Annotated in this window: 229 protein-coding genes, 1 tRNA gene and 1 other RNA gene (2 of these 231 running past the window's edge); 96 read left to right on the top strand and 135 right to left on the bottom strand. The window is 65.0% G+C overall.

Annotation, left to right across the window (positions count from 1 at the left end; translation table 11 throughout):
* A protein-coding gene (locus GGC64_RS06480; RefSeq protein ID WP_192721590.1) for a phosphotransferase family protein crosses the window boundary here: on the bottom strand, positions 1–194 show its start. 937 nt of this gene lie to the left of the window's left edge; 194 of the gene's 1,131 nt are visible here — the first part of the coding sequence; the start codon lies at positions 192–194; its stop codon lies beyond the left edge, outside the window.
* A gap of 44 nt (positions 195–238) precedes the next feature.
* Between GGC64_RS06480 and GGC64_RS06475 the strand changes: the two genes are divergently transcribed.
* Together GGC64_RS06475 and GGC64_RS06470 are read left to right on the top strand one after the other, a co-directional pair.
* A complete protein-coding gene (locus GGC64_RS06475) occupies positions 239–847 on the top strand; it encodes a TetR/AcrR family transcriptional regulator (RefSeq protein WP_192721589.1) in 609 nt (202 codons plus the stop codon).
* Complete coding sequence (locus tag GGC64_RS06470; protein ID WP_192721588.1) at positions 840–1,520, top strand: PIG-L deacetylase family protein; 681 nt, start codon at positions 840–842, stop codon at positions 1,518–1,520. The genes GGC64_RS06475 and GGC64_RS06470 overlap by 8 nt, the downstream gene beginning before the upstream one ends.
* A gap of 7 nt (positions 1,521–1,527) precedes the next feature.
* Here GGC64_RS06470 and GGC64_RS06465 read toward each other — a convergent pair whose 3' ends face one another.
* From GGC64_RS06465 to GGC64_RS06375, 19 genes are all read right to left on the bottom strand, one after another.
* Positions 1,528–2,319, bottom strand: a complete 792-nt coding sequence (locus GGC64_RS06465; protein ID WP_192721587.1) for an SDR family NAD(P)-dependent oxidoreductase — start codon at positions 2,317–2,319, stop codon at positions 1,528–1,530.
* 28 nt (positions 2,320–2,347) lie between these two features.
* Complete coding sequence (locus GGC64_RS06460) at positions 2,348–3,127, bottom strand: enoyl-CoA hydratase (RefSeq protein ID WP_192721586.1); 780 nt, start codon at positions 3,125–3,127, stop codon at positions 2,348–2,350.
* A complete protein-coding gene (gene nuoN, locus GGC64_RS06455) occupies positions 3,124–4,698 on the bottom strand; it encodes an NADH-quinone oxidoreductase subunit NuoN (protein WP_192721585.1) in 1,575 nt (524 codons plus the stop codon). The genes GGC64_RS06460 and nuoN overlap by 4 nt, the downstream gene beginning before the upstream one ends.
* Complete coding sequence (locus GGC64_RS06450; protein ID WP_192721584.1) at positions 4,695–6,263, bottom strand: NADH-quinone oxidoreductase subunit M; 1,569 nt, start codon at positions 6,261–6,263, stop codon at positions 4,695–4,697. The genes nuoN and GGC64_RS06450 overlap by 4 nt, the downstream gene beginning before the upstream one ends.
* Positions 6,257–8,167, bottom strand: coding sequence for an NADH-quinone oxidoreductase subunit L (gene nuoL, locus GGC64_RS06445; RefSeq protein ID WP_192721583.1), 1,911 nt, complete (start codon positions 8,165–8,167; stop codon positions 6,257–6,259). Before nuoL ends, GGC64_RS06450 begins: the two co-directional genes overlap by 7 nt.
* A gap of 7 nt (positions 8,168–8,174) precedes the next feature.
* Positions 8,175–8,474, bottom strand: coding sequence for an NADH-quinone oxidoreductase subunit NuoK (gene nuoK, locus GGC64_RS06440; RefSeq protein WP_192721582.1), 300 nt, complete (start codon positions 8,472–8,474; stop codon positions 8,175–8,177).
* Positions 8,471–9,229: an NADH-quinone oxidoreductase subunit J gene (locus tag GGC64_RS06435; protein WP_192722425.1), complete on the bottom strand. Its 759-nt coding sequence runs from the start codon at positions 9,227–9,229 to the stop codon at positions 8,471–8,473. Before GGC64_RS06435 ends, nuoK begins: the two co-directional genes overlap by 4 nt.
* A gap of 8 nt (positions 9,230–9,237) precedes the next feature.
* A complete protein-coding gene (gene nuoI, locus GGC64_RS06430) occupies positions 9,238–9,762 on the bottom strand; it encodes an NADH-quinone oxidoreductase subunit NuoI (RefSeq protein WP_192721581.1) in 525 nt (174 codons plus the stop codon).
* On the bottom strand, positions 9,755–10,996 hold the full coding sequence (gene nuoH, locus GGC64_RS06425) for an NADH-quinone oxidoreductase subunit NuoH (RefSeq protein ID WP_192721580.1): 1,242 nt from the start codon (positions 10,994–10,996) through the stop codon (positions 9,755–9,757). The genes nuoI and nuoH overlap by 8 nt, the downstream gene beginning before the upstream one ends.
* Positions 10,996–13,383: an NADH-quinone oxidoreductase subunit G gene (locus tag GGC64_RS06420; RefSeq protein ID WP_192721579.1), complete on the bottom strand. Its 2,388-nt coding sequence runs from the start codon at positions 13,381–13,383 to the stop codon at positions 10,996–10,998. Before GGC64_RS06420 ends, nuoH begins: the two co-directional genes overlap by 1 nt.
* Positions 13,384–14,700, bottom strand: coding sequence for an NADH-quinone oxidoreductase subunit NuoF (gene nuoF, locus GGC64_RS06415; protein ID WP_192721578.1), 1,317 nt, complete (start codon positions 14,698–14,700; stop codon positions 13,384–13,386). It abuts the gene before it with no gap.
* Positions 14,697–15,566, bottom strand: coding sequence for an NADH-quinone oxidoreductase subunit NuoE (gene nuoE / locus GGC64_RS06410; protein WP_192721577.1), 870 nt, complete (start codon positions 15,564–15,566; stop codon positions 14,697–14,699). Before nuoE ends, nuoF begins: the two co-directional genes overlap by 4 nt.
* Positions 15,563–16,882, bottom strand: coding sequence for an NADH dehydrogenase (quinone) subunit D (gene nuoD, locus GGC64_RS06405; RefSeq protein ID WP_192721576.1), 1,320 nt, complete (start codon positions 16,880–16,882; stop codon positions 15,563–15,565). Before nuoD ends, nuoE begins: the two co-directional genes overlap by 4 nt.
* The gene (locus GGC64_RS06400) at positions 16,882–17,508 is read right to left on the bottom strand and encodes an NADH-quinone oxidoreductase subunit C (RefSeq protein ID WP_225951524.1); all 627 of its coding nucleotides are present in this window, start codon (positions 17,506–17,508) and stop codon (positions 16,882–16,884) included. Before GGC64_RS06400 ends, nuoD begins: the two co-directional genes overlap by 1 nt.
* 62 nt (positions 17,509–17,570) lie before the next feature.
* Entirely contained in the window at positions 17,571–18,125 is a 555-nt protein-coding gene (locus GGC64_RS06395) for an NADH-quinone oxidoreductase subunit B family protein (protein ID WP_192721574.1), read from the bottom strand.
* On the bottom strand, positions 18,116–18,487 hold the full coding sequence (locus tag GGC64_RS06390; RefSeq protein ID WP_192721573.1) for an NADH-quinone oxidoreductase subunit A: 372 nt from the start codon (positions 18,485–18,487) through the stop codon (positions 18,116–18,118). The genes GGC64_RS06395 and GGC64_RS06390 overlap by 10 nt, the downstream gene beginning before the upstream one ends.
* 163 nt (positions 18,488–18,650) lie before the next feature.
* The gene (locus GGC64_RS06385) at positions 18,651–19,046 is read right to left on the bottom strand and encodes a response regulator transcription factor (protein WP_192721572.1); all 396 of its coding nucleotides are present in this window, start codon (positions 19,044–19,046) and stop codon (positions 18,651–18,653) included.
* A gap of 16 nt (positions 19,047–19,062) precedes the next feature.
* Entirely contained in the window at positions 19,063–19,596 is a 534-nt protein-coding gene (locus GGC64_RS06380) for a YceI family protein (protein ID WP_192721571.1), read from the bottom strand.
* Position 19,597: 1 nt separating this feature from the next.
* The gene (locus GGC64_RS06375; RefSeq protein WP_192721570.1) at positions 19,598–19,987 is read right to left on the bottom strand and encodes a nuclear transport factor 2 family protein; all 390 of its coding nucleotides are present in this window, start codon (positions 19,985–19,987) and stop codon (positions 19,598–19,600) included.
* A 52-nt stretch (positions 19,988–20,039) separates the two neighbouring features.
* Here GGC64_RS06375 and GGC64_RS06370 point away from each other — a divergent pair, with 52 nt between their 5' ends.
* Positions 20,040–20,669 (top strand): class I SAM-dependent methyltransferase, encoded by a 630-nt coding sequence (locus GGC64_RS06370; protein ID WP_192721569.1) that lies wholly within the window; start codon positions 20,040–20,042, stop codon positions 20,667–20,669.
* A 52-nt stretch (positions 20,670–20,721) separates the two neighbouring features.
* Here GGC64_RS06370 and GGC64_RS06365 read toward each other — a convergent pair whose 3' ends face one another.
* Positions 20,722–21,339: a TIGR03086 family metal-binding protein gene (locus GGC64_RS06365; protein WP_192721568.1), complete on the bottom strand. Its 618-nt coding sequence runs from the start codon at positions 21,337–21,339 to the stop codon at positions 20,722–20,724.
* A 51-nt stretch (positions 21,340–21,390) separates the two neighbouring features.
* Here GGC64_RS06365 and GGC64_RS06360 point away from each other — a divergent pair, with 51 nt between their 5' ends.
* Complete coding sequence (locus tag GGC64_RS06360; protein WP_192721567.1) at positions 21,391–21,822, top strand: MarR family transcriptional regulator; 432 nt, start codon at positions 21,391–21,393, stop codon at positions 21,820–21,822.
* Here GGC64_RS06360 and GGC64_RS34585 read toward each other — a convergent pair.
* From GGC64_RS34585 to GGC64_RS06315, 10 genes are all read right to left on the bottom strand, one after another.
* Positions 21,792–22,145: a DUF6285 domain-containing protein gene (locus tag GGC64_RS34585; protein ID WP_225951182.1), complete on the bottom strand. Its 354-nt coding sequence runs from the start codon at positions 22,143–22,145 to the stop codon at positions 21,792–21,794. The two genes, GGC64_RS06360 and GGC64_RS34585, sit on opposite strands and share 31 nt — an antisense overlap.
* Positions 22,142–23,089: a phosphotransferase family protein gene (locus tag GGC64_RS06355; RefSeq protein WP_370582000.1), complete on the bottom strand. Its 948-nt coding sequence runs from the start codon at positions 23,087–23,089 to the stop codon at positions 22,142–22,144. The genes GGC64_RS34585 and GGC64_RS06355 overlap by 4 nt, the downstream gene beginning before the upstream one ends.
* Positions 23,086–24,324, bottom strand: coding sequence for an acyl-CoA dehydrogenase family protein (locus GGC64_RS06350; protein WP_192721566.1), 1,239 nt, complete (start codon positions 24,322–24,324; stop codon positions 23,086–23,088). Before GGC64_RS06350 ends, GGC64_RS06355 begins: the two co-directional genes overlap by 4 nt.
* A gap of 20 nt (positions 24,325–24,344) precedes the next feature.
* On the bottom strand, positions 24,345–24,956 hold the full coding sequence (locus GGC64_RS06345) for a TetR/AcrR family transcriptional regulator (protein WP_192721565.1): 612 nt from the start codon (positions 24,954–24,956) through the stop codon (positions 24,345–24,347).
* A 4-nt stretch (positions 24,957–24,960) separates the two neighbouring features.
* A complete protein-coding gene (locus GGC64_RS06340) occupies positions 24,961–25,869 on the bottom strand; it encodes a hydroxymethylglutaryl-CoA lyase (RefSeq protein ID WP_192721564.1) in 909 nt (302 codons plus the stop codon).
* On the bottom strand, positions 25,866–27,071 hold the full coding sequence (locus GGC64_RS06335; RefSeq protein ID WP_192721563.1) for a CaiB/BaiF CoA-transferase family protein: 1,206 nt from the start codon (positions 27,069–27,071) through the stop codon (positions 25,866–25,868). The genes GGC64_RS06340 and GGC64_RS06335 overlap by 4 nt, the downstream gene beginning before the upstream one ends.
* A complete protein-coding gene (locus tag GGC64_RS06330; RefSeq protein WP_192721562.1) occupies positions 27,068–28,267 on the bottom strand; it encodes a S9 family peptidase in 1,200 nt (399 codons plus the stop codon). The genes GGC64_RS06335 and GGC64_RS06330 overlap by 4 nt, the downstream gene beginning before the upstream one ends.
* A complete protein-coding gene (locus tag GGC64_RS06325; RefSeq protein WP_192721561.1) occupies positions 28,267–29,370 on the bottom strand; it encodes a homogentisate 1,2-dioxygenase in 1,104 nt (367 codons plus the stop codon). The genes GGC64_RS06330 and GGC64_RS06325 overlap by 1 nt, the downstream gene beginning before the upstream one ends.
* Before the next feature lie 64 nt (positions 29,371–29,434).
* Positions 29,435–29,824 (bottom strand): nitroreductase/quinone reductase family protein, encoded by a 390-nt coding sequence (locus tag GGC64_RS06320; protein ID WP_192721560.1) that lies wholly within the window; start codon positions 29,822–29,824, stop codon positions 29,435–29,437.
* Positions 29,825–29,895: 71 nt separating this feature from the next.
* Positions 29,896–30,462, bottom strand: a complete 567-nt coding sequence (locus tag GGC64_RS06315; protein ID WP_192721559.1) for a TetR/AcrR family transcriptional regulator — start codon at positions 30,460–30,462, stop codon at positions 29,896–29,898.
* Between the two features lie 288 nt (positions 30,463–30,750).
* On the opposite strand from GGC64_RS06315, the gene GGC64_RS06310 reads away from it, so the two are divergent.
* Both GGC64_RS06310 and GGC64_RS06305 read left to right on the top strand, forming a co-directional pair.
* Positions 30,751–31,725, top strand: a complete 975-nt coding sequence (locus GGC64_RS06310; RefSeq protein WP_192721558.1) for an esterase family protein — start codon at positions 30,751–30,753, stop codon at positions 31,723–31,725.
* Positions 31,726–31,792: 67 nt separating this feature from the next.
* The gene (locus GGC64_RS06305) at positions 31,793–32,791 is read left to right on the top strand and encodes an MDR family oxidoreductase (RefSeq protein ID WP_192721557.1); all 999 of its coding nucleotides are present in this window, start codon (positions 31,793–31,795) and stop codon (positions 32,789–32,791) included.
* Position 32,792: 1 nt separating this feature from the next.
* Here GGC64_RS06305 and GGC64_RS06300 read toward each other — a convergent pair whose 3' ends face one another.
* From GGC64_RS06300 to hisN, 3 genes are all read right to left on the bottom strand, one after another.
* Complete coding sequence (locus GGC64_RS06300) at positions 32,793–34,007, bottom strand: acyl-CoA dehydrogenase family protein (RefSeq protein WP_192721556.1); 1,215 nt, start codon at positions 34,005–34,007, stop codon at positions 32,793–32,795.
* A 28-nt stretch (positions 34,008–34,035) separates the two neighbouring features.
* Positions 34,036–35,412, bottom strand: a complete 1,377-nt coding sequence (locus GGC64_RS06295) for an acyl-CoA dehydrogenase family protein (protein WP_192721555.1) — start codon at positions 35,410–35,412, stop codon at positions 34,036–34,038.
* Between the two features lie 102 nt (positions 35,413–35,514).
* Positions 35,515–36,303 (bottom strand): histidinol-phosphatase, encoded by a 789-nt coding sequence (gene hisN / locus GGC64_RS06290; RefSeq protein ID WP_192721554.1) that lies wholly within the window; start codon positions 36,301–36,303, stop codon positions 35,515–35,517.
* A 23-nt stretch (positions 36,304–36,326) separates the two neighbouring features.
* On the opposite strand from hisN, the gene GGC64_RS06285 reads away from it, so the two are divergent.
* Positions 36,327–36,638 (top strand): hypothetical protein, encoded by a 312-nt coding sequence (locus GGC64_RS06285; RefSeq protein ID WP_192721553.1) that lies wholly within the window; start codon positions 36,327–36,329, stop codon positions 36,636–36,638.
* 92 nt (positions 36,639–36,730) lie between these two features.
* Here GGC64_RS06285 and GGC64_RS06280 read toward each other — a convergent pair whose 3' ends face one another.
* A complete protein-coding gene (locus GGC64_RS06280; protein ID WP_192721552.1) occupies positions 36,731–38,095 on the bottom strand; it encodes an FAD-dependent oxidoreductase in 1,365 nt (454 codons plus the stop codon).
* Positions 38,096–38,196: 101 nt separating this feature from the next.
* Between GGC64_RS06280 and prfB the strand changes: the two genes are divergently transcribed.
* The 7 genes from prfB to GGC64_RS06245 are packed head-to-tail and all read left to right on the top strand — an operon-like array spanning position 38,197 to position 43,709.
* The gene (gene prfB / locus GGC64_RS06275) at positions 38,197–39,312 is read left to right on the top strand and encodes a peptide chain release factor 2 (protein ID WP_192721551.1); all 1,116 of its coding nucleotides are present in this window, start codon (positions 38,197–38,199) and stop codon (positions 39,310–39,312) included.
* Positions 39,302–40,282 carry a mechanosensitive ion channel family protein gene (locus GGC64_RS06270; RefSeq protein ID WP_192721550.1) on the top strand — a complete coding sequence of 327 codons (981 nt, stop codon included), beginning with the start codon at positions 39,302–39,304 and terminating at the stop codon, positions 40,280–40,282. Before prfB ends, GGC64_RS06270 begins: the two co-directional genes overlap by 11 nt.
* Positions 40,279–40,731, top strand: coding sequence for a hypothetical protein (locus tag GGC64_RS06265; protein WP_192721549.1), 453 nt, complete (start codon positions 40,279–40,281; stop codon positions 40,729–40,731). Before GGC64_RS06270 ends, GGC64_RS06265 begins: the two co-directional genes overlap by 4 nt.
* Before the next feature lie 46 nt (positions 40,732–40,777).
* Positions 40,778–41,467 carry a cell division ATP-binding protein FtsE gene (ftsE, locus tag GGC64_RS06260; protein ID WP_192722424.1) on the top strand — a complete coding sequence of 230 codons (690 nt, stop codon included), beginning with the start codon at positions 40,778–40,780 and terminating at the stop codon, positions 41,465–41,467.
* On the top strand, positions 41,468–42,361 hold the full coding sequence (ftsX, locus tag GGC64_RS06255) for a permease-like cell division protein FtsX (RefSeq protein ID WP_192721548.1): 894 nt from the start codon (positions 41,468–41,470) through the stop codon (positions 42,359–42,361).
* A 2-nt stretch (positions 42,362–42,363) separates the two neighbouring features.
* A complete protein-coding gene (smpB, locus tag GGC64_RS06250; RefSeq protein ID WP_192721547.1) occupies positions 42,364–42,858 on the top strand; it encodes an SsrA-binding protein SmpB in 495 nt (164 codons plus the stop codon).
* Complete coding sequence (locus tag GGC64_RS06245) at positions 42,855–43,709, top strand: EamA family transporter (RefSeq protein WP_255528867.1); 855 nt, start codon at positions 42,855–42,857, stop codon at positions 43,707–43,709. Before smpB ends, GGC64_RS06245 begins: the two co-directional genes overlap by 4 nt.
* A 215-nt stretch (positions 43,710–43,924) precedes the next feature.
* Here the strand turns inward: GGC64_RS06245 and GGC64_RS06240 are convergent, their stop codons facing one another.
* Entirely contained in the window at positions 43,925–44,425 is a 501-nt protein-coding gene (locus GGC64_RS06240) for a DUF427 domain-containing protein (protein ID WP_192722422.1), read from the bottom strand.
* Between the two features lie 136 nt (positions 44,426–44,561).
* On the opposite strand from GGC64_RS06240, the gene GGC64_RS06235 reads away from it, so the two are divergent.
* The 5 genes from GGC64_RS06235 to GGC64_RS06215 all read left to right on the top strand — a co-directional run bounded on the left by GGC64_RS06235 (position 44,562) and on the right by GGC64_RS06215 (position 48,946).
* On the top strand, positions 44,562–45,401 hold the full coding sequence (locus GGC64_RS06235; protein ID WP_370581998.1) for a maleylpyruvate isomerase family mycothiol-dependent enzyme: 840 nt from the start codon (positions 44,562–44,564) through the stop codon (positions 45,399–45,401).
* A 79-nt stretch (positions 45,402–45,480) separates the two neighbouring features.
* Positions 45,481–45,849: a transfer-messenger RNA gene (ssrA, locus tag GGC64_RS06230) on the top strand.
* 269 nt (positions 45,850–46,118) lie between these two features.
* On the top strand, positions 46,119–46,844 hold the full coding sequence (locus tag GGC64_RS06225) for a DUF4189 domain-containing protein (RefSeq protein ID WP_192721546.1): 726 nt from the start codon (positions 46,119–46,121) through the stop codon (positions 46,842–46,844).
* Positions 46,845–46,992: 148 nt separating this feature from the next.
* Complete coding sequence (locus GGC64_RS06220) at positions 46,993–48,567, top strand: adenylate/guanylate cyclase domain-containing protein (RefSeq protein ID WP_192721545.1); 1,575 nt, start codon at positions 46,993–46,995, stop codon at positions 48,565–48,567.
* A 58-nt stretch (positions 48,568–48,625) separates the two neighbouring features.
* Complete coding sequence (locus tag GGC64_RS06215) at positions 48,626–48,946, top strand: DUF732 domain-containing protein (RefSeq protein ID WP_192721544.1); 321 nt, start codon at positions 48,626–48,628, stop codon at positions 48,944–48,946.
* Positions 48,947–48,958: 12 nt separating this feature from the next.
* On the opposite strand, the gene GGC64_RS06210 is transcribed toward GGC64_RS06215, so the two are convergent.
* Positions 48,959–49,492 carry a nuclear transport factor 2 family protein gene (locus GGC64_RS06210; protein WP_192722420.1) on the bottom strand — a complete coding sequence of 178 codons (534 nt, stop codon included), beginning with the start codon at positions 49,490–49,492 and terminating at the stop codon, positions 48,959–48,961.
* Positions 49,493–49,566: 74 nt separating this feature from the next.
* On the opposite strand from GGC64_RS06210, the gene GGC64_RS06205 reads away from it, so the two are divergent.
* Positions 49,567–50,538: an alpha/beta fold hydrolase gene (locus tag GGC64_RS06205; protein ID WP_225951181.1), complete on the top strand. Its 972-nt coding sequence runs from the start codon at positions 49,567–49,569 to the stop codon at positions 50,536–50,538.
* 134 nt (positions 50,539–50,672) lie between these two features.
* Entirely contained in the window at positions 50,673–50,993 is a 321-nt protein-coding gene (locus tag GGC64_RS06200; RefSeq protein ID WP_192721543.1) for a hypothetical protein, read from the top strand.
* Between the two features lie 82 nt (positions 50,994–51,075).
* Here the strand turns inward: GGC64_RS06200 and GGC64_RS06195 are convergent, their stop codons facing one another.
* Complete coding sequence (locus tag GGC64_RS06195) at positions 51,076–51,921, bottom strand: mycofactocin-coupled SDR family oxidoreductase (RefSeq protein ID WP_192721542.1); 846 nt, start codon at positions 51,919–51,921, stop codon at positions 51,076–51,078.
* A 74-nt stretch (positions 51,922–51,995) separates the two neighbouring features.
* Between GGC64_RS06195 and GGC64_RS06190 the strand changes: the two genes are divergently transcribed.
* Together GGC64_RS06190 and GGC64_RS06185 are read left to right on the top strand one after the other, a co-directional pair.
* A complete protein-coding gene (locus GGC64_RS06190) occupies positions 51,996–53,366 on the top strand; it encodes a wax ester/triacylglycerol synthase family O-acyltransferase (protein ID WP_192721541.1) in 1,371 nt (456 codons plus the stop codon).
* On the top strand, positions 53,366–54,106 hold the full coding sequence (locus tag GGC64_RS06185) for a TIGR02206 family membrane protein (protein ID WP_192721540.1): 741 nt from the start codon (positions 53,366–53,368) through the stop codon (positions 54,104–54,106). Before GGC64_RS06190 ends, GGC64_RS06185 begins: the two co-directional genes overlap by 1 nt.
* A gap of 267 nt (positions 54,107–54,373) precedes the next feature.
* On the opposite strand, the gene GGC64_RS06180 is transcribed toward GGC64_RS06185, so the two are convergent.
* The 5 genes from GGC64_RS06180 to GGC64_RS06160 form a co-directional block, all read right to left on the bottom strand.
* A complete protein-coding gene (locus tag GGC64_RS06180; RefSeq protein ID WP_192721539.1) occupies positions 54,374–55,177 on the bottom strand; it encodes an SDR family NAD(P)-dependent oxidoreductase in 804 nt (267 codons plus the stop codon).
* Entirely contained in the window at positions 55,168–55,803 is a 636-nt protein-coding gene (locus GGC64_RS06175; RefSeq protein WP_192721538.1) for a TetR/AcrR family transcriptional regulator, read from the bottom strand. Before GGC64_RS06175 ends, GGC64_RS06180 begins: the two co-directional genes overlap by 10 nt.
* Positions 55,800–56,945, bottom strand: a complete 1,146-nt coding sequence (locus GGC64_RS06170; protein ID WP_192721537.1) for a sulfotransferase — start codon at positions 56,943–56,945, stop codon at positions 55,800–55,802. Before GGC64_RS06170 ends, GGC64_RS06175 begins: the two co-directional genes overlap by 4 nt.
* On the bottom strand, positions 56,942–58,168 hold the full coding sequence (locus GGC64_RS06165; protein WP_192721536.1) for a hypothetical protein: 1,227 nt from the start codon (positions 58,166–58,168) through the stop codon (positions 56,942–56,944). The genes GGC64_RS06170 and GGC64_RS06165 overlap by 4 nt, the downstream gene beginning before the upstream one ends.
* 120 nt (positions 58,169–58,288) lie before the next feature.
* Complete coding sequence (locus GGC64_RS06160; RefSeq protein WP_192721535.1) at positions 58,289–60,070, bottom strand: serine/threonine-protein kinase; 1,782 nt, start codon at positions 60,068–60,070, stop codon at positions 58,289–58,291.
* 102 nt (positions 60,071–60,172) lie between these two features.
* Here GGC64_RS06160 and GGC64_RS06155 point away from each other — a divergent pair, with 102 nt between their 5' ends.
* Positions 60,173–61,828, top strand: coding sequence for an alkaline phosphatase D family protein (locus tag GGC64_RS06155; protein WP_192721534.1), 1,656 nt, complete (start codon positions 60,173–60,175; stop codon positions 61,826–61,828).
* Here GGC64_RS06155 and GGC64_RS06150 read toward each other — a convergent pair.
* From GGC64_RS06150 to GGC64_RS35240, 5 genes are all read right to left on the bottom strand, one after another.
* The gene (locus tag GGC64_RS06150) at positions 61,803–62,732 is read right to left on the bottom strand and encodes a YegS/Rv2252/BmrU family lipid kinase (RefSeq protein WP_192721533.1); all 930 of its coding nucleotides are present in this window, start codon (positions 62,730–62,732) and stop codon (positions 61,803–61,805) included. The genes GGC64_RS06155 and GGC64_RS06150 overlap by 26 nt on opposite strands.
* A complete protein-coding gene (locus GGC64_RS06145) occupies positions 62,698–63,714 on the bottom strand; it encodes a YihY/virulence factor BrkB family protein (protein ID WP_192721532.1) in 1,017 nt (338 codons plus the stop codon). Before GGC64_RS06145 ends, GGC64_RS06150 begins: the two co-directional genes overlap by 35 nt.
* Complete coding sequence (locus GGC64_RS06140) at positions 63,711–64,442, bottom strand: phosphatase PAP2 family protein (RefSeq protein ID WP_192721531.1); 732 nt, start codon at positions 64,440–64,442, stop codon at positions 63,711–63,713. The genes GGC64_RS06145 and GGC64_RS06140 overlap by 4 nt, the downstream gene beginning before the upstream one ends.
* Before the next feature lie 63 nt (positions 64,443–64,505).
* Complete coding sequence (locus tag GGC64_RS06135; protein WP_192721530.1) at positions 64,506–65,264, bottom strand: phosphatase PAP2 family protein; 759 nt, start codon at positions 65,262–65,264, stop codon at positions 64,506–64,508.
* 47 nt (positions 65,265–65,311) lie between these two features.
* Positions 65,312–66,841 (bottom strand): adenylate/guanylate cyclase domain-containing protein, encoded by a 1,530-nt coding sequence (locus GGC64_RS35240; protein ID WP_192721529.1) that lies wholly within the window; start codon positions 66,839–66,841, stop codon positions 65,312–65,314.
* 182 nt (positions 66,842–67,023) lie between these two features.
* On the opposite strand from GGC64_RS35240, the gene GGC64_RS06125 reads away from it, so the two are divergent.
* Positions 67,024–68,364: a hypothetical protein gene (locus GGC64_RS06125; RefSeq protein WP_192721528.1), complete on the top strand. Its 1,341-nt coding sequence runs from the start codon at positions 67,024–67,026 to the stop codon at positions 68,362–68,364.
* 51 nt (positions 68,365–68,415) lie between these two features.
* Positions 68,416–69,279: a PHB depolymerase family esterase gene (locus tag GGC64_RS06120; protein WP_192721527.1), complete on the top strand. Its 864-nt coding sequence runs from the start codon at positions 68,416–68,418 to the stop codon at positions 69,277–69,279.
* Between the two features lies 1 nt (position 69,280).
* Here GGC64_RS06120 and GGC64_RS06115 read toward each other — a convergent pair whose 3' ends face one another.
* Genes GGC64_RS06115 through GGC64_RS06100 form a run of 4 tightly spaced genes read right to left on the bottom strand, consistent with a single transcriptional unit; the run spans position 69,281 to position 72,454 of the window.
* Positions 69,281–69,634 (bottom strand): VOC family protein, encoded by a 354-nt coding sequence (locus GGC64_RS06115; protein ID WP_192721526.1) that lies wholly within the window; start codon positions 69,632–69,634, stop codon positions 69,281–69,283.
* A 2-nt stretch (positions 69,635–69,636) separates the two neighbouring features.
* A complete protein-coding gene (locus tag GGC64_RS06110) occupies positions 69,637–70,515 on the bottom strand; it encodes an alpha/beta fold hydrolase (protein WP_192721525.1) in 879 nt (292 codons plus the stop codon).
* Positions 70,512–71,267, bottom strand: a complete 756-nt coding sequence (locus GGC64_RS06105; RefSeq protein ID WP_192721524.1) for a DUF1906 domain-containing protein — start codon at positions 71,265–71,267, stop codon at positions 70,512–70,514. The genes GGC64_RS06110 and GGC64_RS06105 overlap by 4 nt, the downstream gene beginning before the upstream one ends.
* Positions 71,261–72,454, bottom strand: coding sequence for a thiolase family protein (locus tag GGC64_RS06100; RefSeq protein WP_192721523.1), 1,194 nt, complete (start codon positions 72,452–72,454; stop codon positions 71,261–71,263). The genes GGC64_RS06105 and GGC64_RS06100 overlap by 7 nt, the downstream gene beginning before the upstream one ends.
* 102 nt (positions 72,455–72,556) lie before the next feature.
* On the opposite strand from GGC64_RS06100, the gene GGC64_RS06095 reads away from it, so the two are divergent.
* Both GGC64_RS06095 and GGC64_RS06090 read left to right on the top strand, forming a co-directional pair.
* A complete protein-coding gene (locus tag GGC64_RS06095) occupies positions 72,557–72,964 on the top strand; it encodes a Zn-ribbon domain-containing OB-fold protein (RefSeq protein ID WP_225951509.1) in 408 nt (135 codons plus the stop codon).
* On the top strand, positions 72,961–73,386 hold the full coding sequence (locus GGC64_RS06090) for a VOC family protein (protein ID WP_192721521.1): 426 nt from the start codon (positions 72,961–72,963) through the stop codon (positions 73,384–73,386). Before GGC64_RS06095 ends, GGC64_RS06090 begins: the two co-directional genes overlap by 4 nt.
* Before the next feature lie 193 nt (positions 73,387–73,579).
* Here the strand turns inward: GGC64_RS06090 and GGC64_RS06085 are convergent, their stop codons facing one another.
* The 3 genes from GGC64_RS06085 to GGC64_RS06075 all read right to left on the bottom strand — a co-directional run bounded on the left by GGC64_RS06085 (position 73,580) and on the right by GGC64_RS06075 (position 75,751).
* On the bottom strand, positions 73,580–74,029 hold the full coding sequence (locus GGC64_RS06085) for a hypothetical protein (protein WP_192721520.1): 450 nt from the start codon (positions 74,027–74,029) through the stop codon (positions 73,580–73,582).
* Positions 74,030–74,126: 97 nt separating this feature from the next.
* Complete coding sequence (locus GGC64_RS06080) at positions 74,127–75,065, bottom strand: R2-like ligand-binding oxidase (RefSeq protein WP_192721519.1); 939 nt, start codon at positions 75,063–75,065, stop codon at positions 74,127–74,129.
* The gene (locus tag GGC64_RS06075; RefSeq protein ID WP_192721518.1) at positions 75,062–75,751 is read right to left on the bottom strand and encodes a TetR/AcrR family transcriptional regulator; all 690 of its coding nucleotides are present in this window, start codon (positions 75,749–75,751) and stop codon (positions 75,062–75,064) included. The genes GGC64_RS06080 and GGC64_RS06075 overlap by 4 nt, the downstream gene beginning before the upstream one ends.
* A 397-nt stretch (positions 75,752–76,148) precedes the next feature.
* On the opposite strand from GGC64_RS06075, the gene GGC64_RS06070 reads away from it, so the two are divergent.
* On the top strand, positions 76,149–76,463 hold the full coding sequence (locus GGC64_RS06070; RefSeq protein ID WP_192721517.1) for a hypothetical protein: 315 nt from the start codon (positions 76,149–76,151) through the stop codon (positions 76,461–76,463).
* A gap of 109 nt (positions 76,464–76,572) precedes the next feature.
* Here GGC64_RS06070 and GGC64_RS06065 read toward each other — a convergent pair whose 3' ends face one another.
* A complete protein-coding gene (locus tag GGC64_RS06065; protein WP_192721516.1) occupies positions 76,573–77,241 on the bottom strand; it encodes a class I SAM-dependent methyltransferase in 669 nt (222 codons plus the stop codon).
* Between the two features lie 177 nt (positions 77,242–77,418).
* On the opposite strand from GGC64_RS06065, the gene GGC64_RS06060 reads away from it, so the two are divergent.
* On the top strand, positions 77,419–78,840 hold the full coding sequence (locus GGC64_RS06060) for an amidase (protein ID WP_192721515.1): 1,422 nt from the start codon (positions 77,419–77,421) through the stop codon (positions 78,838–78,840).
* On the opposite strand, the gene GGC64_RS06055 is transcribed toward GGC64_RS06060, so the two are convergent.
* On the bottom strand, positions 78,807–79,517 hold the full coding sequence (locus GGC64_RS06055) for a glycoside hydrolase (RefSeq protein WP_225951180.1): 711 nt from the start codon (positions 79,515–79,517) through the stop codon (positions 78,807–78,809). The two genes, GGC64_RS06060 and GGC64_RS06055, sit on opposite strands and share 34 nt — an antisense overlap.
* Positions 79,518–79,734: 217 nt before the next feature.
* Here GGC64_RS06055 and GGC64_RS06050 point away from each other — a divergent pair, with 217 nt between their 5' ends.
* Complete coding sequence (locus tag GGC64_RS06050) at positions 79,735–80,163, top strand: pyridoxamine 5'-phosphate oxidase family protein (RefSeq protein ID WP_192721513.1); 429 nt, start codon at positions 79,735–79,737, stop codon at positions 80,161–80,163.
* A gap of 34 nt (positions 80,164–80,197) precedes the next feature.
* Here GGC64_RS06050 and GGC64_RS06045 read toward each other — a convergent pair whose 3' ends face one another.
* The gene (locus tag GGC64_RS06045; protein WP_370581997.1) at positions 80,198–81,472 is read right to left on the bottom strand and encodes an Ig-like domain-containing protein; all 1,275 of its coding nucleotides are present in this window, start codon (positions 81,470–81,472) and stop codon (positions 80,198–80,200) included.
* Positions 81,473–81,671: 199 nt separating this feature from the next.
* On the opposite strand from GGC64_RS06045, the gene GGC64_RS06040 reads away from it, so the two are divergent.
* Positions 81,672–82,322 carry a maleylpyruvate isomerase family mycothiol-dependent enzyme gene (locus tag GGC64_RS06040; RefSeq protein ID WP_192721512.1) on the top strand — a complete coding sequence of 217 codons (651 nt, stop codon included), beginning with the start codon at positions 81,672–81,674 and terminating at the stop codon, positions 82,320–82,322.
* On the opposite strand, the gene GGC64_RS06035 is transcribed toward GGC64_RS06040, so the two are convergent.
* The 3 genes from GGC64_RS06035 to GGC64_RS06025 all read right to left on the bottom strand — a co-directional run bounded on the left by GGC64_RS06035 (position 82,319) and on the right by GGC64_RS06025 (position 84,460).
* Positions 82,319–82,807 (bottom strand): universal stress protein, encoded by a 489-nt coding sequence (locus GGC64_RS06035; protein WP_192721511.1) that lies wholly within the window; start codon positions 82,805–82,807, stop codon positions 82,319–82,321. The genes GGC64_RS06040 and GGC64_RS06035 overlap by 4 nt on opposite strands.
* A gap of 92 nt (positions 82,808–82,899) precedes the next feature.
* Positions 82,900–83,604: a TVP38/TMEM64 family protein gene (locus GGC64_RS06030; protein ID WP_192722418.1), complete on the bottom strand. Its 705-nt coding sequence runs from the start codon at positions 83,602–83,604 to the stop codon at positions 82,900–82,902.
* A 25-nt stretch (positions 83,605–83,629) separates the two neighbouring features.
* Positions 83,630–84,460, bottom strand: a complete 831-nt coding sequence (locus GGC64_RS06025; RefSeq protein ID WP_192721510.1) for an oxidoreductase — start codon at positions 84,458–84,460, stop codon at positions 83,630–83,632.
* Between the two features lie 82 nt (positions 84,461–84,542).
* On the opposite strand from GGC64_RS06025, the gene GGC64_RS06020 reads away from it, so the two are divergent.
* Entirely contained in the window at positions 84,543–86,102 is a 1,560-nt protein-coding gene (locus GGC64_RS06020) for an adenylate/guanylate cyclase domain-containing protein (RefSeq protein WP_192721509.1), read from the top strand.
* On the opposite strand, the gene GGC64_RS06015 is transcribed toward GGC64_RS06020, so the two are convergent.
* Complete coding sequence (locus tag GGC64_RS06015; RefSeq protein ID WP_192721508.1) at positions 86,099–87,676, bottom strand: PTS transporter subunit EIIC; 1,578 nt, start codon at positions 87,674–87,676, stop codon at positions 86,099–86,101. The genes GGC64_RS06020 and GGC64_RS06015 overlap by 4 nt on opposite strands.
* Positions 87,677–87,770: 94 nt before the next feature.
* Between GGC64_RS06015 and GGC64_RS06010 the strand changes: the two genes are divergently transcribed.
* The 5 genes from GGC64_RS06010 (at position 87,771) to GGC64_RS05990 (ending at position 91,262) form a co-directional block, all read left to right on the top strand.
* Complete coding sequence (locus GGC64_RS06010; protein ID WP_192721507.1) at positions 87,771–88,241, top strand: glucose PTS transporter subunit IIA; 471 nt, start codon at positions 87,771–87,773, stop codon at positions 88,239–88,241.
* Positions 88,242–89,027 carry a glucosamine-6-phosphate deaminase gene (gene nagB, locus GGC64_RS06005; protein ID WP_192721506.1) on the top strand — a complete coding sequence of 262 codons (786 nt, stop codon included), beginning with the start codon at positions 88,242–88,244 and terminating at the stop codon, positions 89,025–89,027.
* Positions 89,028–90,167, top strand: coding sequence for an N-acetylglucosamine-6-phosphate deacetylase (gene nagA / locus GGC64_RS06000; RefSeq protein ID WP_192721505.1), 1,140 nt, complete (start codon positions 89,028–89,030; stop codon positions 90,165–90,167).
* Positions 90,164–90,943, top strand: coding sequence for a type 1 glutamine amidotransferase domain-containing protein (locus GGC64_RS05995; protein ID WP_192721504.1), 780 nt, complete (start codon positions 90,164–90,166; stop codon positions 90,941–90,943). The genes nagA and GGC64_RS05995 overlap by 4 nt, the downstream gene beginning before the upstream one ends.
* A 94-nt stretch (positions 90,944–91,037) precedes the next feature.
* The gene (locus GGC64_RS05990; RefSeq protein ID WP_192721503.1) at positions 91,038–91,262 is read left to right on the top strand and encodes a hypothetical protein; all 225 of its coding nucleotides are present in this window, start codon (positions 91,038–91,040) and stop codon (positions 91,260–91,262) included.
* Here the strand turns inward: GGC64_RS05990 and GGC64_RS05985 are convergent.
* A complete protein-coding gene (locus tag GGC64_RS05985) occupies positions 91,253–91,819 on the bottom strand; it encodes a TetR/AcrR family transcriptional regulator (RefSeq protein WP_192721502.1) in 567 nt (188 codons plus the stop codon). The genes GGC64_RS05990 and GGC64_RS05985 overlap by 10 nt on opposite strands.
* Positions 91,820–91,985: 166 nt before the next feature.
* Here GGC64_RS05985 and GGC64_RS05980 point away from each other — a divergent pair, with 166 nt between their 5' ends.
* Positions 91,986–93,230 (top strand): cytochrome P450, encoded by a 1,245-nt coding sequence (locus GGC64_RS05980; RefSeq protein WP_192721501.1) that lies wholly within the window; start codon positions 91,986–91,988, stop codon positions 93,228–93,230.
* On the opposite strand, the gene GGC64_RS05975 is transcribed toward GGC64_RS05980, so the two are convergent.
* Entirely contained in the window at positions 93,180–95,054 is a 1,875-nt protein-coding gene (locus GGC64_RS05975) for a DUF1214 domain-containing protein (RefSeq protein WP_225951179.1), read from the bottom strand. The genes GGC64_RS05980 and GGC64_RS05975 overlap by 51 nt on opposite strands.
* Positions 95,055–95,091: 37 nt before the next feature.
* Here GGC64_RS05975 and GGC64_RS05970 point away from each other — a divergent pair, with 37 nt between their 5' ends.
* Both GGC64_RS05970 and GGC64_RS05965 read left to right on the top strand, forming a co-directional pair.
* Positions 95,092–95,682, top strand: a complete 591-nt coding sequence (locus tag GGC64_RS05970; protein WP_192721499.1) for a TetR/AcrR family transcriptional regulator — start codon at positions 95,092–95,094, stop codon at positions 95,680–95,682.
* Between the two features lie 184 nt (positions 95,683–95,866).
* Positions 95,867–96,130, top strand: coding sequence for a hypothetical protein (locus GGC64_RS05965; RefSeq protein ID WP_192721498.1), 264 nt, complete (start codon positions 95,867–95,869; stop codon positions 96,128–96,130).
* Positions 96,131–96,144: 14 nt separating this feature from the next.
* Here the strand turns inward: GGC64_RS05965 and hutH are convergent, their stop codons facing one another.
* Genes hutH through hutU form a run of 5 tightly spaced genes read right to left on the bottom strand, consistent with a single transcriptional unit; the run spans position 96,145 to position 103,106 of the window.
* Positions 96,145–97,689 carry a histidine ammonia-lyase gene (gene hutH, locus GGC64_RS05960; RefSeq protein WP_370581996.1) on the bottom strand — a complete coding sequence of 515 codons (1,545 nt, stop codon included), beginning with the start codon at positions 97,687–97,689 and terminating at the stop codon, positions 96,145–96,147.
* Entirely contained in the window at positions 97,686–98,882 is a 1,197-nt protein-coding gene (hutI, locus tag GGC64_RS05955) for an imidazolonepropionase (RefSeq protein WP_192721497.1), read from the bottom strand. Before hutI ends, hutH begins: the two co-directional genes overlap by 4 nt.
* Complete coding sequence (locus tag GGC64_RS05950; RefSeq protein ID WP_192721496.1) at positions 98,879–100,225, bottom strand: formimidoylglutamate deiminase; 1,347 nt, start codon at positions 100,223–100,225, stop codon at positions 98,879–98,881. The genes hutI and GGC64_RS05950 overlap by 4 nt, the downstream gene beginning before the upstream one ends.
* A complete protein-coding gene (locus GGC64_RS05945; protein ID WP_192721495.1) occupies positions 100,222–101,448 on the bottom strand; it encodes an allantoate amidohydrolase in 1,227 nt (408 codons plus the stop codon). The genes GGC64_RS05950 and GGC64_RS05945 overlap by 4 nt, the downstream gene beginning before the upstream one ends.
* Positions 101,445–103,106, bottom strand: coding sequence for a urocanate hydratase (hutU, locus tag GGC64_RS05940; protein ID WP_192721494.1), 1,662 nt, complete (start codon positions 103,104–103,106; stop codon positions 101,445–101,447). Before hutU ends, GGC64_RS05945 begins: the two co-directional genes overlap by 4 nt.
* 117 nt (positions 103,107–103,223) lie before the next feature.
* Here hutU and GGC64_RS05935 point away from each other — a divergent pair, with 117 nt between their 5' ends.
* The 4 genes from GGC64_RS05935 to GGC64_RS05920 all read left to right on the top strand — a co-directional run bounded on the left by GGC64_RS05935 (position 103,224) and on the right by GGC64_RS05920 (position 105,759).
* Entirely contained in the window at positions 103,224–104,009 is a 786-nt protein-coding gene (locus GGC64_RS05935; protein WP_192721493.1) for an IclR family transcriptional regulator, read from the top strand.
* A gap of 84 nt (positions 104,010–104,093) precedes the next feature.
* Positions 104,094–104,780, top strand: coding sequence for a hypothetical protein (locus tag GGC64_RS05930; RefSeq protein WP_192721492.1), 687 nt, complete (start codon positions 104,094–104,096; stop codon positions 104,778–104,780).
* An 18-nt stretch (positions 104,781–104,798) separates the two neighbouring features.
* Positions 104,799–105,242, top strand: a complete 444-nt coding sequence (locus GGC64_RS05925; protein WP_192721491.1) for an SRPBCC family protein — start codon at positions 104,799–104,801, stop codon at positions 105,240–105,242.
* A complete protein-coding gene (locus GGC64_RS05920) occupies positions 105,226–105,759 on the top strand; it encodes a TetR/AcrR family transcriptional regulator (protein ID WP_192721490.1) in 534 nt (177 codons plus the stop codon). The genes GGC64_RS05925 and GGC64_RS05920 overlap by 17 nt, the downstream gene beginning before the upstream one ends.
* Here the strand turns inward: GGC64_RS05920 and GGC64_RS05915 are convergent.
* Together GGC64_RS05915 and GGC64_RS05910 are read right to left on the bottom strand one after the other, a co-directional pair.
* The gene (locus tag GGC64_RS05915; RefSeq protein ID WP_192721489.1) at positions 105,756–106,154 is read right to left on the bottom strand and encodes a PASTA domain-containing protein; all 399 of its coding nucleotides are present in this window, start codon (positions 106,152–106,154) and stop codon (positions 105,756–105,758) included. The two genes, GGC64_RS05920 and GGC64_RS05915, sit on opposite strands and share 4 nt — an antisense overlap.
* Positions 106,154–106,438, bottom strand: a complete 285-nt coding sequence (locus GGC64_RS05910; RefSeq protein ID WP_192721488.1) for a hypothetical protein — start codon at positions 106,436–106,438, stop codon at positions 106,154–106,156. The genes GGC64_RS05915 and GGC64_RS05910 overlap by 1 nt, the downstream gene beginning before the upstream one ends.
* Before the next feature lie 193 nt (positions 106,439–106,631).
* On the opposite strand from GGC64_RS05910, the gene GGC64_RS05905 reads away from it, so the two are divergent.
* The gene (locus GGC64_RS05905) at positions 106,632–106,994 is read left to right on the top strand and encodes a hypothetical protein (protein WP_192721487.1); all 363 of its coding nucleotides are present in this window, start codon (positions 106,632–106,634) and stop codon (positions 106,992–106,994) included.
* A 49-nt stretch (positions 106,995–107,043) separates the two neighbouring features.
* On the opposite strand, the gene ptsP is transcribed toward GGC64_RS05905, so the two are convergent.
* From ptsP to GGC64_RS05885, 4 genes are read right to left on the bottom strand one after another with little or no spacing between them, the layout of a single operon-like run.
* Positions 107,044–109,479, bottom strand: coding sequence for a phosphoenolpyruvate--protein phosphotransferase (ptsP, locus tag GGC64_RS05900; RefSeq protein WP_192721486.1), 2,436 nt, complete (start codon positions 109,477–109,479; stop codon positions 107,044–107,046).
* 4 nt (positions 109,480–109,483) lie between these two features.
* Entirely contained in the window at positions 109,484–110,116 is a 633-nt protein-coding gene (dhaL, locus tag GGC64_RS05895; RefSeq protein WP_192721485.1) for a dihydroxyacetone kinase subunit DhaL, read from the bottom strand.
* Positions 110,117–111,115 (bottom strand): dihydroxyacetone kinase subunit DhaK, encoded by a 999-nt coding sequence (dhaK, locus tag GGC64_RS05890; RefSeq protein WP_192721484.1) that lies wholly within the window; start codon positions 111,113–111,115, stop codon positions 110,117–110,119.
* Positions 111,116–111,126: 11 nt separating this feature from the next.
* Entirely contained in the window at positions 111,127–111,888 is a 762-nt protein-coding gene (locus GGC64_RS05885) for an MIP/aquaporin family protein (RefSeq protein ID WP_192721483.1), read from the bottom strand.
* Between the two features lie 135 nt (positions 111,889–112,023).
* Between GGC64_RS05885 and GGC64_RS05880 the strand changes: the two genes are divergently transcribed.
* Positions 112,024–112,767, top strand: coding sequence for an IclR family transcriptional regulator (locus tag GGC64_RS05880; protein WP_192721482.1), 744 nt, complete (start codon positions 112,024–112,026; stop codon positions 112,765–112,767).
* 14 nt (positions 112,768–112,781) lie between these two features.
* Here the strand turns inward: GGC64_RS05880 and GGC64_RS05875 are convergent, their stop codons facing one another.
* The 4 genes from GGC64_RS05875 to GGC64_RS05860 all read right to left on the bottom strand — a co-directional run bounded on the left by GGC64_RS05875 (position 112,782) and on the right by GGC64_RS05860 (position 114,579).
* On the bottom strand, positions 112,782–113,174 hold the full coding sequence (locus GGC64_RS05875; protein ID WP_192721481.1) for a hypothetical protein: 393 nt from the start codon (positions 113,172–113,174) through the stop codon (positions 112,782–112,784).
* A gap of 2 nt (positions 113,175–113,176) precedes the next feature.
* Positions 113,177–113,722 (bottom strand): DUF4333 domain-containing protein, encoded by a 546-nt coding sequence (locus tag GGC64_RS05870; protein ID WP_192721480.1) that lies wholly within the window; start codon positions 113,720–113,722, stop codon positions 113,177–113,179.
* A 135-nt stretch (positions 113,723–113,857) separates the two neighbouring features.
* Positions 113,858–114,388, bottom strand: coding sequence for a YbaK/EbsC family protein (locus tag GGC64_RS05865; RefSeq protein ID WP_192721479.1), 531 nt, complete (start codon positions 114,386–114,388; stop codon positions 113,858–113,860).
* On the bottom strand, positions 114,385–114,579 hold the full coding sequence (locus tag GGC64_RS05860) for a hypothetical protein (RefSeq protein ID WP_192721478.1): 195 nt from the start codon (positions 114,577–114,579) through the stop codon (positions 114,385–114,387). Before GGC64_RS05860 ends, GGC64_RS05865 begins: the two co-directional genes overlap by 4 nt.
* 19 nt (positions 114,580–114,598) lie before the next feature.
* Between GGC64_RS05860 and GGC64_RS05855 the strand changes: the two genes are divergently transcribed.
* Both GGC64_RS05855 and GGC64_RS05850 read left to right on the top strand, forming a co-directional pair.
* Positions 114,599–114,958, top strand: coding sequence for a DUF488 domain-containing protein (locus GGC64_RS05855; RefSeq protein WP_192721477.1), 360 nt, complete (start codon positions 114,599–114,601; stop codon positions 114,956–114,958).
* A gap of 9 nt (positions 114,959–114,967) precedes the next feature.
* Positions 114,968–115,393 carry a hypothetical protein gene (locus GGC64_RS05850; RefSeq protein WP_192721476.1) on the top strand — a complete coding sequence of 142 codons (426 nt, stop codon included), beginning with the start codon at positions 114,968–114,970 and terminating at the stop codon, positions 115,391–115,393.
* On the opposite strand, the gene GGC64_RS05845 is transcribed toward GGC64_RS05850, so the two are convergent.
* Entirely contained in the window at positions 115,390–116,808 is a 1,419-nt protein-coding gene (locus GGC64_RS05845) for a CYTH and CHAD domain-containing protein (RefSeq protein WP_192721475.1), read from the bottom strand. The two genes, GGC64_RS05850 and GGC64_RS05845, sit on opposite strands and share 4 nt — an antisense overlap.
* Positions 116,809–116,906: 98 nt before the next feature.
* Between GGC64_RS05845 and GGC64_RS05840 the strand changes: the two genes are divergently transcribed.
* Positions 116,907–117,539 carry a GNAT family N-acetyltransferase gene (locus tag GGC64_RS05840; RefSeq protein ID WP_192721474.1) on the top strand — a complete coding sequence of 211 codons (633 nt, stop codon included), beginning with the start codon at positions 116,907–116,909 and terminating at the stop codon, positions 117,537–117,539.
* Here the strand turns inward: GGC64_RS05840 and GGC64_RS05835 are convergent.
* The 3 genes from GGC64_RS05835 to crcB (GGC64_RS05825) are packed head-to-tail and all read right to left on the bottom strand — an operon-like array spanning position 117,533 to position 119,354.
* On the bottom strand, positions 117,533–118,597 hold the full coding sequence (locus GGC64_RS05835; protein ID WP_192721473.1) for a DUF190 domain-containing protein: 1,065 nt from the start codon (positions 118,595–118,597) through the stop codon (positions 117,533–117,535). The two genes, GGC64_RS05840 and GGC64_RS05835, sit on opposite strands and share 7 nt — an antisense overlap.
* On the bottom strand, positions 118,594–118,959 hold the full coding sequence (gene crcB, locus GGC64_RS05830) for a fluoride efflux transporter CrcB (protein WP_192721472.1): 366 nt from the start codon (positions 118,957–118,959) through the stop codon (positions 118,594–118,596). Before crcB (GGC64_RS05830) ends, GGC64_RS05835 begins: the two co-directional genes overlap by 4 nt.
* Complete coding sequence (gene crcB / locus GGC64_RS05825) at positions 118,956–119,354, bottom strand: fluoride efflux transporter CrcB (RefSeq protein WP_192721471.1); 399 nt, start codon at positions 119,352–119,354, stop codon at positions 118,956–118,958. The genes crcB (GGC64_RS05830) and crcB (GGC64_RS05825) overlap by 4 nt, the downstream gene beginning before the upstream one ends.
* Before the next feature lie 71 nt (positions 119,355–119,425).
* Between crcB (GGC64_RS05825) and pgm the strand changes: the two genes are divergently transcribed.
* The 3 genes from pgm to GGC64_RS05810 all read left to right on the top strand — a co-directional run bounded on the left by pgm (position 119,426) and on the right by GGC64_RS05810 (position 122,446).
* Positions 119,426–121,060, top strand: a complete 1,635-nt coding sequence (gene pgm, locus GGC64_RS05820) for a phosphoglucomutase (alpha-D-glucose-1,6-bisphosphate-dependent) (protein WP_192721470.1) — start codon at positions 119,426–119,428, stop codon at positions 121,058–121,060.
* Positions 121,057–122,316, top strand: coding sequence for an MFS transporter (locus tag GGC64_RS05815; protein ID WP_192721469.1), 1,260 nt, complete (start codon positions 121,057–121,059; stop codon positions 122,314–122,316). The genes pgm and GGC64_RS05815 overlap by 4 nt, the downstream gene beginning before the upstream one ends.
* A gap of 57 nt (positions 122,317–122,373) precedes the next feature.
* A tRNA-Ala gene (locus GGC64_RS05810) sits at positions 122,374–122,446 on the top strand.
* A gap of 320 nt (positions 122,447–122,766) precedes the next feature.
* Here GGC64_RS05810 and GGC64_RS05805 read toward each other — a convergent pair.
* A complete protein-coding gene (locus GGC64_RS05805) occupies positions 122,767–123,537 on the bottom strand; it encodes a TetR/AcrR family transcriptional regulator (protein WP_370581995.1) in 771 nt (256 codons plus the stop codon).
* A gap of 135 nt (positions 123,538–123,672) precedes the next feature.
* Between GGC64_RS05805 and GGC64_RS05800 the strand changes: the two genes are divergently transcribed.
* A complete protein-coding gene (locus tag GGC64_RS05800; protein ID WP_192722415.1) occupies positions 123,673–124,479 on the top strand; it encodes an Emopamil-binding protein in 807 nt (268 codons plus the stop codon).
* Positions 124,480–125,246: 767 nt separating this feature from the next.
* Here the strand turns inward: GGC64_RS05800 and GGC64_RS05795 are convergent.
* The gene (locus GGC64_RS05795; protein WP_192721468.1) at positions 125,247–125,795 is read right to left on the bottom strand and encodes a TetR/AcrR family transcriptional regulator; all 549 of its coding nucleotides are present in this window, start codon (positions 125,793–125,795) and stop codon (positions 125,247–125,249) included.
* Positions 125,796–126,058: 263 nt separating this feature from the next.
* Between GGC64_RS05795 and GGC64_RS05790 the strand changes: the two genes are divergently transcribed.
* Together GGC64_RS05790 and GGC64_RS05785 are read left to right on the top strand one after the other, a co-directional pair.
* Positions 126,059–127,330 (top strand): cytochrome P450, encoded by a 1,272-nt coding sequence (locus GGC64_RS05790; RefSeq protein WP_192722414.1) that lies wholly within the window; start codon positions 126,059–126,061, stop codon positions 127,328–127,330.
* Entirely contained in the window at positions 127,327–127,617 is a 291-nt protein-coding gene (locus GGC64_RS05785) for a hypothetical protein (protein WP_192721467.1), read from the top strand. Before GGC64_RS05790 ends, GGC64_RS05785 begins: the two co-directional genes overlap by 4 nt.
* A gap of 256 nt (positions 127,618–127,873) precedes the next feature.
* Here GGC64_RS05785 and GGC64_RS05780 read toward each other — a convergent pair whose 3' ends face one another.
* The gene (locus GGC64_RS05780; RefSeq protein ID WP_192721466.1) at positions 127,874–128,395 is read right to left on the bottom strand and encodes an NADPH-dependent FMN reductase; all 522 of its coding nucleotides are present in this window, start codon (positions 128,393–128,395) and stop codon (positions 127,874–127,876) included.
* 114 nt (positions 128,396–128,509) lie between these two features.
* On the opposite strand from GGC64_RS05780, the gene GGC64_RS05775 reads away from it, so the two are divergent.
* A complete protein-coding gene (locus GGC64_RS05775) occupies positions 128,510–129,061 on the top strand; it encodes a hypothetical protein (RefSeq protein WP_370581994.1) in 552 nt (183 codons plus the stop codon).
* Positions 129,058–130,398 carry a hypothetical protein gene (locus GGC64_RS05770; RefSeq protein ID WP_192721465.1) on the top strand — a complete coding sequence of 447 codons (1,341 nt, stop codon included), beginning with the start codon at positions 129,058–129,060 and terminating at the stop codon, positions 130,396–130,398. The genes GGC64_RS05775 and GGC64_RS05770 overlap by 4 nt, the downstream gene beginning before the upstream one ends.
* 42 nt (positions 130,399–130,440) lie before the next feature.
* On the opposite strand, the gene GGC64_RS05765 is transcribed toward GGC64_RS05770, so the two are convergent.
* Positions 130,441–130,998 carry a TetR/AcrR family transcriptional regulator gene (locus GGC64_RS05765; RefSeq protein WP_192721464.1) on the bottom strand — a complete coding sequence of 186 codons (558 nt, stop codon included), beginning with the start codon at positions 130,996–130,998 and terminating at the stop codon, positions 130,441–130,443.
* Positions 130,944–132,260, bottom strand: coding sequence for an MFS transporter (locus tag GGC64_RS05760; RefSeq protein WP_192721463.1), 1,317 nt, complete (start codon positions 132,258–132,260; stop codon positions 130,944–130,946). Before GGC64_RS05760 ends, GGC64_RS05765 begins: the two co-directional genes overlap by 55 nt.
* 181 nt (positions 132,261–132,441) lie before the next feature.
* Between GGC64_RS05760 and GGC64_RS05755 the strand changes: the two genes are divergently transcribed.
* Both GGC64_RS05755 and GGC64_RS35130 read left to right on the top strand, forming a co-directional pair.
* Positions 132,442–133,722, top strand: a complete 1,281-nt coding sequence (locus tag GGC64_RS05755) for a hypothetical protein (protein WP_192721462.1) — start codon at positions 132,442–132,444, stop codon at positions 133,720–133,722.
* 9 nt (positions 133,723–133,731) lie between these two features.
* Positions 133,732–134,652 (top strand): peroxiredoxin, encoded by a 921-nt coding sequence (locus GGC64_RS35130; protein WP_192721461.1) that lies wholly within the window; start codon positions 133,732–133,734, stop codon positions 134,650–134,652.
* A 9-nt stretch (positions 134,653–134,661) separates the two neighbouring features.
* On the opposite strand, the gene GGC64_RS05745 is transcribed toward GGC64_RS35130, so the two are convergent.
* Entirely contained in the window at positions 134,662–134,967 is a 306-nt protein-coding gene (locus GGC64_RS05745; RefSeq protein ID WP_192721460.1) for a hypothetical protein, read from the bottom strand.
* Between the two features lie 112 nt (positions 134,968–135,079).
* Positions 135,080–136,075: an NHL repeat-containing protein gene (locus GGC64_RS05740; protein ID WP_192721459.1), complete on the bottom strand. Its 996-nt coding sequence runs from the start codon at positions 136,073–136,075 to the stop codon at positions 135,080–135,082.
* Positions 136,076–136,405: 330 nt separating this feature from the next.
* On the opposite strand from GGC64_RS05740, the gene GGC64_RS05735 reads away from it, so the two are divergent.
* A complete protein-coding gene (locus GGC64_RS05735; RefSeq protein ID WP_192721458.1) occupies positions 136,406–137,752 on the top strand; it encodes a hypothetical protein in 1,347 nt (448 codons plus the stop codon).
* 25 nt (positions 137,753–137,777) lie between these two features.
* On the top strand, positions 137,778–138,581 hold the full coding sequence (locus GGC64_RS05730) for a mycofactocin-coupled SDR family oxidoreductase (RefSeq protein ID WP_192721457.1): 804 nt from the start codon (positions 137,778–137,780) through the stop codon (positions 138,579–138,581).
* Positions 138,582–138,603: 22 nt separating this feature from the next.
* On the opposite strand, the gene rnhA is transcribed toward GGC64_RS05730, so the two are convergent.
* Together rnhA and GGC64_RS05720 are read right to left on the bottom strand one after the other, a co-directional pair.
* The gene (rnhA, locus tag GGC64_RS05725; protein WP_192721456.1) at positions 138,604–139,071 is read right to left on the bottom strand and encodes a ribonuclease HI; all 468 of its coding nucleotides are present in this window, start codon (positions 139,069–139,071) and stop codon (positions 138,604–138,606) included.
* 118 nt (positions 139,072–139,189) lie between these two features.
* Positions 139,190–139,483: a hypothetical protein gene (locus GGC64_RS05720; protein WP_192721455.1), complete on the bottom strand. Its 294-nt coding sequence runs from the start codon at positions 139,481–139,483 to the stop codon at positions 139,190–139,192.
* Positions 139,484–139,618: 135 nt separating this feature from the next.
* On the opposite strand from GGC64_RS05720, the gene GGC64_RS05715 reads away from it, so the two are divergent.
* On the top strand, positions 139,619–140,422 hold the full coding sequence (locus GGC64_RS05715) for a crotonase/enoyl-CoA hydratase family protein (protein WP_192721454.1): 804 nt from the start codon (positions 139,619–139,621) through the stop codon (positions 140,420–140,422).
* 72 nt (positions 140,423–140,494) lie between these two features.
* Here the strand turns inward: GGC64_RS05715 and GGC64_RS05710 are convergent, their stop codons facing one another.
* Positions 140,495–143,671: an Ig-like domain-containing protein gene (locus GGC64_RS05710; protein WP_192721453.1), complete on the bottom strand. Its 3,177-nt coding sequence runs from the start codon at positions 143,669–143,671 to the stop codon at positions 140,495–140,497.
* A 52-nt stretch (positions 143,672–143,723) separates the two neighbouring features.
* On the opposite strand from GGC64_RS05710, the gene GGC64_RS05705 reads away from it, so the two are divergent.
* Together GGC64_RS05705 and GGC64_RS05700 are read left to right on the top strand one after the other, a co-directional pair.
* A complete protein-coding gene (locus GGC64_RS05705) occupies positions 143,724–144,230 on the top strand; it encodes a hypothetical protein (RefSeq protein ID WP_192721452.1) in 507 nt (168 codons plus the stop codon).
* Between the two features lie 147 nt (positions 144,231–144,377).
* Positions 144,378–146,081 carry a serine/threonine-protein kinase gene (locus tag GGC64_RS05700; RefSeq protein WP_192721451.1) on the top strand — a complete coding sequence of 568 codons (1,704 nt, stop codon included), beginning with the start codon at positions 144,378–144,380 and terminating at the stop codon, positions 146,079–146,081.
* 3 nt (positions 146,082–146,084) lie between these two features.
* Here GGC64_RS05700 and GGC64_RS05695 read toward each other — a convergent pair whose 3' ends face one another.
* Positions 146,085–147,980: a serine/threonine-protein kinase gene (locus GGC64_RS05695; protein ID WP_192721450.1), complete on the bottom strand. Its 1,896-nt coding sequence runs from the start codon at positions 147,978–147,980 to the stop codon at positions 146,085–146,087.
* Between the two features lie 57 nt (positions 147,981–148,037).
* A complete protein-coding gene (locus tag GGC64_RS05690) occupies positions 148,038–149,945 on the bottom strand; it encodes a serine/threonine-protein kinase (protein WP_192721449.1) in 1,908 nt (635 codons plus the stop codon).
* Positions 149,946–150,103: 158 nt separating this feature from the next.
* On the opposite strand from GGC64_RS05690, the gene GGC64_RS05685 reads away from it, so the two are divergent.
* Genes GGC64_RS05685 through GGC64_RS05675 form a run of 3 tightly spaced genes read left to right on the top strand, consistent with a single transcriptional unit; the run spans position 150,104 to position 153,923 of the window.
* Positions 150,104–150,964 (top strand): phosphatidate cytidylyltransferase, encoded by an 861-nt coding sequence (locus GGC64_RS05685; RefSeq protein WP_192721448.1) that lies wholly within the window; start codon positions 150,104–150,106, stop codon positions 150,962–150,964.
* Positions 150,961–151,572, top strand: a complete 612-nt coding sequence (locus GGC64_RS05680; RefSeq protein ID WP_192721447.1) for a hypothetical protein — start codon at positions 150,961–150,963, stop codon at positions 151,570–151,572. The genes GGC64_RS05685 and GGC64_RS05680 overlap by 4 nt, the downstream gene beginning before the upstream one ends.
* Positions 151,569–153,923: an FHA domain-containing protein gene (locus tag GGC64_RS05675; protein ID WP_192722412.1), complete on the top strand. Its 2,355-nt coding sequence runs from the start codon at positions 151,569–151,571 to the stop codon at positions 153,921–153,923. The genes GGC64_RS05680 and GGC64_RS05675 overlap by 4 nt, the downstream gene beginning before the upstream one ends.
* Before the next feature lie 6 nt (positions 153,924–153,929).
* On the opposite strand, the gene GGC64_RS05670 is transcribed toward GGC64_RS05675, so the two are convergent.
* The 5 genes from GGC64_RS05670 to GGC64_RS05650 all read right to left on the bottom strand — a co-directional run bounded on the left by GGC64_RS05670 (position 153,930) and on the right by GGC64_RS05650 (position 158,481).
* Positions 153,930–154,559 carry a 1-acyl-sn-glycerol-3-phosphate acyltransferase gene (locus tag GGC64_RS05670; protein ID WP_192721446.1) on the bottom strand — a complete coding sequence of 210 codons (630 nt, stop codon included), beginning with the start codon at positions 154,557–154,559 and terminating at the stop codon, positions 153,930–153,932.
* Positions 154,556–155,230 (bottom strand): CDP-alcohol phosphatidyltransferase family protein, encoded by a 675-nt coding sequence (locus GGC64_RS05665; RefSeq protein ID WP_192721445.1) that lies wholly within the window; start codon positions 155,228–155,230, stop codon positions 154,556–154,558. The genes GGC64_RS05670 and GGC64_RS05665 overlap by 4 nt, the downstream gene beginning before the upstream one ends.
* A 226-nt stretch (positions 155,231–155,456) precedes the next feature.
* On the bottom strand, positions 155,457–156,140 hold the full coding sequence (locus GGC64_RS05660; protein WP_192721444.1) for a response regulator: 684 nt from the start codon (positions 156,138–156,140) through the stop codon (positions 155,457–155,459).
* Positions 156,122–157,810, bottom strand: coding sequence for a sensor histidine kinase (locus GGC64_RS05655; RefSeq protein ID WP_192721443.1), 1,689 nt, complete (start codon positions 157,808–157,810; stop codon positions 156,122–156,124). Before GGC64_RS05655 ends, GGC64_RS05660 begins: the two co-directional genes overlap by 19 nt.
* A gap of 77 nt (positions 157,811–157,887) precedes the next feature.
* Positions 157,888–158,481: a DUF4291 domain-containing protein gene (locus GGC64_RS05650; RefSeq protein ID WP_192721442.1), complete on the bottom strand. Its 594-nt coding sequence runs from the start codon at positions 158,479–158,481 to the stop codon at positions 157,888–157,890.
* 393 nt (positions 158,482–158,874) lie between these two features.
* Between GGC64_RS05650 and GGC64_RS05645 the strand changes: the two genes are divergently transcribed.
* Positions 158,875–160,548 carry a cellulase family glycosylhydrolase gene (locus GGC64_RS05645; protein WP_192721441.1) on the top strand — a complete coding sequence of 558 codons (1,674 nt, stop codon included), beginning with the start codon at positions 158,875–158,877 and terminating at the stop codon, positions 160,546–160,548.
* Positions 160,549–160,627: 79 nt separating this feature from the next.
* On the opposite strand, the gene GGC64_RS05640 is transcribed toward GGC64_RS05645, so the two are convergent.
* Entirely contained in the window at positions 160,628–162,052 is a 1,425-nt protein-coding gene (locus tag GGC64_RS05640) for a PE-PPE domain-containing protein (RefSeq protein WP_192721440.1), read from the bottom strand.
* Positions 162,053–162,237: 185 nt separating this feature from the next.
* Positions 162,238–163,755: an NAD(P)/FAD-dependent oxidoreductase gene (locus GGC64_RS05635; protein ID WP_192721439.1), complete on the bottom strand. Its 1,518-nt coding sequence runs from the start codon at positions 163,753–163,755 to the stop codon at positions 162,238–162,240.
* Between the two features lie 47 nt (positions 163,756–163,802).
* On the opposite strand from GGC64_RS05635, the gene GGC64_RS05630 reads away from it, so the two are divergent.
* Positions 163,803–164,966 (top strand): LLM class flavin-dependent oxidoreductase, encoded by a 1,164-nt coding sequence (locus tag GGC64_RS05630; protein ID WP_192721438.1) that lies wholly within the window; start codon positions 163,803–163,805, stop codon positions 164,964–164,966.
* A gap of 10 nt (positions 164,967–164,976) precedes the next feature.
* On the opposite strand, the gene GGC64_RS05625 is transcribed toward GGC64_RS05630, so the two are convergent.
* The 4 genes from GGC64_RS05625 to GGC64_RS05610 form a co-directional block, all read right to left on the bottom strand.
* The gene (locus GGC64_RS05625; protein ID WP_192721437.1) at positions 164,977–167,289 is read right to left on the bottom strand and encodes a xanthine dehydrogenase family protein molybdopterin-binding subunit; all 2,313 of its coding nucleotides are present in this window, start codon (positions 167,287–167,289) and stop codon (positions 164,977–164,979) included.
* The gene (locus GGC64_RS05620; RefSeq protein WP_192721436.1) at positions 167,286–167,765 is read right to left on the bottom strand and encodes a (2Fe-2S)-binding protein; all 480 of its coding nucleotides are present in this window, start codon (positions 167,763–167,765) and stop codon (positions 167,286–167,288) included. The genes GGC64_RS05625 and GGC64_RS05620 overlap by 4 nt, the downstream gene beginning before the upstream one ends.
* Positions 167,758–168,624 carry an FAD binding domain-containing protein gene (locus GGC64_RS05615; protein ID WP_192721435.1) on the bottom strand — a complete coding sequence of 289 codons (867 nt, stop codon included), beginning with the start codon at positions 168,622–168,624 and terminating at the stop codon, positions 167,758–167,760. The genes GGC64_RS05620 and GGC64_RS05615 overlap by 8 nt, the downstream gene beginning before the upstream one ends.
* A gap of 116 nt (positions 168,625–168,740) precedes the next feature.
* On the bottom strand, positions 168,741–169,634 hold the full coding sequence (locus GGC64_RS05610; RefSeq protein ID WP_192721434.1) for a DMT family transporter: 894 nt from the start codon (positions 169,632–169,634) through the stop codon (positions 168,741–168,743).
* 51 nt (positions 169,635–169,685) lie between these two features.
* Here GGC64_RS05610 and GGC64_RS05605 point away from each other — a divergent pair, with 51 nt between their 5' ends.
* On the top strand, positions 169,686–170,117 hold the full coding sequence (locus GGC64_RS05605) for a YbaK/EbsC family protein (protein ID WP_192722411.1): 432 nt from the start codon (positions 169,686–169,688) through the stop codon (positions 170,115–170,117).
* 69 nt (positions 170,118–170,186) lie between these two features.
* On the opposite strand, the gene GGC64_RS05600 is transcribed toward GGC64_RS05605, so the two are convergent.
* The 3 genes from GGC64_RS05600 to GGC64_RS05590 all read right to left on the bottom strand — a co-directional run bounded on the left by GGC64_RS05600 (position 170,187) and on the right by GGC64_RS05590 (position 173,157).
* The gene (locus GGC64_RS05600; RefSeq protein WP_192721433.1) at positions 170,187–171,296 is read right to left on the bottom strand and encodes an acyl-CoA dehydrogenase family protein; all 1,110 of its coding nucleotides are present in this window, start codon (positions 171,294–171,296) and stop codon (positions 170,187–170,189) included.
* A complete protein-coding gene (locus tag GGC64_RS05595) occupies positions 171,296–172,534 on the bottom strand; it encodes an acyl-CoA dehydrogenase family protein (protein ID WP_192721432.1) in 1,239 nt (412 codons plus the stop codon). Before GGC64_RS05595 ends, GGC64_RS05600 begins: the two co-directional genes overlap by 1 nt.
* A gap of 65 nt (positions 172,535–172,599) precedes the next feature.
* Positions 172,600–173,157: a hemerythrin domain-containing protein gene (locus tag GGC64_RS05590; protein WP_192721431.1), complete on the bottom strand. Its 558-nt coding sequence runs from the start codon at positions 173,155–173,157 to the stop codon at positions 172,600–172,602.
* Between the two features lie 143 nt (positions 173,158–173,300).
* On the opposite strand from GGC64_RS05590, the gene GGC64_RS05585 reads away from it, so the two are divergent.
* Positions 173,301–173,663 carry a PAS domain S-box protein gene (locus tag GGC64_RS05585; RefSeq protein ID WP_192722410.1) on the top strand — a complete coding sequence of 121 codons (363 nt, stop codon included), beginning with the start codon at positions 173,301–173,303 and terminating at the stop codon, positions 173,661–173,663.
* Here the strand turns inward: GGC64_RS05585 and GGC64_RS05580 are convergent, their stop codons facing one another.
* Together GGC64_RS05580 and GGC64_RS05575 are read right to left on the bottom strand one after the other, a co-directional pair.
* Positions 173,664–174,323, bottom strand: a complete 660-nt coding sequence (locus tag GGC64_RS05580; protein ID WP_192721430.1) for a ScbR family autoregulator-binding transcription factor — start codon at positions 174,321–174,323, stop codon at positions 173,664–173,666.
* Positions 174,324–174,386: 63 nt separating this feature from the next.
* Positions 174,387–175,067, bottom strand: a complete 681-nt coding sequence (locus tag GGC64_RS05575) for a TetR/AcrR family transcriptional regulator (RefSeq protein WP_192721429.1) — start codon at positions 175,065–175,067, stop codon at positions 174,387–174,389.
* A gap of 572 nt (positions 175,068–175,639) precedes the next feature.
* Between GGC64_RS05575 and GGC64_RS05570 the strand changes: the two genes are divergently transcribed.
* Complete coding sequence (locus GGC64_RS05570; RefSeq protein ID WP_192721428.1) at positions 175,640–176,575, top strand: FAD-binding protein; 936 nt, start codon at positions 175,640–175,642, stop codon at positions 176,573–176,575.
* Here GGC64_RS05570 and GGC64_RS05565 read toward each other — a convergent pair.
* The 3 genes from GGC64_RS05565 to GGC64_RS05555 all read right to left on the bottom strand — a co-directional run bounded on the left by GGC64_RS05565 (position 176,522) and on the right by GGC64_RS05555 (position 181,276).
* On the bottom strand, positions 176,522–178,321 hold the full coding sequence (locus GGC64_RS05565; RefSeq protein ID WP_225951480.1) for a bifunctional diguanylate cyclase/phosphodiesterase: 1,800 nt from the start codon (positions 178,319–178,321) through the stop codon (positions 176,522–176,524). The two genes, GGC64_RS05570 and GGC64_RS05565, sit on opposite strands and share 54 nt — an antisense overlap.
* A 67-nt stretch (positions 178,322–178,388) precedes the next feature.
* A complete protein-coding gene (locus GGC64_RS05560) occupies positions 178,389–180,530 on the bottom strand; it encodes an Rv1355c family protein (RefSeq protein ID WP_192721426.1) in 2,142 nt (713 codons plus the stop codon).
* Positions 180,527–181,276, bottom strand: a complete 750-nt coding sequence (locus tag GGC64_RS05555) for a hypothetical protein (protein WP_192721425.1) — start codon at positions 181,274–181,276, stop codon at positions 180,527–180,529. Before GGC64_RS05555 ends, GGC64_RS05560 begins: the two co-directional genes overlap by 4 nt.
* Positions 181,277–181,773: 497 nt before the next feature.
* Here GGC64_RS05555 and purU point away from each other — a divergent pair, with 497 nt between their 5' ends.
* Both purU and GGC64_RS05545 read left to right on the top strand, forming a co-directional pair.
* Positions 181,774–182,670 carry a formyltetrahydrofolate deformylase gene (purU, locus tag GGC64_RS05550; RefSeq protein WP_192721424.1) on the top strand — a complete coding sequence of 299 codons (897 nt, stop codon included), beginning with the start codon at positions 181,774–181,776 and terminating at the stop codon, positions 182,668–182,670.
* A gap of 19 nt (positions 182,671–182,689) precedes the next feature.
* The gene (locus GGC64_RS05545) at positions 182,690–183,142 is read left to right on the top strand and encodes a MaoC family dehydratase (protein WP_192721423.1); all 453 of its coding nucleotides are present in this window, start codon (positions 182,690–182,692) and stop codon (positions 183,140–183,142) included.
* A 1-nt stretch (position 183,143) separates the two neighbouring features.
* Here the strand turns inward: GGC64_RS05545 and GGC64_RS05540 are convergent, their stop codons facing one another.
* Both GGC64_RS05540 and GGC64_RS05535 read right to left on the bottom strand, forming a co-directional pair.
* A complete protein-coding gene (locus tag GGC64_RS05540; protein WP_192721422.1) occupies positions 183,144–183,965 on the bottom strand; it encodes a mycofactocin-coupled SDR family oxidoreductase in 822 nt (273 codons plus the stop codon).
* Complete coding sequence (locus GGC64_RS05535) at positions 183,962–185,131, bottom strand: acyl-CoA dehydrogenase family protein (RefSeq protein WP_192721421.1); 1,170 nt, start codon at positions 185,129–185,131, stop codon at positions 183,962–183,964. The genes GGC64_RS05540 and GGC64_RS05535 overlap by 4 nt, the downstream gene beginning before the upstream one ends.
* 112 nt (positions 185,132–185,243) lie before the next feature.
* Here GGC64_RS05535 and fabG point away from each other — a divergent pair, with 112 nt between their 5' ends.
* Genes fabG through GGC64_RS05515 form a run of 4 tightly spaced genes read left to right on the top strand, consistent with a single transcriptional unit; the run spans position 185,244 to position 189,068 of the window.
* Complete coding sequence (fabG, locus tag GGC64_RS05530; protein WP_192721420.1) at positions 185,244–185,993, top strand: 3-oxoacyl-ACP reductase FabG; 750 nt, start codon at positions 185,244–185,246, stop codon at positions 185,991–185,993.
* Positions 185,993–187,207 (top strand): acetyl-CoA C-acetyltransferase, encoded by a 1,215-nt coding sequence (locus tag GGC64_RS05525; RefSeq protein WP_192721419.1) that lies wholly within the window; start codon positions 185,993–185,995, stop codon positions 187,205–187,207. Before fabG ends, GGC64_RS05525 begins: the two co-directional genes overlap by 1 nt.
* Complete coding sequence (locus GGC64_RS05520; RefSeq protein ID WP_192721418.1) at positions 187,204–188,397, top strand: acyl-CoA dehydrogenase family protein; 1,194 nt, start codon at positions 187,204–187,206, stop codon at positions 188,395–188,397. The genes GGC64_RS05525 and GGC64_RS05520 overlap by 4 nt, the downstream gene beginning before the upstream one ends.
* Before the next feature lie 2 nt (positions 188,398–188,399).
* Positions 188,400–189,068 carry a GntR family transcriptional regulator gene (locus tag GGC64_RS05515; RefSeq protein WP_192721417.1) on the top strand — a complete coding sequence of 223 codons (669 nt, stop codon included), beginning with the start codon at positions 188,400–188,402 and terminating at the stop codon, positions 189,066–189,068.
* Between the two features lie 50 nt (positions 189,069–189,118).
* Here the strand turns inward: GGC64_RS05515 and GGC64_RS05510 are convergent, their stop codons facing one another.
* The 6 genes from GGC64_RS05510 to GGC64_RS05485 are packed head-to-tail and all read right to left on the bottom strand — an operon-like array spanning position 189,119 to position 195,881.
* A complete protein-coding gene (locus GGC64_RS05510; protein WP_192721416.1) occupies positions 189,119–190,609 on the bottom strand; it encodes a class I adenylate-forming enzyme family protein in 1,491 nt (496 codons plus the stop codon).
* A complete protein-coding gene (locus tag GGC64_RS05505) occupies positions 190,602–192,080 on the bottom strand; it encodes a class I adenylate-forming enzyme family protein (protein ID WP_192721415.1) in 1,479 nt (492 codons plus the stop codon). Before GGC64_RS05505 ends, GGC64_RS05510 begins: the two co-directional genes overlap by 8 nt.
* Positions 192,070–193,500 carry an AMP-binding protein gene (locus GGC64_RS05500; protein ID WP_192721414.1) on the bottom strand — a complete coding sequence of 477 codons (1,431 nt, stop codon included), beginning with the start codon at positions 193,498–193,500 and terminating at the stop codon, positions 192,070–192,072. The genes GGC64_RS05505 and GGC64_RS05500 overlap by 11 nt, the downstream gene beginning before the upstream one ends.
* Positions 193,500–194,285 carry an enoyl-CoA hydratase/isomerase family protein gene (locus GGC64_RS05495; protein ID WP_370581988.1) on the bottom strand — a complete coding sequence of 262 codons (786 nt, stop codon included), beginning with the start codon at positions 194,283–194,285 and terminating at the stop codon, positions 193,500–193,502. The genes GGC64_RS05500 and GGC64_RS05495 overlap by 1 nt, the downstream gene beginning before the upstream one ends.
* Positions 194,282–195,079, bottom strand: a complete 798-nt coding sequence (locus GGC64_RS05490) for an enoyl-CoA hydratase/isomerase family protein (RefSeq protein ID WP_192721413.1) — start codon at positions 195,077–195,079, stop codon at positions 194,282–194,284. The genes GGC64_RS05495 and GGC64_RS05490 overlap by 4 nt, the downstream gene beginning before the upstream one ends.
* A gap of 4 nt (positions 195,080–195,083) precedes the next feature.
* Positions 195,084–195,881 (bottom strand): enoyl-CoA hydratase-related protein, encoded by a 798-nt coding sequence (locus GGC64_RS05485; protein ID WP_192721412.1) that lies wholly within the window; start codon positions 195,879–195,881, stop codon positions 195,084–195,086.
* 79 nt (positions 195,882–195,960) lie between these two features.
* Here GGC64_RS05485 and GGC64_RS05480 point away from each other — a divergent pair, with 79 nt between their 5' ends.
* From GGC64_RS05480 to GGC64_RS05465, 4 genes are all read left to right on the top strand, one after another.
* A complete protein-coding gene (locus GGC64_RS05480) occupies positions 195,961–196,611 on the top strand; it encodes a hypothetical protein (RefSeq protein ID WP_192721411.1) in 651 nt (216 codons plus the stop codon).
* Positions 196,611–197,402 (top strand): GntR family transcriptional regulator, encoded by a 792-nt coding sequence (locus tag GGC64_RS05475; protein WP_192721410.1) that lies wholly within the window; start codon positions 196,611–196,613, stop codon positions 197,400–197,402. The genes GGC64_RS05480 and GGC64_RS05475 overlap by 1 nt, the downstream gene beginning before the upstream one ends.
* On the top strand, positions 197,399–198,259 hold the full coding sequence (locus tag GGC64_RS05470; protein ID WP_192721409.1) for an enoyl-CoA hydratase/isomerase family protein: 861 nt from the start codon (positions 197,399–197,401) through the stop codon (positions 198,257–198,259). Before GGC64_RS05475 ends, GGC64_RS05470 begins: the two co-directional genes overlap by 4 nt.
* A gap of 76 nt (positions 198,260–198,335) precedes the next feature.
* Positions 198,336–199,511 (top strand): thiolase family protein, encoded by a 1,176-nt coding sequence (locus tag GGC64_RS05465; protein WP_192721408.1) that lies wholly within the window; start codon positions 198,336–198,338, stop codon positions 199,509–199,511.
* A gap of 280 nt (positions 199,512–199,791) precedes the next feature.
* Here the strand turns inward: GGC64_RS05465 and GGC64_RS05460 are convergent, their stop codons facing one another.
* Positions 199,792–200,562: a TetR/AcrR family transcriptional regulator C-terminal domain-containing protein gene (locus GGC64_RS05460; RefSeq protein WP_192721407.1), complete on the bottom strand. Its 771-nt coding sequence runs from the start codon at positions 200,560–200,562 to the stop codon at positions 199,792–199,794.
* Between the two features lie 211 nt (positions 200,563–200,773).
* Between GGC64_RS05460 and GGC64_RS05455 the strand changes: the two genes are divergently transcribed.
* From GGC64_RS05455 to GGC64_RS05445, 3 genes are read left to right on the top strand one after another with little or no spacing between them, the layout of a single operon-like run.
* Positions 200,774–201,535 (top strand): crotonase/enoyl-CoA hydratase family protein, encoded by a 762-nt coding sequence (locus GGC64_RS05455; RefSeq protein ID WP_192721406.1) that lies wholly within the window; start codon positions 200,774–200,776, stop codon positions 201,533–201,535.
* A 10-nt stretch (positions 201,536–201,545) separates the two neighbouring features.
* Positions 201,546–202,343 carry an SDR family oxidoreductase gene (locus tag GGC64_RS05450; RefSeq protein ID WP_192721405.1) on the top strand — a complete coding sequence of 266 codons (798 nt, stop codon included), beginning with the start codon at positions 201,546–201,548 and terminating at the stop codon, positions 202,341–202,343.
* Between the two features lie 10 nt (positions 202,344–202,353).
* The gene (locus GGC64_RS05445) at positions 202,354–203,361 is read left to right on the top strand and encodes a dihydrodipicolinate synthase family protein (protein WP_192721404.1); all 1,008 of its coding nucleotides are present in this window, start codon (positions 202,354–202,356) and stop codon (positions 203,359–203,361) included.
* Between the two features lie 22 nt (positions 203,362–203,383).
* Here GGC64_RS05445 and GGC64_RS05440 read toward each other — a convergent pair whose 3' ends face one another.
* Positions 203,384–203,878 carry a DinB family protein gene (locus GGC64_RS05440; protein WP_192721403.1) on the bottom strand — a complete coding sequence of 165 codons (495 nt, stop codon included), beginning with the start codon at positions 203,876–203,878 and terminating at the stop codon, positions 203,384–203,386.
* Between the two features lie 329 nt (positions 203,879–204,207).
* Between GGC64_RS05440 and GGC64_RS05435 the strand changes: the two genes are divergently transcribed.
* Genes GGC64_RS05435 through GGC64_RS05405 form a run of 7 tightly spaced genes read left to right on the top strand, consistent with a single transcriptional unit; the run spans position 204,208 to position 211,625 of the window.
* Positions 204,208–205,035, top strand: coding sequence for an enoyl-CoA hydratase (locus GGC64_RS05435; RefSeq protein ID WP_192721402.1), 828 nt, complete (start codon positions 204,208–204,210; stop codon positions 205,033–205,035).
* A complete protein-coding gene (locus tag GGC64_RS05430; RefSeq protein ID WP_192721401.1) occupies positions 205,032–206,234 on the top strand; it encodes an amidohydrolase family protein in 1,203 nt (400 codons plus the stop codon). Before GGC64_RS05435 ends, GGC64_RS05430 begins: the two co-directional genes overlap by 4 nt.
* Positions 206,235–206,241: 7 nt before the next feature.
* A complete protein-coding gene (locus GGC64_RS05425; protein ID WP_192721400.1) occupies positions 206,242–207,849 on the top strand; it encodes an acyl-CoA synthetase in 1,608 nt (535 codons plus the stop codon).
* The gene (locus GGC64_RS05420; protein ID WP_192721399.1) at positions 207,846–208,682 is read left to right on the top strand and encodes an amidohydrolase family protein; all 837 of its coding nucleotides are present in this window, start codon (positions 207,846–207,848) and stop codon (positions 208,680–208,682) included. Before GGC64_RS05425 ends, GGC64_RS05420 begins: the two co-directional genes overlap by 4 nt.
* Complete coding sequence (locus GGC64_RS05415; RefSeq protein ID WP_192721398.1) at positions 208,682–209,734, top strand: acyl-CoA dehydrogenase family protein; 1,053 nt, start codon at positions 208,682–208,684, stop codon at positions 209,732–209,734. The genes GGC64_RS05420 and GGC64_RS05415 overlap by 1 nt, the downstream gene beginning before the upstream one ends.
* Positions 209,735–210,931 (top strand): acyl-CoA dehydrogenase family protein, encoded by a 1,197-nt coding sequence (locus GGC64_RS05410; protein ID WP_192721397.1) that lies wholly within the window; start codon positions 209,735–209,737, stop codon positions 210,929–210,931.
* 52 nt (positions 210,932–210,983) lie between these two features.
* Positions 210,984–211,625 carry a class I SAM-dependent methyltransferase gene (locus tag GGC64_RS05405; RefSeq protein ID WP_225951174.1) on the top strand — a complete coding sequence of 214 codons (642 nt, stop codon included), beginning with the start codon at positions 210,984–210,986 and terminating at the stop codon, positions 211,623–211,625.
* A gap of 27 nt (positions 211,626–211,652) precedes the next feature.
* Here GGC64_RS05405 and GGC64_RS05400 read toward each other — a convergent pair whose 3' ends face one another.
* From GGC64_RS05400 to GGC64_RS05385, 4 genes are all read right to left on the bottom strand, one after another.
* A complete protein-coding gene (locus GGC64_RS05400; RefSeq protein ID WP_192721395.1) occupies positions 211,653–212,798 on the bottom strand; it encodes a thiolase family protein in 1,146 nt (381 codons plus the stop codon).
* A 14-nt stretch (positions 212,799–212,812) separates the two neighbouring features.
* Positions 212,813–213,226, bottom strand: a complete 414-nt coding sequence (locus GGC64_RS05395; RefSeq protein WP_192721394.1) for a Zn-ribbon domain-containing OB-fold protein — start codon at positions 213,224–213,226, stop codon at positions 212,813–212,815.
* 72 nt (positions 213,227–213,298) lie between these two features.
* On the bottom strand, positions 213,299–213,673 hold the full coding sequence (locus tag GGC64_RS05390) for an NYN domain-containing protein (RefSeq protein ID WP_192721393.1): 375 nt from the start codon (positions 213,671–213,673) through the stop codon (positions 213,299–213,301).
* 188 nt (positions 213,674–213,861) lie between these two features.
* Positions 213,862–215,076, bottom strand: a complete 1,215-nt coding sequence (locus GGC64_RS05385; protein WP_192722408.1) for a CaiB/BaiF CoA-transferase family protein — start codon at positions 215,074–215,076, stop codon at positions 213,862–213,864.
* Positions 215,077–215,256: 180 nt separating this feature from the next.
* On the opposite strand from GGC64_RS05385, the gene GGC64_RS05380 reads away from it, so the two are divergent.
* Positions 215,257–216,720, top strand: coding sequence for an aldehyde dehydrogenase family protein (locus GGC64_RS05380; protein WP_225951471.1), 1,464 nt, complete (start codon positions 215,257–215,259; stop codon positions 216,718–216,720).
* A gap of 37 nt (positions 216,721–216,757) precedes the next feature.
* Here GGC64_RS05380 and GGC64_RS05375 read toward each other — a convergent pair whose 3' ends face one another.
* Together GGC64_RS05375 and GGC64_RS05370 are read right to left on the bottom strand one after the other, a co-directional pair.
* On the bottom strand, positions 216,758–217,957 hold the full coding sequence (locus tag GGC64_RS05375) for a cytochrome P450 (RefSeq protein ID WP_192721391.1): 1,200 nt from the start codon (positions 217,955–217,957) through the stop codon (positions 216,758–216,760).
* Positions 217,958–218,029: 72 nt separating this feature from the next.
* Positions 218,030–218,806, bottom strand: coding sequence for a coniferyl-alcohol dehydrogenase (locus GGC64_RS05370; RefSeq protein ID WP_192721390.1), 777 nt, complete (start codon positions 218,804–218,806; stop codon positions 218,030–218,032).
* 111 nt (positions 218,807–218,917) lie between these two features.
* Between GGC64_RS05370 and GGC64_RS05365 the strand changes: the two genes are divergently transcribed.
* The gene (locus GGC64_RS05365) at positions 218,918–220,396 is read left to right on the top strand and encodes a coniferyl aldehyde dehydrogenase (protein WP_192721389.1); all 1,479 of its coding nucleotides are present in this window, start codon (positions 218,918–218,920) and stop codon (positions 220,394–220,396) included.
* Here GGC64_RS05365 and GGC64_RS05360 read toward each other — a convergent pair.
* From GGC64_RS05360 to GGC64_RS05345, 4 genes are read right to left on the bottom strand one after another with little or no spacing between them, the layout of a single operon-like run.
* Positions 220,380–222,038 carry an acyl-CoA synthetase gene (locus GGC64_RS05360; protein WP_192721388.1) on the bottom strand — a complete coding sequence of 553 codons (1,659 nt, stop codon included), beginning with the start codon at positions 222,036–222,038 and terminating at the stop codon, positions 220,380–220,382. The two genes, GGC64_RS05365 and GGC64_RS05360, sit on opposite strands and share 17 nt — an antisense overlap.
* A gap of 8 nt (positions 222,039–222,046) precedes the next feature.
* Positions 222,047–222,661 (bottom strand): PaaI family thioesterase, encoded by a 615-nt coding sequence (locus GGC64_RS05355; RefSeq protein WP_192721387.1) that lies wholly within the window; start codon positions 222,659–222,661, stop codon positions 222,047–222,049.
* A complete protein-coding gene (locus GGC64_RS05350) occupies positions 222,658–223,269 on the bottom strand; it encodes a cysteine hydrolase (RefSeq protein ID WP_192721386.1) in 612 nt (203 codons plus the stop codon). The genes GGC64_RS05355 and GGC64_RS05350 overlap by 4 nt, the downstream gene beginning before the upstream one ends.
* Complete coding sequence (locus tag GGC64_RS05345; RefSeq protein ID WP_192721385.1) at positions 223,266–224,279, bottom strand: Rieske 2Fe-2S domain-containing protein; 1,014 nt, start codon at positions 224,277–224,279, stop codon at positions 223,266–223,268. The genes GGC64_RS05350 and GGC64_RS05345 overlap by 4 nt, the downstream gene beginning before the upstream one ends.
* 199 nt (positions 224,280–224,478) lie before the next feature.
* Between GGC64_RS05345 and GGC64_RS05340 the strand changes: the two genes are divergently transcribed.
* A complete protein-coding gene (locus tag GGC64_RS05340) occupies positions 224,479–225,411 on the top strand; it encodes an acyl-ACP desaturase (RefSeq protein WP_192721384.1) in 933 nt (310 codons plus the stop codon).
* 4 nt (positions 225,412–225,415) lie between these two features.
* On the opposite strand, the gene GGC64_RS05335 is transcribed toward GGC64_RS05340, so the two are convergent.
* Positions 225,416–225,938, bottom strand: the 3' portion of a protein-coding gene (locus GGC64_RS05335; protein WP_192721383.1) for a TIGR03619 family F420-dependent LLM class oxidoreductase. 392 nt of this gene lie beyond the right edge of the window; the window shows 523 of its 915 coding nt (coding positions 393–915); the start codon falls outside the window, past its right edge — the gene reads right to left on this strand; the stop codon is at positions 225,416–225,418.

Here is a 225,938-nt window from a genome sequence, read left to right as displayed (position 1 = left end):
CAGCGGCCGGTCAAGATGATCGTCTCCGACGACATGCCGTTGGAATCGACACCGCTTTCTACGGTGATCTCGGGCTTTACGCCGCCTGGCATCACGGTGGACAACCAGCCCGACATCACGTCGGGCAGCGTGCTCAGGTCGCGACTGGAGTGCTCGAGGCGGCTGACATCTTCGACAGCCGGTTCAGTAGCCACAAATTCTTCCTTCGGCCGATAATTACGATACGGTGGGTAGCGTTATGAAAGCAGACGTGTCTGTCGTTGACAAGACCCCGGGGCGGCCCCGGGATCCGCGAATCGACGCTGCCATATTGCGCGCCGCGGCGGATCTGCTTGTGGAAATCGGCTATTCGAGCCTGACCATGGCGGCGGTGGCCGAGCGCGCGGGAACCACCAAGACCGCGCTGTACCGGCGGTGGTCGAGCAAGGCCGAACTTGTGCACGAGGCGGCTTTCCCTGCGGCGCCGACTGCAATCGAGACGCCACCGGGCGACATCGCAGCCGATGTCCACGCGATGATCGCCGCGGCCCGCGATGTGTTCACCAGCCCCCTGGTGCGCGCCGCGTTGCCGGGGTTGATCGCCGACATGGCAGGCGATGCCGACCTGAACGCAAGGGTGATGAGCCGATTCACCGACGTATTCGACGCCGTGCGGACACGGCTGGCGGACGCGGTCCGTCGCGGCGAGGTGCACGCGGATGTCGATCCCGACCGGCTGGTCGAAGTGATCGGCGGCGCCACGATGTTGCGGGTCCTGTTGCATCCCGACGAACCGCTCGGCGAGGACTGGGTCGCACAGACCAGCGCCATTGTCGTCCACGGTGTGGTGGCATTGGGCGATGCTTGAGCGGTTTCCGACTGACTGGCACACCGCGCTGCTTCTGGTGCCACATCCCGACGACCCGGAGTACGGCTGCGCGGCGGCTGTCGCCAAATGGACGTCCCAGGGAAAGGTCGTGCACTACGCGCTCGCCTGTCGCGGTGAGGTGGGCATCGCGGGTATGCCACCCGAGCAAGCCGGCCCGCTGAGGGAAACCGAACAACGCCGATCGGCTGCCATCGTTGGTGTCGAGGAGTTGCAGTTCTGGGACTTCCCGGACAGTCAGATTCACAACACACCCGAGCTGCGCGCCAAGATTGCCGAGACGATCACCGCGCTGGCGCCCGACGTCGTGCTGACGATCTACAGTGGCCCGGAATGGGCGCCGGGGGAGCCGAACCAGCGCGACCACATCGAGTTCTCCAATGCCGTTGCAGCGGCTTATGACTCGCTGCCTGATCCGCCGCGCTGGCTGTTCGAGAACGGGCCGGAAGTCACCCATGCCGAAGTCGTCGACGACGACTGCTTCGACCGGGCCGTCGCCTCGCTGGCCGCACACGAGGTCTATCTCTCGGTGCTCGACCCGGACACGCCGGTGCTGGAGCAGGCTCGCAAGCAGGTCGACATGACGACGAGTCCGCGCCCGGAATTCGGCGGTAGACGCACCGTGGAGTTCAATCTGCGGCGATTCAGGTCATGACGATCATCTATCCGTTGGCTGCGTTCGGAATCAACGCGGTGCGCTCACCGAGCCACAGCCCCCCGTTGACCTCGACGGTCTGACCGGTGACCCACCGGCTGTCGTCGGAAGCGAAGAACGCGACGACGTCGGCGATGTCGGCCGATGCTCCGACACGGTTCAGTGCGGTGATACCTGCAACGCCGGAAACCGCTTCGTCCGACTCGTGCAGCCACGAGTTCATCTCGGTGTCTGTGATGCCAGGGGAGACATTGTTGACCGTAATACCGCGGGTCCCAACCGTATTGGCCAACGAACGGCCGAGCACATTGAGAGCGCCCTTTGTCATTGAATAGACGATCTGTGGCGTCGCGAACCAGGTGACGCCAGAGGTGATGTTGATGATGCGGCCGCCGTCACGCAGCAGCGGCAATGCTCGCTGGGTGATGAAAAGTGGCGCTCGTACATTGATGGCGAATTCCCGATCGAACTGTTCGGGCGTGGCTCCGTCGATCGTCCCCTCATAGGTGACGATGGCCGCGTTGTTCACCAGGATGTCGAGCGGACGCCCGCCGAGACCGTTCTCCAGCGCCGCGAACAAGGTGTCCACGTCGCCATCGATCCCGAGTTCGGCACGCACGGGGAATGCCTGGCCGCCGGCGGCTTGAATCGCGGCGACGGTATCGGCCGCCGCGGCTTCGTTACTCCCATAGTGGATGGCTACTGTGGCGCCATCCTGCGCAAGTCTCTGGGCGATGGCACGGCCGATGCCGCGAGAGGCGCCGGTTACCAGTGCTGTCTTACCAGTCAGTGAGGTCATGTGGTCCACAACCTCGGCGTCCGCAGCGCTATTCCGGCTGTTCGATCTGCTGTTTGTTGCGCTCGGAGACGGCGTGGAACTGGTCGCCGAGGCCCTCGAAATTCCGGTGCTGCGCGAAGGCGATCTTCGCCTCCGCGGCAAGCCCGGGATCGATTACTGCGGCGGAGCCGGCCGTATAGATCTCCTTGAGCCCCAACATGACCGGACCGGGAACCTCGGCGACCTGTGCGGCGAGTGACAGCGCCCGATCGAGAAGGCTGTTGTGCGACACCACCTCGGTCACCAAACCGATGCGCTCGGCGCGGGCCGCGTCGACGACCTCACCCGTCATCGACAGCCGCCGCGCCATCCCCAAGCCGACGAGTTGGGGGAGTCGCGCCGTCATCCCCCCGCCCGGCAGGATGCCTACGCGGGCATGCGTGTCGGCGAAGACCGCCCGCTCCGATGCGACGAGAAAGTCGCAGCCGAGTGCCATCTCGAGGCCGCCGGTGAAAGTCGCCCCGTTGATCGCGCCGACGATGGGCGTGCGCATCTTGGCGACCGCCGCGATGCAGCTTTGCGAGCGGAACTCCTCGAAATACTTCAGCCCGTCGCGCTGGGCCTCCTTGAGGTCGACGCCGGCGCAGAAGGCCGGATCGGCGCCGGTCAGCACTACTGCTCGCACGGCATCGTCGGCGTCGGCTTGGGTCAGTGCGGTGTATGCCGCCCTGATCAGGTCCCGGCTCAACGCATTTCGCGCTTCGGGCCGATTGAGCGTCAGCAACCTGACGGCGCCGTGATCCGCCGTCAGGACAAGAGATTCGGTCACGGCAAGAACTGGTTGGCGGTGTTCGCCAGGTCCAGTAGCGGCTGCGGCAGCGCGCCGAGCGCGAACGTCACCGCCGCGGTGATCGTGACGACCGCGGTGGTCAATACGCTGGGCACCACCACGGCGGGCGCGTCGTCGGGCGGTTCGGTGAAGAACATCAACACGATTACCCGCACATAGAAGTAGGCAGCCACCGCGCTGGCAACGACGCCGATGACGACCAGAGGAATCGCACCGCCCTCACCCGCGGCCTTGAACACCGCGAACTTACTGACGAAGCCGCTCGTCAACGGGATACCGGCGAAGGCGAGCAAGAACAACGAAAACACAATGCCGACAACGGGATAGCGCCTGCCCAGGCCGGCCCACCGGGCCAGCGCGGTGTCCTCTTCGCCTGCTGGATTTCGCACCAGGCCCACCACGGCGAAGGCGCCGACAGTGCTGAAACCGTAAGCGAACAGATAGAACAGCGTCGATGACACGCCGGCTTCGTTCTGGGCGATGACGCCGGTCAGGATGAAGCCGGTGTGTGCCACCGCCGAATAGGCCAGCATCCGCTTGACGTCGTTCTGGGTCACGGCGGTGACGGTGCCGATCACCATCGTCAGGATCGCGATCGCCCACATCACCGGTCGCCAGTCGTCGTGCAGACCCGGTAGTGCGATATAGAAGATGCGCAGCATCGCGCCGAACGCGGCGATCTTGGTGGCGGCGGCCATAAATGCGGTGATCGGGGTGGGAGCGCCTTGATACACGTCCGGGATCCAGGAGTGGAACGGCACCGCCCCGACCTTGAACAACACCCCGACGAGCAGCAGCCCGGTGCCGATCAGCGCCAGCGACGTCTTGCCGGACCCCGCAGCCACCGCATCGGCGATGCCGGCGAGGTTCAGCGTGCCCGCGTACCCATACAGCATGGCGGCGCCGTACAGGAAGAACGCGGACGAAAACGCCCCGAGCAGAAAGTATTTCACCGAGGCTTCCTGCGAGAGCAGCCGCCGCCTTCTGGCAAGGCCGCACAACAGGTACAGCGGCAGCGACAGCACCTCGAGCGCGATGAACATGGTCAGCAGATCATCGGCTGCGGGGAAGATCAGCATGCCGCCGATGGCGAACATCGTCAGCGGGAACACCTCGGTCTGCATCACGCCCGCTTTGGTGGCCAGCTTTTCCACGACGCTGCCCGCGATCGCCGAGGCTTGCGGAGTGAACGCATCCAGGCCCGGGCCCGGTTCTTCGTCGGAAGGTGCGGTGATGCGGCGTTCGGCGATGAGCAGGATGCCGAGCACACCGACCAGCACGATGGTGGCCTGGAGGAACAGCGTTGGCGCGTCGACGGCGATGGCGCCGCCCACTGCCGTTCGTCCTGGGCTGCCCTTCAGATCCCTGGCAAGCCCGATGACCGCCACCAACGCGGCGGCCAGGCCGCCAACGCTGAGGACCAACTGCGCGGCGTAGCGCTGCTGGCGTGGGAGGAACGCTTCGACGAGCACACCGACGACGGCCACCCCGAGCACGATCAGCATGGGAGAGAGCAGGCCGTATTCGACTGTGGGGGTAGGTATGTTCATCGTGCCGGCCCTTCTGCCATCTTCGGTGCCGGGTCAGGTTGGTCGATGGTGGTCAGCGTGTGACTGACCGCGGGGTTGATCACGTCGAGAACGGGTTTCGGATACACCCCGAGCAGCAGCAGTAGCGCGATAAGCGGTGCGACGACCAAGATTTCGCGAGGCACCAAGTCGCGCAACCGATCGTTGCCCTCCTTGACCGGGCCGCCCATCATCCGCTGGTAGGCCCACAGGATGTAGAGCGCTGAGAGCACAAGGGCCAACGTCGCAAACACCGCGAATGCCGGGTAGCGCGTGAATGTTCCGATCAGGACCAGGAATTCGCTGATGAACGGCGCCAGACCGGGCAGTGACAATGTCGCAAGACCGGCGACCAGGAACGTGCCGGCCAGCACCGGCGCGACCTTCTGCACTCCGCCGTATGCGCTGATCAAGCGGGTTCCCCTGCGTGACACCAGGAATCCGGCGATCAGGAACAGCGCAGCGGTGGAGATGCCGTGGTTGACCATGTACAGGGTTGACCCGGACTGGCCTTGGCTGGTCATCACGAAGATGCCGAGAATGATGAAACCGAAATGTGAGATCGACGTGTAGGCGATCAGCCGCATCACGTCGACCTGGCCGATCGCGAGGATCGCGCCGTAGACGATGCCGATGACCGCCAGTGTGATGATCAGCGGCCGGAAATACATTGAGGCGTCAGGGAACAGCTGCAGGCAGTAGCGCAGCATGCCGAACGTGCCGACCTTGTCCATGACCGCCATCATCAGCACTGCGCTGGCCGGAGTGGCCTCAACTGCGGCGTCGGGCAGCCACCGATGAAACGGCCACAGCGGCGCCTTGACCGCGAAGGCGAACATGAACCCGCCGAACAACAGGTTCATCACGGCCGGGCTCATCACGAACTGACCACTGGACACAGCGGCGACGATCGCGCGGAAGTCGAACGTCCCTGCGGCGAACGCGTTGCTCTGCGCGGTCACCACGTAGAGGCCGATCACCGCGGCGAGCATGATCAGGCCGCCAAATAGGTTGTACAGCAAGAACTTCACCGCTGCTTTGGATCGGTTTTCGCCGCCGAACCCCCCGATCAGGAAGTACATCGGGATGAGCATGGCCTCGAAGAACACGTAGAACAGCAGCACGTCCAGCGAGACCAGCGACATCAACACCATGCCCTCGACCGCGAGCGTCAGCGCGAAGTACGTGTGCACCGAGCGGCCGCCCCAGCCGATCTGGTCGCTGGCGTCGTTCCAGCCCGCGATGATCAGCAGCGGCACCAGGACAGCGGTCAACACGACAATGGCGAGGGCGATGCCGTCGACGCCAAGGATGTAGCCGGTGCCGAAAGACGGGATCCACTTGTGGTTTTCGACGAACTGGTACTGCTCGCCGCCCGGCTTGAAGCCGACCGCGATCACCAACGTCACCCCGAGCACGGCCAACGACGTCACCAACGCGAGCCACTTGGCCGTGACGCGCTGCGAGGCGGGCAACACCATCACCAGCGCCGCGCCGAGCATCGGGATCGCCCACAGGATCGTGAGCCACGGGATGTTGTTCACCACAGCTGCACCGCCAGGATCGCGGCGACCACAAGGGCCGCACCGGCCAACATCGACAGGGCATACGAGCGGGCGAATCCGGTTTGCAATTGCCGGAATCCGTCCGAGATTCGACCGACGACCGCGGCGAGTCCGTTGGCGGCCCCGTCGACCACCTCGTCGTCTATCTCGACGAGACCCTCGGTGAGCTGCTGCCCCGACCGCATGAACACCCGTTCGTTGAAGGCATCCCCGTAGAGATCCCGGCGCGCCGCTGCGGTGAGCGCGGAGCCCGCCGGCACCTCTTCTGGTACGGCGCGGCTGGCGTACATGCGGTAGGCGATCGCGATTCCGACGGCGACCACGACGAGGATCACTGTGGTGGCCACCCACACCGGGGTCGCGTGTGCCTCTTCGTGGGCGCCGACGACGGGTTCCAGCCACTTCTGCAGGGTGCCGCCGATGGCGAAGAAGCCGCCGGAGAACACCGAGCCGATGGCCAACAGGATCATCGGCCACGTCATGACCGCTGGTGATTCGTGCGGATGTACCACCAACTGGTTCCCCGTCGCTTCGCTCGCCTCGGAAGCCCAACGCTTTTCGCCGAAGAACGTCATCAACATCACCCGGGTCATGTAGAACGCGGTGATGCCTGCACCCAGGATCGCCGCAGCCCCCAGGATCGGGCCCTTGATGCCGCCGCTGCCCAGCGCGGCCTCGATGATGCCGTCTTTGGAGAAGAACCCGGCCAGTGGTGGGACGCCGATGATCGCCAGGTAGCCCAGCCCGAAAGTGGCGAAGGTGATCGGCAGCGCCTTGCGCAGCCCGCCGTAGCGGCGCATGTTCACCTCGTCGCCCATGGCGTGCATGACCGACCCGGCGCCGAGGAACAGCCCGGCTTTGAAGAAGCCGTGGGTGAGCAGGTGCATGATCGCGAACGCGTACCCGGCCGGGCCCAGCCCGGCGGCCAGCACCATGTAGCCGATCTGCGACATCGTGGAGGCCGCGAGTGCTTTCTTGATGTCGTCCTTGGCGCAGCCGATGATCGCGCCGAACAACAGCGTCACCGCGCCGACGATCACCACGCCCAGTTGAGCTCCCGGCGCCAGGTTGAACACCGGGCCCGACCGCACGATCAGGTAGACGCCGGCGGTGACCATGGTGGCGGCGTGAATCAACGCCGAGACCGGGGTGGGGCCTTCCATCGCGTCGCCCAGCCAGGACTGCAGCGGGACCTGGGCGGACTTGCCGCACGCGGCGAGTAACAGCAGCAGCCCGATCGCGGTCAGGACGCCTTCACTGAGTTTGGGGGCTGCGGAGAAGACGCCGGCATAGGAGATCGACCCGATGTAGGCGAACATCACCATCAGCGCGATGGCCAGACCCATGTCGCCGACACGGTTGACCACGAACGCCTTCTTGGCCGCCGTTGCGGCAGAGGGTTTGTGCTGCCAGAAGCCGATCAGCAGATACGACGCCAGGCCCACGCCTTCCCAGCCGACGTAGAGCCCGAGGTAGTTGTCGGCCAGCACCAGCAGCAGCATCGCCGAGAGAAAAAGGTTGAGGTAGGCGAAAAACCTTCTGCGTTCGGGATCTTCGGCCATGTAGCCGATCGAGTAGATGTGGATCAGCGAGCCGACGCCGGTGATCAGCAGTACGAAACACATCGACAGCGCGTCGAGTTGCAGGCCGAAGTCCACCTGCAGCCCGCCGACGGGCACCCAGGAGAACAGGGCCTGGTGGATCACTCGGTCTTCTGCGTGGCGCCCGAGCATGTCGACGAACAACACGACGCCCGCACCGAAGGAGGCCAACGAGGCGGCACAGCCCAGCAGGTGACCCCAGCTGTTGGTTGCTCTGCCGGCAAGCAGCAGGACGGCGGCGCCGGCCAGCGGCAGGGCGATCACCAGCCACACAAGAGTTGTCATGGCGGCCTTAGTGTTTCAGCAGACTGGCTTCGTCGACCGAAGCCGACCGGCGGGTGCGAAAGACGGTCATGATGACGGCGAGACCGACCACGACCTCGCACGCGGCCACCACCATGGTGAAGAACGCCACCACTTGACCATCCAAATGGCCGTGCATGCGGGAGAACGCGACGAACGCCAGATTCGCGGCATTCAGCATCAACTCCACACACATGAACATGATGATCGCGTTGCGGCGCAACAACACGCCCGCCGCACCAATGGTGAACAACAACACCGACAAGTACAGGTAATTGTCGGGATTCACTCGTCACCCCCATTGCCGTTGGTCTGACTCACGGTTCGTGTCTGGAGAATCGCACTCACCGACAGCTCCGAGGCGGACCCGTCGGGGAGGCGCGCGGCGATGTCGACGGCGTTGTTGCGGGCGTACACACCGGGATTGGGCAGCGTGGTCGGATGCCCGCCGGGCCGGAACCGCTCCTGCGCCAACTCACGTTGGGTCTTACGCCGCTCAAACCGCTCGCGGTGGGCCAGCACCATCGCACCGAGCGCAGCGGTGATCAGCAGGGCACCGGTCAGTTCGAACGCCCACAAGTACTTGGTGAAGATCAGCACGGCCAGCCCCTCGACATTGCCGCCGCTATTGGCCTCTGCCAGCCCGGCGTAGCCGTTCACCGACACGCTGCCGACGCCTGCGATGACCAGGACACCGAAACCCAGTCCGACGACGATGGCCGCGACACGTTGTCCCCGAATGGTTTCGACAAGCGACTCGGAGGAGTCGACACCGATGAGCATCAGCACGAACAGGAAGAGCATCATCACCGCGCCGGTGTAGACCACCACCTGCACGACGCCAAGGAAGAGCGCGCCCTGCGCGATGTAGAACACCGCCAGCACGATCATCGTGGTGGCCAGAAACATCGCCGAATACACGGCCTTCGGTGCGGATACCACGCCGATTGCGCCGAGCACCGCGACCGTACCCAGCACCCAGAACAGCACCGCCTCCGTCGTGGAGGTGTGCCCCGCGGCTTCCGAGGGAAGCGCGGCGAGGATCTCGATCGTCACTTGACGTCCTCGGTCACCGGCTTGATGTTGCCCAGGTAGTAGTCCTCATCGGTGCTTCCCGGCGCCATGTCGTGGGGCGGGGGCAGCATGCCCGACTGCAGTGGGGCCAGCAGTTTGTCCTTGCCCCAGATCAAGTCGGCGCGGTTGTCATCGGCCATTTCATAGTTGTTGGTCATCGTCAGTGCCCGGGTGGGACACGCCTCAATGCACAACCCGCAGCCGATGCACCGCAGGTAGTTGATCTGATAAACCCGGCCATAGCGTTCCCCGGGCGAAAAGCGTTCTTCCTCAGTGTTATCCGCGCCCTCGACGTAGATGGCGTCGGCGGGACAGGCCCATGCGCACAGCTCGCAGCCGATGCATTTCTCCAGCCCGTCGGGATACCGGTTGAGCTGATGGCGGCCGTGGTAACGCTTGGCCACGGGGCCGGGCTTCTCCGGATACTGCTCGGTGATCCGCTTCTTGAACATCGTGGAGAACGTGACACCGAAGCCGGCGATCGCGTCCAGGAACTTAGGCATCGGCCTTCTCCTTTGAGATCTTCTTCGCCGCCGCCGGCAGCGGTGGCACCGGGAACGCTCCGGCATCAACGGCTTGCTCTGGAACGTTCGTGACGGTTCTCGACCGCAGCGATCTGGCCAACAGGAACAGGATGATGAGCGCGACCACAGCGCCGACCGTGATCAGCCCGGTCGTCAGTTGGCCGTAACCGTGGTTGCGCAGTGCGCGCGTGCTCGACACGATCATGATCCACACCAGCGAGACCGGGATCAGCACCTTCCAGCCCAACCCCATGAACTGGTCATAGCGCATCCGTGGGAGCGTGCCGCGCAGCCAGAAGAAGACGAACATGAACGTCCAGACCTTCGCGACGAACCAAAGTAGCGGCCACCAACCGTGATTGGCCCCGTCCCACATGTTGATCGGCCATGGCGCATGCCAGCCGCCGAAGAACAACGTGGTCGCCAGCGCCGACACCGTGAACATGTTCACGTACTCGGCGAGCATGAACATCGCGAACTTGATGGACGAGTACTCGGTGTGGAACCCGCCTACCAGTTCGCCTTCGGCCTCGGGCAGATCGAAAGGCGCCCGGTTGGTTTCGCCGACCATCGACGTCAGGTAGACAAGGAACGACGGCAGTAGTGGGAAGATGTACCAGAGACCCTGCTGGGACGCGACGATGCCCGAGGTCGACATGGTGCCCGCGTAGATGAACACCGCGGCGAACGACAACGCCATCGCGATCTCGTACGAGATCACCTGGGCGCTCGACCGCAGGCCACCCAGCAGCGGATAAGTGGAGCCGGACGCCCAGCCCGCCAACACGATTCCGTACACCCCGATCGACGTCGCGGCGAGTACGAACAGCACCGCGACGGGCATATCGGTCAGCTGCAGCGCGGTGCGGTGTCCGAATATCGACACCTCACCGCCCATGGGAATGACGGAGAACGCGATGAACGCGGGAACCACGGAGATGACCGGCGCCGCAAGGTAGATGAATTTGTCCACCCCCGCAGGAATGAGGCCCTCTTTGAGGGCCAGCTTCACTCCGTCGACCAGTGACTGCAGCAGCCCCCACGGCCCGACCCGGTTGGGGCCTGGCCGGTTCTGCATGTAGCCGAGCAGCTTTCGCTCGAGGAGGATGGCCACCAGCAAGGACAACATCAGGAAGACGAAAATGAAGAGCGCCTTGGCGATCATCAGCCACCACGGATCGTGGCCGAAGAGGGTGGGATCCGGATATGTCATCAGGCCGACCGTCCGATCGTCACGACGGAACCTGCAGTCACGCCGAGTTGCGGATATACCGCTGAGCCAGGGGAATTGAGCGGTAACCACACAGTGTCGTCGACCATCTCCGTGATCGTCAGCGGCAGGGTGATCGCGCCGCGGTCCGTGCTCACGGTCACCAGATCGCCTTCTGCTACGCCGATTCCGGCCGCGGTCGCCGCCGACAACCGTGCGACCGGCTCTCGTGCGGTGCCCGCGAGATGCGGTTCGCCATCCTGAAGCCGACCCGCGTCGAGCAGCATCCGCCAGCTCGCCAACACAGCCTGTCCCTTACCCGGGGACGCCGGGCGTGGCGGTGTCCCTTCGGGAGAAGCGGGTCGCTGCCCTGCCCACAGACCCAGGCGTGCCATCTCGTCGCCCGCGACCAACGCGGACGCCATGTTGAGGTCAATCCCGAGCTCATCGGCCAGGAACGCGAGCACCCGCAGGTCCGGCAACGCGTTGGTCTGCAGCGACGGCGCGAACGGGCGAATGCGGCCCTCCCAGTTCATGAACGAGCCGGCCTTCTCCACGACCGGTGCGACGGGGAACACGACGTCGGCGAGTGCGGTGACGGCACTTTCGCGCAGCTCGAGGCTCACGACGAATGGTGCAGCGTCGATCGCCTTCAGTGCCACGTCGGGGTCGGGCAGGTCGGCGAGCTCAATCCCGCCGATGAGTAGCGCACCGAGTTCACCGCTTCGTGCCGCCTCGAGGATGCCTGCGGCGTCACGGCCAGGCGTCGACGGCAGCTCGTCGAAATTCCACCCGGCAGCAGTCTGTTCGCGAGCTGCCGCGTCGCTGACGGGCCGTCCGCCAGGAAGCAGCCCGGGCAGTGCGCCGGCCTCCAACGCACCGCGCTCACCGGCCCGTCGCGGTATCCACGCCAGCCGGGCACCGGTAGCCGCCGCCAATTTCGCTGCGGCAGAAAGCGCTCCGGGTGAGGCGGCCAGCCGCTCACCGACGAGGATTACGGCGCCGGGCATCCTCAGCTTCGCATCGTCGGCCAGACTGTCCAGGGCGGCCGCCTCGTTACCCGGCGCAGTCGGGATCAGTTCACCCCGCATCTTGGTCAGTGCGCGGGTGGCGAAGGGCGCAATCGACTTGACCTGCACAGCGTTCTTGCGGACCGCCTTGCGCAGCCGCAGGAACACGATCGGCGACTCTTCCTCGGGTTCGAATCCGGCGAGCAGCACCGACGGCGCATTCTCCAGGTCTGCGTAGGTCACCGTCATCGGCTGGCCCGCGACATGCGCGGCCAGAAAATCAGCTTCCTCGGCGCTGTGCGAGCGGGCGCGGAAGTCGATGTCGTTGGTGCCCAACGCCATTCGGGCGAATTTGGAGTATGCGTAGGCATCTTCCACGGTCACGCGCCCGCCGACGAGCACGCCGGTGCTGCCGTATGCCGCGGCCAGGCCTGCGCTGGCGACGGCAAGGGCTTCCGACCAGGAGGCCGGCCGCAACTTGCCGTCTTCGTCACGGACCAGCGGAGTGGTGATCCGGTCGCCCTGGGTGGTGTAGGTGAACGCCCAGCGGCCCTTGTCGCAGTTCCACTCCTCGTTCACCTGCGGATCGTCACCGGCCAAGCGGCGCATCACTTTTCCGCGGCGATGGTCGGTGCGCTGGGCGCAGCCCGACGCGCAGTGCTCGCAGACGCTGGGGCTGGACACCAAGTCGAACGGGCGGGCCCGGAACCGGTACGCGGCGCCGGTGAGCGCACCGACGGGGCAGATCTGCACGGTGTTGCCGGAGAAGTACGACTGGAACGGTTCGCCCGGCGCGATGCCGACCTGTTGCAGCGCACCGCGTTCGAGCAGTTCGATGAACGGGTCGCCGGCGATCTGGTCGGAGAAGCGGGTGCAGCGTGCGCACAACACGCAGCGTTCCCGGTCCAGCAGCACCTCGGAGGAGATGTTGATCGGCTTGGGGAAGGTCCGCTTGACGTCCTCGAACCGCGTCTCGGGTCTGCCGTTGGACATCGCCTGGTTCTGCAGCGGACACTCGCCGCCCTTGTCGCACACCGGGCAATCCAGCGGATGGTTGATGAGCAGGAGTTCCATCACCCCCTGCTGCGCCTTGTCTGCGGCTTCGGACGTGAACTGCGTGTGCACCACCATGTCCGGTGTGCACGTCGTGGTGCACGACGCCATCGGCTTGCGTTGGCCCTCGACCTCGACCAGGCACTGCCGACACGCTCCAACCGGGTCCAGCAGCGGATGGTCGCAGAACCGCGGGATCTGCACGCCGATCAGTTCGGCGGCCCGAATCACCAAGGTGCCCTTCGGCACACTGACTTCCACGCCGTCGATGATGACGTTCACCATCTCGACCGACGGGGCGTCATGCGCTGGCTCGGTCACCGTCATCTAGACACCCACCCCTTCCGTTGCCATCAGCGTCGACGCATGCGGATCGAACGGACAACCGCCCGAGAGGTGCGCTACGTATTCATCGCGGAAGAACTTGAGCGACGAGATGATAGGCGCCGCGGCCCCATCTCCCAGCGCGCAGAACGACTTCCCGTTGATGTTGTCGGCGATGTCGAGCAGCTTCTGGATATCCGCTTCGGTACCGGCACCCGTTTCCAGTCGTTCGTAGATCTGCGCCAGCCAGTAGGTGCCCTCGCGACATGGCGTGCACTTGCCGCATGACTCGTGTGCGTAGAACTCGGTCCAGCGGCGGACTGCGCGCACCACGCACGTCGTTTCGTCGAAGATCTGCAACGCCTTGGTGCCGAGCATGGTGCCGACACCGGCCATGCCTTCGTAATCCAGTGGTACGTCCAGGTGTTCGTCGGTCAGCAGTGGCGTCGAGGAACCACCGGGTGTCCAGAACTTCAGGGAGTGGCCGGCCCTGACACCTCCCGCGTATTCGAGTAGCTCGCGCAGCGTGATTCCAAGCGGAGCCTCGTATTGCCCGGGATTGGTGACATGCCCCGACAGCGAGTAAAGCGTGAACCCCGGCGACTTCTCCGTGCCCATCGACCGGAACCAGTCCACGCCGTTCAGCAGCACCGGCGGCACACTGGCGATCGATTCCACGTTGTTGACCACAGTGGGGGATGCGTAGAGGCCGGCCACCGCCGGGAACGGGGGCCGCAGCCTGGGCTGGCCGCGTCGGCCCTCCAACGAGTCCAGCAGAGCGGTCTCTTCGCCGCAGATGTAGGCGCCCGCGCCTGCGTGCACGATCAGTTCGAGATCGAACCCGGACCCCTGAATATCGGAGCCGAGATATCCGGCGTCGTAGGCCTCGGCGACCGCAGCCTGCAGTCGGCGCAGCACCGGCACGACCTCACCGCGGACATAGATGAACGCATGGTGCGCCCGGATCGCGTACGACGCGATGATCACGCCCTCGACGAGAAAATGCGGCGTCGTCAACATCAGCGGAATGTCTTTGCACGTACCAGGTTCCGACTCGTCGGCGTTGACAACCAGATAGTGCGGTTTGGCGCCGGCGCCCGTGTCGTCCTGGGGGATGAACGACCACTTCGTACCGGTCGGGAATCCTGCGCCGCCGCGGCCGCGCAGACCCGAATCCTTCATCGTGGAGATGACGTCGTCAGGGGCCATGCCGAGCGCCTTCTCGAGCGCCTTGTAGCCATCGTGGCGGCGGTAGGTGTCAAGCGACCATGGCTCGGGTTCATCCCAGAACCGGCTCAACACCGGAGTGAGTTGCGTCATGTCTTCGAGTCCGTTGCGCTCGGGTCCGTCTCGGGTTCCTTCGGCTCGGGCGGCACGCTAGCCGCTGGGTCGGGGGCCGCCTGATTTCGCGTGGCTTCCTTCGCCACCTTCTCGTCGTCGGGGCCACTGTGCGAATCCGTCGCTACCTCGACGTCGGGTGCCTCCATGCCACGCTCGCGCGCGACACGCAGCCCGGCCAGCGTCGCATCGCCAGGCCCGGTCTGCGTGGAGGCCCGCTCCGGATCGGGCAGTCCCGCAAGAACTCTCGCGGTCTCCTTGAAAGTGCACAGCGGTGCGCCACGGGTCGGCGCCGGCGGTTGGCCTGCCCGCAACTGATCGACGAGATCGCGCGCCGATGATGGCGTCTGGTTGTCGAAGAACTCCCAATTGACCATCACGACCGGTGCGTAATCGCACGCGGCGTTGCATTCGACATGTTCGAGTGTGACGCGGCCATCGGAGGTGGTCTCGCCGGCGTGAACGCCCAAATGGTCTTGCAGCGCTTCGAGTATCGCGTCGCCGCCCATGATCGCGCACAGCGTGTTCGTGCAGACGCCGACCAGATACTCGCCCGTCGGCGTGCGCCGGTACATCGAGTAGAACGTGGCGACGGCGGTCACCTCGGCGTCGGTCAATCCCAACTGCTTCGCGCAGAATGCGATACCAGCCGCGGTGAGGCAGCCGTCTTGGGATTGCACCAAGTGCAGCAGCGGTAACAAGGCCGACCGGCCCTGCGGATACTTGGCGATCACCTGCTCGGCATCGGCGGCCAGTCGCGCTTCGACGTCGGCCGGGTAGGTCTTGGCGCCTTGGATCGGTGGGCCGGGCTCGTCTGGCCGCTGGCCCAACTCGAGAAAGACGCTCACCTGTCAACCCCGCCCATCACCGGGTCGATCGACGCCACCGCGGTGATCGCGTCGGCGACCATGCCGCCTTCGCACATGGCGGCAACCGCCTGCAGGTTGTTGAACGAAGGGTCTCGGTAGTGCACCCGGTAGGGGCGGGTGCCGCCGTCGGAGACCATGTGGACGCCGAGTTCGCCGCGCGGCGATTCGATCGCGACGTACACCTGACCGGCGGGCACCCGGATGCCTTCGGTGACGAGTTTGAAGTGGTGGATGAGTCCCTCCATCGAGTGGCCCATGATCTTGGCGATGTGTTCAGGTGAGTTGCCCAGGCCGTCGGGCCCGAGCTTCAAATCGGCCGGCCACGCGAGTTTCTTGTCGGTGATCATCACCGGGCCTGGCTGCAGTTTGTCGAGGCACTGTTCGATGATCTTGAGCGACTCGTGCATCTCCTTGACGCGGATCAGGTAGCGGCCGTAAGAGTCGCAGCCGTCGTCGGTGATGACGTCGAACTCGTAGTTCTCGTAGCCGCAATACGGCTCTGCCCTGCGCAAATCGTGGGGCAGACCGGTGGAGCGCAGGCAGGGACCGGTGATGCCCAGTGCCATGCATCCGGTCAGATCCAGGTAGCCGATGCCCTGGGTGCGCGCTTTCCAGATGTAGTTCTCGCTGAGCAGGTCTTCGAGATCCTTCAGCCGGCGGGGCATCAGCTTGAGCATGTCGCGGATCTGGGGCACAGCTTCCTCGGGCAGATCCATCGCCACGCCGCCGGGCCGGATGTAGGCGTTGTTCATCCGCAGCCCGGTGATGGTTTCGAAGATCGACAGGATCTGCTCGCGCTCGCGGAAGCCGTAGAACATCGCGCCCATGGAGCCCAGTTCCATTCCGCCGGTGGCCAGCGCGACCAGATGCGACGAAATGCGGTTGAGCTCCATCATCATCACGCGGATGACACTGGCCCGCTCCGGGATGTCCTCGGTGACGCCGAGCAGCTTCTCCACGCCAAGGCAGTACACCGTTTCGTTGAAAAGCGGTGAGAGGTAATCCATTCGGGTCACGAAGGTGACGCCCTGGGTCCAGTTGCGGAACTCGAGGTTCTTCTCGATGCCGGTGTGCAGATAGCCGATGCCTGCCCGGGCCTCGACGATGGTCTCGCCCTCGATCTCCAGGATGAGGCGCAGCACTCCATGGGTGGACGGGTGCTGCGGTCCCATGTTGACGACGATCCGTTCGCCGACGTGCGATGCCGCGTTTTCCCTTGCCGCAGCAACGACTTGGTCCCAATCCTGGCCGCCGACGACGACCACCCTTTCGGGCGGGTTGGTTGGTGCGCTCATTAGTTGTAGGCCCTCCGCTGATCGGGCGGTGGAATCTCGGCGCCGTGGTATTCCACCGGGATGCCGCCCAGCGGATAGTCCTTGCGCTGCGGATGTCCCACCCAGTCGTCGGGCATTTCGATGCGCGTCAAGGCGGGATGGCCGTCGAAGACGATGCCGAAGAAGTCGTAGGTCTCGCGCTCATGCCAGTCCACGGTCGGATACACCGAATACAGCGACGGAATGTGCGGGTCCTCGTCTGGTGCGGCGACTTCCACGCGAATGCGGCGGTTGTGGGTGATCGACATCAACGGGTAGACCGCGTGCAGCTCGCGGCCTTGGTCGTCGGGATAGTGCACACCGCTGACCCCCAGGCACAGCTCGAACCGCAGGGCGGGGTCGTCGCGCAAGGTCTGAGCCACCGCGGGCAGCTGCTCGCGCCGAACCTCCAGGGTCAGCTCGTCGCGGTAGACCACCACCCGCTCGATGGAAGCGGCGTAACCGTCGTCTCCCAGCGCGGCGGTCAACGTGTCGACGACGTCGTCGAAATAGCCGCCGTACGGGCGCGGCGAACCGCCGGGCAGCGCCACCGGACGGACCAGGCGCCCGTATCCCGAGGTGTCGCCGGTGCCTCTGGCGCCGAACATTCCTCGGCGCACACCGATGACCTCGGGGGGATCGAGGTCAGCCTGACCGCCATTGTTTTCGGTCACCGCAGCAAACCCTTGAGCTCGATGGTCGGCGTGACCGCCAGCGCCGCGGCCTCGGCTTCGCGGATCGCCTCCTCGCGGTGCACGCCCAGCGGCATCTCCTGAATCTTGTCGTGCAGCTTCAGGATTGCGTGCAGCAGCATCTCGGGCCGCGGCGGGCAGCCAGGCAGATAGATGTCCACTGGGACGACGTGATCAACGCCTTGGACGATCGCGTAGTTATTGAACATCCCGCCCGAGGAGGCGCACACCCCCATCGCCAGCACCCACTTGGGCTCGGCCATCTGGTCATAGATCTGGCGCAGCACCGGCGCCATCTTCTGGCTGACCCGACCGGCCACGATCATCAGATCGGCCTGCCGCGGTGTCGCCGAGAACCGCTCCATCCCGAAGCGCGAGATGTCAAAGCGTGGTCCCGCGGTGGCCATCATCTCGATGGCACAGCACGCCAGTCCGAAGGTCGCCGGCCACAGCGAGCCCTTGCGGATGTAGCCGGCCACCTTCTCGACGGTCGACAGCAGGATTCCGCCGGGCAGCTTTTCCTCTAGTCCCATGTCAGGCCTCCCCGCCGCCATACATAGGCGTAGGCCACGAACACCACGACCATGAACAGCAGCATCTCTACCAGGGCAAACAGCCCCAGGCTGTCGAACGCGACCGCCCACGGGTAGAGGAACACGATTTCGATGTCGAAGATGATGAACAACATCGCGGTCAGGTAGTACTTGATCGGAAATCGCTGGCCCGACGCGTGGGCCGAAGCCATCTCGGGCACCGGCTCGATGCCGCACTCGTAGGCCTCTAGTTTCGAATGGTTGTAGCGCCGTGGTCCGACCAGCAGAGCAATGCCGACCGAACCGACTGCAAACGCAGCCGCAATGGCGCCAAGAACCAATATTGGCGTGTACAAATCCATACCGAGCAAACGCTCCCTCGTGGGCTGTCGATGTGAGCTTACCCACACCCTATCGAGCTTTGAGACGGGTGCCACGCATTTTGGTTAGAGTCGCTATTAGCTGCCTGCAGCCATGTTGCCGTGCCCCGAAAAGGCAAGGGCAACAGGGTTTTTGGCGCCGTGACTACTGCACAGGTGCGCGCAGCAGGGACACCACGGCGTCGCCCAACCGGATCGGGTCGATCGGGTGAGGGACCGCGGCCTCCGCGCGCGACCAGTTCGCCAGCCAGGCGTCGTCCGGCCGCCCGGTCAGCACCAGGATCGGCGGGCAGTCGGCAATCTCGTCCTTGAGCTGCTTGGCGATCCCCATGCCACCGGTCGGCGCGGCCTCACCGTCCAGAATCACCAGATCGAAGCCGCCCTCGTCCATCTGGCGTATCACCATCGGACCGGTCGCGATCTCGACATAGGTCAGCTCGGGGAGATCGGGGTGCACCCGCTTGCCCAGAGCCAGCCGCACCTGCTCACGGGTTCTGGGGTTGTCGCTGTAGACAAGGACCCGCAGTGCACGTTCCGCCATGCGGCTGATGGTACGGCTAGCCGGCTCGCCGGAACACGACGTCGCCCGAAATGGTGACGTGGTCGGTGACCATCCCGATCAGGTTGCCGTCGACGCCGAAGTCTTTGCGGTTGATAGTGGCCTGCGCGATGACACGCACCGAGCCGTCGTCGAGCACCGCGACTTTTGTTCGCAAAGGCAGAGGCCCGGTAGTGCCCTTGACGGTGAGTTGTGCGCGCAGGTCGACGGTGTCGCCGGTGATGGCTTCGGCGTCGGTCACCACCACACTGATATCGGGAAACTTGTCGGCCTCGAGGAAGTCGGCCGAGCGCAGATGGTCGTCGCGCTTGCGGAGTTTCGTATCCACAGATGCGGCCTGGACATCGATCCGGCCGAAAATCTTTCGGGTGTCCGTGATTTGGCCGTCGCCGCTGAATTCGGTGAATCGCCCCTTGACCGGCGCGAGACCCCACATCGACTTGGCCTTGAACGTTATCGTCGACCGGTTCGGGTCGACGTTCCAGACTCCGACGGATGCGGGATCGCTGAGAAGTGCCTGTGTGCTTGGCATGTCACCTCCGCTCCGACTCCAGCAGTGGGCCCATTTCTGCGGGGTCGAAGTACTCGTCTACGCGATTGATCAAACCGTTGGCACCCACCTTTACCACGATGCAGACGCGCATTGAGATCGATCCACCGTTGCGGCCGTTGGCATGCAGGATGTGTTGCTGGACGAATCCGCCCTCGAAGAACTGGCGCTCCAATATCTCGTAACGGCGCTCGGTCGTCGCGTCGACGAACCAGCCGATGACGCGCAGCGCGCGTACGCGGTCCCGGCCCCGGTCGGCAACCTTCCACACCACGACGTCGTCGGCCCACAGCTGCTGCACCGTGGCGATGTCGCCGTTCTCGATCGCGTGGAACAGGCGGTCTGCGATTGCATCGATATCCGCGACGGGCATGTTCGTCGTCCCCCTTGACCTCAAGTTGGGTTGAGGTAGAACTCTGGTCTGTATGGATTCAACACCAACCCTCTCCCGATTCGACGATGCCTACAAGACCCGAACGGCGCCGTGGGTGATCGGTCAGCCGCAGCCAGCGATCGTCGAGCTGCAACGCGCCGGCCAGATCAACAGCAAGGTGCTCGACATCGGTTGTGGGACAGGCGAACACACGATCATGCTGACCCGCTTGGGGTACGACGTGCTCGGTATCGACTTCGCGCCGCACGCGGTCGAGCAGGCCAGGGCCAATGCCGCCGAGCAGGGTGTCGATGCGCGCTTCGAGGTGGCGGACGCGATGAACCTCGGCCCCGAACCGGGCTATCAGACGATCGTCGACAGCGCGCTGTTCCACATCTTCGACGACGCCGATCGTGCGCGATACGTGAGCAGCCTGCATACCGCGCTCCGGCCGGGAGGAGTGGTGCATGTCTTGGCGCTGTCCGATGCCGGCCGCGGGTTCGGTCCCCAGGTCAGCGAGGCCGAGATCCGCGGGGCCTTCGGCGACGGCTGGACGCTCGAGGCACTGGACACCACCACCTACCGCGGTGTCGTGCAGCAGGCTCAGGCCGAGGCGATCGGCCTGCCCGTCGGCACGCGCGTCGACGAGCCCGCCTGGCTGGCGCGAGCCCGCCGGGTCTGAGTGATTTGTGTGCGTCCAGGAGCGCTCAGCGCAACAAAACGCACACAAGTCGCTATGACGGCGTCCAGGCCGGCGAGCGGCCCAGGTGCAGCAGCGCCCGATCGAGATCGCTGACTCCCTCGCCTGCGGCGATGGCTCGGGCGAAGGGGGACTCGGGTGCAGTTCGAAAGTCGCCGTCGGGAACCGCCAACACCAGCGGCAGGACCGCGGAGATCACCTCGTCCGGCAGTGTGAAAGGGACGTCGATCGCCCGCGCGACGTCCCAGCCGTGGACGACGTAGTCGACGAAGTGAAAGCCGATCGCCTGCGCGCCGGGAACCGCGGCGCCGGGACCGAATTCGGGCAGGGCGAACGTCGCTTCCAACACGCCGTCGGCGGCGAAGGCCTCGAGGACGTCGGCCGCGGCCGCGGCATACGTGGCCGCCGGGTCGGACGCCACAGCCTCGGCCACGGCGGACGCGTCCCAGTGCGCAAGGTCGGCGCCGTCACCGCGCGCCGCCGCCGCGAAACCGCGATGCTGCACCGTCATGTGCGCCAACAGCTGAGTCAGATTCCAGCCCTCGCAAGGCGTCGGGCGCTGCAAATCTGTGGGGCGAACCTTGTCGACGATGTCAACGGAGGCCACTACCGCGACGCGGTGAAATGATCGGATGTCCTGATTAGTAAGCATGCGCAGATCATATGCGGATGCATATTATCGGTCAATGTTTAATATCCGGATGTGACGTCCCGGCGTAAGCGGCCCGACCTCGCCGCCATGTTGGCCCCGTTGGTGCGCGACATGATGGCGGCCGAGCTTCCTGTGCTGGAGGCAAACGGGCTGTCGATGTGGGGTTACAGCGTGCTCGTCGCCCTTGACCGGTCGGCGATCCGCACGCAGGCCGCGCTCGCGGAGGCGATCGGCGCGGACAAGACGCGCATCATCGCGATACTCGACGAGCTGCAGGACAAGGGCCTGATCGAGCGCGTGCCCGACCCCGAGGACCGGCGGGCGCGGCTGTTGGCGATCACCAAAGAAGGCCGCAGGCTGAAAGACGCGACGCAGGCCGCGATTCAGCGGGGTGAGGAACGTTGGCTCGGCACGCTGTCGGCCAGCGATCGTGCTGCGTTCCTGCGGATACTTCAGGAGTTGTCGGGCGTCGACTGGTCATAGCCCGGATGTGCTACCGCCAGCCGATGACGGACGAGCATGCGCAGCACGGGCAAGAGGTCCGCTGCTCGGTCGTCCAGTTCCCCGGCGCGAATCGCCGCCGCGAGTTGTGCCTCGTCGGCGAAGCCGAACTCGGCCAGCCTGTCGGAGGCGTCTGCCGTTGAGGTGTCCGTCAGCTCACGCTCGACGATGCGCAGCACGTTGGCGGCGACGCGGGCGTGGAAGTTGATCGGCCCGTCCATCGAGGATCGCACGTCCTTGTCGAGGAAGTCGGCGACCGCCGCGACGAGTTCGGCCGCCGTCGGCCGTCCGTACAGCCAGCTCATCGCGGGCCACCTCCCTCGAGCAGATCCAAGACGTCCCACTCGGTTTCGGCGACGCGACGGCCGATCGCGGCCAGTTCCACCGACGGTGTCTGCCCAGAAAGGTGCCGCTCGGCCTGGAAGCGGCAGATGACGCCCCAGCGCAGGGTGGCGACGGTGAGCCACCACCGGAACACGTGACGATCAAGGGCGACGCCCGCCGCCGCCTCGTAGGCAGCGAGGAAGCTTTCGACGCTGCCAAGCCCGCCCGCACCGAGATGCTCGGGCGCACCGAAACGCCAGGCCCGGATGCAGAACCAGGCCAGGTCTTCATAGGCCTCGCCGGTGTGCACCAGTTCCCAATCGAGGACGGCCGCAAGACCTGACTCGTCGACGATCAGGTTGCCCATCCGGAAATCGCCATGCACAAGCACCTGCGGCGACGGTGGGGGACGGTTGGCGTCCAGCCAGCGAAACGCCCACTCGAATGTGGCTGTGGTGTCGCCCATTTCGTCGAGACGGTCGCGCCACTCGCCGAGCTGATCCGATGGAGCCAGTCCGATCCCGTCAGCGTCGGCGCGGTGGATGGCGGCCAGCGCCTGCGCGCATTGCTGCAACAATCGCGCCCGGCCGCTGTCGTCGAGACCACGGTAGATCTTCCTGACAATCGTCTCGCCTGCGATCGCGTCGCAGATGAGATACGGATTGCCCAGTGCGGCAGGCGAATTGTCTGCAGCAAGGATGTGGGGGACAGGTGCACCAGCCGCGGCGGCGCGCTGCTGTACTGCGGCCTCCAACTCCATCCCGGCGTGCATGTCATCGGGTGGGCCGGTACGCAGGATCAACGCACGGCCATCCGCATCGAATGCCCACGTGGTCCGGCTGGCACCGCCGGTGAGCGCGCGCAGGTTCTCGACCTTCACATCGCCGAGCACCGGACGTAGAACAGCCTCGAGCCGTTCCTTCACTTGCGCCCGAATCCGAACAGCCGCTGGGCCACCCGGCGGATCTGGATTTCCTCGGCGCCCTCGGTGATGCGGTAGCGGCGGTGGTGCCGGTAGATGTGTTCGAACGGCTCGTGCCTGCTGTAGCCGACACCGCCGAACACCTGCATCGCCCGGTCAGCCGCCTCGCACACCAGTCGGTTGGCGCGGTAGTTGGCCATCGACACCTTGTCGGAGACCTCCATGTGGTGGTTCCCGTCGAGTTGGGTCGCCGCGTAATAGACCAGCAGCCGCACCATCTGCGCTTCGGTCTGCAGTTCGACAAGCGGCCACTGCACAGCCTGGTTGACCGAGAGCGGCTTGCCGAACACCGAGCGGTCGTTCGCGTAGTCGACGGCGCGGTCGATGCAGTACTGTGCGGCCCCCAGGCTGCTGGCGGCCTGCCGAATCCTGTTCTCGTGCAGAAACGTTTGACCGACCTCGAGGCCGCGGTCAACCTCCCCTAGCACAGCGTCATGCGGGACGCGGACATCCTTCAGTTCGACCTCGCCGTGGTCGGTCGGCATGTTGAACGTCCACCAGTAGTAGGGCACGGAGAAGCCCGGCGCATCGGTGGGAACGAGGAAAGCGGTGATGCCGCGGGCTTGTCCCGGTTCACCTGATGTGCGCGCGAACACCAGATCGTGGGTCGCACGGTGCACACCGGTGTTGAACCGCTTGGCGCCGTTGATCACCCAGCCGTCACCGTCTGCCACAGCCCGCGTCTCCAGCCAGGTGGCGTCCGAGCCGTGGTTCGGCTCGGTCAGGCCGAAGGCCATCGAGCGCTCACCGGTGATCAGCGCCTCGGTCCATTCGGCTTTCTGGGTGTCCGTGCCGAATCGGTCCATCATGATCACCTGCGGGAAGTTGCCGACGATCGACGACTCGTCCTGCAGATCGTTGTGCAGCCCGAGACCCTTGTGCGCCAGGTGTTCGCGGATCACCGCCATGTCGATGTTAGTGCCGTCGCGGCCGCCGAACTGTGACGGCAGTCCGTAGCGCAGCCAGCCGGCCTTGTCGGCGCGCTTGCGCATCTCGCCGAGCAGGTCCTCCCACTCACGCTTGGGAATGCCGCCGTTGTCCCAGTCCGTGCGGGCGTTTTCCCTGCGGTGGTCGAAATACTGCAGGTGTTCGCGTTCCAGCGGCTTGATCTCGGCCTCGATGAACGCGTCCATCTCGGCGAGCAGTCCCGGAAGATGCTCTGGGAGGGTGAAATCCACGGTGATTCTCCTCTGGTAGGTCAGACCCCGTACAGCGTCTTCTTCCAAATCCTCGCTAGGGTGGCGATGGCGTCCTCGTCGCTCAGCTCGAGACCAAGCCCGGACGTGCCCGCGAAAACGGTGGTGAAGTTCTCGAACAGCAGCGCGATTGCCGCTGCGGTGTGCTCGGGATGAAGTTCGGCGCCGTAGCCCTGGTCCTGGGCGCGGCGCACCGATGCGGCGACGATGTCCATTCCGAAACGGCGAAACTCGTTCTGCACGATGGCGAACCGCGGCTGCGTCGCAGCCAGTTGTGCCATGGCGATCATGATGCCGATGTTCTGCTTGAACATGTTCCAGTAGCCCGTGACAGCCGTCGAGAAGAAGCTGTCGTCATCTGGTGAATCCGGAAGCTGAAGGCTGCCACCCGAAGGGGCCACGATGTCGTGCAGAAACGATTCGGCCAGCGCGGCGAGCAGGTCCTCTTTGTCGGCGAAGTAGCGGTAGAACACCGCGGGCGATTTGCCAGCCGCAGACGTGATGTCGGCCAGGGTGGTGCCGTGAAACCCGCGCTCGGCGAACAACTTCCGTGCTGCCTGCTCGATGGCCTCCCGGGTTTGGCGGCCCTTGGCGCTCAGCGTGTCGACTGGCACGGCATCACTCGCCGAGGAGGCGGTCGCCTGCTCGCAGCAGCGAACTCGGCAGGTCGTGGCCGACGACACGCTGCGCCACCTCCGCCGCGGCGATCGCGGCCTGCAGATCGACGTCGACGTGAATTCCGCTGTCCCGCAAGAGGTAGACGAGGTCCTCGGTAGCGATGTTGCCGCTGGCGCCGGGAGCGAAAGGGCAGCCGCCGAGTCCGCCAACCGACGCGTCGAGCCGGGTGACCCCGGCGCTGACTGCCGCGTACGCGCTGGCCAGTCCGGCGCCGCGGGTGTTGTGAAAGTGTGCGCCCAGCGGGATGTCGCCGATCACGGGTCGGAGCCGTGCGATCAGGTCGCTCACCCGCCGTGGGGTGGTCGTCCCGACGGTGTCGGCGATCGCGAGTCGGTCGGCATCGGCGTCGCGCGCGGCGGTCACGACGTCAACCACCCGTTCGGGCGATGTCGGCCCGTCGAACGGGCAATCCCACGCCGTGGCGACGATGACCTCGACGGTCGCGCCGCTGTCGTGTGCGATCGCGACGATCTCCGGAATCAGTGCGGTGGACTCGGCTGTCGATCGCCCCACGTTGGCGTGGCTGTGCCCGTCGGCCGCCGACACCACGTACTCGATCGACCCGAGACGCGCCGCGACCGCTCTCTTGGCGCCGTTGGGACTGGCGACCAGCGCTGAGAACTCGATGTCGGGGTAGCGGCCCAGTTCGGCTGCCAACTCGGCGGCGTCGGCCAGCGCAGGCACCTTGGACGGCGAGACGAACGCCGTCGCCTCCATCTCCCGCACGCCGGTCGCTGCGACGGCGGCAAGCAATTCGAGCTTGGCCGACAACGGAATCGGTTCTTCGATCTGCAGGCCGTCGCGCAGCGAGACGTCGCGGATATCGACATGGCGCGGTAACCCCGTCATAGCACGCCCTTCTCCTGCAACGCAGCCATCTCCGCATCGGTCTTGCCGAGCAGTCCGCGATAGATCTCGTCGTTGTGCTGGCCCGGTGCGGCGGGTCCGGCGCTGCGGATCGTTCCCGGTGTGTCCGAGAGCACTGGCACCACGCCGGGGCCCTTGACGTTTCGCTCGATTCGCTGGTCCCAGTGATCAGCGATCATGCCGCGGGCCTGCAGCTGCGGATCGTTGACCACTTCGGCGACCGTGTTGATCGGCCCGCTGATCACCCCCGCCTCGGACAGCGTGGCGATGATGTCGGTGGGCTGTCGTTCGGCGGCCCATGCGCCGATGATCTTGTCCAGCTCGTCCTGATTGCGGCCCCTGGCAACGTGATTGGCGAACCGATCGTCGGTGGCGAGCTCGGGTTGCCCCATCGCCGCGCACAGCCGGCGGAACACTGTGTCCTGGTTGGCGGCGATCACCACCCAGCTGCCGTCCGCGGTCGGGTAGATGTTCGACGGCGCGATGCCCTCCAACCGGGTGCCCGACGGGCCGCGCACCACACCACCGACGTCATAGTCGGGGATCGTGGATTCCTGTACAGCCAAACAGGATTCGGTCAGCGCGGCGTCGACCACCTGCCCCTCGCCGGTGACAGTGCGCCGGTACAGCGCTGCCAGCGCCCCCTGCGCGGCGAACATGCCCGCCAGGCTGTCGCCCAGCGAAAGGGCCAACCGCGGTGGCGGGCCCCCGGGGAAGCCGTTCATGTATCGCAGCCCGCTGGCCGCCTCGGCGACCGACGCGTAGCCGGCCTTGTGTGCCTCTGGTCCGGTCTGGCCGTAGCCGGAGACCCGGACCAGGATGATGCCGCGATTGCGTTGATGCAGCACGTCATAACCGAGGTTCCACTTCTCCAGCGTGCCCGGCCGGAAGTTCTCCACGATGATGTCGGAGCGTTCGACCAGGTCGAGAAACAGTGTCCGGCCCGCCTCCTCGCGCAGGTTCAGCGTGACGGCTTTCTTGTTGCGCGCGTGCACCGTCCAGAAGAAGTGATGGCCGTCGAGTTCGGCCTGACCCCACGTCCGCAGCGGGTCTGGTGCGCCCGGCGGCTCGATCTTGATGACCTCGGCCCCCATGTCGCCGAGCAGGCGTCCCGCGAACGGTCCGGAGATCAGCGTGCCGACCTCGATGACCCTGATGCCGTCGAGCGGACCGGTCACCGTCATAACGAAAACCCGTGTCGGTGCAGCCAGTCCGTGCAGATTCCGACGGCCTGGCGCAGCGTGTCGCGCTGGCCGGGGCCGGAGTAGTAGTGGTTGGCGCCGGGGATCTCGTGCATCTCCTTGTCAGGATGCCCGATGGCCTCGAAGAGCCTGCGGGTGTGGCTCGGGGTACATGCGTTGTCGGCCAGGTTACCGATCACCAGCGTGGGCACGTCGATTTCGGGCCCGGCCTTGACGGCATCGCCGTTGGCGTCGTCGTAGCTCCACTGCGAGAGCCAGCTGCGCAGCGTGCAGAACCGGGCCAGGCCGAAGGGTCCGTTGTTCACGACCTGCGGATCGCCCAGATAGGTGGTCCGCGGTTCACGCTCGTTCGGGTCGACCGTGGGGTCCAGCCAGCGGGGATCGGCCATGGTGCCGTGCACGACGAACGAGAACTCGTCATCGGGGCGCCCGGCGGCCTTCAGCTCGGCCAGTTTGTCCTTGACCCACTTGGTGATTCGTCGGTTGCGAGCGATCTGTGCTTCCCGGTAGCGCGCCAGGAATTCCGGGGTGTACGGCGGCTGGTTCGGGTTGTCCGGGTTGTAGAGGTCCAACTCCGGGTCACGCTTCGACGGGTCCGACTCGTCGAGGACGGACGCGTCCAGCCACTCGGTGAGTGTGCCGTGGCGGCTGATGTGCGCGGCCAGCATCATGATGCCGTCGGCGGGGATGAGCCCCAGTTTCGTCAGGTCGGGGCCATCGCCGGAGGGGCTGGCCGTCACTGTCGGATGAGTGGCCTGCTGCTGATAGAACACCGACAGTGAGCCCCCGCCACTCCATCCGGCCAGCACCACCTTGTCGTAACTCAGTCGGTTCTTGGCGTCTTTGATGCACTCGCCGAGGTCCTCGACGACTTTTTCCATCAGCAGCGCGGAGTCGGTGCCGCGGAATCGGCTGTTGCAGTAGATGACATGATGGCCTGCGCGTGCCAGCGCGTTGATCATCGGCAGATACGCGCCGCCGCCGATCGGGTGCATGAACACCAGCACGGTATCGGATGGTTTGGTCTTCGGCTTGAGCAGATAGCTCTCCAACACGATGAGTTCGGAGACTCCGCCGTAGACGTCGCGAACACCCGAAAGATTCTGGTAGGCAATCAGATACGGGATGCGGTCGTACTCGTGGCGCGGCGGTGCCGCGACAGATCCAGTCGTCGTCATCAGTGTTGCCCCAAATCGTTCGCAAGGATTTCAGCCGACGGCACCAGGCGACGCCGCGTGTCAACCGCGATCACCGCCCAGTCCACCGAGTCGTAGTCGTCGAACTTGCGGCGCGCTCGCTCGCGCGCTTTCTCCGGCGCACCGTGATGAACCCCTTGCGGGGCATGGGAAATCAACCCCGGCGGCATCGGGATTCCGTACAGGGACCCGCCGTGGAAGAACGCGATCTCGTCATAGTCGACGTTGCGGTGATACCAGGGCGTGCGCTCGGTGCCGGGCACGCCCTCGGCCGGTTTAGGCAGGAAGTTCATCACGTAGACCCCGGTGGCTTGCATGAACAGATGCACGGTCGGGGGCAGGTGCACGCTATTGGAGGTCACCACGTTGTAGTCGTCGATGTTGAAAGTGAACGCGAAGTTGTCGCCGCGCCACCCCTCCACGTCGAGCGGATGATGTTCGTAGAACAGCGAAGTCGGCCCACCTTCGTGGATCAGCCGGACTTCGTACACTCCGCCCTCGTGCGGACCATCGCCGTCCTCGAGCGGCACCGGGTCGGGGATCGTCGCCTGCGACGGATCGAACGGGAAGTGACGGCCCAGATATCCCGGCGGCGGCACCCGAAACTCGTCGGTGGCCTGGATCATCAACAGCATCGAATCTTCATCGGGTACTTGGCGAAACGTGCATGCCTTCGGGATGTACACCCAGTCACCGGCTCGATAGCGCAGCGGGCCGAACTCCGTCTCCAATAGACCCGAACCCTTGTGCACGAAGCTGAGCAAGTCGCCGTCCACGTAGCGGACGAAGAACGGCATCGCCTCGCTCCGCATCGACAGCAGCACCTGGCAGTCGGCGTTCGAGAACATCAGCAGGGGGCCGCCCGCTGAATCGGTGGCGTCGCTGGGTTTCAGCTGATCCGCCAGCACGTCAACAGGGCGCAGCGGACCGGAAGCGCGATACGCGGTGGGATCGTTGCGCCGGTAGATGTTGGCGGTGCGACCGGTGAACCCACCGCGCCCGAGTTCGTCGTCCTTCAGGCCGTCGAGGTCCGCGTGCAGACGCTTGGGTGTCCGCCCCTTCCGCAGGTGAACAAACGATTCCATGGGGGCTCCATCGACGGTGACAGCGCGAACTAAAAGTGATGTTAGTTTTACTTTACGAGCAGAGTCAATCCTCGAGATCGACCCGGATCGTCAGCAGGTTGGTGCCGAAGGTGCGCACGCCGAAGCTGTTGAACTGGGGCAACGATTTCAGCCGTTCGGTCGGATCGTCGTCGGGTACGAGGTGCGCGGTCCCGTTGTGCCAGCGGCCGCGAAGCCGGACCCGCACGCGGGGGTCGGCTTGAATGTTCTTGACGTATTGCGACTTGTCGCCGAACTCCGAGACGAACCAGAACTGGTCGCCGACCCGGCTCCCGCCCAGCGGGGTGCGCCGGGGTTCGCCCGACTTGCGGCCCGTCGTCTCCAGCAGTGTCTGAATGGGCAGCCGCCGCATCAGCGGGTTGGCCACCCGTTTTTGGAAGAAGTTGGTAACGCGGTCACGTGTGTCGTCGGGCATGGGAGTCCTTTCACACCATGGCGGTCCGTGGCACCTTCATACCTAGTGTGAGCACTGTTTCTCGACGAATGTCAGCGCTTGAGCATGATCTCGAGGAAGCCTTCCCGGCTCGCGGCCGCGCGTGCGCTCGGCTGCGGGCCCGCGATGTGCAGGAAGCCGACGCCGGCGGCAAAAGTCGCCCCGGCGCGCAACTCGGCCTGTTCGGCGTCGAACCCGTAGTCCAGGTACGCCTGACGGACCGCCGCGAAGACGCGCAGGTCTGCCGCACGCACGCTGGCTGCGGCGTCCTCGTCGGTACGGGCCCATTCGCGCATCGCCCGCTCCAGCGTCCAATGTCGGGGGCTGACCAACGACGACATCATTTCCGACAGGCGTTGGCGCGGCGGTAACCCGGCCAGCTCGCCCAGGTCGCGCCGGTCGTCACCGCGTAACTCACCCCATGCCTGCACCAGCGCGGCGCGATAGGCCGCGATGTCGGCGAAATGCCAATAAAAGCTGCCTTTGGTCACTGAAAGGCGACTACACAACCGATCGATCTTGAGCGCCTTGATGCCCTCTTCGGCCAGAATCGCGAACCCCGCCTGAATCCAGTCGTCGACGGATAACCGGGTGTTCGCCGAGGCCTTCGCCCTCCCCATGAGCGGCAGCCTACGGCCCTGGCGGGCGGCACAAACTAACGCTGACGATACTTCTGTTTGATCACAGGAAAATGACAGTCAGCGCCAGTCGGGTGTCCTCGCGAGCTGGTCACATGTTTTACTGCACACGCACAACTGAAATTTTCTCGGTCCGCTCTTCCGCCGAACCGGGCTCAGCGGAGCGGGCGCGACAGCGCAGTAAAGCAAGTGCTGCGGTGCCGAATGACGATCTGTGATCGTCGGGGGAAGCGTGTTACGGCGTAACCGGAAGATGGATGGAATTGCTCTATGAGGTTCGTTGACAAGATTCGTGGCCATTGGGCGCGCCGATTTGCGGTCGCAGCCATCGCGGCGGCCGTCCTACCAGGCGTGGTCGGTCTAACCGGAGGCTCAGCCACCGCAGGTGCGTTCTCCCGGCCGGGCCTGCCGGTCGAGTACCTGATGGTGCCGTCGCCGTCGATGGGCCGGGACATCAAGATTCAGTTCCAGAAGGGGACCGGCTCGCACGCGGTCTACCTGCTGGACGGCCTGCGTGCTCAGGACGACTACAACGGCTGGGACATCAACACCCAGGCGTTCGAGTGGTTCCTGGACACCCCGCTGTCGATCGTCATGCCGGTCGGCGGCCAGTCGAGCTTCTATTCCGACTGGTATTCGCCTGCGTGCGGTAAGAGCGGCTGCCAGACGTACAAGTGGGAGACGTTCCTGACCAGTGAGCTGCCGCAGTGGCTGGCATCCAACAAGGGTGTGGCCTCTACCGGCAATGCCGCGGTCGGGCTGTCGATGGCGGGCAACTCCGCGATGATCCTGGCGGCCTACCACCCCGACATGTACATCTACGCAGGCTCGTTGTCCGCGTTCCTCAACCCCTCCGAGGGCAGCTGGCCATTCCTGATCAACATGGCGATGGGCGATGCAGGCGGGTACAAGGCGAACGACATGTGGGGCCCGACCGAGGACCCCAACAGCGCCTGGAAGCGCAACGACCCGATGCTCCAGATCCCGACGTTGGTGGCGAACAACACCCGCCTCTGGGTGTACTGCGGCAACGGCACACCCAACGAGTTGGGCGGCGGTGATCTTCCTGCCACGTTCCTCGAGGGCCTGACGATCCGTACCAACCAGACCTTCCAGGACAATTACATCGCCGCGGGTGGTCACAATGCCGTGTTCAACTTCCCGGCCAACGGCACCCACAGCTGGGGCTACTGGGGTGCGCAGCTTCAGCAGATGAAGCCCGACCTCATCTCCTACCTCGGCTGACGACCGAAGACGCGAAAGCCCCCGACACCTAGTCGGGGGCTTTTGCGTTTGGTGAAGAATGGCCGTCATGGTCGCAGTCAACGCATTGGTCGCACACCAAGACGCCGAAGGGTCCATCGAACTTTCCCATGAAGTTGTCGACGACAGCTTCCTGCCCGAGGGTGAAGTCACCATTGCTGTCGAGTACTCCGGCGTCAACTACAAAGACGCCCTGGCCGTCACGCCGAAGGGCGGTGTGGCGCGGTCCTATCCGCTGATCCCCGGCATCGACGTCGCGGGGACAGTGACTGCGAGCTCCTCCGGCGACTTCGCAGTGGGCGACCGCATCGTCGCCCACGGCTACGACATCGGCACCGCTCGGCACGGCGGATACGCTGACACCGCCCGCTTTCCGGCCGACTACCTGGTCAAGCTCGACACGTTGACGACCGCTCAGGCGGCCGCGATCGGTACGGCAGGGTTCACAGCGGCCATGAGCGTCAACGCAATTCGTGCGCATGGTGTACGGCCGCAGGATGGCCCCGTGTTGGTCACCGGCGCCACGGGCGGGGTCGGGAGTGTCAGCGTCGACCTGCTGGCCGGCCTCGGGTACGAGGTCATCGCGTCCACCGGTAAGGCGGAGGCGCACGACTACTTGATGGGGCTGGGCGCCACCGAGGTCGTTGGCCGACTGCCGGCCGAGGGGGAGAAGGTCCGGCCGCTCGGCAAGTCCGCCTATGCGGCAGTCGTCGACAGCGTCGGCGGCGACACGCTCGCATACGCGTTGAGCATCCTGAATTACGCTGGGGTGGCTGCGATTTCAGGGCTGGCCCGGTCGGCGGAGCTGCCGACGACGGTGATGCCGTTCATCCTGCGTGGCGTCACGCTGGCCGGCATAGATTCGGTGCTGCTGCGCATCGACAAGCGGCGCGAGCTGTGGCAGTCGATTGCGACGGACCTGCTGCCCCCTCACCTCGACGACATCACGCGCGACGTCTCGATCCTCGAGGCGCCCGAGACACTGCGCACCATCATCGGCGGCGGTGTCACGGGCCGCACCCGCGTCGTGGTGAAGGACGGGTTCTGACCTACTTCAGTTCCGCGGACGACAGGCCGAGCAACCGGCGTGCCACCACCAGCTGCTGGATCTGCTGAGTGCCCTCGAAGATGTCGAGGATCTTGCTGTCGCGTGCCCACTTCTCCAGCAGCATTTGTTCGGAATAGCCTGTGGTCCCTGCTAATTCGACAGCCTTGAGGGTGATGTCGCTGGCGACGCGGCCTGCCTTCGCCTTGCCCATCGACGCTTCCTTGGAGTTCGGAATGTCGTTGTCGGCCTGCCATGCCGAACGCACCATCAACAGGTAGGCGGCTTCCCAATCGGCTTCCATGCGAAGGAATTCCGCAGCGGGAGCGCTTTGCGCGTGGGCCGGTTTGTCATACGAGATCTCGACACCGGCCTCGGTGAGAATCTTCCGCAATTCTTCGAGCGCCGCGCGGGCGATGCCGACGGCCATCGCGGCGACAACCGGTCGGGTGTTGTCGAAGGTCTCCATGACCCCGGCAAAGCCCTTCTCCACCTGGATGTCTGGACTGCCGAGCAGGTTGTCCTTCGGGATCCTGACGTTGTCGAACCGGATCACCGCGGTGTCGGATGCCTTGATACCGAGTTTGTCCTCGAGCCGTTCGACGGTCACGCCAGGATGCTCGCGCGGCACGATGAACGACTTGATGGCGGCGCGGCCCAACGACTTGTCGAGCGTCGCCCAGACCACGATGTGGGTGGCGCGCGACCCGGCGGTGACGAAGATCTTCTCGCCGTTGATGATGTACTCGTCGCCGTCGAGCTTCGCTGTCGTCGACACGGCGGCCGAGTCCGAACCGAAGCCCGGCTCGGTGATCGCCATCGCTGCCCAGACATTCTTGCCCAGACGCTCGAGTTGATCTTTGGTGGCGACGCTGGAGATGGCGGCGTTACCCAGGCCCTGGCGCGGGACCGAGAGCATCAATGCGACGTCGCCCCAACTGATTTCCATCACGTTGAGCACGGCCGACATGTTGGCGCCGTTGTGGTTGGCACCTCGGGGCTCGTCGCCGCCCGCGAAGGCCTCCGCGCCCGCGAACGAGATCGTGTTGGCCGCCGAGATCCCTTCGAAGAGCGTGGCGAGAGTGTCCAGCTCGACGGGATACTCGTGCTCGCGAAGATCCCACTTGCGCGAGATCGGCCGCAGCATCTCCGCGGCGCCCTGATGGGCCTTTTCGATTACAGCTTCCAGCTTGCGCGGAAGTTCCAGATTGATTGCCATGACTCGACTTTCCGGCTAGATGATTCCGCTAAACGACAACGACGCCCTCGGCCACACCGATGGCACGCAGATCGCGGTACCAGCGTTCGACCGGATGTTCTTTGGTGTAGCCATGGCCACCGAGGAGCTGGACGCCGTCAAGGCCGATCTGCATGCCCTTGTCGGTCGCCATCCGCTTCGCCAGCGCGGCTTCGCGGGCGAACTGCAGCCCCTGGTCGGCGCGCGACGCCCCGCGCCACGTGATGAGCCGCAGCCCGTCGAATTCGATCGCCATGTTGGCGCACATGAACGCCACCGCCTGCCGATGGGCGATGGGCTCACCAAAGGCCTGGCGCTCCTTGACATATGGCACCACGTAGTCGAGCACCGCATGCGCGGTCCCGACCGCAAGAGCCGCCCAGCCGAGCCGCGACAACGCGATGGCTTCGGAGTAATCGTGGTCGGTGGCGCCGTCCTCACCGAGCCGAGCGGACAGGGGCACCGTGACACTGTCGAGCTCGATACGGCCGAGCGCCGCGGCACGGACGCCCATACTCGGCTCCGGCGTCACCGTGATTCCCTTCGCCGAGGACTCGACGACGAACAGTGCCGGCTTGCCATTGAGTTGCGCTGCGACAATGAGCAATTCGGCTTTCGCTGCTGCGGGCACCAACGACTTCACTCCGTCGAGGCGGTAGCCGCTCGGCGTGCGTACCGCCGTCGTCTTCAGCGCGGTGGGGTCGAAAAGCGGGTGCGGTTCGGCGATCGCCACACAGGCCTGCGGTACGTTCTCGCCCGCGAACTCCTTGAGATAGGTGGCCTGCTGATCGGCGCTGCCCCAGTGGGTAAGCGCGGAAGCGACGCCGGCAGGCGCGAGGATCGGCAGCGCCAGACCCATGTCGCCGTACGCCAGCGCTTCGGCCACCAACACGTTGGTCACCGCGGCACGATGCGCGGCGATGCCATCGAAGTCCTCGGGAATGTTGATCGCGGTGATGCCGAGTTCGGTCGCCTTGGTAACGAGATCATCGGGATACGTCGCGGCCGCGTCGGCGTCATGAGCCGCAGGCCGGATCACCTCTTCGGCGAACTCGGTGACGGTGTCGACGATCATCTGCTGTTCTTCGTCGGGCGTCAGGTCGAAGTAGTCGGCGCCGCTGCGCTTCAGCCGGGTCGGGCCGCCGGGGGAGCCCTTGACCCTCTTGAACTGTCGGTTGGCCGCGCCGGCGGCGGAGAACACCTGCTTGACGCCGTACTTCAGGCCGCGGTTCAGCGGGTCACGCAGGTGGTAGCGGTCCAGGAATTCCTGCCCGACGATCGGCGTGATCAGCGCCAAACCGATGTCGGTGGCCGTCCGCTTGTGCTTGTGCATGCCGACGGCGCTCTCTTTTCCCGAGCGGTTTTTGGACGGCAGTGTGTTGGTCATTGTCAGCTGCCTCGCTTGCTGGTTGACGTGGGCGAATACCCAACTGACTCCAGAGTAAGGTATCGGAACTGACTCTGGAGTAAGTTGTTATCCAATTCACAGCTATCCGCCGTTGAGCCTGTTCAGAACCGATTCGTGCAGTAGACCGTTGGTCGCGACGGCGCTGCCGCCGTGCGGGCCGGCCACCCCAGCGAGGCTGGTGAACGCGCCGCCCGCTTCACGCACGACGATGTCGAGCGCGGCGAGGTCCCACAGCGACACCTCGGGCTCCGCGGCGATGTCGACAGCGCCCTCGGCGAGCAGGCAGTACGACAGGAAGTCGCCGTACGCGCGTACGCGCCAGACCATGTCGGTGAATTCGATGAAGCGGTCGCGCCGCCCCAGTTCCGACCATCCGGAAAGACTCGAGAACGACAGGCTCGCCGATTCGACGTCGGCCACCGACGACACCGCGATCCGTCGCGGTGCACCGCCCGCGAAGGACGTGAACGCGCCTTCGCCCGCGCCTGCCCACCAACGCCGTTGCAGCGCAGGAGCACTCGCGACTCCTGCGATCGGAACCCCGTCGTGCAGCAGCGCGATCAACGTCGCCCACACTGGGACCCCGCGCACGAAGTTCTTGGTGCCGTCGATCGGGTCGATCACCCACTGGCGTCCGGTGAAAACCGCTGTGCCGCCGAACTCCTCACCGAGCACCGCATCGTCGGGCCGCTCCGCCGACAGCGTGTCGCGCACCGCGCCTTCGACCGAGCGGTCCGCGTCGGTGACCGGAGTCAGGTCGGGTTTGGTGTCGATATGCAGATCCAGTGCGCCGAAGCGTTCCATCGTCAACGCATCGGCGTGGTCGGCCAGCCGCAACGCGAGTTCGACGTCATCCCGGATCGTGGTCATGGCAGCAGTCCTACCATGGCCCTGTGTTGGAGTTCGTGATCATCATCGTGCTCATCGGGGCCTTGGCCGCGCTCGCCGGACCCTGGATCATGCGGCGTCGCGGCGCAGGCGGGGACTGGGTGCACGGCAACCTGGTGGTCACCGGCGTCAGCCCGAAACCGGACGCCACCGGCGAACAGTTCGTCACGATCACCGGCGTGATCAACGGCCCCACGGTCGACGAGCACGTCGTCTACCAACAGCTCGCGATCGACGTCAACGACTGGCCGAGCATGGGCCAGCTGTTCCCGGTGATGTATGCGCCGAACAACCCCGACCGGTGGACATTCGCGTAACGCGACGGCGTAGCTCAGCCCGCCGAGTGTGGCCTTGATACACACCTTCGGCGCCGATCGTGTGCGGGTAACCCACGTTCGCGCGAAAAGGGCTAGCCGTGGCCGATGCGCAGCAGGTCCGCGACGCTGGTCAGCTTGACGCGCGGGCGGCCATGGGGTTCGCCCGCTGATCGCTCGTACTCGTCGATCAGCTTCCAGTGGTCGTCGGTGATCAACTTGGGCTGCCGCGACAACAGCCACTCCACCAAGGTGTCCGGGTAGTCCGCGTCGACCTCGGCGAGCTCCGCGCCTGCCAAGTCCGACAGCAGCGTGTCGACGGTCTCCTGCGAGTCCTTCTTATTGCTGCCGATCACGCCGGTCGGACCGCGCTTGATCCAACCGACGACGTACTCGTTGCGGCTGCCCTCGATCCGGCCGTCGGCATGCGGGATGGTGCCGCTGCGCTCATCGAACGGCAGGCCGGGCGTCGGCACGCCGCGGTAACCGACCGCGCGTACCACCAATTGCGCTGGCACCTCCTCGCGCTGACCGGTGTCCTTGGCAGTGATGCGACCGTCCTCGTCAACAAGTTCGTTGCGGCCCAACACGATTGATTCGACCCGCCCGTCACCCTTGATCTCGATCGGCGAGGTGCGGAACCGGAACACGATGCGACGCTTGGCGCCGCGAGGCTCGCGTTCGGCATAGCCGCGCAGCACCTTGATGTTGTTGCGGACGGTCTTACCCGCGGCCTCGACGTCCGCGTCGGAGATGTCGGCGAGGTCGGCCGGGTCGACGATCACGTCGACGTCGCCTAGGCCTTCCAGGTCACCGAGCTCGCGTAGCTCCAACGTCGTGAACGGAGCCTGCAGCGGCCCGCGCCGCCCGACGATGAGCACCTCTTCGACGCCGCGGTCGTGCAGCGACTGCAACGCATGATCGGCGATGTCGGTGCTCGCCAGCACGTCGGGATCGGTGACGAGGATTCGCGCCACGTCCAGTGCGACGTTCCCGTTGCCCACCACGACTGCGCGACCGCTCGACACGTCGGGCGCCATCTCCTCGAAGTGTGGGTGCGCGTTGTACCAGCCGACGAAGTCGACCGCGGCGACGCTGCCGGGCAGTTCCTCGCCGGGAATGCCCAGTGCCCGGTCGGACTGCGCGCCGACCGCGTATATCACCGCGTCGTAGCGCTCGGCCAGTTCGGAGGTCTGCACATGCTCGCCGACCACGATGTTGCCGAAGAACCGGAACCGCGGATCGAGCGCCGTCTTGTCGAACTGGGCGCTGATCGACTTGATCTTCGGATGGTCGGGCGCCACACCCGACCGAACCAGACCCCACGGGGTCGGCAGCATCTCCAGCATGTCGACGCGCACGTCGGCATCCTCGTTGGCGTCAGCGAACTTCAGAAGCGAGGCAGCGGCAAAGTAGCCCGAAGGCCCTGAGCCGACGATCGCCACGTGATATGGGCGCATATACAGCTTTCTGTCGCTGCCGAGCCACGCGCAAGGGGCTGTCGCGTCGTGGCCAGGCTGGTTACCAGTCCGACTTTAAACCGCCGGTACCCTGAACTCCCGTGGATCCTGACCGTCAAGCCGACATCGCTGCCCTCGACTCCACCTTGACCACGGTGGAGAGGGTGCTCGATGTCGACGGGCTGCGCGGTCGAATCGAAAAGCTCGAGCACGAGGCGTCCGACCCGAAGCTGTGGGACGACCAAACCCGCGCTCAGAAGGTCACCAGCGAGTTGTCGCATACCCAGGGTGAGCTGCGCCGGGTCGAAGAACTCCGGCAGCGCCTCGACGACCTGCCCGTCATGTACGAGCTGGCCACCGAGGAAGCAGGCGCAGAGGGCGACAAGGCTCTGGTCGAAGCCGATGCCGAGCTCAAGAAGCTGCGCGAGGACATCGAGGCGATGGAAGTGCGCACGCTGCTGTCGGGTGAGTACGACGCGCGCGAGGCGCTGGTCAACATCCGCTCAGGCGCAGGCGGCGTCGACGCGGCCGACTGGGCCGAGATGTTGATGCGGATGTACATCCGCTGGGCGGAGGCGCACAAGTATCCGGTCGAGGTGTTCGACACGTCCTACGCCGAAGAGGCGGGCATCAAGAGCGCGACGTTCGCCGTGCACGCGCCGTACGCGTACGGGACGTTGTCGGTGGAGCAGGGCACCCATCGACTGGTGCGCATCAGCCCGTTCGACAACCAGGGCCGCCGCCAGACATCGTTCGCCGAAGTCGAGGTGCTGCCGGTCACCGAGACCACCGACCACATCGACATTCCGGAAAGCGATGTGCGCGTTGACGTGTACCGCTCCAGCGGACCTGGCGGTCAGTCGGTGAACACCACTGACTCGGCGGTTCGACTCACGCACATCCCGACCGGTATCGTGGTGACTTGCCAGAACGAAAAGTCGCAGCTGCAGAACAAAGTTTCTGCGATGCGAGTGCTTCAGGCAAAGTTGTTGGAACGCAAGCGTTTAGAAGAACGTGCTGAGCTGGATGCGTTGAAGGGCGACGGCGGCAGTTCGTGGGGAAACCAGATGCGCTCCTACGTATTGCATCCGTACCAGATGGTGAAGGACCTGCGCACCGACTACGAAGTCGGCAATCCAGCGGCAGTACTGGACGGAGACATCGACGGGTTCCTCGAAGCGGGAATCCGGTGGCGCAACAGACGAGATGACGAATAGCACCGAATTAGCAATGAGTTTCGCCGACCGTTGGCATGGCTTTTGGGCCGGCAGCATCGGCGAATGGCTGCTTCTGCGCGGTGTGCCGATTGCGCTCTATCTGATCGGCGGTCTGCTCGCGGCCCGCTTCATCAACTGGTTGGCCAACCGCATCGTGCGCCGTATCGATGCCGAGTACCAGGAGAGCGACCAGCTGGTGCGCACCGAGAGTGCCAAGCATCGGCAAGCCGTGGCTTCGGTCATTTCCTGGGTATCGGTCGCGCTGTTGTTCGTCATCGTGACGGTGCAGGTCACCACGATTCTGGCGATTCCGGTCGGCTCGCTCGTCGCACCTGCCGCAGTGCTCGGCGCCGCGCTCGGTTTCGGCGCGCAGCGCCTGGTGCAGGACCTGCTCTCGGGCTTCTTCATCATCACCGAGAAGCAGTACGGCTTCGGTGACCTGGTCTCCCTGACGGTGGCAGGCATCAACTCGCCTGCCGAGGGCACGGTCGAGGACGTGACGTTGCGCGTCACCAAGCTGCGCTCCACCGAGGGCGAGATGTACACGATCCCGAACGGCCAGATCGTGAAGACCGTCAACCTCTCGAAGGACTGGGCTCGCGCGGTCATCGACATCCCGGTGCCGACGTCGGCGGACCTCAATTTGGTGAACGACGTGCTGCACGGGGTAGCCGAGAAGGCGATGGAAGAACCCAGCCTCAACGCGCTGCTCCTGGATGCGCCCCAGCTGATGGGTGTGGAGAGCATCGAGTTGGACACCGTGAACCTGCGGATGGTGGCGCGCACGCTGCCCGGTAAGCAGTTCGAGGTGGGCCGCCGCATCCGGGTGCTGGTGGTCCGCGCCCTGCGCCGCGCAGGCGTGGTGACGCCGGCCGACGGTCACACCCCGATGGTCGAGGCCATCGTGCATCCTGCGACCGCGGGCGGCGCCGAAGAATCGCAGGCCCCGCCGGAGCAGAAGCAGACATGAGGTCGTGGTTCACCGCCCGGCTCGGGCGGATGCGGGTCTCGACGATCGTGCTGATCGTCGTGTTCCTTGCGCTGTTCTGGGTGTATCACAACTTCGAGCCGGGGCCTGCGCGCACCGAAGCGCCGCCGACCGCGGTCGTCCCGCCCGGCTTCGTGCCCGACCCGAACTACACGTGGGTGCCCCGGACCAACGTGCGGCGGCCGAAGGAACCCGAGCCCACCACCACCACGACCACGACAACCACCACTACCAGCCCGACCGAGACCACGACGACGTCACCCGGGGAGACCACCAGCCCGACGTCGCCGACATCGTCCACGCCGACGACGACCGTCATCCCCGGTCCGTTGGGGCCACAGACCGTGACGCTGCCGCCCACGCTCACGCCGACGACACCGCCTGCGGCAGGGCTGGGACCGACGCCGACCACGCCGGCTGCGCCGAGCTGACGTTGAGCGGCCTTCGCTCGCGCCACCGCTACACTGGCGAGCCGTGATGATCACCCTCGACCACGTGTCAAAGCAGTACAAGTCGTCGGCCAGGCCGGCGCTCGACAACGTGTCACTCAAGATCGACAAGGGTGAATTCGTCTTCCTGATCGGGCCGTCGGGCTCGGGCAAGTCGACGTTTATGCGGCTGCTGCTGGCCGAGGAGCATCCGTCGGCCGGTGACATCCGGGTGTCCAAATTCCACGTCAACAAGCTTCGCGACCGCCACATCCCCGGCCTGCGCCAAGTGATCGGCTGCGTGTTCCAGGACTTCCGGCTGCTGCAGCAGAAGTCGGTCTTCGAGAACGTCGCGTTCGCGCTGGAAGTCATCGGCAAGCGCTCCGAGGTGATCAACCGGGTGGTTCCCGACGTGCTGGAGATGGTCGGGCTGTCCGGCAAGGCCAATCGGCTGCCCGGTGAACTGTCGGGCGGCGAGCAGCAGCGCGTGGCCATCGCCCGCGCATTCGTCAACCGTCCGCTGGTGCTGTTGGCCGACGAGCCGACCGGAAATCTCGACCCCGAGACCAGTAAAGACATCATGGATCTGCTCGAGCGGATCAACCGCACCGGGACCACGGTGCTGATGGCCACACATGACCACCACATCGTTGACTCGATGCGTCAGCGCGTCGTCGAACTGGAGCTCGGCAGGCTCATCAGAGACGAGCAGCGCGGCGTCTACGGAATGGACCGCTAAGTGCGCTTCGGCTTCCTGATAAATGAAGTACTGACCGGCTTTCGTCGCAACGTCACCATGACGATTGCGATGATCCTGACCACGGCGATCTCCATCGGCCTGTTCGGCGGCGGGCTGCTGGTGGTGCGCCTGGCCGACAACTCCCGCAAGATCTACCTGGATCGGGTCGAAAGCCAGGTCTTCTTGACCAACGACGTCTCCGCGAACGACCCCACATGCGACGGCGACGCGTGTAAGGCCCTGCGCGCCAAGATCGAAGGTCGCGACGACGTGAAGTCGGTGCGGTTCTTGAATCGCGACGACGCCTACAACGATGCGATCAAGAAGTTCCCGCAATACAAGGACGTCGCGGGCAAAGAGGCGTTCCCGGCGTCGTTCATCGTCAAGCTCGACAACCCCGAACAGCACAAGGACTTCGACAAGGCGATGGTCGGCCAGCCGGGGGTGCTCAATGTGCTGAACCAAAAAGACTTGATCGACCGCTTGTTCGCGGTGCTCGATGGGCTTTCCAACGCCGCCTTCGCGGTGGCGCTAGTGCAGGCGGTCGGCGCAATCCTGTTGATAGCCAACATGGTTCAAGTCGCGGCGTACACCCGTCGCACCGAGATCGGCATCATGCGACTGGTCGGTGCCAGCCGGTGGTACACGCAGTTGCCGTTCCTGGTCGAGGCGATGCTGGCGGCGTTCATCGGCGTGGTCATCTCGATCATCGGCCTGGTCGTTGTTCGCGCAATGTTCCTGGAGAATGCGCTCAACCAGTTTTATCAAGCGAATCTGATCGCCAGGATCGACTACGCTGACATCCTCTATATCGCTCCGATCTTGCTGTTCGTCGGCGTGGCGATGGCAGGCGTCACCGGCTACGTCACGCTACGGCTCTACGTCCGAAGATAGCCATGGCAAAGAAAGCCGACCCGACGAGGTCCAGCAACAACAGAGTTGTCGCGACGAATCGCAAAGCGCGGCACAACTATTCGATCCTCGATACCTACGAAGCGGGCATCCAGTTGGTGGGTACCGAGGTGAAGAGCCTGCGCGACGGCCAAGCCTCGCTGGCCGATGCGTTCGCCACCGTCGACGACGGCGAGATCTGGCTGCGCAATCTGCACATCCCCGAGTATCACCACGGCAGCTGGACCAACCACCCGCCGCGGCGCAACCGCAAACTTCTGTTGCACCGCAAGCAGATTGACAACCTGGTCGGCAAGATCAGGGACGGCAACCTGACGCTGGTGCCGCTGTCGCTGTACTTTTCCGAGGGCAAGGTGAAGGTCGAACTTGCGTTGGCCCGCGGTAAGCAGGCGCACGACAAGCGCCAAGACATGGCGCGACGCGACGCACAGCGTGAAGTGACGCGCGAGTTGGGTCGCCGTGCCAAGGGCATGAGCTGACGGGCTTAGCAGGCCCAGTCCTCGCACTGTTGTCGGCGTTCGGTTACGGCATCAGCGATTTCATCGGCGGTCTGGCGTCGCGGCGAGTGGCGGCGCTGCGCGTCGTACTGGTGTCCTATCCGATCGCGCTGGTGGTGCTGACCGTCCTGGCCTCTCTTGTCGGCGGAGAGATCGACCAGCGGGCGGTGTTCTGGGGTGCGCTGTGCGGTGTCTCCCAGGCGTTCGGCATCTGGTGGTTTTACGCGGCGCTCGGTTCGGGCCCGATCTCGATGGTGTCGCCGCTGACAGCGATTCTGGTGGCGGGCATCCCCGTCGGCGCCGGGTTGGTGCTGGGGGAGCGGCCGAGTCCTGTCGCCGCGGTCGGAGTGGTGCTGGCCTTGGTGGCGGTGGTGTTGGTCTCGCGGGAGACAACGGACAAGGACGTCACGCCGCACAAGTTCACGGCCAAGGTGGCGTGGATGACGGTCGGGTCTGGCATCGCATTCGGGCTGAACTTCGTGCTGATTCATCAGGCGCCGGTGGCGGCCAAGCTGTGGCCGCTGGTCTTCGCTCGCTTATCGGCGAGCGTGCTGGTCTTGATCATCGCAGCAGTGAGCGCAAACCTGCGGCCGCCGAGCGGAACGCCACTTCGCCTCGCGGTGTTAGCGGCGCTGCTCGATGCGGGTGCCAACGTCGCGATGCTGCTGGCTCTGCACGCCTCCTATCTGTCGCTGGCAGGCGTGCTGATGTCGCTGTACCCCGCCGCGACGGTGCTGTTGGCGATCGTGGTGCTGCGCGAACGAGTGACGCGCTGGCAGGCGGCCGGGATGGTGTTGGCACTCGGGGCCGTGGCGATGATCGCCACCGGCTGACTTCCCAACTACCGCGAGCGTGCGTGTCTGCACGTCGACACGCCGCGTTTGGCGAGCATTTCGCGCACGCTCGCCAGCCGCGAGCGGCCTAGCATCGGACGTATGACCCTCTTCTACGAGGTGCTGCTGGTTCTAATCACCCTTGTCATCACGTGGTTCGCGGCATACGTCGTTTATCGACTGCTAACCGACGACTCTTGAGCACGGGGGGACCCTCACCATCCCTCCGAGCCGGCTACTCCTTTGAACGGGCCCACCACCCGGCTCGTGATCCAGCCACCGTAGAAGCCGCCCGGTTGCGGGATCACCTGCTCGCCGTTGACCGTGCACCGATCGACGAGCGCGGCCATCACGGCGACGGCGCCGGCGATGACGCGAAATGCGGGCGACGGATTCGCGTAGCTCCACGCAGCGCGTGGCGCAGTCTTCGCCGGGGTCACCAGGTCGTAGTAGTTGGCGTGGCCCTTCCATTCACACCACGACGAGCCTGTGGCGGGCCGCAACGCGTCTTCGGCGAAACTGGCCCGCGGCAGGTAGTAGGTGGGTGGGTGACTTGTCTCCAGCACTCGCCAGGCGCGAGCGGCGATAGCGATGGGCTGGTCACCCAGCTCGATCGTGATCGAGCCGACGAACTCTTCCACGCGTGGCGGCCGCGGGTAATCCCACACCGACTCCTGGCCGGCCTCGGCGGGCTCCGGCTTCGGCATCAGGGCCATCGCAATCTCTCTCCTCACGTCCATTTCGCCTTTTTGCCGCATCGTCGTTCGAAGGGGATTCGTCGCGGCGTGGGGTTCGGATGGTAGTGACGCAATCCATGCGCGCGGGTGCGTCGCGAGCGCTACCTTCTGCCAAGTGAGCAGCCCTTCGCGCCCCGTGACAACCCTCGACAAATCCGATGTACTTGCCGGCCTGTTCGCCGTGTGGGACGAGATCGACGGGGTGCTCGCCGGTCTGGACGACGAGCAGTGGCAGGCTCACACCCCGCTGCCGGGCTGGACCGTCCACGATGTGACGGCCCACCTGATCGGCGCGGAGTCGATGCTGCAGGGTGTTGCGACGCCGGATGTCGACATCGACATCTCGACGCTCGAACACGTCTGCAATGACATCGGCGTGCTGAACGAGCGCTGGATTCTCAAGTTCCGCGGCAGCAGCCCAGCCGACCTGCTCGACCGTTTTCGCAGCACGACTGCCAAGCGCCGCGAGCAGTTGACGGCAATGAGCGAGTCCGACTGGAACGAGGTCATCCTGACGCCCGCCGGTCCCGACACATACGGCCGGTTCATGCGGGTGCGCGACTTCGACTGCTGGATGCATCTGCAGGACATTCGCGATGCGCTTGGTCAACCTGCCGCGGACTCGACCGGACCGGCGTCGCGGCTGGCCCTCGACGAGATGACGGCGAGCATGGGGTTCGTCGTCGGCAAGCTCGGCGGTGCACCGGAGGGATCGCGGGTGGCCATCGTCCTGACCGGGCCGCTGGCCCGGACGATCAACGTCGCCGTCGACGGCAGGGCCAAGTTGGTCGACGACTTCGGCGGTCAGGAGCCGACGGCGACGATCACGCTCGATGGCCTGCTGTTCACCCGGTTGGCGGGCGGTCGGCAAGCCGTCGACCACGACGCGGTCACCTACAGCGGCGACGAAGCGGTTGGACGGCGGATCGTCGAGCACCTCAAATTCGTGATCTAGCTGGGATTATTTACTCGCTGGCCTTTGTTGTACCGCCCGGTAGAATGAGATGTCCCGCCGAACGTCGGCGGGGATGCGAGGGGCTGAACGGTTTCGACTTCGCGCATCGAATCAAGGGAAGCGTGCCGGTGCAGGCAAGAGACCACCGTAAGCGTCGTTGCAACCAATTAAGCGCCGATACAAATCGCGCTGACTACGCTCTCGCTGCCTAAGCGATAGCTGGTCCGTCAGACCGGGACTGCCCTCGACCCGGACCCTGGCGTCGTCTAGAGGGATCAACCGATGAGTTCGGTCGCGGAACGCATCGGGAAACCAAACAGCGACTGGGATCGTCATCCTGACTTGTTCGCGTGATCAGGAGATCCGAGTAGAGACATAGCGAACTGCGCACGGAGAAGCCTCGAGGGAATGCCGTAGGACCCGGGTTCGATTCCCGGCAGCTCCACCAGAGAAAGACAGGTCAGGCCGAAAGGCCTGGCCTGTTTCTTTTTTGTCCGCGCGATCCTTACTCGGCGGATAGGAAACCCTCCCCCTGAGCCAGGGGATTCTGGCTGTCCGGCCATTACCAGGGCGTTCGCTGAGCACGACTATTGGAGCAGCGGGAAACAGCCGAGTAGGGCCGAAGATTCGGCCAATACGCATACCAACCCCGCACCGAAGGGCCACTCGACCAACCCGCGCCTCACGACCGGGGAGCGACTACCTACAGGAGAAATCATGACAATCACCAACAAGGTCTGTCCGAGCCGGCGAGGCCGGACCAACGCCGCCATCCTGCTGGCTGCGGCCGCGACCGTCGCCGGCTTGGTCGGCACCGCCGCACCCGCGAACGCAGCAGACCAGTACGTCGCACTGGCACTCGGATACATCAACGAGAACCCGCCAGTCACGATGGCCGGAGGCTCATCGATCGCCGGCACCCAGGATGCCGCCGCTCAGGGTGCGCTCACCAACTGCGTCAACAACGGTGGCAGCCACTGCGTGACCGTCGTCATCGGCACAAATGAGTGCGCAGCGGCCGCCTCGAACAACTATGGCGAAGAGGTCGGGGCGAAAGGCTCGACTGTTGCCGCCGCCTCGAGCGCCGCTCTGGGCATGCTGCAGAACCAGACGGGCGCGAAGGTCATCGTGTCGGGTTGCTCGAACGGATCCACGACTCCGCCGCCGCCGCCGATCGATCCGCCGCAACCCCCCGCGCCCAAGCTGGGGCCGACGGTCTCGTTCAAGACGATCCTGGGTGGTCTTCAGGCTCACATCACCGACCGCAGCGGAGTGTCGTCGCAGTGCACCTACGCGACGGACAATGTGAACCGCAGCTTCGCGCTGGCGGCCAACTCCTCGTACGACCTGAGGATTGTTCCGGCCGTCCCGCAGTTCCGGAACTGGACCGTCACGATCACCTGTGACAACGGCACCAGCACGACGGCGACGACATACTTCTGATCCGCAGTCGCCCTTAACCCGATCCGCCCGGGCCGTCATGTGACGGTCCGGGCGGTATCGGGTTTTCTGTTGTTGCCGTCAACACCTTTCACGTTGCGGCTATGTCAAAGTCGAGAGTGCCAGCACGCCCGTCAATTACGCTCATGTCATGCCAGAAACTGCGTACGCTACCTGCGGCGATCTCAGCCTGGCATACCAAGTGTTCGGCGAGGGGCCGATCGAGCTCGTCGTCGGTGGATCCTTCGCCAGCCACATCGAGCTGTATTGGACGATGCCTGAATTCGTGGCCTTCTTCGAGCGGCTCTCCACGTTCTGTCGCATCCTTTTGTTCGATAAGGCCGGCGCGGGACTGTCGGACCCGGTGCCGCAAATTCCCACGCTCGATGATCGAGCGGCCGAGATCGAATCTGTGATGGACACCGTCGGCTTCGAAAAGGCGGTCCTCTTCGGGGCGAGTGAGGGCGGCCCGGCCTCCATCTTCTTCGCTGCAACACGACCGGAGCGAACCCGGGCATTGATTCTCACCGGCACCTCCGCGTACGCATTCGCCGATGGCTGGGATGACTTGGACTGTGAGCCGGCCGAGGTGCGGGCACGCCTTCTGCCCGAGCTGGGTGCGGATTACACGCCCTCGATGCAGCAACTGGTCCGCTGGCAGGATTGGTGCCGCGCCGCCGTCTCGACGTGGGGCAGTGGCGAGGCGGCCAAGGGCCTGCTGCCGTCGGTGCGCTCGATACGCCTGCTGGCAATGGTGGAGCGAATGAGCGCCAGCCCCGGGATGGCGCGTGCGGCAATGGAAGCGATGTTCCGGATGGATGTGCGCCCGATCCTGCCGACGATCAGCGTGCCGACCCTGATCATCCATGCGCGCGACGAGGTCGTTCCGGTGCAGTGTGGCCGTTACATCGCCGACCACATCCCCGGTGCGCGGATGCTAGAAGTCGAGGGCAGCGACCACGCGCCCTGGCTCGCCGATCCCGACAAGGTCCTGACCGAAGTCGAGGAGTTCCTCACCGGCAGCCATACCGCGCCGTCGCCGATGCGTCGCGCCCTGCGCACCGTGTTGTTCACCGACATCGTCGGCTCCACGCAACGCGCCGCGAACGCCGGAGACGAACGGTGGCGTGCGGTGCTGCTCCGCTTTCGTGAGACGACGGCAGCGCTGACCGAACAGTTCGGCGGCTCCGTGGTCGAGGCCACCGGCGACGAACATCTCATGACGTTCGACGGCCCGACGCATGCGATCCGCTGCGCCGAAGCGTTGCATGCTGACGCCGAGAGACTCGGTGTCGAGATCCGCGCGGGCATTCACACCGGCGAGTGCGAACTGCTCGACAACAAGATCGGCGGAATCGCAGTACACATCGCGGCGCGAATTCTCGAGCAGGCCGGCGCCGGGGAGATCCTCGTCTCCCGCACAGTTCGTGACCTGGTCGTTGGCTCGGGCACGGGCTTCGAGGACCGCGGCACTCTGGAACTGCGTGGGGTGCCCGGCACCTGGAAATTACTGGCGGTCGATCGCAACGGGCCTCCGGTGGGATCGGCCGAGGCCGAGTTGGTGTCAACTCCGACCCCCAGCGCTCGCACCGCGATGCGCCGCTCAGACCGCGCCGTGGCCGCGATGGCCAGGCGCACACCGTGGATCTTGCGCGGAATGGCTCGCCTCGCTCCGGCCACCGGCCGCGGCCCAGCACCTACGCCAGTCAGCGCGCTCGACGCTTGAACTTGCCCTCTCGGCCCGCCACCTGGCCGAGCGTGAGAAGGCCAACTATGTTGTTGGTGTGAAAGGCGTGTTCGTATCGATCGTCGTCGCGGCAGCCGCGTCGTTGGCGTTGGCAGGAACGGCAGGCGCCGATGCTAACGACGACAACTACCTCGGTTTGATCAATGCCAGCGGATTGGGTTGTGGCCAAGGGCCTTTCGCCTGTCCCACCGGAGACAGCGACATGATTCAGATCGGGCGTGCGATCTGCAGGCAACTCACGCATGGGAATTCGTCGCTGGCGGTGTCACAACAGATCCTTCGCCAGAAGCCCGGCGTACAGCCCGACCTGGTGGTCCGCCTGGTCGCCATTGCGAAGACTGCTTACTGCCCGACCTGAGGGTTCGGCAGATCAGCGGGTAAAAAGCGAAAAGAATTGGTGTGACGGATCATCGGCACCAGGGCTGCCCTGGAGGGTGCCGCGGGTAATCGGGTGGCTCAGATCGACCGACGACGGATCGTTCAGGTGTGCCCAGTCGGTCACGATCGTCCGCTCGATGATTTTCCAGACGTCGTCCCGCTTTTCGTACTTGTCGAGATAGCGCCCACCGACGATCACATCGACGTCCCTATCGCCCGCCCCGAAAGTGTGCGTTGCGATCGTGTAGATCTCGCCCTCGGCACGGTTGCCGTCGATGACGAAGTTCACGGTGGTGACATTGTGTTGCATCGACCGGATGTGCGGGCGCGAGGCTTCCAGCGTCTTGAGGAACTCGTCGACGGACCCCGACGAAATCTGGCCGTGGGCGTCCACCGCCTCCCGGTGGTAGAGCTCTTGCAGGGTCGCGAAGTCGCCGCGGTCGACCGCGCGGCAGTAGGTATGGACGAGCTTGCGCAGCGCAAACTCATCGAGCATCTCCTGCAGCAGGGACTCAGACGCGGTCATCACGACAGTCAAGCAGCACAGCCGGACCGACCCGTCGGCGGAATTGAACTTACTCACCGGTAAGATCTGGCCGCATGGTCGGCGAATCCGCAACGCCCGGGAATGAAGCGGGATCTGGCATCGAGCCGCCTGTCGAGCCACGGGTTCGGCGCGCGCTCGGGCTGCTCGAGCGCTTCGCGCCCGCGCTCGGGTCGAGGTGGGCTGTCGAGTTGTGGTGCACGCCGCCGGCGGTTGACGCGAGCTTGCGCATGCCGCCAGGCGTGCCTGCGAGCGAACCTGTCGAGGCGAGCTGGTCGGGCCACCGGATCGCGGGGGAGTCCTGGGGCGACGGTCCTGCGGTGTATCTCGTGCACGGCTGGGGCGGATGCCGTGCGCATCTCGGTGTCTTCGTCAAACCACTCGTCGAAGCGGGACACCGTGTCATCGCGTTCGATTTGCCCAGCCACAACGAGTCCGAACCTGGTGATCTCGCGCCGGGACGGACGACGATCGTCGAGTGTGCCGAAGCGGTGAGGGCATTCGTGCGCGCGCATGGGCCTGCGCGCGCGATCGTGGGGCATTCCCTCGGTGCCAAGGCTGCCGCTCTCGCGGTGTCGCGCGGCGCTCAGGCTGAACGTCTGGTATTTCTGGCGCCGATGGGCGACTTCGCTTGGTACCTGGACGTTTTCGCCGATCGCCATGGCTTCGGACCGCGGATCCTCGGTGGCCTGCATCGCCGCCTCGACCGACGGATAGGTATGCCGTTGGTCGACACCGACATCAGCCGGGTGGCCGCGACTCTCGACGATCCGCCGCCTCTTCTGGTGGTCCACGACCCCGATGACCCCGACAGTCCCTACGACATGAGCGAGAAACTCGTCGCCGTCTGGCCCGGATCGACGCTGGTGACCACCCGCGGACTGGGCCGCCTGGCGCACTACCGCATTCTGCGGCACCGCCCCGCCATCAACGCCGGTCTCGAATTCATCGGTCGGACAACGCCGGAAACGCCTGAGGCCGCCGCCGCGGCGACAAGCCCTGGCCGACAGGAAACGCCGCCGAACTAGGCGAGCCTCTCGCAGCCTCAGTGATTCGAGTAATCAAGCTCGGTGAGTCGAGTACTCCCCTACGCGTGGCAGCGGCCCGTCAGCCGCGCAGGCTTGATTCGTCTGAAAACGCAACAACTTGAGAGGACTCTGACATGGCCCGTTCATTCCGTATCTTCTACGACAACCAGAAAGGTGTCGTGCGCCAGAACGTCAACTTGGCCGGCGCGATCGACAAGAAGTCGGCGGTCGTCATCACCGCCGCGCAGTTCGAATGGCCAGGGGGTTTCGGCGGCCTCGAGGACATTCGACCGCTACTGGGCGCAGCGCCCATCTGGGTCTCGAATGTCGGTGTACACGGAGACGAAGGCGGCGGAGGCGGCGTGGAGTTCCTGCTCCACGTCGACACGGATTCGCCGCTGGATGTGATGGTCACCATCACGGTCTTCGAAGAGATCGAGCAATACATTCATTGACACGCTACGGCTTTCGCGCCTGGCCGGTTCCGGCATGTGATACCAGTGAGGGGTTGCGCAGCCAGCAGCCCCTCACTGTCGTTCAGAACTTCGCAACGGCGCCGGCGTCGACCGGCAGCGCCGCTCCGGTGATGTACTGCGATTCGTCGGAGGCAAGGAAAAGGACGGCATTGCTCACCGCTCGGGCCTCGATTATCGGTTTCGGCAACATATGAAAGTGCCCGATCACCTGTGTCGCATCGGCCATGGTCGGCTCTGCGAGGTCCGGTCGCACGGTGCGACGGAAGTGGTCGTTGTCGAGCATCGGCGTCAGAATGTTGCCGGGATGAATCGAGTTCACTCTGATCCACTGCGGCGCAAGCTCATTGGCGAGCGAGTGCATCAGGCCGACCACGGCGTGCTTGGCCGATGCGTAGCCGGCCATATAGCCGCCGCCGCGCAATCCGAGCATCGAGCTCACCAGGATGATCGACCCGCCGCGGCCGTCGGACATGTGTGGCAAGGCGACCTTGACCGTGTGCATGACGCCGGTCAGATTGATGTCGAGCGTTGTCTGCCAAGCGGACTCGTCGATCAAGGCGGCGGGAGTGGGGTTGCCGCTGATACCCGCGTTGGCGATGACCACGTCCGGGCGGCCCAACTCCTCTACGCCCTGCTGTAGCGCCGCGCGCAGGCCCTCCAGGTCCCTGACGTCAGCCTTCGCGGTGACGATGCGCCTGTCCAGTTTCTCCACCAGCGCCGCGGTCTCGTCGAGGTCTGCCTCCGTCGCGCCGGGATATCCGGCGGCGTCGATGTCGTCGCACACGTCGACGGCAATGATGTCGGCGCCTTCCTCCGCGAGCCGGACGGCGTGTTCGCGGCCCTGTCCGCGCGCCGCTCCGGTGATGAACGCGACCTTGCCGGCCACCCTGCCAACCGTGTTCGACATCGTTGCCTCTCGTGACGAAGGAATAGCCCCTATACCTTGCACGATTCCGCCGCGGGGTGGGTACCGTCACGTCGATGGAACTGATATCGCCGACCGATTCGATGTTCCTTATCGGTGAATCCCGCGAGCATCCGATGCACGTCGCTGGCCTGCAGCTGTTTGAACCGCCAGCGGACAGCGGTCGGGACTTTGTCCGCGACCTGCACCAGACGATCGTCAAGAACGAGGACTTTCAGCCAACGTTTCGAAAGCACCCAGGCAGCCTTCTCGGCGGAATCGCCAACCTCGCCTGGGCGATCGACGACGAGGTGGACATCGATTACCACCTGCGCAGGTCGGCGGTCCCGAGGCCAGGACGTGTTCGTGAGCTGCTCGAGCTGACGTCGCGGTGGCACGGCACGCTGCTCGATCGGCACCGGCCGTTATGGGAGACGCACCTTGTCGAGGGCCTCGAAGACGGCCGCTTCGCCGTCTACACCAAGATCCATCACGCGCTGCTCGACGGCATCTCCGCGCAGCGCCTCACGATCCGGTCCATGACGACCGATCCAGACGACCGCGAAATCCGCGTGCCGTGGACGCTCGGGCCCAAGCGTGCAAAGAAGGAGTTGGCAGAGTCACGGTCGTTGTTGCAGTCGATCACCGGCGCGGTCGGTTCGGTCGCATCGCTGGCCCCGTCCGCTCTTGCGGTCACCAGGGCCGCGCTGCTGGAACAGCAATTGACTCTGCCGTTTCGCGCGCCCAAGACGATGTTCAACGTGCCGATCGGGGGAGCGCGGCGGGTGGCTGCCCAGTCGTGGCCGCTTGCGCGGATCAGGGCGATCAAGTCCGCCGCAGGCGTCACGGTCAATGATGTCGTCCTGGCCATGTGCTCGGGAGCGCTTCGTGCATACTTGATCGAAAGCCGCGCCCTGCCCGAAACCCCTTTGGTGGCAATGGTTCCCATCAGCCTCCGCGCCGCAGACGAGCAGGACGCCGGTGGCAACATGGTCGGCACGATTCTGTGCAACCTCGCCACCGACATGGCCGACCCGGCCAAACGACTCGACGCGATCAACACCTCCATGCGCGACAACAAGAAGGTGTTCGCCGAACTGCCACGAACCCAGGCGCTTGCGTTGTCGGCGTTCCTGATGTCCGGTATCGCACTGGCATTGGTGCCGGGATTCGTTTCGTCGGCGCCGCCGCCGTTCAACATCGTCATCTCGAACGTTCCCGGTGCCCGCGAACCGATGTACTGGAAAGGCGCCCGGCTGGACGGCAACTACCCGCTGTCGATCGCGTTGGACGGGCAGGCCCTGAACATCACCCTGACCAACAACGCCGACAACCTCGATTTCGGCCTCGTCGGATGCCGCCGTAGCGTTCCACACCTGCAGCGCTTGCTGATTCACCTCGAGGACTCGCTGACGGATTTGGAGCAAGCCGTCGGAATCGCGAACTGATGGTCGCGCTGGCCGCGCAGCGGGAGTTCACGGCGTATGGGCCGTCGCACTTGGTCGTACTCGCCATTTTCGTCGTAGGAGCTGTGTTTCTGGTCTGGATCGGCCGACGGCAGACCGAAGCGCAGGCCCGCATCCTCGGCCGCGTGTTGGCGGTTCTGCTGCTCGCCGCGTTCGCGGTGGCGTTGGTGTACAAGCTGATTCGGCCCGACATCCAAACGTCGGTGCCGCTGCAGCTGTGCGACATCGCGGAACTCGCAGCCGCCTACGCGCTGTGGTCGGGGCGGCATTGGGCTTTCGCGCTCGCCTACTACTGGGGTCTGGTGCTCAGCTCACAGGCATTGATCACCCCGGACGTCGGCACGCCGGCCGAAGGTGCGCCGGATTTCCCACACCATCTTTTTCTGACGTTCTTCACGCTTCACGTTCTCGTGGTGTGGGCTGCCATCTATCTCACGTGGGGGCAACGGAACCGGCCGAGCTGGCGTGACTACCGCTTCACCGTCGTCGTGACCCTCGTGTGGGCGGCATTCACGTTCACCTTCAACGCGATCACCGGAACGGACTACGGCTATCTCAACCGGAAGCCGCCCACCGCGTCAGTGCTTGACGTACTAGGCCCGTGGCCGGTCTATCTGATCGCCGAGATCGCGATCGTCCTCGCCGTATGGGCGCTGATGACCTGGCCGTGGGAACGGCGACGACAGAAAACTGACGTGCGAAGCCACGCGCCAGGGAATTGAGCGCGCCGAGCTTGCGGTACCTGCCGCGCGTCACCGCAGCCGCCGTCAACCCGGTGAGGACGCCGAGGACGAAATAACCGCGCGCACGCTTTTTCTTCCGAAGAACCACGGCCGCCGCGAGGAAACCACACATCGCGCCAGTGCCGGCGATCGCCGCGAGCAGAAGCAATTGCAGCGGTCCAGCCGCACTCATGTGGCGACCTAATCACCTCGGTCGTCGTGGCGGAAGCACGCAACCGTTGTCGTGACCAAACCGAGGGTCTGGCGTTACACGAAGTCCGAGCCCCCGTCGACGTTCACCGTTGCGCCTGTGATGTAGCCGTTGCGTTGCGACGCCAGATAAGCCGTGATCGATGCAATTTCCTCCGGAAGTCCGGCGCGGCCGAGATCGCACGGCTGGTGGAAGTGCGTGTCGATCCACGTCATCACATCGTGCGGATTCGCCGCATCGAGACCGTCAGCAGCCAGAATGTCCTTCAGGTTTTCGGTGAAGCTCGCGGTCACGATGGTGCCCGGGCACACGCAGTTGACCAGAATGCCCTCCTTGGCAAGGCTCTTGGACAAGTTCTTGGTGACGCTGGACAGTGCGGCCTTTGACGCGGTGTAGGCGACGATGCGAGGATTCTGCCGCTGAATGGAATGGGCGGACAGGGTCACGATGCGCGCCCAGTCTGCCGCACGCAGCATAGGCAGTGCAGCACGAATTGATCGCACACCCGACATGGTTCCGAGCGCGAAGGCAGCATCCCAATCGCTGTCCTCCATGTCCTCGAAATACCCATCGCCGGGGCCGATGGTGTGCACCAGGCTGTTGAGTTGACCCCACAGATCGGCGACGAAAGCAAACCCCGCAACGATGGACGCGGGATCGGCCATGTCTACGCTGATGCCCAGGGCATCAGGAGCGCCTGCGGCCCTGAGTTTTTCCACTGCAGCATCGAGCGCAGCGGCCCCGCGCGCCATCACGGCGACGCTGGCTCCCTCGGCTGCCAAGGCTTCAGCGATGGCCAACCCCATGCCCTTACTTCCGCCTGTGACGACGGCTGTTGATCCCGCTAGCCCTAGGTCCATCGCGGTTCCTCCATCGCTCCCAATCCGCGCAGGCAGAAGCGGATTGCGCGTTGCGAAACCTCCGCGCGTTCACAATCGCCTGTTGCCCATTGCCGTTCGGTGCATGCCCACACCACACCTTGAATCGACTGTGCCGCACTTGTGGCTTCGACACCGTGGAAGACACCCTGCTCCAGACCCTGTCGAATCTGGTCGATGAGTGGCTCGAGCATCTCGGCGTAGGCCGGCTGGATCAGCTCGGGCGCTGCGAAACTCTGCGATTGTGCCTCCAGCGACATGCTGCGCAGATCGGTTTTGATGCTCTGGCTGAACGCGAGGTCCAGACGTCCGTCTATCCAGGAGGCAACAGCGTCGGCCGGACCGTCGGCGCCCGCCATCTTCCGTTTAAGCCTTCGCTTTTCAGTTTTCGCCATGTCCAGAAAGACCGCAGCCACCAGCTCGTCCTTCGATTCGAAATGGCGATAGAACGCGCGAGTGCTCAGTTGAGCGCGTTGGAGGACTGTAGCGATGCTCAGTCCTTGGACCCCGTGCTCGCGCACGGCGGCCGACGCTGCAGACAGGAGCGCCCTGCGCGTATCGGGATCGGGAGCGAGCTTGCTTCGCCGCCGCGTCACTGGGGCGGTCATCCGGTCGCGTCGTACGTGTGTAGGTACTCCGTAAACCGTTCTCGAACTCCTTCTGGGGTGAGGCCGTAGTCGGCTAGTTCGTAGTCGTGCGCGCCGCGCGCACCCGGCCTGTGCTCGGCAGCCCACCGCGCGACCGAATCGGCGGCCGCTTGGGAGAACACCAAGCCAAGGGATTCGTAGCTTGACCGCAGGGTGCTCACCGGATCCGACTGCAGATCCGTGAACGCGACATCGGAAAACCGTTCCTCGCCAACATGTTTGCGGAAGTCCATCGCCCGGCGGACAGCCTCGGCCCAACTGTCGAGTTGTTCTGCACCGAGTTCTACCGGGTCATCGCGATCGCTGCTCCAGCTACGAACGTAGCGGATGAGGCTGCACACCGAACCCATCACCTTGGCAGGATCACGGTGGCTCCACATGAACTTGGCGTCGGGATATGCCTCGACAAGCGCATCGAGTGCAAACATGTGGACGGGCGTCTTGAGGTGCCACAGGGTCGGAGGGCAGTGCCACTGGAGAAGTTTGAGCACCCGCCGATGGAACGTGTACGTCTCGCGCATATCGCAATCCATCAGCCAGGCCAGGTAACTCGGCACTCGCACGGCGCCATCGAAGTGGAACGTACGAAAGCTCATTCCCATGAGGTCTTGGCATTCCGTCGCGGCCGTCGCCTCCGAGTTGTAGAGCGTTTTCATCAGCGGGAACATGTCATTCAGCATCGCGAGGCCGGCTTCGGCTTGCGCGATGCGGGGGTCACTGTCCTGGGTTGCCGCCTCCGGTGGCGGGGTGGGCGCCTGGGATTCCCACATCCGTAACGACCGGAATTGAGGGTCGGCGGCTACCAATTGACTGAGTGCCGTTGTGCCCGTGCGCGGTAGCCCGATGACGAACACGGGGCCGCGCACCACCTCGTTGTCGATTTCGGGGTGCCGGGTATAGGTGTCCTCGATCTTGAGGCGCTGGATGAGAGCGTTGCTGATCGTGGCGTGTTGGATCACCGTGCCCATCTCGGACAGCTCGGCTTCGGAATTCAACGCCTCGACTGTGCGCTCGAGCCCCTCCCGGTAGTAGGGCGATCCGAAGTCGTCGAGGCCGGTCGCTGCGCGAGCGCCCTCTTCCAATTCGTCTGCGCTGAAGGTCATTTCGCGAATCTCTCGTGCACCGCGCGACGGCGGCGGGCAAGGACGGCTGAGCGCTCAGCGGCGGTCACCCGCGCGGTGTCTGCCGGCAACGAGGATGCGACATCGTCGAAGGGGACCACCCGGGCGATGGGTGTCGGTGCCGTCGTGGTGCGCACGCAACGAAGGATCATTGCACCATTGCTGTGGCCTGCGGTGTCGAGCCAGTTCGCAATTCCGGGGTCGCGTTCGCACACCACCACACGAACCAGATCGTCGGTGTCCGTGCAGACCTGATGGCCGTTGAGACTCGATTGGTGGCGCCCATAGTGGATGGTCTCCCACCACGGGTTGCCTAGTGAATAACTCCAGTAAACACCTTGCGGCGGTTCAACTTCGAGGATCAGCGCCTCGTCGGCAGCGAGTTCCCAGCGACCGATGACGGGTCTGTTTTCGGCTGCCGCTCCCATCGCGGTGCGGTCGATCGGGGGTAGAAAGCCGTTCGCCGGCGCCGCCCCGCCGAACTGGAGAAAGAACTGCAGGTTGTCGTGCACAAAGTCGCCGAGCGCGACGAGTTGGCGCGACACAAGGGTATCCGGGCTGACGGTGGACTGTTCTCGGATGGCGGCTTCGCCGAGCCTCTCGATGCGAAGAGAGGACTGCACCTCGGTGTCCCAGTCGTAAAAGAAGTGGCGCACTGTCAAAGTGGGATGATCGCCTTCGATCCGCATCCAGTTGCCGGGACGCTCCTCGGCAGAGAGGATCACCTCGAAGTTGCCATCCGCGTCCACCTCGAGTTCGTCGACCAATTCGTTTGCACTGGAGACGATTCCGTTCATCGTCTGCAAGCCGACATAGCGAGCGGTGCCACGGTTGCCGGACAGCCGGTAGGTTTCACCGCCTCGTAACGATGCGCGGGTGTAGATGCAGTCCGGGCATTCCATGCCCCACGTGATCACATCGTCAGTGGTGGCGCGCTGGACCGACAGGATCGGCTCCGGATCGAACCGCAGCGCCTCGTCGACGCCGGCGGCGAGCAGTACCAACAGATGGCGCATGCCTGAGGCGAAGTCGACCTCATTTCGGGCTGCTGGGTCGGACTCTACGATCCTTGCGGCGCCCTCGAGCTTGCCAAGCAGATATCCCCACGCTGCCGATAACCCCATGTCGTCGCCGGCGCTGCCCGTCGATGACGCCTCCGCAATCGAGTGCGGTAACCAGGCCAATGGCTTCTGCTCCACGCCCACGCCGCCTCCGCTCCGAGGATCTAGAGCTGCTTATCTGAGAACAGCGTTTTCAGATAACGTGGGGATCACTATTACAGTGACGGCCGGAAGTGTCAACGTCGAGCCATCGCGGAAGTACCCCTAGGCCCTCGCTTGCAGCGTGATCTCCGAAATTGCCGTCCGGCTTTGGCCGTCAGTCGTGCCCAGTTTCGTGATCCAGACGAGCACATTCGAGGTCTTGGTTTCGTCGTGGATTTCGATGCGGTTGTGTCCCGGCTGCAGTGCCGTCGTCGGGGCAAGTTCGGTGGCGGGCAGCTTGGTTGGGGTTTCGGTTGACGACGACAGGATCTGCACCTCGGTGCCGGTGCTGGACAAGTCGATCGTGACGGCGCTCAGCGCGGTCGGTTCGGACAGGTGCAGTAAAAGTCCTTCACCCTCAACGAAATTCGGGAACGGGACGGGGTCCTTGTAGGTGACGGTCGACCACGCCGTGTCGGGGTTGCCGTCGATGGCCAAGCCTGCCTTGTCGGGGTTGTCCGGGGCGCCGCTGGGCGAGAACACGGTTACGCTCATCGGCTTGACGATCGGTCCCGGACGGTTCCACAGGCCGAACCCGTCGGTGAACCACAGCACCGCAGCCGCCGCCAACACGATCACACCGACGAGTGCGCCGAGGATGACGGTCCTGGTCCTGCCTTTCGGTCCTTTGTCGCGCGGAGACTTCTCGCGCGGTGCCTTCGACCGCCTTCGCTTGGGACGAGGTGTCGCGGAAATGTTGACGATCGTGTCGGCGTCCAGCAGGCTGCCATCCCAGACGCCGCTGACCTCCACCTCGTCGCCGTCTGCGAGCTGACCCGCGCTGAGCTGAGTTGGTATCTCGACGGGTACAGGCGCATGTCGACCGGCTACTGGCTCACGTGGCAGCACGTGGAACGACAAGATCCCGACCTCACCGTGAGCGCCGCTGTGCTGCACTCCGCGAGCAGTGCCGTGAACAACCAAACGCTCGAGGCGCTGCGTGTGCGGACGACCACCCGATGCCGATATCTGCCCGGATTGGGCGAGCGGTGCGGTGGCATCGGGGAGTGGGCCCTGCTGGGTCAGGGCTCGGGCGAAGTCGAGGCACGTCGGGTATCGGTCACTTGGGTCTTTGGCCAGCGCCCTTGCGAGCACAGCGTCAAGGTGCGCGAGGTCGGGTCGGCGCTCAGATAGCCGAGGGGCCGGCGTGCCGAGGTGGTGGCTTATCACAACGGCGCGATTTGAGTCTTCAAACGGTGGCGAGCCGGTCAGTAGGTGAAAAGCCGTGGCCGCCAACGCATATTGGTCTGCCCGGCCGTCCAAAGGCTTGCCCAGCAACTGCTCCGGGGCGATGTAGCTGATCGTTCCCACGGCGACATCGGCGTCGGTGAGGTTGCTGACGTCATCGATGCGGCGGGCGATGCCGAAGTCGGTCAGCAGCACTCTGCGTCGATGACCGTCGGATGCGTTGACGAGAATGTTCTCGGGTTTGACGTCGCGGTGAAGCAGACGGCGCTCGTGGCCGAAGTCGAGCGCATCGGCCATCGCTGTCACGATTTCCGCGACGTCTTCTTCTGGCATGCCTTTCGGGTAGCGCTCCCGGATCAAACGACCCGCGTCTGTGCCGTCTACATAGTCCATGGAGATCCAGAGTCGGCCGTTGAACTCGCCACGATCGAGAACGCGGACGATGTGCGGATGCCACAGCGTCGCGGCCAACTCGGCCTCGCGAGTGAATCTGGCTCGAAACTCGTCGTCCCTTGTCGAGGCCGACGACAAGATCTTCAGCGCGTCTCGACGAGGCAGGCGTGGATGCTGGGCGAGGTAGACCTCGCCCATCCCACCGGTGCCGATCATCCGCTGAATGACGTAACCAGCGAAGACCTCACCGTTGTTGAACGGCATCCCGAAAGCCTACAAACCAGCACGCCCCGGTCGCGAACTCCGTCGTTGGCGGTCATCGTCGAAATGGCTAAAGCGTCCAACGCCCGCTCGTAAGGTGGCGTGGTGACGCTGTTGCTCGGCCCGGTCCTGCGGCACGTTTCAGACACAACGGCGCTGGTCTGGGTCCAAACCGACCGCCCGGGAACAGCGGAGGTTCTCGGCTGCGCAGCGCGGACGTTCACTGTGCAGGACCACCATTACGCCCTCGTCACGGTCACGGGGCTGGCGCCGGACACCGCGACCGAATATGACGTCACGCTCGACGGAGCACGGGTCTGGCCGCGCGCGGACTCGACGTTTCCGGCGAGCGTTATCCGCACCCGCGGCCCTGAATCGACTCACCGGCTCCAGGCCATTTTCGGATCGTGCCGGTACCCCAAAACCGGTGATCAGAAGGTAGACGGCAACCTCGGGCTCGACGCGCTGGACGTGTACGCCACGAGGATGGCCACCTATCCGGTCGACGACTGGCCCGAGGCGTTGATCTTGCTCGGCGACCAGTTGTACGCCGACGAACTCACACCCGAGACCCGACGACGCCTGGCGGGGCGCCGCCAACGGATACGAAAGCGTGGCCTTCGGCCGCCGGACGAGGTGATCACGTTCGCCGAATACGAACGGTTGTATCGCCACTCGTGGGGTGACCCTGAGATCAGGTGGCTGATGTCCACGGTTCCGACCGCGATGATTTTCGACGACCACGACATCAGAGACGACTGGAACACGTCGGCGTCCTGGCGCGCCGACATGAAGCAGAAACCATGGTGGCGTGACCGGATCCGAGCCGGACTGGCCTCGTACTGGGTGTATCAGCACCTAGGCAATTTGAGCCCGGCGGAGTTGGCCGACGACGAGGACTATAGGCGCCTGGTGACGGCGGACGGCGACACGTGGCCGCTACTCGTCGATCTAGCCGACCGGGCCGATCGAGAAGTGGATTCCACCAAGGGCATCAGATTCAGTTATCGATGGGATCTGGGCCGCAGTCGGCTCCTGATGATTGACTCGCGTAACGGCCGAATTCTCGATTCCGGTGACCGCATGATGATCGGCGAACGCGAGTTCGCATGGCTGGAGACCCAGGCCACAGACGACCTCGATGAGTTGGACCACCTGATGCTGGCGTCGTCGGTGCCGTGGCTGATGCCACCCGCCATCGGGGACCTCGAGGCGGCGAACGAGCGAAGCGCAGATCGGGCCGGTCTTCGCGGGAAACTCGCCGAAAAGACTCGCAGGGCAGCCGATCTCGAACACTGGCCGGCCTTTTATAAGTCATTTCTCCGTCTCGCCGAGATGATCGCCCGCGTCGCACGTCATCCGAGCGGACCCGCAACTGTCAGCGTGCTGTCCGGGGACGTCCACCATAGCTACGCCGCGCGGGCCGAGTGGGCGAGTGCGTCGGACGAGTGGGGCGCAACGGTCCACCAACTCGTGTGCTCGCCGGTCAACAATTACGTGCCGCTGTTCCTCAAGCCGGTGTTCACCGTGAGCTGGTCGCGCCCCGCGGCCGCGCTCGCTCGATGGTGGGCACGCCGACACGGCGTACCCAGGCTCCCGCTGTCGTGGGCCAACACGTGCGGTCCACTGTTCGGGAACACCATCGCCACTCTGCAAGTGGACGGCCGCAGCGCAGAGGTGCTTTTCGAACAGCCACGCGGCCCGGCTGTCATGGACGAAGTGTGCCGCGTGGCGCTTACTCCTCAGGCACGCAAAAGGTAAGCGCCGCAGGCACTATCGTCGCGTGTAACTTCTTGCTGGAACCGCGTTCCCCGCCGTCGAGCTCATACGTGATCGGCTCAGCGAACTTGACGTCCATCGTCCGGCCCCGCGTCATCTCGACGTATGGCGAGACCTCCGACCGACCCGTCGCGGCGCGGCCGAGGGTGCGGGCCCATTGCAGTGCACCCTGGGCGGTGACGACCCCGACGTCAAGGTAGCCGTCGTCGGGCTCGGCGTCGTCGAAAGCGCGGATGCCGCCGGTGATGGTGCCGACGTTGCCGAACAGGACGCAGGTTGCCGGCCCCTCGAACCATTTCCGCCCGTCGACTCGAATCTTGGTCCGCACTGGGTTGTCTCGCACGTGGCGCAGCCCGGTCAACACGTAGGCCAGCCGCCCGGCGCGGTCCTTCAATCGTCCATCGGCGTCACTGATCATCTGCGCGTCAAAGCCGGCTCCGGCCATGACGGCGAAGTGTTCGCCATTCAACGTGCCGAGGTCGAGGCGCCTGCGTGCGCCGTGCAACGCTATCTGCACGGCCTCCTGCAGATCGGTCGGGACACCGAGGTTGTTCGCAAGTTGATTCGCGGTGCCTGCCGGGATGATCGCGACAGCGGCGTCCGAGCCGGCCAGCGCGTCGACGCACCGCTGAACCATGCCGTCGCCGCCCCACACGAGGACCAGATCGACACCATCCGCGAGCGTGCGCCTTGCCCGCTTGCGCGCTTTGCGGCTCTTCGACACCTCGTGCCAGACGGGGTCGTCAAATCCCTCCTCCGCGAGTAGCTTTCGCAGTTCGTCGAGGCCGCCGCCCAGTGATTTCTTCCGGTGGGCGATGACGGCGATCCGTTTCGGCGAGGCAGAAGGGAGCTCAGGTGAGGCTTGGTTCGAATTTCCTCGGCCCACCGATCTCACCCCCTTCGCGTACACGTCCTTTCTCGGGGTCAGCCAAAATCGGCGTCGGCACACCTGCGCGGACAGCCTCGAGCTGGGCGGCGAATGCGATACCGAGGAAGAGCGCCACCGACGACAGATTGGCCCACAGCAACAGGGCGAAAACTCCGGTCAATGGGCCATAGGTGGTGCCGAACGACGCGCCCCATGCCACGTAGAGCGCCAGCAAGCCGGTGACGAGCAGCCAAAGCGCAAGCGACACAGCGGATCCGAACGCCAGCCACGAGTACCCCGGCTGCCGGCGTCGCGGTGAGCGCTCCAAGACGACGGTGAACGACGCCCAGGCGAGGATGACGCCCAGCGGCCAGCGGCCAAGGCGCCACAGCGTCTCCGACAGGTCGTTCCAGCGGTACACCGTCGCGAGCGATTCGCCGAGAGCGTCGCCGGCGATGATGACGAGGAATCCGAGCAGCGACAGCAGGCCGGCGGTCACCGCCATCAGCAACGCCCGGCCGTATTTGCGCAGGGCGGGATTGTCTCGCTCGATGCCGTAGATGCGGTTTGCGCCCCGCTCGATCTGGCCCATCGCGGTGGTCAGCGCGATGATCGCAGCGAGCAGACCGAGCCACAGTGCGAGCTGACCGCCGGTGGCTCCTCGATCGCTGCTCTGCTGCGCCGCCTCCTGCATCATGTCGCCGTTGTCCCTGCCGGGCAGCACCCGGCCCAAGGTCTCAGTGACGACCCGGGCGAACTTCTCGTGATGCAGGGCGCTGGACAGTCCGACCACTGCAATGATGAGCGGAATGAACGCCAGACAGAACTGCAGCGCCAAGGCGCGCGCATTGGTGAATCCGTCGGCGTACCTGAAGCGAATGAACGAGTTCTTCACCAGTTTCCAGCGCCCGTAGCGACGCAACGTCGTGACGGCGTCGTCCGCTGACAGCTCGTCGCCAGAGATGGTGACCGTCTCGGGCACGCGGGTAGCAGTGCTCATCTCAGACTCCTCGATCGATCAGGGCGCGAAGGCCGGTCGGCGTCGACGGCCGCGTCCTGCCTGCCGCCGGCATCATGAGTGCGCACATAGAAAAGGACGACACTTAGCCAGATCGCGCCGAGCAGCATCCCCGCGAACACATCGGTCGGGTAATGCATTCCGCGATACACGCGGCTGGCCGCGATCAACAGCGGCACGGCAGCACAGATGACGACTACTCCCACCTTGATCCATCGATACCGACTGTGCCAGAGGACAATTGCGGCGACGGAACCGTAAAAGCAAACAGCGGCTGCGGTGTGGCCGGACGGGAAGGATGACGTCGGCGGCGCATCGTCGAGGTGCGGCACACTCGGCCGTGGTCGGTCGATGAAAAGCGTTGTCGCGACGAAGATGACCGTCTCGCCGACCACCGCGTAGATGACGACGAGGGACTCGCGCCAGCGGCCGAACTTCCAGCGGAACATGGCAGCAGCCAACGCCGTCAGGATGACGATCGTCAGCGTCTCGGACAGCGTCGTGATGAGCTTGCTTCCCGCGATGCCCTCCTGCTGGCGGTACGCCACAAGCTGCCTCGGCACCTCGGCGTCCCACTTCCCGAGTGCGGTCGCGGGGACAACATCGGTGAGGAGATAGCCCAGCCCGACCATCATCGCGAGAAGGCAGACGCCCGGAACAATCAGCCAACCGACGTCGCGGGCGACACCACGGAAACGCTGTGCGGTCATGCTGTGGGATACCCACGTTGCCGTTAATTAACTCGGTGCTGATCAGAGTCGAAAACCAGCAGTTCAGGGGTGTGCTATCGGCTGCTCGGAATTGCCCACATCGGCTGGCCGCTCGATCGGCTGTCCGGTCTCGCGACGCCACGCGACGTAAGCCCATGTCGTCACGGCCACCCAGCCGATGCCGAGCGTGATGCCGGCCAGCACATCGCTGACGAAATGGACTCCCAGCACGACCCGCGCGAGCGCAACGGCGCCGACGATCAAGCCGGTCCCGATGACGGCGGCGATGCGACCCCGGCGCGGCAGGAAGCGCAGAGTGATCAGCAGCAGTAGACAGCAGCCGATCGACGCGCCAAGCGCATGGCCGGATGGGAACGACATGCCGGGCGCTGTCGAGAGCGGATCCGGCAGCACCGGCCGGGCCCGGCCGACGATCACTTTCAGCACGAAACCGATTGCCGCCCCGCCGAATACCGTGACGAGAAGCCAAATCGCATGGTGTCGTTCGCCATGGACGAGGTACAGCAGTGCGATCAACGTGAGCGCGACGCGGAACACGTTCGGGTCGAAGACGTCGCTGACGATCTCGGCTGACTTCACCAGTTCCGGATGCTCGATGCCTAGCCGGTGCAGGGCTTCTGCTGTCGCGAGGTCGAAACTCCGCAGTGGCGGCCATCCGCCGCGGACGAGCAGCAGAAGAAGCGCGAACGCGACCCCAGCCGCGGGTGCGGCGACCACACCCGCGCCGAGTCGCAGTTCGAAGCGTTTGTCGGCGGCCGACAAATGTTTTGCGACAGCCCACGGCCTCGGCTTCTTCGCCATACGTATCTCGTCCCCGGCATGGGGGCTCGGTAAACCGAGAACGGTAGTCAATCCTCTATCGCGAACAGGTGGTACTCATCTTCCACGCCTTTGAGCTTGTGCGGCCCGCGTGCCGCGAAATGAGTGCCTGATCCTGCCGCGAGGTCTCGCACCATTTGCGAGACCAGGATTTCACCCGGCTCTGCGAGCGCGACGATACGAGCGGCGACGTGAACCGCGATCCCCGCCAGATCGGTGCCGTGTTCCTGGCATTCCCCGATGTGGACGCCGCTGCGCACTTCGAGGTGCAGCATTTTCACGCCGTCGCGGATGGCCCGCGCTGCGCGGATCGCCAACGCGGGTGAGTCGAAACGCGCGAGGAATCCATCGCCGATCGTCTTGACCTCACGACCGCGGTGGATGCCCAACTCCCTTCTCACCAACGCCTCGTAGTCGAGAAGGACCGAGCGCCACCTCGCGTCGCCCATCCGCTCGGCGTGCGGAGTCGACCCGACGATGTCGGTGAACAACAGCGTGGCGAGCACCCGTTCGGGCTCCACGGAGTGGCGTGTACGAGGGTCGAGCACTGCATAGGTGATGCTCTGCACGGCGAACGTCTTACCGTCGGCATCAACGGCTTCGGCGTCGGCGGTGATGAGATTCCCCGAGCGATGGGCGACTTTGCCGCGACTGGAAAGCTCGCGGCCGTCGGCGGGCACCCGACGCAGGAACCGGGTGGTCAGTTCCAGGCCCGCGAAGGATTCTCCCGGCTGTGACAAGGTCAGTGCGGCCAAGGTCGAGGAAATGTTGAGGAACGACTCGACCGCGGCCGACTCGAGGGCATGAGACGACGAACAGAACCATTCGCTCGCCGGCATGACGGTATAGACGACCCCTTCATCGACGGCAGTCCACCGCACCCCGAAGGTGTGCATCGCGGGCAGGGGCGGCAGTTCGCCGGCGATGATCATGCGGGACAGTTCAAGACCGGTATGGCGAGCTTGCATATGCGCGGGCACCAAGCCACCGATGGCCGGACGGTCCGGAGGATCCGGCACTGAGTACACCGCGTCCTCGGCCGGCTCGATCTCGGCGGGTGGCGATGGAGGCGGCGGGTCGATTCGCCGTACCCCCCACTGACTGGCGGCGAATCCGACCAGCCGCCCGACCGGATCCTCGATCTCGGCGGTGCAGGAGACGAAGTAGCTGCTCGAGTTGACCACCCGTGCACGGGCGAGGAAGTTGCCGGGCTGGGGGCGCGGCGGCCGGAAGTACTGAACGGAGTTCACGATCGGGTGCAGATCCGTCCCGGCGTCGACGGCCGTGAGCCCGCAGGCGTAGAGAGCTTGGGTTGACAGCGCGCTCAGGTTGTAGGCCGGCGGCATGACGAGGTGACCGCTTGCCTTGAGCGTTCCGGTCAACGTCCCACTGCTGATATGGCCGATCCCGAAACCGGTCAGCCGCGCGATCGGGGTGGCGGGAAGGACTCGGCGGGCGAATAACCGCATGCGCTCAATTCCCGGCAAGCTCATGAGCCAGGGGGGAGCCACGACACCGCGCACGGGTTCGTCGGTGACGGGCCGCGGGATTTTGCTCACGAACGCCCCCCAAGCGCTGCGATCCTTCCGGTGCCATCCCCACCGTAAGGCGCCGGCATGCTGTGGTGAGCGTAACTCCCGGACTGGCTGGCGACCGCGGGCTTCGGCCCACTAATTGTGTGCAAGTTTGCCCGCCCGCCCGCTGCCCAAGTGAGACACTTCCTCGCAGGGGGCTCGTTGAAATGGCTGTTCTGCTTCGCGTGGTGTCAAGGGTCAGCGTGGTGGCGATCAGCGCCGTCGCCATCGTGTTCGCATCGGTGGTCGCCCCCTTACCCCAGTCGTCGACCGCCGCTCCCAACAGGCCCGTCGCAGCACATGCCGTCGACGTGCGAGCCGCCACGAAGCCGCTGGCGCCTGCCGGGGCAATGGCTGCGTTGTCCTCGCTGTCGCCCGCACAGGTATTGGCCGTCGGACACGCACTCAGCACGGCAGTCAGCCCGGCGATCGCTCCCTCACCGCCGCTTACCGCGCTCGCCGACTTCATCGACGCCGCCTACGTCCTGATCGAGCCCTGGGTCCATTACGCGGTCAATGTTGCCGCTTACGTTGCGGCCTGGATCATTCCGTATGTCGGCTGGATCGTCATCAACCAGGTCGACGTGGTGTACAACTTCGTCGAATCCCTCATCAACAGTGGCGTTTTCAACACCACCGACTGGCTGCGCGGAGACGGTAGCGCGCTGAAGAACATTGCCGACTGGATCGTCGACGCCGGCTTGGCGCTGGTGTGGCTCGGAATCGACGAAATCGATTCATGGATTCCGCTTCCGCCACTGCCTATCTACCCACCGCGTCCCCCGTACGCCGACATCCCGGAGGGAATGTTCGGCGATGTCCTGGTCGCGGTATCCAACGCGTTGGCCGGTGCGGCCAACGGAATCTGGAACATCTGGGAGCCCCTCAAGGGCGGCGTGGACAACGCAGTCGGATCCATCAGTGGCATCTTGGACGCCGTTGCGTGGATCCCGTTCGTTCCGCTGATCAATTTCGAACTGAACGAGGGTTGGACACTGATCGCCAGCGAGGGCGACGCGATCACCGGTTTCGCGCACGACCTGATCAACGCCGGAGATCAATTCGTCGTCGACACCGTCCACGGCGATGGGCTGATCGCCGCGACGGTCACCGCGATCCAAACCACCCTCGCTTCGATCGGCACACGCGGCGGTCAGGCCGTTCAGGCATTGGCCGACTGGGGTCGTGCGCAGCTCGACTATCTCGTCGGTCTCGTCACGCCGGGCCTGGCCGCCACGTCAACCGAGAAGCACGTCACAGCAACGGTTTTCAAACTCGAAACACCCGCAGCGGCGGCGCCCACAGGTGTGAAGAAAACCCGGGATGTGACCCGTAAGGATGCGGTCGGTTCGACCGCCAGCACCAATAAGGCAACGCACCGGGCGACGGCCAGCGCCGATGACGTACGCAAACCAGTCGACCATCCGCGCGTCGACGCGCCCAAACCGGTCAAGAAGCCGAAGGCCGACGCGGCCGAAGGGAAGAAGCCAAAGAAAGACGACAAGTAGCGCGGGAATTTGCATGACCGTGGTCGCCAGATCCCATAGTCTCGGTCGCTGATGCTCAGTCTGAATGCCATCGCCCGCGTGACGGCCGTCGCCGCCGTGCTCTTCGGTTTCGTCGCCTACGGTCCTGCTCCCGCGTCGGCCCTTCCCGGTGGCGACGTCCCCGGTGAGCTGGTGTTCGGCGGGCTGCCGCGCACTTATCAGCTGCATGTGCCCGCCGGCCTTGACCACCCTGCGGGGTTGGTGATCAACCTGCACGGCGCAGGGCAGACCGGCGGGGAGCAGGCCGCAGTGACCAACTACAACGCCGTCGCCGATCAGAACGGGTTCGTCGTCGCGTATCCCGACGGCATCGACTTCAGCTGGGCCGACGGCCGAGGCGCGTCGGTGCCCGACCGTCAGGGCGTCGACGACGTCGGCTTCGTGAGCGCGCTCATCGATCAACTCTCTCGCGATTACGGCATCCCCCGTGGCCGGGTCTTTGTGACGGGCATGTCGGCCGGTGCATTCATGGCCACCCGACTGGCCTGCGAACGTGCGGATCTGGTTGCAGCCATCGCACCGGTCGCAGGGACGTTGGGCGCCGCAGTTCCTTGCGCGCCCTCGCGACCGGTCTCGGTTCTGCAGATGCACGGGACCGCCGATGCGGTGGTGCCGTTCACCGGTGGCACGATGCTGGGCAGGGGCGGCTACAGCGACGTCGTCGCGGCGCCTGCGATGGCCCAGCGGTGGCGAGACGTGGATCGTTGTCCCGGTCCGGTCGACAACGGTCCGGCCGGTGCTGAGCATCGATTCACTGCCTCGGGGTGTGCGGGCGGCACCGAGGTCGTTTTCGTCCAAATCGACGGCGGCGGCCACACGTGGCCGGCGGACGCGTCGCAACAAAGTGGGCAGTTCTTCGCCACCCACGGGCGCTGAATCAGTCGCGATGGTCCACGACGTTGACGACGTTGCCGTCCGGTGCCCGCACGAGGAACCGCCGCACGCCCCATTGCTCCTTGCGCAAGGGGTGCACGATTTCGTAGCCGAGGCGCTGCGCTTCGTCGTAAGCACTGTCGACGTCGTCGGTGTGCACAGAGATCACCGAGTCCTCGGCAGAAGTCGCATCGCGCGTGACTAACTGGACGTTGGCTCTGCCGTCGGGCGAGGTGTAGCGGGCCACCCAGCCCATGTTGAACTCTTCGGTTTTCAGCCCGAGAAAGTCCGTGTAGAAACTCTTCGCCACCTCGATGTCAGCCACTCGAAGATTCGCGATGATTCGCTTGGCTTGCATACTCAGTCCTTCACTTGTGCGTGCCGCGTGAGGAATTCCACGACGGCCCCGGCGAAGAGGTCGTTGCGATCACCGGCGACCATATGCCCCGCGCCGCCGACATCGACGAAGTCGATCTGGGGGAAACGCGCGATGAATTCGTCGGCGCGTTCCTGGGTGACCAGATCGCTCATCTGACCGCGCACCAAAAGCATGGGCACGTTGGTGCGCAGGATCTCCTCGATGGCGGCGTACAGGCGATCGACCTCGGTCACCTCGATGGGCGGCAGCGCGGAGGTGCCGTCGATGAACTTCGGATCCCAATGCCAGTACCAGCGGCCGTCACGTTCACGGAGGTTGGCGCGAAGGCCGTCGAGATCGCTGGGTCGCGGTCGGTGCGGGTTGTATTCCTGAATGGCATCGGCGACTTCGTCGAGCGAGGCAAATCCTGATTCCATGCGGTCGTTCATGAAGCCGTGTATGCGGGTGGCGCCGGAGGGATCCATGTTCGGCACGATGTCGACGAGGACGACTGCGCGCACGGTGGCCGGCGAAAGTTCGCCTGCCAGAAGCATTGCCGTGAATCCGCCCAGCGAGGCGCCCACCAGGACCGGTTCTGGGGGAAGTTGTCGCAGCACCTCTAGGACGTCGCCCGCGAAGGTGATGACGCGGTAGTCGCCGTCCTCCGACCAGTCGGACTCGCCGTGGCCGCGCAGGTCGACAGTGATGGCCTGCCAGCCGCGCTCAGCTACTGCCGCGGCGGCCCGACCCCACGAACGGCGGGTCTGACCTCCGCCGTGCAGGAACACCACGGCCGGTGCAAGCGGATCGCCGAGGCGGTCGGCGGCGATGCGAACGCCGTCAACACCGTTGACGCTGAACGACTCTGGCGTCGCGCTCATCGGGCGAAATCCCACTGTCCGAAATCGGGTGCGAGGACGTCGTCGACATCCAGGCTGATGCCACCGACCACGACACCCGGGTCCGACGGCGTGACGACAACGGACTGGAAGAGCACGGCCGCGGGCTCCCGTTCACCGTGCGACCAAGCCTTCGTCTGCCACGCCCAGGAGTGTCCAGCAGAGGTTGAGCGCCCGACGACGCCGTCGGCGATCGCCCACCCGCACGCTCGAGCATGGCCGTAGATGCCGGTGCGGTTCACACCCAGGACCGAATTGAGACCCCGAAACCACTGAAGTGCAACGGTTTTCCAGGTGTCGAGGTCGATGTCCTCGTCGACGCTGAAGAAGATCGGGGCGGAATCCGCGCCGCCCGCCGCGCCGTGCCACCGCAACGCCGTCTGAGCGTCTGCCACACCGCCGTCGTATCCGCGGGTGTAATCGGACGGGGTGGGCCAGCCGGGCTTGCCGTATTGATAGCAGCTCACGATGTGCAGACCGGCTGCGCGTAGCGCATCGGCATACTCGCGGGTCACGGGTTTGAAATCAAAGTCCGCTCCCGGCCGTAACTCGGACACATAGACCAGTGCGCCGTCGAATCCCGCGGATTTGATCAGCTCCGGCGGGACCAGTCGGTGGGTGAAATCGACCAGCCGAAGGCCGTCGGCGGACGCCCTCGATGCGCCGAATGTGGCCAGCCCCAGTGCAACCGGTGCCGCGAGGCCGTATTTGAGGGCGTCGCGTCGTGTCAACATGTGAGCACCATGCACCCTGCGATCGGCCCGCCGCCTGCCGCGGCGACGGCCACCTCCGGTCGTTGCGCTACCTGTCGATCGCCGGCCTGCCCGCGTAGCTGAAGACACGCCTCGTGCAGCAACCAGTAGCCGTGCATGCGTCCCGCCGACAGTTGGCCGCCATACGTGTTCAGCGGGAATTCGCCGTCGAGCGCGATCCGCGTCGCTCCCTCGACGAATGGTCCGGCTTCGCCGTCGGCGCAGAACCCCAGCGCCTCAAGCCACGCGAACGTCAGAAACGTGAAACCGTCATAGATTTCGGCGACACTCACGTCCGACGGCCGCAAATCCGTGCGCGACCACATCTCCGCCGCCGCTTCGGATGACGCCATCTTCGGGAAGTCATCGCGATGGAACCATCCGCCAGAACCGTACGCGCCGCCGATAGCCTCCACGGACACCGCGGGATTCGGGCAGTCCGGTGCGTAATCAGCGTGTGAGACGACGAGCGCGATCGATCCGTCGATCGGCACGTCGCAGTCGAACAGCCCTAACGGCGTCGACACTGGCCGGGCGCCCAGGTAGCCGTCCATGGTCATCGGATCCTGGTATGCCGCAAGCGGGTTGCGCCCGGCATTGCGCCTGCTGTTGATCGCCAGCCAGCCCAACTGCTCCTTGGTTGTGCCGTATAGCTCCATATGACGACGGCAGTGCATCGCGACCCAGTTCGCCGCCGAGTACGCGTGCGCGGCCACCAACGCGTCGATGTCCTCGAACGGCTTGAGTTTGCGCCGGGTACCCGGCGCACGGGGTTCGGCCGGCGGGTTGGCCAGCGGGTTGAGCATCGGCGATGCCGTGGTTTGATTCATCGCCCCGCCCAGCATCGCGACGGTCCGGTAGACGAGCACGTGACGGGCTCGTCGCTCCGCTACCGCGCGGAACGCGGACATGACGGGGATGAGCACGCCGCCGGTGTCGAAGCCCAAGGTCTGGTCTGTCGCCTCGATGCCCAGAGCCTCCATCACGTCAGACGGCGGGGTATCGCCCAGTGTGCCGATTCCGTCGATGTCGTTCGCGGTCAGACCGGCGTCCTCGATGGCGGCGCGGGCCGCCTCCAGCGTCAGTTCCAACCCGGGAATGCCCGTTCGGCGGCCGATCCGGGAGATGCCCAGGCCGCTGATGATCGCGTCCTTCTCGAAGTAGCTCACCCCTGGGCACCCCGTTCAAACCTCTATTTTTGTAATGACAGTCGATTGGACTGTACTTTCCTTGTCATGGCAGATGTGGCCCCACCCGCAATTCCGGGGCGAATGCTGCCCAAGCTGCATGACCACAACCGGGCGTTCTGGACCGGCGGCGCCGACGGGCGGCTGCTGATCTCGTGGTGCACGCAGTGCGAGCTATGGGTGAGCCCGCCAGCCGGGGACTGTCCCGATTGTGGGGGAGCACTGGTGGCGCGGCCGGTGTCCGGACGTGGGACGGTGTTCACCTATACGGTCAACCATCAGCCGTTCAACCCTGACGTACCCGTGCCGTACGTGATCGCGATCGTCCAGTTGGACGAGCAGCCCGATTTGCGCATCGCTTCGAATATCGTTGACTGTGAGCCGGACTCGGTTCATATCGGCCTTGCCGTCGAAGTCCGGTTCGAACCGCAGGATGTCGACGGTGAGAGCGTGTTTGTTCCCGTGTTTGCGCCGAGAAAGGACGAGGCATGAGCGAGGCCCCCGCGATTACGGGCATACACCACTTCTCGGTCACGGTGCGCGACCTCGACGCGAGCGTGGCCTGGTATCAGCGGGTGTTCCGCGCGGACCGTGTTCCGATGACATTCCCACACTACGAACGCGAGGACACCGGATACGGCGTGCTGCTCGTCGATTCGCGTTCGGGGCTGGCGATCGGTTTACACACCAACACCGGCAACGACGGTGAGCAATTCGACGAGGCCCGTACGGGTTTGGACCACGTCGGATTCAACGTGGCGTCCCGCGAGGACTTGGAGGCCTGGGCGGCGTGGCTGGACCAACTCGGCGTCGAGCACTCCGGGATCAGGACAGGTGACCAACCGTTCCCGTTCGCCACGTTGGTGTTTCGCGACCCGGACAACATTCAGCTCGAACTCTTCACCGTCTGCTGATCCACGGGCCACGCAGCGGCTGCCGTCGGTATCGGCAGCGGGATTTGGGGTGCGACGCGGCGGAGACCGGGTAGTGCGGCGTCGGGGTTCAATACCCGTAATGTCCGGCTCTGGGCGACAAAGTCGTCGACAGCGACAAAGTCGCCCAGAGCCGGGCAATTCAGTTATCGCTTGTCCGACCCTTGGATAGCGCTCACAGCGCGGCAAGCACTGCCCGCAGCTCGCCGCACAGGTCGCCGCAGCCGTGCCGCAACGGACCGTTCCAGTCCGCCAGCAGGCGGCGAAGCCGTGCGACGCCGCGCGGGCTGACGTGACGGCTCTCCAATCGCTTCTCCACGCGCTCGATCATGTCGGCCGCGTCCCATACAGCGGAGGCGTTCAGGCGCGACGGCGACAGCACGACTCGATCGCACAGCACGGCCGTGCCGCGGCGACGCAACTCCGCGGCAAGGCGCTCGCGATACGCGATATCGGTCAACCGGAGCACATGGGCCTCCAGCGCGGTGCCGGGTCGGGGAGTGGCGCCTGCCTGCACCAGTCGGTCCAGGTGGCGGGCACACATGCGGGCGGCGACGCGCGACGGGATCGTCGGGCGGGCCGCATCAACGCGAGGCTTGGCGGCGGTGGCGAGCGCTGTTGTCATGAATTGAGTATTTCGTTGCCGCGGTGCCATGGCTGTCCGGCGATCTGCCCATTCACCGGGGGATTGGTCCGTCCCCCAATCGGGGGACAGTGCCGTCTTACGCAAGTGCCGCGAAGACTTTTTCGTCCTCGCTGGCGAACGTGTCCTCCAGCTGCAGCGGCGTGTAATCGAGGTCGATCTCGGCCACCGGACGACCCAGCGCGCTACTGATGGTGCCGAACCGACGCATCCCCTTATCGGCGGCGTACTGCTGCATCTCGTCCTTCTCCAGCCCGAACGGCACCTCGTCGTAAAGGGCATAGGCGTCTTCAGTGTTCTGCAACGCCAGCGGAATCAGCTCGTTCATACGTGTTTCGAAGACGGCCCAATTGCGCTCGTCGGCGGCGACGTGTCGCCGGCAGGTGAAAGTGCCCCACGCCATGTGGCGTCGCTCGTCGTCCCCGATGCGCTTCACCAGTTCCTGCATGCCGGGAAGAATGCCGCGATCCACGCAAATCCGGTGCCACGCATAGTATCCCGTCAGCGCCATCATGCCTTCGATGACGTGGTTGTAGGTGGCCGACGCACGAATCTGGGCGGCCGGCGACGGATCCGTCGCCAGCGCGTCGAGAGACTCCGGAAGTTCCTCGTAGAAGATCTTCCGGTACGCGGGCAGGTCGTCGAGGTAGTGCTGCAGATCGTCGGTCATGCCGACGGCGTCGAGCCACATCCGGAACACCTGCGTGTGTTTGGCTTCCTCGAACGCGAACTGTGTCAGGTACATCTCGTCACCGAGTCGGCCCTCGGCGCGCATCGCCGCCATGAACGGCTGGATGTCCTGGGTGACCGCTTCCTCGCCTGCGATGAACTCGGCGCACAGCCTGGCGGCCCAGTCGCGCTCGAGGTCGCTCATCGACTCCCAGTCGGCTCGATCTTGGGAGAAGTCGATGTCGGCGGGGTTCCAGAACTTCGCGTTACCGCCTGCAAACAGCTTGAGCGGCAAGCTGTCCCAGTTGAGGCCGCCTGCGTCGAGCGAATGTGAGCGGGTGCGTGTCATGTCAGTGACCTCCTAGATCGTGCGGTGATCGATGCGTTTCGGGGAGCCGTGGCGAATGCGTCCTTCAGCACGGCGACGAGCCTGCGCACCGCCAACGCGGGCTGCTCGGGGGTGGGCTCGTCGAGTCCGAGAACCGGATCCATGCCGCGTACGTACGGCGCCAACGCCAGGTGCGGAAAGAGCAGCAGCAGAAGCGATATCAGCGCGTCGGTGTCGGCGTCTTCGCGTAGGTCGCCGCGTATATGCGCGTCGCGCACCAGTGGCCGCATCACGTCCAGGTAGTGCCGGTGAATGACGCTGCGGACGCTGATGCGGGCGTCGGTGTCGACCTCCAGGCTCGCCGCCGCGTGAAGGGAGCGTTCGTGCGGATGGTCGGCGAAGTAGGCGACCCAGGAGTCCATCAGGTCGGTCAGGAAGTCGAAAAACGGTCTGCTGGGGTCGAGTTCGACGATGCGGGCTTCCATGTAGGCGCGGACCCGCTGACTGCCGACATCGGCGATGAACGCATAGAGGTCGCGCTTGTCGGCGAAATACTGAAACAGGCTGCCTTTGGCGACGCCCGCGCGGCGGGCGATGACGTTCAGGCTGCCCGCGGAGAAGCCGTGTGCCCCGAATTCGGCCTCGGCAGCCTCGATTACTGCGGCGCGTCGAAGCGGATCGAGACGAGCCCACGTGACCGTCGGCACCGGCACCTCCTCGCGCCAATATGACCAGTGGTCATATTACTGTGAGCGTCGTCACAGTCAAGAGTGCCTGGGCGTGTGGGTCCCCAGTGGAACCGGCGCTCCAGGCTTTCCTGCGAGCCGCAAATACATCGAGGTCGATGGATCGGTCGGGTCGACCGTGGACCCGTGGCGGCGACAGCGCTCCGGTAAACCCGAGATTGGCTAACGGATTCCCGTTGCGGCTTGTGCCGCGGTTTGCCATCTCATCCTGATCTTGTTCCTAGGTATAGCGATTTTTGAGGTTTAGCCAATCGCCGTATTGGATATGCCGAGCAAATCGGGAGATAAGGATACGGCTGGTCGAGTTGGAGCCTCTTCGGTCCTGACTCGTCCGGATATCAGGAAAGGAAAAGGAACGATGGCAAACCCCTTAACGATCTCGAAGCGCACCGCCGTGAAGGCTGTCGGGATCGGTGCTATCGCCGGCGGGCTCGTGCTCTTCGCGCCCACGGGCACGGCCTCTGCAGATGGTCTGCAAGACCTCGTCAATTTTGGTAATCACCAGCTGCAGGGCTTCGTCGGTGCCGGTAACCAGGCTCTGCAGGACAACGTGGCGGCCGGTAACCAGGCGCTGCAGGACAACGTCGCGGCCGGCAATCACGCTGTGCAGTACTTCGTCGGACAGGGCAACTCGTTCGTGCGCTTTGCAGTCCAGGGCCTGCTGCACGGGTAGCCGCTCCACCGCAGCCTGATCAGACAAGTGCTGCTGCACGTCGACCGTGAAGTGCAGCAGCGCTTTGTCGATTCGGTTGAACGTAACGAACCACTTCGGACGCAGGACCTCAGAGGGTCGGTCTGCGCAGCAGGTAGTTCCAGTAAATGATCTTTCTGCCTTGGTCTTCGTAGCCGAGGGTCTTCTCCGACATCATGACTTCGAAGCCAGCTTTGTCGATGACGGGCGCGATCTCCTTCGCGTAGTACGACTTCAATCCATCTTGCTCATAGAGCTTGTTCTTTCGCGGCACGGTCAGCCCGAATACGCCACCGGGGACAAGCTTGTCGCGGACCTGTCGCAGCAGCACTTGGGGATAGATGATGTACTCCATCACTCCGATCATCACGGCGGCGTCGAACGATTGATCTTTGACGCGCCACGGTGACTCCAGGTCTTGCTGAATGACCTTCTTGTACGGCAACTTTCGCGCGCGGCGGACCATGGCGCCGACACCGTCGATGCCTGTTACGTCATACCCCTGTTCGAAGAACACCAGCGAGGAAAGCCCTGTGCCACACCCGAGGTCGAGGACGTTGGCTCGTCTGGAGCCCAGCACATCGACGATCAGCCGCGGCACTTCCACATGCGCCGTGTAGTTCATGGCGTCGCGCAGATCGCAGTCGTAGGTTTTCGCGAGGTGCGAATAAATTGCTTTGACCGATGTGAGACGCATCGACACGAAGATTAGCGCGACCCCGCCCGTAACACTTGGAACCGGGCCGTAGCTGTTGGGCAATGCTTGGTCGCGATGACGTCCCGACACCCCATCCGGTGGATGCTCGAATGTGTTCAGCCACTGAAGGTTTATGCGGGACCACCTTCGCGGGGAATACTTTCGGCCTTCGTCGAGTAGTAGTCCGGAGGTACCGCGTGCAGCCCTCGCCGGTGGTCCTTCGAACTGAAAGCCAAGCTGATGGATGAGTCGAGCGACATCGTGGCCGCCGATGCCACGGCCTTGGCAGAAGCAATCCGCGCTCGCCGGCTGTCATCGGTGGAGGTCGTGACGGCCCACCTAGAGCGAATCACAGCAGTGGATCCCGAGATCAACGCGACGGTGACGGTTTTGGCTGAGTCGGCTCTCGCCGCCGCGCGAGTCGCTGATGAGGCGGTGCGGGCGGGCGGCGAGTTGGGTGCCCTGCATGGTGTGCCGTTCACGGTCAAGGACGCACTCGACACGGCGGGCGTCGCCACGACTCGTGGATCGTTGCTTTTCCAGAAGCACGTGCCGACCGTGGATGCCGCGGTTGTCGCGCGGTTCCGTGCGGCCGGCGCCATACTGCTGGCGAAGACGAACCTGCCCGAATTCTCCTACTGGACCGAGACCGACAATCGGGTCGTCGGCCGGTCGGCTAATCCGTGGAACATCGATCACACGCCTGGGGGCTCGAGCGGCGGGGAATCCGCGGCAATCGCGGCGGGAATGTCGCCGATCGGGCTCGGCAGCGATGTCGCGATTTCAGTGCGGGGGCCGGCCCATGACACGGGAATAGTTGCCCTCAAGGCCACGCGCGGGCGTATCCCGATTACCGGGCATTGGCCCGCTGTCCCTGCAAGGTATTGGCATGTTGGACCGATGGCGCGCAGCGTTCGCGACATCGCCGCAGCGCTTCAGATTCTGACTGGCCCCGACGGCGCCGATGGTTACACACGCGACGTCCCGCTCGACCTCAATGACGTCAAACGTCTGGCAGATATGCGCATCGGATACCTCGTCGAACCGGGATTCGGGCCAATCGGCGACGACGTCGCCGCCACAGTGCTGGCCGCCGCTGACGCGCTACGAGGCTTGGGGTGCACGGTCGAGCCGGCACCGTTGACGGAACTGGAAGCGATCGACGGTGTCGCCCTGAGCGCTGTGCTGTACTCCGCCGAGGTCGTCCCATACTTCAAGCAGATCGCGGAGGGACGCGAAGCTGAACTGCACCCCGTGACCGCCGCGATATTGGCGCGAGAGCAGCCGGTGCTGGCGGATTATATTGCGGCTCAACAGGAAACCGAGCGTTTAGCCGCCAAGCTGAGCGGATTCTTCGCCGACTACGACGCGCTCTTGTGTCCAGTCGCCCCTGTCCCCGCACCGCTGCACGCCCAGCGCAGCCTCACAGTCCGAGAAGGCGTCTCGGTAGCGGCGCAGGGGGTAATGCGCGCAACCGTGCCGTTTAATCTGACAGGTCTTCCCGCGATGACGATTCCTTTCGGCCTCAGTCATGACGGCCTCCCGATTGGGGTCCAAATCGCCGCTCGCTGGTACGACGAGGCGACCCTTCTCCGCTTGGGCGCGGAATTAGAACGCGCCAGGGAGAATCAGATGAAGTACTTCTCATTTCCGGTCGGGTAGCCACCGCCATTGGTGGCGATATGGACGTGGTCGTAGTGGTTCGCGGTTTCTGATCCCATTTCGGGCATGTACTGGCCCGACTTCGGGCCCAGGTATATGGCGTGTCGCCAGATCACATCGTCGATGTCCCAGCGTTGCGCGTTCGCCAGGGCGAAACCTGCGATCTGATTGCCGAGGTCGATGCCCTCGGGGGAGTCGGGATTTGGAATCATCACGTCGATCGCCAACCCCTCGGGGTGCCATTTCAACGCATCCTGTCGCCAACCGCCGATCGTAGTGATTTGTGGGAACAGCACGCTGATGGCGCGGGCCACCCGAATGGTGTCCACCTGCAACCCGTTCTCGGGCGCGACACCAGGTGGCAGCTCGAATGGCAAGGCGGTGGCGGGAGTGGCAGGCGCACTTGCCGCCAACACTTGGGCCTCTGCCGGAGTGGCGAGCTTAGGTGCGCCGGGCGGCGGAAGTTCCGGGCTCGCCGGCACCGAAGCTGCCGCCGGGGTCGGCGCGCAACACGATGGTTGGGCGCTGTGGGCATGCTCTGAGTTCTGTACGTAGAGCATCCCGCCGGCCACGGTTATCGAAGCGGCGAGTGCCAACCAGCGGCCACGGCCGTCGGCTAACAGCTTTTTGTGCACGAGCAGCACTGTACTGCCGTTTCTCACGCAGTTCGGCGACATTGCGAACGTGTACTGAGGCGCCTGGCGGACGACACCGCGGACCCGGCTAGATCCCGTGCGGCACTGATTGATTCATCTGATGAGCAAAGTCTGATGTCCCGCCTCACGTGAATTGGCGTCGCCACGCCGCCTCCGTCGCCTCCAAATCGGCTTCCCCGCCCTTGAGATCAGCCGATGCCGTGGGAATAGCACGCCGGAATGGACGTTCATAGTCCCCATGAGAAGCCTCAGCGAAACCGAACGCCAGGATTTCCTCGCCGACACCCACGTCGCCGTCCTCTCCGTAGCAGCCGCCGACGGTCGGCCGCCCGCCAGCGTCCCGATCTGGTACGACTACGCCTCTGGAGGGAACATCCGCATCATGACTGGGGCGTCCAGCCGAAAGGCACGGCTGATCGAGCGCGCCCGAGCTGTGACGCTCGTGGTTCAGCGCGAGGAGCCGCCGTATCAATACGTCGTAGTGGAGGGCACCGTCGTCGAGACCACCAAACAGGTTCCGGCGGGACTGCAGGAATCGATCGCGATCCGCTACCTCGGCGAGGAAGGCGGCCGGGCATTCGTGCGCAGCATGGAAGGCGTCGAAGAAGTGCTGTTCACCATCCACCCCGACCGCTGGCTCACCGCCGACTTCACCGGCGATCTGTAGCCGATAAGGCGCAACGTGACGCTCAGGGCTGGCGTCACTTCAGTGCGCTGCCGTTGCGCCATTGATCCCACGGAATGGTCCAGTCACCGTTCTGTGCGAGGGTCAGCGGGGGGCCACCGGTGTTGCGGACTTCGACGACATCCCCTGGTACCGAGAAGTCGTAGAACCATTTGGCGTTGTCGCCGTTGAGGTTCAGGCAACCGTGGCTGGTGTCGGTGTTGCCCTGCGCCCATACGGTGGCGTCGAGCTGGTGTAGGTAGATGCCGTCGGTGCTGATGCGGGTGGCGTAATTGATGGTCTCGCGATACCCCAGCCGAGAGTTCTTCGGCAGCCCGAAGGTGGAGGAGTCCATCACCACCGGATTGCCCTTGTCGAGAACCGTGTAGACGCCCGGCGGGGTCCAAAACGACAGGGTCCGTCCGTCCACTTCCTGCGTGCCGCCCATGCCCATCGACGTCGGCATGGTCCGTACCAGGCTGCCGTCGCGATAGACGCTGACCTGATGCGTGTGGTCGTCGGCGACAGAGACATGCGATTCACCGATGGTGAACTTGAGGTGCTCGTCCTGTTGCCCGAACACGCCTTGGGCCAGCGGGATTCCGTAGATCTTCGCATCGACGGTGACCGTGGTTCCGGGCGTGTAGTAGTGCTCGGGGCGCCAATGTGCGTTCTGGTCGTCGACCCAGTTCCATGATCCCGCTGCCGGTGGCGAAGGGGTGACGACGAGCCGCCGCTCGGCTTCGGCCTTGTCGGTGATCGGCTCGTCGAAGTGGGCCACGATGACGACGCCCACACCGTAGGTGGCGCCGTCGGCAAGCGGTGCCTCCGATGTGGTCTGAAACGACACCTTGGTTTGGTTGGGCGGAGTCAGTGTGGTGAATGAAACCGGTTGTGTCGCCGTCTTTCCGCCCGGTCCGCGGCTGGTGATGGTCAGCGTGTAGGTTCGCCCGTACCCCAGCGGGACGACGGGATGCCAGAACTTCGCGTCGGGAGTGAGAATCCCTGCGACGGGCTTGCCGGTGTCGTTGACCATCGCCACGTCGGTCAGCGTCCCGGTTTGCGCACTGACCGACACAGGCGCGACGGGGTCGACGTCGTGGGCGCCCGGTGCGGGTTCGATCTTGAGCGACGCAGGTTCCGCCGGGTTCGGGAGCGGGGCGCCAGTCGGCGCCGACTGATGCGCACAGCCAGTCAGCGCGAGAGCCGCGGCCATGTGAAGGGCGAAAAGCAGAGTTGGAATCGTCTTCCAGATCGGCCGAAAGCGCTTGGGCTTCAGACTATTTAGCTCCGGTAGCGTGCGTGCGCTCATGTCCCCTCCCGTTCCCCCGACCCGCCCGTCTCGTGTCTGATCGTCAGGTACCCGCCGGCCTGCGAGTCAAACCGCGACGAGGTTGTACTGGGTCAGGGCCAGGGCGATCGCGCCGTCTCGGCTCAGGCAGTTGCGCCGTGCCGGATCGTCGATGGTCAGAGTGTGATTGCGACTGTCTGGAGCGGGTTATTGTGCCGTTGTGCGACTGAACGGAGCGGAACGCGAGTGGGTATACGCGGCGGTGGCAGATGAGCGGCGGTCGATCGCCACCTTGATCGAAAGTCTCAACGCCGACCAGTTGGCGACCCAAAGCCTATGTGCCGGGTGGGATGTCAAAACCGTTGCCGCGCATTTGGTCAGCGATTTCGCCGACGGATTCTGGGGCTTCATTGCCAGCGGTATTCGACACGGCGGCATCGATCGGGGAATCGACGCGCTGGCCCGTCGCCGGGCGCGAGCCTCAGCCACCGAGATCGCCGAGACGTTACGTCGTCGCGCTGACCACAGGCTCAGTCCGCCGGTGACCGGCCCGTTATCGGGCCTGACGGACGTCTTGGTACACGGTGCAGATTTGCGCATACCGCTGGGAATCCCGCACCGGCCGGATCCACAGCATGTCGCCCGGGTGCTCGATTTCCTCACCAGTCGAACGCAATTCGGCTTCTTCCCGCACCGACGCCTGCGGGGTATCGCGCTACACGACCAGGACACCGGACGGACGTGGGGCGACGGCGAATCCATCCGCGGACCGGGAGCGGCGGTGATGTTGGCGGTGTGCGGACGCACGGTCGCGCTTGACCAACTCGCCGGCCCCGGCGTGCCCGTCCTACGGTCCCGGCTTCCGGGCTAGCTGGCCGTGTGGACGATCAGAATGTCGATCTTCGCCTTGCGGGCGACGTCGGCGGGAACCGACCCTAGAAGCCGCCCTGCCACGGAATCCAACCCCACATCGCCGACGACGATCAGGTCCGCCTTCACCTCTCCCGCCAACTTGATCAGCGCCTCGACAGGGGCGCCGACGATTGCGCGCTCTTCGACATCCTTGGCGCCTGCTGCCTTGGCCCGGTCGCGGGCGTCGTGGAGGATGTCGTAAACGGCCGCATCACCGTGCACCTTGTAACCTTCGCGCCCAAGTGCATCCTCGGCGCGCCTGTCGCTCGCCGGATCGGGCGAGGGTGGCCTCGACCAGCCACCCTTTTCCTCGTGATGGATATGCGCGCTCGCCACGATCAACTTGGCGTTCTCCTGCGCCGCGAATGCTCCCGCTCGCTCGACCGCACGCATTGACGAGTCTGAACCGTCGGTCCCGACGATCACCGTTCGATAGCCACTCATGGTCGCCTCCTTGCCGCCGGTCGCGACGAACACGACAGTAACGCCAGCCGGGCAATCGACGCTTGGCTTTGCGACATAGCCGGGGTAACTGTCTAGGGCGTCGAATCCGACGCCCGACGCCGCGCACGCCATTTCCGCCAACCGTGATGCGTGACGAACGCCCCGACGATCGCGGTCACACACCACACCGCGATCGCGGAGTAAGCCAACGGCGACGACAGGTTTCCGATCGACGCGCCCAATGCGGTGTAGACGAACGCGCGCGGCGCCGCGCCGATGAATGCGCCAATAGCCATCTGCCACAACGGAACTCCGAACGCACCGAACACGTAGCAGGCAAGCGCATCCGAGATGCCGGGGACGAACCGTTGGCCGACCACGGCCCACAGCCCTCGGCGTTCGATCAACCGGTCCAGACGGTCAGCCCGTTGCGGTCCGAGGAGGGCTCGCGCGCTGTCGCGCCCGGCACGACGGCCCACCAGACTGGCGATGATCGCCGTACCGACCGTCGCGCCGAGCGTGACGAAAACCCCGAGAACGGGCCCGAACAGCAGCCCGCTGCCCGCCGCCAGGATCGGGCCTGGCACGAACACCGCGGCGAGCACGGCGGCCACCACGACGTAGGTCAGCGGCGCGGCGGGCCCGGTCGCGGCGACCGCGCGCCGCACGTCCTCGACATCGACGACGCGGGCGACGGCGACCAGATAGAACAAACCGAGCAGGAACGCCGCGAACAGTGCCAGTCGCACGATGTGACGCCGTCGACTGATGGTGGTGGCACTTTCGCCTTCGGACATGCCGGATGCGCTGCCGCAATCGACGTCAGGCATCGAAGTTCGTGCTGGCGGTGAGTTTTTCCCACTTGGCGATCTCGCTTGCGCGGGTGTCGGCGATGTAGCGGTAGGCGGCCAGCGCGTCGGGCCCGAGGAGCAGGAATGCGGGCGGCTCACTCGATTCGACCGCCTCGATGATCGCGCTGCCTGCCTTCGCGGGATCACCGGCCTGGGTGCCGTCCATCGTGTCGTTCTCCTTGCGGCGTTGTCCGGCGGTGCCCGCGTAGTCATCGATGATTGTTGTCGATTGGGTCAGCGACCGTCCCGCGAAATCGGTGCGAAACGCGCCCGGCTCGACGACGGTGACCGAGATGCCAAGGGGCGCAAGTTCACCGCGCAGGGAGCCACTTACCCCTTCGATCGCGGCTTTGGCCGCGGCGTAGTAGCCGGAGCCGACCGGGGTGAGCTGAACCCCGATCGACGAGATGTTCACGATCGCTCCGGAGCGGCGGGCGCGCATGCCGGGCAGGACGGCCTTGATCATCGCGACGGTGCCGAAGAAGTGCGTCTCGAAGAGCGTCCGCACCTCGGCGTCCTCACCCTCTTCTACCGCGGCGCGATAGCCATAGCCGGCGTTGTTGACCAGCACGTCGACGCCGCCGAACCGATCTTCGGCCTGGCGCACAGCTGTCGTCACCTGATTCGGATCGGTGACGTCGAGCGCGACGGCAAGGACCCGGTCGGGTGTGGAATCCGCCAGGTCGGCGACCCTGCTGACATCGCGGGCGGTGACGACGGCGTTGTGGCCTGCGCCGATGACGGCTTCCGCCAGCGAGCGGCCAAGCCCCGTCGAGCAACCGGTGATGAGCCAGGTGGACATATGCGATCGCTTCCTTTCACCCCGCTGGCCAGTATGTACGAAGTGCCGATTTGCAACACCCGGCCTCGCTACGCTCGACGGCGTGGGGGACACGTTGTATGCAACGTGCGGCGATCTCAGCCTGGCGTATCAGGTGTTTGGCGATGGGCCCGTGGAGCTCGTCGTCGTCGGGCCGTTCGCCACCCATGTCGAATTATTTTGGACCCAGCCAGAATTCAAGGCCTTCTTCGATCAGCTCTCCACATTTTGTCGCGTCCTTCTATTCGACAAGGCCGGGGTCGGGTTGTCGGACCCCGTTCCGCGAGTTCGGACACTGGACGAGCGGGCGTCCGAGATCGAGGCCGTGATGGACGCTGCCGGCTTCGGGCAGGCCGCCCTTCTCGGCTTGAGCGAGGGCGGCCCGGCCGCCACCGTCTTCGCAGCGACACGGCCGCGGCGAACGCGAGCGCTGATCCTCTGCAGCACGTTCTCGTATACGGGAATGGTTGGGTGGGATGAGGTCGATGGCGACCCGGCCGAGCTTCGGGCACGCGTCCTACCCGAGCTGGGTGAGGACTACACGCCGTCAGAGGCGCAGATCGCACGCATGCAGGGCCTTGCCCGTGCAGTGCGATCGTCGTGGGGCAGTGGGGCCGCGCTCAAGGGACTGATCCCGTCGGTCGGGTCGGTGCGCCAGCTGGGAATGCTGGAGCGCATGGGCGCGAGCCCGGGGATGGCGCGGGCGACTCTCGAAGCTATGTTCCGCATCGACGTCCGGCCCATCCTGCCGACGATCACTATGCCCACCCTCGTCGTTCATGCCCGCGACGACCTCGGCATTCCGGCGCAGGGCGGCCGGTACCTCGCCGACCATATCCCCGGTGCGCGGCTGCTCGAGGTGGACGGGACGGATCACGCGCCGTGGTTCACCGAGCCCGACACGATCCTCACCGAGATCGAGGAGTTCCTCACCGGCAGCCACGCTGCACCGTCGCAGACGCATCGCGCGTTGCGTACGGTGCTGTTCACCGACATGGTCGCCTCGACGCAACGCGCCGCGGCCGCGGGCGATGAGCGCTGGCGGGCGGTGCTGGAGCGCTTTGGTGAGATCACGACCGACCGCACGAACCAATTCGGCGGCACGGTGGTGAAAAGCACAGGCGACGGCTACCTCATGACGTTCGACGGACCCACGCAGGCGATTCGTTGCGCAGAGGCGTTGCGCGCAGACGCCGAGACGGTCGGAATCGAGATTCGCGCCGGGATTCACACCGGCGAGTGCGAACTGCTGGACAACGACATCGGAGGAATTGCCGTACATATCGCCGCGCGGATCCTCGGCCAAGCCGGGGTCGGGGAGATCCTCGTTTCCAGCACCGTTCGTGATCTGGTCGTCGGCTCGGGCACAGGCTTTTCCGACCGCGGCAGCGTCGAGTTGCGTGGAGTTCCCGGCGTCTGGCAATTGCTGGCGGTTGAGCGCCACGGCGCACGAGCCGGATCAGCCGAGGCGGAGCTGGCGTCAACGCCGACGCCGGGTCCTCGGACCGCGATGCGCCGATCGGATCGTGCCGTGGCGGTGATAGCGCGGCGGACACCGTGGATTCTCCGCGGAATGGCCCGCCTCGCCCCGGCCAGCGCACCCACCGATGTGCGTGGCTCCTAACGGATGTCGTTGATGTCGTTCTTCAGCGCCTCGGCTTCGGTCCCGAACACCGCTTGTACGCTGTTGCCGACTTCAACAACGCCCGCGGCGCCGAGAGCCTTGAGCCGAGCCTGATCCACCTTGCTCGCATCGGCCACCTCCATGCGCAGCCGGGTGATGCAGGCATCGACATTCACGAGGTTCTCCCTGCCGCCGAACGCCGCGATCACCTGTTCGGCCTTGCTGTCGACCGCTGCAGGTGCGATTGCTGTCGTCGTGCCGGATCCGCGCGCCGTCACGGCCGTCGCGGAGTCGGCGCCCTCGCCGAGGTTGGCCGCCTCCTCGGCCTCGAATTCACTCTCGGGTTCGCGGCCTGGGGTTCTCAGATTCCATCGCGTGATCGCGAACCGGAACAGCGCGTAGTAGACGACGAAGAAGACAACGCCCATGGCAATCAGCAACGGGATGTTCTTCGCCGCAGGGGCCGTCCCGTAGAGCAGCAGATCGATGAGACCCGCGGAGAACGAGAAGCCCAGATGTATGTCGAGCAGGTACGCGATCGCCAGTGAGAGTCCGGTCAACACCGCGTGGATGAGGTAGAGCGGGAACGCCACGAACATGAACGCGAACTCGAGGGGCTCGGTCACGCCGGTCAGGAACGCGGTCAGCGCGGCCGCCGCCAGAATGCCCACCGCGACTTTCCGTTGTTTCTTGTTGGCCACGTGGATCATCGCAAGCGCGGCGGCAGGCAGCCCGAACATCAGGATCGGGTAGAAGCCCGAGGTGAGATGGCCCGCGGTCGGGTCGCCAGCGGCGAAGCGGGTGAGCTCACCGGTGACGACCTTGCCGCCCGGGGTCTGATAGTCGCCGTAGAGGAACCAGACATACGAGTTTGGAATGTGGTGCAGGCCCAGCGGAATCAGCATCCGGTTGGCGAACCCGTAAACAAACGCGCCCAACGCCCCCGAGCCTCCGATGAACTTCCCGAGGCCGGTAAGCCCCGCGTCGAAGACCGGGTAGAAGTAACTCATCGCGAACGCAATGAACAGACAGGCCAGCGACACCACGATCGGAACGAAGCGCCTGCCTCCGAAGAATCCGATGTAGGACGGCAATTGAATGGTGTGGTAGCGGTCGAAGAGCCATGCAGTGACCAGGCCGACCACGATGCCCGCGAACACGCTGTAGTTGATCTGGGCTTGGTCACCCGCCTTGTCGACCTGGCCCGCGAGCACGATCGGCGACATGGTTTTGAACACTGCCTGCACCACCAGATAGCCGACCACCGCGGCCAGCGCCGTCGAACCGTCCGCCTTTCTGGCGAATCCGATCGCGACACCGACGGCGAAGAGCAAAGGAAGGTTGCTGAACAGGGCGTCGCCCGCGGCGGTCATCGCCTTGAAGAACGACCCGATGACCGGAGCGTGAATTTTGCCCAGCAGGTCATCCTGGCCGAGCCGCAGTAGGATTCCTGCAGCGGGGAGAACAGCGATCGGCAGCATCAGGCTCTTGCCGAGGCGCTGTAGTTGTGCGAAGCCGGGAATGCGCCGACCTGACTTTGCCGCCGTCCCTTGAGGTTTCGCTGTGTCGCTCACTTGTGTGACCCTCCTCTGCCGAAGCTGAGCGGAAGCCTAGACGAGAACGGGTGAACTTGAGACCGTCTTGCTCACACGCTCGTATTGTTGGTGCGTGAGTATGACGTCAGTCTTGGCCCCGGTTGGCGGCCGCGCGGTTCCGCTGCAGGACGTGCCCGACCCGGTGTTCTCGCAGGGCATGGTGGGCTACGGAGCGGCGGTGGACCCGCCGCGAGGCGTGATCGAGGCGGTCGCGCCCGTCAGCGGGAAGATCTTGAAGTTGCTGCCCCACGCCTACATCGTCATGACACCGGACAATGTCGGAGTGCTGGTGCACCTGGGTATCGACACCGTCCGACTGAACGGCGAGGGCTTTACGACGCACGTCAGCCAGGGCGACGAGGTCAGCGCCGGCCAACTCGTGATCACCTACGACGTACCTTCGGTCGAGGCCAAGGGGCTGAATCCGATTGTTCCCGTCGTGGTGATGGACGAGCGCGAGTCCTCGAACATCGTGCCAGCCGATGCGGTTTTCGAGGGAGCGGAGATAACTTCCGGCGCAAGTCTTTTCACTGCGAGCAAGTAGATGGAAGTCGTAATTCTCGCAGACGCCAAGGAGATCGGTGTTGTCGCGGCCGACGCGATCGGCGCGTTGATGGCGCGCAAGCCGGCCGGCGTCCTCGGTCTCGCGACGGGGTCATCGCCGGTTGCGATCTACGACGAGTTGGCGGCGCGCTGCGAAGCCGGACTGATTTCGTTCCGGGAGGCACGGGGATTCACGCTCGACGAGTACGTCGGGCTGCCCGCGGACCACCCCGAGCGCTACCGCAACGTCATCGACAAGGTCTTCGTTTCGCGCGTCGACTTCGCGCCAGGGGCGGTGGACGGTCCCGATGGTCTGGCGCGTGACATCCCGGCCGCCTGTGCGGCGTACGAGGCGGCGATCCGGGACGCGGGTGGCATCGACGTGCAGATTCTGGGTATCGGCACCGACGGACACATCGGGTTCAACGAGCCGGGGTCCTCCCTCGCGTCGCGCACCCGCATCAAGACGCTGACCAGGCAGACGCGGATCGACAACGCCCGGTTCTTCGGCGGTGACGTCGACGCCGTGCCGACGCACTGCCTGACCCAAGGGTTGGCCACCATCATGGCGGCCAGGCATGTGATTCTGGTTGCCACGGGCGGAGGTAAAGCCGAAGCCGTCCATCACCTCGTCGAGGGTGCGGTGAGCGCGATGTGGCCCGCGACCATTCTGCAGCATCACCCGCATGTGACTGTTCTGTTGGATGATGCTGCGGCACAGAGGCTTCAGCTCGCCGGCTATTACCGGGAGACCTACCGAGCCAAGCCGGATTGGCAGGGCATCTGAGTGCTGTTGACCGCCGACACCTTGCTGACGGGCCGAGAGCTGTTGCGGCCCGGGTGGATTGACGTTGCCGACGGTGTCGTCGGCGCTGTCGGTGGCGGCCCGCCGCCCGGTGCCGTAGATCGCGACCTCGGCGCTGTCACCGTGGTGCCGGGGTTCGTCGACACGCACGTCCACGGAGGGGGCGGGGCCAACTTCTCGACGGCTTCTGCGGCAGAAACGGACACCGCGGCGGCGCTGCATCGCAGGCACGGCACCACGACGCTCGTCGCATCCCTCGTGACGGCGAGCACCGACGAATTACTGCGACAGGTAAAGGGATTGGCCGAGGACGTGCATGCCGGCGTGCTCGCCGGAATCCACCTGGAAGGGCCGTGGCTGTCCACCAAACGGTGCGGAGCCCACCAGGCATCCCTGATGCGCGACCCTGACCTCGGCGAGCTGGACCGCCTCCTCGACGCGGGAGCGGGCGCGATTCGCATGATCACCTTGGCGCCGGAACGCGACGGCGCCCCGGCGGCGATCGAGCGCATCGTCGATCGCGGAGTGGTGGCCGCCGTCGGCCACACCGAGGCCACCTACGAGCAGACGCGCACGGCGATCGGGGCGGGTGCGACGGTGGGCACACACTTGTTCAACGCGATGCGTCCGATCAACACTCGTGAGCCCGGCCCGGTGATCGCGCTACTCGAAGACGCCCGCGTGACAGTCGAAGTGATCACCGACGGCGTGCACGTCGACCCCGCGCTGTACCGGCATGTCGCGCGCAGTGTTGGGCCCGACCGGGTGTCGCTCATTACCGACGCGATGGCCGCGACAGGAATGGCCGACGGGGCCTATCACCTCGGCCCGGTCCAGGTCGATGTCGTAGGCGGGGTGGCCAGGGTGGCGGGCACAGACACCATTGCCGGCAGCACGGCGACCATGGATCGGGTATTCCGGTTCGCGGTCATGCATTGCGGGCTGCCTCGCGACGAGGCTCTGACGCTGGCCGTGCGGCAGGCCTCGATCAACCCGGCCCGCGCGCTTGGGCTGGCATGCTCGGGTCTTGTTCCCGGCGCAGGCGCCGACTTGGTGGTGTTGGACTCCGATCTGGTGGTGACCGCCGTACTGCATCGCGGATCGTGGGAGGCGTTGGGATGAACGAGTCGCGACCGGCCGTTGTGATGCTGCTGCCCGCAGTCGATTACGACCCAACCGAATCCGCTGTCATTTGGGACGCACTGACCGATTCCGGCATTGGGGTGCGGTTCGCCACGCCGGATGGTCGGCCCGCCTATGCTGACGCGCGGTTGGTGGACAAGGGATTCTCGGTGCTGTCGCCGGTGCTCATGACGCGCCCCGAAGATTTGAGGGCATATCGGCGCATGGTCGACGACCCGTGCTTCGCCGAGCCATGCGCCTACCAAGACGTGGACGTGGACAGTGCCAACGGCGTTTTCGTTCCCGGCGGCCATGCCAAGGGCGTCCGAACGCTGCTCGAATCCTCAGCGGCACAAGCGGTTACGGTGGCTGCGATGTCGCGGAGTATCTCCGTCGGCGCGGTCTGCCACGGGGTGCTGCTGCTGGCACGCTCGATCGACCCGGCGACTGGGCGATCGGTGCTCCATGGCCGGCGAACCACAGCGCTGACCGCGGCGCTCGAGCTGGGCGGCTGGGCGATGACCCGACTGTGGCTGGGGGACTACTACCGCACCTACCCGACGACAGTTCAGGCCGAGGTCACTGCGGCCCTCGCCTCACCAACCGACTTTCAACCCGGGCCGCGAGTCACGCTGCGCGACAGCCCAAATCACCTCAGCCGCGGCTTCACCGTGAAGGACGGCAACTACCTGTCGGCCCGCTGGCCCGGTGATTGCCATCGGCTGGCCGCGGAATATGTCGACATGGTGTGGTCTGCATACCGGGGGGAGGGGTAGTTCGGTGCGGCTTCCCACTGAAAGTATTGCCGTGCGGTACTTGGCTGTTGTGCTGATTACGATCACCGGTGCACTGATGTTTGCTTCCCCCGCGATGGCTGAACCGACGGACAGCGGCGAGTCAGCACAGTCGGTGATCGACGGCCTGAAGGCCGAGGGCTACAACGTCGTGATCAACTGGCTGACGGGCTACGACACCGTCCCGCTGTCAGTGTGCACGGTAGAGAACATCAATAACCCCGACGACTCGGCGCCGCCTGCCGGAACTTTCACGACCGTGTACGTCGACGTCGAGTGTCCTAATCACCTTTACGGCTGATGCCCAACGCCTTCCGTGAAAGCCGGTGCGACGAAGCGCTGCAGCATCTGGTGTTCGGCACGGGAATCGCTGCCCGGCAACAACATCAGCGACAACACCATGCGCACGATCCACTGCGCGGCCTGCGGGTCGTCATGGGTGATCCCGGTGAGCTCTGAGGCGAAGTCGGCGACGGCGTCTGATGCGGTCAGCCAGTTCCAGCCACCGCTGCGGGCCGAGTCCAGGAACAGCTGCCCCGCAGGATCGGCGCGGATCTCCTTGACCGCCACCTCGATTGCGGTCAGCACCCTGTCCGGCCCGGTGCGGCCTTTGACGCTGGCCCGCACGGTCTCGACGATGCGGGCACCTGCTCGCGCGAGCACTGCTTCGCGGATGTCTTTCTTGCCGCCGACGTAGCGGTACACGGTGGCACGCGAACAATGGGTCTGCGCGGCCAATGCGTCGACGTTGAATGCGCCGATGCCGTCGCGATAGATCATCTCGGTCGCCGCGGCATAGATCCGCTCGATCGCGGCGGCGCGGCGGCCGTCGTTGAACAGCCAATCGTCGCGCGACATGTGTTTGAACTTATCTCATCCCTGAGACAGACTTATAGAAATTCTCAGCGGTCTGTGCAGGTCCGCTGCCCTTGGTGAGACGCCGACGAGTCTGGTCCCGTCGGTGGCGTTATCGACTCTTGTCCAGGTCGTTGACCGACCCAATCACGCTGGTCAACCTGTACAAATGACGGTGCTTCACGATGCGCTCGCGTTCTTCGACACCGACGCGATTCAGGACCCCTATCCGCTATACGACCGCATGCGTGCCGAAGGGCCGGTTCATCGGATCGGCGACTCCGGCTTCTACGTGGTGTGCGACTGGGCCGCGATCAACGACGCCGTCAACCGTCCCGACGACTTTTCGTCGAACCTGACCGCCGCAATGATGTTCACTGCCGACGGCACCGTCGTTCCGTTCGAGTTGGACCGGCTCGGCGGACCAACACAGATCCTCGCCACTGCCGATGATCCGGCCCATGCTGCGCACCGAAAGATGCTCGTGCCGCAACTGGCCGCGAAGCGGATACGGGAGTTGGAGGCGTTCATCAGCGCCACGTTCGAGGAGCGATGGGCGGACGGATTGCGCGATGGACGGATTGAGTGGATGGGAGCGGTGGCCAACAGGCTTCCGATGATGGTCGTCGCCCATCTGATCGGCGTTCCCGCCGAGGATGTCGACCAATTGATCGAGTGGGCCTATGCGAGCACGCAATTGCTCGACGGACTGGTCGACGAGCAGCGGCTCATCGCAGCGGGCACCGCGGGCATGGAAATGGGTAACTACATCCATCGCCAGTTTCTGCGCGCGGCAAGCGATCCGGAGGACAATTTCCTCGGTGCCCTTGCGGCCAGCCGTCGCGCCAACGAGGTCGAGGAGATCACCGCGCAGCTGATGATGGTCATCTTGTTCAGCGCAGGCGGAGAATCGACCGCCTCGCTGCTCGGTAGCGCAATGGAGATCTTGGCGACACGACCCCACATTCAGGAGCAACTGCGCGAAAACCCTGACCTACTCGGCCCGTTCATCGAAGAGGCGTTACGGTATGAACCGCCCTTCCGCGGCCACTATCGCCACGTCGTCGCCGATACCACCCTTGGCGGCGTGGACCTGCCTGCCGGATCGCGGCTGTTGCTGCTGTGGGGCGCGGCGAACCGCGACCCCGCCCAGTTCGACGAACCCAATGAGTTCCGGCTCGACAGGCCAGGCGGTAAGGGGCACATCACTTTCGGCAAGGGCCTGCATTTCTGTGTCGGCGCGGCGCTCGCGCGGCTGGAAGCTCAGGTCGTGCTGCGGGCGGTCCTCGACCGAACGTCGTGGGTTGACACGTTGGAGGTCGGGCCGTGGCTGCCGAGTATCCTCGTCCGGCGCCGTGAACAGCTATGGCTGCGGGTAGGGCGCGAATCGGTTGTTGAAACCGGACTTTCGTAGCGCTATCTGGTCCAGCCGATCCTGCGCAGTGGCAGGGACGGTTCCCGCGGGCAGCACACTGGCCAATTGATCGAGGGAGACCACCTGCGAACTGACGGTGGGCAGATTCGTGGCCTGCGGGTCGATGTCTTGGAACCGGATCGAGATCGTGCCCTGGTTCAGTCCGCCGGTGGACACCCAGTTCCAGATCTCTGGATCCTGCGGTGAAACCACGATTGTGTAGGTTCCGTCGGCGTTCTTCTTGGCTTGGGAGATATTCAGGCTGGTCTGCTGATCCCAGTAGTTGTCCGTGATGGTCCAGTCGTTGGTCACCGGCACGACGAAGTAGCCGGCGTCGCCGGGATTGATGGTGAGGACCAGCGCCTGATCATCGGTGAGCTTGAAGTAGCCGGCGCTCTGCATCTGTGTCGCAAGGAATTCGGCGTTGCGCGTCGGGTTGGTGAACACGTTGGGTTGCCTGCGTTCGCCGGTGGTCGGGTCGACCGTCGCCACCTTGATGTACTTGGCTTCCATCTGCAGACCGAGCGCCATGATGACCGCGGTGACCGTGCCCCGCAGCAACGGCGGCGTGTCGGGCAGCGGCGGAATCAGCGATACCAACGTCGTCAACAACGGGTTCTTCGTCACCGTCGGACCGATGAATGGAATGGCGAATCCGCCCAGTTGGGCGAACAGGCTGTTGGGCGGCCCGCTGACGCGCTCGATCGACAAGCTCATCGGATCCTGATTATTCCAGTCCGACAATGTATTTCGTGCTGCTATCAGTGTGGTGTCGTCGGTGATCTGGATGTGGTTGGGGCCCGGCCCGGTCGGTGAGCCGCTCACGGTGATGGTGAAGGAGCCGTCGGGGTTGCGCACAAGATCCTTGCCGTTGAGCACCGACGCCGTGTTGCCCGACAAACCGGTCAGCACGCTGAACGTCGTCTCGGCCGGGTCGTCGCCGGTGAAGCGGCCCGTGATCACGTACGTCGAGGTCTTGTTGACAGCCATGAAGCGGTAGATGGTGTCCGGGTTGTCGTACAGGATGCGCGATCCGTTGACGTCCTGTCCGTACCAGGTGTGTGGGGGAGCCACTTGCATCACGGCTGTCGGGGTCATCGGGTTGAGCAACTGCTGCTGAAACGCCGCACCCATGGCGTATTCGTTGACGGCTTCGTTCAGCGCGTCGAGGTTTTCCTGATCCGGTCCGCCGACGAGATTGAACTGTTGCTTCGCGGTTGAGCGCCAACCGAATTGGAGCACCAGCTTCATCAACTGAACGGGAAGCGTGTTGACGGTCTGGGCGGCGCGCTGTTCTGCGGAGAGTTGTTCGGGGGTCCCTAACGGGCTGACAGCGAGTGTCTGAGTGGTGACCGCCGGTGTCGCTGTGATCGATGACGCGCCCGAGGTGTGCACGACCTCGCGACTGGCCGCACTCAACGTCGACACCATGGCCAGGGTCTGGGCGGGAGCATCCGGCTTCGGCGCAGGGTCGCTGACCGTCGTCTGCGCCGTCGAGGCCGTGCTGTCGGCGGCCTTCGGCGCAGCTGCCTTCTTCTTCTTTTTGCGCGTTGCAGAGGGTTGGTCGTCGGTCGACGCCGGTGTGGCCGGCGCCTCGCTCGTCTCGGCCTTGCTTGTGGCCTTCTCTGTCCCGGCGTCATGAGAAGTCGCGCTCGAACTCGAGGAGTCCGACGAGTTCGCGCCGTCGTCGGCTGCTGCGATAGCCGGACTGTTGGCGATTGCCGCCCCGATGCCCAATGCAACTGCGAGTCCGCCGACCCTGCCGATGAATCGACCGTATCTGTATGGCGTCGTTGGCACGGGGCGAGTCCTTCCGCAGGGCATCCGCCTACCGCAAACGCCTTCCCGGTACTGTAGTCACGTGACTACAGCCCGGGCAAGGGTCGGATCGGATCGCGCCGCTGCGCCCCTGGGAAGGGCCGAGGTCGTTGCCGCGGTCCTCGAATCAGCCGCCGATCTGTTCGCAGAGCGCGGGCCTGGAGCGACGTCTATCCGGGACATCGCGGCTCGCTCGAATGTCAACCACGGACTGATCCACCGGCACTTCGGCAGCAAGGACGGACTCGTAGCGGCGGTGCTCGATCATCTCGGCCAGCACTTGGCGGGTCTGCTCGCCGCGAACGCCGATGGCAGTGCGGTGGGCGAGGCCGTCGACCGTCAACTGCGCGTGATCGCCCGTACTTCGCTCGACGGATATTCGATTGGGGAATTGCAGAGCCGCTTTCCGACGATGGAGGTGTTGCTCGACAGCGTCCGCGCCCGGCATGTGTCCGAACTCGACGCTCAGCTGGCCGCGGCGCACACCATCGCCCTGCAGCTTGGCTGGTGCCTGTTCGGCGACTTCCTCCGCGCGTCGACCGGGCTCGACGACCTCGACGATCGCACGTTTGCGCGCTCGGTGGGCAACGCCGTGGCGCGGATTCTCGAACCCGCGGAGCCGACCGCCACATAGCTCGGCATTTCGCTGCCTGGCCAGTTCATCGCTCGCAACGCAGTTGAAACCGTTTACGCGCGCGAAATCGGCTTTGCCGCAACCGATTCTGACAATCGAAAGCATTCATTTCACTTGCAAGAAAACCGTAAGAGATTCGCTGAATGCATTTGCAGGCGTACGCATCGGGCCTAACGTAATCAAGATGAATGTCCACGTCGTCGAGGCACGGCGCTGTCCGTTCTGCCAGCACATCGTGAATACATACGTCGATCCGCGGGATCCCGACAACACACCGCACGACGGCGACATCTCGGTTTGCGCCAACTGCAGCGGTCTGTCGGTCTTCCAAGGACATGAACTGCGTCTGCCCACACCCGCTGAACTGGCCCGCTCGATGCGCGACAAGAAGCTCCTTCACACCATCAAGGAGCTTCGGGCCGAACAGTTGGGGTGGAGCGTTTTCTGAGTCGTCGCTAGTTCTCAGGCCAGCGGGCCGACGACCGCTTCGGCGGCAGTGACCAACGCGCCCGACGCCGCCAGACCGACGACCGCGTCGATCTCCGGCGCCAGGTACCGATCGGTGCCTGGTCCTGGAACGGATTCTCGGACCGAGGCGATGACCGCCGCGGTCGCAGGCGATGCCGCCAACGGGGCGCGCATCTCGATGCCGCGCGCCGCGGTGTAGACCTCGATCGCCAGGACGCGGGCCAGCCCGTCGATGGCCCTGCGCAGCTTGCGCGCCGCCGACCATCCCATCGACACGTGGTCTTCCTGCATCGCCGACGACGGGATCGAGTCGACACTGGCCGGGTTGGCGAGCCGCTTGAGCTCGGAGACGATCGCGGCCTGGGTGTACTGCGCGATCATGTGGCCGCTGTCCACCCCGGGGTCGTCGGCCAGAAACGGGTTGAGGCCGTGGCTGCGGGCGACGTCGAGGAACCGGTCGGTGCGACGCTCGCTGATACTGGCCAGGTCGGCAACCGCGATGGCGAGGAAGTCCAGCACATACGCGATGGGGGCGCCGTGGAAGTTGCCGTTCGATTCCACCCGGCCGTCCGGCGTGACGACTGGGTTGTCCACGGCGCTGGCCAATTCGCGGCCCGCGACGGTGCGAGCATGCTCGACGGTGTCGCGCACTGCGCCGGCGACCTGGGGTGCACAGCGCAGCGAGTACGCGTCCTGCACCAGTGAGCAGTCCGGGCCGCTGTGGCTCGCCACGATCGGTGAGTCGGCGAGCACGCGGCGCATGTTGGCGGCAGCGGCGGCCTGGCCCGGATGGGGCCGCAGGGCGTGCAGGTCCTCGGCGAACACCCGGGTGGTGCCGAGTTGGCCCTCGACGCTCATCGACGCCGCGACGTCGGCCAGCTTCAGCAACCCGTCCAGGTCTCGCAGCGCAAGCACCAGCATGCCGAGCATGCCGTCGGTGCCGTTGATCAGTGCCAGCCCCTCCTTCTCGGCAAGCACAACCGGTTCGATCCCGTGGCGGGCCAGCGCGTCGGCGGCGGGCAGCAGTTCGCCGTCGGCCGTCCGCACGTGGCCTTCACCGATGGCCGCCAGCGCGACATGGGCGAGCGGGGCGAGGTCGCCGGAGCAGCCGAGGCTGCCGTACTCGTAGACGACGGGCGTCAGGTTCGCAGAGAGCAGCGCGGCGTACGTCTGCGCCACCTCGGGCCGCACCCCGGTTCGGCCGGTGGCCAGGGTCGACAATCGCAGCAGCATCATGGCCCTGACGACCTCTGGCTCGACCTCGGGGCCTGAACCGGCGGCGTGTGAGCGAATCAGGCTGCGCTGCAACTGTGTTCGCAGCTCCAGCGGGATGTGTCGAGTGGCAAGTGCGCCGAATCCCGTTGACACCCCGTAGACGGGCTTCGGGTTGTGCGCGAGTTCCTCGATGCGGGCGCGGCTCTTGGCGATCACGTCCAGCGACTCATCGGAGAGGCTCACCGCGGCGCCGCCGCGTGCGACGGCGACCACCTCGTTGAAACTGACGGGGCCGACGCCCACGACGACGGTTTCGGTACTCACGATCGTGACTCCACTCTTTCGGTGAGGTGCTTGCCCGCTCGCACAACGTCGCGGACGAGTGGCACACCCGGGCGGTACGCCAAATGGATGAAGGACGGGGCGGCCAAAGCCACGAAGTCAGCCCGCCGCCCAACGGCGAGGACGCCGACGTCGTCCCGGCGCAACGCTGCCGCGCCGCCTGCGGTCGCCGCCCACAACGCTTGGGCCGGAGTGAAGTTCATGTCCCGCACCGCGACCGCGATGCAGAACGGCATGCTGGTGGTGTACGAGCTGCCGGGGTTGCAGTCGGTCGCCAATGCGACGGTCGCCCCCGCGTCGATCAATCTTCGACCGTCCGGATACTGTGCGCGGGTTGAGAATTCGGCGCCCGGCAGCAGAGTGGCGACGGTCGTGTCGGCCGCTGCCGCGAGCGCTTCGATATCGTCGTCGGTGGCGTAGGTGCAGTGATCCACCGACGCCGCACCCAGTTCCACTGCGAGCTGGATGCCTGCGCTTGGCCCGAGTTGGCCCGCGTGTAGTCGCGCGACGAGCCCGGCCTTCATGCCTTCGGTGAGGATGTGTCGGGCCTCGTCGACGTCGAAGGCGCCGCGGTCGCAGAACACATCAACCCACCGGGCGTGTGGCGCGCAGGCCCGCAGCATCGGGCCGGTGACCATGTCGATGTACGCCGCGCGGTCGTCGCGAAACTCCGACGGAACGACGTGCGCGCCAAGGAATGTCGTCTCGTCGGTGACGGCTTTGGCGATCCGCAGACAGCGGGCCTCGTCTTTGACGGTCAGCCCGTAGCCGCTCTTGCACTCGAACGTGGTGACGCCCGCAGCCAGCAGCTCTTCTGCCAGCCGCTCGACACCGGCGAGCAGGGTGGCATCGTCGGCCTTGCGGGTGGCGGCGACCGTCGACGCGATTCCGCCCGCGCCATACGGTTCACCGCTCATCCGCGCCGCGAACTCCGCCGACCGTTCGCCCGCGAACACCAGATGGGCATGGCTGTCGACGAATCCGGGGATCACGCTGGCCTCGCCGCAGCTGACCCGCTCGTCGGCGTCGGGGGCCGCCGAGCGCGGGCCCACCCAGGCAATCTGCCGGCCATCGACGATCAGGGCAGCGTCGGAGATGATGCCGAGCGGATCGCCGTCGGCGTTCGCGGGATCGTTGGTGACCAGCTCGCCGATGTCGGTGTACAGGACGGTCATCGGGCATCCATCAGGTCGGCGATGGCCGTACAGAGTTCGGCCTCGACATTGGGTACGGCGACGTGTTTGCGGTCGACGACCACGGCGCGGCCGTCGACCACCACATCGGTCACGTCGGGTGCGGCCGCGGCGAACACCGCGGTTTCGGCGGTCGCACCACCGCCCGCTGTCCGGACCGAATCCAGCTGTACGGCAACGAGATCCGCACGGGAGCCGACCTTCAGCTCGCCGGCGTCGGCCCAGCCCAGACTGCGGTGGCCGTCGTAGGTGGCGGCGCGCAGCAGTCGGTCGGCGGTGATGGCACCGCGGGTGTGGGAGGCGAGGCGTTCGTTCAGTTCGACGGCGCGCGCCTCTTCGAACAGATCGATCACGGCGTGGCTGTCGGAGCCCAGGCAGAACAGTCCGTGCCCGGCCAGCAGCCCGGGCGCCGGACCGATGCCGTCCCCGAGGTCACGTTCGGTGGTGGGACAGAAGCATGCGCCGGTCGACGTCGCGTCCATGTCGGCGATGTCCTCGGCAGTGAGGTGGGTGGCGTGCACGGCAGTCGTCCGCGGTCCCAAGGCGCCGGCATCGCGAAGCACCGCGGTCGGCGTGCGACCGTGTACCGCGAGGCACTGCTCGACCTCACGGATCTGCTCCGAGGAATGGACGTGCAATGGAACACCGTGCACCGCAGCCCATTCCACGACGGCGCCCATGTGCTCGACGGGGACGCCCCGTACGGAATGCAGCGCAGCACCGACCAGAACGTGCTGATCGTCTACCTGCTGTCGCAGCGCCTCGACGCGGCCGGCCCACTGGTCGCCGGTCCCGTCGCCGAATCGCTGCTGGGGGCCGGCCAGCGGTGTGCCGTCCGGCGCGGAACTCAGATAGCAGGTGTCGAGCAGGGTCAGGCGGATGCCGGCGTCGGCCGCGCCGGCGATGACGGCGTGTCCCATCGCGTTGGGTTCGGCATATCGGGTGCCGCCGTTGTCGTGGTGCACGTAGTGAAACTCGCCGACGGAGGTGATTCCTGCGAGCGCCATCTCGGCGTACACCGCGCGCGTCAGGCGGCGGTACCGATCGGGGTTGAGCCGCTCGGCCGCGCGGTACATCAGATCACGCCAGGTCCAAAACGATCCGCGATCCCGTTGGGTGCGGCTGCGCAACGCTCGATGAAACGCATGCGAATGCGCGTTGGCCAGGCCGGGAATGACAAGCCCGCGCAGCCGGTGCGCGTCGGGTCGCGCGGTGGTGTCGGTGTCGATCGCCGTGATGCGGCCGTCGGCAACGGTGACCTGGACGCCATGCGCCACGTCGTCATCGCCGAGCCAGGCATGCTCACACCACCACGCCTCGGTCACGATGCCACCCAGTCGGCCATGACGTCGGCCAGCGCCACCGCTCCGGTGTTGCAGTCAGACGCCTCGGCGAATTCGTCGGGGGAGTGCGAAACCCCGGTTGGATTGCGTACGAACAACATTGCCGTCGGCACGACCGCGGAAAGGATGCCTGCATCGTGGCCCGCCTGCGTTGGCAACACCGGGATGTCGCCGAGGTGGGCCAGCGCCTGCTGTAGCCGCGCCCGCGGGCCCTCGGGAAACTCGACGATCGGGGTGACCGATTCGGCATCGACGCCGAGTTCGATGCCGTCGGCAGCGGCGTGCTGCCGGGCCTCGGCCGTGATCTTGTCGACCAGCGACCGCAGCGTCGCCTCGTCCGCTGCCCTGGCATCCAGCCACGCATGGACCGACGACGGAATCGCGTTGGCCCCGTTGGGTGCAACGATCACCTTGCCGAATGTCGCCACCGCGTCGTGGGCGGCCGCGGCCGACCGTGCGGAGTGGACCGACGAGGCGAATGCAAGCATCGGGTCGCGCCGGTCGGCCAACCGGGTGGTGCCCGCATGGTTGGCCTCGCCGCAGAACGTGAACTGCCAGCGGCCGTGCGGCCAGATGGCCGATGCGACGGCGATCGGGCGGTCGACGAGATCCAGCGCACGGCCCTGTTCCACGTGAAGTTCGACGAAGACACCGACGCGTTTGGTCAGCCGGGGATCGGTGCCGAGGTGGTCGGGCCGCCTGCCCGCCTTCGTCATCGCCTCATCCAATGTCATGCCGTGCACATCGCGCAGCCCACGCGCGCGCTCGGCGCTCAACGCGCCGGTGGACAGTTGCGAGCCGATGCATGCGACGCCGAAGCGGGCGCCCTCTTCGTCGGAGAATGCGGCGACCGCGACGGGAACCTTTGGTACGACACCGCGTTCGCGGACGATGTCGATGGCCGCGAACGCGGACGCCACACCGAGCGGCCCGTCGAAGGCGCCGCCGTCGGGCACCGAATCCAGGTGTGAGCCGGTGACGAAGGCATCCCTCGGGTCACCGGACCAGCCCGGCGGCATCCACCACGCCCACAGGTTGCCGTTGCGGTCCTCTTCAACATCCATGCCGCGCTGGGCGGCGCAGCCGGCGAACCATTCGCGCAAGGCCAGATCGGCATCCGACCATGCGAAGCGGCGGTAGCCCCCGGTCGCGGGGTGCCTGCCGACGTCGAGGATCTGCGGCCAGAGCCTGTCAAAGGCCGTCACACGTTCTCCTGCATGGGAATTCGCACACCGCGTTCGGCGGCGACTTCGGCCGCATGTTCGTAGCCGGCGTCGACGTGGCGGATCACGCCCATGCCGGGGTCGTTGGTCAGCACCCGCGCGAGTTTCTGCGCGGCCAGGTCGCTGCCGTCAGCCACCGTCACCTGACCCGCGTGGATGGAGCGGCCCATCCCGACGCCGCCGCCGTGGTGGATCGACACCCATGTCGCGCCGGAGGCGGTGTTGACCAAGGCGTTGAGCAGCGGCCAGTCGGCGATCGCGTCGGAGCCGTCGAGCATCGCCTCGGTCTCGCGGTACGGGGATGCGACCGAGCCGGAGTCGAGGTGGTCGCGGCCGATCACGATCGGGGCGGACAGTTCACCGGATGCCACCATCTCATTGAACTTCAACCCGGCAAGATGGCGTTCGCCGTAGCCGAGCCAGCAGATGCGTGCGGGCAGCCCCTGGAACGCGACCTTCTCGCCGGCCATCTCGATCCACCGGGTGAGGTGCTTGTTGTCGGGGAACAGCTCGAGGATCGCCCGGTCGGTGGCCTCAATGTCCTTCGGATCACCCGAAAGTGCGGCCCAGCGGAACGGCCCGAGGCCCTCTTCGAACTGCGGCCGAATGTAGGCGGGCACGAAGCCCGGGAAGTCGAAAGCCCGGTCGTATCCGGCTTTTCGGGCCTCGTCGCGGATGGAGTTGCCGTAGTCGAACACCTCGGCGCCGCGATCTTTGAAGCCGACCATGGCCGCGACGTGCTTGGCCATCGACTGCTGGGCCTGCTCGGTGAAGTAGACGGGATCCTTATCGGCCATCTTCTTCATGTCGTCGAAGTCGATGCCGATGGGCAGGTAGCTCAGTGGGTCGTGCGCGGAGGTCTGGTCGGTGACGATGTCGATCGGGGCGTCGCGGCGCAGCAGTTCGGGCAGCACCTCGGCGGCGTTGCCCAACAATCCGATCGACAGCGGCCGCTTGGCGTCGCGGGCCTCGACCGCCAGCCGCAGCGCGTCGTCGATGTCGGCGGCCTTGGCGTCGAGGTAGCGGTGTTCGATTCGTCGGTCGATCCGGGAGTCGTCGCAGTCAACGCAGATCGCCACACCGTCGTTCATCGTGACGGCCAGCGGTTGCGCGCCGCCCATGCCACCAAGGCCCGCGGTCAGCGTGATCGTGCCTGCCAGTGTGCCGCCGAACTTCTTCTTCGCGATCGCGCCGAAGGTCTCGTATGTCCCCTGCAAGATGCCTTGGGTGCCGATGTAGATCCACGAGCCCGCGGTCATCTGTCCGTACATCATCAGTCCCTCGGCCTCGAGCTTGCGGAACTGCTCCCAATTTGCCCAGTCGCCAACGAGATTCGAGTTGGCGATCAGCACGCGGGGCGCCCACTCGTTGGTGCGGAACACGCCGACCGGTTTGCCCGACTGCACCAGCATGGTCTCGTCGTTCTCGAGGTTGCGCAGCGTCCGCACGATCGCGTCGAAGGCCTCCCAGCTGCGCGCGGCCTTGCCGGTGCCGCCGTAGACGACGAGATCCTCGGGGTGCTCGGCCACCTCCGGGTCGAGGTTGTTCATCAGCATTCGCAGCGCGGCCTCCTGTTGCCAACCTTTACAGGACAACTCGGTGCCGCGGGGGGCCCGCACGAGGCGCGCGGTGGAGGTCATGGTGGTTCCTTTTCGCTGGTCAAACTCGGTGTGCTTCCAGAACACCGCACCTGCGCCCATTGCGGTAGGGAGAACCCGGCGATAGTGTCTCGTATCCGAGATTCAAGGAGGTGCGCCGTGTCCAGCACGTCACCAGCAGTCGGGCGGGCCCTCGATGTGCTGCTCCACCTTGCGTCGCGGCCGGGGCCCGTGCAGGGTTCGGCGTTGATCCGGGATATCGGGATGCCGCGGTCGTCGGCGTATCACTTGCTCGAGGTGCTGATCGAGCGTGGGTTCGTCGTGCATCTGCCCGACCAGCGCGCGTACGCGCTTGGGGTCTCGGCATTCGAGGTGGGTTCGGCGTATCTGCGGCATCAGCCCCTGGAGCACATCGCGCGGCCCATTCTCAAGCGTTTGGTCGCCGCCGTCGGAGAGACGGCACATCTCGGAATCCTTTACGGCGCAGAGAGTGTCTATCTGCTCAAGGAGCAACCGCAGACAGCGGGCGTGCCGGTCACCCTGGTGACCGATGTGGGCGTACGACTGCCCGCGCATCTGACCGCGAACGGTCGCTCGATCCTCGCGCATCTGTCGGCGGCTCAGGTGCGGGCGCTGTTCCCGTCGTCGGCGTCGTTCATCCATCGCACGGAACGCGGGCCCAATTCCCTTGCAGAGCTTCGGCAGATCCTGCAGACCGAACGCGCGCAGGGCTGGGCCGAGGAGGCCGGCATGATCACCGAGGGGCTGCAATCGGTGGCGGCGTGCGCATTCGACCACGCCGGCCGTCCGGTTGCGGCGTTCAGCGCGACCCGTCGTGAAGACCGCCCGAACACCGCATTGCCGGTGTTGGTCGACGCGGTCCGCGGCGCGGCCCGACAGCTGACCCAGGCACTATCCGGCCGCGCGCCGGACGGCTGGTTCTAAAGCACGAGCTGGGCAACGCCGAACTGCTCGAGTTCAGCCAAAAATAGGAAGCTTTGCGTCTGCGCGGCCGCGATGATTGCCAATGTGGAGCCGGACCAAGAACTCGTCGTGTATTACCCGCCGCTGAACTGGCAATTCGGGGTCAGCCGCCGGGGCGTCGTCGCGTTCGCTCCTGTGTTGTGCATTTTCACCGCAGGCTGTTTGTGGTTGTTGTTCCTTGCCGTGAACCAGCTCATGGTGCTCGCGGGTCGGGGCTGGGGGAACTTGATCCTGATACATAACGAGACGAGATGGCTTCCCGTCGCCGGTTCCGCGCTTGCGTGGCTGGCGGTGTCGTCGCTGTTGGTTTGGTTCACCACCCGCGCGTACTTGCTCTGGTGGAGGCGTCTGCGGCGGACATGGATGCTGCGGCTGACACCGACGGGTTTCGAGGTCAACGATCGGATATTCGTCCCCCGTCGTTATGGCTGGCACCAGGTCAACCAGTTCATGCTCGTTGCGGAGCGGGGTCAGACCAGCGCCGCAGTGGTGGACCCCCCGAAGACGTGGTTCGACGCCTTCAAGGCCAGCCAGGGCCGACGTCCGAGGTTCTACGTTGGCTTCGAGTGCACCCCGGGGCATCACGCCGGAGCGCCCCGGCTGTTCGGCGGCCTGGTCAGCAGGGACGGAACCAGGGCGGACGGCGTGATCACGGGCCATTGGGACCGGTCCTTGTTCGACGTGGTCAATCTACTGAACGACTGGCTGGACCACTATCGAGGGCTTGGGTAATCATGTACCATTTGGTACATGATTACCGATTGCGGCGTTGCGATCGATGCGCCGGCCGATGTCGTCTGGGAAGTGTTCAGCGACGTCGAGCGCTGGCCCGAATGGACGGCGTCGGTCACCCGGATCGTCGCGCTTGACGGGCCCGGGCTCGCGGTCGGCAAGCGGTTCGAGATCAAGCAACCACGCATGCCGAAGCTCGTCTGGGAGGTCACCGAACTCGTGCCGGGCTCGTCGTGGACCTGGGTGCAGCGCTCACCAGGCGGCCGCACCGTGGCCCGCCACGACGTCACTGCCGAGTCCGACATTCGGACCCAAGTCCGACAGCAGCTCGATCAGCGCGGACCGCTCGGTGCCCTGGTGGGGTTGCTCATGCGTGGAATGACAAGGCGCTACCTGGATTTGGAGGCGGCAGGCCTCAAGGCCGCAAGCGAGCACCGGCGCGTCGATGGCCCGACCGCCTGACCTCGAACGGCGCCAGGAGCTGCTCGACGCGGTGGTCAAGGAGTGCGCGGAGCGCGGCATCGGTGACCGGTCGTTGCGCGACGTCGCGGCCGCGGTGGGCACGAGTCACCGAATGCTGTTGCACCACTTCGGCTCACGCGATGAGCTGTTGCTCGCGATCGTCGACGAGGTCGAGCGTCGCCAGCGAGCCCTGTTGCCTGAGTTGCCGAGCGAGCCGGCCGCGGCAATGGCGGCCATGTGGGCCGACCTTCGCCGAGACGAATTGCGCCCATTCGAGCGACTGTTCTTCGAGTGCTATGCGCGCGGCGCACAGGGTGAGCGGCCGTTCGACCAGATGCTGCCGGGTGCGGTCGAGGCGTGGCTCGCTGAAGCCGGCGCAGCAGATCCGGCATTGGTACGCCTGGGTTTAGCCGTCATGCGCGGCCTGCTGCTCGACCTCGTCGGCACCGATGATCACGCGGGTGTCGACGCCGCAGCGCAGGCCTTCGTCGACCTGATTCGACGCGGGTCTGGCTAGCTCGAACCCCCGCTCGACTGCTGAGCAGCCGCGGCGGCAGCGGCCTTACCTTCTGGACTGGCAGCCGAATTCCCGGGTGAGGTGGCCGAGGCGACGCCCGCGTCGCAGTTCAGCGAGACAAGCATTTCACTGGTTGCCGAGCCGCTGCTGTCGGCGGGTGGCTGCACCGTGCGCTTCTGCGTGCGCGTGACAATGCAGTCTGGCCATGCCTTTTGGTCGCCGACGGTCGATACCACCACAGGTTTGAACCCGGCGCTGCTGAGTGCACTCTGAGCGTCGGAGTACTTCTGTCCCGTCACGTCAGTGGCGGCCGAGGCCACGGCGCTGCCCGAAATGGCAAGCATGGCAAGGGCTGTCGCTGCCCCGCCGACACTGAGGACAGCACGTGTGCCCATCAGGAGCCTGCCTTGACCGGCGGGACCGCTTCGGTCGTCGGCTCCACTGTGGTGGGTGTGGTGAACGTGGCTGTCGCCCCCATGGTCATCGCCGAAACCGACGGCTGGACGTAGACCGTATTGGTCGGTGCGTCACCGGATCCGGCCAGCGTGCTGGTGTGGGTTCCACCACTGTTATCGAGGGCCACGGTGAAGATGCCCGCTCCGACTACTGCTGTTGCGGCGCACGCCGCTCCTATCAACTTCACACCGCGACGACTGGTCGGCGTTCGTTTCGTGTTCATAAGGGGATAGTCGCGCCGTATTCGTAGGGATCACTGAATCGCTTCTGTGAGCTCACTGATTTACGCGTCAGTCACACATTTCCGTCGAGGGGTTTAGCCCGCGGGGACCGGTGGGTAGCCCTATGCGCTTGGGGGGGTCAGTCCTGACCAGCGTGCCCGCGCACGTCGCTGGCGCGCCGATCGAAGGAGAAGTATGAAGCTCAAAACAACCGCGGCCAAGGCAACCCTGATCGGTGCGATGAGCATCGCCGCGGCAGGGTTCGGAGCAGGGTTGGCACAGGCCGATCCGCCGTTCCCGACACCGCCACCGTGGCCGACTCCGGCAGCGGACGGGCCCGGCGTCAATGCCGGTGCGCCGGGCAACCCGCTCCCGCCTGGACAGGGCTACATGCCGCCTCCTGGCCACGCTGGACCGGGGTCGCAGGACGCGGTCGTACCTGTATGGGCCCCGCCGGCTCCGCCACCACCGTCCTGGGCGCCGTGGCTGCCAGTCAGCTGGAACACGGAGCTCAACGCGTGGGGTGTCTGGTGGAACGGTAGCTTCCAGACGCTGTAACCGGCTTACAGAGCGGCCGCCTCGCCTTCGCGGGGCGGCCGTTCTGTGTTCAGTTGCCGCCAAGAAGCGCACGTACGGCTGCCGCGCTGTCGCTTGCGATCGCCTCTGCTGCGATTCGTTGCGCCTCAACGGTGTTCACAGCGCGCACGGCCTCCTTCGTCGCCGGGATGGCGGGGGGAGTGACGGACAGCGCATCGACGCCCATGCCCACCAGCAGCGCCGCTGCCCTTTCATCGGCTGCGAACTCGCCGCACACGGACACCGAGGCTTGGCCCGCCGCGCCGCGACACGTTGCCCGAATCAGTTGCAGCAGGCCGGGATCAAACGTGTCGCCGATCGAGGCGACCGCTTCGTTGTTGCGATCGGCAGCAAGTGCGTACTGCGTCAGATCGTTGGTGCCGATCGACAAGAAGTCGACGTGGCGGGCGAAGGCCTCGGCCTTCAGCGCCGCGGCGGGCACCTCGACCATCATGCCAACCTGCAATCCGGCGGGACGTCCCCCTGCGCGGGTGACTGCGTCCTCCAAAAGCTCACGCGCCGCGAATAATTCGTCGAGGGTGGCGACCATCGGGAACATGATGCTGATGGGCGTGTCGTGGGCGACCCGCACCATCGCCAACAACTGGTCGGTCAACAACGCCGGGTGTGTCAACGACAGCCGAATGCCGCGAACGCCTAGATAAGGGTTGATCTCGGCAGGCGTCTGCAGGAACTCCAATGGTTTGTCGCCGCCGACATCGAGAGTTCGCAAGGTGATTCGCCGCCCCTGCAATGATTCGGCGATCTTGCGGTAGACGGCGACCTGTTCCTCGACGTCCGGCGCGTCCTGTCTGCCGAGGAACAGAAACTCGGTGCGGACCAATCCCGCGTAATCCGCCCCGTGGGCGGCGGCCGCGCGGGCGTCGTCGACCGAGCCGACGTTCGCGCCGACCGTGATCGTCACGCCGTCGCGTGTGCGTGCCGGCTCCGCAGCGCGAGCGTGCGCCTCGCGCTGCCGCCGGGCAAGCGCGGCGACTCTGGACTGAAACTCCTCGCGGACGCTCGGCGCCGGGTCGATCACGATCTCGCCACGACTGCCGTCCACCGCGACGACCGTGCTATCGGCGATGGACAGCACTTCCGCGCCTGCGCCGACGACGACGGGAATTCCCTTCGCGCGCAGCAGGATCACGTTGTGGGCGTGCGGGCTGCCGAACGCCAGCACCACCGCGGCTACTCGGGACGGTTCGAGTTCGGCGGCCTCTGCAGGCGTGAGGTCGGCGGCCACCAGCACACCCGTTGGGCCTGTTGATCTTTCGCCAGTGCCCAGCATCGCGCGAAGAACCTGATCGCCCACCGCACGCACATCGTCGGCGCGCGCCTGCAGGTAAGGGTCCGGCACCGCCGCAAACGCGGCGGTCAGATCTTTGACCCCGGCTGACCACGCCACCACGGCGGAGTCGCCGGTGTCGATCCGGCCCCGCACGTCGTCGAGCAGCGCCGCGTCGTCGAGCAGAAGTTGATGCGCATCGAAAATCGCCGCCTCGGCCTCACCGACGTCACGCGCGGTACGGGTCCGCAACTGGCCGATGTTGCGTCGCACCGCCGCGATTGCCTTGCCGAGCCGACGCCATTCCACGGCCGGTTCTTCGGCGGGCGTGTCCGGGATCGTGATGACGCCGGATCGGGCGGTCCATGCCGGCCCGATGCCCAGCCCAGGAGCGGCGCCGATGGGCGCTTGCCTGGCAGTGGGCTCCGGTGCGGGTGACGCGTCGACCGTCGACTCGTCGAAGTTGCGGGCAGCCAGTGCCAGGATGTGGTCGAGGGTCTCGACGGCCTGAGTACCAGACACCCGGACTTCCACCTCGTCGCCGGACCGTACGCCGAGCGTGGCGATCTTCGAAAGGCTGCCTGCGTCAACCCATTCCGACTGGGTGCGATTGTTTCGGATCCTCGCGTGGGCGTCGCGTGGCCGCACTTCCTGAACCAGTCGCGCGGCGGGCCGGGCGTGCAAGCCGTGTGGATTGGTGACAACGAAGCGCGCCGTCAATTCGTCAGGCTGGTCACTGGCCACCACCGACGCCTCCGTGACAGTGGCCGTGCCAAAGTGGCCGATCTTTCCGGCCAGGGCGCCGGCGGCTTCGGCGGCGACTTCCTCGCTAGACGCGCCACTGGCCGCGGCGACCGCGGCGACCACCAACCCCTCGACGAGGGGAGCAGGGCACAAGACAACCCGCTCGCTCACAGCGTCCTCGAGCAACTCGAGCGCGAGCTCAGCGGAGAGGACTGCGCTGCCGAGATCCATCAGCACCACGACACCGCTGCCTTGATCAGCTGCAGTGATGGCGTCGACGATCTGCGCGGCATCGGTGCCGAATGTGGTCTCGTCAAGGCCGGCAGCGATCGCGATGCGAATCTGCTTGCCGTGCAACATCTCTTGGGCCAGCGCCACCGCGGCACGGGCCAAGGCCCTGCTATGCGAGACGACGACGAGTCCGACTGTCATGGCGTCACCCACCGGTGGCGTACGCCGACGCGGCGGCGGCGATCAGCATGGCCGCCGATGTCGCGCCCGGATCCACGTGGCCGACGCTGCGTTGCCCCAGATAACTGGCTCGACCCTTGCGGGCAACCATGGATTCGGTTGCGTCGCGGCCTTTTTCGGCTGCTGCGGTGGCGTCGACGAGTGCGACGGCCAGACTGCTGCCGGATGCCAGCGCGGCATCGAGCGCGTCTAGCGCCGGTGCGAGCGCATCGAACATCGTCTTGTCGCCTGCTTCGGCACGACCACGCTGCACCACGCCTTCGACGCCGGCGCGCAGCGCTTTCGCGAAGCCCGCCGCGTCGGCGCCGTCGTCCGCGCCGAGGGCACCTGCCATCCGAAGGAAGAACGTGCCGTACAGCGGACCGCTGGCGCCACCGACCGACTTCACCAGTGTCATGCCGACCTGCTTGCACAGCGCGGACGTGTCGGCAGGCGTCGCTTCGTCCAGCGCGGCGAGTACCGCCGTCATGCCGCGATCCATGTTGATGCCGTGGTCGGCGTCGCCGATGGCCGCGTCGAGATCGGTGAGGAATTGGGCGTTTTCACTGACCACGCGCGCGTATTCACGGATCCATGCGGTGAGCTGGGCGAGATCCATTCAGCATCCCCTCCGCAGCGCAGGCGTGTTGACGGGGTGATCCCACAGCCGCAACAGCTCGTCGTCCGCGCGCAGCAGCGTGACCGAACAGCCAGCCATGTCGAGGCTGGTGATGTATGGACCCACCAGCGAACGGGCGATCCTGACGCCGGCCTTGTCGAGGATTGCGGCGAACTCCGAATACATGACGTAGAGCTCGATCAACGGGGTGGCGCCCATGCTGTTGACGAACAGCACCACGCCGTCATCGCCCGAGAAGTCGAGGTCGGTCAGCACCGGGTCGAGCATGAGCTCGGCCACCGCCCGGGCGGACTGCATGGGCATGCGTTGCCGGCCCGGTTCGCCGTGAATGCCGATGCCAACCTCTATTTCGGTGTCGGACAGGTCGAAGGTCGGATGGCCGACCGCCGGTACCGTGCACGATGTCAGCGCGACGCCCATGCTGCGCGAGGCGGCGTTGACGCGGCGCGCGACATCCGCGACCTCGGCCAGCGTCCGACCCTGGTCCGCGGCGGCGCCCGCGATCTTTTCGACAAGCACTGTCGCCCCGACACCGCGTCGGCCCGCGGTGAAGGTGCTGTCCTGCACGGCCACGTCGTCGTCGACGACCACCGATTCGACGGCGACGCCCTCAGCGTCGGCCAGTTCCGCGGCCATCTCGAAGTTCATCACGTCGCCGGTGTAGTTCTTGACGATGTGAAGCACGCCCGCGCCGCCGTCGACGTTCTTCGTGGCTTCGAGCATCTGGTCGGGCACGGGAGAGGTGAAAACCTCACCGGCACAAGCCGCGTCGAGCATTCCCTTCCCGACGAAGCCACCATGCAGCGGTTCGTGGCCGGAGCCGCCACCGGAGATCAGCCCCACCTTGCCCGAGACCGGTGCGTCGCCGCGGTAGATGATCCGGTTCGCCTGGTCGATCCGTAATTCGGGGTGCGCGATGGCCATCCCGCGCAGGGCCTCGGTGATGACGTCGGCGGGATCGTTGATGAGTTTCTTCATGTCCGGACTCCTCAGGCGGCGGTGGTGCTGGTCGCGGGTACGGCAGCGGGCGCGGGTGATTCGTCGGCCCTCGTCCTGGAAATCGCGACGTAGGCGATTCCGGCAAGGACACCGGCCAGACACTCGGCCGCGAGATAGACCGGCAATTGACTCCATGAAACCGAGCCACCCGCGATCTGCTGGACGAGCATCGGGCCGACGGTGCGGGCTGGGTTGATCGATGCGCCCGTGGTGGGGGCCACCGGGATGATCGCCGCGAACACCACCAAACCGATGGCGACACCGGCGAATCCCGCGGAGGCCTTGCGGTGTATCACGCCGAAGACGGTGAACACGAGAATGAACGTACCTACGAATTCGGCGAAAAAGGCCTGTACTGCACTGACGTTGCTCGAATAGGTGGCTACGCCCAGGCCGGCGTTGCGGGCGGCGGTGCCGAGCACCCCGATGATCGCGGCCGCGCCGACGATCGCGCCGACGACCTGCGCGGCGATGTAGGCCGGCACGCGCGCCCAGGGGAACTTGCCGGTGGCGGCGAGGCCGAGCGTGACCGCGGGGTTGATGTGGTTTCCGGAGATGTGCCCCAACGCGTAGATCGTCGCCACCACCACGGTGGCGAACGCGAACGAGATCATGCCGAGGTCGGCCATGGTGAACGGCGCGTCGCCGTTGACGATGATCGTGGCGGGCACGGACCCCACGCCGATGAAGACCAGGAAGGCGGTGCCGAATGCCTCGGCCGCGAGTTTCTGGGTGAGCGAAGGTTCGTCCATGACGTTCTCCTGAGACCGTGTGGTTGTCGACTATCTCGGATAGCATTCGATAATGTCGAATGTGATCTGGAACATACGCTTATGCTTCGGTCAACACAAGAGGCCGATGCCGGGCCGTCGAGGAAAGGTGGACGCATGATCCAGGCCGTGGATCGCGCGCTGCGCATCCTCACGGTGCTGCAGGGCGGCCGGCGGATGAGCCTTGGCGAGATCGCGACCGCCATCGACCTGGCGCCCTCCACCGTGCACGGTCTGGTGCGCACTCTGCTGGCGCACGGCATGGTCCAGCAGGAGATCGACTCCGGCCGCTACCGCCTCGGCCCGGCGACCCTGCGCCTGGGCAACGTTTACCTCGACACGCTCGAACTGCGCTCACGGGTTGCGATCTGGGCCGAGGGCCTGGCGCGGCGTACGGGTTGTGCGGTCCGCACCGCGGTGTTGCTCTTCGACGAGGTTGTGGTGGTTGCCCACGAGCCAAGGCCCGACGGCACGCGCCAGATGCCGGAGGTGGGGATCGTGATCCCCGCGCACGCGAGCGCTCTTGGCAAGGCGCTGTTGGCCTTTCAGTCCGACTACAAGGCCGACGAGTTGCGCAGCATGACCGGAGAAACCATCACCGATCCCGCGGTGCTGGCCGATCAGCTGGAGCAGATCCGCTCGTCTGGCATCGCGCTGGAGGTGGAAGAAGCTGTGCTGGGTGAATGCGCTGCAGCTGCACCGGTTTTCGACTCCTCCGGCGAGGCGACGGGGGCGGTCAGCCTGGTGGTGCCTGCCGGGCGTTGGCCGCTGGAGGCCGAGGCCATCGACGCGTTGCGTGACACGGCCCGCACTGTGTCACGTGAACTCGGATCACCGGTGTGGCCGCCGCGTCGCGTCTAGCTCTCGCGCGGCAGCTAGCTACTCGGAAGCGCCGCGCGCCATTCCTTGCGGGCGCTGCGGGCCTCGAAGATCTCCAGCAGCGCAAGGAACCCGCTCGGATAGATCAGCGACACGATCCACTGTTTGCCATCGCCGTTGCTGACCTGAAACCCCGCTCCCATGAACTGCTTTAGCCATTTGACCTTCAGGCCGTCCCTGGGAAATTCGAATGCAGTGATCGACTCACCGGCGGCGAGGCGCTCCTTGAGGTCGGGAATCCCGAGCTCCTTGGCGATCCAGCCGGCGTTGCCGGTCACCCGACAGCGCAACGTGGTGTCGGTCAGTTCGAGTTCGCCGACGGCGAAGAAAGAGTTGGCGCGGTTCTGCAGAAGGTAGGCCTTCGTCTGCGGAGGCGGCGTGGTGGTCACGGTTATCCCTGTTCTGGTTGGTCGTCGACTTTGAAGCCGTACTTGACGTCACCGCCGTCGACGCTGTTGACGGTGACTGTCACGCCGTAGGTGGTGCCTTGGTCAGTGAGCTGGCAGCGGGTGGTGGCCCCGACTTCGCCCTTGAGGTCGTCAGGACAGGTGATGTCGGGCGTGCGCCCGAACTGTTGGGTCAGCTGTTCGGTTATCGACTTGGCGACGTCGTCCTTGTTGACCGTCTCGACGATGTCGAAATTCACCTTGCTGCCGTCGACGCTCGTCACGGTCACGTTCACGCCGTAGGTCTGACCGTCGTCGGTCATCTGGCAGTCGAGGGAGGCGCCGACCGTGGCCTTCAAATCGTCGGGGCAGGTCACCGATTGCGGTTTGTGCCCGGCCTTCTCGTTCACCTTGGCACTGATTTGGTCGGCGACATCAGCCTTCGCGACCGTCTTCTCCTGGTTGCTGCCAACGGAAAAGGAACAGCCCGCAAGGGCCATGCTCACCGCCGCGACGGCCACGATCGCGCCCCGCGTCATCAATCGTGCCATGTCACGTCCTTTCGTCATGCCAACCGACGCATAACGATGACACAGCAATGACAAAGCTTCGACTCAAGTTGAAAGAAAACTGTGTTTGCTCGGCGAGTCTGCGATGTCGCTGTGACGAAACTGGGTAAAAGCTTGTCAGGCAACGGGCTTGGTGATCGCGAGCACCTCGGCGTTCGGCAGTGACGCCAGCACTTCTGTGGCGAGTAGAAGCTTCGAACCGCGGATGCCGCTTCCGACGATGACCCGCTCACGGTCAATGACGTTCACATCGACGAGAATTGGCCAGTCGCTCGGCAAGCCGACGGGCGTGATCCCGCCGTACTCCATACCGCTCAGTGTGACCGCACTATCCATCGAGGCGAATGAAATCTTGCGAGCGCCAAGGTGTTTGCGGACAATGCCGTTGATGTCGGCCCGCGCGGTGGCAAGCACCACACAGGCCGCGTACCACAGCCGATCGGCGCGGCGCGCTTCGACGACGACACAGTTGGCAGAGATGTCCAAGCCGATGTCGTAGTGCTCGCAGAATGCTGCCGTATCGGCAAGGTCGGGATCGATGGGGCTGACCCATGACCCGTCGCGTAAGTGCGGCCGCACCGGTGCGGCGACGAGCTCGGGCGCTTCGGTCGCCGGGACAAACGTCAGCTTTCCCAGCTCGACGGTCATTCCGCGCTGCTCCGTCGATCGCCGATGAACTCGAGCAGCCGGGGGTCGTCGGAGGTGAACCGGTCGACTTCCTCGCCGCCGTCGCAGCGCAACAGCCCGATGGTGACGCTGTCGCGGGTGCGGGCGATCACCTCCCACACCGCGCCGGAGTCCTGCCAGCGCTGCAGTTCTGCGGTTCGATCGATGTGCATGCTTCTACGATTCCACCCCATGAGCGTCCGTCGCCGCATCAACGTCGCCCGCGTGTACGACGATCCCGCGCCCGGCGATGGTGAGCGGATCCTGGTCGACCGGCTGTGGCCACGAGGTTTCCGTAAGGCCGACCCGCGGGCCGGCCGGTGGATACCGAAGGTCGCACCGTCGACCGAGCTTCGCAAGTGGTACTCCCACGAGCCGGCGCGATTCGACGATTTCGCCGCGCGCTACGCCGCAGAGCTGGAAACGGGGGAGGGCGCCGCGGCGCTGACCGAGCTGCGCGATGCGCTCGAGTCGGGACCGGTCACGTTGGTCACGGCCGTCAAAGATCTGGACGGCAGCCACGCTGCCGTTCTCGCCCGGTTGTTGTCATAGGCTCCAGCCGTGGGTGCAGCTGTGGCGGTCAGTGTCGCCGCCGTGTTCGTGTGGCTGGGCATGGTGTTGGCGATCTCATTCATCGAGACTCCGCTGAAGTTCCGGGCACCTGGTGTGACGCTGCAGCTCGGACTTGGCATCGGCCGCTTGGTCTTTCGTGCGCTTAACGCCTGCGAGCTCGCCCTGGGTGCCGTTGTCATCGTGTGTTTCGTCATCAGCCCGCCGGCTACCGGCATCGCGGTCGCGGTGGCCGTCGCCATTGTCACCCTTTTGGCTCAGGTGCTGGCTGTGCGGCCGCGCCTCACCCGACGATCCGACGCGGTGCTCGCCGGCGGCGAGGGCCCACGCTCACATGCGCATTGGGTGTACGTCGGCCTCGAAATCGTCAAGGTTGTCGCGCTGCTCATCGCGGGGGTCTGGCTGCTCGCCGCCTAGCTCAGCAGTTCCCGGACTCGCGCGCGAGCCGTCTCGGCGGCCTGCTGCTCGCGCTGGTACAGCAGGCCGAAAGTGAAGCCGTTCTCGCCCGGCGTTGTGCCGGCGCTCAGTGCCAACCGTCGCAGCGTCAAGGAGGCAACCACGCCGTCTTGATGATCCCCGAGCACCCGCTGGAATTGCTTGTAGCGCTTGGCCGTCGCCTTCCCTTCCTTGTCGACTGGTAGGCGGAGTTCGGCGGCGTAGCGCGCGCGTTTGGCGGCTTTGCGGGCACGGTGCAGCAACGTGTCGTCACCGGCCTCGACGGCCTCGGCCAGCCGGCGATCAGCCTTGCGCTCGGCGCGACGCGCCCGCTTGGTCAGCGCCTTGAGGCTCGGCGGTTCATCAAGTGGGGGATCGGTCCGCCAACTCTGCAGCGTCGCGAGCAGTCTCAGATAGCGCTGAGAGTCCATCGCCTCGGTGACGACCTTGCGGGCCCGCAATTGGTACGACTGCAAGTCGTTGTTGATCCGATTGGCCACCGGGCCGAGGACCAGCTCGGGTGGTAGTTCGTTCAGTGCGTCGCGGAAGCGGCGACGCTGCACATGACAGTCGCGGACCTCACCAAGCAGCCCCGCGAACCACTTGAGTTCGGCGTCGACATCGCCGATGGCGTCCTGGTCGAGCAGTTTGCCGAACACCCGCAAGGTGCTGCGCAGCCGACGGATCGCGACCCGTGTGTCGTGAATCGGGTCGCTTCCGCGGCGCAGGCCGAGATCCCCCTCAAAGACGGCATCGATCTGTTCTGCCAGGTAGGCCACGACGGCTTGGCCCGCGGCGGACTCGACAGCGGGTTCACGGCGGGTCGATCGCGCGACGCGGGCGAGTTTCGATGGGTACTGGGACGGCGTTGCACCCGCGTTCGTGAGTCGCTTGGTGAGCTGACGCGGGAACGAACGCGCGGCGGGGCCCAGTTCGACTTCGATCTCGCGCCACGCCAGCAGGCGATGGCCCACCGAGGCGAGCACCGAGTCATCGGCCACCTCGGCGCAAAGCCGATCACGCTTGCGGTCGGTGATCCGATACCGCTCGCGGGTGGTGCGGATGGTCGCCACGTTCACCAATGGCTTGCCAAGCCGCATGCCCGTGAGAGCGTCGGCCAGTTCCGCCGGTGGCGCTTCGGACAGCGCGGTGCGGATCTCGACGCGTCCTTCGGCGGCGGGCACCTTGAGCTGCCAGCCGGTGTCGTCGTCACCGTCGCGCCGCCGCAGTAGTACGCCGTGGGTTTGCAGATCCCCGTCGGCAGTGTCGTAATAGGCGCTGCTGAGCGTGACGGTGCTGCGTTTGACGTCGGCTCCGGCGACGATGTCGTCGATGCGAGGCAGCTCGAAATGCTCGTCGACGTCCCATTTCAGTTCGCGTTCCAGCACTTCATCCATACCGAAAGGCTCCCCGCAAGCGCAGTCGGTGAAACATCGCGGGCTCGTCAAAAGGGAGGTCACCCTAGCCTTAATTTCTGCGGTAGCCTCCCGCTCAAATGACTGAGATTGAGCAAGCGCCCGCGCCGGTGCTGCCGCGCGAACGCACCAAGATCTCCGACGCCCTCCGCGCGGTAACCGCGCCCCCGACGCCGCGGCTGGCCGAGCCTTACCGGTTTCGCCTCGTCGATCCGGACGCCGACGCGGCGATGATCTCGGAGTGGATGAACCGCCCGCATCTGGTGGAGGCGTGGGAGTACGACTGGCCGCCCGAGCGTTGGCGGCGCTACCTGCGTGCGCAGCTCGCCGGTCAGTACTCGCGGCCGTTCATTTGCAGCTTCGGCGACAGCGACTTTGCCTACGTCGAACTGTACCGAGCGGCAAAGGATTCCATCGCCGAGCGGTACGAAGCCGATCCCTACGACATCGGATTGCACGGTGCGATCGCCGAGTCGGAAGCCGTGAACCGGGGGACCGCATCCTTGTTGTTGCCACGCATTGTCGCCAGTCTCTTCGAGCTCGAAACCCGGTGCACCCGAATCATGTTCGATCCCGACCATCGCAACAGCGCCGCGCGACGACTGTGCGAATACACCGGGTGCGAGTTCCTTGGCGAGCACGATATGTCCAACCGCCGGATGGCGCTCTACGCGTTGCCGCGGCCGGCGACACCCGTCGCGGACGGTCAGTAGTCGTAACGGGCCAGCGTCGTTCCGCCCACACGCTCACCGTCATCGATCGACACCAATGCAGGCACCAGCTCACTGGTGATCAATCCGTGTCGATCTGTCACCTCGTCGATGATGTCGAAGCTGGCAGCGATGCGGTCGGGACTGTCGACGACGATCGTGGTCACCGGAACTTGGCGAGTGAGCTGAATCAGCTTGTCGCCGTGGGGTTTATGGTCTCCGTGAAAGCCCCAGACGCCGCGCAGCACCGTCGCACCGCGAGCGGCATCCGAGTCGAATAGCCGCTGGACGATGGCGCGGTGGATCGGGACGCCGTCGTGCAGCGTCGCCTCCGATGTGTAGACCATCAGCTTCTGCCAGAGCGCCCGGCCGACGTCGTCGGTGGCGGGCAGCGCGGCGGGCCGCCCCACCACTTGTCCGTCGCGTTTGCACAACTGCACGCGTTCCAGCGTCATCAGGGGTTTGCGAAGCATGGCTTCGAGTTCAGGGATCGCCGCGGTGGCCTGAGGTGCGGTGCCGACCGCGATGATCATGACCGGAACGTCGACGTTGCGGCTGAAGAAGCGCGCGCGCTGCCGTTGCCCGTGTTTGGTGCCGTCGACACCGAGAAACACTGATGCGCCTGCGAATCCGCGGCGATGCAGCACGTCGCAGACGGCTCGGTGTGCGGGTTGTCCCGACGCCCGGTCCTGGCGCCCGATGTAAACGGTGAGCTTGACGGTGTCCGACTGCGGTGCCGCCTCGACACCGCCGAGCATTCGTGCGCGCTCCAGAGTTACGAGACCGCGCGTCGTCGCCGCAACGGCGCGGTCGGCGAGCGACGCGATCTTGTCGGCGCGGTCGACGGCAGCGATCACAATCGGTGAATCCTCCGACGCGCTCAACGTCTGGTCGCTGCGCAGCACATGGTGCGGACCGAAACTGGCGATGCCGCGCAGCACCACGCTGGTGGCCACGGCGCTCTGCCCGTAGAGATCAAGCAGCGCGTCGGCGAGAAAGCGGTCGCCGCTGCGAAGGCGCTCAGCGAAGTAGGTGGTCAGCTTGAGGTACTCGGTGCTCACAGCCGGCCCCCGATCCACAAGCCCAGCCACGCGGCGGCCACACCGAACACCACGCTCAGGGCAATATTGGCGATGGCCGGCCGCAACTGGCGTTCTTCGGCCAGGCGCTGCGTCTCCAGCATCCACGTCGAAAACGTGGTGTATGAGCCGACGAACGCCGTGCCCGCCAGCAGCGCCAGGTGCGGGCTGAGAGCCAGACCGGACAGGAAGCCGAGCAGCAGCGCGCCGCTGATGTTGACCGCGAACGTGCCGTACGGGAACGATCCACCGACGCGAGTCGACACCGTGCGGTCGACCAGGAAGCGCAGCACCGCGCCCAGGCCCCCGATCACGACGACGCCCGCCCACACGGCGACGGTCACGCGCGGACCCGGGCGCGTCGCACCAGCGCGGTCGCGAGATAGAGGGCCAGCAGCCCCGCCGCGAGGCTCGCCGCGGTGTAGCAGACCGCGAGGCCATAGTGATGTTGCTCGAGCATTCTGACGGTTTCGACCTGCATCGTCGAGAACGTGGTCAGGCCCCCGCACACCCCCGTGCCGAGCAACGGCCGCCGATAGCTCGACACGGGCAACCGCTCGAGCAGTCGGGTCGTGAAGTAGCCCAACAGGAATGCGCCGACGATGTTGACGATGAAGGTCGGCCATGGCCAGTGCCCGGGCTCGGGCGCCGCGACGGTCGCCAGGGCCGCGCGCGCGAGCGTGCCGAGCGCGCCACCGACGAACACCGCGGCCAGTTCCCGGCCGTCGAAACTGAACATGAGCCAAAGTATCGCCGTCGAGCTTTCGCTCCGGCCAACGACGCGAATCTGAGAGGAGCAGAATCGGGGACATGGCTGCGAATCCACGTGCCGGTACCCCGGCCCAACCCGAAGACCTCATCGATGTGGCCCAGGTGGTGACGGCCTATTACACCGTCGAACCCGACCCGGACAACGTGGATCAGCAGGTGGTGTTCGGCACGTCCGGGCATCGCGGTTCGAGTCTGGACGCGGCGTTCAACGAGGCGCACATCGTCGCGACCACCCAGGCGATCGTCGAGTACCGGGCGGCGCAGGGCACCACGGGGCCACTGTTCATCGGCCGCGACACACACGCGCTGTCGGAGCCGGCGTGGGCTTCTGCCCTCGAGGTGCTGGCCGCCAATGACGTTGTCGCGATGATCGATTCGGCCGACCGCTATACCCCGACGCCTGCGGTCAGTCACGCGATCCTGACGTTCAACCGCGACCGCGAGGGCGATCTGGCCGATGGCATCGTGGTCACGCCCTCGCACAACCCGCCGCGCGACGGCGGTTTCAAGTACAACCCGCCAAACGGGGGCCCCGCCGACACCGATGCGACGGGTGTCATCGCCAAGCGGGCCAACGAGATCCTGCGCGACGGCCTCAAGGGTGTGAAGCGGGTGCCGCTGGCCAGGGCGCTGCAGTCCGCACAACGACACGACTATATGGACGCCTACGTCGCGGACCTGCCGAACGTCGTCGATCTGCATGCCATCGGCGCCGAGGGGATCCGCATCGGCGCCGACCCGCTGGGCGGGGCTAGCGTCGACTATTGGGGGGCGATCGCCGAACGGCACAACCTGCAGTTGACGGTGGTCAATCCCTTGGTCGACGCGACCTGGCGGTTCATGACGCTCGACACCGACGGCAAGATCCGGATGGACTGCAGCTCGCCGAACGCGATGGCGTCGCTGATCGCCAACCGGGACAAGTATCAGATCGCCACCGGTAACGACGCTGACTCAGATCGGCACGGGATCGTCACGCCCGACGGCGGACTGCTGAACCCGAATCACTATCTGGCGGTGGCGATCGACTATCTGTACACCAACCGGCCGGAGTGGCCGGGTTCGACGGCGGTGGGCAAGACGGCGGTCAGCTCGTCGATCATCGACCGGGTGGTGGCGGGGTTGGGCCGCAAACTGCTCGAGGTCCCGGTTGGATTCAAATGGTTCGTGGACGGATTGATCGGCGGGACAATCGGTTTCGGCGGCGAGGAGAGTGCGGGGGCATCGTTCCTGCGTCGCGACGGGTCGACGTGGACCACAGACAAGGACGGTATCATTCTGGCGCTGCTGGCATCGGAGATCCTCGCGGTGACGGGGCAGACGCCGTCGCAGCGGTACCACGAGTTGTCCGAAAAGTACGGTGCGCCAACGTATGCGCGCATCGACGCGCCCGCCGACCGGGAGCAGAAGGCACGCCTGGCCAAGCTGTCGCCGGAGCAGGTGACCGCCACTGAACTGGCGGGCGAGGCGATCACCGCGAAGCTGACCACCGCGCCGGGCAACGGCGCGCCGCTGGGCGGCCTGAAGGTGACGACGGAAAACGCTTGGTTCGCGGCGCGCCCGTCGGGCACCGAGGACGTCTACAAGATCTATGCGGAGTCGTTCAAGGGCCCGGAGCATCTGGCGGAGGTCCAACAAGCGGCCAAGGACGTAGTGAATACAGTCATAGCGTGAGTGTTACGGAGGGTGAGTGTCCGGCTGACGTCAAGCCGAAACTCCCGCGCGAAGTCTGGGTGCTGATCACCGCAAACGTGGTGGTCGCCCTCGGGTATGGCGTGGTTTCGCCCGTGTTGCCGCAGTATGCCCGCAACTTCGGAGTGAGCATCAGTGCCGCGACGTTCGTCATTACCGCGTTTTCGCTGATGCGACTGGTGTCAGCGCCGGCGAGTGGGCTTTTCGTCCAGAAGTTCGGGGAGCGGCGGGTCTACGTCAGCGGGCTGTTGATCGTCGCGTTGTCGACGGGCGCGTGCGCGTTCGCACAGACGTACTGGCAGCTGTTGCTGTTCCGCTCGCTCGGCGGATTCGGGTCGGCGATGTTCACCGTGTCGTCGCTCGGGCTGATGATCCGCATCTCGCCGCCCGACGCCCGCGGCCGCGTCGCCGGATTGTTCTCGAGCGCATTCCTGGTCGGTTCGGTCGGTGGCCCGGTGTTGGGCAGCCTGACCGCAGGGCTTGGTTTGTCCGCACCGTTCGCGATTTACGGTGTGGCGCTGCTGATTGCGGCGGCCGTGGTGTTCATCAACCTGAGGCACTCGGCGGTCGCCGCGCCCGCGGCCGACACCGAAGAACCCGTGACATTGCGAATTGCCTTGCGCAACAGGGCGTATTGGTCGGCGCTGTTTTCGAACTTCGCGACAGGATGGTCTGTTTTCGGCTTGCGAATTGCGTTGGTGCCGTTGTTCGTCACCGAACTGCTGCACCGCGGGCCGCGGGTCGCAGGTCTGGCGTTGGCAACATTCGCGGTCGGCAACGTGGCAGCAGTCATCCCGAGCGGCTATCTGTCCGACCGCATCGGGCGCCGCACACTGTTGATCGTGGGGCTTTCGGTGTCCGGGGTGGCGACGATGGCCGTAGGGCTGGCCTCGTCGCTGACGTTGTTCTTGGCCGGTGCGCTGGTGGCGGGCGCGGCAGCGGGCATGTTCAGCTCGCCGCAGCAGGCGGCCGTCGCGGACATCATCGGCAGCAAGGCCAGGGGCGGCACGGCCGTCGCTACTTATCAGATGATGGCCGACGCCGGTGCGATCGTCGGCTCGCTCGCGGTCGGCGAAATCGCGCAGCACGTCTCGTTCGGCGCTGCCTTCGTGATCAGCGGCGGGATTCTGCTCGTCGCGGCCGTCGGCTGGGTGCTGGCGCCGGAGACCCGCGTCCGGCCAGGGGAGCACACACCGGCCCGTGCGCTGGGGCCTGAGGCCGGCGGCGAACTACCCTGACCTGCTGTTTTGAATGCGAACCCGCAGGTGGTGTAACTTCGATGAGCACAACTTCACGGGGCTATGGCGCAGCTGGTAGCGCACCACACTGGCAGTGTGGGGGTCAGGGGTTCGAGTCCCCTTAGCTCCACTTTTCGACACCTAAGTGTCCTTACTCGAAGTCAGCGAATCGCTTACGCTTCCCAGAATTCAGCTGTGTCGCACGACGCGATTAAACATGTGCTGACCTACTCGATGCGGACGAGGCGAACTGGACGTTTGCCATAGTCGAAGACGTTGGCATCGTTAACAAACCGCAGGTCAAGAGGTTGGCCAGGTTGGCCGTTTGCCGCGCGTTGCCGGAGCTGCTGCGTACTCATCGCGGACGCCACGTCGCGCTACATACCCGGACAGAGAGTGGGCGCTGAGCCGTTCGGTGGCCTCAGGGGACACCCAACCCCCATGTATCAGCTAGCGGGTTCTTGCGACGCTAGGGATTGTTAGCGACCGCTTCAGATATTCGACCAGTTCGCTCGCAACTTCTTCGGCGGAGCGGTCGCATCCAGAGTTCGCCCAATCCGTCAGCCAGACCTGCAGCGCCGACACCACCAGGCCGGCCAATATGGACGGACGCATCGATGGCGTCTCGCCCGAAGCGACTACGTCCTCAGCCAACGCAACCATGATGCCCCGACCCGTCTGCCACGCGTCGCGTTGGTTTCCACGCCACGAGTCGACGCCAGCGGTGGCCCAGTTCAATCCCTCATTGATGTGGAGCCGCAGGAAGTTTGGGTGTTCAGTGAAATAGATAACCAGCACCCGCATTGCGGCGTAGAGCCGGTCGAGCGGCGAATCCATGTCTTGTGCCACATGCCGTCCCGCTGCGATGAACTCGTCCATTCGTTGACGATTGAGCGCATCCCAAATCTCGTCTTTGCCGGAGAAGTTCTTGTACACCGTCGCCAGAGACACATCGGCACTGCGGGCGATGTCGGCGACCTTCGTCTTGTCGAAGCCCGATCTCGCGAACTCGAACTCTGCGGCAGAGACGATCTGCTGGCGGTACATATCGCGGCGTGCATCGCGAATATTGGGAACTTTCGCGAATTCCTGCGCTACCACGTGGGGCCTCTCGGCTGAGGGTCTGACGTTCGAATCATAGGCACGTCGGCCGCAGGCGTGGACCGACCGCTGCCCACGCCGCGCGGATGACAGTTTGTCGCCAGGCTGGATGCGGTCCACGGCGGAACAGCCATTGCGCTGCGTTGAACGCACTGCTAACTTAGCAGAATCTTGATTCTGTTTAACAGTAGCATTGTTCTGTTTCGGGCTGCTGAGCAGCTCAGATCAGCAAGATCGGAAGGAATTGGCGTGACGATGCGCGAGGAAGAACACGACTTCGCTAGACCATGGGCTAAGCAGCGCGTCAAGGTCTACGCGTGGTGCTCTGCGATCACCGCCACGGTCGCTGTCGGAAGCATCATCGGTGTCGGTGTCGGCTGGATTCCCATGGTGCCCCTGACAGGAGTCATTGCCTGCTTCCTGTTCATGACGCCAGTTTTCGTCATGTTCGGGGCATCGTGGATCAACGCTCCGGGCGAGACGCGAACAACGCTGGAAAAGGCCAACGAGTTTCAGATGCTTTGGTTCTGCATCGCGGGCGCGGCGAGCGAGTTGTGGTGGGAAGTGGCCTGGCTGGTCGGTGATCTTGCGGGTTGGATGCACATCAACGACCAGCAGCGGTGGGGATGGGTCTTTTGGTACTACGGCATTAACGACGTGCGGTATCTCAATAGCGACGGGCCGTTGTGGGCCATGGAACTGGTCGTCGTGGTCGGTGCTGCCATTTTGCTGATCTCGTGGTGGAAGCTGAGGAAGGCGGGCAACGACCCCCACAAGCGCATCCAGCCACTGTGGTGGAGTTTTGCGACCATGTCGGCGATGTTGACGGTGTTCTTCATCTACTTCGTCGCCGAAGCACGCCACGGGTTCCCCAACTTTCCCCGCCATGGATTCTGGGATGTCGCGATCGTGCTGATCTACGAGAACCTGCCGTGGATGATCGCGCCCATCGTCAGCCTGCCTTTCGTCGCCAAGCAGTTGGGCTACCTCTACCGCAAGACCGTCTCCGCGCCGGTTGACAACTTTGCGCCCGACCGCCGCACGACTGCAATCGGCGTCTGAAACAGACCATTGTCACCGAACACCGCCCGACGCAATGGCTTTCGGCCAGCGGCCGGGCGGTGTTTCGTTTCGGGCATGTGGATCACACCTGACTCATCGCTTCGCGCAACTCGCCGCACGCACGCATCTAGGGGTGGGCAGTTGTGAAGAGTGAAAATGAGAAACCTCATTTGGACGCGCGCGATGAGTCGCAGGAGAACGCACGTCCCGAATCCAACTGCCGGGCCGAATCTAAGTTAGTCACCTTGTCGGAGGATGAAATTCGCCATCTGCTGTTGGTGCTGCGCCACCGCGCGGTCTCGCCTCACCGCCCCCATCGGCCTCCTCGCTGAAGACGACGTCGCCGCTGACGTGCGAGGTCAGGTCCCGTCGACCGCTACGTGAGCGATAGACACTGGCTCGACTGACTTTGAGGGTGTTCACAATGGTGATGGCCGACTCGCCGCTCGCATACATCCGCTGCGCAAGAGCTGCCTGCGCCCCATTGAGAATGGTCGGCATCGGGGGCAGCTGCCCCTCGAAAGCTCGTCACTCCGCCTGTCCTCGCGGCAGAACGGTAGCCGGGCTCGCCGACGACGCTTCCGATCCGGCTCGCGGAGCCCTTTCGGGATAATGCAGATTATCCATGCGCCTGCCTTGAGCCGCGAGTCAACTCATTTGCCCTGACCTGGCCAGACGATGGATACGATCAGCGTTGTCGGGGTTGGATAGTTGTCCCCTCAGCTCCACCATATTCGCAGCTCAAAGGTGGTTTACAGGTCCGCTTTTTAGCGAAGTCCCATTGTCACCGATGGTGCGGCGAACCGCTTCACCAGTTCGTGCTCGGTGTGTTTGTCCTTGGCGGGCCAGTACCACAAGGCAAAGGTGATGCGGATAAGCCACTGCGCGGCCAGCGGGTCGCTGCGTCCGATCATTTCTTCGGCCATTTTGACCACGAAGGGTGATGCGGTCACGGTCCCGCCGTCGTGGCCAAGGCCGCCTATCATCAGCTTTCCGAGCGGCTCACCCCGCATGAGGTCGAGCGCGACGATGATGGCAGTCGCGACGCGCTCAGTTCCCTCCATCCCGGCTATGGCTTGCCTTATCGCGCCGATTATCCGCTGGGAAAACGCAAAGATGAGACGTTCGAGGATCTCCGCCTTCCCTCCGGCGTGGCGATAGATCGTTGCCGGCGAGCAATTCAACTGCGCCGCCAGCGCATTGATGGTGAACGCTTCAAAACCATTGCGCGAGACGAACTCTGAGGCCGTCGACATGATCCGGTCACGCGCTTCCGCGCTACGGTCCGCTCTGAGGACCCAGTCTTTCCGTCCCACGGCTACCAGCCTTCCCGCTGAGGCGCAGACAGACAAGAAATTCGTTCTCTCACCGCGAGACATATTCGGTGATATGCCTCATCGATGTTCGCAGCTCTGCGCAATTCCCGAGGACAGAAGTGGTAACCGGCAATGTAGTAAGCCTTTCAACTTTGACGCCAACCATTGACCTCCCGGTCGGCAGGAAATGACTCTGAGGGGAGTGCTGTCGAAAGGGTGTGCTGATCTTGAAGCTTGGAAGGGTCGCTGACGGTGCGGCCTCGATGTTCTCGCCCCTCATTGCGGCGGGGCGATTGAACGTCTCTGCGGCGATCCGCACGCACAGACGTGGCTACGGCGGCTGGACGGGTGCGGTCAATACCGGCTATGACCCGTTGGACCCAGCGACCGCGGCACAACCCCACGCTGCCTACGACGCTTTGCACCGCAGCGGACGTGTTCACTACAACCCCCGGCGCGCGACCTGGATTCTGCACAGACTCGACGATGTCCGCGCAGCCCTGCGCGACACAGACCGGGTAACCAGCAGCCATGGAGTAACCCGGGTACGAATGCAGGCCGACCTTGTTGTGGTCACCGATGGCGAGCAGCACAGCCGCCTGCGTAAACAAGTCCAGCCGGCGTTCACAAAAGGTGCTCTGGACAGTTGGCGCAACATCATCGACAAGCTTGCCGCCCAACTCGTCGACGACATGATTGCTGCTGGCAACTGTGATGCCGTGGAGCGGCTGACAATGCCGATGCCGCTTCGGGTGATCGCGGCCATCCTGGGTGTCCCCGAGAGCGACATCGCTGACTTCCGCCGTTGGTCAGACGACAGCACCCAACTGATCAACTTCACCCCCACGGTGAGTGGCGTCGTGAGTACCGCACGATCCATGCGGGCCGCTTTAGCGCTGCACCGCTACTTTTTGAAGCACCTCGCAGTTGGAGACCTCAAGGGATCGGACACCGTCCTCGGACGCCTGTTGGAGCACAACACCGACGGAGCGCTCACGGACAACGAGTTGTTCTATATCGCCATCCTGCTGCTGATCGCCGGTAACGAGACCACGACCAACCTGCTCGGCGGGATGCTGCACACCTACGCCGAGCATCCCGATCAATACGACATGATCCGTGCCAATCCGGACCTCATCCCGCAGGCCATCGAAGAACATGTCCGCTACACCAGCCCCATTCAGAACCTCTACCGCTACACACGTGCTGACTATCAGGTAGGCGAGGTCACCATCCCATCGGGCTCGCGTGTGTTGATGTCATTCGGAGCGGCCAACCGCGATCCGCTTGCCTTCGACGACCCCAACACCTTCCGCGCCGACCGAAACCCACGCTCCCACGTCGGTTTTGGCTACGGTCCACATCTATGTCTCGGAGCGCCACTGGCACGCATGGAGGCACAAGCCGTACTCCGTGAACTGGTCGACCGCGTGTCACGAATCGAAACCACCGGACCCACAACGTGGTCCACCAATAGCTCGCTTCGTGGGCCTACCCAACTGCCCGTCGTTCTCCACGAGGGGTCGACCATATGAAGTCGAAGCGCAAGCTGTCTGAACGATGGGCATTGTTCGGCGGACTTGCTCTCGCTCTGTCCGGCGTCGCGCACTTAGTGTGCCCACCTGCGTTCGAACCGGTAAATCGGTTGGCTTTCAAGGACAACATCCGTGCCCACGTTCTCATCAACGGCAGCATCGAAGCGGCACTCGGTCTAGCGCTGCTCAACTCTCGGACTCGTCGACCCGCCCTAGCAGCCACACTTGCCTACCTGACCTATTTCAACGCCAGCCTGCTGCACAGGCAGCGCGCCTTGGCCAACTAATCACACGTCCAGACGCGGGTGGGATCGACCGCCTCACCGTTCCGCCGATAGTGCTGTCCACGACGGTTTGTAGGGGGCTGGGGTGCCCTGTGTTGAGCAACTTCATACGCTTCGCGCGGCCCAGCGTCGTTTCTCTCCGGCCAGAACGCCATTGGGCAGCGTCCGCAGTAGCTTCGCGAACCATTCGACCGCGCCAACGGACCCAACGGCTTGAACTGCGACTTCGATACGATCCCAACGCACGGGACAGGCGCGCCTACGAATCCACCAAACGGATCAGCGCATCGAGTGCGCCGGCTCGGAATTCAGGACTCATGACGAGGCCGTCGGGTCCGACCTCATCCCTGGCGACGGGCAGTCGGACGCAAGCATCAGACTGGATGAGCGCGCCGACATAGCCGAGCACGGCGATCAGGGTGGCGACAGCCCCATCGCCGCGGCCCGGAGCGGCGACGTTGAGGAATGCGATCGGCTTTTCGTACAGGTCGGCCGAGCCGACGGTCCAATCAAGCAGGTTCTTGAAACTGCCGGGCAGGGTGCCTGCGTATTCGGGCGTGCAGAGTAGGACGGCGGCGGCACCCGAGATCTGTTCATGCAGCGCGACGACCGACGGATGAGCGGTTCCGTCGTCATCTGGATTGAAGGCCGGCAAGTCAGCGAGGCCCTCGTACCACCGGGTTTCGACGCCAGCCGGAGCGAGCGCCGCAACGGTGCGCAGCGCGGCAGTGTTGGTCGAACCCAGCCGCGTGCTTCCTGAGATCAGCAATACGACGGTCATTGTTGCGCCAACGACCGCTCCAAGTGAAATAGTCCCGTCGGGTCCTCGATGCGGAGTCCACGCGCAACAGCATTGCCGTCGTCAGCATTGTTCTCGAAGTGAAAGACTGGCACGGTGAACCATGTTCTGCGAGCAGGTGTTCTAGGTGATCTACCGGTGCGGGACTTCGTGGTTTCGCCTGGCTTTGCCGGTGTAGTGGCGCTGTTGGCAGCGGTCATCGTCGCGGGTGCTGTGCTCTATGCATCGCGACGAGCCCGTCAGCGATTCGAGCAGCAACGCGAGCAGCAGGAGCGTCGTCAAGATCAGACCCGTGACGACGCGGCGAACGCGCTGGCGTGGGAGCGGTGGCAGTGGGTGGTCGATACCGCCGGGATAGAGCCCGCCGCCAGCGAGGGCGCCACCCTGGGTCTCGGCCCCGCCGTGACGCTGGAGTTGCTCGGTGGGCTGCTCCGTGAAGCCGAGCGGCTCGGCGATGAGACGCTAGCCAAGGCCGTGGCCGTGTACCAGGAGCAGCTAGTGCTGGTACTGGCACAGCAGGCCGGTCCCGTTTCTGGCATCGCGGGGACTGCCAAGGAGCGAACACCGTCGTCGGCCGCTGAAACACCTTCCGCTGCAACGCCTCCCGCCACGGCGACCGAAAGCAGTGGAGGGCGGCGGCGCCGATGACGACGACTCGGCAACACATCGAGGGCCTCGACGTCGATAGGTGGGCGACGTTGACACGACGCGCGGCGGCGGATTCAGTCGCGGCCGCGAAGCGGTTGGGGATAGAGCCACGGCCTGAGTCGGTCGCATTGGCCGCAATGAGCGAGCGTGAACTCGCCCAACACCGCGAACGCAATGGACCTCCCGTGCCGCGCCGGTCGCTGGCGATGCAGCTCGTCGAGGCCGACCATTTGCGCCGGGTCGCCGAGGAGCAGGCGCGCGAGGCGCACCAGGGCAGGCTGGACGCCGAGGCGGCTGCCTCGCTAGCTCGGGATGAAGCGGAGCACTCCGCGCGCGTCGCCACTGCGGCGGGTGAGCGCATCCGCGCTGTCGAGGCCGAGGCCGCGCGCCGAGATGCTGAGCGGACAGCGGAGAGGGCAGCCGATCAGAAGAAGATGCAGCAGCTGCAAGCCGAGATCGAGCGGGTCCGCGCCGGAGCGGCGGCCGAGTTGGCGGCCGCCGAGGAAAAGGTTCGGGCTGCAGAGGCGCGTGCTGTCGAGCGCGGTACGGAACGCACTACCGATCGGGCGGCGGCGGAGAGAACCGTGCAGCAGCTTCAAGCCGAGATCGAGCGGGTCCGCGCCAGTGCGGCGGCGGAAGTGGCGGCGGCCGAGGAGAAGGTTCGAGCTGCGGAGGCACGTGCCGCCGAGCGGACCACCGAACGGACGACCGAGCGGGCGACGGGGGAGGAAGCCGTGCAGCGCGTGCGCCGTGAACTGGAAAAGGTGCGCTCGGACGCGGCCGCCGAGGTGGCAGCGGCTCGTGGGCAGGCGAGCGGTGACGTCGCTGCCGCGCGGGAAGCAGCAGAAGCCGAGATCGCCGCCGCGCGGGAGGCTGCAGAGGCTGAGGTCGCGCGTTGGCAGGCCCATGCCGGGGATATGGAGCGATGGGCGCGGGCCGAAGTGTCGACCCAATTGTTGACGATTCCCGTCCCGCCGATGGAAGTGCGTACCCGAATCGGGTCTGCCGAGACCACAATCGACGCGCTCTACCAGATCGATTACGTGCTGGAGGTCGGACTGGCCGAGGACGAGCAGACGCATTTCGAGCCCGATCTCGAGTTCACGCGCAACCTCATCTGGAAGGTGCAGGAGCAGGCCAAGGGCCTAACTCGCGAGTTGGCCGACCATTCCGCCTCTGGCTACGCGGAGGCCGCGACTGACGCCTATCGCGCGCTGCTTCAACGCATCGACGCCGCTGTCCAGGCCCTGGGAGGGCGCTTCCACAGCCCAGATGCCGACATCATTGCGGCGGTCACCGCCATGCTCGCCGACCTTCGTGCGCAAGGTCTTTACTAGTCGGCTGGCGATTGGAAGCGCCTTCGCGACAACATGATTGGGCTATTCCTCCGGGTGGTCCCGCCCCTCGGCGTAGTCGACCAGCGCGGCACTGATCCGCTTGTTGAGTTCGGGATCGCGAAAGGCGTTGACGAACATGGCGTTCCACCACAGTCCGTCGGCTGCAAGCCGGGCGATTTGCGCGCGTAGCGGGTGACGGTCCACCCCCGGCTCCGGCCACATCCACGCCTCGAACGCTTCCGCGATCGGCCCCTGCATCTCCGGTTCGGTACTGGCAGCCAGGATGACCGACCACCGGCGCAGCACCCGGTCGGCGTCGGCGGTGGTCAGGTTGTGGCAGGTCGATGCGATGTATGCACGGGTGTACGAGCCGGGTTCGCCGTCATCCCACTGGGCGTAGTTACTGTTCACATCGTCGACTAGCCGCTCCACCAGCCCCCGAACGAGCTCACTCTTGTTCGAGAAGTGGTACAGCAGCCCACCTTTGGACACCCCAGCCTCATCGGCGACGGCCTGCAGGGTCAATGCCTGTGGGCCGCCTCGGGTCAACACCTGCTCGGCGGCGTCCAGCAGTTCGTCGCGTCGGTCCCCTCTTGGCACTGAGCACTCTCGTCGTCTGCCTCCTGAGAGGCGTGGATATGCGATGTGTCGCGGTCAACAGTAACGCCCACCGGTGTTCGTCGAGTGGCGATGTTCACCGTCGGGCTTTCCGCCGAGAATCCGCGGACCGGACCGGCCAACCGTGCGACAAGCGGGCTGACCGCCGCGCCGACGGCCAGGGCAGTGGCCACGACATATGACCCGCCTGGTCCCCATGTGTCGTTGAGAGCACCCGACAGCGCGGTGCCGGCCGCGCCGCCAGCCAGTGCGCCGGTGTTGAGCCACCCGAAGGCTTCGGCGGCAACGTTTTCAGCGACTCCGCGTGAGACGGCGTGGTACAGCACTGCCATCGCGGGTGCGAATCCGAATCCAGCGGCGAACAGCGCCACGAATTGCAGGGGGCCGGTGACGAAGCCCGTCAGTGCCGTCCCCGCCACGACGACAGACATCGTCGCCACCAACGCGCCGAGGCCGAGTCGGCGGTTGCCAAGCAGCAGGCCGCCAATCAGTGATCCAAGGCTCGACACCGAGATCGCCACGCCGGCCATTGAGTGCCCCAATTGAGCGACCACTCCGACCTCCATCGCCATGAACGATGCGACCAGAGCAAGGTTGGCGACAAGGGCCAGCAGAACCTCCTGGCGCGCCAGTACCCGACCGAATGATGAAGTGTTACGGGCGATCCGGGGTTGTTTCAGTTGCAGACTCAGCACAAAAGCGATGGATCCGGTCAGGGTGATACCTGCCGCGGCGAGCAGAGGCACGGCGGTGGAAATCAGTGAGGTCAACACGGTCACCACGACCGGGCCGAAAACCCAAATCAGTTCTTGTGCGGTGGTGTCGAATGCGAACAACGCGCGCACCGTGTCAGCCGGAACCATCCTCGGGTACAGCGCGCGCACGACGGGCATCAACGGTGGGATCGTCGCTCCCACAAGGGTTCCCAGCGCAGCCAGCAAGATCAGATGCGGGGGAGCCAGCGCCAACGCCAGGAAACCGACGCTGTTCATTGTCGCGGCCGACAGCACCACGGGTGTCACACCGAATCGCCCGGTGAGCCGAGCGCTGATTGGCATGGCAACCGCCTCGGCAAGGCTGACACAGGCGACGACGAGGCCGGCCTGTCCGTATGACCCGGTCTTCTGCGAAAGGTGCATGAGGATGGCCAGCGACAGCATGCCGAGCGGCAGTCGCGCGAACAGTTGAGTTGCGGTAACTCGGAACAAGCCGGGTGTTCGGAGTAACCGCACATACGTGCCCACGGATCCTCCTTAGATGGGCAAAGAACAGGCGCAGTGAGCCTCGTCTGAGACGGGCGCCGCACCTCGATGACCCGCATTACTGTACCGACCGGACGGTACAGTAACCAATGAATAAGCCGGTCGCGTGCGCTCGATGTCGCCGTCGCCGCCGAGGATGCAAAACGAGGTCCAAGCTTTTTGGTTGATGACCACCCTTAGCGAACGCGGTGTGGTAGCCGTGAATCACGCCCAGAATGATGGGCAAGGGGGAAATGCCATGTCGCTTCGCCTCACCACGCGCACGACACTTGCCGCCGACCGCGCCGCAGAGCGCTGGTTTCTCGACCGTGGCCTGCCCTCGGTGTTGACACCAGGGGCGCGCCTGCAAGCAGTCTGGTCTCGCTCCGCGCCTTGCCTGGCCTTTTTCGCAACCCTGGAGGTCTCGTCGGCGGCGACCTATCAGATGACGGGCCGGCTCGAATGGTTTGGCGCCCCCATCCATGTGCAGCGGATCGGTTTGCTCGTCGCCCTGCTGACCTTGCCCGTGGCAGCGGGTGTCGGCTGGTTCGTTGCGCGGAAGATCACCGACCGTGCGCAGGCGATCGTCTCGACAGTTGCAGTGCCGATCGGCCTCGCGAGCGCCGTGGTCAAAGGCCTTACGCCCGAACAACATTTGGCGTACCTGAGCGAGGCGATCGTTTCCCTTTCGGTGACGCTGCTACTCACCGCTGTGGGGGTCGGCTCGGTGATCGGCTGGGGGGTCCGTTTGGCGCTCTCGCAGTTCGTCGCCGCGTGGGCGCTGCTGGTCCGGGCGCTACCGGTGGTCTTGTTTTCGGTGTTGGTGTTTTTCAACACCACCGTGTGGAACACGGCAGCGAGCCTGAGCCCATCCCGGTTCGCGTTCGGGCTGAGCATTTTTGTTGTCATCGCAGCGGCTTTTGTCGTTGAAGGCACGATCGAACACGCCAAGCCGACGCTGGCAGCGGCTACCGCCTCACCGGGTCGCGTGCAGCGTTTGGCCGGAACGCCCTTCGAGGACCTGCCAGACCCCATTGAGGTCCAGCCGCTTTCGCGAAACGAGCGCATCAACGTGTTCTTCACACTGGCGGCGTCACAGTTCGCCCGGATACTCGCGGTGACCTTCGTCGCGCAGCTGTTGTTCTTCGTGGTGGGCCTCGTTTGGCTCACCCCTGAGCTGCTGGGAGATTGGACCCAGCACCGGCTGACCCATGCAACGTTGCTCGGTTACCAGATCCCGGTGCCGCAGGCGTTCATCCAGATGCTGCTCTTTCTGGGCGCCCTCACCTTCATGTACGTCAGCGCGCGTTCTGTCGGCGACGGCGAGTACCGACACCAGTTTCTAGATCCGCTTGTCGAGGATCTCGAACTGACGTTGTTGGCGCGCAACCGCTACCTCGACAACCCGTCCGCGGGGAAACACACAGACCAGGAACACGGCGCTGCCAGACCTTCCCCGCGTTAGTCTTTGCCGATGATCGCGGGCGAGAAGGCGCCTAACTTCACCCTGTGTGATCACACCGGTCGACCACGGACGCTGTCTGCGCTCCTCTCCGAGGGGCCGGTCGTGCTGTTCTTCTTTCCACTGGCGTCATCACCGATTTGTACAGCCCAGGCTTGCCATTTCCGGGACCTGAGCAACGAATTCGCCAGGGTGGGCGCCCAGCGGGTCGGTATCAGCACCGACACCGTTGACAGGCAGGCGCACTTCGCCCAACAGCGCTCGTTTGACTATCCGCTGCTCTCCGACGAGGACGGTGTGGTGTCCGAGCTGTTCGGGGTGCGCCGAGGCAGGTTCGCCAGGCTGCGTAGGTCCGTCCTGGCACGCGAGGCGGCCCGGCACAGCCGGCACACCCGGCGCCGCGGTCTGCTGGCCCGGGTGCTGCCGGTCAGGCGGACCACCTTCATCATCGACACCGACCGCACCGTGCTCGAGGTCGTCTCCAACGAGGTGCGCGCATCGGTGCATGCCGATCAGGCCTTGCGGTTCTTGGAGAACTACAACGTGCCACAGCACACCGACGAGCGTCAGCATTCGGCAGCCAAGGACGAGCCGAGCTTGGCCCGGCCACACCTAGTGACGCCAGACCGCATCGATTCTGGTCTCGAATTGGCACCCGACGCTCCGATCGAAGCGCTGAACACGACAGCGAAGCCGCCGCGCTGGCCGAAAAATGATGTGCGGGGACAGATTCTGACGTGGTGCGTGCACAGCACCACCGTTGCCGAGATCGCTGCTCGTCTGTCGTTGCCGCTGGGCGCGACGCGGTTCCTGGTCGACGACTTAGTGACACAGGGTTACTTGCGGGTGCGCGCGCCCCTCGCGGACTCGATGACCATCGACGAACGACGTGAACTGATCACAAGGACCCTGGTGGGCCTACGTGCACTCTGAGGAGTGGCGCTACGGCTTGTGGTCGCTGTCGTACTTGTTGGCGCCATTGGGGCGCACTTCGGGTCGTCCCGGAAGGCCGCTGCCCTGGCTGCCGCCCTTATTGCCGCCGTTCGGGTGAACTTCCGGTCGGCCGGGAAGGGTCTGCTGGCACTGCGTGCACTCGACCAACGGGATATTGAAGTCCGAAGAGTTGATCGACGGGTCAATTGGCTGCGTTGACGCCTGCGCGATCCCCGAAGTCAGTCCCGCCAGAGCGATGCCGCCAAACAGCAGGGCCCCGACAATCGCCTTTTGAAGGTTGTTGGTGACGTTCATGTTGTGTTTTACCTTTGGGGTTCAGCGCTTTTGAGCGGACCGCTAGTTGTTGACAACACGAACGTAGGACCGGCTGCTTGTCGAATTCTTGGAGCGTTTGGGTATGGCGAGTTCAGTGTTGCGTCAGTTCGACCACCTGTTGGCGATCCTGGTCGGAGACGTACACGGTCCCAGCGGAATCCACTGCTACATCGGCCGGCGACTCGAGGCCGGTGATCGGCAGCACGGATTGGGTGTTCGATGCGGGGATGTACTGCACCACCCGGTTGTGGTTGCGGTCCACGATGTAGAGGTTGCCCACACTGTTCACCGCCATGCCGGTGGGGGTGTCGAGGTCCTTTATCGGCAGCACGGTTTGAGCGTTCGAGCCAGCCGACAAGGACAAGACGCGCGGTGATGCGCAGCAGGCCCCGTGGGTCATGGCCGTGCCGCTGGCAGCATCGACGACGTACACGGTGCCTGCGGTGTCCGCTGCCACGCTGAAGGGAAGCAGCAAGCCCGAGAACGGCAGCACCGTCTGCGCGTTCGTTCCGGCCGCCAACCTCACGACCCGATATTCCTGCGGGGCAGCGTCACTCCCACCGTCGATGACATAGATGCTTCCGGCGGTGTCGACCGCGACGCTGCCAGGTCCTTGCAGATCGGTGAAGGGCAGCACGGTCTGGACGTTCGTTCCGGCCGCCAACTTCACTACCCGGCGGTCGGCGTAGTCGGAGACGTAGACGTTGCCTGCGGTGTCCGCCGCGATCGCGCCTGGGCGGTCGACCCCGTCGAGGGGTACCACGGTCTGGGTGTTCGTTCCGGCCGCCAACTTCATGAGATGGCCCGGCGCGCCGTGATAAACACCGGCGTAGTCGACAACGTACACGTCGCCGGCCGAATTCACCGCCAGCCCTTGGGGATTGGAGAGACCCGTGAAAGGCAACGCGGTTTGCCGGGCTGCGGGTGTCGGGGCAGGCTGAGCCGACGTGGTCGGCGGCGCCGGTGCAGGCGCAGACGGCGGCGGTGCACTGCACGCGGTGCTGCTGAGGCTTGCCATCACAACCGGGACGAGCACTGCGAAGACGGCGGCACGTCGGCGGGCGCGGAACGGCGGTGTTCGAAACATGTTGAGGTGGTCCTTATCTCGGAGGTGCTGGCTGCAGCGTAAAGATTGAAATGCTTGCCTTGGCAGAATCTTGGCGATCGATTTCTATTGCGCGAATGAGAAAATGTCGGGCTCGGCGATTCGCTTGAGACCGCTGCCGTCTACCCAACTTGAGCTGTGGCACAAGAAGTCGCCAAGGCGCCCGTCGTCTCCTTTGGGGCGAGGTGGTGAAATGCACCGCCTGCGAGCAAGGAAAGAGAGCACGACATGCCACAGGGGGGCGTCCGCGTCATTGGTTCTGACGGCACTATCTATTTTCCAAACGGCAAGAGCCAGGATCGGGATGGCACGGTGCGTGGTCCCGATGGCAGCGCCCTCATTCCAAACGAGGTCGGAGGCGGCGACCCCGTCCGCGGTGCAGACGGCATCCTCTACTTCCCAGACGGCAAGACGATGGACGACGACGGCGTCCTCTACGACTGGAATATGAATATCCTCCAGCCGTGTACCGACGGCACGGACTTCCCCGACGATCCCACTGGTGAAAATGACAATGACGGCCCGTGCCCCGATAAGGGTCCAGACGACCATGACCCCAAAGACGGTGACGACAACTCCGACCCCAAGGATCCCAACACCGGCCCCGAGCCAGGCGATCCCGATCCCGGACCGGACCCCGGCGATCCCGACGGCGACGACGACCCCGACGGCAACGAAGGGCCATCCCACCACGGCCACTCGCCAAGTGGGGGGCACTCGTCGGGGGGCGGACACTTCGGCGCCAGTTCCTATTTTGGTGGCGGGCGCGCTGGCGCCGGCCTAGGTGACATCGACACTGGCGAAAGCGGTTTCGGCTGGGCCCAGTTCGGCAGCCCCCGCGAGGACGACGGCGACGAAGGCGGCGGAGACGAGCGACCCGGCCACGGGCATCACCCGGGGTCTGGCCACTCTTCGTCCGGCCATGCCGGGCGCGGCCCGACAGCCCTTCTCGGCAGTGTCGACGACCAGGACTACGTAGGCGGTGGAGCAGGCTGGGCCAAGTACGGCGCCCCACGCGCCAGCACAGCGGCGCAGGGCTTCGAAGGCCTCGGCGGATCCATCACGGCCCCCGAGCCTCCACGTCACGGCGCCCGACGATCGCCGCACGGCCATCGCGACGGGTCACACCACGGCCGTCGTTGGGTACTTGGCGGCCTTGGCCTGGCTGCTCTGGTCGGGATAGCGGTGCTGGGCATCGGCGGGCTACAGGAACAGCCGACCTCTCAGGACGTAGTCATCAGCCCCGCGCCGGTGGCATCGTCCACTGCGGTTAAGTCGTCGTCCGTTGCGGTATTGCCCGCTGAGCCGAGTGTGTCGGCGCAGCCGACTCCGTCCGTCAGCGTGACGACCACGCCTGCGGCACCGAGCACCACTGTGCAATTGCCGCCGCAAGTCATCGTCGAAACCACCACTGCGCCATCGATTCCGGTCACGCTACCGGCGGCGCCGTCTGAAACAACGGACTCCGCACCCGCCACCTCGGCCGCTCCGACCACGGTGCGCAAAGCCACGCCGCCGACCACGGTCCCCAAGGCCACGCCGTCGACTGCGTCGCCGACTCGCCATAAGGGCCCGAAGGCCGGATCGACACCGGGCGGCGCTGACGTCCACGTTTCGGGTCCGGCCGACAGCCATCCGATCAAGACGAAGCTCGGCTGAGTTCGGCGGGTTAACGTAGCCGGCTATGGGCGCTCTGGACGGTCGGGTCGCATTTGTCACCGGCGGTGCGCGCGGGCAAGGGCGTGCCCATGCCTTGGCCCTCGCCGCCGAAGGCGCGAACATTGTCATTGCCGATGCACCCGCTCCGATGTCGGGTCTGACGTATCCGCTCGGCACTGAGGATGATCTCCGCGCCACGGCCAAGCAGGTCGAGGCGCTGGGCAGCGTCTGTCTTCCGGTCGCGATGGATGTGCGGGATCCGGTCGCGGTAGCTGCGGCCGTTGAGGAGACGGTCAACAGGTTGGGAAGCCTCGACATCGTGGTGGCCAACGCCGGGATCGTCAGTACCGGGCCGTTGGAAGAAGTGACCGACGAGATCTGGCAGCAGCTGATGGACACCAACCTGACGGGTGCTTTTCACACGCTGCGGGCCGCGATACCGGTGATGCGACGGCAGCGTTTCGGCCGAATTGTCGTCACGTCGTCAATGGGCGGCCGCATGGGCATCCCAGAACTCGCGGCCTACAACGCAACCAAATGGGGAGTCATCGGGCTCGCCAAGTCGCTTGCCCTGGAAGTCGCCAAGGAGGGCATCACAGTCAACGTCATCTGCCCGACCACCGTGCAGACACCGATGGTGCAGCCAGCGGGCGGCGACGATGTTCCCGACGACCTGGTCCGCCGCATGATGAAGGCCAACCCGATTCCTCAGCCGTGGCTTGCGCCCGACGATGTCAGCCGCGGGCTCCTGTATTTAGTCACGGATCCCGGCGTCATCACCGGCAGCGTCCTCGAGATCGGGCTCGGTGGCAGCGCTCGAATTCACTGAAATCGCAAGTCTTCTCGGGCTGCTAGATCGCGGGCTGAGCTACCGACAGTGCGATCGCTTCGTGCATACCCCTCGTCGCCAGACTGTCTGCGAGTTCGTTGTCGGCGACCCCTGCGTGTCCTTTCACCCAGAACCACTCGACGTGATGTCGCGCGCACGCTGCCTGGAGCCGTTGCCACAGGTCGACGTTTTTCACCGGCAGCTTGGCCGCGGTCAGCCAACCGTTGCGCTCCCAGCCGAGAACCCACTTGGTGATGCCGTTGCGGACATAGGTGCTGTCGGTGTGCAGGTGCACAAGCACCGGTCGGGTGAGCGCTTCGAGCGCCATGATCGGCGCCGTCAGTTCCATGCGGTTATTGCTCGTCATGCCGGACTCGCCACCGAACATCTCGCGGACATGCCGGCCTTGCCGCAGCACCGCCCCCCAGCCGCCGGGCCCGGGATTGGGCCTGCAGCCGCCGTCGGTGTGGATGATTACGACGTCGTCCATTCGCCGAGAATAGGCAGTTCGTCGAACGTTGAGCCGCGCGACTCGCGGAGGACGGAACGAAGACGGTCGACCCGCCAACAGGACGCGTTGACGGGTCGACCGTGGGGATGGCTTGCTGTTAGCACGAACCGTCGAGAGCTTCGAGAACCCCACCGGTGCACCCGGGCAGGGACGACCACAGGTTCGTCGAAGGTGGTGTGTAGGACGGAGCCTCCGGCGCCGGGTAGAGCGCACTCGGGTCTGACGCGCTACTCGCGGGGGAGCAGTAGTACGAGTAGGAAAGTTCGCCGTAACAGTCATCAGCCTGCGCGGTTCCTGCGCCGGCGAACAGCACGGCGGGCGTAACTGCCGCCGCTGCCGCTACGCCCAGTGCCGCGACAAGCCCTTTTGCCTTGAAGTTGTGGGTGGTCATGGTGTGTCCTTCTCTTCTCGTGCAGCGGCCCGGGCGGCCGCGCTGTAGATAGGTGCAACCAGCCCGCGCGTGGGGGACAACTTTTTGAGAATCAGTGAAAACGAGGTGCCGAGGCGTCGCGGTAGATTGCGACGCGTGAGCGAAGACAGGGTTCGGGTGCAGATGGCCCCCAATGGCGTGGCAACGGTGACCATGGTGCGCTCGGATAAACACAACGCACTCGATCGACCGATGTTCGAAGGTTTGGTCAACGCCGCCGAGCAGGTCGCAGGCGATGCGTCGGTGCGCGCGGTCGTGCTGCATGGCGAGGGGAAGAGCTTCTGCTCCGGCTTGGACGTTGCAAGCTTCATGTCGGGAGAAGGTGGCACAGGCGTTCTACTGGCGCGCGAGGAGGGTCGGCTGGCCAATTTGGCCCAGCGGGTGGCCTACGACTGGTCATTGGTGCCGGCACCGGTGATCGCTGCTATCCATGGCAACTGCTTCGGCGGCGGTCTGCAGATAGCGCTCGGTGCCGACATCCGGATCGCGGCGCCGGACTCGAAGCTGTCCATCATGGAGGTCAAGTGGGGTCTAGTCCCCGACATGGGTATCACACAGACACTGCCGCGACTCTTGCCGATCGACGTCGCGAAAGAGTTGACGTTCAGCGGTCGGATCGTTTCGGGGAGTGAGGCTTTGGAGCTCGGGCTGGTAACGCGGACTGCCGAGGATCCACTTGCTGCGGCATTGTCACTCGCAGAAGAGATTTCGCAGAAGTCGCCGGACGCTGTGCGCGCTGCCAAGCGTCTGTACGACGAGACGTGGACAAGTAGCGACGCCGCGGCGTCGCTGGTGCTCGAATCCGAATTGCAGACCGGGCTGATCGGTAAGCCCAACCAGATCGCGGCTGTCATGGCTGGAATGTCGGGAGAGCGGCCGGTTTTCGTCGACCCCGCGTAGAGAGGGCGTCGACGGCGCCAGGAATCACAACCCTCGTGCGGAACGGCGATTCCGTGGCCGCCAGTGGACGGTCTACCTGATCTGCAGGACTGTCAGTTTGGTGGGGTTGTAGCCCGTAACGATCAGGGCGCGGGTCCCGTCTGGGGTCAACAGCGGATAGTTGCCGCCAGTGACCGTGGCGCCGGCCTGGGTGCCGGTGAGGGTGTTGATCACTGCCAGCTGGCTGCCGGTGTTGATCAGAGCGCGGGTGCCGTCGGCGCTCAGCAGTGCGGAGCCAGTGTCAGGCTTGTAGGTGAAGATGGAACCGACCTGCGCGCCGGTGGTGGTGTTGATCACCGCCACCTCGGTTGTGCCGACGCCGGTCGTGGCAAAGTTCGAGCTGATTGTCGCGATCACGGCGCGTCCAGTGTTGGCGCTGAACAGTACTGGCCCGTTGAGGAAACCCGTGAGTGTGGTGGTGGGCCCGATCTGGGTGCCCGTCGTAGTGTCGATCACCGTCAACCGGGTGGTGTTGACGCTAGTACGCCCGTCATAGACGTTCGTGACGATCAACGCGCGGCTGCCGTTGGCGCTCACCAGTTTTGAACCAAACTCGCCACCCGCAAGGGCGAGCGTGGTACCGGTCTGGGCGCCGGTGATCGTGTCGATCACCGCGACCCGGGTGCTCACTGCGCCCGTGGTCGGGTTGGTAACCGCATTTGCGATCAAGGCGCGGCTGCCATCGGCACTGACCAGCTGCGGGCTGTAATCGGGGCCTATCAGCGGTATGGACCATGCGCCGGCGCGGGTCGTGCTGGTATAGGTCCCGGCGTCCAGGTTGACCACCGAAATCTGAGTGGACGTTCCAGTGCTCGGGTCGGATACAGGTGTGATGAACACCGCGCGGGTGCGATCGCCGCTCCAGATCGGTTGGACGTTGCCGGCGAGGACAAAGGGCGTGCCGATTTCAGCGTTGGTGCCGGTGTCCACGACCGCGACTCGGGTGGACTCGGCGCCCGTGGTTTGGTCGGTGACCAGGGCGGTGATCAGGGCGCGGCTGTGGTCGGCATTCAGCGTCGAGTCGGCATATGGGGAGGAGTCGCCGGGAGCGCCGGTGCCGGCTTGCGTGCCGGTGTCGTTGGCGATCTGAGCGCCAGTCGCGAGATCGATCGTTGTGACCTGAGTTGTGTAAATACCCGTTGTCGGGTTGTAGACCGAGGTGGCAATCGAGGCGTGGGTGCCATCGGCGCTCAACCCCGGTGATCCTGGGGAACCGGCAAGGGTGATGGTGCTGCCGACCTGCTTGCCGGTGGTGGTGTTGACTACCGCGACCCGCGTGGTGGTTCCACTCAGACTTGGAAGGTAGGTGGTGAGCATGGCTCGAGTGCCGTCAGGGCTCAACAGCGGAGGGCCCCATGCGTAGCCGTTGACGCTAACGCTGCCAAGGGTGGTCACGCTCGTTGCGGCGACGGGCGCCGCGATGGGCACGGTGACGTTGACGGATGCGATCGCCTGACCGTCGGTTGCCTTCACGGTGAAGGTCGTGCTGGTTGGTCCACCGGTGGCCGCTGCCTGGCGGGCGGCCAACGTAGGCGTGAACGTATAGGCGCCAGCGCCGGTGATGGCGACCGTGCCGGAGGACGGCTGAGTCACGCTGTAGGACAGGATATCTCCGTCCCGATCGGTGAAATTGAGGGCGCCCGTGACCGCTCCGCTGCCGACATTCGGCGTGCCGACGGTCGGGGTGCCTGCCACCGGTGCAGCGTTGCCGTAGCGGATGGTCAACACGCGCACGGTCTTGTCGACGGCATCGGTGACGTACAGCGTGCCTTTTGAGCTCACCGCGCCGACGTGCCCGCCGGTTGTATCGGTATCGATCGCCACCGTGCTGACGACCTTGTTGGTAGCGGTGTCGATCACCGACACGGTGTCGTTCGTGTTGGTGACGTAGGCCAGGCTGCCGTTGGGGCTGAACGCCACCGAGCTGGGCGACGGGCCCACTGAAATAGCCTGCTTGACAACGCTATTGGTAGCGGTATCGATCACCGAGACCGTGCCGCTGCCGGTATTGACCACGAATAGCCGGCCACTGCCGCCGACAGCCAGGGCGGAGGGCTGGCTTCCGACTGCGATGTTGGTGACGCTGTAGCTGCTGGGGTCGATCACCGACACCGTGCTGCTGCCGCGGTTGGTTACATATAGTCGACCGCCGGTGAACGCTAGCGCGCTCGGAGCCGTTCCCACTGAAATTGACTGTATGCCAGATACATTGGGATTGACATCGACGAGCTTGTAGGTGGTGGTGTTGATGACTGACACGGTGTTGCTACCGCGGTTGGCCACATACAGGCGGCCGTCGGAGCCGACTGCCAACGCGCTGGGTGAGGAACCCACAGAAATCGATTGAGTTCCCCAGGCGCTGGGATTGGTGTCGATGCGCTTGTAGGTCGCCGTGTCGATCACCGACACCGTGCCGCTGCCGGTGTTGGCCACGTACAACCGCTTGCCGTCAGCGCTCAGTGCCAACGCGCTTGGCGAGGAACTGACCGAAATGTCTTTCGAGAAGTAACTCGAGTTGGCATCGATCCGCTGACCGGTGATGGTGTTGATCACCGACACCGTGTTGCTGCCGGTGTTGGCCACCCACATCCGGCCGTCGGTCCCGATCACCGCGGCAGAAGGATTGGTACCCACCGCAATCGGAGCCTGATTCTCAAACCGGATCGGCGAGATGTACACCGACACCGGTGCTGTGGTGGCCTGTTGACCGTCACTGACCGCGACGCTGAAGGAGTCGGTGTCGACCGTGCTCGTCGCACCGGCAGCCAGGCGCGCGGCCTGGGTCGGGGTATAGGTGTATGCGCCCGTCTGCGAGTTCAACTGCACCGATCCCTGTGTTGGGGCGGTTGTGACTGTGTAGGTCAGCGAGTTGTTCTCGGGATCAGTGGCGATCACCGTACCGGCCACCACGCCTGTCACCGGGTCCGGTATCCCGACGGGTTGTGCAGGGACACTCGGCGCCGAATTGACCGTCAGCATGGCTGCGGCGGTGAAAGTTTGGACACCGTCGATGCTTTCGTTGCGGGTTCGCGAACCCGCAGCGAGCAGGGCCAATTCCACCGGCGAGTCGACTGGTGTCAGCGGACCGCCGGGCGCAAGGGGATCCGACCCCACTGAGACGGTCAGCGGGACTGAGCTGACCGTTTCGGGGGGCTCGGTCAGGTCCTCGGAAGCGGTCGAGATAGCTTGCGTAGCAACGAGGTTAGCCACGGCAGGCGATGCTGTGCCGACCTCTGGTGTGGTAGCGGACGCTTGCACCGCAGTGTGTGGAGGTGCCGAAGTCTTCGGCCGCGACGGCGCTTCGTCGGTCTTCACGCTTGGCGCATCGGTCGGGGCATCGTGGCGCTGCTGTCTTTTCGAACCGCGCTTGGTTGTCCGCGCTGCGTCGGGCTTCGCCGACGACTCGTTCGAGGATGAGTCCGCGCCACCGGTGCTCACCGCCGTTCCCGGCGGCGCCGTTCGCACCGAACCGGCAGTCGACGCCGAGGTGTCGGCCTCCGAGCTCTGCACGGAATCGGGCGGCGTGGAAGCACCAGTACCGGAATCGGTCGACGCACCCGTGGTTGTCGAGGCGCCATCGGTGCCCTCGGAAGCCGTCGATGACGGTGGTGCCGAGTCGGCGCTCGGCGAACCACCGTCCTCGGCCCAGGCCACTGCTGGGTTACTTGCCACCGCGACACCGACACCCAATGCGACAGCCAACCCGCCTACGCGACCCACAAAACGCCCAGCCCTCATGACAGCCTCCAGACCCGCATTGCCGATGTGAAGGGATCGTGTCGCGCGATACGTGGGGCGAACGCAGTAGCCGCCTACTGCAATTTCGATCGCCGCGTCGCGGACGTACTCAGTTCTCGGCGGCCGCCACCCCGGCGATCTGCTGGCAGCTAAGCCGACTGCCTTTTATGGTTAGCCGGTGGATGGGACCCCGTTCGGCCGCTACCAGTTGGTCGAGATGCTGGGCCGCGGCGGCATGGGCGAGGTGTGGAGGGCATACGACACCGCCATGAACCGGGTGGTCGCGTTGAAGGTGCTACCCGCAAACCTCGCCGACGATGCGCAATATCAGGCCAGGTTCCGCCGTGAGGCGCAGGCAGCCGCCAGCCTGGATGAGCCCCACATCGTCCCGATCCACGACTTCGGCGAAATCGACGGACGCCTCTACGTCACGATGCGGCTGATCGATGGCAAGACCATCGACGCCTTGGTCGCCGACGGCCCACTGCCGCCCGAACGCGCCGTCTCGATCGTCGAGCAGATAGCCGCAGCGCTCGGCGCCGCTCACAAAATCGGGCTGGTGCACCGCGACGTCAAACCATCGAACATCTTGGTGACCGACGACAACTTCGCCTACCTCATCGATTTCGGTATCGCCCGCGCGGCCGAGGCGACCAAGCTGACCAGCACCGGCGCCACGATCGGCACCTTGGCCTACATGGCGCCCGAGCGCTTCACCACCGACAGCACCGACGCACGCGCCGACATCTATGCGCTGACATGCGTGTTACACGAATGTCTGACTGGATCGCAACCGTTCCCCGGCGACAGTCTGGAACGACAGATCACCAACCACCTGACCATGCCGCCGCCGCGCCCATCGACGATGCAGCCGGGAATTTCCGCTCAGATGGACCAAGTCATCGCGACGGGTATGGCCAAGAACCCCGACCAGCGCTACGCGACGACCAAAGACCTCGCTGTCGCGGCCCGCGCCGCACTGACCGCGCCGATTCTGCCCAGCCAGCCCCCGCCGCCGGTTTCCGTGCCCCCGCCCGCGCCGGCCTGGTCGTCGCCGGTCCCATACCCCGACACGGGGCCGCGCCCGGCAGATGCAAGCGCAGCCACCCAATACGCCGCACCGGCATACGGCGCACCTCCCCAACCCGCGCCGTGGTCCCCGCCAGCCGCACCCCAACAAGCGCAGGGTTCTTCTGCGTGGTGGCAGAACCCCGCCGTGTGGATCTTGGCGGGCCTGGCCACCGTCGTCGTCGTTGTCATCGCTGTCGTCGCCGTCATCGTTTGGCCCGACGGTGGTTCAACCAGTCGCCCGACCACGCGCGCTCAGCCGACCGGGCAGCAGTTTCCGTCCGCGCCGAGCACGAAACCGTCCGCGCCGGGAACCAACACGACTGTCACGAACACGACGTCCGCGCCCACCTCGACACAGTCGACGCCCTCGGGACCATCGCAGCTTCAGACGGCTGACGGGTTGCGCGGATTGCTCGACACCATGCGCGGCCACTTCGGGGACACCATGGGATTCCAGTTGGTGATCTATCCGACTTATGCGGTGCTCGAACGCGTCTCGCCGACCAACAGCCATGTCGAGCAGGACTTCATGTATCGCGACGGGCAGTGGAACAGTTGGGGTTCGGATACGACGACTAGTTCATTCGACGTGCTCGCCGATCTCAGTGCATTCGACGCGAACGCGGTGGCCGCCACGTTGGCTGGTGCACCTCAGGCCCTCGGCGCGCCGCCCGACAACACCCAGACCTACCTCATCGTGGAGGGCGCCGAGGGCGGTGGACTGGAACTGGCGATCCATTCCGCGGCCCCCGGGACGGGCTACATGCAAGTCAACGCGGACGGCAGCATCAAGAAGGTGTTTCCGCCGTAAACGCTAATCGCCTGTGCGCGTGAAGGTTTCGTCGAAGTTCAGGTTGACGCCGCACGATCCGCCCGTCTGAACCCAGGTGCCGTGACCGGTGAGCGACGGAATTGGATTCTGTGGTGGTTGAGGCAGCGGAAACTGCGCGCTGGCTTTCAGATGTGACATTTCGCCTGCGGGGCACGGACCGTCGCTCTCGTCCTTCCATTCCCACTTTCCGCCACCGAACACCAGCGCTAGATCACCTGAGTTGATCGGGAAGTAGCTCATGCATCGGTCGCCGCTGCGCAGACAGTAAGTGGTGACAGGGGACTCGCCCAGCTCTTGGGGGGGCCGCCCCGCGAAGGTGCGCGTGACGCGGTAGCGGCCGCGTAAACCTTCGGCAGGCGACACCACCCGCGCCGGCAGTTCAGCGGGGTCGGCGACGCCACGGAAGTCGGCGTCGACGTCGACATCGCCGGTGCGGGTGAAGGTGACGGGTCGTGTTTCCTGGCACTGCTCGCTGGTGAGCCGGACGAAATCGCCTGCGAGGCTTCCGTCGGGACGTGGTTGCAGCGTGAACACCTGCCAGGCCTGGCTCGTCGCGCCCTTGCACGGGCTTGGGGCCACCGCCACTGCGACCCAATTTGCACCGACCTGATCGAAGACCATCGTGGGTGCAAACGCCGCATCCCCGCTGAATTTTCGGGCTGTCGCAACGCACCCGGCCTGGCGGCACACCGAGCGCACACCGTACTTACCCGTCACCGCCGTCGAACTGGGATTCCCGGCGCCGTCGAGTGTGCTGGCGCGACCGAAGTCGACTCGATAGATACCAGTGAAAGGTCCGGTGTTGGGCGCGGGTCCCGCGGTGGTCGTGGGCGGTGGCCCGGCAGCCGGCTTGTCGTCGCGCGAGAGCATCACGGCCGCGACGACGCCGCCGGCGACGAGCACCGCGACGGTCGCCAAGGCGCCGATCACGACAGCGGGGCGCCGCCCTTTTCCGGCTGCCGGCGGTGGTCCGGCGTACTGCGGTGGCACGGTCACCGGCGCGCCGGAGCTGATCGCGCTCAGGGCAGCCGGTCGCGTTGGGTGTGTGGCGTCAAGCCGAGTGCTGGATGTGGTGAGGGCAAGGCGAGCGGCTGCGGCCAGGTCCGTGGTGGTGGGGTAGCGCTCGGCGGGCTGTTTGGCCAGGCCTGTGACGATGACGTGATCCATGGCGGTGGGGATCGTGTCGCTGTCCTCGGAGGGATGCGGCGGCGGGGCGACCATGTGTCCGACGGCCACTTGTTCGAGGGTGTCGCCTGGGTAGGGCGGGTGGCCCGTGAGGCATTGGTAGAGCACACAAGCCAGCGCGTAGACATCGGAGGCGGGCTGAGTTTCGCCGGTGCTGAAACGTTCAGGGGCCATGTAGGCCCAGGTGCCGATGGTGGTGTTGGCCGATGTCAGCGCGGTGTCGGTCACACCGCGGGCGATGCCGAAGTCGATGAGATAGGCGAAGTCGTTGTCGGTCAGGAGAATATTGGACGGTTTGACGTCGCGGTGCACCAGGCCGGCCTGATGCGCGCACTGTAGTGCCGAGGCGATTTGTTCGACGATGTGCACTGCGCGTGCGGGTTCCAGCGGTCCTGCCTCGAGCAAGGTTTGTAGGTCAACGCCGTTGATCAGTCGCATCGTGACGTAGAGGCGGCCGTCGATTTCGCCGACGTCATAGATGGGCACGACGTGCGGGTCATCCAGGCGTCCTGCAGCGCGCGCCTCCCGCAGGAACCGCTTCTCGAAGTCGGGATCCTTGGCGTAGTGCGGTAGCAGCATCTTTATCGCTACGACGCGGTCGATCTCGGTGTCGTGGGCACGCCACACTTCGCCCATCCCACCGCGGCCCAGCAACTCTATGAGCTGGTAACGGCCAAAAGGCGTGCCCTCCACCGGCTCACGATAACGGCCAATTACCACGTCTGTGGGTGTGATTGGCACATGCTTGCGCTAATCGCCAGTGCGCGTGATTGTTTCGTCGAACTCGATGGTGACTGCACACGGCTGGGCCTGTTCCTGGACGCCGTGCCCGGTGAGCAGCGTGATCGGATTCTGCAAGGGTTTGGGTAACGGATACTGCCCGGTCTTCTTGACACGCATCGACTCGCCGCTGGTCGGACACTTGGCGTCGAACTCGGTGGCCAAAGACCAGCTGCTGTCGGCGAATACCAACGGTTCGACGATGCCCTGCTGGTTGTGCAAGTAGCTCATGCACCGGTCGCCGGTGCGCAGACAGTTCGTGGTGACGACGAAGTCGGCCGGTTGCTGTTTCTGTCCGTCGGTGAAAGTCCTCGTTTGGTGGTAGCTGCCGTGGAGCGCTTCGGCGGGCGAGACCACCCGTGGTGGCAGGCTGGCAGGGTCGGGCAGGCTGCCGATGTCGATATCACCGGTGCGGGTGAACGTCACCGTGTGCTTGGCCTCGCAGGAATTGCCGGTTGTTCCGGTCCAATCGCCGGTCAGGCGGCCGTCAGGTTGCGGCTGCAGCGTGAACACCTGCCAGGCTTCGGCGCCCGGATTTTCCCGGCACTGCTGCGAGGCGAGGGTCACCGCCAACCAACTCCCACCGACGTCGTCGAATTCCACCGTCGGGGCGAACGACGAGTCACCGCTCAGTCGCGACGCCGTCGCGACGCATCCCGTCGCGCGGCACACCGAGCGGACCCCGTACGTAGCCGTCGACGGCTTAGCGCTTGGATCCGCGACCCCGGCGAGAGTGCTGATCGGGCCGAAGTCGGCGCGGTACATCCCAGTGAACGGCCCGCTGTTGGGCGCGGGGACCGCAGCAGCGGCAGCGGTAGTGCCGGTGGGTTTGGCGGCGGCCGGTTTGTCGTCGCGCGAGAACTTCACGACTGCAAAGACGCCGCCTGCGATCAGTAGTGCGACGACTGCGATTGCGCCGATCAGGATGCCGGGGCGCCGGCCCGTGCCGACCGGTGGTGCCGGCGGCAGCGGGGGCGGCGGTGGTGGTTGCACGACCGTTTCGCCGGCGTAGGCGGGATCTGCAGGCCATCGCTGGGTCTGGGCGTCTCGGCTGCTCCGACTCACAGGCGCGGTGATGGCATGTCGTGCGGCGGCGGCCATTTCGATAGCGGTGGGGTAACGGTCGTCGGGTTGCTTGGCCAGGCCGGTGACGATGACGTGATCCATCGCCGTCGGGACGGTGTCGCTGTCTTCGGAGGGATGTGGCGGTGGGGCGACCATGTGTCCGACGGCGACTTGTTCGAGGGTGTCGCCTGGATAGGGCGGATGGCCCGTGAGGCATTGGTAGAGCACGCATGCCAGCGCGTAGATATCCACGCTCGGTTTGGACTCCCCGGTGCTGAAGCGTTCGGGAGCCATGTAGGCCCACGTGCCGATGGTGGTGTTGGCCGATGTCAGCGCGGTGTCGGTCGCGCCGCGGGCGATGCCGAAGTCGATGAGATAGGCGAAGTCGTTGCGGGTCAACAGAATGTTGGACGGTTTGACGTCGCGATGCACCAGGCCGGCCTGATGCGCACTGTGCAGTGCTGAGGCGATCTGCTCGACGATGTGTACCGCGCGCCGAGCTTCCAAGGGGCCGCGGTTCAACAGGGTTTGTAAATCGACGCCGTCGATCAATCGCATCGTCACATACAGTCGGCCGTCGATTTCGCCGACGTCATAGATCGGCACGACGTGCGGGTCATCCAAACGTGCCGCGGCGCGGGCCTCGCGGCGGAATCGCCTTTCGAAATCCGGGTCCTGCGCGTAGTGCGGTAGCAGCATTTTCAGCGCTACCACCCGGTCGATCGTGGTGTCATGGGCGCGCCACACTTCGCCCATTCCCCCGCGCGCCAGCAATTCGATCAACTGGTAGCGGCCAAAAGGCGTGCCGTCCACGGCCTCACGATAAACCTGCAAAAGGAATAACCGAACTCCGTTTCGGCTACCGGATCGGCCGACACGGCATATCGTGTCCTGAACTGAAGACTGCCGGAAGGCCGGGCACGTTGACGCTCGTCGATTGGTACCTGTCGATCGTTCATTTCGATCGGCGCATGCCTCTCAACCTTGACGTCGGCCCACTGCACATCCATCTCTACGCCCGCGCGGTGTTCTTCATGTGGATCACCGTGGCAATCCTGGTGGTCGGCGGAATCGCCGTGTTCGCGTCCCGCAAGCGCGAATTGATCCAGAAGTGGACCACTTGGGTGCTCATCGCACCCATCGTCGGCATTCCGGTCTGGATAGGGCGGGGACCCACCGCCGCACTGGCCGCGACGCTGGCGGTGGTCGCGGTGGTCGAGTACGCGCGGTTGGTGAAGCTCAGCAAGATCGACACCGGCATCCTGTTGGCGCTGAGCGTCCTCTATCCATTGGCGGCATGGCTGCATCCAACGCTGCTGGGACTGGCGCCGATCGTCGTGTTGGCTTGTGCGTTGCCGTCAGTTCTCGGCGGTGACGTCGAACACGGTGGCAGACGCACAGCGTTCACCGCGTTCGGTTCGGTGTGGATCTGTTGGTCCCTGGCCCACCTTGTGATGGTGTGGCCCGATACCTTCCTGGTCGCCTTCGCCGCCTCAGCCGCTGATGTCGCGGCCTGGTGCGGTGGAAAAGGGTTGCGCCGCTTCGGTTGGGCGCGTGCGCCGTTGTCCCCGTTGAGCCCGAACAAGACGATCGGCGGACTGGTCGGCGCCTTCATCGGCGCCTTCATCGTGCTCACGTTGTTGGGCACGATTTCGGTCGGTCTGCTCATCGCGGTGGCGTTTGGCGGCCTGCTCGGCGACCTGTTGGAGTCGATGGTGAAGCGGCAGGCACAAGTCAAAGACGCGGGCACCTGGCTCCCCGGATTCGGAGGTCTGCTCGACCGGATCGACTCACTGTTGCTCGTACTCCCGCTGGCCTACCTCCTCGGATGAGCGGCGACAGCGGGTTCCTTTCTGCGGGAACGCATTCCGATCGGCAATCACGTATCTGGACTGTGATCGCAGCGCTGGTCGCCGGCCCGTACGGGTTGGCTGTGGCGTTCGTGTGGGGATACGCCGAAGCGCTGAGTTGGTTCATCGTCGCGGAGATGGCGCTGATACTGCTTGCCGCCGCAGTCCCGCGGCGCGTGATGCCGTGGGCCGCCGCGGTGATCGCCGGATCGGTGCTCGGCGTACTCACCAACGCCTGGCTGGCATCTCGCGGCGTTTTGTTACCGGCGCCGCTGACCACACCGCGAATGGCGGCGACGGCATTCGGCCAACTGTCTGCCGGACCGAGCGCGATCATGCACCAGGCATTGTCGGGCATTCCGGTCAAGGTGTACGCGCGCGCGGCCGGTGAGCACCACATCGACCTGTGGCGACTGGCGGCCTGGACTCTGTTGGAGCGTGGACTGCGAATATCATCGGTCGGCTTGGTGGTATGGGGTCTGTCAAAGGTGTTGCACCCCTTGCTGCGACGGCTGTACGGGGTCTATCTGATCATCGCGGCGGTGGTTTTCACCGCAGGACTTTCCGCTGTAATTGCTGCGTGGTCATGATGAATCAGCAACCGCCGCCGACGATCACCGTCTACGCCGGTGGCTGGCATCGCACCTTCGGGCCTGGTGGGGATCTCGTGATCGGACGCGACGTCCACGCCGATGTCCGACTGCCTCAGCCGGGCGTCTCGCGCGCTCACGTCCTGCTGCGATACCTCGACGGGCACTGGGTCGCGGTCGACAACTCCAGCACCAACGGAATGTACGTCGACAAGCAGCGAGTGTCGTCGGTGGACATTCGCGACGGCCAGACCATTCACATCGGCGAACCCGACGGTCCGACGGTGACATTCGAGCTCGGCCGCGACAGTGGACCGCCGGACGACAGGACCACGATCCCGACGAAACACGACGCCGACGGCAAGACCGAGGCGTTCAACGCCGTGACGTCCCTGATCCGGGTGCTGCGGCCGGGCGTGCCCGTGGAGCCACCACCGGGTTCGACGACCATCGGCCGAGAAGTCGACAACGACATCGTCATCCCGGATCTGATTGCCTCGCGCCATCACGCGCGCTTGATTCCCACCGCGCAGGGAGTGCAGATCCAGGACATCAGCAGCAATGGAACCTATGTCAACGGCCAACGGATCAAGGACGCCTATTTGGCCGAGAACGACGTCGTCACGATCGCCAATGTCGACATGGTCTTCGTCAACGGCACCTTGGTCCGTCGCACCGCACCGGCCGCGGACTCCGCCGGCCTCGACGTCCGTGACATCAGCTTGACGGTCAGTGGCAATCGCACTTTGCTGGAACAGGTTTCGTTCACCGCTAAGCCCGCCACCCTGACGGCGGTGATCGGGCCGTCGGGATCGGGCAAATCCACTCTGTTGAACGTCATCGCCGGGACGATGCGGCCGCACGGCGGCTTGGTGTCGTTCGACGGGCACAACATCCACACCGACTATGCGTTGTTGCGCAATCGAATTGGAATGGTGCCACAAGACGACGTGGTGCATCGCCAACTCACCGTCAACCAAGCCCTGGGTTACGCGGCCGAATTGCGAATGTCGCAAGACACCACCAAGGAAGAACGGCAATGGGTGGTCCGGCAAGTTCTCGAGGAACTCGAGCTGACGCCACACGCCGGCACACGGATCGAGAATCTGTCGGGCGGCCAGCGCAAGCGAGCGTCGGTCGCGTTGGAATTGTTGACCGGCCCGTCGCTGCTTGTCCTCGACGAGCCGACGACCGGACTGGACCCTGCCTTGGACCAGCTGGTGATGAGGATGCTGCGCCAGCTTGCCGATGCCGGTCGCATCGTCGTGGTGGTGACCCACTCGTTGGCCTATCTCGACGTTTGCGATCAGGTCCTGCTGCTGGCCCCCGGCGGCAGGACCGCGTACTGCGGACCACCCGGTGAGCTCGGCGATGCAATGGGCAGCACCGACTGGGCCGACATCTTCACCGCCATCGAGGCCGATCCCGAAGGGGCCCACCAGCGATTCCTCGAGCGCGCTGAGAGCACGGCTGAGTCGCGCGAGCACCCGCAGCCGAAGCAGCCCGTCGCCAAACCGGCACATGCCGGGATAGCACGCCAGTTCTGGACGATCGCCCGCCGCCAGGTCCGGCTGGTTCGCGCCGACCGCGGCTACTTCGTCTTCTTGGTCTTGCTGCCGTTCCTGCTCGGGTTGCTGCCGCTGGCGGTGGCCGGCGAAAACGGCTTCGGCAAGGCGGCAATCGACAGCGCTGCGCCCAACGAAGCCAAACAGATCGTGGTGTTGCTGAATCTCGGCGCGATCTTCATGGGCACCGCGCTCACCATTCGTGAATTGGTCGGCGAGCGAACCATCTTCCACCGCGAACAGGCGGCAGGGCTGTCGGCGTCGGCGTATCTGGCGGCCAAGGTCGTGGTGTTCGCAGCGGCCGCGGTGATTCAGTCGGCCATCCTGGTACTGATCGTCACGGCACCGACGATCGGCAAGGGCGCACCGCTGGGCGCGTCAATGCTCGGCAGTGCGAGATTCGAGCTGTTCGTTGACATCGCGGCAACGTGTGTGGCGGCAGCGGTACTCGGACTCCTGGTATCGGCGTTGGCGCAGAACAGCAATCAGGTGCTGCCGCTGATGGTTGTGACGGTCATGGCGCAACTCGTGCTCGCCGGCGGCTTCATCCCGGTGACGGGCCGGCCGCTGGACCCGGTCTCCTGGCTGACACCGTCGCGGTGGGGTTTGGCGGCGACGGCGTCGACGGTGGACCTGACGAACACCGTTGCGGTGATTTCGCATGACTCGCATTGGAAACACACCGCGGCGGCGTGGTCGTTCGACATCGTCATGCTCGGCGTGCTCGCGGTGTGCTATCTGGCCTTCGCGCGGTGGAAGATCCGGTTCAAAGCGACCACCAAGTAGCCGTCGTCACGCCGCCAGCGCGTAGCGGTTGACAACCTCCGGTTGCAGGTTGTCCCGCAGCGCCAGTACCGCGCTCCGCAGCTCCGATGCCGAGGTGCTGTTGGGATCGATCGGCTCGCCGATGCGGACCTGCATCGGGGCGGGGGACCAGCGGCCGCCCTTGGGCAGCACGTCGGCCGTGCCCGTCACTGCGACCGGCACGATCGGCACACCGCATTCGCGCGCCAACCGCAGTGCACCCGAACGGAACTCGCCGATGGTGCCGTCGGTCGAACGGGTGCCCTCGGGGTAGAGGACGATGGTGCGTCCGGCCTTCAGCGCGGGGCGGGCCGCGGCGAGGAGCGCCGCGTAGGAGCCCTCAGCGTTGCGCCGAACCGGAAGGACGCCGGCGAGCGAGGTCGCGATGAACCGGCGCACACGCACGTCGAACCAGTAGTCAGCGGCGGCGCCGAACACCGGCTTGGCCTTGGGCGGAAGGGCGGCCAGCAGGACCGCGGTGTCGGCATGCGACGAGTGGTTGGCCACCACGATGCAGCCGCCGGAGCCGCGCCACTTGCCGGTCACGGTCAGCCCGCCAGATACCGCGCTCGCAAGGCGCCACATCCAGTGCCGCAGCACGTAGGAGATCGCGGTCATGCTGCCACCGCCGTCAAGATCGGGCGGGTCGGGAGGTCGATCAGGTCGGCCTGCTCCTGCTCGCGCTTCTGTGCCAGCTCGCGGCGGGCGGCGCGCAGCCGCAGCACCGTGGTAAGGATCGAACCGTTGACCATCTGCATCAAGAGCACCGGCATGATGAACGGAATCGCGGTGGCCAGCACGGTGAGCAAGCAGCGTTCGGTCTTGCCCAACGGGCCGCCGTTGCGGCGGGTCGCTCCCGCGGCCGCCGCGGCCAGCGAGGCGAAGGTGGGCAGCGTCGCGGCCAGCGCGGCGGCGAATACCTGAATCACCGTCCAGGACAGCCAGTGGAAGCCGGGGCCGTGCAGGCGCGCCGCGAAGACCGCCAGGCCTGCGAAGGTCAGCAGGTCCGAGGCGCGGTCGCCGATCTCGTTGACCACGAACCCCCACGGCCGGCTCACGCCACGGGCCCGAGCGACAGCGCCGTCGAGGTTGGCGCCGGCCAGTCGCAGCGCGAGAAACAGTGCGGCCAGCGGCCACCAGCCCAACGCGATGGTCACTCCGGCGGCGCCGGCAGCGACGACGCCTGCGGCGGTGAAGACGTCAGGGGACACGTTGTGCGCGACCGCGGCATTGAGAACGGGTGTCAGTCGCCTGGTGTACCAGGGCTTCAGTGCGTACAGGCCGAGCATTGGTCGTTCCTTTCGTTGTCGTTTCGGCCTGTGGGGCCGGTCACGAAAAGATTGCGGCCGAGGGCTTGGTGGATCCTTGGCAGATCCTTGAAGGTCGGATTCAGGCCCCGACCCGGGTTAGCTATAAGGATGAATAGACCAGGTAAAACTGTTCGAGTCGTTTGCCTGGTGCCGAAGTAGTTGGCAGCCGTGACGGGTTGCGGCGGCCGCGATCAGATCGTGACGTTCAGCGCTGCGGACGGCTGGGCGGCTTGTCCACGGCGACGAATTCCTGTTCGGGCCGTCCGGTCGTGCCGTACCGCAGCTGGATCTTGACCTCGCCCGAATTGGCCAGTGTCGACAAATACCGTTGCGCAGTGGCCCGCGATACGCCGATCTCGGCGGAGAGCTCAGCCGATGACATCGGCTGGCCTGCCGCGCGCAGCGAGTCCAGCACCAACTGCTTGGTGGGGGAGGCCACGGCGGTCGGGGACTGGGCAGGAGCGATGCGGGGGCGCAGGGCATCCAGTGCCGAATCCACCTCGGCTCCACCAAGATTGGTGCCCGACAGAATTTTGCGGTAGCGCGTATAGCCCGACAACCGTGCGACGAGATCGGTGGGCGCGAACGGCTTGACGAGGTAGCTCAATGCTCCTGCCGCGATCGCGGCCCGAATCGTCGGGGCGTCGGTCGCTGCGCTCAAAACCATGCTGTCGCAACGCAAGTCGCGAACAAAGTCAATTCCTGACCCATCGGGCAGGTAGACGTCGACCAGGGCCAGATCGACAGGGTCGGCCTTCTGGGCGGCGGCGAGTGTGGTCGCCGTCGTCGTGACCGTGAAGCCCGGTAACGCGTTGACGATACCCGCGTGCATGTTGGCGACTCGGAAGTCGTCGTCGACGACGAGCACGGTCAGTTCTGAGCCACCCATTGGGCTTCCTCCTTCGCCATGACGCCCGGCAATCGGGCGATGAATTCTGCGCCGCACAGCTGAGCGTCCGGGTTGCCCGGGCTGGACAGCCGGATATCGCCACTCAGCGCGCGGCTGATCTGTCGAGCCAACGCCATCCCGATGCCACGGCCGCCGGGTATCCCGGATTCCGGCTTCGTCGACGCGCCTTCGGTGAACACGTGCTCGACGAAATCGGGGGCGACACCGTCTCCGGTGTCGGCGACCGTGATGTGTAGCGTCGAACCATCCTGCAGCAGTTCGACTTCCACCACCTTGGCCTGGCTGGCACCTGTTCTGGCAGCGTCGATGGCATTGTCGACCAGATTGCCCAGCACGGTTGTCACGTCGACGGGCAGCGCGAGCCGACCTGGCACCCAGGTGTTCTCGCCGAGGGTCAGCGTCACCCCGGCTTCGCGGGCCGAAGCAGCCTTCGCCGCCAGGAACGCCTGCAGGAAGGCATCGCGGACGTTTTCGATGCCAGGCACCGCCGATCCCAGCGGGCCCGACCCCAACAACTCCTCCACGTAGGAAGCGGCCTCCTCGGTATGGCCACCGTGGAGCAGACCGTTGATCAGGTGCAGCCGATTGGCGAATTCGTGGCGTTGGGCGCGTAGCACTGTGCTCATCAGCTGCACGGCGTCGAGTTGGCGGGTCAGCGATTCGACGTCGGTGCGATCGCGCACCACCAACACCGTTCCCAGATCGCGGCCTTCACGCGCCACACGTCGCGCCGAGACCACCACAATGCGATCGCCGACGGTCGCAATCGTCGGCGTCGGATCGGCCGAACGAAACACCTCGAGCACCCTTGGCGTCAGACCGACTTCTTCCACCGGCCTGCCCACCTCGCTGCTGACGTCCAGTAGGCGGCAGGCCTTCTCGTTGACGAAAGTTGTCTTCCAATGGGTGTCGACGGCGAGCACACCCTCGTCGATGCCGTGCAGAACTGCCGACTGACCGCGTATCAACTCGGCCATCTCGGAGGGCTGCAACCCCATCGTCAGGCCTCGCCACCGCCTGGCGAGGAACACGGAGCCCACGACACCGATGAGCAATGCCAAGCCCACCAGAGCCGACGCCGTCCGGACGTCAGCCCACAACTGCTGATGAACAGCGGCGGTGGAGATGCCGACACTGACCTCGCCGATGACCCGGTTCGAATCCGGCGCGTACACAGGTACTTTCGCGCCAACCGATCTCCCGAGCGGGCCGGATTCCCTCGTCACGACCTCGTGGCCGGCCAGCGCCTGGGAGGGATCGGTGCTGACGTGTTTACCGAGTTCATCGCGATTGGGATGCGACAGCCGGATGCCCTGATTGTTGGTGATCACCACGAACAACACGCTGGTGCGCTGCTGGATTTCGGTGGCCAATTGCTGCAACTGCCCGCTCGCCAACTGGTCGGTGAGCTCGGGGCTTGGTGTCAACAGTGCATTCTCATAGCGCGCGACGTCGACGCGGACCGCGGGGGCGAACGCGATGGCACGCGCCATGTCCAGGGAACGGTCCTCGTATTGGGCAGCGAGTCGCTGGTGGCTCATGAAGGCCAGCAGCCCGCCCGCGATGCCCAGCGTGAGCGTCACCACGGCCACTTGCAGCAACAGCACCTGGGTAGCGAGCCGCACGTCTATGTGCAGCTTTCGCGCCATGGGCAGAGAGTACGCGTCCGGCTGAGCATAATGAGCAAAACTCCGAAGCCCGAACACTTGCCATGGCACCGACGCCTTTAGGGCGACGCCCCGATCAGCCTCGCCAGCTCACCATCGAGCGGATACGCCTTTTCCGGCGGCAACAGCGCCTGCGCTCCCTCGACGTCTCCGCGACGCAAGCATTCAGATATCTTGTGCGCCAACGAGGTCAGATCGCGGATCTCGACAGTCCAGTCGTTGACGTAGCGGCCGATGATGTCGCGTGACAGACCCACTTGGATGCTGCGATGGTCCAGTTTCTCGTCGCGCACCGAGTACTCGGGATCCCACTGCACGCGAACGACCGCGTGAGCAAAAGCATCCCGCCACTGCTCATGGCTGCCGTACACCCTGGGGTCGGGAGTCGTCAGCACCGCCTGCGACAGCGCCTCCTCCCAACCGGCGCGCGTGATGCGCACAGCAAGGGCGTGTTCCTGGCCGGGTTTGCTCGCCCAGCCGCTGCGGTGCATCAGCCACCGAAAGGACGGCTTGATCCACGTCATCCTGCTGAGGCTGTACGGAGCAACGAACCGCTGGGCCGCCACCGCCGCCTTGGCGATCGCAGGCCGGTACGCCTGGTAGACAACGATGGTCTCGCTGTCGTAGTCCGCTCGGATGTCGAATTCGCCCATAGTGCAGTACCACGTTAGGCCGGTGAACTGCGATTGCTGCGATGAAATGCGGCGCCACCGCTGCTCCGTCCCGCATAGGTTGCAAAAGGCGCCGGCCGCAAAATGCCGTTCTGGCCGGTGAACGGCGCATGGGTAAATCCAGGTCAGCGCTGCTTGCCGGGGTCCTCCGTCGGGGTGCAAGTCTTTGCGTAGGCAATGTCAGCACACACGACACACCGACCACATCCGTCGCATGCGCCACTTTGTCGGTCAAGATCATGATCGAGCAAAGGTAGGTGGATTTGACCTCCGCTTCGCGCGGACCGACCTCAAGGGTGGACCGTGGGCCTAAGAAGACGCCGGGGGTATCGCCGAGCACTGATTACCACCGCAATAGCGGTACTGGTCGGCTTGGTGTGCACGACAACGATCAGCAAGGACCTCGTACACAACCGTCCGCGCGATGTTTTCGTGGAGATGGCGGCCACCATCAACCCGGCGCCGACAACCACCGGCATTGCCGATTCGGACGTCTGGGGGCAAGACCAGGCGGGCGTCGACAAGACGATGGACATGATCAAGGCGACCAACGTCTCCGCCGTGCGGTTGCTGATCCCCTGGGCGGCAGTCGAAGCCACGCAGGGAACGTTGGACTGGACCAGCATCGACAAGACGGTGAACTCGGCCGCGGCCCGAAACATCGCCGTCGTCGGCATGGTCAACTCGACGCCACGGTGGGCCGTGGTGTCGGGAGGGCAGTACCTCAGTTCACGTCCCGCGTCGCCGGCCGCCTATGCCGACTTCGTCGCGAAATTCGTGCAGCGCTATGCGGGAAAGATCGCGGCCGTCGAGATATGGAATGAACCCAACTCGGTGACGTTCTGGACGCCGACGCCCGACCCGGCGGCCTACACCGAGCTGCTCAAGGCCGCCTATCCAAAGGTCAAAGCGGTCGATCCGTCGGTCGTCGTGGTGAGCGCGGGGCTCGGTGCCATTCAAAGCTTCGGGTCGGTCACCATCAACCCCGTCGCGTACCTGACCCAGATGTACGCCGCAGGCGCTAAACCGTACTTCGACGCAATGTCGTTCCACCCCTACCTGTACACGCTCAACTTCTCCGGCGGCGTCGGCAAGGCGAATTCACCGCTGCAGCAGCTGATGGACATGCGGCAGGTCATGATCGCCAACGGCGATGCCAACAAGAAGATCTGGGCAACCGAATACGGCCAGCCCGCGTCCAGCGGCGGTGAGACCAAAGAGAACGATTACATCGCCGACATCCTGTTGAAGTGGCAGGAGATGCCCTACACGGGCCCGATGTTCATCTACACCACACGAGATCGTCAGACGGGCAGCACCAGCGCCCAGTCGACATTCGGCATCTTCCGGACTGACTGGACGCCCAAGACCGCTCAGCAGACGGTGAAGGCCGGCGCATCGGGCGCCATTGCGAAATCGGCCGAATATCAGCAGTTCTCGACGGTTACCGACTCCGCACTGGGCACTGTGCTGTCTCCGGTGTACAAGACCACCGACGGAGTCTGGGGCCAGGTGCGCACGGTCAGCACCGTCTTCCAGACTACGAGCGGATTCATCAGTTCACCCAATCCCGTTGCGTTCAAGGCGGGTTCGTATCTGCTCAGCCCGATCGGGCCGTTCGCCAACGGCTGGCAGGACTTCAACAAGTCGACTGGGCTGCGGGTGTGGTATTCGCAGGCGACGGGTGCGCATTCCGCGGCAGGTCACACCGCGAAGGTGTGGGTACCGGAGTTGGGCTTGGCCATCAGCGACGAAAGCGGCGGCCCAACAGGTACCACGACGGAATTCCAGTACGGCAAGATCACCTGGAGCCCGCTTGCCGGCGCGAAGATCATCTGGGCCGACGGCCACGGCCCGGGCACGACGCCGACATCCACCACGACAACGACAACCACCACCACGATCCCGACCACGACAACGCCGGTGACGACGACGCCTCCTGTCACCACGACGACGACACCGCCGACAACCACGCCACCGGCCGGCAATCCGCTCGTGGCCATACTGGCCCTGCTCAGCGGTCTCCTTGGGTCACTCGGCGGAAAGTGAAAATTTCAATGTCGACGACGAGATCGCGGATCTGCGTGCGCATCACATCATCGGCGAAACCGCGCTCAACGCGTAAAACCTAGGCGGCGTTACTCGTTGAACCTTGCGAGCTCGAGTCGGCCGGTTTCGGGTCGCTCGAACTCGGTGTGGTCGTCGGCTTCTTCGGACTGAAGAACCCCTTGATCGAATCGGCGATCTGCGTCAACGGGTTCTTCTTGGCCGTCGTGGTCTTGGTGGTGGTATCCGGCGTGACCTTGTTGCCGTCTCCGGTGACCGCGCTGAGCGTCGGTCCAGAGGTGTCCGGGGTGGCGACCGGCGGTTCGGTCGTGGTCGTTGCCGCCTCGGAGAGCTGTTGCCCCTGCGGCGGATCGTCGGCAGGTGGAGCCTTCTGCTCCCCGGGCTCCGACTTCGCGGCGATCGACGGCGAGTTCGTCGTCGACAACGGCGAGGGCAACGAACCGGGGATCGACTCGACACCGGTGACGAGGTTGGTCACGCCCTGCCCGATCGCGCCGGGGACGCCGGCAACGGTTTCGAGCACCTTTCCTGGCGGTGTGATCAACGAGAACTGAACGGGCTTCTCGGGATTCAGGTTCGCCCGATCGGTGTAGCCCATGTCCACGAGCAACCGCACCAGCGGCTCGACGGCGCCCAGCGCCGGTTCGGTGAGTGGCGTCAATTGCAGAATGCCCGCGATCTGCCGCACGGGTGCGAACAGGGGCAGGTGCTCGGCCTTGACGAACACATACGTGTCCGTCACCGGATGACCGTTCACCATGTGCGTCACGGGCTTTATCAAGACGTTCGGATCGTTCGTCGTGTTGGTCAGCGGGTCGTAGTCGACGCTGTCGTAGTACTGGTCAGGGTGGACGTACATGACCGCGACAAGGCTGTTGGCGAGGGACAGCGGGTTGAAGTACGCAGGGAAATCGGCGTACGGGTCATACTCGTCCGTCACGTATGTGGTGTTGTATTCCGACGGTGCCGCGGCCCCGTTCGACGAGACGAAGAATGGGATGTTCAACCCAGGGAACCGGCTGAAGATGCCGCCGTTTGGGACATTCGGTGACGCGATCATCACCCAGAGCAACCCCGGCTTCGTCGGATCGTTGGTCGGGTTCAGCGGCGGCGCGCCGGGGTCAGACGGATCAAGATTGCGTCGCACCTTCTCCGCGACGACGGTGCCCTCCGAGTAGCCGACCACCATCAGGAACTGACCGGAGTTGTCGGTGATCGCGTCGGCCAGCACCGGAACTCCGGCATTCGTGCTGTTGTCGATGTCGAAGCCCGCCGGATAGTGGATCGGAATGTAGCTGAACGTCGGCGGGAGCACGTTGCCCTGGAGTTTGTTCGGGATGTTGACCGAGTCGGGGTCGCCGCGCCCGCCGATGCCGATGGTGGCAGCTGTCAGGTCCACCTGGGGGATGTCTGCCGTGTAGTTGGTCGCATGACCGAACACGAGCGTCGTCGACACCGCTGCCGCCATCGTTCCGAGGTAGATCACCGAGGGTGTCCTCCGTCGGCGTCGCGCCGTCCGGTTCGACGAGAACGCTGGACGATTCTTGGAATGGCGATGCTTTGCCACGAAGGCCCCCTCACGGTCGCCTGAAATCCCGACCCGGCTCGAACGCTAGCGCACAGCCATGGGAATTGGCGGAAAATTCGCCGCGAAATGTTCGATCGTCGCCCTTAGCTGGAACGATCTTGGGAAGTTAGCTTGTCCACCACAGCGCTCTGCAGCAGCGACCAGTAGCGCTGCTCGCGCTCGGTCAGGTCGTTCGACGTGACCGCGCCGAACGCGGCGGCGTCGCGAGCGAACCGGACAGGGGCTTCCGGCAGCGCATCCGGACCCTCGAGCCGAAAGCAGCTCGGCGCCAGGGGGCCGAAGAGCAGGGCGCGGCGCAGCTGCGGCCACCTGTCTGGACTGGGGTCGACGCCTGCCGCTCGCGCGAAGGCCAGTGCCACCAGGTTCATCCGCGTCTTCTGTGGCATGCCGCGCCGCGACCGATACGCGTCGATGGCTGTCCGCTGGCGGTCCGCACTCGGCGCAGCAATTGTGTTGGCCCACGTGTACGCGATCCAGCGTGCCTGCAACTCGAGCGGGACGAAGTATCCGCCGGACTGCTCCCACATGCCGACGAAGGCCAGCCCCGGCAAGTCGGGATGAAACGTGAAGCGGTCGGCGTCCAGATGCACCGTGTCGAGGTCGAGGACCGCGCGGGTGCGCTCGTCCAGAAACGGCAGGTGCAGGTCGAACCCGGTGCCGAACACGATGCCGTCGAACTCCTCGGCGGTCCCATCGGCGAAAGTCACGACGTCGCCGGCAACTTTGGTCAGCCACGGCCGTACGGTGATCAAACCCTCGGCGACGAGGGGGAGATAGTGCTGGGACAGGGTGACGCCTGCGGCGAAGAGGGACGGGGCAGGCGCGGGCGCCCCGTACTGCTCGGGACTTCCGCCCGCCTCGACGACGATCTCTTTCAGTTGCCGGTCGATCTCCGCTGCGGGGAGGTATTCGCTCGCGACGGCGTTGTACCACGTGAACATCCGATGATCGGAAGGGACGCCCGCTGCGAATTTCGGCAGCACGTATCGCTGACGACGCTGAGTGACGACGACGCGCGCCGCGCCGAGTTGGGCGAGCTCGCTGGCGATTTCCATGGCGCTGATCGCGCCGCCTGCCACCAACACTCGTTGCCCGCGGAAGAGCGCGGGCCCGCGGTAGTGGTATGTGGAACTCACACCGGCCGGGCCGGTGAACGTGTCAAGTCCGGGAATTGTTGGGAGAGAAGGGGATTGGAATCTACCGGTAGCCACGACCACACGATCGAAGTCCTCGGTCGCGCCCGAATGGTGCACCAGCCAGGTGGCGTCGCCTCGACTGAGAAGCTCGACGTGAGTGCCGAACCGGATGCGCGAGACAAGATCGAACGTCTCGGCATAGCGATGCAGATAGGCGAGGACGTCCCTGGCTGACGGGTAGACGACGTCGCTGCCGTGGTCGAGATCGCTGAACGCCGTCAGGATTCGGCTGGTGTTGGTGTGCATGGTCGGCCACACGCCGCTGCGGCCGTCCAGCCCGGTCCACTGGCCGCCAAGCATCGGCGCCTGCTCGAAGACCGTCGGCGCGAAGCCCTTGGACAGCAGCCAGCGCGCCGCCACCAACCCGCCGGGTCCGGCACCGATCACCGCGACGCTTGCCGCCATCGGCGAACTGTCGCACATGAAGTGACGACGCCGTGCGAAAGTGAGTAATGGCCAGGTTGAGGTTCGGATACTTCATCGCACCGTTCCACCGCGCGGGCACCAACCCGACGTTGGCATTGCAGCGCGACCTCGAATTCGCCGAGCATCTCGACGCGGTCGGCTTCGACGAGGTCTGGTACGGCGAACACCATTCGGCAGGCAGCGAGATCATCAGCTCGCCCGAGATCTTCATCGCCGCAGCAGCCGAACGGGCGAAGCGGATCCGATTCGGCACCGGGGTCATCTCGCTCGCGTACCACAACCCGCTCTGGGTGGCCGACCGGTTGATGCTGCTCGACCACCTCACCCATGGCCGCATCATCGGCGGGATGGGGCCGGGCTCGCTGCCCAGCGACAGCGCAATGATCGGTTTGACGCCGACCGATACGCGCGAGCTGCTGGAGACCAACCTCGACATCGTGGTGCGGCTGCTGGCGGGGGAGACCGTTTCGGCGAAAACCCCAACGCACGAATTGATCGACGCGCGACTGCAACTCGCGCCGTATTCCGACGGCGGCATTCCGCTTGCCGTGGCGGCGGTGGCCTCGCCGACAGGCGCGCGACTGGCAGGTAAGCACGGCATCGGCCTGCTGTCGATCGGCGCGACGCTCGTGGTCGACGGCTTCGATGCGCTCGCATTTCACTGGGGGATCGTGGAAGAGCGAGCGGGCGTGTTCGGTACGCGGGTCGACCGCAACAATTGGACGTTGGTCGGGCCGATGCACATCGCCGAGACGGAGGAGCAGGCCCGCGCCGATGTGCGGTTCGGAATCGGGCCCTGGTTTCGGTACTTCCAGAAGGTCGCCGCGTTCCCACAGATGACCATGCCTGGAGATCAGGTCGACGAGATGGTCGACATCATCAACGCCGCGGGAGCCGGCGTCATCGGTACGCCCGAACAGGCGCGCGCGCAGGTGCAGCGGCTGTGGGATCAGTCAGGAGGGTTCGGCTGCTTCCTGCAGATGGGTCATGAGTGGGCGAACCCGGCGGCGACGAAGCGGTCCGCCGAGCTGTTCGCCGCCGAGGTGATACCGCACTTTCAGGGGCAGGCGCAGCCGACGCTGGACGCGGCGACGCGAGCCAGCGACGTGCGTGACGACCTGGCCCAGACGCAGCTTCAGGCGATCGACCACATGACGAAGAAGTATCAGGACGAGATCGACGCCAAGTGAGTCTCGACGGTCAGCGGCCGGCCGCTGCGATCATGTCGAGGATCTGTCTGGGACCTAGCGGCGAGCCGGAGATTCGTACGCCGAGCGGCGCCAGAGCGTCGGCGACGGCGTTGATGACCGCGGCGGGCGACGCGATCGCGCCACCTTCTCCCATTCCCTTGACTCCCAACGGGTTTGGGGCAGGGGACTCGATATGGCCGACCTCGATCGTCGGCACCTCGCACGCGGTCGGCAGTAGGTAGTCGACGAAGGTGCTGGTAAGCGGATTGCCGTCGTCGTCGTAGACCATGTGCTCGTAGAGCACCCCGCCAATTCCCTGGACCACACCGCCGAAGACCTGGCCCTCGACCACCTTTGGATTGATCATGCGTCCGCAGTCCTCGCTGACGACGTAGCGCAGGATGCTCACCCGGCCCGTGTCGACGTCGACCTCACATGTGCAGATGTGGCATGCGTTGGAAAACGTGAATGGCGGCGCTTTGAAGCGGTGCGACGCCTCGAGTCCTGGCGTCGTGCCGGGTCCGAGCATGTCCGGATTGTGGTACGCCATTTGGCCGACGTCGGCGAAGCTCATTCCCTTGGTGGCCGTGCCGCGGACGAACACCCGGCTGTTGTCGATCTCGAGGTCCTCGACGGACGCCTCCAGGGCGTCCGCGGCGATCTCGAGCAATTTCGTCCGGAGTTCGGTGCTGGCCGCGGCGACCGCGTTGCCGATGAGGACCGCGCTGCGACTGCCGCCGGTTCCCGCTCCCCACGGGGTGGCTGCCGTGTCACCCTGGATGACGTTGACGTCCTCCGGGGCGCAACCCAGGTGTTCGGCGACCACCTGCTTCATGGTCGTCACGACACTCATCCCGGTGCTCGAGCTGCCAACCGCCGCCGTCACCTTGCCGGTGTAGTCCATGCGGATTTCCGCCGCCTCGGTAGCCATCGAGCCGACTGCGATTCCCGATGGCTCCACGCACAGGCTGATTCCGATGCCGAGGTAGCGGCCCTGTTCCAGGGCGGCCTGCTGCTCGGCCCGGAAGCCGTCGTAGTCGATCATCGACGCCGCCTGCTCGAGTGTCTCGGCCGGGGTGATCGATTCGAAGCACAACATGCTGGGCAACGTGTAGGGCAGATCGTCGGCCCGAATCACGTTGCGGCGGCGCAGTTCAAGCGGATCGACACCGAGTTGGCGGGCCGCGGTGTCCATCAACTGCTCGATGCCCACCGCATACATCAGGAAGGGGCCGCGGTACGGGGCCTTGCCGCAGGTGTTGGTGTACACGGTCTGGCTGGCGAAGCCGATCTTCGGAATCTTGTACGCATTCGTGAGGAACGGGGCGATAAAGGCGCCCATGCCGCTGGACCCCATCGTCTGGTAGGCCCCGATGTTCTCGATGTATTCGCCTTGGATAGCGGTGATGTTGCCGTCGCTGTCCACTGCTATCGAGAGATCCATTCGCTCGTCGCGGGCGTGCGCTGCCGCGGTCAGGTTCTCGCGGCGGTCCTCGATCCAGCGCACTGGGCGGCCGAGCAGCTTGGCGGCCAGTACCACTGCCCACTCGTCGCGCATGATCGCCATCTTCTGACCGAACCCGCCGCCGACGTCCGGTTGCACCACCCGTATTTGATTGGTGCCGATGCCGAGCAGACCGGCGATCATGCTCTGTACCCCGTACACGCTTTGAGTGCCGCTCCACACGGTCAGCTCATCGCTGTACGGGTCGCAGTCCGCGATGATGCCACGGCACTCCATCGGTGCTTGCACGTAGCGATGCATGACGATGGTGTCTTTGACCATGTGCGCTGCGTCGGCGAACGCTTGCGCTAGATCTGGGTCACCGAACAACGGAATGACCTGGGGAGTGTTGGTGCCGATCTCCGGATGAACCAATGCGCCGTTGCCGTTGCGCGCCGCGTCGACGTCGAGCACCGGCTCCTGCGGCTCGATGTCGATGTCGATCAGCTCGACGGCGTCCTCTGCGAGGTAGCGATTTTCGGCGATCACGATTGCGATCGGGTCACCCACAAAGCGGACGTCGTTTTCGGCGAGGCAGTACTTCGGCGGGAACGGTCCCTCCGGCAGCCCGGCCACCGCGGTCTCGTGCACCAAAGGGTTGAGGTCGGCGGCGGTGTACACAGCGCGGACCCCTGGCGCCGACCTGGCAGCCTCGACGTCGAGACTGACGATGCGGCCACGGGCGACCTCACTACGAAGGAAGGCCGCGTCGGAGGCGCCGGGGACCACGACGTCGGCGATGTAGCGGCCGCGTCCTGCCAGCAAGCGCGGATCTTCCGAGCGTGCAACAGCCTGTCCCATGAATCGCCCGGCGGTCATGACGAACTCCCGTTGTTCGCTGCGCGCTTCACCGCGGCGACGATGCCCTGATATCCCGTGCAGCGGCACAGGTTTCCAGACATTGCCTCGCGGATCTCCTCGTCAGACGGATTCGGATGCTCGGCGAGGAACGCATGGGCCGAAACCACGAAACCTGGTGTGCAGTAGCCGCATTGGAGGCCGTGTTCGGCTTGGAATGCCGCTTGGATTGGCGTGAGACCTCCCGCTGGGTCGGAAAGGCCTTCGATCGTGGTGACTTCGGCGTCGTTGGCCTGTGCGGCGAACATCAGGCAGGAACGCACCGCGTCGCCGTTGAACAACACGGTGCACGCGCCGCAGACGCCGTGTTCGCAGCCCAGATGTGTGCCGGTCAGACTCAGATCGTCGCGCAAGAAGTCCGCAAGCGTGCGCCGCGCCTCAACGGAGCGCGCGATTCGTTCACCGTTGACCGTCAGTGTCAGTGCAACTTCACGCATGTTTCGCCTCGTCGATTGCGGCCAAAAGTACCCGTGGCACAAGCATTTTGGCCATGCTCCTACGTTGTTCGCCCGTCGCGTGAAGATCGCCGGGCGGATCGAGTGTCGCCGCGACCTGCGCCCCGATGTCCGGCAGGTCGAGATCCTCCACTGCGGCGCCGGTGAGCGTCGCTTCGATGGCGCGGGCTCGCACCGGAACGCTGCCGACTCCGAACAGAGCCAGCGCCACCCGGTTCAACCGGTCGCCGTCGAGTTGGACTCCGCAGACGGCGCCGCACATGGCGAAGTCACCTGCGCGGCGGGCGACCTCGTCGACCGCCCACCCGGTGGTGCCGGACCACACCGGAAAGTGGGCCGCCACCAGCACCTCTTCGGGTTCCATGGCGGTTACCCACGTCGACATGAAGAAGTCGGCTGCGGAGACCTGGCGAGTGCCGTTTGGCCCGGCGATCTCGAGCGACGCGTCGAGGGCCGCCGCTACGGCGGGATACTCGGCGGCGGGGTCGGCATGTGCGAGTGAGCCGCCCAGGGTGCCGCGGTTGCGGATCTGGTAGTGCCCGATGTGCGACGTCGCCTTCGCCAGTAAGGGGACGGCGGCGGCGTCCCCGTTGCGCGCGATGGCGGCCTGGGGTGTCATGGCTCCCACGCGTATCGAGTCATCGACAGTTGTGATCCCGCGCAGGTCCTCGATCGCTTGCAGATCCACCAGCTGGTCGAATCGCGAAAGACGCAGCGACAGAAGGGGAATCAAGCTTTGTCCCCCAGCTAGCACCTTGGCCTCATCGCCGTACTGCTGCAGTATCGAGATCGCCTCGGAGAGTTCGCCGGGGCAGTGGTAGTCGAAAGGGGCTGGCTTCACGGGTGTGCCCGGCCACGAGCGAAGGTCTGCATAGGGTCCCCCGACCAAACTCAATTCTTGCCCGCGCCCAGCATCCCATACCGAGGTCGGGCAAGTTTGCGGAATGCGACGCCGGTTTACCGCGGTGCGGCCGTCGCCTCGGTAACGATGTCGGGTTCCTGTTCCGGGTGTCGCCGGGTGGCAAAGACGCAACCCGTCATGATCAGGGCCAACGCGGCAATGTTCCACGCCGTCAGCGGCTCGTGCAAGACGAGGACGCCGGCGGCCAGCGCGACGGCCGGGTTGATGTAGGTGAAGACGAGCGCACGTGCGGCGCCTACCTCGCGGATGAGCGCGAAGAACACGATGAACGCCAGTGCGGTGCAGATGATGGCAAGGCCGCCGAGGGCCAAAAGCACACGGGTGGACGGCATCTCGTGAGGCCAGGTGGCAGCGGCGGGCGCGGCATACACCAGCGCGGCGAAGCCAAGGCACACCGCGGTCATCGGTAACGCCGGTACATCGGCGAGGTAGCGGGCGGCGATCAGCGGCGCGATCGCGTAGCAGGTGGCCACCATCAGCACCTCGATGATCGGCCAGGTGCTGCCGCCGATGTGCGGACCTGCCAGCACCGCCACGCCGCAGATCCCGATGCCGAGGCCGATGATGCGCTTGTAGCCCAGCCGCTCACCGCCGGTGAGACGGTCGAGGACCGCGGCGATGATCGGTGAGGCAGCGATCAGCAGGCCCGTCATCGAACTGGTCAGGTGGCGTTCGGCGTCAGAGAGCAGCCACCATGCGGCGATGATCTCGAAGAACGCGAACCCCAGCAGCGCCTTCCAGTGGATGCGCACGATCGTCAGGGTCTGCCGTGAAAACGCCATGGGCAGCAGCACCGCGGCACCGACGGCCGTACGGGCGAGGACCAGTACCGGAACCGACACGCCTTCGACGGCGACCTTGATCATCAGGTAGGGGATGCCCCAGATGATGCTCATCGCGAGGAACAGGATCCATCCGCGCGAAGTCACCTCCCTACCCTACGAAACGTGGACAAACGAATTTCACGGGTGACGGCCGCGATGACCGCCGCGGGTGTCGAGCCGAACGTCAGGATCCTCGACGCCGATGCGAAGACCGCGGTCGCGGCCGCCGCACAGCTGGGATGCGAAGTGGGCGCGATCGCCAACAGCCTGGTGTTCGACTGCGACGGCGAACCGCTCTTGGTTATGGCCAGTGGTGCGCACCGCGTCGACACCGACCTGCTGGCCCGCACGCTCGGCGCTACCGAGATACGCAAGGCAGATCCGCAGTTCGTGCTCAACGCGACCGGTCAGGTCATCGGCGGCGTGGCCCCCACGGGTCACCCGAGCCGGCTGCGCACGGTCGTCGACGAGACATTGGTGCAGTACCCCGTCATCTGGACCGCGGCCGGCACCGCGGATTCGGTGATGTCGATGACGTACGAACAGCTGCTGTTGCTCACCGAAGGCAAGGCGATGGCGGTGCGCTGACCCTGCGCGAACGTGGGTTACCCGCACGCTTTAAGCGCGAAAAGTGTGCGGGTAACCCACGTTCGGCGGCTAGTTTCGGGTCAGTTCCGCGTAACGGGCGACGTGGTAGTCGGTCGAGCCGAATTCGTACTGTAAAGCGGTGAGCCGCTTGAAGTAGTGGCCGATCGCCAACTCCTCGGTCATGCCCATCCCGCCGTGCAGTTGCACGGCCTGCTGACCTACGAAGCGGGCGGCCCTTCCGATCGTTGCCTTGGCAGCCGAAACCGCCCGCGCACGCGTGTCAGGGTCCGCTTCGAGGTTGAGCACCGCGAGATACACCGCGGCGACGGCCTGCTCGACTTCCATGAACATGTCGACCATGCGGTGCTGAAGCACCTGGAAGCTGCCGATTGGTTGGCCGAACTGGTGCCGCTGCTTGCTGTATTCGACGGTGTCGGCCAGCACCTTTCGCATACAGCCGACGGCTTCAGCACAAACCGCTGCCGCGCCCTCGTCTCGTGCCTGCGCCAGCGACGGCCACGCCTGGCCTTCCTCGCCAAGCAGGACCGCAGCCACCCCGTCGAACTGCAGATCGGCGGCGCGCCGGTCATCGACGGTTCGGTAGTGGTGCGCCTCGATTGACGACCAGTCGGCCTCGACCAGGAACAGTGACAAGCCACCGGGCGTGCGGGCGGTGACCAGCAGATGCGTGGCGATCGGCGCGTTCATCGCGACAATCTTGCTGCCACGCAGAACCCATTCGTCGCCGGCGCGTTCGGCGACCGTCGACAATTCCTGCCAACGCTCACCGGAGCCAGGTTCAGCAGCAGCCAACGCCACGATCGCGGTGCCCGCGACCACGTTCTCCAGCAGCGCAGTGGCCGCTGCATCGCCGGCCCTTCGCAGGAGGCCGCCGCATACCACCACCGTGTCGACGTAGGGCTCGATCACCAGCGCATGGCCGAGCGCCTCGGCGATGACCATGACTTCAACTGGGCCGCCGCCGATTCCGCCGATGTCTTCGGGAAGTGCGGCGCCGAGTATGCCGAGTTCGTCGGCGAAGCCGCGCCAGATGTCGGGCTGCCAGCCAGCCCCGGTTTTCGCTGCGGCGCGACTCTTTTCGAGGTCATACCGGGTCGACAGGAACCTGCCGAGCCCGTCGCGCAGCAGTTCCTGTTCCTTGCTCAGATTGAAATCCATCACAACCCCAGAGCCGCTTTGGCGAGAATGTTTCGCTGAATCTCGTTGCTGCCGGCGTAGATTGATCCGGCCCTGTCGTTGAAGTAGCGAAGCGGTGCCACCGCCTGCCACGCCTCGCCGCTGACGTAACCGTCTGGCGGTGGCTCGTAGTCAGACACCGGCCCACCCGGCCATGTTGCGTGCGGTTGATAGACCCGTCCGCGCGGACCGGCAGCCTCCATCGCCAGTTCGGTGAGCGCTTGGCTCAGTTCCGTCGCCAGCACCTTGAGCATCGACGCACCTGGTCCAGGGTGACCGCCTCCGGCGAGCGCGGCCAGCACCCGGTATTCGAGAATCTCGAGCACTTCGGTGCGGATCCGCGCATCGGCGAGCTTGCGCGCGAACGCCGGATCGTCGAGCAGTCTGCCTCCGCCCGTTGCGGGCTGCTCCGCGGCCACGGTGGCGATCTCCTCGGCCATCACCTGCAGCGCGGGGGACGCTGCACCACCACCTCTTTCGAACTCGAGCAGATACTTCGCGACGGTCCAACCGTCGTCGATCTGACCGAGCACGTTGGCCTTCGGCACCCGCACCTCGTCGAAGAAGACCTGGTTTTGAATCTCCTCACCCGATGTCATCACCAGCGGACGGATCTGAATGCCCGGCGTGCTCATGTCGATCAGCACGAACGTGATGCCCTGCTGTTTCTTCGGTGTCTTCGATGTGCGAACAAGGGCGAACATCCAATTCGCTTCGCCGGCATGTGTCGTCCAGATCTTGCTGCCGGTGCATATGAGATCACCGGCCGATTCATCGATGACGGCGGCCATCGTCAGCGCCGCTAGATCCGAGCCCGCCTCGGGTTCGGAGTAGCCCTGGCAGAAGAACACCTCGCCGGTGAGGATCCGCGGCAGGAAGAAGTCCTTCTGCGCGTCGGTGCCGAACTTGACGATCGCGTGGGCGACCATGCGGATACCCATCGGCGACAGCGAGGGCGCGCCGGCCAACTGAGACTCACGGCTGAAGATGTAGTGCTGCGTAAGGCTCCAGTCGCAGCCACCATGCTCAACCGGCCACGCCGGCGCCGCCCAGCCACGCTCGTGCAGGATCCGCTGCCACTCCATGCTCGCCTCGTGATCGGCGTACACGCTGGTCATCAGGCGTCCGGCCTGCCGGAGTTCGGGCGTCAGCTTTTCAGCCAGGAAGGCGCGTACTTCGTCGCGAAACTCCACGTCGGCAGGTGACCAGGCCAAGTCCATTCAGACACAGTAAACCTAGTTAGTTAAGTGGACCAACTCCGGGGGCCGGTTAAGTTAATCGCCATTCAGGTGTTGCGCCCGCTCAGCGCGTCCCGCATCCGATCGATGAGACCGAGGCCCGGCCCCAGGATCTTGTTGGCAGGCGGCCGATCGGGAGCTGAGGGGTGGGGTCGCGTCGGGGCCATCTTCTTGCTGTTCTCGAACTTCTCGCCGAGGTCACGAAGCTCCGCGGAATCACACGCCTCGCGAAGCTTCGGCAGCAGATCCTTCTCCTCGTCCTCGACGTGGTGGCGGATCGCGTCGATCAGTTTGCGAGTCAACTCGTCGAACTTCGGGTCCTCGGCATCGGTCTCTTCGAGCGACTTCATCACCTGTTCGGCCTCGGCGTGTTCTTCCAACTCGTGTTCGACGATCTTGTCGCCGTCGGGCAGGACCCGCCGCGCGACGGGGTAGAGGTACTGCTCTTCGGCGACGGAATGCCGGACCAACTCGGCGATGACGTGCTCGACTAGGTCGCGCTTCTTGCCGCCGCCGCCCTTCTCGATTTCGGCGAAGACCTCTTCGACCTCGCGATGATCGGTGATGACATCGTCGATGATGTCCTGCTGGTGTGCGGTGGTCATGGCCCCTCCTCGATTCGTGGTTGCGAGCTACCCCGGATGCCGCCGCTTAAACGCTCAGCGCGTTCACGGTGACGAGCCTCGAGACAACGGCCATAATCGGGGGCGTGGAGCGGCGACGAGATGGCAAGGAACGTCAGGACCCGATGGCCCTTCTCCAGGAGCTCCCGGCGTTGGTGGTGCTGGAACGGTTTCCGGTCCCGGTGCTTGCGATCGACGAGCACGGCAACATCCTGTTCGCCAATGCGGCGTTCGGCGAGATGCTCGGTTACCCGCCCGATGCGGTCAAGGCTTTGCAGTTCCGGCAGATCTTCCACACCATGCCCGCTGATGATTCCGTTGTATCTGTCGTGCGCGCCCATGCTGAGCTGATCGTGGAGCTCGTGCACCAGGACGGCTCCATCGTGCGTGCCCGGATGAGCAAGTCAGCCCTGCTGCGCGGTGATGACCCCCTGGCGCTGGCCACGTTCCAGGACCTGACCGAACGACTGTGGGTTGACGAGATTTAGTCAGTCGGCCAGCGGCGCAGGGGAGTGCCGCATCGACTCGCGCGCCAGAAACTCCTCGAAGTACGCCAGCGAATCTTGGCTCACGATCCCAGGCAGCAGTACCTGCCAAGCCCGAGCCACCCGCTCCAACACGTCGGTTCCCGCGGTAATCGCACTCGCCAGCAACTCCACTCCCAGCATGGCGCCGATGATCGTCTCGCCGATCGCCTGCGGGTCGAGCTCAGCACGCACGTCGCCCTCGTCGATGGCCTGACGCGTGCGCTTCGTCATCTCGGCCGTCCAACCGCTGTATGTCCGTTCGGCCACATCGTTGAATTCACCGAAGGCCCGCAAGAGTTGCGTTCCGCTGCGGGCGATCTGGTCGGTGGCCATCAGGTCGGCAACGACGAACACACCGTGGATCATGCTTTCCAGTGCCGGCGCCGAGGAGCTGGAGATGCTCCGGAAAGCCTCGGCGAGGCGTGTGCTGCCCTCTTCGATGATCGCGGTCGCAAGCGATTCTTTTGAGTCGAAGTGGTAGTACAGGGCGCCCTTGGTCATCTCGGCCCGTTCAATGATGTCGCCCAATCCGGTAGCCGGATAACCGATTTCGTTGAAGAGTTCGACCGCCGATGTGATGATCTTTTTGCGAGTAGCCTCGGATCGCGCTTGGCGCACCATCGTCCGAGTACCTCCGGGGGTTCCGTCGGCCTATCCAGGGTGGGCTACGGCCTGAAGGGCATCCTAACCTAGAGCATCCGCTGCAAGCGGTGTCGCCTTCTTTTGCGCAACGGCCGTGCGCCGCTTGATGAACTGGTTGAGATAGTCGATCCGGTCAGGTTTGACGAAACCGGGTAGCACAAGTGCCCAGATGTTCTCCAGGTCGCGCAGAAACTGGTCGGGCTCAGCGAGATTGCTTGTCTGGCGCAGACCGAGGTACATCGACACCAAGAGCTTCGCGATGCCATGCGCATCGCGGTCGGCGATGATGTCGCCGTCTTTGATGGCCTTGCCTGCGATCGCGGCGAACGCGTCTACCCACTGCGTCAGCACATCTGCTTGCAGACCGTCAGTGCGGCCAATGGATTCCAGGAGATTCAAGCCGGCGCGGGCGATCTCGTCGCCGATGTCTTCGATCGCGACCAGGTACACGATGTCGATCAGCGTCTCCAGCCCCGAAAGCTTGCGCGCCAGCAGCTCGTTGACCGCCGCCGACGCAAGCACAAACCGGTGTTCGATGATCGCCATCGCCAGCGCGTGCTTGGACCGGAAGTGGAAATACATCGCGCCCTTGGTGACTTCCGCGTCGGCCAGGATGTCATCGAGGCTGACCAAGCTATACGGCCTGCGCGCGAACTGCCGCGACGCGGCGCGCAGAATCTGTTGCCGCGTGGTGTCCGCTCGCCTGTCGAGCTGTTCGGTCACTGCCGAGCCTCAATCTGGAAAGTGGTGGCGCCGGTGGTCGGATAATCGTGGTTTCCGTAAATTAGTCAATTCTGGAGATTCTTTCACCCGTTGCCTATAAGCGGCAGGAGTAGGCGCGCCGGTTTTCAGGGCAAAGCCGTCAACGGTCCTCCTCGGCGCAGTCCGCGCGCGGCTCATGGGGCAAATCAGAACGTCAATACTTTAGGTCACATTTTGGTCTGCATATCAGCCAAAAGGTATGTAAGGTACACATTGTGATGACTCTTGGTCCGGCGTTCGCCGGGCGGCCGCGGACAGCTGATTCCGAGGTCAGTGGGCCTATGTCACGCCGGATTGCCCTATCACCGAGCAAATCCCAGTGGTATTTTCATACGGTTGCCATAGTCCGCGTTGGCAAACCCCCTCGAACCCCTGCGCGGGCTGTGGCAACGTCATGTCGAACGTTTGAAGTACTCACCCGATTCATCGAGCGTGACCGCCAAAACTCGGCTCTCGGCGCAGTCAGGACGACAACGGCGTTCCCGTTGTCTGTGCCGCTATCAGACGATTTAGCAATATCGAGGTAATTAACGGTGAACTGGGACGAAGAAGTCGACGTCATATGTACCGGTACAGGGGTCGCCGGACTGGCGCACTCGGTGGCGGTCGTCGACCTTGGCGGCGACGTTTTCCTCGCCAGCTCCCGCGAGGCGCACGGCCCCGGAGGGGCGGCTGTCGCGGTCCGGTCCAGGATCGACCGACTGCATTGGCTCGACATCGACACTTCGGATCCCGACACAAACGAATACTTCTCCTCGCTGTCTGCTGACCTTGGTCCGCTGACCAGGTCGACGCGGGACGCTGACGTACCGATCAGGGTGGTTGATCACGCCGAGCCCGTGGATCCGCGTGGGGTCGTCATGCCGTTCGTCGGCGCCCGCCTCAGAGATTGGGCCGCGCGTTGCCTGGTATCGCCGTACGGCTATCTCTACACCCGCGTGGCTGATTGGCAGTCAACTACGCTACGCACCGTTGACGGTGACTCGATCGAGGTCGCCGAAATCGGCTCGATCACACCCGATCCCGCCAACGTAAACGGCTCCGTTCTGGATTGGCTCACTGCACAGGCTGTAGAGCGCGACATCGACATTCATCACGGCACCTCGCTCGAGCGGCTCGTGTTCGAGGAAGGCGCCGTGGTCGGTGCCGAGTTCACGACCCCGACTGGCCCGCTGGCGGTTCGCGCTCGACACGGTGTGACCGTCGCCAGCGGCGGACCGTACGTGGCTCCGGCGACCGGTCAGGCATTGCCCGCCGACGACGCTCCACTGCGCTTGTGCCTGGTCGGCCAGACCGCCAGTCGCTTCGGTCGCGTCGAACTGCTGACATCGCAGCCCTTCACCAAAAGTGCCGCATCCAACTGCCGCTCCGTGACTCGACGCTTGTTCGTCAACATGCACGAGACACACAGCCATCTAGAGACGTGGCGCTGCGGAAAAGTCGACGGGTATCCGTCCCCTGGCCAGTAGGGCCTCCATTGCATTGCCCTCGATGGGGCGCGACAACAGGAATCCCTGCGCGCGGTAGCAGCCGTGGCGCAGCAGCGTGAGGGCTGCCGCCTCGGTTTCCACACCCTCGGCCACCAACTGCAAACCGAACGCATCCGCCAGCGCGATGATGGCGCGCACGATCGCGAGATCGCCGGGATTGGCTCCGAGGTCGCGGACGAATCCTCTGTCGATCTTGAGGGTGTCGACGGGCAGCGACTTCAGGTGCGACAGCACGCTGTACCCCGTGCCGAAGTCGTCGATCGCGACCTGCACGCCGGCCTGCTTCAGGCCGGCGAGGGTGATCCGTGTGGTCTCAATGTCCTGTACCACAACACTTTCGGTGATCTCCAAGCACACCGATCCGCGGGCGAGGCCGAATTCGGCGGTGATGTCGGCGACCGACTCGACGAAGCCGTCGGTGACCAGTTGAACCGGTGACACGTTGATGCGCAACACTGCATCAAGTCCTACGCCACGCGAGCGCCATCGCGCGAATTCCGCGCAGGCCGAACGCATCACCCAACGGCCCAATTCGCCAGCGAGATTTATCGATTCGGCCACCCCGATGAACGAATCGGGGGACAGCAGCCCGCGGGTGGGATGCTCCCATCGCACCAGCGCCTCGGCGGCCAGGATCTCGCCGGTGCGCATGTCCACTTCGGGCAGATAGTGCAGCAGCAGCGATCCGCTTTCGATCACACTCTGCAGATGAAGCTCGATGTCGTTGCGGAACTCGCTTTCCAACGACATCTCGTCGGAGAACACCGCAACCGTGTTGCCGCCGGAGCCCTTCGCGGTCAGCACCGCCTGGTCGGCGCGCCGGAGCAGGTCCGAGGTGGTGTCGCGGCCCGGAACGCCAAGTGCCACACCGATACTCACAGTCCGAGTCAGCATTTCGCCGTCGATCGCAACGCGTTTGCGCAGCGTCGACTGCAGTCGATAGGCCAGCTGCTCTGCGGTATCCGCGTCCATCGAATTGGCTGGCACGACCACGAACTCGTCACCACCGAGCCGGGCGATGAGGCTCGGGCCGTCGACTCCTTCACGCAGGCGTTTGGCCAGAACGCGGATGAACCAGTCACCCGCGGTGTGGCCGAGGTAGTCGTTGATGGCCTTCAACCGGTCCAGGTCGAAGAACAACGCCGACACCGGACCCGGCTGGCCGGCCGCCAGTCGCGCGTCGAGGTGCGCCAGCAGCGCGCGGCGGTTGTGCAGACCGGTCAGGTCGTCGTGTTCGGCCAGGTAGCGCAGTTGTTCTTCGGCGAGCACACGGGCCTGCACCTGAGCGAACAGCGATGCGATCGCCTTCAGTGCGTTGAGTTCTTCCGCGGACCAGTCGCGGTCACCGAACTTGACGAAGCCGAGCACGCCGGATGTTTCGTCGCCAGACAGCAACGGCACACACGCCATCGACGTCGCCGGGACCTGCCTGCTCTCGTTGATCGTGCGTTGGTAGTCATCGGTCGCGGGTTCCGGACGAAAGACGACGGGTTCCTTCTGATGCTCGGCGAGCGCGAAAACCGGATCGGCATCGGCGAAGTAGACGACGGCCAGCGGGTCCGGGTCGGGGATTCCAGGGCGGACCGGCCATTCGGCGACCAATATCGACGCGCGGATGCTGTGATCGTTGCGACGCAAGAAGCTGACGTCGACATCGAAGTACTCGACGAGATCCGCCAACACGCGCTGACTCACCTGGACCGAGGTGGCTGCGTTGACGCCCATCAGTTGGGTAGCGACTGACGTGACGACCAGCTCCAGGCTGCTTGGCACCTAGATCCTCCGTATCGGGTCAGCCCGTTGGGGACGAGACGTGATGTGGCCCACGACGCCGGCTAGCCACCGATGGCCTCCGTGCGCGACTGAACCTGAGTACCAAGACCTGTGATTCGGTTGCCTCGGTATTGGCCAGCTTGCGGAAATTGTATTGCAGATCACGCAGTTCCCCGGCGAAAGCCGGCGAGAGCTCACGCAGATCCTCGTCGTCGTGCGCATACAGAAAGGCCGGTGAAACGGGTTGGACGGCAAGGCCGTGCTGTTGTGCTGTGATCCATACCGATTCGGCGGCCGACCCGCCGCGGGCATAGTCGGTGAGTCGCTGACCGGACACGGAAATGATGCCGATCGCGGCGCTCGCGATCACCCGCTGATACGTATCCTCGCCAAGCGCGGTCCCGGCATCCCATGCCGCCAGGTTCGCCATCACCTCGGAGCGCCGCAAGATGTCGAGCATCACCAGATCGGCAGGATCGAGTTCGAGCGTGCGGATATCGATACCCGACTCCGGTGCGGGATCCCCTGGGAAGCGAAGCTCCGCGAACATCTCCGAGTGCAGCCGCGGCGTCAGATAACGGATGCGGTCTGCTGCCGCGAGAACACTTCCTGCGCGGTCGAGATCCGTTGACTCACTGATGATCTGAAGCCGGGCGCCTTCGGCGCGTGCGGCCGCAGCGAGCAGCTCGCGGGTTTGCGCCGCGATCGGGATGCGTTCACCCTTGCGACGATTCGTCTCTCGGCGCAGCATTGCGTCGTACATCGCGGTGAGTTCTGGTTGGTCGCCGGGCGCGAGGCGCACGACTGCGTTGATGGGAGATGCTTCGTCGCCCGGTTGGAAGTCGACGTCGCCGACAAAGCCATGTGCTGCCGCGGCGACCCTTGCGTTGAACGTCGCCGCGCCAAGAGCCACGGCGCTTGCGCGGTACTGCACGTCCATCGCCGTCGTGTCCTCTGGCGCCAGCCGGATGCGGATCGCGCCGTCGTGCGCCTCGATGCGCCATGGCTGGGCGTTGCCACCAGAAGGTGCGCGGCCCGCCGCGGCGGCGACGATTTCCGAAGGCCCGGTCGGCGCCTCCTGTTGTCCCGGTTCCTCGACAGGTGGGGGATCGGGGGCCACCATCGGGGGCTCTGTGAGCGCATCGAGCGCGGCTGCGGTGTCAATTCGAACCCGGCCGGAGGGCAGTTTCTCGTGCAGTCCGATTCGCCGGACCGCTTCGGCGACGACCGACACGTTGAGCGCTACCTCCGATGAGAGCTGCGGCCAGGTCGATAACGTCTTGCCGATTTCGACAAGAGATGCGGCCATCCGAGGGGACACGCGGGTCGCATCGGTCATGCGCAGCGCGTAGGACAACTTGTCCTTGGTGGTCAGATTGGCGAGGCTTGCGACATTCAGATCGCCCAGCAGCCCGTGCATGAGCGGACGAGAAGGATCGATGTCGAACCTCTCCACATCGAGTAGACCGCGGTCACTGGTTGCCATCAACACGGGAAGGTGTCGCGCCCTGGCAGCCTCGCGGACAAGGACTTTCGCGTCGAGTGAGTCGCATTCCTCGATGACGATGTCAACACCGTTCAGAAAGTCATCGACTGTCTGCGGCGTGATACCGGTCGTCATTACAGTCACTGGCAGGTACGGGTCGAGCTCGGCGATCCGCCTGGCGCACACCACTGCCTTGTTGACGCCGAGGTCGAAGACCGACGCCGGCACCCGATTCAGGTTGGACAGCTCCATGTCGTCGAAGTCAGTCAGCCGCAGCTCACCGCACAACCCTTGGGCCGCAAGGGTGTAGGCGATCGCGTGCCCGACGCTCAGACCGACGACGCCGATGCGGAGCCGGCTCAACTGATCGAGCTCCTCGGCGGTGATCAAGTTCCTGTTTCGGTCGAGCCGCACCAGCCGAAATGCGCGTGGCCCGAGCACACTGACCACCGTCCGCCGCCACGGGTAATACACCCACCGGGTCGGCTCGGCCGTCAGCTCGGGCGAGGGCGATGGCCTGAGTTCCAACAGCGTCGCCGACTGTTGGCGCACATTGTCGACGAACTCGATCCGTGCGTCGGCGCGCAGGTTGTCTAGCAGTGCGGCACTCGCGGGATCGTCGGTGTCAAGAACTATTCCGTTGCACCGCTGGCCATCGTCGGAGCCAGAGATCATCGCATGGTTCCGGCGGTAACGATGTCGGTTGACTGGTCGACTCGTTTGGCCAGTTCTTTCTGCTCGGCAAAGAACAATGAAAGCTGTTTGGGGTCAGCGTGTTTGGCGAATGTGCTGCGGTCCCACCATGCGAGCTTCGTCTGGTAGCGGTGGTCCGGATAGGGCGTCGCGGGGATCTTCGTCGCCAGCTGCCCACCCGAGGATAGCCAGCGCTTCAGCACATACTCTGCCGCCGTCGCGACGATGAACTGAATATCGAGAAGTGGCATCGCGTGAAGGGGAGTACGGGAGATGGCACTGGTGAGTTGCCGGCCGCGCTCGGGATCGTCGGCCACCCATGCGGTTTTCATTTCAACTACGCCGAACGGTATCCGGTCGGCGACCATTTTGCGGACAGCGGCGAGGCCGGGCTGACCACTCCATTCGAGAAGTGCGTGGCATTCATCGGCGGATTGATAGGGGCCCCGTCCACGCAAACCGGCAACGACCCTGCCCGCGTCATTCACACAGGCGGCGAATATGACCGTGTCGGCACCGCTGCGGAGCGCATCCATATCGAGTGCCCTTTCCACGCCGTGTTTGCGGTAGTTCTCGCACGCACCACGGACGTAGTCCAACCAGAGGTCTCGTTCGGTCGCCGGTTGTGCGAATACCACCGTGGTTTCACTGTCCGGATCCCAACAACTTGGAGTCCGCTTCAGGCTGACAAAGTTGCGGCGGGCGGCCTCAGACTTGGGAACGGTCATTCTTGTCCCTTCTCGGGCAGTCGGCCAACAACGGCGTTGTGGCCGGCTGTCGCAGATCAGTATCTCGCCACGACTTACTTGGATTCCAGCTAGCAATAGAATCTTTTCCTGTACGTCGATGTCGGCTCACAAATAATGTGCCTCGCAGCAAGCTGTTGGCAGCTTCTCGGCAATCGTGCCTGGTTGAATTTCCACTGGTGATCATCCTCGGGGCGTCTCCTTGGCGAAGTTGTCAGCCAATAACATTAATTGCGTTGACGGCAGCGTAAGGGTTTCTGCCATCTTTTCGCTGTGCGTTGATTGAGCCAGTGGAATTCGGGTGCGAACGGGGTCCCGCACTTGCGCGGCACTATCGGGTTTGGACCCTGCCGACTCGTTAACCCGCTGCCCGTCGGCAACGTGCGAGACCACGCTCAGTCGCATGACAGCGGCCCCAGCCGGCGTGAGATGTGCAGTTTTCACGACCGGATACCCAACGGGATGGAACCCTGAAGCCCGTGGAGGAGGGCTACCCGAGCCCAGGTCGCGGGGACGTGCGGGTGAAGGACGTGGGTCGATTACTGCTGCGCTGCGACGATCGACCGGGGTTGGTGGCGGCGGTGACCGCATTCCTGGCGAACGCGGGCGCCAACATCGTGTCGCTGGATCAGCATTCCACCGAACAGTCCGGCGGCACGTTCATGCAGCGGACGATATTCAACCTGCCTGGTTTGACGGCTGCGCGCGATGGACTGGAACGGGATTTCCGTGAGCAGGTCGCCTTGCAGTTCGATATGGATTTCCGCTTGACCGAGGCCGCCAAGCCAAAACGGGTCGCAATCATGGCGTCGAAGGAGGACCACTGCCTGCTTGATCTGTTGTGGCGCAATCGCAGGGGCGAGCTCGACATGTCGGTCGTGATGGTGATTTCCAACCATCCGGATCTTGCAGATCAGGTGCGGCCATTTTCTGTGCCATTCCTGCATGTGCCCTCGACGAAGGATATTCGCGCCGACGCAGAACGACGACAACTCGACTTGTTACGAGGAAACGTCGATCTGGTGGTGTTGGCACGCTACATGCAGATCCTCACCCCGCAATTTCTGGCAGAAGTCGGCTGTCCGACGATCAACATTCATCATTCGTTTCTGCCCGCCTTCATCGGGGCAGCGCCGTATCGGCGGGCAAAGGAGCGTGGCGTCAAACTCGTCGGTGCGACAGCTCATTACGTGACCGAGGACCTCGACGACGGTCCCATCATCGAGCAGGACGTAGTGCGGGTGGACCATCGCCACGGCGTCGAAGATCTGGTCCGTCTCGGTGCCGATGTCGAACGCCTTGTTCTGTCGCGCGCGGTGCTGTGGCACTGTGAGGACCGCATCATCCGATACGGCAACCAGACGGTGGTCTTTTAGGCGGTGAAGGAGAGAAGTGGTGAAGAAGTTCAGTGGGTTGGACGAGTTCGTCGCTGCCCAGGGCAGCCAGCTCGGTCCGACCGATTGGCTGGAGGTTACGCAGGAGCGCGTCAATCTGTTCGCCGACGCCACCGATGACCATCAGTGGATCCACGTCGATCCGGAGCGTGCTGCCGGCGGCCCGTTCGGCGGCACCATCGCGCATGGCCTGCTGACGTTGTCGCTGCTGCCGCATTTCACATCGCAGATGTACACGGTCGGCAACATCGCTATGGCCATCAACTACGGCTACAACAAGGTCCGCTTCATCACCCCGGTCAAGGTAGGGGCGAAACTTCGGGCGCGTGCCGAGATCGCCAAGGTCGACCAGCTCGACGGCGCGGTGCAGGCGACGCTGACTACCACTGTGGAAATCGAAGGATCGGACAAGCCGGCCGCGGTTGCCGAGTCGATCGTCCGCTTCATCGGCTGACTCAATACTGCGTCATGCCTTGATCGATTGAGATCGCCGCCGCGGTAACGTTTTTCGACTCCTCGCTGGCCAGCCAGCACACCGCGTCGGCGATGTCTTCTGGCTCTGCGGCCCAGGTCGGCAGAAACGGCGTGATCATCTGCGCCAGTTGCGGATAGGTCTCGATGGCGCGGCCGAGCGAGCCGATCATGTCGCCGCTTCCCATCAGCGTGTTGACCGCGCCGGGATGCACGCTGTTGACGCGGATCGAGTGCCTGCCCAGTTCGGCGGCGAACGCGCGGGCCATCCCGGTGACCGCGTGCTTGCTCGCGGTGTAATGCACCATGAACGGCTGCATCTTGATTCCGGCGGCAGAGCTGATCAAGATGATCGATCCGCCTCGGCCACCGTCGATGATCTTCTGCGCTCCCGCCATGACGGTGTTCCAGGTGCCGGTGACGTTGATATCCATCACGTCGCGGAAGTCCTCGGCGGAGATGGCATCCCACGTCTGCGGAGCGGATACACCGGCGTTGGCGACGATGATGTCGAGTCGGCCCAGTGCGGTCACGCCGTCATCGACGGCCTTGCGGAGTCCCTCGCCATCGCGTACGTCGACAATGGAGGCAAGGATCTTGCGGCCGGTCGCTTCGACGAGCGCAACCGTCTCGGCGAGATCGTCGGGTGTAGCGGAATCGTAAGGGACGCAGGGCGGAAGCGTGCCCGCGATGTCGACGGCGATGATGTCGGCGCCCTCGGTGGCCATCCGGACGGCATGGGCGCGGCCCTGTCCGCGCGCCGCTCCGGTGATGAACGCGACCTTGTCCTCGAGCCGTCCGCTCATTTCTTGGCCGCCTTCTGTGCCGCCTTGACCAGATTCGATCCGATGATCAGTCGCTGGATTTCACTGGTGCCTTCGTACAACCTCAACAGCCGTACGTCGCGGTAGATCCGCTCGACGGGGACCTCACGCATGTAGCCGCTGCCGCCGTGCACCTGCACCGCGAGATCGGCTACGTGGCCGGCCATTTCGGTGCAATAGAGCTTGGCTGCCGACGGCGCGATCCTGCGATCCTCGCCGCTGATCCAGGCCCGTGCGGTGTCGCGGACGAGTGCGCGCCCCGCCAGCACTCCGGTTTGCATGTCGGCGAGCATGGCTTGTACCAATTGGAAGTTCCCGATCGCGGTGCCGCCCTGCGTGGCGGTGGCGGCGTAGGCAACGGATTCGTCGAGGGCACGCTGCGCAATTCCGACGGCCAGCGCGGCGATATGCACGCGACCGCGCGCAAGCGACGTCATCGCGGCCCGGTAGCCGATGTCTTCGCTTCCGCCGATCAGCGCCTCGTCGGGGACGCGGACGTCATCGAAACTGACGTCGGCGGTCCATGCGCCTTCTTGGCCCATCTTGGCGTCCTTGGCGCCGACGACGACACCGGCCGCGTCGGCGGGCACCAGGAACACGGCGATGCCGGGGCCGTCGTCGTCGGCGGGCCGGGTGCGGGCGAACACGACGAACAGGTCGGCCATCGGCGCATTGGTGATGAACCGCTTCTGCCCGTTGATGATCCAATCTTGGCCGTCACGAACGGCTTTCGTACGCAGGCCGGACGGATTCGATCCCGCACCGGGTTCGGTCAATGCGAACGAGGCGACCAGCCCTGAAGCCATTGGCTCCAGCCAGCGTGCCTTCTGCTCCTCGGTGCCGAAGCCGACGAGCACCTGGCCGGCGATGCCGTTGTTGGTGCCGAACATCGACCGCAGTGCCAGTGATGTATAGCCCAGCTCCATCGCGAGCTCGACGTCCTGGGCGAGGTTGAGTCCGAGGCCGCCCCACTCCTGCGGGATCGCGTACCCGAACAGCCCCATTTTCTTGGCGTGGTCGCGCAGGTCGTCGGGGACGCGGTCCTCGGCGAGGATCTCCTGCTCCCGGGGGACCACGGCGGTGCGGATGAAGTGCCGGGTCTGGACCAGGATCTCCTGGAAATCGTCATCGCTGACTTCGGTGGTCATCGCGCTCCTCTGCGACGAGTGGGGCCAGGTGCTCGCAAAATCATATATGAAATATGATGTTCGATTGACGGGGCCCTCTTCGGGGCCTGACCAGCGAAAAAGGGGTGATCAGGTGTCGTTGCTGACCGGTCAGACCGCGGTTGTCACGGGCGGTGCGCAGGGTCTCGGGTTGGCCATCGCCGAGCAGTTCATCGCCGAGGGCGCGCGGGTCGTGCTTGGCGATCTCGACCTCGGCGCAACGGAGGCGGCGGCCAAACAGCTTGGCGGCGACTCGAAAGATCAAGTTGCCCTCGCCGTGCGCTGCGACGTGACCAAGGCCGACGAGGTCGACGCGCTCGTCGGCGCCGCCGTCGAACGGTTCGGCGGCCTCGACATCATGGTCAACAACGCAGGAATCACCCGCGACGCGACGTTGCGAAAGATGACCGAGGAACAGTTCGACCAAGTCATCGCCGTGCATCTTAAAGGCACCTGGAACGGTCTCAAGGCCGCCGCGGCGATCATGCGCGAGAACAAGCGCGGCGCGATCGTGAACATGTCCTCGATATCCGGCAAGGTCGGCCTGATCGGGCAGACCAACTATTCCGCGGCCAAGGCAGGCATCGTCGGCATGACCAAGGCCGCAGCCAAGGAACTGGCCCACCTCGGTGTGCGGGTCAACGCGATCCAGCCGGGACTCATCCGATCCGCGATGACAGAAGCCATGCCCCAACACATTTGGGACCAGAAGCTGGCGGAGGTGCCGATGGGCCGAGCAGGCGAGCCGACTGAAGTCGCCAAGGTTGCGTTGTTCCTCGCCAGCGATCTGTCGTCGTACATGACTGGCACCGTCCTCGAGGTGACCGGCGGGAGGCACATCTGATGCGCGAGGCCGTTATCTGCGAACCCGTTCGAACACCGATCGGCCGCTACGGCGGCATGTTCAAATCACTGACGGCCGTCGACCTCGGCGTCGCAGCGCTGAACGGACTGCTGGAGCGCACCGGAATCGAGCGTGGCGCAGTGGACGACGTCATCCTCGGCCACTGCTATCCCAGCAGCGAGGCGCCGGCGATCGGGCGTGTGGTGGCGCTGGATGCGGGACTGCCGGTGACCGTTCCGGGCATGCAGGTCGACCGCCGATGTGGTTCGGGTCTGCAAGCGGTCATCCAGGCCGCGTTGCAGGTTGCCAACGGCGACAACGACATTGTGGTCGCGGGCGGTGCCGAGAGCATGAGCAATGTCACCTTCTACTCGACCGATATGCGCTGGGGCGGCGCCCGCACCGGGGTGCAGGTGCACGACAGCCTCGCGCGCGGACGCACCACCGCAGGCGGGCGAAATCATCCGGTGGCAGGCGGCATGCTCGAGACTGCGGAGAATCTGCGCAAGCAGTACGGCATCCCTCGCCAGGAGCAGGACGAGTTGGCGGTGACGTCGCACCAACGCGCGGTCGCCGCGCAGAAGGATGGCATCCTCGCCGAAGAGATCATTGCGGTCGCCGTGCGCACCCGCCAGGGTGAGGAACTGATCGACACCGATGAGCATCCGCGCGCGGACACCTCGGTCGAGTCGCTGAGCAAACTGAAACCCGTTCTGTTGAAGCAGGATCCGGAGGCCACCGTCACCGCGGGCAACTCCAGCGGTCAAAACGACGCGGCATCCATGTGCATCGTGACGACGCCGCAGAAGGCCGACGAACTCGGATTGACCCCGTTGGTACGGCTGGTTTCATGGGGGTCGGCCGGTGTCGCCCCCAACATCATGGGTATCGGTCCGGTGCCCGCGACCGAGGTGGCGCTGCGCAAGGCTGGGCTGAAGTTGTCGGACATCGATCTGATCGAACTCAACGAGGCGTTCGCAGCCCAGGCGCTTGCGGTGATGCGCGAGTGGCAATTCGGTGCGGCGGACCTCGAGCGGACGAACGTGCACGGGTCGGGCATCTCGCTCGGGCACCCCGTCGGCGCAACAGGTGGCCGGATGCTCGCCACGCTCGCCCGCGAACTGAACCGCCGCGGCGCCCGCTACGGCCTGGAAACGATGTGCATCGGCGGCGGGCAGGGACTGGCTGCCGTGTTCGAGAGGGTCGGCGCATGACGAAACTTGCGCAGACGCTGGGCCTCACCGAGTTCCAGACCGAAATCATCAGCACGGTCAGGCAATTCGTCGACAAGGAAGTCATCCCGACCGCGCAGGAACTCGAGCACTCCGACACCTATCCACAGGCCATCGTGGATGCGATGAAGGAGATGGGCCTGTTCGGGTTGATGATCCCGGAGGAGTACGGCGGGCTCGGCGAATCGCTGCTCACCTACGCGCTGTGCGTCGAGGAGCTTGCCCGCGGCTGGATGAGCATCTCGGGTGTGATCAACACCCACTTCATCGTCGCGTACATGATTCGGCAGCACGGCACCGATCGCCAGAAGCAGCATTACCTGCCGCGGATGGCGACGGGGGAGACGCGTGGCGCGTTCTCGATGTCCGAGCCCGAACTCGGCTCCGACGTCGCAGCGATCCGTACCAGGGCCAGACGCAACCCCGATGGCACGTACATCATCGACGGCCAGAAGATGTGGCTGACCAACGGCGGCAGCTCGACTCTGGTCGCAACGCTCGTGCGCACCGACGAGGGAGCCGAGAAGCCGCACCGTAACCTGACGGCTTTCCTGATCGAAAAGCCCACCGGCTTCGGCGAAGTCGCGCCAGGGCTGACCATTCCGGGCAAGATCGACAAGCTCGGCTACAAGGGCATCGACACCACCGAGCTGATCTTCGACGGCTACGCCGCAAGCGCCGACGACATCCTGGGTGAGGCGCCGGGCCAGGGCTTCTTCCAGATGATGGACGGCATCGAGGTCGGGCGGGTGAACGTGTCCGCCAGGGCATGCGGTGTCGGAATCCGCGCGTTCGAACTCGCGGTGCGGTATGCGCAGCAGCGCCAGACGTTCGGCAAGCCGATTGCCGACCACCAGGCGATCGCCTTCCAATTGGCCGAGATGGCAACGAAAATCGAAGCCGCCCACCTGATGATGGTCAATGCGGCCCGGCTGAAGGATTCCGGGGAACGCAACGATGTCGCCGCGGGCATGGCCAAGTACCTGGCGAGCGAGTTCTGTGCCGAGGTGACCCAGCAGAGCTTCCGCATCCACGGCGGCTACGGTTATTCCAAGGAATACGAGATCGAGCGGTTGATGCGCGACGCCCCGTTCCTGTTGATCGGTGAGGGCACCAGCGAGATCCAGAAGAACATCATCAGCAAGCGACTGCTCGCCGATTATCGGATCTGACCATGACCACAGCGGAATTCGCGTTTCGGCCCCAGCTGGCAGATGACGTCGCGCGATATGTGCGCAAGCGCATCTTCGACGGCACCTACGCCGCGGGCCAATACATCCGGCTGGATCAGTTGGCCGTGGAACTGGGAGTCAGCGTTACGCCGGTGCGGGAGGCGCTGTTCATGCTCACCGCCGAAGGCCTATTGGTTCAGCAGCCTCGGCGCGGCTTTGCGGTGGTGCCGGTGACCGCGCGTGACCTCACCGACGTCTCCAACGTGCAGGCGCACATCGGCGGCGAGCTCGCGGCGCGGGCGGCGGCCAACATCACCGACGAGCAATTGCGCGAACTCGAAAAGATTCAGGCCGAGCTGGAGGATGCATACGCCAGCGATGACGATGAGCGTGCGGTGCGGCTCAATCATGAGTTTCACAAGGCGATCAATGTGTCCGCCGACTCGCCGAAGCTCGCTCAGCTGATGTCCCAGATCACGCGCTACGCACCCGAATCGGTGTTTCCCACCATCGCCGGCTGGCCTGAGCAGTCGACAGAGCATCACCGCAGTTTGTTGGCGGCGCTGGAAGCGCACGACGAAAAGCGCGCGCGCCTTGTGATGTCCGAGCACCTCGCCGCCGGCGCTGAGCCGTTGATCGAACACCTCACCCAACGCGGCGTCGTCGACTAGCTGCACGAGCAGACGCGAAAGTGGCTATTTCATCGGCGTGTCGGCCATTTTTACGTCTGCTCGCGCAGTGAGGCTTGCAGCCTGCGCATGTCCACTTTGCCAGTCGTGCCGTGCGGGATGTCGTCGTCAGAACCGACGAGCAACCAGCGTGTCGGAACCTTGAAGGAGCTCAGCCGCTTTCGAGCTTCGGACCGCAGTTGATCAACGGTGCGGTCTGTTATCACGACGGCACCGACGGCGCCGGAGACGTCGGTGACGAAAGCGTTCTGCACGCCGTCGATGGTCCGCAGCGCCTGCTCGACCTCACTCGGATAGACGGTGGCCCCGCTGACCTTGAACATGTCGTCGGATCGGCCGTGGTAGAACAGGAAACCGGGGTCGTCGAGATGCGCGAGGTCCCCGGTGGGGTAGTAGCCGTCCGGAGTGAACACCTCTTCGCGGCTGCGACGGCAGATGCCGCGCAACATATGCGCTCCCCGTAACTGAATCATGCCGATCGTTCCCGTGGGAACGGGCTGGCCGGTGTCCGGGTCGACGATACGCACCTGCATGCCGTCGAACGGTTTGCCGCAGCTGCCCCATGCTGACCGCGGCATGTCCGTGTCGGCGGGATAGCCGCAATAGGGCCCGAACGACTCGGTCATGCCGAACAATTTCGCGCGGGCACCGGGCGCCGCGCGTTTCTCGGGTGACAGCAGCGCCTCGAGACTGCCGGGTTGCAGGGCTGACAAATCGGCTCCCGCAGAGGCAGATTGGCGTGCCAGCGCCTCGGCCTGGTCGGGCCAGCCGCGGAACAGCGTGACGCGCTCACGTTGCAACAGCGGCAGGGTCGTCTCGGGTCCGGGGATCTCCTCGGTGACGAGCGTCGCACCCGCCACCAGTGCCGACAGCACCCCGCTGCCGAAACCGCCGACCCAGAAGAACGGCATCGGCAGATACAGCCGCGTGTCCGCGTCGATGCACCGCGCCACCAGTCCGGACCGCACGGCGGCCAACGCGTTGCCGTGCGAGTGGATGACGCCCTTTGGCGGCCCACTGCTTCCCGAGGTGAACATGATCACCAGCGTGTCGCTCGGTGTCACGGTCGCTGTCACGGCGTCGATATCCCGCTCGCTGGACGTCAACTCGTCTGGAGCCCAAATCCTCTGCAGTGCAGGCAGTTCCGGGGTATCTACCAGCCCGGCCAGATCATCCAGATAACGATGGCCACGGAACTCGTCGACCGCGATCAGGGCCTGAACGGCGGCGACCCGCAACTGGGCCGACAGCTCCGGAGGCTTCAGCAGGGTGCTCAACGGGACCAGTACCGCGCCGATGCGCGTCAGCGCCAACGCGATCTGCACCCATTGGACGCGGTTGGGCATGATCAGCCCTACTCGGGTGCCCTTGCCGATGCCGGCGTCGACGAAACCGGCGGCCATTGCACGGGTGGTTTCGTCGAGTTCGGCGTAGCTGAGCCGCGACTCGGTGTCGACGACCATCGGCTTGTCACCGTGCTGTTCTGCGCGGACTCTGACCAGCTGGTCGATGGTGTCAGCCATCGAACACCTGCCGTAGCGCAACGAGGTCGACCTTGCCGCTCGAGAGCACTGGAATGTCGGACCGCGGCACGGCGGCAAATCGTTTCGGGATCTTGTAGGACGACAGCTCGGCCTTCAGTCGGTCGCGCACCGCGGCCTCGTCGAACTCGGCGCCGTCTTCCACCTCGACGACGGCGGCGACCAGTTGCCCGCGCTCGGCATCGGGAAGGCCAAGCACATGTGCGACGGCACCGCCGGTCACTTTGGCGATCGCCCGCTCGACTTCGGCGGGTGCGACGTTGGCGCCTGCGGTCTTGATCATCGCCCCGCGTCGACCGAGGAAGTACACGAAACCGTCGGCATCCGTTCGAACGAGATCGCCCGTGTGAAACCAGCCGTCGTCATCGAAGCATTCTTCGCGGCTGCGTTTGTAGTACCGCTGCATCAGGTACGGTCCTCGAATCCACAATTCGCCGTCGATGATCTTGGTCTCGAAGCCGGGGGCGGGTTTGCCGAACGAGCCACGCCGGTGTTCGGGTTGGTCGGATTCGTCCGCACTGATCGTGATGACGCTGCCCGCTTCGGTCATGCCCAGCATGGTGTGTCGCAACTCGGGGTCTGCGGGGCGGACGTCGGGCGCCATGATCGGGTACAGGTTTCCGCGCCGCATGGACGACAAGTCGCGGTCGGGCAGGCTGGGGTGACGGGCCAGATTTGCGATGCCCGCGACGAAACCATTGGTCATCGTTGGCTTTTCGGCCTCGAGCAGATCCAGCGTTTCGCCTGCATCGACCGCGTTGGAGCACACCAGCGTCGCACCGGCGAGCAGGGTGGCCAGCACCGCGAACGCGATCCCGCCGATCCAGAAGAACGGCGAGTTGCAGAACAACTTGTCCTCTGCCGTCAACCCGCGGATCTCATTGAGCACCTGCTGGTGGGCAAGCAACGAGAAGTGTGTGTGGACCACACCCTTCGGCGCGCTCGTCGAGCCCGACGTGTAGACGATGGCCAGCGGATCCGAATCATCGACGTCGTGTTCCAGCGCTTCCAGTCGCCACGACTCGGCGACGTCGCCGGGTTCGGCGTCGATCAGGACATGTCTTAGTAGCGGGGCCGTGATGCCTGCTAGTCGCTGTCGGTAGTCGTGAGCGCGGAAGGATGCAGCGGCAAGCAGGATTTCGGTGTCGCTGTCCATCAGCTGTGCCGTGATCTCCGGGGCGGTGGCGAACGTGGAAAACGGGATGACGACCGCGCCGATGCGCGCGGCGGCCAGCATCGCGACGATCCAGGTCGCGCCATTGGGATAGAGCAGGCCGACGTGGGTGCCCTTGCCCGCGCCGAGGGCGATCAGGCCACGCGCCAACCGCGCCGAGCGGCGGTCCGCTTCCGCGTAGCTGAGCCGCTCGGCATCGCAGACCAGTAGCGGGTGTTCGCCGCGGGCGCGCGACTGTCGCTGCAGCACGTCGCCGACGGTCAACGAGTCACTTGGCATGTTGGACGGGCTGGCTGAAGAATTGCCGGACCGCACCGAGGTCCGCCTTGCCGGAGGGTGTCCTGGGGATCTGCTCGACGATCGCGATCTCGGTAGGAATCTCATAGCGCGCCAACCGCGTCCGCAGGAAGTCGATCAGCGCATCGCCTTCGACCGATGCGTCGTGCCGCAACTCCACCATCGCGACCGGAGTCTCACCGAGACGGTCGTCGGTCCTGGCGACGACGGCGGCGCCGCCCACGGCTGGATGGCTCTCCAGCGCGGCGCGGACGTCGTCGGGCATCACTTTGAAGCCGCCGCGAATGATGGCTTGATCGGCCCGTCCGAGTATCCAAAGGAAGCCGTCCGTGTCGATGCGGGCCAGGTCCGTGGTGCGCAGCCAATCTGCTGACGGCCCAAGCTGTCCCGGCTTGACCTCCAGGAGGCCGGGTTGGCCGGGGCCGAGCGGGGCGCCGTCGTCGTCGACGACCCTCAGTTGCGCGCCGAGGGTTGCCCTGCCCACGCTGCCGCGCTTGTCCTGCCAGTGCTTCTGGTAATCCGCTAGCGTCCAGCCGGCGACACCGCCACCGAATTCAGTTGCGGCATACGATGTCAGGACCGGAATGCCGAACTTCGCGGTGAACGCATCGGCGTCGGCGGCCGACAGCGGCGCAGTGCCTGACGTCACCGCTCGGATGCCGGCCAGATCCTCGCGGGTCAGATCCGAATGCAACACCATCCGCAGCGCGGCCGGCACCAACGAGACCGCGCGCGGTTGATGCCTGCGGACCGCGTCGGCCCACTGGTTCAGTTCGAATCGGTCGAGTAGCGCGAACGGCCTTGCCTCGCAGACACACTGCAGCACGCGGAAGACTCCACCGATGTGCACCAGCGGGGCATTGACGATTGCGATGCCCTTCCGCAGTTTGGTCGGCGTCGGCGACGTGATCACGCTGCGCGCCAGCATGTCGTAGGTGAGGTCGATTCGCTTGGGCGGCCCGGTCGTTCCGCTGGTCAGCATCCGCACCGCGACGCCGGGGCGGCTGGCTGCGGTTCCGACGGATGCGATCTGTGGCGGATCGTCGAGGCCCGAGATCGGCATCAGTGCGGGGCCATCCGGAACCAGTGACGCAAGGTCGTCAGGTGTGCCGATCACGATCGGCAGGTCAAGCGCGGCAATGTCGTCGCGCGTACGGTCTTCGCCCCGCGACGGATTGATGGTCACCACAGTGCCGCCACCAAGCAGAACACCGAGCAGCGCCGCGACATGGGCGGGGGTGTTGCGCAGCAAGATCCCGACCTGGGTATCGCCGACGACGGCGATACGCGCTGCCAGTTCGGAGATCTGCTGCCATGTCGACCAGTCGCCGTTGTACTCGATCGCTCGGGCGTCGGGCTGCAGTGCCAGCACGGCCGCGATACGTCCGGTGAGCGGATGCATCAGCGGACCCTCGGTTTCGCCGCCGTACCCTTGGCGCCGGCCGCCAGTTCTGCCTGCCCGAGCGGATTGCCCAGCCTTGTGTAAATCAGATTCTGCTCCAGGGCAGCCCGATACGGCTTGTCCAGCGACTCCCATATCGCCTTCACTGTGCCCTGCGTGGCCGACGGGGGTTTGGTTGCGATCGCCGTTGCGATTTCGTCGGCGCGAGCCCAGAGCCTATCGCGGGACACGACCTCGGATACCAGGCCGATGCGTAGTGCGGTTTCGGCGCCGACGCGTTCGTCGTTGCCCATCAACGCGATTCGCAATGCCTCGCCAAGACCGACGCGTCGCATCAACCCGATCGGTTCCAAGGCGCATACCAGGCCGGCGCTGACATGCGAGTCGAAGAACGTCGCATCCGCTGAGCAGATCACCACATCGGACTCGTTGACGAAATAGAAAGCACCCGCCGTGCACATGCCGTGAACGGCACACACGACGGGCTTCCACATCTTCTGCCATTTCGGGCTGAGCGCTTCGCCGGGATCCTCGTGGTTCCACACGTTGTCCGGTTGGCCGTAGGAGGATTTGATGTCCAGGCCGGCGCTGAACGCGCGGTCGCCCGCCGCTCGAAGTACCACAGCGTGTACTGCTTCGTCGAGCTTGACGAGGCGCCACGCCTCGGCCATCTCCTCGCACATGGTGCGATTGAACGCGTTTAGCGATTCCGGCCGGTTCAGCGTGATGGTCGCGACGTGTGTGGTGGCGTTCACGTCGAGGAGGATCGTTTCGAACACCGTCACCGGCACTGCCAATTCGGCGCGCGTTTCTCCATGAACGCCTTGGGTCCTTCGAGTGCATCCTCGGTGCGAACCACGCGCTCGCGGAAGGTTTCGGCGAGGATCTCGGCCTCGTGCAGCGGCAGGTCGAGCGTCTTGTGGATGGCCAGTCGCGTGCCGCGCACGGCCAGCGGCGCGTTCGAATTCACGACATCGGCGATCTCATGAGCACGTTCGAGCAGCTTGTCGTGCTCGACGACCTCGCTGATCATGCCGAGCTCGTAGGCGCGCTGTGCACTCATTCGCTCGTGCTTGCCCATCAGCGCCATCCGCAACGCGATGTTGCGGGGCAGGACACGGGCGAGCCGTACCATTTCGCGACCGGCCACCAAGCCGATGCTGACATGTGGGTCGAAGAAACTCGCCTTATCGGATGCGATCGCGATGTCCCCGGTGGTGATCCAGTCCAGCCCTGCCCCACAACACAATCCGTTGACGGCGGTCAGGACGGGCTTGGCCATCCGACGAAACGGTGGCGTGCCCTCCTGGGGTGCTTCCCATTGGTCATAGGTGGACAGGTACGGGCGCTCGTAGATCACCCGGCCGTCTTCCGGGATCTCGCCGACATCGGCTCCAGTGCAGAACGCCCGGCCGGTACCCGTGACGATGAGCGTCCAGACGTCGTCGTCATTTTCGGCCGCGTCGTATGCGGCGCGCAATTCGGCGATCATGGCCGGACTGAGCGCATTGAGCGCGTCGGGCCGGTTCAGCGTGATCGTCGCCGTATGCGCGTCGACTTCGTACGTGATGAATTTCATCCGGTCACCTTCCGCCGAACCTCGGTGTGCGTTTCTCGCGGAATGCCGCCAGACCTTCTTTGAAATCGGTTGTCCGACAGGATAACTCCAAGTTGAACAGCTCTTGGGTCATGGCTTGCTGCAGTGTCGCGTGCTGGCCGTAGTTGATTGCCTGCTTGGCCAGCCCGATAGCGACGGTAGGTCCCGACGCCAGCCGGCTCATTAATTCTTCCGCGACGGCTTCGAGCTCGGAGGCGCTGACGCACCGGTGCACTAGGCCCCACTCTGCGGCGTCGCTCGCGCTGACCTTCTCGCCGAGCAGCAGCATCTCTTTGGCCCGGGCCACGCCGATGAGCCGCGGCAGCAGCCACGTCGAACCCGAATCCGGGGAGAACCCGCGCCCGACGAAGGGTTCCCAGAACACCGCGTCGTCGGCGGCGACGGTGAAATCGGCGGCCAGCGCCAGATTGCAGCCAAGGCCGACGGCCCAGCCCCGCACACTGCAGACCACCGGCAGCTGGATTGTTTGGACGAGTTCGATCACGCGGTTGGCGGTGTGCGGAATGCGCCGGACGAGATCGCCTGTGCGCGGGCGCTGTCCGGAGCTGTTGGTCGCCACCCAGTCCGCGCCTGCGCAGAAATCGGTTCCAGCCCCGCGGATGTGGATGGCGCGCAGCGAATCGTCGGCCGCGGCGTCGGTCAGGATAGCGACCAGGGCATCGATCATCGAATGGCTGAGCGCGTTGTGCCTGGACGGGCGATCGAGCGTGAGCCGCAGGACATCGCCGCCCCGCGATGTCGTCACCGAGCCGTCGTCGCTCACCGTTGAATCCGCCTGTCCTTAGCTATACGGTTAGCCATACAGTATTGCTATCCTGTACAAGTTAGCAAGGAAAGGGCGCATGACGGAAGGCATTCCTCGGTACGGCGAGCAACCGCTGGCGCAGACGGTCGCGGCCGCGGGTGCGCTGCGGCGGCTGACCGGGCTACTGCTGTCCTTGGAGCACGAGCATCCGACCGTGGACGCCATGCTTGCGCAGTTCGCGGACTGGGAGCGAGAGTTGGCGCCCGCGGTGCCTCCCGATCCCATGCCCCGCATCGGCGATGGCGGCGAGGAGAAGCGCATCTATCTGGATCATGCCTTCAACGTGGGGGCGTACAACCCGTGTTTCCCCGAGTACGCCTTCGATCATCTCGACGACGAAACCGCTTCTGGGCGTGTCACATTCCCGGTGGTATACGAAGGGCCACCGGGGCTGGTGAACGGAGGCTTCCTGGCCGTATTCTTCGACTGCATCACTCAGCATCAGAGTTGCGCAGCCGCCCGGACCGGCAAGACCCGTTCACTCACGGTGACGTTCCGCCGCCCAACACCGGTCCTCACCGAACTGCGCTTCGACATCGAGCGGCTCGAAGAAGAGGGCCGGGTGACCTCGACGGCGCGACTGCTCCTAGGCGACGAGGTGCTCTGCATCGGTGAGCTCAAGACAGTGGTGAACTCGCCGGACAAGCTGAGCGGCTTCCAGTTCGGTAAGCGGCGGGCCAAGTTCTAGTGGTGGTTCAACGGATTCGTCAGCCCCGCGTGGCAGAGATCGTGGCCTCGCAGTTGCGGGAGGACATCCTGTCCGGGCGCCTCAAGGAAGGCGATGTGCTGCCGTCGCAGGAGAGCTTGTTCTCCGAATTCGGCGTGAGTCCACCGGCGCTGCGTGAGGCGATCCACATCCTGGAAACCGACGGGCTGATCTCGGTTCGACGCGGGAACATGGGTGGGGCAGTGGTTCATCAGCCGTCGGCCGAGCGGACCGCGCACATGATCAGCATGGTGTTGCAGTCGCGTGCCTCGACACCCGCGGACGTCAGCGGCGCGCTGCTGCACCTGGAGCCGATATGTGCAGGCATGTGCGCCGCCCGGGAAGACCGGTCGACCGAGGTGCTGCCGTACCTCGAGGCCGAAATCGATCTGCAAACAGAGCAATTCGACGATCTGTCCCGATACGTGCCTAACGCGAGGCGATTTCATGAAGCGATCGTCTCCCGCTGTGGCAACGAGCCGATGATCCTGCTGATCGGCTCGCTGGAACTGATCTGGTCGGCACACGAGTCGTCGGTGTGGAGCGACGACAACAACCCAGCCGATCCGATGTCCCGCAAGACCATGCGCGCGGCGTTGCGTGATCACCAACGGTTGCTTGCCGCGATCCGTGACGGCGACTCGGCGAGGGCGGTGCGGCTCGCACAGGACCACCTTGCGGTTGCCAGGCGCAACACACTCGCGGTCGGCAGTGACAAAACCATTGAGGCCAAATTGATTTCGAACGGCAACCATCAGGAGCCCGGCAGATGACAGACGATCGCGTGCTCTTCGACGTGGACGCCGAGAAGCGGATCGCAACCATAACGCTGAACAATCCCGCCCAGCGCAACTCGTATGACGCGGCGATGCGCGAGACCGTCGCGCGCCACCTGGACCGAGTCGCCGAAGACGACGACATCACCGTCGTGTTATTGCGAGGCGCGGACGGGGTGTTCAGCACAGGCGCAGACATGAATAATGCGTACGGCTGGTATGGCGATAAGCCACCGGCGAAGGGCCGTCCCAGTCAGCGGCGCCGTCTGACCGTCGACCGCAAGTCGTTCGGCTTCTACCACAACCTGATGGGCTTCCCGAAGGTCACAGTGGGGGAGATCAGCGGATACGCGCTGGGCGGCGGCTTCGAGATCGCGCTGATGACCGACATCTCGGTGATCGGACGCGACACCAAGATCGGTATGCCCGCCACCCGGTTTCTCGGACCGGCACTGGGCAGCTTGCACATGTTCTTCCACCGGCTCGGGCCGGTGCTGGCCCGGCGCCTGTTGTTGACCGGCGACATCATCGAGGCGGGGGCGGTCGAGCACTTGGGCGTCTTCACCGAGACGTGCGATCCCGCCGCTGTGCAGGCCAGGGCGAGATACTGGGCCGAGAAGGCCGCGAAGATGCCTGCCGACGGCGTCGTGATCGCGAAGGAGGCCTTCCGGCTCGTCGAGCAGAGTCAGGCGTATCAGGGCGAGGAAGTCGCCAGCTATCTGTTCCACGCGTTCGGGACGAACCTGCAGTTCGCGCCGGGGGAGTTCAACTTCGTCAAGACGCGGGCGCAACACGGGACCAAGGAGGCGTTCCGGCTGCGTGACGAACACTTCTACGTACCCGAGCCGGAGTGACACCGGTCACGTACTGGCGGCGATACAGTATCTGCTACTTTTGTAAAGTCGTAACGCCGAAAGCCGAGGTCGAAACATGCCAACACCTGTGATCGTCAGTGCCGCCAGGACGGCCATCGGCCGCTCGTTCAAAGGGACGCTGGTCAACACGCCCCCCGAGACGCTGATCACGACAGTGCTGCCGGAGGTGGTCCGCCGCTCCGGCGTCGATCCGAGCGCGTTTGATGACATCATCTTCGCCGAATCGCATTACGGCGGCGGCGATCTCGCGCGCTACGCGGCGGCAGCGACCGGCATGGAGGACATCCCCGGCCAGTCGGTGAACCGGCACTGCGCGGGCAGTCTCACCGCGATCGGCAACGCGGCCGCACAGATCGGCTCCGGCATGGAGCGCGCGCTCATCGCGGGCGGGGTGCAGTCGCTTTCGATGACGCCGCTGATGAACCAGCGCATCCCCGGGCCTGAGCTGAAGTTCGAGGAGCGGTGGATGCCGCCTACGCATCCCGAGACGCCGGATGCTCCGTGCAAGGACATGTCGATCACCGTCGGCTGGAACACGGCGCAGGCCGTCGGCATCACGCGTGAAGAGATGGACGCCTGGGCGGCCCGGTCGCATCAGCGAGCGATCGCGGCCATCGACGCGGGCAAGTTCGTCGACGAGATCATCCCGCTGAAGGTGCAGCAGTTCGACGGTTCGGTGGTCGACTTCAGCGTCGACGAGCACCCGCGGCGCGACACCACCGTCGAGAAGCTGGCGGGGTTGAAGGTCCTGCATCCGGAGATCGAAGGATTCTCGATCACCGCGGGCAACAGCAGCGGCACCAACGACGCTGCGGCCGCTGTTGCACTCGTTGACGCTGACTACGCCGACGCCGAGAAGCTGACCAAGCTGGCGACCGTAAAAGCCTGGGCCGCAGCGGGTGTCGCGCCGCGCGATTGCGGACTGGGTGCCGTGAAGGTGATCGGCAAGGTGCTGCAGCGCGCCGGTCTGAAGCCCTCTGATGTGGCGCTGTGGGAGATCAACGAGGCGTTCGCCTCTGTGCCGATCGCCGCGTGCCGCGAGTACGGGCTCGACGAGGAGCTCGTCAACTTCTCCGGAAGCGGTTGCAGCCTTGGGCATCCCATCGCCGCATCGGGCGCGCGGATGGTCACCACGCTGGTTTACGAGCTGCAGCGGCGTGGCGGCGGTATCGGTGTCGCGGCGATGTGTGCTGGCGGCGGCCAGGGCGGCGCCGTCGTCATCGAGGTCTAGGACAGGCCGAAACCACCAGCGAGTCGCGGATTTCGACCTTTCAGGACCGACTATCGGAATGCCCGGCTCTGGGCGACATTGTCGCGGGGAGCGACAGTGTCGCTCCGAGGTGGGCAGAAACGACATGGTCCCTGGGCTCTCGTGGCGGTTTAACCGGGCCGGAACGGTCGGATCGGCTCAGGGGCCAACTATCGGAATGCCCGGCTCTGGGCGACTTTGTCGCGGGGAGCGACAGTGTCGCTTCGAGGTGGGCAAAACGACGTCCTGCCCAGGGCTCTGCCTACCGGGCGGCAGCGGCCTTGCTCCGCGTGCGGGGCCCGGTCGCCTTCGCGGCCTTGGCCGGCCGCTTGCCGCCTCCGTCGATGAGACGGCTGGCATGGTCGAGGATGCACTCGAGGCCGAACTCGAAGTTCTGGTCGTCGGCCGCGCCGATGTGATGTCCCTTCGCCGTCACCTGCGCCAGCAGGGGTGTGGTTTCGGGATCGATCGTCATCGTCTCTTCGATGTCGCTCGGGCCCTCGTCGGCCGCCCGGTTCTTCTCCCGCAGCCGCTGCAGCACCACGGACCCGCGCACATGCACCGACACCGCGGAGTATGTGTCGAACGCGTCCTCGGGCGATAGCCCCGCCTCGACCAGGCTGGCGATCGCCTTCTCCACCTCTTGTACGCCGAGCTTGGCCGCCCGCGGGGAAAGGGCCGACCGAATGAGGATCAGGTCACACAGAATCGGGTTGCCCATGAAGGCTTTTCGCATCACGCGCGCGTGGTTGCGCAACGTCTCGCGCCAGTCCTTGGCCTCGACGTAGGGGGTCGCGAACACGTACTGCCGCAAGGCGCGATCGGTCATCGCGTTGAGCAGATCGTCCTTTTTGCGGAAGTACCAGTAGATGCTCGTGACACCGACGCCGAGGTGCTTGCCGAGCAGCGGCATGCTCAGGTTGTCGATCCCAACCTCTTCGGCGAGTTCGAAGGCACCCTTGATGATGTCGTCGGGATTGATGGACCCGCGCTCGCGTCGCTGACGCTTCTCAGCGGTTGCCTGCTTGGCCACGAAGGGCACCTCCATCAAGTGTTGGTGGACTCGAATTTACCGGCAGCCACACCTCTGAACTGCGTCTTTGCATGCGTGTCGCGAATCGGCCGTTGCCGTCAACCTTACCGGTAGCCATCGGTGCGACGGCGTCTTCACATTCTCATTCTTCTACTGTAAGACCTATAGTAAGCGTTTCTAGCAAAACGTGCGAAAGGTGAAGGGGCCAAGAGTGTCGGACGAAATTCTCACCGAGCGCCGCGGGCGGGTGCTTGTCATCACCATCAATCGGCCGGACGCGCGCAACGCGGTGAACCTCGCGGTGAGCCAAGGGCTGGCCGACGCCGTCGACGAACTCGACGAGAGCAAGGACCTTTCCGTCGCGGTGATCACCGGTGCCGGCGGCAACTTCTGCGCGGGCATGGATCTGAAGGCCTTCGCCGCCGGGGAGGTCGTCGCCATCCCCGGCCGTGGCATCGGCTTCACCGAACGGCCGCCGCGCAAGCCGCTGATCTCCGCCGTCGAGGGTTACGCACTGGCAGGCGGTACCGAGGTCGTGCTGGCCACCGACCTGGTGGTCGCGTCGCGCAGCGCGAAATTCGGCATCCCCGAGGTCAAGCGTGGCCTGGTGGCCGCAGGCGGTGGACTGCTGCGGCTGCAAAAACGCATCCCCTACCAAAAGGCGCTCGAACTCGCGCTGACCGGTGAGAGCTTCACCGCCGAACAGGGTGAGGCATGGGGTTTCGTCAACGTGCTCACCGAACCGGGAAAGGCGCTGGACGGGGCGATCGAACTCGCCGAGCGCATTACGGCCAACGGGCCGCTGGCAATTGCCACCACCAAGGAGATCATGACCAAGTCCGCGGACTGGAGTGAAGAGGAGATGTGGAAGAAGCAACTCGAACACATCATTCCGATCTTCACGTCCAACGACGCGAAGGAGGGCGCGATCGCGTTCGCCGAAAAGCGCGCTCCCAACTGGACCGGCTCCTAGGAGTAGCACCGTGGATCTCGGGCTCAGGGACGCGACGGCCGTCGTCGTCGGCGGCGGTCGCGGGATGGGCTTCGCGGCGGCACGCTGCCTTGCCGAGGACGGCGCGCGGGTGGCCGTTGTCGGCCGGACGAAGGATGTCATCGAGCGAGCGGCGAAAGAACTGACCGAGCGCGGAAGTCCGGACGCGGTGGGACTGGTCGCCGACACCACTGACGCGGATCAAGTACAGGGTGTCTTCGACGAGCTGAGCGTGCGCTGGGACGGCGAGCTCAATGCGCTGATCAACGCGGTCGGCCCCGGGTCGATAGGCTCATTCGAAGATCTCAGCGACGAGCAATGGCGGGCGGCGTTCGACGACGGCGTGCTGGGGATGGTGCGCTGCGTGCGATCCGCGCTGCCGCTGCTGCGAAAAGCGCAGTGGGCCAGGATCGTCAACTTCTCCGCACACTCAACCCAACGGCAGACCGTCATCCTGCCCGCGTACACGGCCGCAAAGGCTGCACTGACGAGCGTCTCGAAGAACTTGTCGCTGCTGCTGGCGAAGGACGAGATCATGGTCAACGTCGTCTCCCCGGGCAGCATCGCGTCAGAAGCCTTGCGCGGCTGGGCCGAGTCGGTTGGCGTCGACGGCGCCGATCCCTATGCGCTGATGGCCGCCATCGACGAGCACTTCGGGCATCCGGCGCACCTGCCGCGCGCCGGCCAGCCCGAGGAGATCGGGCCCGTCGTCGCGTTTCTCGCCTCGAAGCGCAACTCGTACATGACCGGCGCCAACATCAACGTCGACGGCGGTAGCGACTTCACCTAGGGAGTGAATTATGGCGACTGCCAAGGATGCTCGCGTATGGGCACACGCCGCGCTGCGCGGAATCGGCAACAGCCTCTACACACCGTTCAGCGGTACCGACGGCGACGACATCGACTGGGACGCCTACCGGGCGCTGGTGCGCTATTGCGTCGGCGAGCTTCGCCACCCGATGTTGTGGTGCACCAGCGGCATCGCCGAATTCTGGTCGCTTACCCTCGGCGAGCGAAAGCGCTTGCTGGAGGTCGCGATTGACGAGGGACGCGCGGCCGATCCAGATGTCGTCGTGCAGGCCTGCACGGCAGCCATGTCGGCCAAGGACTGTTTGGAGCTGACGCTGCACGCCCAGCAAGCCGGAGCGGACATCGTCTACATCCAGACGCCGATGATGGAGGCGCACGGAGGCGAAGGTGTGCTGAACTTCTTCCGCTACGTCGCCGAGCGCACCGACATCGCCCTGGGCATGTTCAATTCGCCGTCATCGGGGTACGTGTTGTCTCCCGCTGAAAGCGCACGGATTTACGACGAGATTCCAGCCGTCTGCGCCACCAAGGAAGGAGCCTTCCGGCCTGCCGCCAGCCGGATGCTGCACGAATTCGCACCCGATCTGGTCATCTGGGAATGCGATACGACCGTCTATCGCGCCGGCTGGCTGCGCGCAGGCATCGTCGGTCCAGCTCAGCTGGGCACGGCCGGCTATTTGTACGAAACCCCGCGACAGCCAATCCTTTCCGAGTACTGGCAGCTGGTGTGGAACGACAGGTTGGTGGAGGCGATGGACTTCGCAGAGAAGTCCGGGCTCGACCAGTTCGGGGTCGATATGCGCTCATGGTTCACCTGCTATCCCGGGCGGCCCGACTACTTCACGCACTGGGGCGGCGCCTTCAAGTACGCCGCGTCTGTGCTTGGCCTGCCCATCGGTGACTATCCGCACTCGAGGCCGCCGCAGGCGGTGTTGCCCGAAGAGGGCAGAGCGCAGATCCGTACGGCGTATCAGCGCTTCGGATTGATTGCCGAATAGAGGTGGCGGCGTCTCGGCGCTTTCACGGCTCTGTCGGGTGGTTGATCTGCTCGACGAGGATGTCGGCGTGGCCGGCGTGACGTGCGAAGTCCTCGATCCCGAGCAGGTAGATGAACCGCAGGCTCACGGTGCCGGCGCGGGGATGTTGCACAGTGTGATCGAGGTCGTACTGCGCGGCAATGCTTCGGGATCTGCCACTGGCGCGTTGGAACTCTGCGATCACGTCGCTGAGCGTCTCGTCGTCGGACACCGCGAAACTGCCCTCGCCCCGCCGTGCGTAACCGTCGCACTCGGCTTCGGGCAGTCCAAACAGGTAGTGCTGGAACCAAATCCGTTCAGCGGCGGCGGCGTGTTTGATCAAGCCTATCGGCGTGGTCGCCGAAGCAACGAGACGACGGCGCGCCTCTGCCTCCGAGAGTCCCCGCACGGTCTCGATCAGTGCAGCCCGGTTGTAGTCCAGCATGTTTTCCAGCAGCGCCCGCTCGGGCCCAACGGTGATCCGGGCAGGAGGGTTCATCGATTGTCTCCTTCTAGCGAGTTGTGTTGCGGCCGAAAATGATTGGCCAGATGATGTCGATTCCTGCAGAGCTGCTGCCGGCGCCCGATGCCGCATCTCGTCGCGGCAGAATGTTGAAAAACGACCGTCAGGCGAAAGCCCGACATTCGACTGCGCCCCAGAACGGGAGCGGCAGCGCGAGCTTAACAAAGCGACGGCGTTCTGGACGTGGTCTCGACGCAGGCCCGACCCGCTTCGAGGGCGCGCAACCCGGTGCGGAATGCGCTACCGATAGGTGTACAGTATGGGGATACACCGAGCTCGAAGCCGCTACTGAGGAGGTTCGCCGGGTGAGTGCGGCCAGCGACACCGATCCGGTCCTGTACGAGGTTCGCGATACCGGTGTCGCGGTGTTGACCCTGAATCGGCCTGAGCGGATGAATGGCTGGGGCGGAGGCCTCGCCTCCGCGTTCTACGAACGCCTCGACGAAGCGGAGGCCGACCCGGGCGTGCGGGCCATTGTGGTGACCGGCAGCGGCCGCGCCTTCTGCGCTGGCGCCGATATGGGCAACCTGAACACGATCGGCAACGCCACCATCGACAACGCAGGCGACACCGATGTCACCAAGCTGGTCGGCTCGCACCATCCGCACCACGTGCTGACCATGCGCAAGCCCGTCATCGCCGCGATCAACGGCGCGTGTGCCGGCATGGGGCTGACCATGGCGCTCGTGTGCGATGTCCGCTTCGCCGCCGAGGGCGCCAAGTTCACGACGTCGTTCGCCCGGCGCGGCCTGATCGCCGAGTACGGCATCTCGTGGATCCTTCCGCGCGTCGTCGGCTGGGGCGTGGCCATGGATCTGCTGCTGAGCGGTCGCGTCTTGCTCGCCGACGAGGCGGCGGAACTCGGACTGGTCAACGACGTCGTCGCCCCCGACCAGCTGCTGCCGCGGGCCATCGGCTACGCCGAGGACATCGCGGCCAACTGTGCGCCCAGTTCTCTAGCCGTAATCAAGCAACAGGTGTACGCAGACACCATGCGCGATGTTTTCGAGGCGAGCGCGGTGGCCGAGAAGCTGATGCACGAGTCGATGCTTCGACCCGACTTCATCGAGGGCATCACGAGCTTCTTCGAGAAGCGCCCACCCAACTTCCCGCCGCTCAAGGAGGAGACATGACACTGGACTACCGGGCCATCGATGTCGACAACCACTACTACGAGACGGTGGATTCCTGTACGCGGCACCTGCCCAAGGAGTTCAAGCGCCGCGGCGTGCAGATGGTTCAGGACGGCAAGCGCACCTTGGCGGTGATGGCCGAGAAGGTCAATCACTTCATCCCGAATCCGACCTTCGATCCGATCATTGAACCGGGTTGCCTCGACCTGTTGTTTCGCGGCGAGATCCCCGAAGGCGTCGATCCCGCGTCGCTGATGAAGGTCGACCGGCTGGCCGAACATCCCGAATACCAGAACCGCGATGCCCGGGTGAAGATCCTGGACAAGCAGAACCTCGAAACCGTGTTCATGCTTCCGACATTCGCGTGCGGCGTCGAAGAAGCTCTCAAGCACGACATCGAGGCGACGATGGCCACGGTGCACGCGTTCAACCTCTGGCTCGACGAGGACTGGGGTTTCGACCGTCCGGATCGCCGGATCATCGCCGCACCGATCATCTCGCTGGCAGATCCGGAAAAGGCCGTTGCGGAAGTCGAGTTCGTGATCGGCCGTGGCGCCAAGATGGTGCTGGTGCGGCCGGCACCTGTGCCCGGCGTGGTCAAGCCGCGGTCGTTGGGTGATCCACTGCACGACCCGGTCTGGGCACGGCTGGCGGAAGCAGGGATTCCGGTGGGATTCCATCTTTCCGACAGCGGCTATCTGGCGATCGCGGCGCTGTGGGGCGGAAAGTCAACTTTCGAGGGGTTCGGCAAGAAGGATCCGCTCGACCAGGTGCTGCTCGACGACCGCGCCATCCACGACACGATGGCCTCGATGATCGTGCACCAGGTGTTCACTCGGCACCCGACGCTGAAGGTGGCCAGCATCGAGAACGGGTCCTACTTCGTCTACCGCTTGATCAAGCGGCTGAAGAAGGCGGCGAACACCGCGCCCTACCACTTCAAGGAGGACCCCGTCGAGCAGCTGCGCAACAACGTCTGGATCGCACCGTATTACGAGGACGACGTGAAGCTGCTCGCTGAAACCATCGGCGTCGACAAGATCCTGTTCGGCTCGGACTGGCCACACGGCGAGGGGTTGGCGGATCCGATGTCGTTCACCGCCGACATCCCGCAGTTCCCCGAGTTCAGCGCCGAGGACACCCGGAAAGTCATGCGGGACAACGCATTGGACCTACTCGGCGCCAAGGTTTCGGCATAGCCCTCCGATGAGCGAGTGGACCATCGGCGCGGTTCTGGACGCCATAGCGGAGACGGTTCCCGACCGCCTGATGACGGTCTGCGGCGCGCGGCGCAGCACGTTCGGCGAATCGGCCGACCGGACCCGCAGGCTGGCGAACTTCCTGGCAGATAACGGGTTCGGCGCCCACCGTGAGCGCGCCGAGCTCGAGAACTGGGAATGCGGGCAGGATCGCGTCGCACTGATCATGCACAACGACCTCTATCCCGACATGGTGATCGGTTGTCTGAAGGCGCGCACCGTTCCGGCGAACGTCAACTACAACTACACGCCGCGCGAGGTCGCCGAGCTGTTGGAGTACCTGCGACCGCGGGCAGTCATCTACCACCGGTCGTTGGGGCCGAAGTTCGCCGACGTGTTGCCGCCCGCCTCGGCCGACCTCCTGATTTCGGTGGACGACGGTAGCGACGTTGCGGAGCTGTCCGGCGCCATCACACTGGAAGACGCCCTGGCGCAAGGGGATACCGACCATCCGATCACCCCGTCTCCCGATGATCTGCTCATGGTGTGCACCGGCGGCACCACCGGGCGACCCAAGGGGGTGATGTGGCGGCAGAGCGACAGCTACGTCGTGTCCATGAACGGCGCCGATCACGAGTCCGCGGGCGACATACACGACAAGGTGCGCCACGGCGGACAGCCATGGTTCGCCGTGTCCCCGTTGATGCATGCGGCCGGCATGTGGACGGCGTTCGCCGCTCTTCTCAACGGCCTGCCTGTCGTCCTGTACGACAAGGCGAAATTCGATCCTCCAGCCGTGCTCGCGACCGCTGAGCGCGAAAAGGTGGGAATGATGACGATGGTCGGTGACGCGTATGCCGGGCCGTTGGTGGACGAGTTGCGGCGCGGTTCCTACGACCTGTCATCGATGTTCGCGATCGGCACCGGGGGAGCGGCGACGAACCCGAAATACCAGCGGGCGCTGCTGGAATTGCTCCCGCAGATCACCCTGATCAATGGCTACGGCTCGTCGGAGACCGGCAACGTCGGGTTCGGGCGCAGTCAGCGCGGCGACGAGAAGGACACGTTCGAATTGCGCGAGGGTGCACTGGTGGTGTCGGAAGACTACAGCCGATTCCTGCAGCCCGGCGAGGACGAGATCGGTTATGTGGCACGCGCAGGCAGGATTCCGCTCGGCTACTTCGACGATGCCGCCGCCACGCAGAAAACTTTCCCGGTCGTCGAGGGCCAGCGTGTGGTGATCTCCGGGGACCGAGGCTCGCTTGCCGCCGACGGCACCATGCGGCTATTCGGTCGCGACTCTCTGGTGATCAATACCGGCGGGGAGAAGGTGTTCGTCGAGGAGGTCGAAGAGGTGCTGCGTGCGCACCCGGGCGTCGCCGATGCGCTGGTGGTCGGCCGGCCGAGTGAACGGTGGGGTCAGGAGGTTGTCGCTCTGGTGGCGCTACGTGACGAGCTGGATCGCGTAGCGTTGCAGGAACTCTGCGCATCGCAGCTGGCCCGGTTCAAGGCGCCCAAGGAGATCATCTTCGTCGAGCAGGTGCGCCGCCTCGGCAACGGAAAAGCGGACTATCGGTGGGCGAAAGGCGTTGCGACACAGAAGGCTTCGGTATGACAACCAAAGTGATAGACGGACTGGTCAACGTGCACTTCGGCGAGACCGAGAAGCAACCCACCTGGATGCTCAAGGTGCGCGACGACTACTTCAAGGGACCGGAGTCGATGTTCGCGCCGGTCGACCTGGCCGAGTTGCTGGACGAGATGGACGAGCAGGGCGTCGCGAAAGCGATTCTGATGGACAGTGTCGCCAAGCCGTCGGTGACCGCGCGCAAGTTCGTCGAGGCGAAGCCGGACCGGTTCGCGCTGGCGATCGGCGGGGTCAATCTGCTGCGGCCGATACCGGCACTGAGGGAGCTCGCCGCCGTCGCCTCGGATCTGCCGGTGGCGTATACCGTTGTGGGGCCGAGCTTCTGGGGTGACGGCCAATATCCACCCAGCGACGCCGTGTACTACCCGCTCTACACCAAGTGCGCGGAGCTCGAACTGCCGCTGTGCATCAACACCGGCATCCCGGGGCCGCCGATACCGGGTGAAGTCCAGAATCCGATTCATCTCGATCGGGTGTGCGTGCGCTTCCCCGAACTGAAGCTTTGCATGATCCACGGGGCCGACCCGTGGTGGGACGTCGCCATCCGGCTGATGATCAAGTACCAGAACCTGCGTCTCATGACGTCGGCGTGGTCACCAAAACGGCTGCCCGACAGCCTCTTGCATTACATGCGGACTCGGGGATCGAACAAGGTGATGTACGCCTCGGACTGGCCGGTGCTCAAAATGCGCCGTGTCGTGCCCGAGGCGCTGGCGCTCGAATTGCCTGCCGACGTACTCGACAACTACCTCTTCAACAACGCAAACGAATTCTTCTTCGGCGCCAAACAGGAGAACTGATGGATCGTTACGAATTGCGCAGAATCGACTACAGCCTCACCGAGGACCACCAAGCCCTGCAGGCTGCGTACAAGGACTTCTTCAAGAGCCACTGTTCGATCGAAACGGTGCGGGCCGCAGAGGAGTCTGGGTTCGACAAAAGCCTGTGGGAACGCCTGTGCGCCATGGGGGCGACGACGATGGCGCTGCCGGAATCCGTCGGCGGAGACGGGGCGACACTCGTCGACCTGACCCTGGTGGCAGAAGAAGTTGGGCGCTCGCTAGCGCCTGTGCCGTGGATCGACCACGTCTGCGCGGCCCGGCTGCTCGCGCGTCTGGGTGCCCTGGAGCCCGACGTCGTCAACGGCAAGCAGCTGGCCGCATTCGACCCGCAGCACGACAACGTGACCGGTGTACGGCTGATCCCGACCGGCTCGATCGCCGACCAGATCGTCGTACGCGACGGCCAAGACATCGTGCGGCTGACGTTCGGCACCCGTCCCGCCAAGGTCGACAACATCGGCCGACTGCCCACGGCATGGGTCGACCAAGCAGCCGCCGACAGCCGCACAGTGCTGGCCAGTGGCGCCGAGGCGCTGGCGGAATACCAACGCGCGCTGGACGAATGGCGGGTGCTCACCGCTGCGGCGCTGGTGGGTCTGGTCGAGGAGACGCTCACGATCGCCGCGGAATTCGCGAAGAACAGATACACGCTCGGCGTGCCGATCTCGACGCTGCAGGGCATCTCGCATCCGCTGGCCAACATTGCGATCACCGTGCAGGGCGGCCGTAATCTCGCCCGTCGCGCAGCGTGGTTCCTGGACAACGAGCCCGACGAGCGACCGGAGCTCGCGCCGTCGGCATTCGTGTTCATGGCCGAGGAAGCTTCCAAGGCCGCGACGATGTGTGTGCATGTGCAGGGCGGACTCGGGGTTTCGGCTGAGGCGGCGGCATCGGCCTATCTTCTTCGCGCGCGTGGCTGGGCCTTGGCAGGGGGCGATCCCGGAGCGAGTGCGAAGTACATCGCGGAGCTCGTCGCGGCCCGCGAAAGCGGTTCAGGAAAGGGCGAATAAGTGGATTTCTCACGGGTTGAGCTGGCCGAGGACGATCAGGCGTTCGTCCAGGAGGCGCGTGACTTCCTGCGCACCCATGTGACCGACGACGTCATCCGCCGCGACCGTGAGACCGGCGACAACTTCGATGAAGGCGTGCACCTCGCGCTGGGAGCCGCCGGGTATCTGGCGAAAGAATGGAAATCTGAAGCCGAGGGCGGCTTCGACCGTGTTCGCCGGCGGATCTGGGAACTGGAGAAGCGCCGGGCACACGTGCCGTGGGTAACCTCCGGCACCACTGCGATGATCGCGCGGTCGGTGGAGAAGTTCGGCTCACCCGAGCTGAAGGCCGAGGTGATGCCAGGCGTGTTCAGCGGGCACATTCGGTTGTGCCTTGGTTACACCGAGCCCGAAGGTGGTTCCGACGTCGCGACCTGCAAGACCCGCGCGGTACGGGATGGGTCGAGCTGGCTCATCAATGGTTCGAAGATGTTCACCACCGGCGCGCACAACTGCCAGTATGTCTTCTTGATCACCAACACCGATCCCGAAGCTCCAAAACACAAGAGCCTCACCATGTTTCTGGTGCCGCTGGATTCACCAGGCATCGAGATCCAGGGCATCCGCACCGTCGACGGCGACCGCACCAACATCGTCTATTACAGCGATGTCCGCGTCGACGACAAGTACCGGCTTGGCGACGTGAACAACGGCTGGACCGTGGTGCGAGAACCGCTGAACGTCGAGCACGGCGCCGTCGATGTCGCCCCGGACGGGCTGCAGGACGTGTCGATCATGATGCATCAGGCCGGGTTCATGGCCGACGCTGTCGACAAGGCCGCGGCGAAGGTAGCCCAGCCGGATCCCAATGGACGCAGGCTAATTGACGACGGCGCGGTGGCGTATCGGCTCGGCCGCAGTGTCGCCAGGATGGAGGCCGCGCTGAGCGCCACGACAATCTTCGGGCGAGTGGCGTTGGCACAGACGATGCGGGATATCTCGCCGGACCTGATGGACCTCCTCGGCACGGCAGCGTCGCTGCCGGTCGGCACGGACGGCGCGGCCGACGACGGCGCCGCGGAATACGTCTACCGATTTGCCCCATTGGTGGGCATCTACGGCGGCACGCTCGAGGTGTTCCGCAACATGATCGCCCAGTACGTGCTGGGGCTTGGCAAGCCGGCGTACGCGCCCCCAGCGCAGAAGAAGGCCTCCTAGCGCTCGACGCAAGAAGGTCACCGCGGCCGCCGGACTGGCTACCATGTCGTCCATGGGTGACACCTGGCTGTCCGAAACCCGCTCCTCATACGACACCGACGCCACCGGATACGCCGAGAAGGTACGTGGGTTGCTTGGCGAGAAGCCTTATCTGCGGCTGAGTTTGGCGATGTTCGCTGAGTTGGTGCGCGACGTCGGAGGTGGACCAGTCGCCGATGTCGGCTGCGGGCCGGGGTACGTCACTCGCTACCTCCATGATGCCGGAGTGGATGCTTTCGGCATTGACCTGTCACCCGAGATGATCGCGATCGCGCGGCGGGACTATCCCGACCTGCGCTTCGAGGTCGGGACGATGACCGACCTCGCCTTGGCGGACAACTCCGTTGCGGGCGTACTCGCGTTCTGGTCGGTGATCCACGTGCCCGACGACGCCGTGCCCGGTGTTTTCGAGCAGTTCTGCCGAGTGTTGCGGCCAGGGTGTCCGCTGCTGGTCGGATTTCATGTCGGCGACGAAACACAACACACGTCAGAGGGTTACACGGGTCGCTCGATCAATGTCGACAGTTACCACCGGCCGCCGAGCAGGGTCGCGGGATGGCTTCGTGACGCGGGCTTCACGATCGAGGCCGAACTGGTTCTGAGGCCAGACGACGACGTCCCAGGAGCCGTCATCTTTGCGCGCAGCCCCAGCTGACCATGCCTAGTGGCGGGATGAATTGGGTCATAGCGACACGACGGTCGCCGCTGCGGTGCCTGGTGCACCGTAAAGCTGCGCGAAGCCGACCTTCGGCTCGCCGGGCACCTGGCGATCGCCCGCCTCGCCGCGCAGCTGGCGCACCAGCTCATGGATCTGGCGCAGACCCGACGCGCCGATCGGCTCACCGTTGGCGATCAGCCCGCCGTCGGTGTTGACCGGCATGGCGCCGTGGATTTCGGTTGCCCCGTCGGCCAGCAGCTTCTCCTGCTCGCCGTCGGCGCAGAAGCCACATTCGGCCATGTGGATGATCTCGGCCCCTGCGTCGGTGTCCTGTAGCTGGATCACGTCAACGTCCTCCGGTGCGACACCGGCCTTTTCGAACGCCGCCCTGGCGGCATACACCGTCGGCGCCACGTCTTCGGTGACAGGAGCGAACGTCGTATTGACCTCATAGGCGCCGTAGCGTCGGGTGCGCACCTCGACGGCCCTCAGATACACCGGCTTGGAGGTGTAGCGGTGCGCGACGTCGGCGCGGCACATGACGACTGCGGCGGCGCCTTCATCGGGCGCGCAGAACATGTACTGCGTCAGCGGGTAGTTCAGCATCGTCGAGCTGAGGATCTCGTCCTCGCTGATGGGCTTGCGCCGGAACGCATTCGGGTTCAGCGCCCCGTTGCGGAAGTTCTTCGCCGCGACCTTGGCGAGGGTCTCCTGTGAGATGCCGTGGTCGTGCAGGTAGCGGTTCGCCTTCATGCCGAAGAACTGGGTGGTCAAGTATTGGCCGTTCTCGGCGTACCAGCTCGGCATGCCGACGAGTGCGGGATCCTCGGTGAAGGCGCCGCGAGGGTGCTTGTCGAGGCCGATCGCGATGCCGATGTCGTAGTCGCCCAACCGGATTCCGTCGGCGCATGCCTTCGCGGCGCTGGCCGCGGTAGCGCATGCGTTGAAGACGTTCGTGAACGGGATGCCGGTCAGGCCAACCATTCCGACGATCGCGTCGGGGTTGGCCACCGTCCAGCTGCCGCCGGTGGCGAACTGCACATCACTCCACTGCACACCAGCGTCGGCAACCGCTGCGAAGATCGCGTCGACACCCATCTCCATTGCGGATTTGCCTTCGAAGCGCCCGAACGGGTGCAGGCCAACTCCGATGATGGCTACGTCGTTCATTGGGCGGATCCTCTCTAGACGGGTTTGAACGCGAACGTGACGATCTCGTCGCCGTCGTCATCGATGTTCAAGGGGATCATGGTGAGCTCGACTGGCATGCCGAACTCGAGCTTGGCCGGGTCGTTCTCGGTCAGCCGACCCTCGACGCGGATGACGTCACCGAGTTCGACGAGCCCGACCCCGAACGGAACGAAGTCCTTGCCCGTCGGGCCCCGATAGGGCGGCCCTGGCGGAAAGCCCTGTGTCGTCCAGGCGACCAGAGTGCCGCGGCGGGGGAGCAGTACTCGTGCCATGTCGCCGACGCTGCAATTTGGGCAGTGCGGCTGGACCGGGAACGCGGTGGCGCCACAGTCACCGCAGGTGCTTCCGATGAGCTGGGGGTTATCGTCAGGCCAGGTCGAAATATCCGGCGCCAGCGCCTTCTGCATGGGACGATCCTCCGTTCAGCTCGGTCAAGTGGAAGCAACTGTAAATATTACAGTATCCCTGCTGAGTGGGTCTCAGCGAGGATCGATGAGGTTGCGCAGACGTTCCGCCGCAAAGGTGGACGCACCCGCGGCCTGAACACGTTCGGCCAGAGCGCGATCCGAGGTTGCGACGCAGATGTTTTCGGGATGGGCGTCGGCGTGCACCAGGCGGACGATTTCATCATCCGCCGAATTCGCGGCGGGCTGCGGCGCATACGCCACGGTGATCACCGCCGATTCGATCGGTGGCGACGGCGGCCGCTCGAACACCACGGTGACGTCGGCGCCTTCGATCCCTGCCCATTGCTCGAGCCGCTCGACCAATGCCGTCATCGCGCGGTTGCGGTCACGCCACCAACCGTTGGGGCGAGACCCGATCACGTTCATGCCGTCGACGATCCACCGCACCCAGCCACGCTATACCTGGGCACCGCGTAGACCGCACCCAACTACCGCGAGCGTGCGTGTCTGTACGCCAACACGCCGTGGGCTGAGCACATTTCGCGCACGGTGATGGCGCCACGAAGGTGCGCCGAATGTACACAATTTGCGGCGTGTCGACGTGCAGACGCGCACGCTCGGCGAATAGAGGGAAGTCAGGCGATGGCGCCGGCGTCCTTGAGTTCCTCGATCCGATCCCATTCCATGCCGAGTTCCATCAGCACGAGCTCGGTGTGCTCGGACGCCTGCGGGGCACGCGTGGTCACGAGCGGTTCGTGGTTGAACTGGACCGGCCCGCGAACGACCTTGAACGGCTTGCCGCCGTCGCTCGCCTCGACTTCGACGATCATGTCGTTGGCGATCGCCTGTTCGTCGGACGTCAGATCGATGAAACTCTGGAACGGCGCCCACTGCCCCTTCATCGTCTTGAGGTGCTGGCGCCAGTAGTCGAAGGGCTTGCTGCGAATCCGTTCCCTGATGAGTTCGGCTGCGGCTGCGGCGTTTTCGATCAGCGGCATGACATCGGAAAACCGCGGATCATCGGCCAGTTCCGGCAGCCCGAGATGTTCGAACGCGTCGCGAATGTAGCCCGTCGGGCTGACGATGCACAGGTTGATGGTGCCACCGTCGGAGGTCAAATAGTTCGCCATGAACGGGTTCACACTCGGACCTGTTGCGTCCGGCATGACCGAACGCATCGTCTCTCCGGTTTCCATGCCCTGCGTGACGCTCGCCCCGCCGGCCCACCAGGCAGTGCTGAGCAGCGAGACGTCCAGTTCGACCGCCTCGCCGGTGCGCTCGCGGTGGAACAGGGCCGCAGAGATTCCGCCTGCGATGTTCATCCCGCCGATCGAGTCCCCGAACGCCGGAATGCCTTGCGACAGCGCGCCACCCAACTCCTCAGGCGTCAGCGCATGACCCACGCCGCTGCGTGTCCAGAACGCGGTGCCGTCGAAGCCACCGGTATCGCGCTCGGGCCCTTTGTCGCCGTAGGCGCTACCGCGCGCATAGATGATGTTCGGGTTGACCGCGCGAATGTGCTCGATGTCGAACTTGTTCTTCTGCCGCTGTGCGGGCATGTAGTTCGTCAGGAACACATCGGCGGTCTTGGCGATCTCGTACAGCACGTCCTGACCGCCCGGGGTCGACACATCGATGCCGACGCTGCGCTTACCGCGATTGGGATGCTCCATCAAGGGGTGCCGGTTCGGGTCGAGTTGGAAGCCGCCCATGTTGATGAAACCGCGCTGGGTGTCGCCACGCACGGGATGTTCCACCTTGATGACATCGGCGCCCCAGTCGGCGAGGATCGCCCCGGCCGCAGGAACGAACGTGAACTGTGCGACTTCCAGGACGCGGACGCCCTCCATCACCTTGATCAAGTGAGCCTCTCTAGCTGTTGAAATATCTTACTGTAATGTTTACAGTTGATCGTCCCGCAGAGTCCGATTGTACGAGGTAGCAGGGTGAGCTCCACCGAGAATCGTGAAGAACGGACCGAGACCAGCGTCGAGCTCGGCGGGCGGGTGGCCGAACGCGCGGAAGCCCGAATGCTGATCGACGGCGAACTCACGTTCGCGGCAACCGGTGAAGTGTTCGACAATTTCAGCCCGGCCACGGGACTGCTGCTCGGCCAAACCGCCGCCGCCCAACCGCCCGACATGGACCGCGCCATCGCGGCCGCGCGTCGCGCCTTCGACGAATCGGACTGGTCGACCAACCGCGTGCTGCGCAAGCGCTGCCTGCATCAGCTTCAGGAGGCTATCGAGGCGGACAGGGAAGATCTGCGCGAGGAACTGATCGCCGAGGTCGGTTGTCCCGCGATGATCACCCAGTCCGCACAACTGGATTGGCCACTCGCTGAGGCGCTGCGCTATCCCAGCCGGCTTATCGACGAGTTCGAGTGGGAGCGCACGCTGGAGGGTGGCGGCCTGTTCGGTGAGCGCAATGTGCGAACCGTCGTCAAGGAGCCGGTCGGCGTCGTTGCGGCGATCACGCCTTCGAACTTTCCGATCGAGGTCATCCTCAACAAGCTCGGCCCAGCGCTGGCCGCGGGCAATACCGTTGTGCTCAAACCGGATCCGCACACTCCGTGGAACGCGACCCGACTCGGTCGGCTGATCGCAGACCACACCGACATTCCTGCTGGCGTGGTTAACGTCGTGCCAACGCCGTCCAACGACGTGGCCGGACTGTTGGGCACCGATCCGCGCGTCGACATGATCTCGTTCACCGGTTCGACGGCCGTCGGCAAGATGCTCATGCGCCAGGGCGCCGAGACCATGAAGCGGATGTTCCTCGAACTCGGCGGAAAGTCGGTGTCGATTGTGCTCGACGACGCGAACCCCGCCGCGATCCTCGGCGCCGCTATCGGGGTGTGCGTCCACGCGGGGCAGGCGTGCGCGGCGACCACGCGCATGCTCGTCCACCGCTCGCTGTACGACGAAGCGGTCGCCACGATCACCACTGCCTACTCGGCGGTGCCCGTCGGCGATCCGATGCAGCCTGAAACCCTTGTCGGACCGCTGATCAGCGCGGCGCAGAAGGATCGCGTGCTGATCGCCATCGACCAGGCACGTCGCGACGGTGCCGAAATAGCTGTCGGCGGCGGTGAAGTCGACGACCTGCCTGAGCATCTCAAAGGCGGCCACTATGTGGCGCCGACCGTGATCGTCGGCGTCGACAACAGCGCGGCGATCGCCCAGGAAGAGGTCTTCGGCCCGGTGCTGATCGTGATGCCGTTCGATGACGACGACGAGGCCGTGCGTATCGCCAACGACAGCGCGTACGGCCTTGCGGGCGCGGTCATGTCGCGATCGATGGAACGCGGCATGAACATCGCGCGTCGCATCCGCACCGGCTCGTTCGGCGTCAACGGCGGCATGTTCTACGGCGCCGATGCGCCGTTCGGCGGTTACAAGAACAGCGGTATGGGACGACAGTGCGGCATCGAAGGCTTTCAGCAGTATCTGGAAACCAAGGCCATCGGCTGCCGGGTGCCACGAAAGAGCTAAGCCGCGTCGAGTCTGACAACAAGCTCACTTTCGGCGATCAGGCCACCGCATCGAACGTCACCGGAATCGCGGTAGGCGACCGGAACGGCTGGCCGAAGATGTGCGGGTCGTCGTCGGTGACCAACTCGATGTTGGTCAGCCGGGCCAGCAGGGTTTCGACCGCTACCCGCGTCTCCATCCGCGCCAGGTGCAGTCCCATGCAGGTGTGCTCACCGGCGGCAAAGGAGAGGTGCGGGACGCGCCTGCGGAAGATGTCGAATTCTTCTGAACGCTCCCAACGCTTTTCGTCTCGATTGGCCGAGCCGATACAGACGTCGACGACCGCGCCCGCGGGCAGTTCGACGCCTTCGATCTCAGTCGCCTCGCTCGCGTAGCGCTGCACCGTGGTCAGCGGTGTCTCGAAGCGCAGGCCTTCCTCGATCGCAGGCGCGATCAGTTCGTGGTTTTCCTGCACGGCCCGGAACTGCTCAGGGTGACTGAGCAACAGATACAAGAGGTTTCCCGAGGACCGATAGGTGGTCTCCAGTCCAGCGGGCAGCAACAGCCGAAGGAACGAGTAGATGGCCTCGTCGGAGAGCTTCTCGCCGTCGATCTCCGCGGTCACCAGATCGCCGATGATGTCCTCAGTCGGCTTGGATCTGCGCTGCTCGATCTGTTGCAGGAAGTAGTCTTTCAGCTCCGCAGACGCCTCGAAGGCCCGCTTGTAGCGGACGGTGTAGCTGATCAATTCGACGGCGCGTTTGCGGAACCATGCGAGGTCCTCTTCAGGCAGGCCGAGCAGCTTCGAGATGACTCGTGTCGGAAACTCGAACGTGAAGTCCTTGACCAGGTCGGCCTCGCCGGTCTCGATGAACTCGTCGATAAGTTTATTGACGACGGGCCGAACGATCTCCGGCTCCCAGCGCGCCAACGAGCGCGACTTGAAGGCCGCCGACACGAGATTGCGGTGCTCCCAATGCTTTTTGCCCTCCATCGCAAGGATGGTCGGGCCGATGAACAGCCCGATGGTGCTGTCGTAGATGTGCGAGTTGAACACCTTGCCATCCCGGAAGACGCGGTTGACGGCGTCGAACGACACTGCTGCGTATAGGTGTTCGGGCTTCATCGATTCGGGTGTCTTGGACCAATCCATGACGCTGCCCTCGAACACCCCGGCCTGGCTCCGCTTCTGTGCGAACAGCGGATAGGGGTCACGATGGAGGTCAAACGTCTCGTCGGCCGTGACTGGGCTTTCCACCGCTGATCTCCAGCATCGTCGATCGGACACGCATCCTGCTTTAGGTACTGTAAAGCTTACAGTATTGCAAATCTAGAGCTGAATCGGCGGTCCCGCGAGCATCGAGTTGATGAAGCCGGCATCGACATGGATGTCCTGCCCCGTGATCCAGCCCGCCTCGGGCGACCCCAAGAACGCGATGATCGGGGCGATGTCGTCGACGCATGCGTGCCTGCCAACGGTGGCGCGACATGCGTCGAGGACCTCTTTGCCCATGGTGGCCTCGAAATCCGTCAGGATCGGCGTCTCGACCGGCCCCGGGCTCACGGTGTTGATCCGCACCCCGTATTTCGTCCAGGCGGGGCCTGCGAGGCGCTTGCTGTACAGGATCACCGCTTGCTTGGAGGTGCTGTACACCGGGTAGCTCGGGTCCTGTTCGGCCTGCCACTTCTCGACGGCCTCGGCGTCGGTGAGCTCCAGGAGGCCGGACAGTGGTTCCAGGCGCTGCTCCCAGCCGAGCGCGGCCGTCGACGCCACCGCGACAACCGATCCACCCTCACGCAGCAGCGGCAGCATGCCCTCGGTCATCAGCCGCATGCCGAGGTAGTTCACCGTGAGCACGTCGGCGGCCGGCGCCGTTCCGGGGATGCCCGCGACGTGGGCGAGCATGTCCCAGCCCGAACCGATCTGGCCGAGCAGCGCGTCGATGTCGGCCGCGTCGCGCAGATCGCACCGCATGTACTCGGCAGCCGGAGTGTGGTGCTCGCGAACGTCGACGGCAAGCACGTGGTCGCCGCGGTCATGAAACGTTCTCGCGACCGCTGCCCCGATGCCTGATCCCGCGCCGACCACCACGATCCTGCGTGTCATATGACCCAACCTTCCCAACGCACCGACCAGCCTGCGTATCATCGAACGGCCGACAGTAAGGTCGACAGTAAACAATTCTGGTTCGCCAGACAATGACCGTGGGACGGGCGAATGAGCACAACGCAGGAGCGGGTCGACGGCGCTATTGGGGTGCGCGCGATCCTCGAACGTCAACGTGCCGCGTTCCTGGCCGATGGCCCGCCCACCGCGGCGGTGCGGCGCAATCGCATCGACCGGCTGCTCGCGCTGGTGCTCGAAAACGCCGACGATTTCGTCGAGGCGATGCAGGCCGATTTCGGCACCAGACCCTCGACGGGAACGCTGTTCACCGAGGTGTTCGGCATGGTTTCGGTCATCGAGCACACCAGATCACAAGTGCCGCAATGGATGCGCGCGACAAAGCTGATGCGCGCAGCGCGGCTGGTCGGGCTCAAGGCGGAGGTGCAGCCCTCGCCGCTGGGTGTGGTCGGGATCATCGGCCCGTGGAATTTCCCGCTGCAGCTGGTCGTGCTGCCCGCATCGGCGGCCTTCGCCGCCGGCAATCGGGTCACGATCAAGATGTCGGAAATAACCCCCCGCACAGCGGAACTGATGAAAACGACGGCACCGAAGTATTTCGACGCGACCGAGCTCGACATCGTCACCGGGGGGCCCGAGGTTTCGGCGGCGTTCGCGAGCCTGCCGTTCGATCATCTGTTCTTCACCGGTTCACCGTCGGTGGGCTCACTGGTTCAGCAGGCCGCCGCGCGGAATCTCGTTCCGGTCACGCTCGAGTTGGGCGGGAAGAATCCGGTGGTGGTTTCGCCCGATGCGGACCTCAAGCGATCGGCAACGCGCATTGCCGCGGCGCGAATGATCAACGGGGGACAGGTGTGTATCTGCCCGGACTACGTTTTCGTGCCTGCCGGTCGCATCGGCGCATTCGTCGACATCGCCCGTGAGACGCTGCGTGGCATGTTCCCGTCGATCGTGCCCAACGACGACTACTGCTCGTCGGTGAACGAGGCCAACTTCGATCGCGTCGTCGGGTTGATCGAGGACGCCAAGGCCAACGGTGCCACCGTCGAAACCATCGCTCCCTCAGCCGAATCGCTGCCCGACCGCGCCACCCGCAAGATCGCGCCAACGATCGTTCGGGACGTCGACGAGACCATGAGGATCGCCAACGAAGAGGTGTTCGGGCCCGTCCTCGACGTTCGACCGTACTCGAATCTGACCGATGTCATCGAGCACATCAACCAGCGGCCCTCGCCGTTGGTGGCGTACTGGTACGGCCCGGACGACGACGACTTCCGACGCTTTGTCCGGCATACCCGCAGTGGCGGCGTTGCGCGCAACGACTTTGGCGCGCAGATGATCCCATCGGCCGCGCCGTTCGGTGGCGTGGGCCGCAGCGGGATGGGCGCCTATCACGGCAAGGCCGGTTTCGACGCGTTCAGCCACTATCGGACGGTGGTCGGCACCGACTTGCCGTTCAGTGTCACCGGTGCGGCGGCGCCGCCGTTCAGCGGCTCAACGCGCGCAGGCGCGAGGATGGCGCTGCGCATGGCGCGCAGCCGCACTCGCCGGCGGCTCAGGCGCCGGCGCTGATCGCTTGCTCGCGGGCCCACCGGTAGTCGGCCTTTCCGGCGGGGCTGCGTTCGATCACCGGCCGGAATACGATCGCCTTCGGCAGCTTGTAGCGCGCGATCGAGCCGGCGGCGTGGTCGATCAGTTCCTGCTCGTCGACGGTGGCGCCCTCGGCGAGTGCGACGATCGCAACGACTTCTTGGCCCCACTTCTCACTGGGCCGGCCCGACACCACGACGTCGGCCACCGCGGGATGAGACGCGACCGCGGTCTCGACCTCCTCGACGAAGATCTTCTCGCCACCGGAATTGATGCACACCGAGTCACGACCGAGCAACTCGATCGTGCCGTCCGCCAGATGACGGGCGCGGTCGCCGGGCACCGAGTACCGCACGCCGTTGATGACCGGGAAGGTCGCGGCCGTCTTCGACTCATCTCCCTTGTAGCCCAACGGGACATAGCCCCGCTGCGCGAGCCAACCGATGCCGTCATGACCCGGCTCGAGGATCGCGCCGAGGTCTTCGGCCGCGACGAATGTGTCGGGTCCCGCGTTGAACGTGCCTGTTGCCACGGCGCCAGGGGCCGACATATGCGTCATCTGCGCGCCGGTCTCCGACGACCCGACACCGTCGACGACGATCAGGCCGGGCTTGACGTCGATGAGGCGTTGCTTGGCCGTCGGCGTCAGCAGCGCGCCGCCGTTGGCCACCACCGCCAACGACGAGAGATCGGCACCACCGCGTTCGATGGCCGCAGCGAGTGGTCGCGCCATGGCGTCGCCGACGACGGTGACCGCCATGACCTTCTCGCGCTCTATGGTGTTGACGACTTCGTCGGCGTCGAAGCGGTCGGTGACCGTGGAGAAGACCACCGACTGGCCGGTCGTCATCGCGGTCATCACGGCCCATTGCGCTGCGCCGTGCATCAACGGCGGCAGGATCATGAGCCTCGATTCCGGCGCGTCCGCAACGCGTTTCGCGATGTCGTCGTAGGACCTGGCAAGTTCTCCGGTGTAGAGGCTTCGGCCGCCGAACGAGGTCATGAAGATGTCGTGCTGGCGCCACAGCACGCCCTTCGGCATGCCCGTCGTGCCGCCGGTGTAGAGCACATACAAGTCGTCGGGCGACGGCTCGTCGGGCGGCAGTACCGGAATGCCCGAGCCGACGATGGACTCGTAGTCCACCGCGCCGTGCACGAGATCGTTGCCCGATCCGTCGGCGATCTGGATGAGCACCCGCAGTTTGGGCAGTTGCCGAAGCACGTCGTTGACCCGCGGCGCGAACGTCGCGTGATAGATGAGCGCGGTCGCGCCGGAGTCGGCGAGCAGGTAATGCAGTTCGTTCTTGACGTAGCGGTAATTCACGTTGAACGGCGCCACCCGGGCGCGCCACGCGCCCAGCATCGCCTCGACGTATTCGGGACCGTTGTATGCGTAGATGCCGAGCAGGTCCTGACCGACTTCGTGACCGCGCAGCGTCGACCGGTCGGTCTTACACCCCAGTCCGCGGGAATGCAGGTAGGCCGCGAGCCGGTTGGATCGCTCGACGACCTGCGCGTACGTGTAGCGGCGCTGGCCTTGGATGAGGAATTCCCTGTCGCCGATCACAGCCGCGACGGTGTCTGCGGCGGCAGGGACGGTGAATTGTGTTTCGGAGTCGGACATCGTGCCTCTCAGGGCTGGTGGGGCAGCAGCTTGATCATCAGGCCCTTGGCCTCGGATAGTACGTTGCCGTCCGTGTCGGTCATTTCCGCCCTCACAAACAACTTGCGGCCCTCGACCGAGTCGACCCAAGCTCGCGACAGCAACGGCTCGTCAGTGGGCGTGATCTTGCGGTAGTCGACATGCAGGTAAGCGGTCCGGCTGTCAGGTCGACCTGCTGCTGAGACGACCATGCCGAAATGCCAGTCGTAGAACAGTGGGATCACCCCGCCGTGCACCGCGCCGTTGCCTCCGACATGGAAGCGGGTGAAGTGCCCGCGCATGGTCACCTCGTCGGGGCCTGACTGCACCACCTGCCACGGCGGCATCAGCGGATGGCCGTTTCCCGGAAGGTCCCTGGTACGTCCGCCCGGCGCTACACCGGCGGGTGCCTGGTGCTTCTCCAGACGGGCACAGATGTCCTCGACGAGCGCGGCCGTTTCGTTCCACACTGTGGCGTCGGGGCTCGTGGACACGACGATGTCCTGCAGCCGCCGCATCGCCGCCATGAATCGGGCCAGCTCCGGCGTTGCGTCAACCGGTGTGACCCTTGCGAATTCGCGGATATCGTCCTCGGTGTCGGTCATTTCCACGCCTCGATGAGGTCGTCGGTGGTGGTGATGGTGGCAAGCAGCGACAGCGTGTTGTCGATGATCGAGGCGGCGTACTCGGTCGGGATGCCCGCGACCGCATCGCGCGGCACCACAACGCGGTAGGCCCGGTTCACGGCATCCATGACGAGGTTGGTGATCGCCACGTTCACCGAGACGCCGACGGCAACGATCGTCGAGACCCCGAGGTTGCGCAGCGTGATGTCGAGGTCGGTGCCGCCCATCGGCCCGATGCCGTGCGATCGGTGCAGCACCACATCTGTTGGGGCAGGGCCTAATTCGGGGAGCAGGGCCGCGCCGGGACTGCCCGGTGCGATGTCGACACCGCTGCCGACGGCGAAGATCTTCGCGTTGTGATTGCCGCCAAGGCCGTCGGGCCGCCGCTGCACCAGACAGTGCACGATCTTCACTCCCGCTTCGCGGGCCGCAGGAAGAAGGCGTTCGATGTTGGGCAGCGCCTCGCGACGCGCCTCCTTCGCGAGCACCGCCAGCCCTGCGTTGGGGCCGACGACGGCACCCTGGCACTCCTGGGTGACGATCGCGGTGTGCGCCGGCGCCGCGACCTCCGCGAGGTCGGGTCTCACCCGGACACGACCGCGGCGGTCGGGGGGACTTGATAGAACTGCGTCGCCCATTTGCGCAGTGCCATATAGGGTTTCGCGTCGACTGTCGACAGCGCCGGCCGCTCGATGTACTCCTGATAGCGCCAGATGTTGAGGTCATCCCACACGGTGCCCAGGAACTGGCGCTGGACCTGCTCGCGCACGCTGTCGGGTGGCACGTCGGAGGTGTCGCCGGGCAGTCGCGGCCACCAGATGGAATAGAACATGTCCGAGTATCCGTCCTCGACAGGCGTGCAGGCGAAGATCAGCCGGTGGTTCGACGATCCCTCGAACGCGCTGATCGCAAACCCGAGGCCGGAGAAGTGGCTGTGGATGTACAGCGCCATCTTGTTCGGATCGTCACTGCGCGTGTCGGGCCAGCCGGTCAGAAATCGCCACTCCTCGTCGACGGCCTCCCAGCTCAGGCACACCGGCGTGACAGTGGCTCCGTGCACGTAGTGAAAGTGCGCGCTGTCCGGTCCGTTCTCCGCGACGATCTGCGGATGCACGGGTTCGCGCTCGGCGCGACTCGAAAACTCGGGATACGGGCGGTAATACGCCTCGGGGTCGGTGGGAAACTGCGGGAACTTTCCGAACAGGTCGGGCATCTCCCAGTGTGGTTCGTTGCCCTCGGGTTGGTGCCAGGCGAACACGCAACCGTATTGTTCGCGCACCGGGAAGACGCGTAGCCGCAGCGATTTGTTAGGTCGATCCGGCTGGTAGGGGATGTACCGATTGGTGCCGTCGGGTCCCCACCGCCAGCCGTGAAATGGACACTCGACGCAGTCGCCGACGACCTTGCCGCCGTGACCGATGTGGGCACCGAGGTGGCGGCAGTGGGCCGTCATCACATGTAACGCACCGGACTCGTCGCGATACGCGACGAGGTCCTCGCCGAAGTATCGAAGCGGACGTACCTCGCCGACGGCGAACTCAGCCGACCAGCCGATCATGAACCAGCCGGTGACCTTCCAGGTGAAGGGGACCTTCACGGTGACGCCTCCATGGTCGCAGATACTAAATCGATTACAGTATAGATTTCCGCAAACAGCAACATCGGGCGGCCGAGGCGCTGGTAACCACCCGAAACGGCTGTCGTTCAGCGCCTTTCAAGAGACACTTGATTTTCCCAAAACCTACGCTAGCGTAGGTTACGCAGCCGTAGGTATCAGACAAGCCGGGAGAGTCTTGATGACATCAACCCAAGAGGCATTGCTCACTGAGCTGGAACCCGTGGTGGAGGCCAACCTGAACCGACACCTCGAGAAGGCGAAGCCGTGGAATCCGCACGACTACGTGCCGTGGAGTCGTGGTCGCGACTTCGCGTTGCTGGGCGGCCAAGACTGGACACCGGAGGACTCCCAGCTCGACGAGGTGTCCAAAGCCGCCATGATCGTGAACCTTCTCACCGAGGACAACCTGCCCTCCTACCACCGCGAAATCGCGACGCGTTTCGGGCGCGATGGCGCCTGGGGTCAGTGGGTCGGTCAGTGGACGGCTGAAGAGGGTCGGCACAGCATTGCGCTACGCGACTATCTTCTCGTCACCCGAGGCGTCGATCCCGTGGAGCTCGAGCACGGTCGCATGGTGCACACGGCGGCCGGCTACGACTCCGGCGACAAATCGCCAATAGAGGCCCTGGCCTATGTGTCCTTTCAGGAACTGGCGACGCGGATCAGCCACCGCAACACCGGCCGGGCATCCGGATGTCCGATCGCGGAACAACTCCTCACCCGGATAGCGACCGACGAGAACCTGCACATGGTCTTCTATCGCAACCTGGTGAGCGCTGCGCTCGATATCGCACCGAACGCGACGATGCGTGCGATCGCTCGCGAAGTGATCAACTTCCAGATGCCGGGAAGCACCATGCCAGGGTTCGCAGAGAATGCTCTGAAGATCGCCAAGGCCGGCATCTATGACCTGCGTTCGCATTTGGACGACGTCGTGCGTCCGGTCTTGCGGTTCTGGGGAGTGTTCGAGCGTGAGGATTTCGACGGTGAAGGCGCGCGCGCTCGCGACGAACTGGCGGCGTTTCTCGACCTGGTGGAGGAAAAGGCCTCGTACTATGACCGGCGTCGCGAAGAACGGATGGCAGGCGCAGGCGCACCGTCCGGACGCTGACGCGTCAGCCGCGGGCAACCACGGCTTCGCCGAAGGCCTTGATGAAGTCGACGGCAGCCTGCGGACTCGACCCGTCGGCCTGCACGACGGCGGAGGTGGCTCCGTAGGCGCCCAACTCGTCGAGCACGTCGCAGGCACGTTGCAGTGATGCGGGGTCGTCGATCTCGATGTGGGGGCACACCACCTGCACATCGACCGACATTGGGTCCCGCCCCGATTCGGCCATCCCGTCCCGGAGTTGGTCGACCATGGCACCGAACTGCGTGGCGTTCTCGATGGCCGCGGTGCGGATCGTCGTGGCCATTCCGGCCGGCGCGATGATCGGCATCCACCCGGTCCCGTAGTCGATGACTCGGCGCAGCGCCGCCTTGCCGTTGCCGCCGATCCAGATGGGCGGATGCGGACGTTGCGCGGGCCGTTGCAGCCAGACCGGGCCGGGCGTCTCGAAAGCTGTCCCGCTGACCGGCGCGTCGGGGTCGACCCAGATCGACCACAAGGCGCCGAGGGCTTCGTCGAACAGCTGTGCG

Origin of the sequence: Mycobacterium sp. OAS707, from assembly GCF_014873705.1 — a bacterium.
In the GTDB taxonomy this organism is placed as follows: Bacteria; Actinomycetota; Actinomycetes; order Mycobacteriales; family Mycobacteriaceae; genus Mycobacterium.
Note: the sequence above shows the minus strand (reverse complement) of the source record. Positions and strands in the feature narration are given on the sequence as shown.

Coding starts and splice junctions, on each gene's coding strand:
- GGC64_RS05990 (WP_192721503.1), top strand. CDS start 91,038: ATGGCTGAACCGACGGACAGCGGCGAGTCAGCACAGTCGGTGATCGAC.
- GGC64_RS05910 (WP_192721488.1), bottom strand. CDS start 106,438: ATGAACACGAAACGAACGCCGACCAGTCGTCGCGGTGTGAAGTTGATA.
- GGC64_RS35130 (WP_192721461.1), top strand. CDS start 133,732: ATGATCGCGGGCGAGAAGGCGCCTAACTTCACCCTGTGTGATCACACC.
- GGC64_RS05980 (WP_192721501.1), top strand. CDS start 91,986: ATGACGGTGCTTCACGATGCGCTCGCGTTCTTCGACACCGACGCGATT.
- GGC64_RS05860 (WP_192721478.1), bottom strand. CDS start 114,579: ATGCACATCGATCGAACCGCAGAACTGCAGCGCTGGCAGGACTCCGGC.
- GGC64_RS05480 (WP_192721411.1), top strand. CDS start 195,961: ATGACGGAAGGCATTCCTCGGTACGGCGAGCAACCGCTGGCGCAGACG.
- GGC64_RS05670 (WP_192721446.1), bottom strand. CDS start 154,559: ATGACCGCGATCTCCTACGTGCTGCGGCACTGGATGTGGCGCCTTGCG.
- GGC64_RS06180 (WP_192721539.1), bottom strand. CDS start 55,177: ATGGACCTAGGGCTAGCGGGATCAACAGCCGTCGTCACAGGCGGAAGT.
- nuoN (WP_192721585.1), bottom strand. CDS start 4,698: ATGAACATACCTACCCCCACAGTCGAATACGGCCTGCTCTCTCCCATG.
- GGC64_RS06220 (WP_192721545.1), top strand. CDS start 46,993: ATGCCAGAAACTGCGTACGCTACCTGCGGCGATCTCAGCCTGGCATAC.
- GGC64_RS05405 (WP_225951174.1), top strand. CDS start 210,984: ATGGGTGACACCTGGCTGTCCGAAACCCGCTCCTCATACGACACCGAC.
- GGC64_RS06265 (WP_192721549.1), top strand. CDS start 40,279: ATGAGGTCGTGGTTCACCGCCCGGCTCGGGCGGATGCGGGTCTCGACG.
- GGC64_RS06330 (WP_192721562.1), bottom strand. CDS start 28,267: ATGACGACGACTGGATCTGTCGCGGCACCGCCGCGCCACGAGTACGAC.
- GGC64_RS06060 (WP_192721515.1), top strand. CDS start 77,419: ATGGATGAGTCGAGCGACATCGTGGCCGCCGATGCCACGGCCTTGGCA.
- GGC64_RS05965 (WP_192721498.1), top strand. CDS start 95,867: ATGAATGTCCACGTCGTCGAGGCACGGCGCTGTCCGTTCTGCCAGCAC.
- GGC64_RS05600 (WP_192721433.1), bottom strand. CDS start 171,296: ATGGATTTCAATCTGAGCAAGGAACAGGAACTGCTGCGCGACGGGCTC.
- GGC64_RS05590 (WP_192721431.1), bottom strand. CDS start 173,157: ATGACCACCGCACACCAGCAGGACATCATCGACGATGTCATCACCGAT.
- GGC64_RS06205 (WP_225951181.1), top strand. CDS start 49,567: ATGGTCGGCGAATCCGCAACGCCCGGGAATGAAGCGGGATCTGGCATC.
- GGC64_RS06095 (WP_225951509.1), top strand. CDS start 72,557: ATGCTGCCCAAGCTGCATGACCACAACCGGGCGTTCTGGACCGGCGGC.
- GGC64_RS05780 (WP_192721466.1), bottom strand. CDS start 128,395: ATGACCGTCGTATTGCTGATCTCAGGAAGCACGCGGCTGGGTTCGACC.
- GGC64_RS05580 (WP_192721430.1), bottom strand. CDS start 174,323: ATGGTGCGCCAAGCGCGATCCGAGGCTACTCGCAAAAAGATCATCACA.
- GGC64_RS06375 (WP_192721570.1), bottom strand. CDS start 19,987: ATGCCCGTCGCGGATATCGATGCAATCGCAGACCGCCTGTTCCACGCG.
- GGC64_RS06270 (WP_192721550.1), top strand. CDS start 39,302: ATGACGAATAGCACCGAATTAGCAATGAGTTTCGCCGACCGTTGGCAT.
- GGC64_RS05730 (WP_192721457.1), top strand. CDS start 137,778: ATGGGCGCTCTGGACGGTCGGGTCGCATTTGTCACCGGCGGTGCGCGC.
- ftsE (WP_192722424.1), top strand. CDS start 40,778: ATGATCACCCTCGACCACGTGTCAAAGCAGTACAAGTCGTCGGCCAGG.
- GGC64_RS06295 (WP_192721555.1), bottom strand. CDS start 35,412: ATGACCAACACACTGCCGTCCAAAAACCGCTCGGGAAAAGAGAGCGCC.
- crcB (WP_192721471.1), bottom strand. CDS start 119,354: ATGTTCAGTTTCGACGGCCGGGAACTGGCCGCGGTGTTCGTCGGTGGC.
- GGC64_RS05855 (WP_192721477.1), top strand. CDS start 114,599: ATGAGCGTCCGTCGCCGCATCAACGTCGCCCGCGTGTACGACGATCCC.
- GGC64_RS05425 (WP_192721400.1), top strand. CDS start 206,242: ATGAGCGAGTGGACCATCGGCGCGGTTCTGGACGCCATAGCGGAGACG.
- GGC64_RS06305 (WP_192721557.1), top strand. CDS start 31,793: ATGGTCGCAGTCAACGCATTGGTCGCACACCAAGACGCCGAAGGGTCC.
- GGC64_RS05985 (WP_192721502.1), bottom strand. CDS start 91,819: ATGTCGCGCGACGATTGGCTGTTCAACGACGGCCGCCGCGCCGCCGCG.
- GGC64_RS05605 (WP_192722411.1), top strand. CDS start 169,686: ATGACCGCCGCGGGTGTCGAGCCGAACGTCAGGATCCTCGACGCCGAT.
- GGC64_RS06170 (WP_192721537.1), bottom strand. CDS start 56,945: ATGACCTTCAGCGCAGACGAATTGGAAGAGGGCGCTCGCGCAGCGACC.
- hutI (WP_192721497.1), bottom strand. CDS start 98,882: ATGACCGTCCTGTACACCGACATCGGCGAGCTGGTCACCAACGATCCC.
- GGC64_RS06025 (WP_192721510.1), bottom strand. CDS start 84,460: ATGTCCACCTGGCTCATCACCGGTTGCTCGACGGGGCTTGGCCGCTCG.
- GGC64_RS06310 (WP_192721558.1), top strand. CDS start 30,751: ATGAGGTTCGTTGACAAGATTCGTGGCCATTGGGCGCGCCGATTTGCG.
- GGC64_RS05685 (WP_192721448.1), top strand. CDS start 150,104: ATGCCTCTCAACCTTGACGTCGGCCCACTGCACATCCATCTCTACGCC.
- GGC64_RS05665 (WP_192721445.1), bottom strand. CDS start 155,230: ATGCTCGGCCTGTACGCACTGAAGCCCTGGTACACCAGGCGACTGACA.
- GGC64_RS06135 (WP_192721530.1), bottom strand. CDS start 65,264: ATGGCGAAGAAGCCGAGGCCGTGGGCTGTCGCAAAACATTTGTCGGCC.
- GGC64_RS06400 (WP_225951524.1), bottom strand. CDS start 17,508: ATGTTCGGCGCCAGAGGCACCGGCGACACCTCGGGATACGGGCGCCTG.
- GGC64_RS06225 (WP_192721546.1), top strand. CDS start 46,119: ATGACAATCACCAACAAGGTCTGTCCGAGCCGGCGAGGCCGGACCAAC.
- GGC64_RS34585 (WP_225951182.1), bottom strand. CDS start 22,145: ATGAGCTGGCTGTACGGACGGCCGACGGCGGCCGAACTCGTCGCGGCG.
- GGC64_RS06390 (WP_192721573.1), bottom strand. CDS start 18,487: ATGGATTTGTACACGCCAATATTGGTTCTTGGCGCCATTGCGGCTGCG.
- GGC64_RS06380 (WP_192721571.1), bottom strand. CDS start 19,596: ATGCCAAGCACACAGGCACTTCTCAGCGATCCCGCATCCGTCGGAGTC.
- GGC64_RS06300 (WP_192721556.1), bottom strand. CDS start 34,007: ATGGCAATCAATCTGGAACTTCCGCGCAAGCTGGAAGCTGTAATCGAA.
- GGC64_RS05360 (WP_192721388.1), bottom strand. CDS start 222,038: ATGTCCGACTCCGAAACACAATTCACCGTCCCTGCCGCCGCAGACACC.
- GGC64_RS06320 (WP_192721560.1), bottom strand. CDS start 29,824: ATGCCCGACGACACACGTGACCGCGTTACCAACTTCTTCCAAAAACGG.
- hisN (WP_192721554.1), bottom strand. CDS start 36,303: ATGACCACGATCCGGGATGACGTCGAACTCGCGTTGCGGCTGGCCGAC.
- pgm (WP_192721470.1), top strand. CDS start 119,426: ATGGCTGCGAATCCACGTGCCGGTACCCCGGCCCAACCCGAAGACCTC.
- GGC64_RS05365 (WP_192721389.1), top strand. CDS start 218,918: ATGAGCACAACGCAGGAGCGGGTCGACGGCGCTATTGGGGTGCGCGCG.
- GGC64_RS05465 (WP_192721408.1), top strand. CDS start 198,336: ATGCCAACACCTGTGATCGTCAGTGCCGCCAGGACGGCCATCGGCCGC.
- GGC64_RS05845 (WP_192721475.1), bottom strand. CDS start 116,808: ATGGATGAAGTGCTGGAACGCGAACTGAAATGGGACGTCGACGAGCAT.
- nagB (WP_192721506.1), top strand. CDS start 88,242: ATGGAAGTCGTAATTCTCGCAGACGCCAAGGAGATCGGTGTTGTCGCG.
- GGC64_RS05340 (WP_192721384.1), top strand. CDS start 224,479: ATGACATCAACCCAAGAGGCATTGCTCACTGAGCTGGAACCCGTGGTG.
- GGC64_RS06395 (WP_192721574.1), bottom strand. CDS start 18,125: ATGGGACTAGAGGAAAAGCTGCCCGGCGGAATCCTGCTGTCGACCGTC.
- GGC64_RS06125 (WP_192721528.1), top strand. CDS start 67,024: ATGGCTGTTCTGCTTCGCGTGGTGTCAAGGGTCAGCGTGGTGGCGATC.
- GGC64_RS05540 (WP_192721422.1), bottom strand. CDS start 183,965: ATGAGCGGACGGCTCGAGGACAAGGTCGCGTTCATCACCGGAGCGGCG.
- GGC64_RS05630 (WP_192721438.1), top strand. CDS start 163,803: ATGGCCAGGTTGAGGTTCGGATACTTCATCGCACCGTTCCACCGCGCG.
- GGC64_RS05675 (WP_192722412.1), top strand. CDS start 151,569: ATGATGAATCAGCAACCGCCGCCGACGATCACCGTCTACGCCGGTGGC.
- GGC64_RS05650 (WP_192721442.1), bottom strand. CDS start 158,481: ATGGGCGAATTCGACATCCGAGCGGACTACGACAGCGAGACCATCGTT.
- ptsP (WP_192721486.1), bottom strand. CDS start 109,479: ATGACAGTCGGACTCGTCGTCGTCTCGCATAGCAGGGCCTTGGCCCGT.
- GGC64_RS05355 (WP_192721387.1), bottom strand. CDS start 222,661: ATGACCGACACCGAGGACGATATCCGCGAATTCGCAAGGGTCACACCG.
- GGC64_RS05625 (WP_192721437.1), bottom strand. CDS start 167,289: ATGACCGCCGGGCGATTCATGGGACAGGCTGTTGCACGCTCGGAAGAT.
- GGC64_RS06190 (WP_192721541.1), top strand. CDS start 51,996: ATGGAACTGATATCGCCGACCGATTCGATGTTCCTTATCGGTGAATCC.
- GGC64_RS05510 (WP_192721416.1), bottom strand. CDS start 190,609: ATGGCTGACACCATCGACCAGCTGGTCAGAGTCCGCGCAGAACAGCAC.
- GGC64_RS05680 (WP_192721447.1), top strand. CDS start 150,961: ATGAGCGGCGACAGCGGGTTCCTTTCTGCGGGAACGCATTCCGATCGG.
- nuoL (WP_192721583.1), bottom strand. CDS start 8,167: ATGACAACTCTTGTGTGGCTGGTGATCGCCCTGCCGCTGGCCGGCGCC.
- GGC64_RS05620 (WP_192721436.1), bottom strand. CDS start 167,765: ATGCGTGAAGTTGCACTGACACTGACGGTCAACGGTGAACGAATCGCG.
- GGC64_RS06195 (WP_192721542.1), bottom strand. CDS start 51,921: ATGTCGAACACGGTTGGCAGGGTGGCCGGCAAGGTCGCGTTCATCACC.
- GGC64_RS05415 (WP_192721398.1), top strand. CDS start 208,682: ATGGATCGTTACGAATTGCGCAGAATCGACTACAGCCTCACCGAGGAC.
- GGC64_RS06475 (WP_192721589.1), top strand. CDS start 239: ATGAAAGCAGACGTGTCTGTCGTTGACAAGACCCCGGGGCGGCCCCGG.
- GGC64_RS05595 (WP_192721432.1), bottom strand. CDS start 172,534: ATGGACTTGGCCTGGTCACCTGCCGACGTGGAGTTTCGCGACGAAGTA.
- GGC64_RS05555 (WP_192721425.1), bottom strand. CDS start 181,276: ATGACCGTTCCCAAGTCTGAGGCCGCCCGCCGCAACTTTGTCAGCCTG.
- GGC64_RS05995 (WP_192721504.1), top strand. CDS start 90,164: ATGAACGAGTCGCGACCGGCCGTTGTGATGCTGCTGCCCGCAGTCGAT.
- GGC64_RS06200 (WP_192721543.1), top strand. CDS start 50,673: ATGGCCCGTTCATTCCGTATCTTCTACGACAACCAGAAAGGTGTCGTG.
- GGC64_RS06140 (WP_192721531.1), bottom strand. CDS start 64,442: ATGACCGCACAGCGTTTCCGTGGTGTCGCCCGCGACGTCGGTTGGCTG.
- GGC64_RS06185 (WP_192721540.1), top strand. CDS start 53,366: ATGGTCGCGCTGGCCGCGCAGCGGGAGTTCACGGCGTATGGGCCGTCG.
- GGC64_RS06070 (WP_192721517.1), top strand. CDS start 76,149: ATGGCAAACCCCTTAACGATCTCGAAGCGCACCGCCGTGAAGGCTGTC.
- GGC64_RS06085 (WP_192721520.1), bottom strand. CDS start 74,029: ATGACAACAGCGCTCGCCACCGCCGCCAAGCCTCGCGTTGATGCGGCC.
- GGC64_RS05385 (WP_192722408.1), bottom strand. CDS start 215,076: ATGGAGGGCGTCCGCGTCCTGGAAGTCGCACAGTTCACGTTCGTTCCT.
- GGC64_RS06145 (WP_192721532.1), bottom strand. CDS start 63,714: ATGAGCACTGCTACCCGCGTGCCCGAGACGGTCACCATCTCTGGCGAC.
- GGC64_RS06465 (WP_192721587.1), bottom strand. CDS start 2,319: ATGACCTCACTGACTGGTAAGACAGCACTGGTAACCGGCGCCTCTCGC.
- GGC64_RS05525 (WP_192721419.1), top strand. CDS start 185,993: ATGCGCGAGGCCGTTATCTGCGAACCCGTTCGAACACCGATCGGCCGC.
- GGC64_RS05800 (WP_192722415.1), top strand. CDS start 123,673: ATGCGCGAGGAAGAACACGACTTCGCTAGACCATGGGCTAAGCAGCGC.
- GGC64_RS06160 (WP_192721535.1), bottom strand. CDS start 60,070: ATGCCGTTCAACAACGGTGAGGTCTTCGCTGGTTACGTCATTCAGCGG.
- GGC64_RS05660 (WP_192721444.1), bottom strand. CDS start 156,140: ATGGGTGGCTCAGAACTGACCGTGCTCGTCGTCGACGACGACTTCCGA.
- GGC64_RS06340 (WP_192721564.1), bottom strand. CDS start 25,869: ATGACGGGGTTACCGCGCCATGTCGATATCCGCGACGTCTCGCTGCGC.
- GGC64_RS05520 (WP_192721418.1), top strand. CDS start 187,204: ATGACGAAACTTGCGCAGACGCTGGGCCTCACCGAGTTCCAGACCGAA.
- GGC64_RS06210 (WP_192722420.1), bottom strand. CDS start 49,492: ATGACCGCGTCTGAGTCCCTGCTGCAGGAGATGCTCGATGAGTTTGCG.
- GGC64_RS05470 (WP_192721409.1), top strand. CDS start 197,399: ATGACAGACGATCGCGTGCTCTTCGACGTGGACGCCGAGAAGCGGATC.
- GGC64_RS05920 (WP_192721490.1), top strand. CDS start 105,226: ATGGCCCGACCGCCTGACCTCGAACGGCGCCAGGAGCTGCTCGACGCG.
- GGC64_RS05505 (WP_192721415.1), bottom strand. CDS start 192,080: ATGCCAAGTGACTCGTTGACCGTCGGCGACGTGCTGCAGCGACAGTCG.
- GGC64_RS05380 (WP_225951471.1), top strand. CDS start 215,257: ATGCTGATCGACGGCGAACTCACGTTCGCGGCAACCGGTGAAGTGTTC.
- GGC64_RS06080 (WP_192721519.1), bottom strand. CDS start 75,065: ATGACACGCACCCGCTCACATTCGCTCGACGCAGGCGGCCTCAACTGG.
- GGC64_RS06385 (WP_192721572.1), bottom strand. CDS start 19,046: ATGGCGGAACGTGCACTGCGGGTCCTTGTCTACAGCGACAACCCCAGA.
- GGC64_RS05420 (WP_192721399.1), top strand. CDS start 207,846: ATGACAACCAAAGTGATAGACGGACTGGTCAACGTGCACTTCGGCGAG.
- rnhA (WP_192721456.1), bottom strand. CDS start 139,071: ATGGACGACGTCGTAATCATCCACACCGACGGCGGCTGCAGGCCCAAT.
- GGC64_RS05565 (WP_225951480.1), bottom strand. CDS start 178,321: ATGGGCGTCAACGCAGCCACCTCGGTCCAGGTGAGTCAGCGCGTGTTG.
- GGC64_RS06280 (WP_192721552.1), bottom strand. CDS start 38,095: ATGCGCCCATATCACGTGGCGATCGTCGGCTCAGGGCCTTCGGGCTAC.
- GGC64_RS05925 (WP_192721491.1), top strand. CDS start 104,799: ATGATTACCGATTGCGGCGTTGCGATCGATGCGCCGGCCGATGTCGTC.
- GGC64_RS05785 (WP_192721467.1), top strand. CDS start 127,327: ATGAAGTCGAAGCGCAAGCTGTCTGAACGATGGGCATTGTTCGGCGGA.
- hutU (WP_192721494.1), bottom strand. CDS start 103,106: ATGACCTCCACCGCGCGCCTCGTGCGGGCCCCCCGCGGCACCGAGTTG.
- GGC64_RS05500 (WP_192721414.1), bottom strand. CDS start 193,500: ATGCATCCGCTCACCGGACGTATCGCGGCCGTGCTGGCACTGCAGCCC.
- GGC64_RS06105 (WP_192721524.1), bottom strand. CDS start 71,267: ATGTTGACACGACGCGACGCCCTCAAATACGGCCTCGCGGCACCGGTT.
- GGC64_RS05400 (WP_192721395.1), bottom strand. CDS start 212,798: ATGAACGACGTAGCCATCATCGGAGTTGGCCTGCACCCGTTCGGGCGC.
- GGC64_RS06370 (WP_192721569.1), top strand. CDS start 20,040: ATGGATTCAACACCAACCCTCTCCCGATTCGACGATGCCTACAAGACC.
- GGC64_RS06030 (WP_192722418.1), bottom strand. CDS start 83,604: ATGTCCGAAGGCGAAAGTGCCACCACCATCAGTCGACGGCGTCACATC.
- GGC64_RS05560 (WP_192721426.1), bottom strand. CDS start 180,530: ATGATCTCTGGCTCCGACGATGGCCAGCGGTGCAACGGAATAGTTCTT.
- GGC64_RS06175 (WP_192721538.1), bottom strand. CDS start 55,803: ATGACCGCCCCAGTGACGCGGCGGCGAAGCAAGCTCGCTCCCGATCCC.
- GGC64_RS05395 (WP_192721394.1), bottom strand. CDS start 213,226: ATGCAGAAGGCGCTGGCGCCGGATATTTCGACCTGGCCTGACGATAAC.
- GGC64_RS06120 (WP_192721527.1), top strand. CDS start 68,416: ATGCTCAGTCTGAATGCCATCGCCCGCGTGACGGCCGTCGCCGCCGTG.
- GGC64_RS05790 (WP_192722414.1), top strand. CDS start 126,059: ATGTTCTCGCCCCTCATTGCGGCGGGGCGATTGAACGTCTCTGCGGCG.
- GGC64_RS06090 (WP_192721521.1), top strand. CDS start 72,961: ATGAGCGAGGCCCCCGCGATTACGGGCATACACCACTTCTCGGTCACG.
- nuoD (WP_192721576.1), bottom strand. CDS start 16,882: ATGAGCGCACCAACCAACCCGCCCGAAAGGGTGGTCGTCGTCGGCGGC.
- dhaK (WP_192721484.1), bottom strand. CDS start 111,115: ATGAAGAAACTCATCAACGATCCCGCCGACGTCATCACCGAGGCCCTG.
- GGC64_RS05720 (WP_192721455.1), bottom strand. CDS start 139,483: ATGACCACCCACAACTTCAAGGCAAAAGGGCTTGTCGCGGCACTGGGC.
- GGC64_RS05440 (WP_192721403.1), bottom strand. CDS start 203,878: ATGAACCCTCCTGCCCGGATCACCGTTGGGCCCGAGCGGGCGCTGCTG.
- GGC64_RS05905 (WP_192721487.1), top strand. CDS start 106,632: ATGAAGCTCAAAACAACCGCGGCCAAGGCAACCCTGATCGGTGCGATG.
- GGC64_RS05745 (WP_192721460.1), bottom strand. CDS start 134,967: ATGAACGTCACCAACAACCTTCAAAAGGCGATTGTCGGGGCCCTGCTG.
- GGC64_RS06240 (WP_192722422.1), bottom strand. CDS start 44,425: ATGGCCCTGATGCCGAAGCCGGAGCCCGCCGAGGCCGGCCAGGAGTCG.
- GGC64_RS05885 (WP_192721483.1), bottom strand. CDS start 111,888: ATGGACGAACCTTCGCTCACCCAGAAACTCGCGGCCGAGGCATTCGGC.
- GGC64_RS05445 (WP_192721404.1), top strand. CDS start 202,354: ATGGCGACTGCCAAGGATGCTCGCGTATGGGCACACGCCGCGCTGCGC.
- GGC64_RS05770 (WP_192721465.1), top strand. CDS start 129,058: ATGACGACGACTCGGCAACACATCGAGGGCCTCGACGTCGATAGGTGG.
- nuoI (WP_192721581.1), bottom strand. CDS start 9,762: ATGCCTAAGTTCCTGGACGCGATCGCCGGCTTCGGTGTCACGTTCTCC.
- GGC64_RS06315 (WP_192721559.1), bottom strand. CDS start 30,462: ATGGGGAGGGCGAAGGCCTCGGCGAACACCCGGTTATCCGTCGACGAC.
- GGC64_RS05865 (WP_192721479.1), bottom strand. CDS start 114,388: ATGACCGTCGAGCTGGGAAAGCTGACGTTTGTCCCGGCGACCGAAGCG.
- GGC64_RS06325 (WP_192721561.1), bottom strand. CDS start 29,370: ATGGAATCGTTTGTTCACCTGCGGAAGGGGCGGACACCCAAGCGTCTG.
- GGC64_RS05370 (WP_192721390.1), bottom strand. CDS start 218,806: ATGACACGCAGGATCGTGGTGGTCGGCGCGGGATCAGGCATCGGGGCA.
- GGC64_RS05635 (WP_192721439.1), bottom strand. CDS start 163,755: ATGGCGGCAAGCGTCGCGGTGATCGGTGCCGGACCCGGCGGGTTGGTG.
- GGC64_RS05430 (WP_192721401.1), top strand. CDS start 205,032: ATGACACTGGACTACCGGGCCATCGATGTCGACAACCACTACTACGAG.
- GGC64_RS05515 (WP_192721417.1), top strand. CDS start 188,400: ATGACCACAGCGGAATTCGCGTTTCGGCCCCAGCTGGCAGATGACGTC.
- GGC64_RS05975 (WP_225951179.1), bottom strand. CDS start 95,054: ATGCCCTGCGGAAGGACTCGCCCCGTGCCAACGACGCCATACAGATAC.
- GGC64_RS06045 (WP_370581997.1), bottom strand. CDS start 81,472: ATGAGCGCACGCACGCTACCGGAGCTAAATAGTCTGAAGCCCAAGCGC.
- GGC64_RS06035 (WP_192721511.1), bottom strand. CDS start 82,807: ATGAGTGGCTATCGAACGGTGATCGTCGGGACCGACGGTTCAGACTCG.
- GGC64_RS05535 (WP_192721421.1), bottom strand. CDS start 185,131: ATGACCACCGAAGTCAGCGATGACGATTTCCAGGAGATCCTGGTCCAG.
- nuoF (WP_192721578.1), bottom strand. CDS start 14,700: ATGACGCAACTCACTCCGGTGTTGAGCCGGTTCTGGGATGAACCCGAG.
- GGC64_RS05655 (WP_192721443.1), bottom strand. CDS start 157,810: ATGGCGCGAAAGCTGCACATAGACGTGCGGCTCGCTACCCAGGTGCTG.
- GGC64_RS06050 (WP_192721513.1), top strand. CDS start 79,735: ATGAGAAGCCTCAGCGAAACCGAACGCCAGGATTTCCTCGCCGACACC.
- GGC64_RS05740 (WP_192721459.1), bottom strand. CDS start 136,075: ATGTTTCGAACACCGCCGTTCCGCGCCCGCCGACGTGCCGCCGTCTTC.
- GGC64_RS06115 (WP_192721526.1), bottom strand. CDS start 69,634: ATGCAAGCCAAGCGAATCATCGCGAATCTTCGAGTGGCTGACATCGAG.
- nuoH (WP_192721580.1), bottom strand. CDS start 10,996: ATGACATATCCGGATCCCACCCTCTTCGGCCACGATCCGTGGTGGCTG.
- smpB (WP_192721547.1), top strand. CDS start 42,364: ATGGCAAAGAAAGCCGACCCGACGAGGTCCAGCAACAACAGAGTTGTC.
- GGC64_RS06365 (WP_192721568.1), bottom strand. CDS start 21,339: ATGCTTACTAATCAGGACATCCGATCATTTCACCGCGTCGCGGTAGTG.
- GGC64_RS05490 (WP_192721413.1), bottom strand. CDS start 195,079: ATGAAATTCATCACGTACGAAGTCGACGCGCATACGGCGACGATCACG.
- dhaL (WP_192721485.1), bottom strand. CDS start 110,116: ATGGATCTCGCCCAGCTCACCGCATGGATCCGTGAATACGCGCGCGTG.
- GGC64_RS05915 (WP_192721489.1), bottom strand. CDS start 106,154: ATGGGCACACGTGCTGTCCTCAGTGTCGGCGGGGCAGCGACAGCCCTT.
- GGC64_RS06420 (WP_192721579.1), bottom strand. CDS start 13,383: ATGACGGTGACCGAGCCAGCGCATGACGCCCCGTCGGTCGAGATGGTG.
- GGC64_RS06055 (WP_225951180.1), bottom strand. CDS start 79,517: ATGTCGCCGAACTGCGTGAGAAACGGCAGTACAGTGCTGCTCGTGCAC.
- GGC64_RS05870 (WP_192721480.1), bottom strand. CDS start 113,722: ATGGCACGATTGATGACGCGGGGCGCGATCGTGGCCGTCGCGGCGGTG.
- GGC64_RS06335 (WP_192721563.1), bottom strand. CDS start 27,071: ATGACGGTGACCGGTCCGCTCGACGGCATCAGGGTCATCGAGGTCGGC.
- GGC64_RS06110 (WP_192721525.1), bottom strand. CDS start 70,515: ATGAGCGCGACGCCAGAGTCGTTCAGCGTCAACGGTGTTGACGGCGTT.
- GGC64_RS05585 (WP_192722410.1), top strand. CDS start 173,301: ATGGCCCTTCTCCAGGAGCTCCCGGCGTTGGTGGTGCTGGAACGGTTT.
- GGC64_RS06470 (WP_192721588.1), top strand. CDS start 840: ATGCTTGAGCGGTTTCCGACTGACTGGCACACCGCGCTGCTTCTGGTG.
- GGC64_RS05840 (WP_192721474.1), top strand. CDS start 116,907: ATGACTGAGATTGAGCAAGCGCCCGCGCCGGTGCTGCCGCGCGAACGC.
- GGC64_RS05880 (WP_192721482.1), top strand. CDS start 112,024: ATGATCCAGGCCGTGGATCGCGCGCTGCGCATCCTCACGGTGCTGCAG.